Below are 230,686 nucleotides of genomic sequence, written 5' to 3' on the forward strand. Positions count from 1 at the left end.
GTGCCTCGGTGAGCGACTCCAGCAGGTCCGCTCCGTTTTCCACCGCGGCCACGATCTCGTGGCCGTGTGCTTCCAGGAGGCGGATCAGTCCGTCCCTAAGGAGGAAGTGGTCTTCGGCGAGGACAATTCGCACGGAAGCTCCATCGTCACCATCGTCGGGCCGTTGACGGGGCTGTTCACGGCCAGTACACCGTCGAAAGTGGCAAGGCGTCGCTCGACGCCCCGCAGGCCGGTGCCACGGGCGGCGTCCGCGCCGCCGTGTCCGGTGTCGGTGATGGTGACGCGCAGCATTCCGTGATCGTAACGGACGTCGATCCAGGCCCGATCCGCGTTCGAGTGCTTGGCGACATTGGTGAGGATCTCCGAGATCGCGAAGTACGCGGCCGACTCGATCGGCATCTCGGGGCGGCCCGGCAGGTCGACGGTGACCTCGGTGGGGACCGGGCAGACCATGGCCAACGAGCGGACCGCGTCGACGAGTCCGCGGTCGGCGAGCACCGGCGGGTGGATGCCGCGAACCAGATTGCGCAGTTCCTGCAACGCCTTGGCCGAGGACTGGCGTGCCTCGATCAACAGGGCGCGCACGGCCTCGGGGTTGGTCTCCAGGAGGCGTTCCGCGGCGTCCAGGTTCATGCCCATCGCCACCAGGCGCGCCTGGGCGCCGTCGTGCAGGTCGCGCTCGATCCGGCGGATCTCGGCCATCTGCGTGTCCGCCGCGTCCGAGCGGGTCGTGGCGAGGTGCTCGATGCGGCCGGCCATCATCTCGTTCTCGCTCGGGGCGAGCATCGCGTGGGTGTACAGGGCGTGTTTGCGCACGGCGCGGGGCGCCACCCACAGGGCCAGCGGCAGGTGCAGTACGCCGAGGATGCCCGCGAGCACCGCGGTGGCCGAACCCCCGATCGGGATGAAGTAGTACCACAGGCCGTCCCACTCCTCGGAGAGCGAGACGCCGAAGAAGGCGAGGAAGATGCCCCACGCGCTGCCCAGGACCAGGGCGATCGGGAAGAAGGCCAGGAAGGCGCCGGCGACGGGGTCGGAGAGCACCCAGACGAACTCCCGCCGCAGTTGCGGGTCGTTCATGATCCAGCGGTAGCGGGCGACGACTCCCGAGGCGCCCGCGGGCACCGGCGGCTGGGGGCGGGCCGGGATCGGGATCTGCACGCCGGACCAGCGCGCGGCCAGCGCGCGTTGACGGTTGCTCAGCCCGCGTACGCCCGCCATGGCGCGTGGCACCATGCCGAGGCCCGGACCCACCAGGGTGATCGCGCCGGAGACGGCAAGGGAGCGGCCGAGGGCCGCGAGCGACATCCAGCACAGGGCTAACGCCCGTCGCAGACCGACGAACCCGGCAGGGACGGAGAACCCCTTGACCTCGTCCGACGACGGGCTTTCCCCGGGCTGCGTCGTGCCGTCCATGTATTCACTCCTCTTGCCATTCGCACTGTCCCGGCCACAGTGGCCGTGTCGCTATTGTGGCGGAGGTCGGGTACCGAAATCGGTAGTATTTACTCCCCTCTTGGACGGCGAAGGGGGTATTTCCCCTACCGCCGTCAGGGCACGGCCAGGGGCGTCCCGGGGGCGACGAAGAGCGACAGGGTGTCCGCCACGCAGGCCGCCTGCTGCCGGCCCTCCACCTCCACCGTCATGCGTACGGCGGTCAGGTGGCCCGAGGGCGTTTCGCGGACGCCGGTGAGTCTGGCGCCGCCGCGGACCCGGGCCCCGACCGGCACGGGGCGGGGGAAACGCACCTTGTCCAGGCCGAAGTTGACGCCGAGCTCGACCTTTTCGATCGCGAAGATCGCCCGCATCATCGCGGGCAGCAGCGCGAGTGTCATATAGCCGTGGACGATGGTCCCGCCGAACGGTCCGGTCGCCGCCCGCTCGGGATCCACGTGAATCCACTGGAGGTCGCCGGTCGCACCGGCGAATTGGTCGACACTTTCCTGGGTGACTTCGAGCCATTCGCTGTAGCCGAGGTGTTCGCCGGCCGCGCCGGCGAATTCCTCCAGGCTGTTGAAGGATCTCATGCGGCAGATTCTGTGTGGGCGTCGAGGACGCGGCAAGGTGCTCCAGGGTCGGTTGCGCGTTCGGTCAGCGCGCCGTCAGCCGGCTGTCAGCGGTCGCCGGGAATCGCCCCGTCGCGACGCGTGCAGCCGGCCCGGCGAAGCGTCAGCCGTAGCGCTTGAGTTCGTGGAAGAAGTCCGGGACGGTGTGCAGTCCGTCCGCTTCGCGGACGCGGTCGTACACGTACTTCGCGACGGCCATGTCGAGGACGCCCAGGCCGAACGGCGAGAAGACCACCGGCCGGTCGGTCGGCGGGGCGATCGCCCCGGTGAGCACGTCGTATAGGGTGCCGGCGACGAACTCGCGGTGACCGACCACCTGTTCGGCCAAATGCGGCGAGGTGTTCGCCTTCATGCAGTGCTCGATGTCGTCGACGATGTTCCACGAGTCCAGGACGATCTCGGGGGACAGGTCCCGCAGCGAGACGTGCAGCACCAGCGGGTTGTGCGCGAACCACCGCGGATCGCTCACATGCGGCTCCCCCGCGACGGTGGCGAAGACCACCAGATCGCTGGAACGGATCAGGTCCTCGGCCTTGTCGTGGATGGTGATCTCGCGATCCGCGCCCTCGGCCCGGCGCAGGTAGCCCGCGAAGCCCTCGGCGTACTCGGCGGACACGTCGTGCACGCCGATCGACTCGAAGGCGAAGCCGCTGCCCGCGAGGTACCGGTGCACATAGCGGGCGATCAGGCCGACTCCGAAGAAGCCCACCCGTGTGGGGCGTTGCCCGCGCGCCTCGCCGAGCCGCGCCGCCGCGAGAGCCGCGGAGGCGGCGGTGCGCGCCGCGCTGATGATGGAACTCTCCAGGCAGGCGAACGGGTAGCCGGTCTCGGCGTCGTTGAGAATGAGCACGGCCGAGGCGCGCGGGATGCCGGCGGCCACGTTCTCCGGGAAGCTGGAGATCCACTTGATGCCGTGCACCTCCACATCGCCCTTGATCGACGCGGGCAGCGCGATGATCCGCGACGACGGACGATCGGGGAAGCGCAGGAAGTACGAGTCGGGGTTGACCGTCTGCCCCTCGCCGTGCAGCCGGTACGCGGCCTCGATCGTCGCGACGACCTCCTCCTCGCGGCCGCCGAGGACTTGGTGCACCTGAGCGCCGGAGACCACGGCGAAGGAAGGTACCTGATTCATGGGAACACTGCTCCTGGTCGGGCGGAAGGGCCTGGTCGGGATGGGAAGGTGATCGGTCGTGGGCCGGGCGGCCCTCAGCCGATGCCGGCCAGGCCCTTCGCGCGCCGCCGCGCCTGTCCGCGCGAGACGGCCAGTGGGTCCCAGTCCGGTGCCCGTTCGGGCAGTCTGGAGGCGTCGCCGAGCACCACGCCGGTGTACGCCTCGGCGAACAGCCCGCGCCCGAGGATGCGCGAGGCGGCGGCGATTCCGCAGGTCGCCACGCCGCCGATGCCGCTGCCGTAGCGGACGTTCTGGCCGACCACGTACAGACCCTCGACCTCGGTCCGCACGTCGGGCCGCCGGGCCGTGCCGCCCCAGGTGGCCATGCCGTACGGGGTGCCGCCGCCGGCCCGGATGTAGCGCTCGTTGGTCAGCGGAGTCGCCGTTTCCACGTGGGTGATGCGGCTCCGGAACGGGCCGAGGATCTTTTCGGCGGTGTCCAGCATCGCCTCGGTCAACTGCCGCTTGCGGGCGAGGTAGGTGGGGTTGCGGCGGTAGGGCTCGCCGTGCACCGGTCCGCCCGGCACGCCCCAGAAGTCGTAACCGAACGGGCAGTTCATCATGAGCTGGAAGTTGCTGTGGCCCGGCGGGCACACGGCGTGCGCCCCCGGGTCCCGGAGGGAGGCGAAGAACAGGGCGAGTTGCGACACCGTGTCCATCGATCCGTCGCGGGCGTACCGCTCCAGCATCGCCGCGTGCGCGCCCTCCATGTCGTCACTGCCGTGCCACCAGATGTTGGCGTTGGGCAGCGCCGGCAACTCGGTGTCGAGCGCGACGTACACCGAGACGATGGCATTGCGCATGGTCGCCTCGCGCGTGCGTGCCACGAGGCCGGCGGGGAAGGCCGCCTCGCCGCCGCACAGGTCGAGGACGGTGCTCCGGTAGTCCGCGTTGGAGATGACCAGCGGCGCCGAGATCCGCTGCCCGTCGGTGAGTTCGACGCCGGTGGCACGCCCGTTCTCGATCAGGATGCGGCGCACCTCACACCGGGTGCGCAGCTCGCCGCCGTACGCCTCCAGCGCCTCGACGAACGCGGCCACCAGGGCCTGACCGCCGCCCTCGGGGTAGTACGCGCCGCGCAGGTAGTGGTCGGTGATGTTGACGTGCTCGGCGAAGCCGACTCCGTCGGGCATCGAGCCGTAGTTGCCGGCCTGGGCCGCGATCAGTGTGCGCCCCTTGGCGGACAGGCCGCAGTGGTCCAGGGCCTGGCCCAGCGTACGGCGGGTCCAGCGCATCGCCTCCGGGAACCGGCGGCACAACTGCGCCATCGAATCGCCCGTAAGACTGGCCCGGTTCACGGCGGCCAGAGCCGTGGCGAGCTCGATGAACCGGTCGACGCGGTCGGCCTCCTCGGGCAGCGCCTGCCTGAGCCGGTCGGCGTAGGCATCCCATCCGGCCGGCACGTCCAGGGTCGCGGTGGGCGTCATGACCCGGTCGAAGCCGTGCTCGTTGTCCATGGGCAAAAAGCGCACCCGGTCGCGGACTCCGAGCCCGGACAAAATCGTGGGGATCAGCCCGTCGGGGCCACAGTCGCCGAGGTAGTGCATGCCGACGTCGAACTCGTACTTGCGCCGCCTGCGGAAGGCGTGCGCGTTGCCGCCCGCCACGTCGTGCTGTTCGAGCATGAGCACGCGGCGCCCGTCGGCGGCCAGATAGCCGCCGGTGACCAGGCCGCCGATGCCGCTGCCGACGACGATCGCGTCGTAGCTGTCCCGAAGGCCCCCGGCTCCCTGCGTTCCCGTGCCCATCAGAAGGTGCCACCACCGTGGATCTCGAAGACCGACCCCGTGATGTACGCGGCTCGGTCCGACACCAGGAAGGACACCAGGTCCGCCACCTCCTCGGGGCGGCCGGCGCGCCCGAGCGCCACGTTCTTCAGCATCCGCTCCACCGCGGCCTCGGACATGTCGCCGACCATGTCGGTCGCGATCAGGCCCGGGGCGACCACGTTGGCGCGCACACCGCGTGGCCCGCACTCCTTGGCGAGGGACTTGGTGAAGCCGATGATCCCGGCCTTGGAGGCGGCGTAGTTGGCCTGCCCGATGTTCCCGTGGATCCCGGACACCGAGGACAGATTGACGATCGCGCCGTTCCTGCGCTTGCTCATGGAGAACGCGGCGGCGCGGCACACGTGGTAGACGCCGTCCAGATTGGTCCGCAGGACCCGGCCCCAGTCCTCCTCGGGCATCAGGATCACCGGCCGGTCCCGGGTGATGCCCGCCGAGGTGACGGCGACGTCGACGGGGCCGAGTTCGCGCTCGGTACGCGCGTACCAGTCGCGCACGTCCGCCGCGTCGGACACGTCGCAGCGGGCGGCCGTGACGCGGGTGCCGAACTCGCTCGCCTCCTTGACGAGTTCCTCGGCGGCTTCCTCGTTCGAGCGGTAGCAGAACGCGATGTCGTACCCGTCCCGGGCCAGGCGCAGCACGATGGCCTTGCCGATGCCCCGGGACCCGCCGCTGACCAGCGCGATCATGCGTGCTCCCCCAGCAGTCGCAGCACGGCACAGGCCACCGCGCCGTCCCGGTCGACGGCGGACACCAGCGCGATCCGACCGGACGAGGTCGGGTCGGCCTCGGCCACTCCGAGCACCGCCTGGATCTGGAAGGAGGCGGAGGCCGCACTGGTGTCGCCGAGCAGTTCCATGGGTGGCACCCGCGACAGCGCGTCGGCGGGCAGCAGCGCCGCCAGGGCCTCCGACTCGGCCCGACCGGCGGCGTTGGGGGCGGCGCACGGGACGGCCGCCCACACCTCGTCGGGGGTGACGCCGGCGCGATTCAGGGCGCGGCGGGCGCAGGCGGTGACGGCGGCCCGCGGGTCGTCGTCGATGTCGACGCCGGTCTGGATACTCAACACCGCGGCCAGTGCGGGGCTTTCGGCGGCGCCGGCGTGCTCGACCAGGAACAGGCCGCAGCCCTCGCCGAGCAGCGGCGAGGGGTCGCCGGCCGCGAGGGCGGTGTACTCGAACCAGGCGTGTATGGCGGAGAACTCCTCGACGGAACCCACCAGGTACTTCGTCGCACGGCCCTGGCTCATCAGCCGCCGCGCGTAGTTGAGGGCGAGCAGCCCGCTGACCCGGCCGCCCGCGACCGTCGTGTTGGGGCCCTTGAGGTCGTGTCGGATCGCACAGGCCCCCGCGGCGTGGTTGAGGCTGCCGAAGGGGATGCGGCCGGCGTCGACGTGGAAGGGGAGCGCGTTCGTGTAGGACTGACGCAGGAGGTCCGTCATGTTCTCCAGGCTGCCCATGGAGATACCGAGAACCACACCGGTGGCCTCGTCGGTCCGCACCGCCCTGTTGCCTTCGGCGTCCAGGAGCAGCCCGTCGGAGGCGACCAGGGTCAGTGCGGTGAGCCGGTCCATCTTGGCCGTGCCCTGCGGGCCGAGCAGGCCCTGGATGTCGAAGCCCGGGACCGTGCAGACGTTGGGCGACGGCAGCGTGCCGAGCGCCGCGTCCGCCTTCACGGCCGTCCTCGCGCCGCCGCGCACGCCCGCGGCGAAGGCCTCGCGGGTCACGCCGTACGGGGATACGGCCGACCATCCGGTGATGACGAGCGTCTCCGGCGGCAGCGACGCCGCCGGGGTGACTGCTGCGGTACTCATGGTGGGACTCACTCTCCGTACGTCCCCAGAATCAGGATGGCGTTGTTGCCGGCGAAGGCGCTGGAGTTGTTCTGCACGAGTCGCACGTCCGCGTCGATGGCGTGGTTGGGCACGACGTCGAGCGGGCAGGCCGGGTCCGTCTCCCGATGGTGGATCGTCGGCGGAATGAACCCGTGCTCGATGGCGAGGCTGCAGGCGATGGCGCCGAGGGCGCTCGCCGCTCCCATCGCGTGGCCGAGCATCGACTTCAGGGCCACGGTGCGCGGCGGCGCGTCGCCGTACACGTCGAGGATGGCGGCCGACTCCGTGCGGTCGTTGGCCTTGGTGCCGGTGCCGTGCGCGGAGATGAAGTCGATCTCCTCCTTCTTGACCCCGGCGTCGTCCAGGGCGAGGCGAATGCCGCGCGCGATGCCGACGCGGTCCGGTGCGGTGGCGTGGTTGGCGTCGCAGCTGAGGCCGTAGCCGAGCACCTCGGCGTAGATGTGCGCGTCGCGCGCGAGCGCCGATTCCAGGCTCTCCAGGACGAGGATTCCCGCGCCCTCGCTGGTGAGGATGCCCTGCCGGTTCTTGTCGAAGGGCCGTACCACGTCCGGGGTGAGCGCGCCGAACCGCTTGAAGGTGAGGTACGCCTTGCGGCACACCGCGTCGGCTCCGCCGCACAGCGCGATGTCGACCTCGCCGGAACGGATCGCGTCCAGGCCGTAGCCGATCGAGTAGTTGCCCGCCGCGCAGGCCGTCGTGATGGTGGTGGCCTCCACGTTCGGCATGCGCAGTTCGCGGGCGATCACGGTGCTCAGCCGGCCCGCGTTGATGCGGCGGGACAGGACCGGGTCCATGGCCTCCGGGTCTCCGGCGGCCAGTTCCTGTTCGACGAGCAGCCCGATGTCGTGCGATTCGCCGTCGGTGGTGCCGACGCTGATGAGCGCCTGCCGCTCACGCAGGTCGGCCTCGCTCAGTCCGGCGTCCACCACGGCCATCCGGGCGGCGGCGACGGCGAACTGCCCGGCGCGGCCCATGTCGTCGAGGGGTACGTTGCGGATCCAGCGCTCCGGCTCGAACTCGCGGACCTCGCATGCGGTGTTGTGGCCGAACCCGGTGGTGTCGAAGCGGGTGATCGGCCCCGCGCCGGAGCGGCCGGCCCGCAACGCCGCGGTGAGTTCCTCGACACCCGTGCCGATGCTGGAGATCGCGCCGAGGCCGGTGAGGACGGCCCGGCGGCGATTCGCCGGTGCGCGGGCGGGGGGCGCCGGCGGTGACTGTGCGGTGGACATCGGACTCCTTAAGCAGTGGGATGCCTGGGGGCGGGGGTCCGGGAGCGGAGCCCCCGCTGCTCACCAACCGGCAGCGGCGGCGGTCACCTGGTACGTGGTCTCCACGTTCACCATCTTCGGGAGTTCGTCCATGTCGATGACGATGGAGTACTCCATCTCGAGGGCGCTGAGCACGTCGATGAGTTTCAGGGAGTCGGCGCCCAGTTCGTCGATGAACAGCGTGCTGTCCGAGAACTCGATGTGTACATCGATGTTCTCGGCAATGATTTCCCTGATGCGGGTAAGGCGCTCGGGCACAACAGTGGTCATGTTGTTTTCTCCGTTTCAGATTCTCGAATTTGCCTTACGGCAAAAATTAGTCAGCCTCGATGACGGGCCGATGACATTCAACTGACCGCTGACTGACGTCGGTTGCCGTTCACCTTCCGACGGCCTTCTCGAAGCCCCGTACACTGCCGGCGACCGCGATGACCAGGATCGCCGTCAGGGTGATGGCGGCGACCACACCGGGGTGGTCGGCGGCGAACCCGCTGCCCGCCGCGCCCGAGGGGTCGTTGCCCCACAGCCTGCGGCAGGTGGTGATGACGGCGGTGACCGGGTTCCATTGGGCTACCGGGCGCAGCCATTCCGGCAGGCCGTTCACCCCGACGTACGCATTGGAAAGAAAGCTGAAGACGACGAGCACGAGCGCGCCCGTACCGTCGATGGCCTCGACATTCTTCTGAGTGGTGCCGAGCAGAATTCCGAGCCACAGCATGGTGTAGATGAAGGCGAGCAGCACGGCGAATCCGGCGGCGGTGCGCAGCACGCCCTCGTGCGGTCGCCAGCCGACGGCCAGGCCGACCAGGGACACCGCCGTCAGGCTGACCGCGCCGACGAACAGGTCGGCCAGGGTGCGGCCGATGAGCACCGAACTCGGTGCGATCGGCAACGAACGGAACCGGTCCACCAGGCCGTGGCGCAGATCGAGCGCGACACCGATGGCCGTGGGGCCGACGCCGGACAGGCCGACCTGGACGGCGATGCCCGCCAGGATGAAGTCCTCGTACGGGACACCGCCGGGGACGTTCATCGAGTTGCGAAAGAGGTAGCCGACGGCGACGAGCATCACCAGCGGGGTCATCGTCACGAGCACGAGCCGGCCGGGCGAGCGGCGCAGATGGGTCAGATGGCGTCCGGCCAGGGCGAGGGTGTCGCCGAGGTAGCCGAGCAGCGCGCCCCTGGACTCCGCGGACCGCGGCACCGGAGACGAGGCCGCGGGGGCGGTGGCCGTCGACGTGGCCGCCTCGTCGGTCGGCGGCGACACCGCGGCGTCGGTCGTCGATGTCATCGCCGGCTCTCCTTTTGCTGTCCCGTGCCCGTGAGCTGGAAGAACACGTCGTCGAGCGTGGGCTTGCACACCTCGAAGTCGACGGTGTCCACGCCCTTTTCGCGCAGGGCGACGGCGGCGCGCGCCACCTCGTCCAGGCCGCCTCGGTCGAGGTGCACCGATACCCGCAGGGTGGCCGGGTCGGCGGTCGGTTCCTGGGCGCCGCCGAGCGTGGCCAGCGCGGCGACCGCGTCGGCCAGGCTCTCCGGGCGGGCCACGGTCACCTCCAGGCGCTCGCTGCCGACCATGCGCTTGAGCGCCGCGGGGGTGTCCTCGGCGATGACGCGGCCCGCGTCGATGACGGCGATGCGGTCGGCGAGTGCGTCCGCCTCCTCCAGGTACTGGGTGGTGAGCAGGATGGTCACGCCGTTGGCGACCAGGTCGCGCACCACGTCCCACAGGACGCTCCGGCTGGTGGGGTCCAGGCCCGTGCTGGGCTCGTCGAGGAACAACACCTGCGGATCGCCGATCACACAGGTGGCCAGGTCGAGCCGGCGGCGCATGCCGCCCGAATAGGTGCCCACGGTGCGGTCGGCGGCGTCGGTCAACTCGAACCGCTCGAGCAGTTCGGCCGCGCGCAGCGCCGCACCGCGTCGCCCGTAGCGCAGCAGTTTGGCCAGCAGGACCATGTTCTCGCGCCCGGTGAGGAGTTCGTCGACGGCCGCGTACTGCCCGGCGAGGCCGATGCGCCGCCGCACCTCCTTGCCCTCGCGCACCACGTCGTGCCCGGCGACGACGGCACGGCCGGCGGACGGCTCGACCAGGGTGGCCAGAATGCGGACGGTGGTCGTCTTGCCGGCGCCGTTGGGGCCGAGTACGCCCAGGACGGTGCCGGCCGGCACCGCCAGATCGACGCGGTGCAGCGCCGTGTGGCTGCGGTACTGCTTCTGCAACCCTTCGGCGAGGATGGCCAGGTCGGACGAGGCCACGGTCATCCCGCCCGACGCTGCAGGCTGAGCGGACGCATGTCCGTCCAGTCGCGCTCGATGTGGGCCACGGCCGTGGCGCGGTCGGTCTCCGCGAGCGTCACCCGCCAGCCGTCGGGCACGGCGGCGAAGGACGGCCACAGGGAGTACTGCCCCTCGTCGTTGACGAGGACGAGGAAGCGGCCGTCTTCGCGGTCAAAGGGGTTGGCCATGGATGTTCTCCAGATCTCGGATGGTGCTCGAATGCGTCGAATGCGTCGAATGCGTCGAGGGTCGGGTGTCGGGGGCCGGAGGGTCAGGCGGGCGCGGCCGCGGTTCGTGCCGCCGCCAGGGCGGAGAGCGCGTGCTCGACGGCTCGGCCGATGGCCGCCGCCGGGGCGGGTTGCATCATCTGCTGGTGGGTGCAGTCCACGTCGTGCGCGGAGATGGCCCGCCCGACGTGCGGCTCCCAGCTCTTGAGCTTGAGGGCGCGCTCGTCCTGCGTACCCTCGTCGCTGCCCTCGGTCGCCACGAAGAGCGTCATGGGACAACCGTCGAAGCGGCCGGGGGTGAAGCGCCGGAACAGCTCCAGGTTGTTGCGCATGACGCTCAACAGGCGCTCCAGGGTGTCCTGTTCGAACGCGGCGAGCGGGCCGCCGGAACGCGCCAGGCGGGCGGCGACGCCCTGCGGGGTGAGCCGGCCGAACCCCGCCGGGTCGACACCGGCCTCCGTCAGGAAATCGGCGAGGAACTCCTCGTCGCTCGGCGCGGCGCCGTGCGCGTCGTCGGGGTAGGCGTCCAGGTTCGCCAGGTACGCGACCTCCTCGCCGGCCGCCCGCAGTCGCACGGCCATCTCGTGGGCGACGACACCGCCGTAGGACCAGCCGAGCAGGTGATACGGGCCGGCCGGCTGGATGGCCCTGATCCGGGCCAGGTAGTCATCGGCGACCTCCCCGATGTGCTCGGGCAGCGGGCCCGGCTCGGCGATGCCGCGCGCCTGGAGGCCGTAGACGGGCTGCTCCGGGTCCAGGTGCTCGGCGAGCGCGGTGAACGGGATGGCGAAGCCCAGGCCGCCGTGTACGCAGAACAGCGGCGGCCGGGCGCCGGTCGGACGGATCGGCAGCACGGGCCCCAGCGGGTCGCCGGCCTCGCCCTCGGCGACCGCGCTCGCGGCGAGGGCCTCGACGGTGCGGTGCTCGAAGACCGCGCCGAGGCTGATCCGCAGCCCGAGGCGGGCGGCGCCGTTGACCAGCCTGATCACCTTCAGGCTGTCCCCGCCCAGTGCGAAGAACCCGTCGTCCGGGCCGACGTCGTCGACCCCGAGCACCTCCTCGATCGCCGCGCACAACAACCTTTCCCGCTCGGTGCGGGGCCGCTGCCGGGCACGGTCGGCACCGGCCCGGGAGTGGTCGGGGGCGGGCAGGGCCTTGACGTCGAGCTTCCCGTTGGCGTTCAGCGGCAGCGCGGACAGCGGGACGATGGCGTCCGGCACCATGTAGCCGGGCAGGAAGCGCGCCAAGTGCCGTCGCAGCTCCTCCGGTTCCGGGTCCGGGCAGCCGGGGGCGGGCACCACGTAGGCGACCAGGCGGCGCTGGCCCGCGCGCTCGGCGGGGGCCAGTACGACGGCCCGCGCAATCGCCTGATGTGCCGTCAAAATCCGTTCGATCTCGCCGAGTTCGACGCGGAAGCCGCGGATCTTCACCTGCTGGTCGACGCGGCCGACGTAGTCGATCCGGTCGTGCCGGTCCCAGCGCACCAGGTCGCCCGTCCGGTACATCCGCTCGCCCGGCTCCCCGAACGGGCAGGCCACGAAGCGTTCGGCGGTCTGACCGGGCCGGTGGAGGTACCCGCGGGCGAGGCCCTCGCCCGCCAGGTAGAGCTCGCCGACCACGCCCCGCGGCACCAGTCCCAGGGCCTCGTCCAGGACGTAGGCGCAGGTGTCCCCGATCGGCAGCCCGATGGGGACGGTGGCCCCGCCGCCGACCAGGGCGGTGTTCTGGGAGGTGGCGAAGGTGGTGGCCTCGGTCGGGCCGTACGCGTTGAAGACGACGGTGTCCGGCAGTGCGGCCCGCAGTCGCTCGATGTGGTCCGCGGACAGCGCCTCGCCGCCGGTGAACAGCGCCCGCACCGCGGCCATGGCGCGGGGTCGGGTGTCGGCGAGGGTGTTGAGGAACTGGGTGCTGAGGAAGGCGACCGTCACCCCCGCCCGGCCGACGAACGCCTCCAACGTCTCGGGGTCGGCGGGCCCCGGCGGGCAGATCGCCAGCCGCGCGCCGTGGGTGAGCGGCGTCCACATCTCGAAGGTGGACGCGTCGAAGGCGACCGCCGCGAAGCACAGGAAGGTGTCGTCCGGGCTCGGCACCAACTCCGGTAGTCCCCGGACCAGACGCACCGCGGCCCGGTGCGAGACGGCGACGCCCTTGGGCTTTCCGGTGGAGCCGGAGGTGTAGATGACGTAGAGCAGGTCGTCGGGTTCGACGACCGCGGCGGGCCCCGGGGCGGCGGGCAGCGCGGCCGACGCGGCCAGGGTGTCGGGGGCGTCCAGGACCACGGTCTCGACCCCGGCGCGCTCGGCGGCGGGGGCGGCCGGGCCCACCAGGGACTCCTGGGTCAGCAGCAGGCGGGCACCACTGTCCGTCAGCATGTCGTGGACCCGCTCTGCGGGGTACGACGGGTCGAGGGGCAGATAGGCGGCGCCCGCCCTGGCGATCGCCAGCACCGTGATCACGGTGGCCGGTCCGCGCTCCAGGAGAAGCGCCACCACGTCGCCTCGGCGGGTGCCGCGGGCGGTCAGCAGGTGGGCCAGACGGTTCGCGGCCGCGTCCAGTTCGGCGTACGTGACCCGGACCAACCGCTCCGGAGAACCCGGCTCGGCGTGGATCAGGGCCACGGCGTCCGGCGCGGCCGCGACCCGGGCCGCCACCAGTTCGGTGATCGTGGTGTTCGGGGTACCGAGGCGATGGGTGCCGAGGGCGAGCAGATCGGCGTGCTCCTCGGGGTCGACGAGGTCCAGGCGGGACAACCGCCGACCGGGCTCGGCGAGCGCGGCGGCCAGCAGCCGCAGGTAGGCGTCGGTGATGCGGCGGGCCGTCGCGGGCTCGAAGAGGTCGGCGGCGTACTCGACGGCCAGCGACAACTCCGGCCCGGTCGGGATCCCCGCCTCCTCGGTCACCTGGAAGAGCAGGTCCCACTTGGCGGTCTCCCCCGGCACGGGCTCCCGCGTCACCGAGACCCCCGTGTCGGTGTCCGCGGGGGTCTTCGCGTCCGGGCCCGGTGCCGCCTGCTGGAAGCCGAGCATCACCTGGACCAGCGGGTGCCGCGACATCGACCGCTCGGGGTTGAGTACCTCCACCAGCTTCTCGAAGGGCACGTCCTGATGCCGAAAGGCGGCCAGGTCGCACTCCTTGACCCGCTCGACCAACTCCCGCAGGCTCGGGTCGCCCGAGGTGTCGGTGCGCAGCACCAGCGTGTTCACGAACATGCCGACAATGTCGTCGAGGCGCTCGTCGGTGCGGCCCGCCACGGGGCTGCCGAGCGCGATGTCGGTGCCCGCGCCCAGCCGGGTGAGCAGCGCCGCGAGTCCGGCGTGCAGCACCATGAACACGCTGACGCCCCACTCGGCCGCGAGCCGGTACAGGTCGCCGGCGAGCGCCTGCGGCACCGAGGTGCGGACGCGGCCGCCGCGGAAGCCGGCCCGGGCGCCGCGCGCGAAGTCGAAGGGCAGCGCCGGTCCCTCCGGCAGGCCGGCCAACGCCTCGGTCCAGTACGCGAGTTGGCGGGCCAGCTCGCTGCGCGGGTCGTCCGCGTCGCCGAGCACTTCCCGCTGCCACAGGGCGTAGTCCGCGTACTGCACCGGCAGCGGCGGGAGTTCGGGCGCCCGGCCGGTCCGCCGGGCCTGGTAGCACTCGGTCAGGTCGCGGGTGAGCGGGGCGAGGGACCACCAGTCGGCCGCGATGTGGTGCACGGCCAGCAGCAGTACGTGCTCTGCGGGACCGAGCGCGAACAGGTTCGCCCGCACCGGGATCCGGGTCTCCAGGTCGAAGCCGCGTGCCGCCTCGGCGGCGAGCGCGGCGGGCAGGCGATCCTCGGTCGTCTCGCTCACCGGCATCGGGAGGAGGGCGTCGGCCGGCGCGAGCACCCGCTGCTCGGCCGGACCCGCACCGTCGTCCGCCGCCACGGCGAGCGGCGGGAAGACGGTGCGCAGCGCCTCGTGGCGCGCGACGACGTCCCGCAGCGCCCCCTGGAGCGCCGGGACGTCCAGGGGTCCCGAGAGCCGGACCGCCAGCGGGATGTTGTAGAGCCCGTCGGGCGCGCCGAGGCGTTCGATGAACCACAGCCGCTGCTGCGCGTACGACAGGGGCAGGGACGCCGGGCGCGGGCCCGCGACGAGCGGGGCCCTGCCACGCTCCGCACCGGGCACCCGCTGCGCCAGGCGCGCCGGCGTCGAGGCCTCGAACAGGTCCCGTATCCGCAACTCGGCGCCGAGTTCGGCGCGGACCCGGTTGACGATGCGGGTCGCCAGCAGCGAGTGGCCGCCGAGCGCGAAGAAGTCGTCGTCCACACCGACGCGTTCGAGCCCGAGCACCTCGGCGAAGACGCCGCAGAGCAGTTCCTCCTCGCGGGTGCGCGGGGCGCTCGCCGACGTGGCGTACTCGGGTGCGGGCAGCGCACGGCGGTCCAGCTTGCCGTTGGCGGTCAGCGGCAGCGCGGGCAGCCGCACCACGGCCGCCGGGACCATGTAGTCGGGCAGCCGGTCACCGACGAACGCGCGCAGTTCCGCGCCCGGTTCGGCCGTTGTCTCCGGGGCGCTCGCGTCGTCGCGCAGCACCACGTACGCGACCAGGCGCTGGTCGCCCGGCCGGTCCTCGCGGGCGACCACGGCCGCCTCGGCGACGCGCGGGTGCCGGCAGAGCACGGTGGCGATCTCGCCCGGCTCGATCCGGAATCCGCGCAGTTGCACCTGCTCGTCGGCGCGCCCCAGGTATTCGAGGGTGCCGTCGGTTCGCCACCGGCCCAGGTCGCCGCTTCGGTACATGCGGGCGCCCGCGGGCTCGAACGGGCAGGCCACGAAGCGCGCCGCCGTCAGGTCGGGGCGCCCCAGATATCCGCGCGCGAGGCCGGGACCGGCGACGTACAGCTCGCCGGGCACGCCCGCCGGTACGGGCTGGAGGGCGCCGTCGAGCACGTACACCCGCAGGTCGGCGATGCCGCGCCCGATCACGCTGCCGCCGCCGCCGACCGCCGTCGCGGCATCCAACTCCTGGTAGCTGACGTGCACCGTCGTCTCGGTGATCCCGTACATGTTGACCAGGAGCGGCCGGTCGGACACGTGTCGGGTGTACCAGTCGGCAAGCTTGCCGACGTCGAGCGCCTCGCCGCCGAACACCACGCGACGCAGCGCGAGTTCGCGCGGGCGCTCGGAGTCGGCGCGGATCAGTTGATAGAACGCGGACGGCGTCTGGTTGAGGACGGTCACCCCCTCCCCGGCGAGCAGGTCCAAGAACGCGCCGGGGGAACGGGACACGTCGTACGGCACGACGACCAGGCGCCCGCCGCGCAACAGCGCGCCCCACAGCTCCCACACCGTGAAGTCGAATGCGATGGAGTGGAAGAGCGTCCATACGTCGTCGGGCCCGAAACCGAACCGCTCGTCGGTGGCGTCCAGCAGCCGCACCACGTTGTGGTGCGGTACCACCACGCCCTTGGGACGGCCGGTGGAACCGGAGGTGTAGATGACGTACGCGGGGTGGTCCGGATCCGTGCCGACGCCCGGGTCGGTGTCCGGGCAGGCGGCGAGCGCGGCCGAGGTCTCCGCGGCCCCGAGATCGACGCACTCCACGGCCGGTGCGTCGGGCAGCTCGGGCAGCCCCGCGTCGGCGCCGGTCAGCAGGAGCGCGGGGCGCGCGTCGCGCAGCACATAGCCGATCCGGTCCGCCGGGTGGCCCGGTTCGAGGGGCAGGTAGGCCGCGCCGGCCTTGAGGACGGCCAGGACCGCGACGATCAGTTCCGCGCCGCGCGGGAGCGCGAGGGCCACGAACGTCTCGGGCCCCGCGCCCCGCGCGGCGATCAGGTGGGCGAGCCGATTCGCCCGGGCATCCAGCTCCCGGTAGGTGAGGGAGCCGTCGGACCCCTGGGTCCCGGGCACGGTGACCGCGACGGCGTCGGGGGTGCGTGCGGCCTGCGCGGCGAAGAGCGCGGGAATGGTGGTGCGGCGCGCGGGCTCGCGAGGAGCGGCCGACGCGCCGCTCCACTCGGTGAGAATGCGCGCCCGCTCGGCGGGGCCCGGCGCACCGAGGCGGGCGAGAAGCGTCTGCGGATCGTCCGCGACCTCCTCCAGGATGCGTACGAACCGGTCGAGGACACGTTGTGCGGCGGCCCGGGCAGCCGCCTCGCCGTCGCCCAGGGTCGAGGCCTTGTAGGCGAGTCGGAGGTCGAGGCGCTCACCGGGGAACACCGTCAGGCTCAGCGGGTAGTGCGTGGCCGAGTGCATCTCGGCCGTGCTCACCGCACCGCCGAACTCGCGGCGCAGGGTCTCCCCGTCCAGCGGATAGTTCTGGAAGGCGAGCACGGTGTCGAAGAGTTCGCCCTGGATGCCCGAGGCGGCCTGCGCCTCGGCGAGCGGCAGGTGCTCGTGCGGCATCATCTCGATCTGCTGCCGGGACAGCGCCCGGAACAGCTCGCTCGCCCGCAGATCCGGCCGCAGGTCGGCCCGCACCGGCAGGGTGTTGGCGAAGAGCCCGATCATCGACTCGACCTCCGGGACCTCGGCGGGCCGGCCGGAGGTCACCACACCGAAGACGACGTCCTGGCGGCCGGTGAGCCGGCCGACCAGCAGCGCCCAGCAGCCCTGCACCACGCTGTTGAGGGTCAGGCCCTGCCCGCGTGCCCACCCGACGAGCGCCGCCGTGCACTCCGGTGACAGGACGTGGTCGACGAACGACGGCGGTTCGAGTGCCCGGCCCGCGTCCGGGAGCACCCGAACGGGTCCTTCCAGCCCGTCGAGCAGCCCTGTCCAGGCCGCCCGCGCCGCGTCCCGATCGCGGTCGTTCAGCCAGGTCAGAAAGGAACGGTACGGCGCGGGCTCGGACAGCGCCGCCCGGTCGCCCCGCGCGCCGAGGAGCAACAGCTCGTGGACGGCGAGCGGGAAGGACCAGCCGTCCATGAGGATGTGGTGCACCGACCACAACAGCCGGTGGCGCCGCTCGCCGAGCCGGATCAGGGTGAACCGCATCAGCGGCGGACGCGCCAGGTCGAACCGGCGCAGCCGGTCCTCGTGTGCGAGCCGCCGCGCCTCGGCCTCCCGCGCGGCCTCGGGCAGCTCCGTCAGGTCCCGGAAGTGCCAGTCCGGCTCGACCTCGCTCTCCTTGAGCACGACCTGGACGGGTTCACCGCTTTTGCGATTGCGGAAGCAGGCTCTGAGGTTCGAGTGTCGACTCAGCAGCGTCGCCGAGGCCGCGCGCAGCCGGGCGGCGAGCCGGGGCCCGTCGTCCGCGTCCGAGTCGTCGATGTCCGCGACGAACTGGAGCGTGTAGAGGTCGGGTGCCGCCGGGTCGTACGAGGACAGGAACAGCAGCCCCTGCTGCAGCGGTGAGAGCGGCAGTACTTCGCTGATCTTCGACCCGGCTCCGGGAGCGGTCGTCACGACAATTCCTCATTCAACTCGAATTCGAGATCGGCCAGTTCCTCGTCGGAGAGGGAGATCAGGCTGCCCTCGGGCTCCACGGCGGCGCGTTCGGGACCGTCCTGTTCCTGTTCGACGGCGATCCGTGCCAGGGCGGCGGCCGTCTTGTGGGTGAAGATGTCGCGGGTGGTGAGGGCGAGGCCGGCTTTGCGGGCGCGGCTGACGAGTTGGATCGAGCGGATGCTGTCGCCGCCCAGGGTGAAGAAGTCGTCGTCGATGCCGACATCGGTCAGCCCCAGGACCTCGGCGAGGATGCCGCACAACAGCCGCTCGTTCTCGGTGCGCGGGCCGCGCACGGCGTCCCGATCCGCCACCGCGGGCGCGGGCAGCGCCTTGCGGTCGAGCTTGCCGTTCGAGGTCAGCGGCATCGCGTCCAGCACCACCCAGGACGCGGGAATCATGTACGCGGGCAACACCTGCGCGAGTTCCCCGCGCACCCTCTCCACGTCCATCCCGGGCCCGGTGAGATAACCCACCAGTCGGGGATTGCCCGAGGCGTCGGGCAGCACCGCGACGGCGGCATCGGTCACCGTCTCCAGGGAGCGAATGGCGGCCTCGATCTCACCCGTCTCCACGCGCCGGCCGCGGATCTTGATCTGGTGATCGCGGCGCTCGATGAACTCCAGTTGCCCGTCCGCGCGTTGCACGACCCGGTCGCCGGTGCGGTACATCCGGGCACCGCCGCCCACGAAGGGATCGACGACGAACGTGGCGGCGGTACGCGCGGGATCGTGCAGGTAACCACGCCCCACACCGGCGCCACCCACGTAAAGCTCGCCCGGCACACCGACCGGAACCGGCCGGAGCTCGTCACCCAGCACATACAGGCGGGTGTTGCGCACGGCCGTACCGATCGGCACCCGCGACCCGAGGGTGTCGGAGGCGGTGATCACGGCATGCGTCACGTCGTCCGAGCACTCCGTGGGCCCGTACGCGTTCATCAGCGGGATCTTCGGATGCCGGGCGTGCCAGCGCCGGCACAGATCGACCGGCAACGCCTCACCCGTCGTCATCAGCCACCGCAGATCCGGTAGTTCCGGAGCTGCACCCTCGACATCCCACGCGTCCAGGGCCGCCCGCAGCAGGGAGGGAACGACCTCCAGCACGGCGACCCGTTCGTCTCGGGCCAGGGCGAACAGCGCGGTGGGGTCGGCCGCCATGTCGGTGCCGCACACCCGGACCCGACCGCCGACCACCAGCGGGGCCAGCATCTGCCACACCGACACGTCGAACGTCAGCGGCGCGTTCTGCACGACCGTCTCACCGGCCGCGAGATCGAGATCGGCAACCTTGGCCCAGAGATGATTGAGCATGCCCGACCGCTGCACCATCGCCCCCTTGGGACGACCGGTGGAGCCCGACGTGAACATCACATACGCCAGATCCGACCCGGCACCGACACACGGCGGAAGCTCGTCCGGGATCGGCGCGTTCTCCAGGTCGACGACCGTGACGGTGGTTGTCGAGCCGGCCAACTCGGCCCCCGGCGTCTCGTATCCCGCGCCCACCAGCAGATGGCCGGCGCCGCTGTCTCCGAGCAGGGAGGCGTTGCGGGCGGCGGGCGCATCCGGATCGAGCGGCAGATACGCGCCACCCGCCCCCAGCACACCCAACACCCCCACCACGAACGGCACCCCGGGATCGGCGAACATCGCCACCACCGAACCCGCCGACACCCCGGCCTCCACAAGCCGGACGGACATCCCACCGGCCGCGGCGACCAGTTCCCCGTAGGTGAGCGATGTGGTGCCGTCCGACACGGCGGTCTCGTCGGGGATGCGGGCGGCCACCGCCCGTACCCGCTCGACGACGCCGAGACTCTCCTCGGTGATCGACGGGTCCCATTCGCCGAGCAGCCCACCCAGCTCACCGGGGGTTCCGGGCCCGGCCGCGGTCGCCGGGGCGGTCACATCGACGTGGGCGAGCGGCAGTTCGGGCCGCTCCGCGACCGTGCGCAGCAGGTGCTGGAAGATCACCGCGGTCCGCTCGACGTCGGCCCGGGTGAATCGGTCGGGCGCGTAGTCCAGACGCAGGCTCAGGGCGTCGCCGGGGAAGACCACCATGCTCAGCGGATGGTGGCGGGCGTCCCTGGCCTCGGCGCGCACCACACGCAAATCGTCGGCGCCGGTGTCGAGGCCGTTCTCGTCCAGTGGGAAGTTCTCGAAGAGCACCACGGTGTCGAAGACCTCGCCGGAGAGCCCGGCGGCCTTGTGGATTTCGGCAAGGCCCAGGTGTTCGTGCGGGAGCAGCGCGGTCTGCTGATCCTGGAGAGCGTGCAGCAGTTCGGTGAGGGTGGCGCCGGGGTGCAGCCGGGCGCGCACCGGCACGGTGGTGAGGAACATGCCGATCATCGACTCGACGTCCGGGACCTCGGCGGGTCGGCCGGAGGTGACGGCGCCGAAGACGACGTCCCGGCGGCCGGTGAGCCGGCCGAGCAACAGCGCCCAGCAGCCCTGCACCACGATGTTGAGGGTCAGCCCCTGTGCGCGCGCCCACCCGGACAGGGCGGCCGTCAGCTCACGGGGCACCTCGGCCCGTACCGAGTCGGGCAGCATCGGGGCGTGGTCGCGATCACCCGGAACGAGCAGCGTGGGTTCGGCCACGTCGGCCAGCACCGCGTGCCAGGCCGCCTTGGCCGCCTCCCGGTCCTGCGCGGTCAACCAGGCGAGGTAGGAGCGGTACGGGGCCGGGTCGGTCGACAGCGCGACGTCCGCGCCGGTCGCGCACAGCGTGAACAGCTCCCGTACCAGCAGCGGCATCGACCAGCCGTCGACCAGGATGTGGTGGCTGGTCCAGATGAAGCGGTGCCGGTCCTCGCCGTGGGTGACCAGCGTGAAGCGCAGCAGCGGCGGGGCCGCGAGGTCGAAGCGACGGGCGCGCTCGGCGTCGGCGATCCGGTCCAGTTCGGCGGCCCTCGCGAACTCCGGAAGATCCGTCAGGTCGATGTCCCGCCAGGGCAGTTCGGCGTGCCGCGGGATGAGCTGTACGGGTGCGCCGCCGGCGCGGGCCCGGAACGAGGCGCGTAGGTTCGGATGCCGATCGAGCAGCGCCTGGCCGGCGGCACGCAGCACGGCGGGGTCGAGGTAGCCCTCGATGTCCGCGACGATCTGCAGGGTGTAGACGTCCACGGCGTCCGCGTCGCCCTCGGCCTCCGTCGCGCCGGCGGTGTCGTAGTCGGCGTGGAAGAGCATGCCCTGCTGCAGCGGGGTGAGCGGCAGGACGTCCACGAGGACGGTTCCGGTGCGCGCGAAATCGGCCTCGTACTCCTCGATCTCGTCCTGCGCCGGCCGCACCAGCGGCAGATCGGACGGGGTGAGGCCGCCCGCGCCCGGCGCGCCGGCGTGCCGGGCGAGCAGTTCCAGGGCGCGGAACCAGGTCTGCGCGATGTCCTGGGCGTCCTCCTCGGCCACGGTCCGGCCCGCCCAGGCCCAGTTGGCGATCAGGTGCGGTCCGTCGTGGCGGTCCTCGGTCGCCGGGGTGACGTCGAGCAGGTGCGGCAGCGGCATGCCCGGGTGCGCACCGGTGCCGACGACGCCGTTGCCGGCGATGGGCTCCCACAGCCGGGTGTCCCGGGTGTCGAAGCGGCCCATGTAGTTGAAGCCGATCTGCGGCCGGTTTCGGCCGGCGAGGGCGCGGGCGGCGTGCGGGTTGAGGTAGCGCAGCAGGCCGTAGCCGACGCCGCGGTCGGGCAACGCGCGCAGCTGTTCCTTGATCCGCTTCAGGGCCGTGGACAGGGCGGGGCCGCCCACCCACACCTCGTCCCAGTCGAGCGCGCCGGGGTCGAGGCGCACCGGGAAGGCGCTGGTGAACCAGCCGACGGTGCGCGACAGGTCGAGGTCGTCGCCGAGTTGCTCGCGGCCGTGGCCCTCCAGCTCGATGAGGGTCTGCGCGTACTGGGCGTGGCCGTGCCGCCGGCGCCAGTCGGCGACGGCGAGCGCGAGGCCGGTGAGCAGGACGTCGTTGACCTCCGCGTGGAAGGCCGCGGGCACGTCCGTGAGCAGCGGCCCGGTGACCTCGGGCCCCAGTTCGAGGCGGAGGGTGCGCCGGGTGCCGTACACGTCCGTGGCGGGATCGAGCCGGTGGGTGCCGACCAGCGGGTCGGGTCCGGCCAGGATGTGCTGCCACAGGGCGAGTTCGGGGCCGCGCACCTGGGTGCGGGCCTGCTCGGCGAGCCGTTTCGACCAGCTGCGGTACGAGGTGCCGACGGGGTCGAGGGCCGGCGCGCGGCCGGCGGCGAGTGCCTCGTAGGCGGCGGCCAGGTCGGGTAGCAGGATGCGCCACGACACGCCGTCGATGACGAGGTGGTGGGCGCAGAGCACCAGCCAGGCGGTGTCGGCGTCGGATCCCGCGCCGACCAGCACCGCCTGAAGCATGACGGCGCCGGCGGGGTCGAGCCGGGCGCGGGCCGCGGCCGCCTGCCGCTCGGTGTACCCGAGGACGTCCTCGGCGTCCGCGCCGCTGCCGAGGCCCGCAACGGCGCGGACCAGGCGCTCGTCGGAGAGCGCGCCCGGCTCCAGGACCTCCGTCTGCCACAGCCCCGGGGCCGGTTCGGTGGCCCGGGTGCGCAGCGCGTCGTGGTGGTCGACCAAGGCGTGCAGGGCCGCGTCGAGCCGGTCGACGTCGAGCGCGGCGGGTACGCGCACCACGACGTGCTGGCTGTACTTGACGACCGGCCCGGTGAGACTGCCGCTGTCGTCGTGCAACTGGGCCATGATCGGCGTGAGTTCGTACGGCCCGCTGCCCTCGTCGTCCGCACCCGCGCCGGCGCCGCTCGCGGCCTCGGTGTCGATCCTGCCCGCCGCCTGGGCGAGGGCGGCGGCCGTCTTGTGGGTGAAGATGTCGCGGGTGGTGAGGGCGAGGCCGGCTTTGCGGGCGCGGCTGACGAGTTGGATCGAGCGGATGCTGTCGCCGCCCAGGGTGAAGAAGTCGTCGTCGATGCCGACGTCGGTCAGGCCCAGGACCTCGGCGAGGATGCCGCACAACAGCCGCTCGTTCTCGGTGCGCGGGCCGCGCACGGCGTCCCGATCCGCCACCGCGGGCGCGGGCAGCGCCTTGCGGTCGAGCTTGCCGTTCGAGGTCAGCGGCATCGCGTCCAGCACCACCCAGGACGCGGGAATCATGTACGCGGGCAGGAGCTGGGCCAGTTCGGCGCGGATCCGGCCGGCGTCCACGCCGGGCCCGGTGAGGTAGCCGACCAGGCGGGGGTTCCCGGACGCGTCGGGCAGCACCGCGACGGCGGCATCGGCGACCGTGTCCAGGGAGCGAATGGCGGCCTCGATCTCACCCGTCTCCACACGCCGGCCGCGGATCTTGATCTGGTGATCGCGGCGCTCGATGAACTCCAGCTGCCCGTCCGCGCGTTGCACGACCCGGTCGCCGGTGCGGTACATCCGGGCACCGCCGCCCACGAAGGGATCGACGACGAACGTGGCGGCGGTACGGGCGGGATCGTGCAGGTAACCGCGCCCCACACCGGCGCCACCCACATACAACTCGCCCGGCACACCGACCGGAACCGGCCGGAGCTCGTCACCCAGCACATACAGGCGGGTGTTGCGCACGGCCGTACCGATCGGCACCCGGAGGTCCAGCGTGTCGGAGGCGGTGATCACGGCATGCGTCACGTCGTCCGAGCACTCCGTGGGCCCGTACGCGTTCATCAGCGGGATCTTCGGATGCCGGGCGTGCCAGCGCCGGCACAGATCGACCGGCAACGCCTCACCCGTCGTCATCAGCCACCGCAGATCGGGAAGTTCGGGGGCGAGGCCCTCGATGTCCCAGGCATCCAGGGCCGCGCGCAACAGCGAGGGAACGACCTCCAGGACCGCGACGCGTTCGTCGCGAACCATGGCGAACAGCGCGGTCGGGTCGGCCGCCATGTCGGTGCCGCACACCCGGACGCGACCGCCGACCACCAGCGGGGCGAACATCTGCCACACCGACACGTCGAACGTCAGCGGCGCGTTCTGCACGACCGTCTCACCGGCCGCGAGATCGAGATCGGCGACCTTGGCCCACAGGTGGTTGAGCATCCCGGAACGCTGCACCATGGCGCCCTTGGGACGACCGGTGGAGCCCGACGTGAACATCACGTACGCCAGATCCGACCCGCCGCCGACGCAGGCCGGCAGTTCGCCGGAGGTCGGCACGTCCGCCAAACCCACGACCGTGACCGGGGCGGTGGTCACCGAGCCGGCCAGTTCGGCCGCGGATGCCTCGTATCCCGCGCCCACGAGCAGATGGCCGGTGCCGCTGTCCCGCAGCAGCGCGCCGTTGCGGGCGGTCGGCGCGGCCGGATCGAGCGGCAGATACGCGCCACCCGCCCCCAGCACACCCAACACCCCCACCACGAACGGCACCCCGGGATCGGCGAACATCGCCACCACCGAACCCGCCGACACCCCGGCCTCGGCAAGCCGGACGGAGACGCCTGCGACGCGCGTAACCAGCTCGCGATAGGTGACGCTCTCGGCGCCGTCGGACACGGCCACGGCATCCGGCGTGTCCGACGCCACGGCACGTATGCGTTCGACGAGCCCTTCGTCCGCCTCCCCCTCGGCGGTGGGGTCCCACTCGCCGAGCAGACCGAGCGGCTCACCGGTCGCGCCCAGGCCGACCCGGCCGAGCGGTTGGTCGGCGGGCATGGCGGCGAGCGCGGCCAGGAAGGCCTCGAAACGGGCGAGGTGGGTGGCGAGTTCCGCGGAGTCGTACAGCTCGGGGTTGCCGTCGAGGTGGAGCTCCATCGTGCCGTCGGCCGTGTTCAGGACCGTCATGATGAGGTCCTTGACGATGCCGGTGGACAGGTTGACCACCAAGCCGCGGCAGTCGTCGGAGAAGGCGAGCTCCGGGTCCTGGTTGAGCACGTTGATGAACGGCCCGAAGGCGCGCTGGTCGTCGGTGCGCAGGCCGATGTCGCGGCGGATGCGGTCGCCGCGGTAGCGCTGGTGTTTGAGCGCGCTCGCCACCTCCACCCAGGCCCGGCGCAGCAGTTGGGTGCGGGTCATCTCCGGGCTCACCCGCACGGCCAGCGGCAGGTAGTTGGCGAGCATGCCGGGGATCTGCCGGCTGATGGCACCGACACGACCGGTCACCGGCAGGGTGAGCAGCGGCCCGGCGACACCGGTGACCCGCTGGGTGTAGGCGGCCATCGCGGCGACCATCAGGACGGGCATGGTGACCTTGCCGTCCTGGGCGAGGGCGCGCAGCGCGTCGGTGGCCTCGCGGGAGAGCCGGGAGGTGTGGCGCAGCGCACCGCGTCCGGGGGCGGGCTCCTGTTCGGACAGGGAGACGAGTTCGGGCGCCGGCCCGTGCGCGCCGGAGGTCAGGCGCTGCGTCCAGTAGGTACGGTCGCGCTCGACCAGCGTCGAGTCGCGGTACTCGCGCTCGGCGTCCAGGAGGCGGTGGAACGCCGGGATGGCGCCGGGGTCCGCCGTCGAATCGGCCGTGCCGGCGGCGAGCCGGGTGTAGAGCTCGGCGAGCCTCGGGTAGAGGAGCACGCGGCTGTAGCCGTCGATGAGGATGTGGTGCATGCACAGGTAGAGCAGGTGGTGTTCGGGCCCCAGCTTGATCAGCGCGCCGCGGTACAGCGGGAAGTCGGTGACCTTCAGTGGTTCGGCGTGGTCGGCGCGCATCCACCGCTCGGCGGCGGCGAGCGGTTCGGCCTTTTCGCTGAAATCGAGGATCTTGAGCGGGAGTTGAGCGAGTGGACGAATGATCTGCCCTGGCACGCCGTCCTCTTCGAGGAACTGCGCGCGCACTCCCTCGGCCTCGTCGGCGAGGCGATGCATCGCCTGTACGAGCAACTCGACGTCGAGTGGCCCACGCAGTTCGATGTAGTCCGCCATGTTGTAGGCCAGTGGCCCGGTGGCGAACCGCTCGTCGAACCAGATCTCGGCCTGCGCCGCGGTGAGCGGAAGGACAGTGCCCCGGTTTTTTGCCATCGCTTTGCTCTCCGTCATCCTCAGCCTCAGCCCCGAATCGACTCTCGATCCTTCGGTCCCGCCCGGTCCGCGGTCAGCCGGAAATCGTTTCGAGTCCGGCGGGGAATCCGGACCCGATGTCCGCGTATTCGACGCCGGCCGTGAGACCCACCGGGCCGATCGAATCGCGCACCCAGTCGTCGCGGTAAACGGTCTCCATATAGCGCTCGCCCAGGTCCGGCGAAATGGTCACGGCGGTCACCTGGTCGGGCACGCCGGCGGTGCCGTTGCCGTAGTGCTCGTCGAGCCAGTGGAGCGCTCCGCTCACGGCGGTTCCGGTGGAGCCGCCGAACAGGAACCCGTGGCGCGTCAACTCGCGGCAGGTGCGGACGGTGTCCGCCTCCTCGACGTGGATCGCGGCGTCCACCAGGGACTCGTCCAGGAGCGGCGGGCGCACGCTGGTGCCCAGGCCCGGGATGTGCCGGGTGGCCGCGGGGCGCCCGAAGGTGACGGAGCCGACGCTGTCGACGGCGACCACGCGCACCGACGGGCGCCGCTCCCGGAAGTAGCGGGCGCAGCCCATCAGGGTGCCGGTGGTGCCGGCGCCGATGAACAGCACGTTCAGGTCGGGGAACTGGCGGGCGATGGCCGGCGCGGTGGTCCGGTAGTGGGCCATCCAGTTGCCCGGGCTCAGGTACTGGTTGAGCCAGACCTTCTTGTCGTCGGCGGCGAGCAGCGCCTGGACGTACCGGATCCGCGCGCCGAGGAAGCCCTCGGTCTCGTGCGGCTCGGTGACGACGTGGACCTCGGCGCCGTAGGACTCCATGGTGCGCCGGGTCACTTCGTTGCACCGCGAGTCGGTCACGCACAGGAACCGGAAGCCCCTGTTCGCGGCGAGCACGCTCAGGGCGACGCCCATGTTCCCGGACGAGGACTCCACCAGGGTCGAGCCGGGGCCGAGGACACCCGCGGCCTCCGCCTGCGCGACCATCTCACGGGCCGCCTTCAGCTTGATCGATCCGGCGAAGTTGAATCCCTCGACCTTCAGAAAGAGACGGCGCCCGAAGAGCGGCTGTAAATTCACGAAGAGGTCGCTGACCTCGAATTCATGTGACGCGGAAATAACCGGCACTGGCGACTCCTGGCCCTCGGCAACCCATTAGCCTGGACGGCCAGCCTCTCGCCGCGCGCTGACGAGGTGCTGACGGACTGCTGACGAGGGCGGCGTCACGAGCGCCCCGCCCACCTCGGAAGATGCGTCAGCGGCCCGTCAGTTATCGGTCACTTGAGTGTCAGTGCGATCGGCCTATGTTTGTCATTCCGCCCGTCCAGCCCTTCCGCGAGGAGTCCGGTTTGAATCGGCCGTCCGCGATCAGCGAAGTCCTCTCGCTCTCGCCGCTGCAACAGGGACTGCTCTTTCTTTCGGAGTACGACCGCGAGGGAACGGATGTCTACACCATCCAGCTGGTGCTCGATTTCCGGGAGACGACCGACGCCACGGCGCTGCGCGCCGCGGCGACCGCGCTGCTGGAGCGCCACTCGAATTTGAGGGCATGCTTCCGCCACCGCAAGAACGGCGAGGCGATCCAGATGATCCCCAAGTCGGTGGTGCTGCCGTGGCACGAGGTGGAGGTGGTCGGCGCCGGGAGCGGACGGGACGCGTCGGTGGAGGCCGAGTTCGACCGGGTGGCCGAACAGGACCGGCTGCGCCGCTTCGATCTGGCCCGGCCGCCGCTGCACCGGTTCACCCTGATCCGGGCGGACGACGGGCGCTGCCGCCTGGTGTGGACGGTGCACCACATCCTGGTGGACGGCTGGTCCATGGTCTCGCTGATCGGCGAACTGAGCGCGCTGGTCGAGGAGTCGAAGTCGGGATCCGCTCACTCCTCGCCGGCCTCGGCCTCCTACCACGCCTACCTGGCCTGGCTCGGCGCGCAGGACAAGGCCGCCGCCCGGCAGGCCTGGGCGCGGGCGCTGGCCGGTGTCACCGAGCCGACGCGGCTGGTCCCGGTGGGCCACGCCCACACCGAGGGCCGGGGCGCGCTGCCCGAGTCGGTTCCGCTCGACCTCTCCCCCGAAGTCTCCGCCGACCTCGTCCGGTTCGCCCGCTCGCGCGGCCTGACCGTCAACGCGGTGGTGCAGGGCTGCTGGGCGCTGCTCCTGTCCAGGTCGACCGGCCAGGACACGGTGCTGTTCGGCGCCGTGACGTCGGGCAGGCCGGCCCAGATCCCCGATGTCGAGCACATGGTGGGCCTGTTCGCCAATACGCTGCCGGTCCGCGTCGACGTCGACCCGGCCCGTACTCCGGCCGAGCTCTTCGCCGCGGTGCAGCGGGCCCAGGCCGAGCTGCTGCCGCACGAGCACCTGACGTTGGCCGAGGTGCAGCAGCTCACCTCCGTACGCGGTGAACTCTTCGACACGGCGCTGATGTTCCAGAACTATCCGATGGGGCCGATGCCGCACACCGCGGCCGCCGGCTCCCTGGTGAGCGGTGTCGACATCCGCTCCGCCACCCACTACCCGATCACCCTCACGGTCTTTCCCGGCACCCCGCTCGGCCTCGCGGTCAATCATCGGCCCGGGGCGGTCACGCGCGCCGAGGCCCACCGGGTCGGTCGGCGCTTCGCGCGGCTCCTGGAGTCCGCCGTCGCCCGGCCCGACGTGCCGTGCGGCCGACTCGACATCCTGGACCGGGCGGAGCGGGCGCACATCGTCGACGGGCGCAACGACACCGGGGTACCGCTCCCCGGCCACTGGCTGGCGCCGCTCCTGGACGCCCGGGCCGAGCACACCCCGCACGCGCCCGCCGTCAGCTGCGGTGACGAGCGGCTCGACTACTCCGAACTCATCGCCAGAGCCGACGAGTTGGCCCGTGCGCTGCGCGCGGCCGGCGCGGGCCCGGAGCGCACGGTGGCCATCGCGCTCGACCGGTCCTGCGCCCTTGTCGTCGCCGCCCTGGCCGTGCTCAAGTCCGGTGCGGCCTATCTGCCGCTCGACCCCGACTACCCCGCCGACCGGCTGCGCTACATGCTGGCGGACGCCGCCCCCGTGGTGACCCTCACCGACCGACGGGTGCGCGCACTGCTCATGGGCGACGGCGAGACGAGCACGGGGCGGTGGTGGGCTCTCGACGAGCCGGGGTCGGTGCCCACCGCGCCCGTCGTTCCCGGGGAGGGGCCCCTGCCGGCCCCGCACGCCGACCACCCGGCGTACGTGATCTACACCTCGGGCTCGACCGGCCGCCCCAAGGGCGTCGTCGTGCCGCACGGCGCGCTGACCAACCTGGTCCACGACATGGTCGGGCGCTTCGCGGTGACCGCCCGGGACCGGTTCCTCGCGGTCACCACGTTCGGCTTCGACATCGCGAACCTGGAGCTGTTCGTACCGCTCGCGGCCGGCGCCGAACTGCTCGTCGCCGCCCGCGAGACCGTACGCGACCCGGCCGCCCTCGCCGCCGCCGTCACCGACCTCGGCGCCACCCTGATGCAGGCCACCCCCAGCCTGTGGGAGTCCCTCGCCGCCGACCACGCCCCCCGGCTCGCGGGTCTGCGGGCCCTGGTGGGCGGCGAGGCGCTGCCCGAGCCGTTGGCGCGCACGCTCACCGCGCACTGCGCGTCCGTGACCAACGTGTACGGCCCGACCGAGACGACGATCTGGTCGACGGCCGCGCCCCTCACGGCGGACACCTCGACGCGTCCCGGCCCGCCCCCCATCGGCGGCCCCCTGGCCAACACGCGCGTGTACGTCCTCGACGGCGCCCTGCGCCCGGTGCCCGACGGCACCTTCGGCGAGCTGTACATCGCCGGATCCGGGCTCGCCCGCGGCTACCTCAACCGGCCGGGCCTGACCGCGGAGCGCTTCGTCGCCGACCCGTTCGCGCCGCGCGGCGCGCGCATGTACCGCACCGGGGACGTGGTCCGCTGGGACGGCACCGGCGGCGCCCTGGAGTACTCGGGGCGCAGCGACCACCAGGTCAAGATCCGCGGCCACCGCGTCGAGCTCGGCGAGATCGAGTCCGTGCTCGCCGCGCAACCCGGTGTCCGGCAGGCCGCCGTGACGGCCGCCGCCGACCGGGCGGGACACACCCGCCTGGTCGCCTATGTCGTACCGGCGGGGACCGACATCGACCGGCTGCGGGAGCGGGTCGCTTCGGTGCTGCCCACGCACATGGTCCCCGCCGTGTACGTTCCCCTGGACGCGCTGCCGCTGACCCCGAACGGCAAGACCGACCGCAAGGCGCTGCCCGCGCCGGCCGACGAGCGGGCGGGTACCGGACGGGCGCCCGTGGGCGAACACGAGGAACTGCTGTGCGCGGTCTTCGCGGCGGCGCTCGGGCTCGAACGCGTCGGCGCCGACGACGACTTCTTCGCCCTGGGCGGCCACTCGCTGTCCGCGACCACGGTCACCAACCGGCTGCGCGCGGCCCTGGGCGTGGACGTCCCGGTGCGGTCCCTGTTCGACGCCCGCACGGCCGAGGCGCTGGCCCGCACGCTGTCCCCGGCACTCGCCGGTGTCGACGCCGGACCGGCCGCCGGCGACGTGCGCTCCGCGACGGTGTCCCGTACCCGACGCCCCGTGTTGCGCGTCGTACCGGGCCGCCCCTCGTCGGTGCTCCTGTCGTACGCGCAGGAGCGCCTGTGGTTTCTGGACAAGATGGACGGCCCGTCGGGCACCTACAACATCCCGCTGGCCGTGCGCCTCACCGGCCCGCTCGACGCCGACGCGATGACGGCTGCCGTACGTGACGTGGTGGCCCGACACGAGAGCCTGCGCACCGTGTTCGCGGAGGCCGACGGGCTGCCCTCGCAGTTGATCCTGTCCGCCGACGAGGCGGACCGCGCGGGTGCGCGCCTGGTCCACGTCGATCTGCCGGACTCGAAACCGGCCGGTCCGACCGCGGCCACGGAAGCCGCGCTCGCCGCCGCGCTCGCCGCCGAGGCCGCCCACCCCTTCGAGCTGTCCGCGCAGGTTCCCCTGCGGGTCCGGCTGTTCACGATCGGGCCCGACTGCCACGTGCTCGCGCTGACGGTGCATCACATCGCGGCCGACGGCTGGTCGCTCGGCCCGCTCACCCGCGATCTCGCCGACGCCTACGCGGCGCGGCTCGCGGGCGGCGCCCCGCGGTGGGAGCCGCTGCCCGCGCAGTACGCCGACTACGCCCTGTGGCAGCGGGAGCTGCTCGGTTCCAAGGCCGACGCGGACAGCCTGGTCGCCACCGAACTGGCGCACTGGCGCGAGACGTTGGCGGGCATCCCCGAGGAGCTGGACCTGCCCACCGACTTCCCGCGCCCGGCGCGGGCCGGTTCCCGCGGCTCGGAGGTCGCGTGCGCGGTGCCCGCCGACGTGCACGCGCGGCTCGCGGACCTGGCGCGCCGCAACGGCGCCAGCCTCTTCATGGCGGTCCAGGCCGGACTCGCCGCCCTGCTCACCCGATTGGGCGCGGGCACCGACATCCCCCTGGGCAGCGCGGTCGCGGGGCGCAGCGACGACGCGGTCCGCGATCTCGTCGGCTTCTTCGTCAATACGCTCGTGCTGCGCACCGACACCGGGGGCGACCCCACCTTCGGCGCTCTGCTCTCGCGCGTACGGGAGACCGATCTGACCGCGTACGCGCACGCCGAGTTGCCCTTCGAGCATCTCGTCGAGGAGCTCAACCCGGTGCGCTCGATGGCCCGGCAGCCGCTCTTCCAGGTGATGCTCGCATTCGAGAACAACACGGACCCGCTGCCCGGACTGTCGGGGATTTCGGCCGCGGTCGAGCCGATCGGCACGGTGACGGCGAAATTCGACCTCTCCTTCCACGTGACGGAGCAAACGACCGCGGACGGCACGCCGGACGGCCTCGACCTCCGCCTGCACTACCGCGAGGACCTGTTCACGGAGGCGACGGCCGATCGCCTCGCGCGGGCCCTCGCCACCCTCCTCGGCTCCGCGGCACGCGCTCCCCACTCCCCCCTCAGCGCCCTGGACCTGCTCACCGCCGACGAGCGCCGCACGCTCTTGTCGGACCGGAGCGGACGCCTCGTCCCGCGGCCCCCGGTCACGCTCCCGGCCCTGTTCGAGGCGTACGCGGCCCAGGCCCCGGATCATCCGGCGCTGGTCACCCCCGACGGCGTACCCGCCGGCTCCGGCTCCGTACGGCTCACCTACGCGGAACTCGACACCACGGCGAACCGTCTCGCCCACCTGCTCCTGGCGCGCGGGATCGGCCCCGGGGACGTGGTCGCGCTGGCCCTGCCCCGGTCCGCGCGGATGGTCGTCGCGCTGCTCGCCGTCCTCAAGACCGGCGCGGCCTATCTGCCCGTCGACCCCGCGTATCCCGCCGAGCGCATCGCGTACATGCTCCGGGACGCGGCGCCGGCCGCGGTGTTGACCGACGCGGCGATCGCCGACCGGCTCCCGGAATTGCCCGGCGGTGCCGTCCCCCTCGTCCTGGATGCCCCCGCCGTCCTGGCCGAGTCCGCCGACCGCCCCGGCACCGTCCCCACCGACGCCGACCGCACCCGGGCGCTGACCCCGCGGGACACCGCGTACGTCATCTACACCTCGGGCTCGACCGGTCGCCCCAAGGGGGTGGCCGTACCGCACGCGGGGGCCGCCAACCTGGCCGCCAACCTGCGTACGGGCCTGGGCGCGGGGCCCGACACGCGGGTCCTGCAGTTCGCCTCGTTCAGCTTCGACGCCACCGTGTGGGAGCTGTGCGCCTCGCTGTTCTCGGGCGGCACCCTCGTCTTCGCCACCGACGACAGCCGGCTGTCCGGCGAACTGCTGGCCGAGCTGATCGCCGAGCACGACGTCAACCACGCGATCCTGCCACCCACCGTCGTCGCCGGCATCCCGGATGCCGCGGTGCTTCCCGAGGGCATGTGTCTGCTGGTCGGCGGCGAGGCCTGCCCGCCCGCCGTAAGCAATCGTTTCTGCCGGCACGTCGCCCTGCGCAACGCCTACGGCCCGACCGAGGCTTCGGTCTGCGCCACCTGGAGCGACCCGCTGACTCCGGAGGGCAGGCCGCCGATCGGACGGCCCCTGGACAACTTCCGGGTGTACGTCCTCGACGCCGGCCTGTCCCTGTCGCCCATCGGAGTCACCGGCGAGCTCTACATCGCCGGATCCGGCCTCGCCCACGGGTACCTGGGCCGCGCCGTCACCACCGCCGAGCGTTTCGTCGCGGACCCGTTCGGGCCGGCCGGCACCCGCATGTACCGCACCGGCGACCTCGTGCGGTGGCGACCCGACGGCGCCCTGGACTACGTCGGCCGCTCCGACCACCAGGTCAAACTGCGCGGCTTCCGCATCGAGTTGGGGGAGATCGAGGCCACCCTCGTGCGCCACCCGGTGATCACCCAGGCCGCCGTCGCCGTCGTCCCCACGCCCACCGGGGAACCCCAACTGATCGGCTACGTCGTGCCCGTGCCCGGCGTCGCCGCCGTCGACGTGCCGGTGCTGCGCGCGTTCGCCGCCGAGACGCTGCCCGCGCACATGGTGCCCGTGTCCCTGGTCACGTTGCCCGCGCTGCCGTTGACGGCGAACGGCAAGCTCGACACCCGCGCGCTTGCGGCGGCGGGAACGGGCACCGCCGCCCCGGTACCGGTGCGCGCCCCGGGCACGGCCGCCGAGAAGGTCGTCGCCGGGGTCTTCGGCGAGATCCTCGGCCTCGAACAGGTGGACGTCGACGGGGACTTCTTCGCTCTGGGCGGCGACAGCCTGCGCTCGGTGCAGGTGGTCAGCCGCGCCGCGAAGGCCGGGCTCACGCTCTCGCTGGCCGATGTCTTCACCCACAAGACGGTGGCGGCCCTCGCCGCGGCGGCCCGGCCCACCACCCCGCGGGCCCCCGCCGCACTCCCGTCCGCCATGACCGCGCCGGTCCTGCCCATCCGGCCGGCCGGCACCGCGGAGCCCCTCTTCTGCGTGCACGGCGGGGTCGGCTTCGGGCTGCCGTACGCGGAGCTGGCCCCGCACATCGACGCGGCCCGGCCCGTGTACGCGCTGCAGTCCGACGGCATCGCGGCGCACGGGGACGATGGGGAGCAACCCCGGGACGTGCCGGCGCTCGCGGCCACGTATGTGGCACGCGTCCGGCAGGTGCAGCCGCGGGGTCCCTACCATCTCCTGGGCTGGTCCTTCGGCGGTCTGGTCGCGCACGAGATGGCCGTCCAGCTCCAGGCCGCGGGGGAACACGTCGCGTTCCTCGCGGCGTTGGACATCTACCCCGTGGCCCCGCACGACCCGAACCCCTCCGACGAAGAGGTCCGCGCCGCCTTCCTCGAACACCACGCCGCGGGAGCCGCGATTCCGGAGGAGGAGCTGCGCCGGCTGACCGCGATCATGCGCCGGCACATCGACATGGCGAGGGTGTTCACGCCGGGCCGCTTCACCGGATCGCTGACCCTGTTCGTCGCCGCCGGCGAGCAGCGGGAAACCCCGGTCGCCGAACTCGTGGATCGCTGGCACCCGCACCTGGACGGACCACTCACGGTGCACGACGTGCCGTGCGACCACGAGCGGATGCTCTCCCCCGAAGCCGCCCGGCAGATCGGCGCGGCCACCGACGCGGCCCTGAACCGGGCCTGAACGCACGAGCGGCAGCTCCTCCGCGGGGAGCTGCCGGTATCAGTGACGAGTCGCCGTCTCGGCGCTCACAACGAAGGATCCTGCATCAGGATCGCCTGGTAGAGGTGGTGAAGGCGACTGTTCGGCTTGAGCCCCAGCTCCTGGTCGAGCCACTTGCGGGTGCGGTGGAAGACGTCGACGGCCTCGGACTGCCGTCCGCAGCGGTACAGGGCGATCATCAACTGCTCGCTGAACCGCTCGCGTTCGGGATACTGCGCGAGCAGTTGCTTGAGTTCGGCGACGACGGTCCCCGCCTCGCCGAGCTGGAGCTGGGCCGCGATGAGGTCTTCGCGCGCGGTCTTGCGCTGTTCGTCGAGGCGCAGCGCCACGGCCCGGCACCAGGGGCCGTCACTCGTGTCGAGCAGGGCCGGCCCGCGCCACATGCCGAGCGCCTCGCGCAGCAGATCCGTGGCCTCGTGCGGCCGGTCGACGACCAGGCCCGCGCCCTTGCCCGCCGTGTTCAAAAAGCGGTACGCGTCCACGGCGTCGGCGGGGATGTTCAGCGTGTAGCCGTTGTCCACCGTACGAATGAGCTCGTGGTCGGGTCCGCCGAGCCCTAATTCGGCCAGCGACCTGCGCACCCGCTTGACGTTCGCCTGTAACGCGTTGCGTGTGTTCTTGAGCGGTGCCTCACCCCACAGTTCGTCGATCAGCTCGTCGAAGGTGACCACCTGACCGATGTTGAGCGCGAGCATGGTGAGCATCACCCGGTTCTTCTTCGCGCGTATACCGACGGTTCTCTGACCGTCCCCTATCAGCAGCGGACCCAATATGGAGATGTACACCAAACTCCCCCGTCTACCGTTGAATTCCAGTCACAAGCTGTTCTCTTGCAACCCCCGGCCCACCACATGGAACAACGGTCGACTCGTTCCGGGCGACCCGAAGGAGGGTAAGAATCCAGGTGGTATTCACGATGGTCAATTATCGGATACGCTTGACGGCTCCGATACTGTACCTTCGTACATGCTTTCGTAGACTTGCGCAACCAGGCCCGCCTGAAGGCGGGATTCCACTTGTAGCTTGACCAGGATGTTTGCCACGTGCGCCTTTACGGTTCGCTCCGTGACGTCGAGTCGGGTGGCAATGCCGCGGTTCGAATGTCCGGCCCCGAGGAGCGCGAAAACCTGTTTCTCGCGCCCGGAGAGCGCCCCGACCCGGGCAAGTTCGGTCTGCCAGCGCACCGAAGCAGGGCCGCTGTCGCTGTGCATGAGTCACCCCCGTGATCGCCCCGCTTCCCGGTTGTGCGCACGTCGGAAGGCGCAGACCTCCGCCACGAGGCAGTTGATCATGCGCCGCCGAACACGCATGCGATTCTATGTTTCTCGTCGGAATCCCCACACGGTTTACGGAACCCCCGGCTCGGCGGTTCAACGCGAGCGCCGCGACTTTCCCGCGCGCGGGACGCACGAAAAGGTGGCCGGGGGCGGGCCGAAGCCCAGCCCCCGGCCACCCGGAGCCCGACGCGCAAAGAGCGGTTACGGAACCGACGTCCCCTCCGTCACCACGGCCGGCATCCGCGGCGCGCGGGTCCCGTGCTGATACGCGAGTCGCGAGGGCCACCAGGTCTTCCAGCCGACCAGCATGACCACGGCCGGCAGGGCGACGATCCGAATGAGCGTGGCGTCGAGCAGCACCGCACCCGCCATACCCACGCCCAACTGCTTGAACTCGATGAAGTTCAGCGAGGCGAGCAGGGCGAACACGGACACCATCACCATCGCGGCGCCCGTCACGACGCCCGCCGTTCGCGTGATGCCCTGTTCGACGGCGTCCCGGATGCCGAGCCCGCCGCGCGCGGCCTCTCTGATCCGGCTGACGACGAAGACGTGGTAATCCATCGACAGGCCGAGCAGGATCACGAAGAGCATCAGGGGCAGCCAGGCCACCACCCGGCCCGTGGACTGGAAGTGCAGGATGCCCTCGGCCCAGGTCCGCTGGAAGATCAGCGCAAGCAGACCGAAAGACGCCACCGCGGACAGCACGTTGAGCACCACCGTGATCAGCGCGAGCACCAGGGACCGGAAGGCGATGGCCATGACCAGGAAGGTCATGGCCAGGGCAACCCCGAGGACCCAGGGCATCTTGGCGACGACGTTCGCCCGGTAGTCCACGTCGTACGCCACATCACTGCCGCCGACCGCGAACTCGGCGCCCTCGACGCTGCCGAGGGCATTCGGGGCGATGTCCTCGCGCAGCTTCGTCAGGGATTCGCGCGCCTTGCCGGAGCTGCTCTTGAAGCGCGTGCCGACGGCGATGGTGCTGACCGTGCCGTCCGTCGACGTACGTACCAGCGGCTCCGGGGTCTGCACGAAGAGGTCGTCGTGCCGCGTGCGTTCGACCAGCGCGGCCACCGCCGTGCGCAGCTGCGCGGCCCGGTCGGCGGAGACCTTCACGGCGACGGTGTGCGTGTCGGCCGGGCTGGGGAACGACTTCGTCAGGCGCTCGTTGGCCTGCATCGCGGGGATCGACTTGGGCAGGTCGTCGATACCGGTGGCCTTGAGCCGCAGACCGAGGGCGGGCAGCGCGAGGGCGAGGAGCACGCCGACGGAGAGCACGAGCGCGAGTACCGGGTGGCGCAACGACGGCTTGAGCATCGCCGACCACAGGCGAGGCTTGACGCCGCCTTTCTGCGTGAGCCGCCACACCAGGGGGACGCGCGGCTTGTCCAGGTAGCGGCCGAATTTGGACAGCATGGCCGGCAACACGGTCAGCGAGGCGCTGATCGCGATGGCGACGACCAGGATCGCGCCCGTGGCCATCGCCTGGAAGGCGATGTGCCCGGCGAAGTAGAGCGCGCACATGGAGACCATCACCACCAGGCCGGAGACGAGCACGGCATGGCCGGAAGTGGCCGCGGCGACCTCGATGGCATCGACCTCGTTGGCGCCGAGCGCCCGTTCCTCACGCTGCCGCTTGAGGTAGAAGAGTGAATAGTCGACGCCGATGGCCATGCCCACCAGGACGATGATGTGGGTCACCGGGCCCGGATCCGGCACGAACTGGGAGGCCGCTCCCCACAGGCCGAGTCCGGTCAGCACCGAGGACAGGCCCAGGACGACGGGGACGCTCGCGGCGACCATCGCGCCGAAGACGAAGACCATGACGAGCAGCGTCACCGGCAGACTCAGCACGGTCGCCCGGCGGCGGCCGTCGTCGAGGAGGTCGTTGAGCCCGGACCTGATGGACCCTTCGCCGACCAGCTCCACGTGTACGTCGGAGTGCGCCTCTTGGGTCTTCTCCACGCTGTCGAGCAGCGGTCGCACCCGGCTGTCGGCGGTCTCGGGGTCTCCGTTGAGCGTCACCGGGACCAGCAGGGCCGAGCCGTCCGAGGCGAGTATCGGCTCGCCGATCGAGGCGATGCCCTTGTCGCCCTTCAGGCCGGACACCGTCTCGTCGGCCGCGGCTCGCGCCCTGGCCACATCGAGCTTGCCGATGTACGGCGTGACCAGGATGTTCTCCACCGCGCGGACCTGCAGACCGCCGCTCTTGGCGATGGCGGCGGCCCGGCCGGACTGGCCGATGGACAGGTCCGAGCTGGTGGCCTGCCGGGTACCCGTGGTGACGCCGACCGTCAGTGCCCCCAGGACGACCACAAGCCAGAGCGCGAGTGCCCACCAGGGGTGGACAGCGCTCCACCGCGCGGCCTTGGTGATCACGTTCCTGCCTTCCACGATTACCTCCCCCTCCTCGAAAGGAATACCCGGCACCAAAACGCGGTCCTGGCTCAAGAATCCGGCCGGTGCTTTACCATCGTGCTCTCGCGTCCTTGAATCTAGCGACGCTTCGGCACACGACCACGGGTACGACTACGCCTTTTTGAGGGGAGTTTCTTCTACTTGACACCCGGCCTGTGTCGCATGCCATCGGTTTCGGTCGGCGACATTGGGTACCACATCCTCGTTGAAACGTAAAAGGGCGCGTCACCGAGCAGTGCGACGGACCCCGCATATCCTTCGGGAAGCGGCAGGTCGGCAACTCTCCACGGTCCCGTGAGCGAACCCGAGCGGGAGTACACCGCGGCCTGCCGCGCGGAGTGGGCGACGGGGATCGCCATGCTTTCGGTGAGCCTGCCGCCCACCGCCTTCACACAGGCCTCCTTCCTGGTCCACAGCCGGGTGAAGGCGCCGTTCCCGTCGCGCGCCACCAACTCCCGCTCCTCGTCGCCGAAGAAGCGCCGGGCCAAGCGCTCGGCGTCCAGGTCCGGGCGGGCCAGTTCCACGTCCACCCCGACCGGTCGCGATGCAAGGGCGAGCAGGGCGATGCCGCCCGAGTGCGACAGGCTGAAGTGCAGGCCCGCCCCCTCGACGGCCGGCTTGCCCCACCGGCCGCGGGTGAAGCGCAGGGAGGCCGGCGGGCGGCCCAGACGCTCGCCGACGACGATCCGGGTCGCGGCGTGCGCGATCACGAAACGGCGCCGCATTCCCGGCAGCAGTCCGCGCTCGGCGCGGGCCTTCTCGTCCTCGTCGAGGAGATCTTCGAGGGAGGCCGGACAGTGGTCCGGGTCGTCCTCGTCGTCGAGCGCGATCCGCCAGACCTCCACGCGTTCCCGACCGTTCCCGTCCTCGACGCCCGACCGGTCGCGCGTGCGGTCACAGTCGCCGCGGTCCGCGCTCACCGGGAAGACGACCGTGACATGTCCACGGCGAGCGGCCCGAAGGCGCAAGCGTGGTGCGGGACGAAGCGCCGGCAGCGCCTCGGCCGGACAACGGTCGGCTGAAGTTCCCTCCGAAAAAAGGCAATCGGGAGAGTATCGGGAAGGCAGCCGGAAACCGCCGAGATCGACGTCATACCAACTACATTGGCGGAGAGCGCTGACGCCCAACTGACGGTGGACTGACTACAGTCCCGGTGGTGTCGCCGCTTTCCCGACAGAGCGCGCCCCGGGAGGGCCCGAGGCGCGTCGCGTAAACATCCGTCCGGCGTGCGCAATTGCGCGAACGGCGCGTGCACGGCGCGTGTGCGGTGGTTCCGACGCCCGCCGACATTCGGCGGTATCGACGCCCGATTTCGGGGTGCTTCGACGACCTCTCCGTCGCCCGTCAGGTCGTCGGGGTCGAAGTGGCGTCCGCCGTGCCGGCTCGGTTGTAGAGGGTGGCGATGTCGGGGCCGAAGCGGCTGCTGTAGGAGGTGAGGTCGTCGCCGCCCTCCTGGTAGCCGCCGATGACGCCGATCACCGTGCCCCGGCCGTTCGCGGGGTCGATGTCGGTGAGCATCGGACCACCGCTGGTGCCGTCGGGGAAGTCCGCGCAGTCGAAGCGCACCTGGGTGTCGGACAGGGCCGTGGTGGTGTTCTGGCAGCCGATCGGCTGCTCCTGGCCGTCCGGGTAGCCGATCAGTCGGGCCGCGCGGTCGAACGGAGAGTCGAAGGACACCTGTTCGGCGCCGGTCACCTCCTCGATCCGGTCGTCGGTGCCGGGGCGCCGCACCTGGAGGAACGCGACGTCGTAGGCCGGGTCCCGGTCCGAGACCCAGCGCGGGTCCACGTCGATCCGGGAGGGGACCCACACCCCGTACGGCATGAGCCCGTCGGAGTAGCCGGGGGCGAAGGCGACGTCGGACGCGAACGCCTCGCCGTAGACGCAGTGCGCGGCGGTGATCACCAGGTTCCGGTTCGGCGAGTGCACCACCGTCGCCGTGCAGAAGTGCTGCGGCTCCGCGCCGTCGTCCACGTGCAGGAGCGCGCCGATCGCCGGCGTCGGCGCGATGACGCCGGCCCGCAGCGGTTCGGACACCGGAAGCGGCTCGACCGCCTCCGAGGTGATCGTCGGCACGGGTGTCCCGGACGGTGCCGTGGGCGCACCACCCAGCAGGCTCGCCGCGATGCGATCGCCCTCGGCCGGATCCGGCAGGTGATAGCCCCGGGCCGCGTCGCCGCCCGCCCGCGACCTCGGATGTCCGGAGATCCGGCCCATCGAGGCCAGACCCGCCACCACCAGCACGGCGGCCACACAGAAGACGGTGCCGATCAGCAGTCGACTCCTTCCGGGGGTCGCTTCGGAATCCGCGGTTCGTCGCGACACTCGATCACCATTCTCGGCGTAATTCGGCCTCGGCCCCAGGACGCTACCGGGTGGATCGATACCCGGGTAAGGACGAATCAGACCGCCGAACGCACGGTCACACGCTCGTGACGAGGTGTTCTTGCGACCGTCGCCCCAAACAGGTGGGAGGGGGGCGACGGTCGCAGGAAACCCCCGTCATCGCATGCCGGCTCGACGCCGTCTCTCCAAACCGCCCGACCGGCCCTGCGACCGTATCCCGGGGCTCGTCGCCGACGGCACCCCGGTATGGGTGATTTATGACTGGCTTAAGGAACCTCCGAGGCTCGGGCCCCCGCCCCTCGGCGACGGGCGGCCGGATCATGCCCTCGTGCCGAGGGGGCCGGCGCTGCCACACTTTCCTTGTTCCGCGGGGGTTGTCGGCGGGGTGTCGGCGGGGCGACGGCGAGCCGGAGAGGGCGGGGTACCGATGGCGGGTTCCGACGACTCGTGGTGGACGGTCCGCGCCCGGCTGCGGCTGATCTGGGTGCCGTGCGCGGCGGTGATGCTGGCCACGATCGCGGCGCTGGTGGTCGGACTGACCCTGGACGGCGACGCGCGCTCGCGCGGGCTGCTCCTGGTGCTCGGCGGCGACCTGTTGCTGGTGGTCGGGCTGACCGTGCTGATCGAGGCCGCGCTGCGACGCACGGTGGAGCGGCCGCTGACCCAACTGGCCGATCCGAGCGAGCCGCCGAGCCGGGCCGCGCGCTACGGCAGTCGCGAGTTCGCCGCGATCGCCGGCGCGATGGCGAGCCTGCGCGCCCGGGCCCACGCCGGCGAGGACCGGGCCCGGCGGGAACGCGAGCACGTCGCCACGCTGACCGCCGTGATCGCCGAGCGGGACCGGGAGTCGGCCGCCGAGCGCGAGCGGGCCCGGGAGTCGGCGCGGGAGCGGGACGAGTTGCGCGCCCGGCTCGACGAACAGGACCGGCGCGCCCGACTCGCCCAGGCCGATCTCGACCAGTTCGCCCACGCCGCGACGCACGACATGCAGGATCCGCTGCGCCGGATCGTGTCCTTCGGACGCATGCTCCAAGAGCGCTACGAGGACGTGTTGGACCGGCGCGGCCGGCAGTACATCGACTTCACCATCGACAACGCGCGCCGACTCCAGATGCTCATCGACGAGATGGTCACCCTGACCGAGGTGGGCCGCTCGCGCGCGGAGAGCGTCGCGGTGGATCTGGACGAGGTGGTCCGGCTGACGTGGTCGGACATGGCGGATCGGGTCGAGGACACCGGCGCCGAGTTGGCGCACGCCGAACTGCCGGTGGTGGACGCCGACCCGGTGCTGCTGGCCACCCTGATCCGGCATCTGCTCGGCAACGCGGTCAAGTTCGCCCGCCCGTACGAGCGCCCGCTGGTACGGGTCGACGCCGAACCGGCCGCGGAGGGGTGGCGGATCACCATCACCGACAACGGGATCGGCATCCCGGCCGAGTCGGCGGAACGGGTGTTCGTGGCCTTCCGCCGACTGCACCCGCGCGAGACGTACACGGGAAGCGGGATCGGCCTGGCGATGGCCAAGCGCATCGTCGAACAACACGGCGGCCGGATCGCGGTGGACACCGAGTACACGGCGGGCACGCGGATCGTATTCACGCTGCCGAAGCGCTCGGCGCAGGACGCGGAGCCGGAGGGCGTGGCGCCGGAAGGCACGGAACCGGAGAACGCGGAGTCGGAGGACGCAGAGCCGAAGTACGCGGAGCCGGAGTACGGACAGCCGGAGCCGACGATCCCCGCCCCCGGGAAACCCGGCCCCACCGCCTCGACCGAGCCGCCGCACCCGACCGAACGCACCGACCTCGACGCACCTCCCGAGCCCGCCGAAGCCCCCGCCTCCCTCGACCCCGACCGATCCTTCACCGACGAACCGGAGCCGATCGAACCCGTTCGCTTCACGGATCCGTCGAACCACGAACCGCTCGCGTACGTTTCCGTTGCGTCGGCGCCGCGTGAACGACCGGCGCCGGGAACGACGACGGAGGCAACCCATGCGAGCGACGGACCCGAGCACCGACCCGACGACCGTCGACCCGACGGACACCCCGTCGACGAGTAGTGCCGCACCCACGCGGCGGATCGTGCTCTGCGGCGCCCTCGTCGCGGCCGGCGGCGCCACGCTGGTGGCCTGCGGTGGCGGCGACGACGCCAAGGACGACGCCCCCGCCGCCGACAAGGTGCTGGGCCCGGTCGGTGACGTGCCGGTCGGCGGCGGCAAGGTCTACGACGACGCCAAGGTGGTGGTCACCCAGCCCACCGCCGGCGACTTCAAGGCGTTCAGCGCCGTGTGCACCCACCAGCAGTGCCTGGTCGGCAGCGTCTCCGGCGGGCGGATCCACTGCCCCTGCCACAACAGCGACTACGACGCGAACACCGGCGCCGTACTCGGCGGCCCGGCGCCGCGCCCGCTCGCGGCCAAGCCGATCGCGGTCACGAACGGTCGGATCGTCCTCAAGCCCGCGTAACCGACCGGCTCCGCCCGTGCCCGTGTCGGCGAACTCGAACCGGTACTTCCCGGCAAATCCGGGAAAGGGGATCAAATAGGAATTATCACGCACATCGGATGTTGGGAGGCGGCCATGACAGGCTTGGACGAGGCGCTGCCGGTCGACCATCGACTCGGGCAGGTCTACCGGTACGGCGGCGGCTTCATGGGCGTCGTGCTGATCGTGTTCGGCGTCCTGGGCTTCACGCACAACGTCGGCTTCTTCTCCACCACCGGACGCGAGGTCGCGGGCATGTCGACCAACGGCGCGCTCAGCCTGATCTCGGTCGTGGTCGGCGCGATCCTGATCCTCGGCGCGATCATCGGCGGCAACACCGCCTCGACGGTGAACGTCGTGGTCGGCGCGCTGTTCGTGATCAGCGGCTTCGTGAACCTGGGCCTGATCGGCACCCCCGACATCAACTTCCTGTCCTTCAAGATGCCGAACGTCATCTTCAGCTTCGTGGTCGGTCTGCTGGTGATGACGTTCGGCCTGTACGGGCGGGTCAGCGGCCATCTGCCGCACGACAACCCGTATTGGCGCTCGCGCCACCCGGAAGAGGCGGCCCGCGAGGACGCCTTCCGCCGCCGGGCCTCGGTCCTGACCCGCGACGGCGCGTCCACGCCCGGGACGAGCCGGTCCCGCCCCGGCATCGCCGGCGGCCACTGAGTTCCCCGCGGCGGACGAGCACCGCACGCGCGAAGGCGCCGGAACGAAGACCCTCTCGTTCCGGCGCCTTCGCGCGGACGCACCCCCGCGGGCCCCGCCCGCTCAGTGCCCGGCCGCACCCTCCGCGCCGGGCGGGCGCTCGAAGCGCGGCATCAGGAATGCCAGGCCCCACGCCACGGCCAGGGCGGCGGCGCTGCCGAGGGCGCCGATCGTGAACGCGTCGTCGAACACCCCGCGCACCGCGTCCAGGGTGTGTGCGGCGGGTGCGTTGTCCTCCACGTGGGTGAAGAACAGCGTTCCGAACAGGGCCACCCCCAGCGCCCCCGCGAGCTGCTGCACCGCGTTGAGCACTCCGGAGGCCGAACCGACCTCGGAATCGGCCACGCCGGCCAGCGCGATCCCGAAGAACGGCGCCATCAGCAGCCCGAACCCGAAACCCGCGACGGCGGTCGCCGGCAGCAGGATCCAGGTGTTCACCGGGCCGTCGTGCATCGTGATGGTGGCCGCGGTTCCGAGCACCCCGAGCAGGCCGACCACCAGGCCCGCGTGCAGCACCCGACGGCCGTACTTCGCGGCGAGCACGGCCCCCGCCAGGCCCGCGCCGACGGTCGAGCCCAGCGACCACGGGATCAGCGCGAGCGCCGCGTGGGTCGCGGACCAGCCCAGGCCGATCTGGAGGTAGACGCCGAGCACGAGCATCAGGCCGATCATCGAGGCGAACATCATCAGGCCGACCGCCAGGGCGCCGGTGAACGCACGATTGGCGAACAGGCTGACCTCCACCAGCGCGTCGCGCCCCGCGCGGGTGGTGCGCACCTCGTACCAGGCGAACAGCCCGAGCACCGGCAGCGAAGCGGCCAGGCAGCCGAACGTCCACGCGGGCCAGCCCGCTTCGCGGCCCTGGACGAGCGGGTACACGAGCAGCATCATCGCCGCGGTGACCAGGACGACGCCGACGAGGTCGAGGCCGGGCCGGCGGGTGGTCGTACTCGGCTCGGGCCGGGGAATCACGCGCGCGCCGGCGGCCAGCGCGAACAGGCCCAGCGGCACGTTCACCACGAACACCGCGCGCCAGCCGAGGCCGAACAGGTCGGCGTCCATGACCACGCCGCCCAGGATCGGGCCGAGCACCGCGGCCAGCCCCATCGAGGGGCCGAACACCGCGAACGCGGCGCCGACCTCGCTCTCGTCGAACATGTCCCGGATCAGGCCGAGCCCCTGCGGCACCATCACCGCCGCGGCCAGCCCCTGTAGGCCGCGGGCCCCGATCAACACCTCCGGCGACTGGGCCAGCCCGCACAGCGCGGAGGTGACGGTGAAGGCGGTCGCCCCGAGCAGGAACATCCGCCGCCGGCCCAGGATGTCGCCCAGTCGGGCGCCGGTGATCAGGAACATCGCGAACGCGAGCGTGTACGCGGCGGAGAACCACTGGAGGTGGGTGGAATTGCCGCCGAGGGCGTCCCGAATGCCGGGGCCGGCGACGTTGACGATCGTCGCGTCGAGCAGGTCCATGATGTCGGCGCCCATGACCACCGCGAGGCCGAACCAGCGCAATCGGTAGGACGTGCGTTTCCCCGTCTCGGCCGCGGCCGGCGCGGCATAGGTGACGTCGGTGTCCATCGTCTCCCCCGTCTCCCCTTCTTGTCGTGCATGACTCTGATCCGGTCTTCGAACACCGTTCGTCATACGAACAGTGTTCTTATCTTCGAACACTGTTTTAGGCGCGAACACTGTTCGAGTCAAGTACAGTGTTCGTAAAGTCGCGGGATCCGTGCGACTGGTCGAGGAGGTGGCGTCGTGTCCGAGGCTCCCGAAGTACCCCTGCCGCCGTGGCGCACGACGCCCAAGGCCCGGGGACCGCGCAAACCGGCGCTGTCGCAGGAGGCGATCGTCACCGCCGCGCTGGAGATCATCGACGCGGAGGGCATGGACGCGCTGAGCATGCGCCGGGTGGCCCAGCGCTTCGAGACGGGGGCGGCGTCGTTGTACGCCTACGTCGCCAACAAGGAGGAACTCGTCGAACTCGTGGTGGACCGGGTCAACGGGGAGGTGCACATCCCGGTCGCCGATCCCGAGCGCTGGCGCGAGCAACTGCGCGAGACGATGTTCGCGATCCGCGACGTCTACGCCGCACACCGCGACCTGGGCCGGGCCACGATCGGCACGGTGCCGATGGGTCCCAATTCGATCCACTCGACGGAGCGGCTGCTCGCCATCCTGCGCGCGGGCGGACTGTCCAAGCGGGTCTGCGCGTTCGCGGCCGACGTGTTGTCCATGTACACCGTGATGTCCGGCCTCGAACTGGGCGGGCCGGACGCCGGGCACGGCTCGACCGACGCCGAGCGCGGCGCCTACTACGCGCGGATCCAGGAATACTTCGCGTCCCTGCCCGCGGCCCGCTTCCCCACGCTGGCCTCCATGGGCACCGAGTTGACCACCGGCGACGGCGACGAGCGCTTCGCGTTCGGGATCGACGTGCTGCTGCTCGGCCTGATCGCGTACTCCGAACGGGAGTCCTGACCGGGCGTCACCCCACCTCGCCGGCCCGCCGCGCCGGCTCCTCGCCGATATGCGTGGAGCAGCATGGGGAACAGGGACCACGGCACGGTCCGACGTGCTCGGAAGGCTTGGAGGCCGCATGTTCGACATCGGGGAGTTCAAGGCCGGACCGCGCAACGCGATCACCGACGTGGCCGGGCTGCGGGTCGGGCACGCGGCGTACACGGACGCGGGCGCGATGACCGGGACCACGGTGCTGCTCGGTCCGGTCGGCGGCTTCGTGGCGGGAGTGGACGTGCGCGGCGGCGCCCCGGGCACGCGCGAGTTGGACGCGCTCGATCCGCGCAACCTGGTACCGCGGATCGAGGCGATCGTGCTCAGCGGGGGCAGTGCGTTCGGGCTCGACGCGGCGGGCGGGGTGGTGGCGTGGCTGGCCGAGCGCGGGCGGGGGTTCCCGGTCGGCGCCGAGCCGCACCAGGTGGTGCCGGTGGTGCCCGCGGCCTCGCTGTTCGACCTCGGGCGCGGCGGTGATTGGCAGCGCCGGCCCGACGCGGCGCTCGGGCGGGCGGCGATCGCGGCGGCGGACGCCGAACCGGAGCACGCGCCGGTGCCGACGGGCAGCGTGGGGGCGGGCACGGGGGCGATGGTCGGCGGGCTGCGCGGCGGGGTGGGTACGGCGAGCGTGGTACTGCCCGGCGGGGTCACGGTCGCCGCGCTCGCGGTGGTCAACGCCGCCGGGTCGCCGGTCGACCCGATCGGCGGGCTGCCCTACGCGGTCGGCCTCGGCCTCCCCGGCGAGTTCCCGCTCACCCCGCCCGAACACGCCGAGCACGCCGCCGCGTTGACCCGCGCGGCGGCCTCGGCGCAGACCCCGCCCTCGCTCAACACCACGATCGGGATCGTCGCCACCGACGCGGCGCTGACCAGGTCCCAGGCGCAGAAGGTGGCGGGTGTCGCGCACGACGGGCTGGCCCGGGCGATCCGTCCCGTCCACACCCTCTACGACGGCGACACGATCTTCGCGGTGTCCACGGCCCGCGTCCCGCTGCCCGCGCTCGACCCGACCACGCCCTACGGGGTCAACGAGGAGGCCGCCGCGCTGACCCTGCTGCACGCCGCGGCGGCGGACGTGTTCGGCCGGGCCGTCCTGCACGGGGTGCTCGCGGCGAAGCGCGGCGGGTCGGTGCCGGCGTACCGCGATCTTTACCCGAATTCCACGTGCCGATACGACGGGTGACGCTTCGGCGAATTCCCAAGCCCGGTCGCGGCCCGATGTCCGAGCCGGCCTATCATCGGCGATTCGAGGACGAGTTTTCCCGTTTCCGAAGGGGCTCGAAAATCCGACGGAGCGGTTGCCGGCATGGGTCACGTGGATCATTTCCAGTACGGAGCGCTGACTCCGGTCATCGCCTATCTGATGTCGTGTCTCGGCTCGGCGCTCGGGTTGTTGTGCACGACGCGGGCCCGCGCGGTGCGCGGTTGGGTGCGGGCGCGCTGGTTGGTCCTGGGCGCGGCGTCGATCGGCGGTACCGGAATCTGGGTCATGCATTTCATCGGCATGCTCGGTTTCTCGGTGCGCGGTACCCCGATCCGCTACGACGTGTCCAAGACGATCACCTCGCTCGTGCTCGCGGTGATCGTGGTCGGCGTCGGCATGGCCATCGCGGGTCGGCGCAACGCGGGATGGGTCGGCCTGGTGCTCGGCGGGGTGGTCACCGGCGGTGGCGTGGCGAGCATGCACTACATGGGCATGGCCGCGCTGAGCCTGGACGGCACGATCCACTACGACACGCCGCGCGTGACGTTGTCCATCGGAATCGCGGTGGTCGCGGCCACCGCCGCGTTGTGGGCGGCGCTGCACGTGAGCGGATTCGTGGCGACCGGGGGCGCCGCGTTGATCATGGGCCTGGCGGTCGGCGGAATGCACTACACGGGAATGTCGGCGATGAGTGTGCGTACCGAGGGTGCGCACGGGTTGGCGCACGGTGTGGAGGCGACGCAATTCCTCGCGCCGTTGATCACCGGCATCAGTCTTTTCACGGTGATCACGTTGTTCATGGTGGCGCTGTCGCCGTCCGCCGACGAAATCAGGGAAGAAGCCGAACTCAGCGCCCGACTGGCCCGGTTGGAAGACAATCGGGGCGCCCCGTTCGCGGCCGGGAATGCCGGCGGCAGGCGCGTATCGCATCGGCGGCGCGCCGAAAACGATCCCCGGGATTACTTCCGCAGCGGACGCTGATCCGGGCTTCGGCATTCCGGCCGTCCGGTTGTCGCGCGGGGGGCTCGAACTGGAGGCGGCGTCGGGTCGGGGCGGCGGGGACGGCTCGGGGTAACGCTTGATTGCGTCAATGATTTGGCGCACACTCGCACGACGTCTCAACCAGCCCGACGCGTCGGCGCACCGTCGGCGCGTGGTCAGGAGGAACCGATGCCGATCCCCGTGCCCCTGGACGAATATCCGGTCCACCAGGTCCCGTTGTTCCACAGCGAGGTCGGCTCGACCGACCGGAACTTCTACGACCGCTGCATCATGCACGCCTACGACCGCGCGGGCGGCGTACAGATCGCCACCGGCCTGGGCGTCTACCCGAACCTGGGCGTGATCGACGCGTACGTGGTGGTCCGCAGGGACGGCCGCCAGCACGCGGTGCGGATGTCGGGCGCGCTCGGCCCGGATCGTATGCGCCAGGAGGTCGGCCCGTACCGCATCGAGGTGTTGGAGCCGCTGTCCAGCGTGCGCGTGGTGTGCGACGCGCCGGAGCAGGGCATCACGATCGACCTCACCTTCACCTCGCCGTTCGCGCCGCTCCCGGAACCTCGACACGTGCAGCGCAGCGACTTCAAGCCGATGCTGGACGCGTCGCGCTTCGTCCAGATCGGCGACTGGACCGGCACGGTGACCCTGGACGGCGAGCGGATTCCGGTCACCCCGCGGACCTGGTCCGGCTCGCGCGACCGCTCGTGGGGCATCCGCCCGTCGGGCGAGGCCCCGCCGGCCGGACGGCCCGCGCAGACCGCCGGGTTCTGGTGGAACTGGATCCCGCTGCACCTGGGCGATCAGGCGCTGATGATCATCGCGCAGGAATCCGCCGACGGGCACCGCTTCCTGACCGAGGCGATCCGGATGTACCCGATCGCCTCCGGGAAGGCGCCCGAGCAGTTGGGCTGGCCCGAGTTCGACGTGCGGTACACGCCCGGCACCCGACACCCCGAGGGCGCCGACGTCCACCTGACCGACCGCAGGCGCAACGCGCTCACCCTGCGTCTGGACAACCACGGGTTCATCGCGCTCAACGTCGGCGCGGGCTACGGCGGCGACCCCGACTGGGGGCACGGCCAGTGGAAGGGCGAGGACTACCTCGACGGCGCGGTGTACGACCAGAAGGATCCCGTGGTGGCCAAGCGCATCCCGTTCGGCGTGATCGACCACGTGGCCACGGCTCGGCTGCTCGGCCCGGACGGCGCCCTGATCGCGGAGGGTCTGGGCATCTTCGAGCATGGCACGTTCGGGCGGCACGACCCGTCGGGGTTCACGGGGTGGGACTCGGTGGCGCCGTAGCGGCGGAGGGCTCACGCCCGGCGCAACCGGTGGACTTTACCGGACACACGCGGTCGATGACCCCGAAACGCACAGGTTGCTGAAATACCGGGACAGTTCGCGGTATCCATAGGCGCGGGACCGGTGTCACTCACTCCCGTGACCCGCCGACCGCCGGGCCGTGCACGCGAGTCCTCCCGCGCGCCCGGCCCGGCAGGTCTCGGCCGGAGCGGTCCGACTCAGTCGTCGGCCAGGAACGCGTTCAGCCGCTCCGTGGTCTCGATCCACTCCTCGACCAGCGACATCACGACCTCCTGGGTCGGCCGGACCCGGTCGAGCATGCCGACCACCTGGCCGACCGGCCAGCCGTTGAGCTCCTTGTTCTTGGTCCGGGTGAACCGCCGGGACGCCGCGTTGAAGATGATGCCCTGGAGCGGCATCGGCAGCGGGTCGGGGTTGGCCGGGTCCTCCCACGCCTCGGTCCACGCGCTTTTGAGCTGGCGGGCGGGCTTGCCGGTCATCGCGCGCGAGCGCACGGTGTCGGTGGACTTGGCCTCCAGGAGGTTCTGTACCGAGACCTCGTGGGTGTCCGCCTCGGCGACGGTGAGCCACAGGCTGCCGGTCCACACCCCCTGCGCGCCGAGTGCCAGCGCGGCGGCCATCTGCCGGCCGCCGCCGATGCCGCCGGCGGCGAGCACCGGGACGTCGGGGCCGACCGTGTCAACCACCTGCGGGATGAGCACCATCGTGGAGATCTCGCCGCAGTGCCCGCCGGCCTCGGTGCCCTGCGCGACCACCACGTCCACGCCCGCCTCGACCTGCTTCTGCGCATGCCGGGGGCTGCCGCACAGGGCGCCGACCAGGACCCCCGCCGCGTGGCAGGCGTCGATGATGTCGGCCGGCGGCGGGCCGAGCGCGTTGACGAACATCTTCACCAGCGGGTGCTTGAGGGAGACCTCGATCTGCGCGCGCGACTCCAGATCCACGTTCAGCCCGGCCGCCTTGACCGGTCGGTCCGCCAACTCCGGGGGCAGCGGGGGGATTTGGTGCTTCTCCAGAAGGTCGTCGACGAACTTCCAGTGCTGCTCCGGGATCAGCTTCTCCAGGTTGGCGGGCAGCGCCGCCTCACCGCCGCCCTTGCCGATGTAGGCCATCGGGATCGCCAGGTCGACGCCGTACGGCTTGCCGTCGGTGTGCTCGTCGAGCCAGGCCAGTTCGACCTCCAGCTGCTCGGGGTCGAACGCGAGCGCGCCGAGGACCCCGAAGCCTCCGGCTCGACTGACCGCCGCGACCACGTCGCGGCAGTGGGAGAACGCGAAGATCGGGAACTCGATCCCTAGCTTCTCGCAGATGGGGGGCTTCATCGGCACAACCTCCGGTCACCGGGTGAAGGCCCCAGAATAGGAAGGCTCCTTGACCAAATCAAGGTCAAGGAGCCTTACCATTTGCGCCGGGGCGATACCCGCGTCGCTACGGCTTGTCCGTACCGACCGCCCACATCGCGAAGTACTGCGCCGCCGCGCCGTACGCCTGGGCGAGGGCGACCCTCGCGCCGTCCACCTGGTGCTCGCCGGCCGTGCCCCGGACCTGGAGCGCCGCCTCCAGGAAACGGAGCATGCCGGAGGCGCCGATCGGGTTCGAGGACAATACGCCGCCGGACGGGTTGACCGGGAAGTCGCCGTCGAAGGCGGTCTCGCCCCGGTCGACCATCTTCCAGCCCTCGCCCACCGGCGCGATGTCGTGGCCCTCCAGCCACATCGGCTCGTACCAGGAGAACGGCACGTACAACTCGGCCACGTCGATCTGCCGGCGCGGGTCGGTGATGCCGGCCTGGCGGTACACGTCCCACGCGCAGTCGACGCCGGCCTGCGGGCGGATCGGGTCGCGGCCGTTGAAGGACGACGGCTCGGAGCGCATCGAGGTGCCCAGGACCCAGGCCGGCGCCCGCCCGTCGGCCGCGGCCGCGTCGCCGCCCGCCTCGTCGGTGAGCACGATCGCGCCGGCGCCGTCGGAGGACGGGCACGACTCCAGGAAGTGCAGGGGGTCCCACATCATCGGCGACTCGCGGACCTTGTCGATCGAGATGTCCTTGAGCTGGAGGTGCGCGTACTCGTTGCGCAGCGCGTTCTGCCGGTCCTTGACCGCCACCTGCCAGCCGATGTGCTCGGGCGCGCCGGACTTGCGGATGTACGCGCGAATCCACGGCGCGAACGCGCCGCCCGCGCCGATCGAGCCGGACTTGCCGCCGCCCAGGCCGAATTGCGCGTTCCCCTCGGACTGCTTCTCCCACGCGACCGCCAGCACCCGCCTGTGCACGCGGCTGCTGATCAGGTGGGAGGCCACGACCGCGGTGGATCCGCCCACGCTGCCGGCGGTGTGTACCCGGAACACCGGCTTGCCGGCGCCGCCGAGCGCGTCCGAGAGGTAGAGCTCGGGCTTCATCACGCCCTCGAAGATGTCGGGCGCCTTCCCGATCACCACCGCGTCGATGTCGCTCCAGGTCATCCGCGCGTCGTCGAGCGCGCGCCGGGCGGCCTCGCGGACGAGCCCGGCGATCGACAGGTCGTCGCGCCGCTTCTTGTGCTTGGTCTGGCCGATGCCGACGACGGCAACGCGCTCATGGGTCATCGGTTGTCACCTTCCAGGACGCAGACGAGGTTCTGCTGGAGTGCCGGGCCCGAGGTGGCGTGCCCGAGCGTGCGCGAGCGCCCGTCGGCGAGGATCGCCTCGGCCGCGTCGGCGATCCGGACCAGGCCGGTGGCCATCAGCGGGTTGCCGGTGAGCGCGCCGCCGGAGGGGTTGATCAGGACGCCGTCGGCCAGGCCGAGCGACTGCCGCAGGATCACCTCCTGCGCGGTGAACGGCGCCATCAGCTCGGCCACTTCGACGCCGGCCACGCCGCCGGCGCGCGCCGCGGCGAGCCGGGTGGAGGCGGAGTCGGTCAGGTCGCGCAGGGCCGGGTTGTGCACCTCGCTGCGGTGGTCGATCCCGGTGATCCAGGCCGGGCGCTCGGTCAGTTCGGCGGCCCGCGGGCCGCGCACGAGGACCACCGCGCAGGCGCCGTCCGAGATCGGCGGCAGGTCGCTTTTGCGCAGCGGGTTGCGCAGGTAGCCCTCGGCAAGCAGCTTGTCCACGTCCTGCTCGGCGGCGCGTACCTGCTGGTTCGGGTTGCCGGCCGCGTCCCGGCGCGAGCGCGCGGCGATCTCGGCGAGTTCGCGCTCGGTGCTCTTGCCGGACTCGATCAGCTGCCGGGCCTGGAGGGCGGCCAGCGAGACCGGGTCCAGGCCGAGCGGCGCGAGGTAGTACGGGTCGAGTTCGAGCGGGTAGATCGCGGCCGGGTCGCCGGTGGAGGACTTGCCCGAGCCCATCGCCACCGCGATGTCGATGTCGCCGTGCCGCAGCCGTACCCACGCCTCGTACATCGCCCACGCGCCGTCCATCTCGACGTGCGACTCGTGGATCGGCGGCCAGGCGCCCATCGCGTCGAGGTTGGGCACGAACGAGAACGTGCCGCCGGAGATGTAGTCGCACGACCCCTGGCAGCTGAAGCCGATGTCGGAGCGCTCGAGGTCGACCTTCCCCAACGCCTCGTCGACGACCATGAGCAGCATCTCGGTCTCGGTGAGTTCCTGCCGGCGTACCGCCGGAAGCTGCGCGGTCGCGACGATCGCGATGTCGCTGTCCTGCCGCACTGCCGTCTCCCTTGTCTCGCCCGCCTTTTGACGTGTCGTCATTTTTGACCTGCCGTCATGTGACGTGTCGTCATCAGAACACCCGGTTCATGTATTGCTCGGCGGGCTCGTCCGGCTCGCCGGTGGGCCGCCAGCCCTTGATGAAGCCCGCGACGGTGCCCCAGCCCTTGCTGGTGATCTCCGCGGCGTCGCGTTCGGCCTCGGGCATCCACTCCGCCCGCACCCGCATGCCGACCCGGATCTCGGACACCGGCAGGTCCAGGATCTGCTGCTGGGCGATCACCATCTCGTCGCCTTCGAGCACGACCGAGGCGCGCGCGAACGGCTCGGTCTCCTTCTGCCCGGGGTACGGGGTGGGGGTGACGATGGTGTAGTTGGACACCACGCCCCGGTCGGGCAGGTCCTCGTCCAGTTCGGGACCGAGTCGGATGGCGTCCACGGAGCAGTAGCCCCGGCCCAGGAACACCCGGTTGCACCGCGGGCAGCGCTGGCCGGTCAGCTTGCCCGCGCGCAGATTGCTCGCGTAGCGGACCAGGGTGGGCGAGAGCACGTCGGTGTAGGTGATCGTGGAGAAGTACTCCATCGTGGTCACCTCCCGCGCCTCGCCGGGCTCGCCCTCGGGGGCCTCGGCCCGCTCGCCGGGGACGAAGCAGACGATGTCGTCGATCCGGCCCACGGGCTCGTCCCGCCAGCGCGGCGCGACCCGCATGCCGGTGTACACGGCGTCCTCGGCGCCCGCGTCGAGCACGTGCACCATGTCGGTGTCGGCGCCGTCCAGGCGGATCAGGACGAAGGCGAACGGGCGCTCCAGCGGGTGCGATTCGATCGGTTCGGCGACCCAGGTCCAGGACCGGACGGTGCCGGCGGGGCCCACCTCGACGAAGTCGCGCGCGAGCTCGTTCCCGGTCTCCGGGTCGTACTCCATCGGCGGCACGATCACCCGCTCACCGGAGCGGATGCCGACGATCCGACGGGCGGTCAACTCGGAGAAGAAGCGGCCCATGACCGGTCCGAGTGTGCGCTTGTAAGGGAACTGGATGGTACTGACGGTCTGTGTCGACACGGTCATCCTCTCGGCCTTGGAACGAGGTCGGCCACCGGCCGAACGATAGGTAAGGTTCCTTGACGAGGTCAATGGATAGCGAAAACATGTTCTCTCCGAGGGTGTTCGAGACCCGGGGGGCAACGCGTCGACTCAGCAGTTTTGGATAAGTTTTCGGCCGGGGGGCGAACTAGCGTTGTGCACATGTTCAACGCGATCTTCCAATCACAGATCTACGTCCTCGACCAGAACGAGGCGCTCGACTTCTACGTGGGCAAGCTCGGCCTGGAGGTCAAGGCCGACGTCGACATGGGCTTCATGCGCTGGCTGACCGTCGGCATCCCCGGCGAGGCCGGCCGCGAGATCCTGCTCGAGAAGCCCGGACCGCCGGCGATGTCCGCCGAGACGGCCGACCAGGTGCGCGACCTGGTGACCAAGGGGGCGATGGGCGGTTGGCTCATCTTCACCACCGCGGACTGCCGCAAGACCTACGAGACGCTGCTGGCCAAGGGCGTCGAGTTCACCGAGGAGCCCACCGAGCGGCCGTACGGGGTCGACTGCGGGCTGCGCGACCCGTTCGGGAACCGGATCCGGTTCACCCAGCCGAACACCTGACGAGGGCGCCGGCGCCCGATCCGCCGCGGGCGGTCAGGCGCTCGGGCGGGACCAGGCCATCGTGAAGCAGGTGGGCACCCGGGCGGCCACCGCCTCCTTGCGATAGGTGCGCGGCGATCGGCCGACGATGTCGTGGAAGGTACGGCTGAACGTGCCGGGGCTGCCGAAGCCGACCTCGAAGCAGATGTCGGTCACGCTGCGGTCGCTCTCGCGGAGCAGGAACATCGCCCGTTCGACCCGGCGCCGCTGGAGGTAGCGGTGCGGCGTCTCGCCGAAGGTGGCCCGGAAGGTGCGGGTGAAGTGCGCCTCGGACACGTGCGCGATGCGGGCCAGGGCCGGGATGTCCAGCGGTTGCGCGTAGGCGCGGTCCATCGCGTCGCGGGCCCGCAGCATGCGGCGGTTGGTGTCCTCGGTGGCACGGCTCACGGGGCCATCCCATCACGGTTCGTCCAGGGCCGGTATCGACTCGCGCCGTACCCGCGCCCACGGCGCACGGCGGCGGAAGGCACCCGTGACTCGCCTTCCGCCGCGGCCTTCGGCGCGCTATCGCGTCCGGCACACCCGTGGCGCGTGCTCGCGCAGGCCGAGAAGTCGGTAGTAGTTCTCCCCGAGCGCGATGTTGCGGAAGGCCCGGTCGCCCAGGGCCCGGTTGATCCGGCTGGTGACCTCGAGTTCCTCCTCGTACACCGCGTAGTCCTTGGCGCGCGAGGCCACGAAGTCGGTCCCCGGGATCGCCCTGGTCGGGTATCGGTCGAGGAACGCGGCGTACTTGCTCCGGACTCCCGGCTTGCCGAAGTAGTTGTCCTCCAGCACCCGCCAACTCAGGTCGAGGGTCAGATCCGGGTACTGGTCCAAGAGCCTGGTCATGATCGCGATGTGCCGGTCGGGGTCCATCGTGGCGAGTTCCTTGGACAGGCCCATGTGGGCCCACACGATCTTGTTGTCCGGATACTGCCGCAGGGTCTCCTCCATCAGGGGGAGGTACTTCGTCTGCTCCTCGTCGTTGCCGAGGTCGGAGTGGATGGTGATCGGGATGCCGCGCTCGCGCAGCACCTTCATGAACGGCGCCCAGTTCCGGATGTTCTCGATCGTCGCCGGTGTGTGCTCGTTGGCGAACAACGCCTGCTTGACCAGGTTCACCTCTCCCGCCCAGCGGAACACGCCGGGGAACTCCTTGTCGTAGAGGCTGATTCCGGGCGGGATGGTCTCCGGGTGGTTCAGGTCGAGGAACGTCATGGAGACCGCGAGTTCGGGATCCTCCGGCTTCGCCGCCGCGTAGTTCGCGGCGTTGACGAAGTCGTTGCGCATGCTCGGGGCCACGGGCGTCCCGGGACAGTCGAGGTAGTACGTGCAGGTGGAGTCCACGGGGAGGGTCTGGCCGATGCCGTACATGCTCGCGTGTCGGACGCCGCTCTTGCGCAGATATCCGTTGAGTTCGTCGAACGGGATCGCCTGCCCGCCGAACGGACGGAAGTGCAGGTGGCTGTCGACCTGCGAGGTGTAGGGCTCGGTCGCGCGGTCGAAGCACTCCGCCGGCGCGCCCGCTCCGGCGCCTGCCGGGGAGGCGATGACGGCCACCGCCGTCAGGGCCGCGGCGGCCACCGCCAGGCGCCTGCCGATTCGTTGCACAGTGATGATGACCTCCGGGGGACACGGCGCCGACCGACAGGTTGGGGCGCATGGGCAGAATGCCGGAGATCAAGCCCTTGATGCCCTGCCCGCCACGCACGTTCATCCGTATGGAGGTGTGGGTCGAGGGGGTATGCGCGGTCTTCGTGCGGCCCGGGCGCGCCGTCGTGTGCCCGTGTGCTCGATGTGCCGGCGGCGCGCTCGTCGGTGTGCCGGTCGGGTGTCAGCGGCCGACGTGCTCGGCCAGGAAGTCCTCCCAGGTGCGGGTGCCGACGGTGGCCTTGTCGAGCGACAGGTTGACGCCCGCGCGGTAGGCGCGGCCGATCTTGCCGGGGATGCGAACCGGGAGGTGGAGGCGGCGCTTGCCGGCCGCGGCGAGGTAGCTCCGCGCGAGTTCGCCCATCGTGTAGACCTTGGGGCCGGTCAGGTCGGCGACCAGGCCCGACGGGGCGCCGAGGGTGAGTTCGACCATGCGCTCCGCGACATCGCGGCCGTCGACGGGCTGGAAGCGCAGACCGCCCGGGTTGGGCACCACCGGGAACTTGGTCATCGAACCCATCATCTTCAGCACGAGTTCGTTGAACTGGGCGGCGCGCAGGGTGGTCCAGGGCAGACCCGACCCGGTCACCGCCTGCTCGGCGCCGAGCTTGGCGCGGAAGTACCCGATCGGCATGGTGTTCGCGCCGATCACCGAGATGTACACGAGGTGCCGCACACCGGCGTCCTGCGCGGCGCGCACCAGGTTGCGGGTCGCCTCGTCGTCGCCCTTGGCGCCGCCGGCCAGGTGCAGCACGGTGTCGACGCCCTTCACCGCGTCGTCGACCCCCTCGTTCTTCAGCAGATCGGCGCGCACCTGCTCGACACCGTCGGCCGAGGTGCCGCCGCGCCGGCTGAGCACGCGGACCTCGCGACCGGCCTCCCGCAACTGCGGGACGATCAGGCTGCCGAGCGTGCCGGTACCGCCGGTGACCAGGATCGATGCGCTCATGACGACTCCTTCGAAACCCGCCCCGGCTCGTTCCGGGGCCTCTGTTTCCTTGACGGAGCCCCCGCGAAAAATGTGACTACGAATTTTCGAGCGGGTCCCGACACCCGGTTCCGGGTGAGTGCCGGGACCCGTCCGTCAGCCTGCGATCGGGGCCTCGATCATGCCGAGCCACCAGGTCGACCGGCCGTCGGTGTGACCGACCATCGCCTCGGCGAGGAGGCGCCGAGCCGTATGCGGGGTGCGGCGCCATTCGGGAAAGCGCCACATCCAACGCCGTACCTCGCCGAGGTTGTGCCCCTCGTCCACCAGGTGCGACCCGACGAAGGCGACCTCCGCCCACCGAGGCCCGAGCGCCACCCGGCCCCAGTCGACGACGGACAACCGACCGTCGGGCCGAATTGGAGGACGAGGACTGGTGGGATCTGTTCGGCGGTGACATCCAGGCAAACTGGGAGTCGTCGGGGCTACGGCGGTACTCCAGTCTCGACCGATCTGGTCTCGCCGGCCTGGCGGGCGAGACGTCCTGGAGCAATGAAGGGCTCTTCGCGCTCCTCCAGGGTTTGCGACGGCTCTCGGAAATCGGGGGCGCCAGAGTGGACATGCCGAGCGTCGAGGTGAGGTTGTAAGTGGCGGACAACTGGTACGGGGGCAACGCCAACGACGACGCCGACCGGCATCGCGGTTGGCTTCTGGGGCACTTCGTCGATCCGGTGGATGGCGGCGTCCGCGCCACCGGCGATCTCGAGGTGAAGTGGGGCGTCCACCCGGCGGGCCAGGCCCGTCCCGAATGGACCGCCGGCGATCAGCGCACCACGATGCTTCTGCTCGTGTCGGGGCGGTTCCGGCTGGACCTCACCGCCGGCAGCACGACCCTGGCACGCCAGGGCGACTACGTTATTTGGGGGCCCGGAATCGACCACTCCTGGGCGGCCGAGGAGGACTCGGTGGTCGTGACGATCCGTTGGCCGTCCGTCCCCGGGCACTGAAGGCCGACCCGGCGCCATCGTCGCGGGGTCAGGGGTGAAACGGCGAACGCCGGCCGGGGTGAACGGCTTGCCCGGCCGGCGTTCGTGGGGGTGCTGTGGGGTCAGACGCTGACGCCGAAGTCCTTGGCGATGCCCGCGAGGCCCGAGGCGTAGCCCTGGCCGAGGGCGCGGAACTTCCAGTCGGTGCCGGCGCGGTACAGCTCGCCGAACAGCATCGCGGTCTCGGTGGAGGCGTCCTCCGAGAGGTCGTAGCGGGCCAGCTCGACGTTGTCCGCGGCGTTGAGGACGCGGATGAACGCGTTGCGGACCTGGCCGAACGACTGCTTGCGGTTGTCCGCGTCGTAGACCGAGACCGGGAAGACGACCTTGTCCACGTCGGCGGGCAGGCCGGCGAGGTTGACCTTGATCTGCTCGTCGTCGCCCTCGCCCTCACCGGTGCGGTTGTCGCCGGTGTGCTCGACGGTGCCGTCCGGGGTCTTCATGTTGTTGAAGAACACGAAGTGCTGGTCGGAGTAGACCTTGCCGGTCGCGTTCACGACGATCGCGCTCGCGTCGAGGTCGAAGTCCTCGCCCGTGGTCGTGCGCAGGTCCCAGCCGAGGCCGACGACGACGGCGGTCAGGCCAGGGGCCTCCTTGGTGAGGGAGACGTTTCCGCCCTTGCTCAGGCTCACGGCCATTGGATGGTGTCCTTCCAGAGGATGTTTGACGTCGCGGACGACGCTACTGCTACTGATCCGGACGTGCAGCAGGCACGCGTAAGTTCCCGAACACCCCGAAAGGGGCCGTCAAGGTGGCGGTGATCACGGGGTGCGACCCGGCACCTGGATATTGACGGTTCGTCAGATCAGCCGTTCAATGGCTGGGACAAACAGGGATACGACTATTAGTCATATCCGCCTCGCATCCAGCTTCGCACCCCTGGGGGCAGCCATGTCCAGCGCAACGACGCCGTCGACCGGGATCGATCAGGCGCGGATGCGCCAGGTCATGGGGCACTTCGCGACCGGTGTCACCGTGGTCACCGCGCTCCACGACGGCGCGCCGGTGGGCATGGCCTGCCAGTCGTTCACGTCGCTCTCGCTGGAGCCGGCCTACATCTCCATCGCCCCCGCGCTCACCTCGACGACCTACCCGAAGGTCCGCACCGCCGGCCGCTTCGTGGTCAACATCCTGGCCGAGGACCAGCAGGAGGTGTGTCGGACGATGGGCCGCAGCGGCGGCGACAAGTTCGCCGGCGTCGACTGGTCGCCCGCCGGCAACGGCGCACCGCGGCTGGCCGGCGCGGTGGCCTGGATCGAGTGCGACATCGCCCACGAGTTGCCCGGCGGCGACCACGTGATCGTGATCGGCGCGGTGACCGCCCTGGATCTGCCCCGCGACGCCGCCCCGTTGATGTTCCACAAGGGCCGCTACGCCCGCCTGGCGGCATAGCCCGCCGGACGCGACCTCAACCGCCGGCGCCCGGCAACAACCCGTCCGCCATCGCGACCGTGACCGCGGCGGTACGGTCGTCGACGCCGAGCTTGTTGAACGTGCGCAGCAGGTGCGTCTTGACCGTGGCCTCGCTGATGTACAACTCGCGGCCGATCTCGGCGTTGGTCATCCCGCGCGCGACCAGCCCGAGCACCTGCGTCTCGCGCGGGCTCAGCGCGTCGCGCACCGGCGCCTTCATCCGGGTGACCAGCTTGGCCGCCACCGGCGGCGCCAGCACCGTCTCGCCGCGCGCCGCGGCCCGGATCGCGGCGGCCAGTTCCACCCGCGGGGTGTCCTTGAGCAGGTAGCCCGTCGCACCCGCCTCGACCGCGCGCACGATGTCGGTGTCGGTGTCGTACGTGGTCAGGATCAGTACATGGACCCCGGGCAGTTCGCGCACGATCCGCCGGGTCGCGGCAACGCCGTCGGTGCCGGGCATGCGCAGGTCCATCAACACCACGTCGGGCCGCAGCTCGGCGGCCCCGTCCACAGCCTGTGCGCCGTCCTCGACGGAGGCGACCACCTCGAAATCGGGCTCGGCCGCGAGCATGCCGGCCAAACCCTCCCGCACCACGGGATGGTCGTCGGCGATGAGCAGCCGGATCACTGCGGTACCTCCACGCGTACGGTCGTGCCCCGACCGGGAGTCGAGACCACCTCGGCCTCGCCACCGACCTGTGCGAGGCGGGCTCGCATACCGGGAAGACCGTATCCCCCCTTCCCCGGCCCCGGTTCGAAGCCCCGTCCGTCGTCCACCACGGTCAGTCTGGTGGCGAACGGCCGATAGGCCAGTTCCACGGCCACGGACCTAGCCTCGGCGTGCTTGCGGATGTTGGCCAACGACTCCTGGAGCACCCGGACCAGCACCACCTGCACGGTCGGGGACAACTCGTACTCGGTGCCGGCGACCGCGAAGGAGGCGGCCACCTCCAACTCCTCGCCGAGCGCGGCGACGGTGCGGCCGAGCACTTCGGCCAGCGGTTCGGCCGGTTCGGCGCCCTCGGCCGGGCCCTGGGCGGCGACCAGCGCACGGGCCTCGGCGAGGTTGTCCCGGGCCACCCGCTCGGCCAGGTCCAGTCGTTTACGGGTGGCCTCGGCGTCGGAGTCCACGGTGATCCCGGCCGCCTGGATCAGCATCAGGATGCTGGTGAAGCCCTGGGCCAGGGTGTCGTGGATCTCGCGCGCCATGCGCTCGCGCTCGACCCGTACCCCCGCCTGGTGGTGCGTCTCGGCCAGCTCCGCCCGGGTGGCCTCCAACTCCTGCAGCAGTCGGCCGCGCTCCTCCACCCGATCGGCCAGCCACTGGACCAGCCGGGCCATCAGGAAGCTGAAGCCGAGCACGACGACGACCTCCACTCCGATGCTCGCCACCGCACCGTGCTCCCAGTGCGCCTTGCGGGCCTGCAGCGCGCCGTTCATCCCGAAGATGTAGGTGCTCAGCAACATCGCGGGGATCGTCGCCTCGACGAAGGTGAAGGTCAGCGGCATCAGCACGTACATCAGCACGATGCCGTCGGGATTGTGCAGGCTGAGCGCGGTGACCGCGGCGTAGGCGACCACCAGGTGTGCTCGGCCACGCCGGTCCCAATCGGTCGGGTCGATGCCCGGCGGCACCATCACCCAGAACGACACGGGCATGACGATCAGTACGGCGTAGCACCACGGCGGTGCGTCGCGTCCGGCGAACTCCGCCGCGGTGATCGCCGCGAGCAGGAAGTAGGCGCCGCGGTAGACGGTGAGCAGTTTGGTCCCGAAGGCCAACTCCTCCGCGTCCTGCGCGACGGCGGTCGCCATGGTCACCGCTCGTTCTCGATCCACCTGAATGTCCTGATCCACACGACCAAGGCGATCACACCCCACGCGGCCAACACCAGGGCCACCCGACCGAGCTCCCACGAGCCCGCCGGCTCCACCGCCCGGAACGAGTCCGGCAGGAAGACCGAGCGCATCCCCTGGGTGAGCCACTTCAGTGGAAACAGCGCCGCGAACTGTTGCACTCCATGGGGCAGTTGGCTGGGCTCGACGAACACGCCCGAGACGAACTGGAGCGCCGTGAAGGGCAGGATGATCAGCGCCCCGTTGGCGCCCTTGCGCATCAGTCCGCTCGCGGCCAGGCCGAGCAGTGTGGCCACGGTCACGCCCAGGACGAACACCCAGGCGAAGGTCAGCCACCGCATCGGGTCGTGCGGAAGGGTCAGGTCCAGGCCGATCACCCCGACCACGAGGAGCAGCGCCACCTGGGCCAGGCTGACCACGATCACCTGGGCGATCTTGCCCAGGAGGTACGCCACCGGCGGCATCGGCGTGCCGCGCAGCCGCTTGAGCGTGCCGTCCTGGCGTTCGGCGGCCACCGCGAGCGCCAGGCCCTGGAATCCGGCGGAGACGATGCCGACCGCGATCATGCCCGCCGCGTGCACCCGACTCTCCGCCACGCCGGTGCCGTCAACCGTGCCGCCGCCGATCAGCGCGAGCAGTACCAGGAGCAGCACCGGCATCGCGAAGGTCACCGCCATCTGCTCGCGGTGCCGGGCGAACATCTTCAGTTCGAGGCGGGTCCGGGCCGCCACGATGGTCGCCGTCGGGGTCGACATCACCGCGCTCCGATCAGGTCGAGATAGACGTCTTCCAGGGACGGTCGGGTCACGGTCAGTTCGGGTACCTCGCCGCCGAACCGGGCCGCGAGCCGGGCCACGTCGGCGGTCGGCTCGGCGGTGGCGAGTTCGTGCGTGCCCTCGGCGTCGCGCCAGCGCAGTACCGATCGGGCCAGGTGCCGGCCGCCGAGCCGCTCGGGGGTGTCCACGTCCACGACCCGCCCCGCCCGGATCACCCCGACCCGGTCCGCGAGGTGTTCGGCCTCGTCCAGGTAGTGCGTGGTGAGCAGGATCGTCGTCCCGGCCGCCCGCAGCCCGGCGATCAGCGCCCAGAACCGGCGGCGCACCTCGGGGTCGAACCCGGTGGTCGGCTCGTCCAGGAAGAGCAGTTCCGGCCCGCCCAGGATGCCGAGCGCGACATCGAGGCGGCGCCGCTGCCCACCAGAGAGGGCGCCGGCCCGGGTGTCCCGCTTGTCGGTCAACCCGACCGCCTCGATCACCTCGTCGGGATCGCGGGGCCTGGGGTAGTAGTGCGCGAAGTGCCGCACGCTCTCCCGCACGGTGAGCCCGGACACGTCCGCCGACTCCTGGAGCACGATGCCGATCCGGGCCCGCCACCGCGATCCGGCGCGGGCCGGATCCACGCCCAGGACGGCGACCTCGCCCGCGTCGCGCGAGCGGTAGCCCTCCAGGATCTCGGTCGTGGTGGTCTTGCCCGCCCCGTTCGGGCCCAGCAGTGCGAAGATCTCACCCCGGCGCACGTCCAGGTCCAGTCCGTCCACCGCTCGATGTGTGCCGTACGCGCGCCGCAGCCCGCGCACCCTGATCGCCGTTTCGGCGCCGCCCGCCTCGCCCGCCGGTGCGGGTGTCCGTTCCGCTGTCATGCCTCGACGATGGCGCAGCGGGGTCGGGCGCCGGGACGTACGAACGACGGACGCCGGGTGTCCACCGAACGACGGACAGCGGTGCGGGAGCGGCTCGCGGGACGCGGACCCGGGCCGGCGGCCGACCGGGGCCGGCTCGGCCGCCGGATACGGGCTCGGCGGTTTCCGTACGCGCGACAGGGCGACGGGCGAACGGGGCGAACCGCGCGGAATGTGACCGGTTCCGCAGTTTGCCGCAACCGGTTCGATGGGAGCATGGCCGAGTCGGGGAATCGTTCGCGAAGGGAATTCGGATGACTGCGCAGGTTGAGGTGACGGCCGATCAGAACCCGTCCGGGGCAGGGGAGTCCACGCTCTTCGACCCGACCGTCGCGGCGCCGCCCCTGGTCGACGTGGCGCGCCTGGGGTTCGAGGGACCGCTGGCGGCGAGCGCGGCCGCGTGGGCCGAGGACGCGGTGTACTGGGAATACACGAAGGCGGCCAACCCGATCGGATCGGGCCACACCACGCCGGTCCCGGTGGAGCGTTTTCCGGCCGAACTGCACACCGGCGGCGACACCCGGGTGGTCCCGCTCGACCTCGCCGAGCCGATGCGGATCGAGGGCGGCCCGGCGACCAGTCCGGCGCTGCTGGCCAACTTCGTCCGGATCAACGCGGGCGATCGGCTCGCGGTGCGGCCCAACGCCACCTCGCAGCTCTACTACGTGCTGTACGGGCGGGGCCTGTCGCTGGTCGGCGGCCAGGCCGTGGAGTGGGAGAAGGGCGACTTCCTGGTCCTGCCCGACCTCGGCGAGATCACCCACCACGCGACGCAGGACGCCGTGCTCTATTGGGTGCACGACGAGCCTCTTTTGCGCTACCTCGGGGTGGTGCCGAGCAAGGCCCGGTTCCGGCCGACCAAGTTCGCCCGCCATCGCGCGGTCGAGGAGCTGACCCGGATCGCCGAGGCGCCCGGCGCCAATGCCAAGAACCGGGTCAGCGTGCTGCTGAACACGGTCGGCCAGGAGCAGACACTGACGGTCACCCACACCCTGTGGGCGATGTTCGGCCTGCTGCCGGTGGACCAGATCCAGCGCCCGCACCGCCACCAGTCGGTCGCGCTCGATCTGATCCTGGACTGCGAGCCGGGCTGCTACACGCTGCTCGGCGACCGGCTGGACGAGCGCGGCGACATCGTCGAGCCGCTGCGGGTGGACTGGGAACCGGGCGGCGCGTTCGTCACCCCTCCCGGGAAATGGCACGCCCACCACAACGAGTCGGGCAGCCCGGCGCATCTGATCCCGATCCAGGACGCGGGCCTCCAGACGTATCTGCGCAGCCTGGACATCCGCTTCAGCGACCGGCGCTAGCTAGGCGTATCGACGGCCGCGCCCCTCCCGTGGGGCGGGAACTCCCTCACGGACGGGCGCGGTCGGGGCGAGGGTCCCTCAACCCTGGGGCGGTGCGGAACCCGCCCGGTCGGTGTGTCCGTCGTCTTCCACATGACGAGGGGGATTCCGTCGCGCGGGCAGGTTGGGGAGCCACCGCGCAGCGATGAGTCGGGGGGCCTGTCCTTCCATGTGTCGGGGCCTACCCGGGTTTTGGGCCCCGACGGACGCGCGTTGAACATCGGACCCAGGCGGCAGCGGGAGTTGTTGACCCTGCTGCTGCTCCGGCCGGGGGTGGCCGTGCCGGTGGAGCGGCTGGCCGAGGAGTTGTGGAACGGGCGCCCGCCACCCGGGGCGCGATCGACGCTGCACGCCTATCTGTCGGGTCTGCGCCGGGTGTTGGAGCCGGGGCGGCGGGCGCCCTACCGCCTGTTGACTACGCGCGATGACTCCTACGCCCTGGAGGTGCCGGCCGAAAGCCTGGACGTGGCGCGGCTGTGCGCGCTGACCGATGCGGGACGGGCGGCGGGCGTGGTGGGGGCGTACGAGCGGGCGGACGAACTGCTGGGCGAGGCCCGCCTGTTGTGGCGGGGCGAGCCGTTCGCCGAGTTGGCCGACCACGACGTGGCCGAGTCCGAACGGGCCCGGCTGGTCGAGGAGTACACCTCGCTGCGCGAGGAGGCGGCCGAGTACCGGTTGGCGATGGGCGCCCACGCGTCGGCGATCGGTGACCTGATGTCGCTGGTCCGGGCGCACCCGCTGCGGGAGCGGCCGAGGGCGCAACTCGTGCTCGCCCTCTACCGATCCGGCCGGCAGGCGGAGGCGTTGCAGGTCCTGGAGGCGGGTCGTCGGCTGTGCGCGGAGGAACTGGGCCTGGATCCGGGCCCGCGCCTGCGCGACCTCCAGGCGGCCATCCTGCGCCAGGACCCGACGCTGAGCGCGCCCCCGCGCCCGCCGGCACCCGCGCCGATCTGCGGGTACCGCCGCACCCGCGTGGCCGGTCGGGCGCATCACCCGCGCCCGCACCGGGATTCGCCGCACCGCCGGCGGTAGCGCACGGCGGACGATGTCGCGGCCACGGCCGCGACCGAAAAAGGACGGACAGGACGGGCAAGACGGATAGGACGGACAGGAGGAACAGGGGAGTCCGAGACCCGGGCATCGCCGCCCGGGTCTCGGACTCGCTCACCCACAGACGTCACCCACAACCTGTGGACAACATTTCCGCCGACCGGCGCCGGTCCGCTCGTTGCGTCAGTCGCGGGACGGCTCGGGCGGGTCGGTGCGGTGGAAGTGGAACGCGCAGTGGGAGTCACCGTGGCCGATGGTGCCGGCGCGGTCGAAGCGCAGACCGTGTCGGTTCGGGTCGATGGCCCGGATCCAGTTGAGGTCGACGGCGCACATCGCGGGCGTCAACTCCGGGGCGGAGTTGGCGACCAGCACGTCGTGGTAGAAGCAGCGGTGGATGTCGAGGAGGTAGCGCCGGTCGTCGTCCGCCGGGCGGACGAACGTGAAGGCCCGTCCGAAGGACTTCTCCTCCCGGGACTTCGACAACGCGACGATGGCCGCGAACGGGTCGGGCGCGGCATCGAGCATCGCCGCGGTGGCCGCCTCGGTGATCGCGCCGAGCGGTTCGACGATCGCGTCCCGAACGAGGGCGATCGTGTCCTCGCGATCCAGGTGCGGCAGCAGGATCCGGTACGCCGCGACCAGCGCGAGGGTGATCCGCAGGTTGTGCCGGGACGGCTCGTCGTCGACCAAGTGCGCGTTGGCGTCTTCGAGTTCGCGGTGCAGCGCGGTCAGATCGCCGACGAGGTGATCCGGCAGCGCCCGCTCCCGGACCGCGTCCGCGATGTACGCGACGAAGGCCTCCAACAGGAGCGCGGTGTCCCGCTCGGCGTTCGGCGTGTACCCGCCGTCGCCGAAGGTGTCGTGGTCGGTGGTCATCATGGTCCTTCCGAGACGGGCTCGGATGCGGGAACACGACCGCACACCGCCGAGGCGGAGCCGCGCCGAACCCGCATACCGAGCGAGCCCGACAGCACACTCCACCGACCGACCCGGCGCTGACGAACTTCGTTGTGAAGATGGCGTATTGCCGGCACAAGCCTACCGACACGCCACCTCGGTGTCCGCGGCCCACTCCCCGTTACCGCGACTGTCCGCCGCGTGGTCGAGCGCATGGCCGCCGGCGATCCCGACGCCGACCCGGCCACGGCGGCGCCGGGTCGGCCGCGCGATCAGTCGGCCCAGGTGTAGCCGACATAGTTCTCGGCGAGCGAGTCCATCGCGGCGGAGGAGTCCGCCACATACGCCAACTCCGCCTCCTGGCACCGCCGATCGAACCCGCTCGCATCCGCACGCGCGTGCAACAGCGTCGTCATCCAGGACGAAAACTGCTCCGCCCGCCACACCCGTCGCAAACACGCGTCGCTGTAGCCGTCGAGCCCCGCCCGCGACCCGGCCAGAAAATACTCCGCACACGCCCGCGCCAGCACCCGCACGTCCGCCATCGCGAGATTCAACCCCTTCGCCCCCGTGGGCGGCACGATGTGCGCCGCGTCGCCCGCCAGGAACAGCCGCCCGAAGCTCATCGGTTCGGCCACGAAGCTCCGCATCGGGGTGATGCTCCGCTCCCGGATCGGCCCCTCGTCCAGCCTCCAGCCCGGCAGCGCCAACCGCTCGCGCAACTCCGCCCAGATCCTCTCGTCCGGCCAGTCGGCGAGATCCGCGTCCGGGTCCACCTGGAGATACAGCCGGCTCACCGCACGCGACCGCATGCTGTGCAGCGCGAACCCCCGCTCGCTGTAGGCGTAGATCAAATCGTCGGTGGACGGCGCCACATCCGCCAGGATGCCCAGCCACGCGAACGGATGCGCCCGCTCGTGGGTCTTCAGTACATCCGCCGGAATCGCCCCGCGCGAGACCCCGTGGAACCCGTCGCACCCCGCCACCAGGTCGCACTCGAGCACCTCCTCCACACCGTCGCGCAGGAACCGCACGCGCGGCGCGGCGCCGTCGATGCCCTCGATCGCGGTCACCGGCGCGTCGAAGTACATCCGCGCGCCCTCGGCGATCCGCTTGGCGACCAGGTCCTTGACGATCTCGGTCTGCCCGTACACGGTCACCGACCGCCCCCCGGTCCGGCTCGGGAAGTCGATGTGCCGATCCCGACCGGCGAAGCGCAGATGGATCCCGTGGTGGACCAGCCCCTCGCGATCCAGCCGATCCGCCGCGCCGGCCTCGCGCAGCACGTCGACCGTGGCCTGTTCCAGCATGCCCGCCCGCTGCCGGCCCTCGCAGTACTCGCGATCGCGCGCCTCCAGCAGCACCGCGTCGATCCCACGATCGTGCAGCAGTTGCGACAGCAGCAGGCCCGCGGGCCCCGCACCGATGATCGCGACCCGTGTCCGCATCCGCCCGCTCCTCGTCCCGCCGCACCCGATCCGCCTCAGACTCGCCCATCGTGGACACGCCCGACCCGTCCGCCTTCCGGTGGCCGGAAGCCGATGCACCCGGTCGAGTTTGCTCGGCGCGGACCCGGCAAGGGATGGGATGTCGAGCACGGGCGGATACCTCCGCTATGCGGAGTGCATCCGCTGTTCCACCGAAAGGCACGATCCCAGACCCGACACTCCTGGAGTCCCCGTGAACACGGCAGCGACCATCGTCCTGATCGTGGTGATCGTCGTCCTCCTCGCCGGCGCGGCCGTCCTCGTGGGCCGCCCGATGATGCGACGCAAGCACCTGCAGGGCCGATTCGGCCCCGAGTACGACAAGGCGGTCGAACAGTACGGCGACCGACGCGTGGCCGAACGCCACCTGGCCGATCGCGAGCGCAAGCACCGGGACCTCGACCTCAAGCCGCTGGAGCCGGCCGCGCGGGAGCAGTACGCCACCGAGTGGACCAACGTCCAGGAACGTTTCGTGGACGCCCCCGGCGACGCGGTGGCCGAGGCCGACGCGCTGATCACCCGGCTGATGCACGAGCGCGGCTACCCCACCGGCGCACACGACACGCGGATCGAACTGCTGTCCGTGGAGCACGGTCACACCCTCGAGCACTACCGCAAGGCGCACGAGATCGCCCGACTCAACGAGGCCGGCCGGGCCGAGACCGAGGACCTGCGCCAGGCGATGATCCACCACCGGGCCCTGTTCGACGACCTGTTGGGGCAGACGTACCGCCCCAGGAACAGCGCCGCGTCCAGGAGCACGCACGACCATCGGTCCGGCACGACGAACCCGACGGGCACGACCGGTACGACCACGACACCGGCCGAATACGACGCGCGGGCACCCCGCTTCGACACCACGAAGCCGGAGACCCGCTGACCGGGTACATCCCCGGGTAGGCATGGACAAAGCGGAAGACGAATCGGAAGACCGACCACACCGGAGCGGTCCCGAACGGGGGACGCTCGGAAGAACGGCGCCACGGCCAGTCGTACCGGACGAGAGGACCCAGACCGATGCGCAAGACGAACTCCCCGAACGCGCCGGGCACTTCCGGCGCTCCGCCGGAAGAAGCGCCCGTCGTCGAGCGCGACGACCGCGACCGCGCCGCCCGTCAGGCCCGGATCACCGACGGCCCGGGCCCGATCCCGCCCGCGCCCGCCGACCCGCCGCCGGCGCCGGCCGCCGACCTCCCGCACCGACAGCACGACGACGCGGAGCCGTACGGGACCTCGGTCCTGCCGGTGCGCGGCGCGGGCAAGGCCGGCACACCCGCGGCCTCGGCCGGTGCCGGGGCGCGGAGTGCGAGCGGTGGCCGGCCGGCCGCGCGGCGCACCCCCACGCGCCGCACCGCCGCCGACGACGCGCTGGTCGACCGGGTCACCGGCGAGGAGTTGAACGCCCGCCTCCGGGACACCCTGTCGACCTTCGTGGACAGCCCCGCCGAGGCGGTCTCCGACGCCGACGAGGTGACCGCGCAGGTGGCCAAGCTGGCGACCGACGCCATCCAGGCCCGGCGCGCCGAGCTGGAGCGGCTGCGGCGCGAGGCCGGGGACGACACCGAACAACTGCGGCTCGCCCTGCAGAAGTACCGGGCCTTCGTAGAGATGATGCTGAAGTTCTGAGGGCGGACGCGGTCACCGACGGGGACTGTCACCCACGTGGGTGACAGTCCCCGCCCGCGCCCTCGTCCGCGTCGGCGCCGATGTCCCCGCTCCCGGACCAGTGCAGCGCCACGTCCCGGGACAGCGCCCGGGCCGCCGTGGTCACCGTCGGCACCAGCCGCCGCAGGTCGGCCGTACGCCGCCCGGTCACCAGGGACAACGCCGCGATCACCGTGTCGTGGCGGTCCCGGATCGGCGCCGCCACCGAGTGCGCCCCCACCGTCATCTCCCCCGACGTGGTGGCCACGCCGGTGCGCCGGACCTCGGCCAGGCATACCCGCAGCCGCTCCGGGTCGGTGATGGTGCGCTCGGTGTGCGCGGCCAACGTCTCGGCCAGCACCCGCTCGCGCACCTGCCGGGGCGCGTAGGCGAGCAACACCTTGCCGACCCCGGTGGCGTGCAGCGGCAACTCGACACCCACCCGGGTGACGATCGGCATCGAGCGGGTGCCGCGCAGACGTTCCAGATACAGCGCCTTGCCGTCGCGCAGCACCGCGAGCTGCACGTTCTCGTGGGTCGCCTCGTACAAATCCTCCATGTGCGGCAGAGCCAGATCGCGCAGATCGGTCGCGGCGTGCGCCTGCGCGCCGATGTGCCACAGCTTGACCCCGACCCGATACGACCCGTCGTCCAGCCGCTCCAGAAAACCCCCGCCGACCAGCTCGGCGACGAGGCGATGCCCGGTGGCGAGCGCCAGGTCGGCCCGCCGGCACACCTCCGTCAGGGTCAACCGGCCGTCCCCGGCCGCGAACGCGCCGAGGATGGCCATCACCTTGCCGGTCACGGTGACGGGTGTCATCGGCGGCCCTCCCTCACTCGCCGAGTTCGGCCCGGACCCGTTGCGCCACCGCGAAGGCGCTGTTCGCCGCCGGCACGCCGCAGTAGATCGCGGTCTGCAACAGCACCTCCTTGATCTCGTCCCAGCTCAGGCCGTTGGTCCGGGCCGCCTTCAGGTGCATCGCGAGTTCGTCGAGGTGGTGGCCGGCCACCAGGGCGGTGAGCGTGACGCAGCTGCGGGTACGGCGGTCCAGGCCGGGCCGGGTCCAGATCTCGCCCCACGCGTAGCGGGTGATCAGGTCCTGGTAGTCGGCGGTCAGTTCGGTGGTACCCGCGACGGCCCGATCCACATGCGCGTCGCCCAGCACCTCGCGCCGCACCCGCATCCCGTCGGCGTGGCTCATCCCCGCACCCCCGCCGTCAGGTGCGCCAGCATCGCCGAGGTGACCGCCTCGGCCTGCTGGATGTTCGCCAGGTGCGCGGCGTCGGCGACCTCCACCAGCGTCGCGCCGGGGATGCCGGCGGCCAGCTCGCGGGCGTGTTCGAGCGGCGTGGACGGGTCCCGCTCGGCGCCGATCACCAGCGTGGGCGCGCCGATCCGGCCCAGTTCGGCGCGCAGGTCGTAGCCCGCGAGCGCGTCGCAACAACCGGCGTAACCCTCCGGCGGGCAGGCGTACAACATCTCCAGGATCCGCCGCACCGCGGCCGGCTCCCGCTCGATGTACTCGGGGGTGAACCAGCGCCGGATCACCGTGTCGGCGAGTTGCCGCATGCCCTGCGCGCGCACCGTCGCGGCCCGCTCCCGCCAGCCCTCGGGCTCGCCGAATCGCGCCGAGGAGCAACACGCGATCAGCCCGGTCAGCCGCTCGGGACGATGCACGCCCATCCACAGGCCGACCGCGCCGCCGAGCGAGACACCGGCGTAGGCGAACCGCCCGATCCCGTAGGAGTCGGCCAGCGTCAGCACGTCGCCGACCAGGTCGGCGACCGAGTCGGTGCCCGGCACCGGGTGCGAGCGGCCGTGTCCGCGCAGGTCGTAGCGCAGCACCCGGTGATCCCTGGACAACTCCGGGATCTGCGCGTCCCACATGCCCAGTTCGGTGCCGAGCGAGGGGCCGAGGATCACCACCGGGGCGTCGGCCGGGCCGTCGAAGCGGTGGTTGAGCGTGGCGATCGTCATGTGACCTTCTCTGGGAACCTGAACACGGTGCGGTGGTGCGCGAGCGCCCGGTCGATCAGGGCCGGGGCGGAGCCGAGATGGCCGGCGGGGTCGAACAGCGTCTCGTCGGCCTCCCCCAGCACATCACGAAGGTGCCGGCCGGTTCGCGCCGAGGTCCGCGAGGCGTCGGTGAGCAGTCGGCGGGCCTGTGTCGCGCCGTACTCGGCGGTCAACTCCGCGACCAGCCGCTCGGACACGATCCGCCCTCCGGTCAGCTCCAGGTTGGCCCGCATCCGTTCCGGGAAGACGACGAGCCCTTCGGCCAGTTCGGCCGCCGTCGAGGCCGCGCCGCCCGCCAGGCGCAGTGCCGCGCGCAGCGGCTGCCACTCCGCGTGCCAGGCGCCGGCCGGGCGCTGATACTCGGCGCCCGCCGCCGAGGCGGCCAGGATCGAGGCGTAGCCGGGCACCTGCCGGGCGGCCGAGACGATCAGCACCGACAGCACCGGGTTGTGCTTGTGCGGCATCGCCGAGGACCCGCCGTGCCCGGCGCCGGTCGCCTCCGCCACCTCACCCACCTCGGTCTGGCCGAGCAGCGCGACATCACCGGCGAACTTGCCCAACGCGCCGGTGATCCGGACCGACGCACCGGCCAGGTCCAGGATCGGGGCGCGCAGCGTATGCCAGGGCAACACCGCTTCGGCCAGACCCAGTTCCTCGGCGAACGGGGCGAGCAGCGCGATCCCGTGCGGGCCGAGCGCGGCCAGGGTGCCCGCCGCGCCGCCCAGTTGCGCCGGCAGCGCGGCGCGGACCGCGCGGGTGTGCGCCCAGGCGTCGGTGACCGCGACGCACCACCCGGCCGCGACCAGCCCGAAGGTGGTCGGCACCGCGTGCTGGGTGAGCGTACGACCGGCCTGGAGCGTGTCGCGGTGCCGTTCGGCCAGATCGGCCAGCGCGGCGGCGGTGCGGGCCAGATCGGACAGCGTCGAGTCCAGGGCGCGGGCGGCGACCAGCATCGTGGCGCTGTCCACGATGTCCTGGCTGGTCGCGCCCAGGTGCACGTGGTCGGCGGCGGCCGGGTCGACGGCGCGCACCGCCGCTTGGAGGTCCTGTACGAGCGGGACCACCGGGTTGCCCGCGCCGCGCGCGCGACGGGCCAGGTCGACCGGGTCGAACGTGCCCCGGGTGCCCGCCTCGATCGCGGCGGCGGCCTCGGCCGGGATCAGCCCGATCCGGGCCTGGGCCCGGGCCAGCGCGGCCTCCACGTCGAGCAGCGCCCGCAGGTACGCGGCATCGCTCGTGGCCGCCTCGACGGGCGTCCCGGCCCGGACCGGTTCGAGCAGCCCCGCGTCGACCTCGTCGTACGCGGGATCGCGGTCGGGCACGCGGTTCCGGCCGGCCACGGGGTCACGGTCACACGGCAAGGAAAACGGTCTCCTGTTCGCCCTGGATGTGCACATCGAAGCGGTAGGATCCCGATTCCTCCCGCACGGCGATCAGCGTCTCATGCCGGCTCGCCGGAACCAGCGCGAACAGCGGGTCCGCGTGGCGATCGTCCTCGGGGAAGTACACCCGGGTGACCGCTCGGCGCAGCATGCCGCGCGCGAAGACCGACATGGCCAGGTACGGGTTCGCGTCGGCCCCGGGCGCGCCGGGCCGAACCGTGGTGAACGCGTAGCGGCCGAGCCGGTCCACCGCCGCCCGCCCCCACCCGGTGAAGGTCACCCCGTCGCGCGCGAAGGAGCCGGGCGCGCGGGGGATCCGGCCCGCCGCGTCGGCCTGCCAGATCTCCACGACGGCGTCCGGGACGGGCACACCCGCGCCGTCGTACACCGTGCCGTGCACCCGGATCGCGCCGGGCGCGTGCGGCGGGACCAGGTCCGGGCCGCCGGCGAAGGGCAGCGCGTAGCCGAAGAACGGCCCGACGGTCTGCGACGGGGTGAGCCCGCCGTCCGGGTTCGGCATGGCGCCCTCGGTACCGATCGGCCAGGTGTTCGTCGGCGGGGCGCTGTTCGGCGAGGTGTTGGTCGGCCGGGTGCTCATCGGTCCTCCGTCGGGGTCGCGCTCGCGCCGCCGAGCACGATGTCCCACCGGTAGCCGAGCGCCCAGTCGCTCACGGTGGTGTCCATGTCGAAGCCGGCGATCATCCGGCGGCGGGCCCGCTCGTCGCGGACCGAGTTGAAGATCGGGTCGTAGGCGAACAGCGGGTCGCCCGGGAAGTACATCTGGGTCACCAGGCGCTGGGTGAAGGCGGTGCCGAAGAGCGAGAAGTGGATGTGCGCGGGGCGCCAGGCGTTGTGGGAATTGCCCCACGGGTACGCGCCGGGCTTGATCGTGACGAACCGGTAGCGGCCCTCGTCGTCGGTCAGGCAGCGGCCGGCGCCGGTGAAGTTGGGGTCGAGCGGGGCGGGGTGGCGGTCGGCCTTGTGCGGGTAGCGGCCGGCCGCGTTGGCCTGCCACAGCTCGACCAGTTGCCCACGCAGCGGCCGACCCGACTCGTCCAGTACCCGCCCGCCGAGCACGATGCGCTCGCCGAGCGGTTCGCCGACGTGTTGCGCGGTGAGGTCGGCGTCGAGCGGGTGTACGTCGGCGAGGCCGAACACCGGGCCGGTGGGCTCGGTGGCGCCGCTCGGCGGGATCACCAACGGCTGCCGGGGGCTGCGCAGTTCGGTGCTCCGGTAGGCGGCGAAGTCGAACTCGGGCAACCGGAGCGGAGGTTCGGGTGCGGGACGAACGCTCGGACCGGGCCGGGCCCCGGGTGCGCGGCGGTCCGGTCGGCCGTCGATACGGTCGTGCGGGGTGGTCATCGGGCGTCTCTCCTCAGTTCTCCACCGTGACGGCCAGGCCCTGGCCGACGCCGATGCACAGTGCGGCCAGGCCCAGGCCGCCGCCTCGGCGGTGCAACCGGTGCGCGAGCGTGCCCAGGATCCGGGCGCCGGACGCGCCGAGCGGATGGCCGAGCGCGAGCGCGCCGCCGAGCGGGTTGACCACGGCCGGATCCACCTCGGGCCATTCGCTGAGGCAGGCGAGCGCCTGGGCGGCGAACGCCTCGTTGAGTTCGACCGCGTCCAGGTCGGCGAGGCCGCGACCGGCCCGGGCCAGCGCGCGCCGGCCCGCCTCGACCGGGCCGATGCCGAACCGGCGCGGGTCCACGCCGTGCACGCCGCTCGCGGTGATCCGGGCCAGCGGCGCGCGGCCGATGGCCCGCAGTCCCGCCGCGTCCGCCACGAGCAGCGCGGCGGCGCCGTCGTTGAGCGGCGAGGCGTTGCCCGCGGTGATCGTGCCGTCCGGGCGGAACGACGGCTCGAGCCCGGCCAGCACCTCGGGGGTGCTGCCGGGCCGGACCGACTCGTCCCGGACCAGGTCCACCCCGGGAACCGGGACCACCTCGTCGGCGAACGCGCCGGCGGCCCATGCGGCGGCGGCCCCGGCGTGCGACGCGGCGGCGTAGGCGTCCTGCGCCTCCCGGGTCACGCCGTATTCCGCGGCCAGTTGCTCGGTCGCCTCGCCGAGGCCGACGGTCCACTCGGCGGGCATGCGCGGATTGACCATGCGCCAGCCGAGCGTGGTCGAGTGCAGCGTCTCGTGGCCGGTGGGATAGCCCCGGCCGGGCTTGGCCAGCACCCACGGCGCGCGCGACATCGACTCGACCCCGCCCGCGACCACGATCGAGGCGTCGCCGACCGCGATCGCGCGGGCCGCCTGGATCACCGCCTCCAGGCCGGATCCGCACAGCCGGTTCACCGTGACGCCGGGCACCGAGGTGGGCAGTCCGGCGAGCAGCACGGCCATCCGCGCCACGTCCCGGTTGTCCTCGCCGGCCCCGTTGGCGGCGCCGAACACCACGTCGTCGACGCGCTCCGGGTCCAGGTCCGGCGCCCGGTCGAGCAGGGCGCGCAGCACGGTCGCGGCCAGGTCGTCCGGCCGCACCCCGGCCAGCGCGCCGCCGTGGCGACCGATGGGCGTGCGTACGGCGTCCACCAGATAGACGTCCTCGAGCCCGTTCATGCGCTCTCCCCTGCGGCGGCGATGTCGTACCGCCCACCGTGCCGCCTGACGCCCGACCGCCGGGCGCCCGGATTCCGCTCAGCGGAAGCGCGTGCTCCGGCCGGGAGTCGAACGTTTGCCCGGATCGCGCCCGTGGACGGCCCCGACTGGACTAGCCTTCGATCGCCCGTCGCGGGGCGCGCGGCACACCCACGGGGAGGACCGGCACATGGCAATGCGCAAGGCGACCATGCAGCGGCAGGTCGCGGAGGTGGTGGCCGCGGCCGTGCCCGGCGACGAACCGCTGTGCACGATGTTCGTGGTCCGCGGGCCGAACCCGATGTTGTTCGCGCTCTTCGGCGGCATCGGCGCGCTGATCGGGGCGTCGATGTCCGACTACTACTTCTTCACGGTCACCCGCCAAGGGGTGCTGTTCCACCGCGCGAGTTCGCTGAGCAGCAGGCCGAAGGAGGTGGCCTACGCGCTGACCCACGCGCAGGCCGGGGCGCTGTTGAGCGGGCTGGAGACGAAGACGACCTGGAGCCGGATGTTCTTCCACTTCCCCGGCAAGGACAAGCCCGCCAAGCTCAACTTCCCGCGCCCGTGGCGCACCGAGGGCGAGTGGATCTTCCGCTACCTCACGGACGCGTACGCGGCGTCCGGCGGCGTTCCGCAGGGCGGCGGCCACCCGGGCCAGGTGCCGCGGCAGTACGCGCCGCAGGCGGCGAGCCCGTACCCGGGGCAGGCACCGCAGCAGTACGCCGGCCAGGCGCCGCAGCAATATCCGGGCCAAGCCCCGCAGAACGGGTACTCGGGACAGGCACCCGGCCAGTACGCGCCGCAGCCTCCGCACCAGCCGCCGGGCCCGCCGCCCGGGCCGTACCCGGCACAGGGCTGATCCGACCCGGCGCGCCCCGGCCGAGGTCGGCCCGGTCCGGTCGGGCCCGGGTCGTCACCTTCCGCCCCCCACCGCCCGCTATCCGCTATCCGCGCAGCGGCAACGGCAGTGGTACGGCGGGCAGTCCGTCGATGCTCGCGACGTTGTGCGGCTTGTTGCCGAGGTATTCCACGAACTCCTCGTCGGTCTTGCGGGCCATGTACTCCTCGTGCAGGGTGCGCTCCTCGCGATAGTCCATGAACGGGACGGCGAACCCACAGGTGTCTCGGATCAGCTTCGCCCGCACCACCACCACCGCGCGCAGCCCGGCGGCATCCGCGGCACCGAAGCGGGCCACCAGGTCGACGAAGCGCGGGTCGTCGCGGAAGATCGGCTCGCCCGTGCCGTGCACCCGGACGATCTTCGGCGGCCCCTCGAACGCGCACCACATCAGGGTGATCCGGCCGTTCTCCCGCAGGTGCGCGATGGTCTCGGCGTGGCTGCCGCCGAAGTCCAGGTAGGCCACGGTCCGTTCGTCCAGCACGACGAGGGTGCCGGCCCGCCCCTTGGGCGACACGTTGACATGGCCGTCGTCGGCGAGCGGCGCGCTCCCCACGAAGAAGACGGGTTGGTCCTCGATGAACTTGCGCAGTCGGTCGTCGATCCGCTCGTACGTTTTTCCCATGTCCGCATTATCCGAACATGGGTTCGTCGGGCCCACGCAATAACAGGACCGTCTCGGAACCCGGACGCCGATCCCGACATGCGGACCTCCGTCACGTACCCGACCGGCATCGATCCGTCGCGGCGGCGCCCGATGGGTGCGAAGCCCCGAGGCGTCGCGACGTCAGTACGCCCGGACCGCCGCCCGCACCCCCGCGAGCGCGGTCGGCGCCACCGAGACCGCGTCGCAGCCGAGCCGAACCAGATGCGGCAGGACCGCCGGATCCGCCGCCGCGTCGCCGCACAGCGACACCGCGCGCCCGTGCGCGTGGCCCGCCCGGATGGTCTGCGCGATGGCCTCCAACACCGTCGGGTGCGCGGCCGACGCGGGCGTCAGCCGGGGATCGTCCCGGCTGAGCCCAAGCAGTCGCGAGGTGAGGTCGTTGGTGCCCAGGGACAGGAAGTCGGCGTGCTCGGCGAGATCGTCCACCTGGTCCAGCACCTGGGGCAGTTCGACCATCGCGCCCAGCGGCGGCGGGACCAGGCCCAGGCTCGCGCACGCGTCGGCGAGCAGGCCGCGCACGTGCTTGATCCGCCGGGGGTGGTCGACCATCGGCAGCAGCAGTGCCACCTCGACCCCCGTGTCGCTCGCCGCGCGCATCACGCCGCGCAGTTGTGCGGTCAGCGCGTCGGGCCCGGGCAGCGTGATCCGCCGGTCGCGCAGGAATGGGGGGCGTTTGTCGCCGGTGAAGTCCAGCGTGCGCACCACCACCAACCCCGGCGGCACCGCGGCCAGCACGGGGGCCAACATCGCCACGTGCCGTTCCTCGTCCGGCCAGCCGGACTCCTCGGTCAGGAACGGCAGTTCGGTACGCAGCAGGCCCACCCCCTCGGAGCCCGCCTCGCCCGCCGCGAGCGCGTCCGTCACGGTCGCCACGTTGGCCCGCACCCGGATCCGGCGCCCGTCGCGGGTGATCGCCTGCCCCGCGCCGCCGCCGGGCACCCGCCGCGGCGCCGGGATGGTCCGTACGCCCGCGCCCGCGTTGGCCTCGACCGTGCCCGCCTCGCCGTCCACCAGGATCAGGTCCTCGGCCAGCTCGGCCAGCGCGGCCACCGGGATGCCGAGCACCAGCGGGATGCCCAACGAGCGGGCCACGATGGCCAGATGCCCGGTCGGCCCGCCCCGCTCGGACACCGCCGCCGCCGGCCGCGCGCCGCGCAGCAGGTCCATCGCGGCCAACTCCTCGCCCACCAGCACCGCCGGCGCCCCGCCCGGCGGTGCGCCGCCCGTCGGGTCCTCGCCGCGCAGCAGCGCCTCGGCCTGGCGGCCGATGTCGCGCACGTCCACCGCCCGCTCGGCGAGCAGTTCGTCGTCGAAACCGGCCACCACGTCGGCGAATTCGCGCACCGCCTCGGCGAGCGCGTCGATCGGCGCCAGGCCCGCCGCGAGGTGTCGGGCCACGCCGTCGCGCAGCTCGCGATCCCGGGCGATGAGCGCGGCGAACTCGACGATGTCGGCCTCCGCCGCCCGTCCGCGCGTGCGCAGCGCCCCGGCCAGGTCGTCCATGTGCCGGGCCACGATGTCCAGCGCGGCCGGGACCTCGGTCGGCGGCGCCGGGTCCGGCCGGGCGGCCGGTGCGCCGACCCGGGCCGCCACGAGGCGGCCGACCGCGGACCCCGGCGCGGCTCCCGTGCCGCGCAGTACCGCGCTCACGCGACCCGGATGCGGTCGCGGCCGGCGCAGTGCAGCTCTCCCACGGTGCGTCCTCTTCCTTCCACGTCGTCCACCCGCCGCGGGCCGACACATGCGCCCACGGGCACGCGAGTTCGACCCGACGGCCGACAAACCGCCCGGTCCAGGCACACAGTCTGGTGGACACGCGGACGCTGTCCAGCCGAGCCGCCCACAAAGCGGGCGGAACCGACGACCGATCCCGTCGGCCACGCGACAGCCGTGCGCGATCGCCCGCGCCGCGGCGCGGCGTCGGCCGATACGGCGAACGCGCCGCCTGCCGGGTCAGGCGGTGTCGTCGGCCTCGCGGTAGCGCACGGCGGAGAGGTCGTCGACGAAGCGGCCCATCAGCGCGCCGAGGGCGGCGAGGTCCTCGTCGGACCACCCGGACAGCGCATCCTCGAAGTGCCGGTCCCGCACCCGACGCAGCCGGCGCACCACGCCGCGGCCCTTGGGGGTGAGGCCGACCCGGGTGATCCGGCCGTCGCGCGCGTCGGTGGTCCGGGTGACCAACTCGTCCGCCTCCAGCTTGCGCAACTCCCGGCTGACCAGCGACATGTCCATCCGGGCGAGCTTGGCCAGATCGCCGATCGCCAGGCCGCCGCCACCCGCCTGCAACCGGGCCAGCAACACCACGGCCGGCTGCGAGACCTGGGCGCGCGAGGCGCTGGTGAGTTCGCCGTGCACGCGGCGGCTCTGCTGGAGCCGGATCAGGCGTTCGAGCGCGGTCTGGACGTGGTGCCGCGACTCCTGTCGTTCCGGAGTGGGCGACTCGGCTGACGGGGTCACTGGACGAGTCCTCCGGGAGGGAAGCAACGCCGTACGGTTTCGTATGGCGGAGGCGGGCGTTCCACAGTCTAGGTCCGTGCCCCCACCGGTCGAAGGTAATTGATGGAGTCCAGCATTGACACGTGTAGGGGCCGGTGGTTGGCTGCGCGCGTCATGATCGACGCCGGGCCCAGGACCGTCGTCGAACCGATCGATTCCCCCGGGAGAGCCGCGTGTTCGCACTCGACGGCAGGGCCGCGCTGGTGACCGGCGCGGGGCAGGGCGTCGGCGCGGGCATCGCCCGACTGCTCGCCGCGCAGGGCGCGATCGTGGCCGTGAACGACCTCGACGCCGAGCGCGCCGAGCGGGTCTCGACCACGATCCGGGACGCCGGCGGGCGGGCGTACCCCGCCGTATTCGACGTCACCGACCCCAGGGCCGCGCTTTTGGCGATCCGCGCCTTCGAGCGCGCCGTCGCGCCGGTCGACATCCTGGTCAACAACGCCGGCAACGGCGGCGCCGAGGGGTTTCGCCCGACCCGGTTCCGGCAGACGGTGCCCGAGGACTGGCAACGCTTCGCCGACGTCAACCTCTTCGGCGTGATGGCGTGCACCAAGGCGGTGCTCGACGGGATGTGCGCGCGCCGCTTCGGACGGGTGATCACCATCGCCTCGGCCGCCGGGGTGAGCGGCCAGGCGTTCGGCATCTCGCTGTACGGGGCCGCGAAGGGCGGCGCCATCGCCTTCATGCGCCACCTCGCGATGGAGACCGCGCGCGACGGCGTGACCGCGAACACGGTCGCGCTCGGCCTGATGGACCCACGCCCCAGCGGTCGCGAACTCGCGCACACCGCCGAGCAGGCCGAGCGCATACCGGTGGGGCGCCTGGGCACCCCCGAGGACGCCGGCGCGATCTGCGCGTTCCTCGCCTCGACCGAAAGCGCCTGGATCACCGGCCAGACCCTCCAGGTCAACGGCGGCGCGATCACCACCTGACTCCCGCGAAATCGCGCCCGCACCCCTGGATCGCCGGCCGCATGTGTGCTGCACTGATTACCGAACCCGCGAGTAACAACGCGCGATCGGAGTGGGCGGCATGACGGCCGAGACGGCTGAACCGAGCACGACCGACCCGAATCCCAGGGCGTGGCCCGCCGACGTCCCGCTCGCGGACCTGGACTTCTGGTCGGGCCCGCCGGCCGCCCGCGAGCGGGGCTTCGCCCGACTGCGCGCCACCTGGCCGATGCCCTACTACCCGGAGCCGGAGAGCCCGCTGGAGCCCGGCCCCGGCTTTTGGGCGCTGACCCGGCACGCCGACGTCGCGGAGGCGACCCGGCGCCCGGAGGACTTCTGTTCGGGGCGGGGCGCGACCCACATACCCGACTTCCCGCCGGGCTTCGGCGAGTTCTTCGGTTCCATGATCGAGATGGACGACCCCAGGCATCAGCGGCTGCGCCGGATCGTCGCCCGCGCCTTCACCCCCAGGATGATCAAGCAGTTCTCCGAGGACGTGGACCGCACCGCCCGCACCATCGTCGACGACGTGGCCGAACGCGGCTCCTGCGACTTCGTCACCGACGTCGCCGCCCGCCTGCCGCTCGACGTGATCTGCGACATGATGGGCGTGCCGAGCACGGACCGCCGCTTCGTCTTCGAGCGCTCCAACGTGATCCTCGGCGTCGCGGACCCCGAATACGTGCCCCAGGAGGGCGGCGTCCACATCGAGGCGCTGCTCACGGCAGGTGCCGAACTCGCCCGACTGATGGGCGATCTGGCCGAGTTCCGGCGTACCACCCCCACCGACGACGTGACCTCCGCCCTGGTCAACGCGGAGATCGACGGGGAGAGCCTGAGCGCGGACGAACTGGCCTCGTTCTTCATCCTGCTGCTGGCCGCCGGCAACGAGACCACCCGCAACGCGATCTCGCACGGACTGTGGCTGCTGACCGAGAATCCGGACCAACACCGGTTGTGGCGCTCGGACTTCGATCGATACGCGCCGACCGCCGTGGAGGAGATCGTGCGACTGGCCTCGCCGGTGGTGTGGATGCGGCGCACCGCCGTCCGGGACACCGAGTTGAACGGCAAGCAGGTCCGGAACGGCGACAAGCTGCTGCTGTTCTACTGGTCGGCAAATCGGGATGAAACGGTGTTCACCGACCCGACCCGATTCGACCTCACCCGCGACCCGAACCCCCACGTCGGCTTCGGCGCGCGCGGACCGCACTTCTGCCTCGGCGCGCACCTGGCACGCCGCGAAATCACCCTGCTGTTCCGTGAGTTGCTGCACCGACTGCCGGACATCCGAGTGGTGGGCGAGCCGCAGCGATTGCGCTCGATGTTCATCAACGGCATCAAACACATGAACTGCGAGTTCACCCCCACCCCACGAACCCACCCCGAAGCCTGACCACAAAACCAACCCCGGTCCACAACACCACCAGAGCAAACCACCCGGTGCGCGGCCGACCCCACCCCGACGCAACGGCGAGCGCGACGCGGCCACAACCGACCGCGCCACGAGCAAAGCGCAACGCGACCCGAACCCGAGGCCACGCAGCGGCGGAGCGCAGCGCAGCCGCAACCCACTACGCCACCGGTGCGGCGCGGCGGAACCGGCAACCAGGCGCCGCGCGGCGGCAACGCCCCCTCGCCCTTCCGCCCCCCGACGGAGCGCAGCGGAGGAGAGCCACTTCGCCTCATCCCCGATGCGGGCCCGTCCGGGTGTGCCCTCACCCGACGCGGACCCATCTGCTCACCCTCACGACTCCGGCCGAACCTCGACGGCCGAGCTGCCGGGTTCGTGGTTGCGCGCGGAGTGGCCTCCCCTTCGCTGCGCTCCGTCGGGGGCGTTGCCGCTGCGGCGGCGCCTGGTGGTTCCGGTGGCACTGCGCTGTACCGGTGGCGCAGCGGGTCGCGGCTCCACTTCGCTCCACCGCCGTGTGGTGCCAGGCTGCGGTTCCGTTTCGCTTCGCTGATGGCGGTGGGTTGCGGATGCGCTTCGCCTGACCGTTGCATGGTGTCAGGCTGCGGTTCCGTCTCACCGGCGGCGCAGTGGGTTCCGGTTCCCCTTCGCTCCACCGCTGCGCGGCATCGGGTTCCGGTTCCATGCCGCTTCGCCGGTGGCGCTGCGGGTCGCGGCTTCGCTCGAATCAGCGCTCGGACGTCGATGGCCCGGTCTCGGCTGCGGGTTCGGCTGACGTCCCGGGCGCGGAGTCGCCTTCCGGCTCGGACGCGGGTTCGGCTTCGTCCTCGGACGCCGACTCGGCTTCGCCGTCGGGCCCGCCGTCCGGCCCGGACTCGCCCTCCGCATCCGACCCCGCCGTGGGCGCCGGCTCGGCCTCGCCGTCGGACTCGTCCCCGGCCGTTGCCTCTGCGCCGGTCGTGGCATCGGCCCTCGACCCCGCCCCGCCCCCCGCCTCCGCCGCAGCCGGTTCGGTCCCCGATCCCGCACCCGGCTCCGCCCCGGCGCCCGATCCCGCACCCGGCTCCCCATCCGACTCCGCCGCCGATCCGACCTCGGGAGCCCTCGGCGGAGCCGGGACCGCCGACGTCGGGTCGATCAGCGCGTCGATCCGCTCGGCGGCCGGCAACTCGCCTCCGGGGGTCACCGCGTCCACCACACCCGGCAGCGTCGCGGCCAGCGCGGCGGCGGTCTCCTCCTTGGTCAGACCCGCCCGACCGGCCAACCGGACCATCTCGTCCTCACCGAGCGCGTCGGTGAGTTCCTTGCCGCTCACCGGCTGATTGCGCCCGGTGTCCACCCACGACCGGGCCTGCTCGTCGAGTCCGCCGTCCCGCAGCCGCTGCACCAGCGCCGCCAGGCCGCCGGAGCCGCCCTGTCGGCTCAGCAGACCGAGCAACACCCCCGCCAGCGCCCCGTTCCGATTGCCGCCGGGCCCACCGAGCAGGTTGCCCAGGATGCCGCCGAGTCCGCCGGGGAGGCCCATTCCGCCGCTCATCCGTCTTCTCCCTGCACAGGTAGCCCGATCAGGCTCCCATAGTGGGGTAAATGGGATAGTAGTTCGCGGTGGGCACGTCGGCAGTACGCCCATCGGGCGACGAGTCGATCAGCGGGTCGGGTCGAACAGCACCTTGAGGCAGCCGTCCGTACGATCCGCGAAGGTGCGGTACCCGGCCGCCGCCTCGCTCAGCGGCATCCGATGGGTGAACACGTCGACCGGGATCAACCGGCCGTACCGGATCAGCGGGATCAGCGTCGGCCACGTGGCCGCCACCGGCGCCGTGGTGAAGCGCAGCGTGACATTGCGGATCAGCAGCAGCGGCACGGCGATCGGAAACGCGAAGTTCGCGTCCACCCCCACCACCGAAACGGTGCCCGAACTGCGCACCGAAGCGATCGCCGCGCTCAGCGTCGCGTCCTGCCCGACCGCCTCGATCACCGCGTCCGCCCCGAGCCCGCCGGTGGCCGCCCGCACCTGCTCGGCCAGGTCGCCCCGGGTCGCGTCGATCGGCTCCGCGCCGAGGCGTTCGGCCATCGCGAGTCGCTCGGGCACCCGGTCCGCGGCCAGGATCCGCCCCGCGCCGAGCACCTGGGCCGCCTGCAGCGCGTACAGCCCCACCGGACCGAGCCCGATCACCAGCACCGTGGCGCCCGGCGAGATGTCGGCCCGGGTCGCCGCCGTCCAGCCGGTCGGCAGCGCGTCGGTGAGCAGCACCGCGTGGTCCACCGAGACGTCCTCGGGCACCGGCAGGAGCCACGCGTCGGCGGCCGGCACCGCCACCGCCTCGGCATGCCCGCCCGGCAGCCCGACGTCGCCGCCCAGCACCCGCACACCGCCACCCACACAGTCGATCGGATTGCCGGCTCGACACCCCGCGCACCGCCCACACCCGATCACCGGCGACACCAGCACCCGATCGCCCACTGCGATCCGGCCCACGTCCGCGCCGACCTCGACCACCGTGCCGACCACCTCGTGCCCCGGGCGCAGCCCGACGGCCGGGAACTCGCCCTCGTAGAAGTGCAGATCGGAGCCGCACAGGGCACTCGCGGTCACCTGGACGATCGCCCCGTCCGGACCGGCGAGCACCGGGTCCGCGACCTTTTCCACGCTCACGTCCCGGGTTCCGTTGACGACGACGGCACGCATGTCCACTCCCTGACTGGTTCGGATGCCCGTCCTCCGGCGCCACGCCCGACGCCTCCGGTAACACTGTTACAGAAGCCGTGTGAAGCCAACCCCCGACAGCCCCGAAACCGCCCGGCGTGACGTTCGTCCCACGGCCCGCCGAGCCGCGCGCGCACGTCGGTACGGTGATCTCCATGTCGCTGTCGCAAGCCCTGCGCGGGCACGCCCGGGGCGCCCTCTCCCGCGCCGCGCACCGAGGCTGGCGGGCACTGCAGCGGGCGGGCGCGATCACCTCCGAGCAGCCCGGTCCGTACCGGTTCCGGCGGCTGGGCGCGGACAGCAAACTGGCCTTCCCGGTCGGCTCGGTGTTCGGCGAGGAGTGGATCACCGTGGGCGCCGGCTGCATCATCGGCGAGCACGTCACGCTGTCCGCCGGCCTGGCCCCGGGGCACGACCTGGGCAGCGCGGCGGTGGTCACCATCGGCGACCGGTGCACGATCGGGCGCGGGAGCCACATCGTCGGGCACCGCTCGATCACCATCGCCGACGACGTGTGGACCGGGCCGTACATCTACATCACCGACCAGAACCACAGCTACGCCGACCCGGATCGCCCGATCGGCACCCAGTGGCCGATCAACGACACCGTGGAGATCGGCGCGGGCAGTTGGCTCGGCGCGGGCGTGATCGTCCTGCCCGGCGCCAAACTCGGCCGCAACGTGGTGGTCGCCGCCGGCTCCGTGGTGCGCGGCACGGTGCCCGACCACAGCGTGATAGCGGGCGTGCCCGCGAAGGTGGTCCGCCGGCGCACCGAAACCGGCTGGGACCCGCCGCTGCGGCACACCCCCACGCCGCTGCCGGACGGAATCACCCACGACGAACTGGTCGCCCTGCTCACCGAGTACGACGCCTCCGGCGGCCAGTAGGCGCGTCGGTGCGCCCATGGGTTCCACGTGAAACCGCCGTGCCCGGGTGGCCGGCCCCGCGTCGACACGCGGGGCCGGCCACCCGATCCGACCCCGCACGCCCGACCCGACCCGATCCGACCCGATCAGATCCGGCCCGGGTTACACCGTCACCCGGTCACGCGCTCACGCCTTCAGCCCCGACAACCGCAACTGCACACCCACCGCGTCCAGCACCCGCGACTGCTGCCCCCGCTGCCACCCCGGCACCGTCCAGTCGGCGTCGAGCATCGAGACGGACACCGACCCCTTGCCGATCGCGGTGGTGTCCGCGTTCCGCACCGGCTCGTCCACGTTCGGCGCCAGGCCCAGATCCAGCTTGTAGCAGGTGTCGCAGGACGGGTCCTTGACGTAGCTCACCGCCAGGAAGTCGGCCTCGCCCACGTTCGTCATCTCCACCCGGCCGGTCGGCTTGGCCGGATAGTTCACGTTGAGCGTGGTGTGCGCGGGCAGCAGCGGGCCGTTCCGGCGCGCGGTGGCCGCCAGCCGGTTCACCAACTGCGTCGCGAAGGCCGTCGCCTGCGGCATCTGCGGGAACGGGTTGCGCGGATCGGCGGTGCTGTACTCGGCGCTGAACGCCACCGCCGGGATGCCCTTCTCCGCGGCGGTGATCGACGCGCCGACCGTGCCCGAGTGGTTCGTGGTGGCGCCGATGTTCTGCCCGGGGTTGATCCCGGTGACCACCAGGTCCGGCTTGCGGTCGCGGAAGACGTTCGCGAGCCCGAACGAGACCGAGTCGGCGGGCGTGCCCGCGACCGACCAGATGCCGGGCTCCACCTCGGCCGCCTTGACGATCGAGCCGGGCGTGGCGTTGATCCCGGTGCCCTTGCCGGACTGGTCCGTGGCGGGCGCGACGATCACCGCGTCGTGCCCGGCGGCGCGCAGCGCCTTCTGCAGGGCCCGGATGAACGGACCCTGGTGCCCGTCGTCGTTGCTGATCAAAATGCTGAGCCTGCGCGGCGCCTGCGCACCGCGCGCGTCGTCGCTCGCGACCGCCACGGGCGCGCTCGCCGCGAGCAGCGCGGCGGCGGTCACCCCCACCGCGAGGGTCACCACACGTTTTCCACCGGATATGGCCATCTCGTCCTCCGTAGGCAAGAAGGTCTGCACGCGCCGAACCGCCCCGCGCGACCGACGTGATCGGTGTCGCGGGTTCCCCGTGCGCAACGCGGAACGGCTGGGCGAAACCGTGTCGCCCCGACCTGGAACGGTGGGCGAAGTACGGGTCGAACGACGTGTACGGAGGGGTGAATCGGACGGGATGCACCCTGCGATTCGACACGTGTCAGCCGGCGGATAGCGAAAATAGGGTCATCGGTCGGACATTGCAATGGGCACGCGCGGGCGATTCGGCCCACCCCGCACTGCCGGGACGGTCCGACCGCGCCGCCCGAAGTCCCGCTGCACCACCGTGATCTGACGCCGCATCAGTCTGCCGATGGGCCGACCGGGCCCCGGGCGCACCCGCGCGCGCCGGGCCCGGCCGGCCCGTCGGCGTCGACGGTCCGGCCCGAAACGGTCACCGACGCCGACGCCGACGTCCTCCACTCGGACCCCGCCGAGGCCGGCACCGGCCGAATGCCTCCGGTCGATGCGGGCCGGGTGGTCCGGTAGCCGCCCCACGCGTGCCACTTCCGGAATTCAACATCATTGCGGTCAAAACGTGCTCAAGCACCACACGTGACACGCCATCTCGTCCCCAGTGTCATCCGAAAAGATCACCGCACGGATAACACCCCGGTATCGGGGGCAGTAAACCCGCCATGTTGGGGCTGCCGAACACCATCCACGCGCTTCTCTTCGACCTCGACGGGGTCCTCACCCAAACCGCCAAGGTGCACGGCGTCGCCTGGAAGGAGACCTTCGACCGCTTCCTGCGCGAACGCGACGGCGCCGGCTTCACTCCGTTCGATCCCAGACGTGACTACGACACGTTCGTGGACGGCAAGCCGCGCCTGGACGGCACCCGCTCCTTCCTGGAGTCGCGCGGCATCGAACTGCCCCTGGGCGACGAGGGCGACCCGCCGGGGAGCGCCACCGTGTACGGCCTCAGCAACGCCAAGAACGACCTGGTCTTGCGGCTGATCCACGACGGGGGCGTGGAGGTCTATCCCGGCTCCGTGCGCTACGTGCACGCCGCTCGGGCGGCGAAGCTGCCGTGTGCCGTGGTGTCCTCCAGCGCCAACTGCGAGGACGTGCTGCGCGCCGCGGACATCTTCCACCTGTTCGACGCCATCGTCGACGGCCTGGTGGCCAAGCGCGACCACCTCGAGGGCAAACCCGCGCCCGACACCTTCCTCGCCGGGGCGAAGGCGCTGGGCGTGGCCCCCGCGCACGCGGCCGTGTTCGAGGACGCGCTGGCCGGCGTCGCGGCGGGCCGGGCAGGTGACTTCGGTCACGTGGTCGGCGTGGACCGGGTCGGACAGGCCGAGGAACTGCGCAGGCACGGCGCGGACGTGGTGGTATCGGATCTCGACGAACTCCTCGACCACCCGAGCGGCGACACCGCCGACGTCACCGGCAGCGACACCGGTGGCGACCGAAGCGGTGACCCGGCGACCGGGCGGCCCTCGGCGGAAGGCACGGCATGAGCACCCCACACCCCTACACCGTCGAGCCGTGGGGCATCACCGAACAGACCCTGGACCCGGACCACCTGCCCCAGTCGGAGTCGGTGTTCGCGCTCTCCAACGGCCACATCGGACTGCGCGCCAACCTCGACGAGGGCGAACCGCACGGCCTGCCCGGCACCTACCTCAACGGCGTCTTCGAACTGCGCCCGCTGCCCTACGCGGAGGCCGGATACGGCTACCCCGAGTCCGGCCAGAGCGTCATCAACGTCACCAACGGCAAGATCATCCGGCTCCTGGTCGACGACGAGCCGTTCGACCTGCGCTACGGGCAGACCCAGGACCACGAGCGCTCGATCGACTTCCGCGAGGGGGTGCTGCACCGCCGCGCGTTGTGGACCTCGCCCGCCGGCCGCACCGTCCGGGTCACCTCCAGGCGGCTGGTCTCGCTCACCCAACGCTCGATCGCCGCGATCGAGTACGAGATCGAACCGATAGACGGCCCCGCCCGAATCGTGCTCCAGTCGGAACTGGTCACCAACGAGGAACTGCCGCTGCCGAACGCCGATCCGCGCGCCGCCGCCGTCCTGGAGGCGCCGCTGCGCGCCGAAGAGCACACGCACAACGGCGGCAAGGCGATCCTGGTGCACCGCACCGAGCACAGCGGACTGCGCGTCGCGGCCGGCATGGACCACGAGATCGACGGTCCCGAGGGCATGTACATGGAGACCGAGAGCGCCCCCGACCTGGCCCGGTTCAGCGTGACCACGGTGCTCGACCGGGGCGCCAAGCTGCGGATCGTCAAGTACATCGCCTACGGCTGGTCCTCCACCCGCTCGCTGCCCGCGCTGCGCGACCAGGTGGCCGCCGCGCTGACCGCCGCCCGCTACACCGGGTGGGCCGGTCTGGTCGCCGAACAGCGGGGCTACCTCAAGGAGTTCTGGGACAACTCCGACATCGAGGTCGAGGGCGACGTCGAACTGCAACAGGCGGTGCGCTTCGCGATGTTCCACGTGCTCCAGGCGGGCGCGCGGGCCGAGGAGCGGGCCATCCCGGCGAAGGGGCTGACCGGGCCGGGCTACGACGGGCACTGCTTCTGGGACACCGAGGTGTTCGTCCTGCCGGTGCTCACGTACGGGCTCCCGCACGCGGTCGCCCAGGCGCTGCGCTGGCGGCACTCGACGCTGCCGCTGGCCCGCGAACGCGCCGCCCAACTGGGCCTGCGCGGCGCGCTGTTCCCGTGGCGGACGATCCGCGGCGAGGAGTGCTCGGGCTACTGGCCCGCGGGCACCGCCGCGTTCCACATCGGCGCGGACATCGCGGTCGCCGTCGCGCGCTACGTCCGGGCCACCGGTGACCGGGACTTCGAGCGCGACTTCGGCTTGGAGATCCTGGTCGAGACCGCGCGGATGTGGCGCTCGCTGGGCCACCACGACGCGGCGGGCCTGTTCCGGATCAACGGGGTCACCGGCCCGGACGAGTACAGCGCGCTCGCCGACAACAACGTCTACACCAACCTCATGGCGCAGTCGAACCTGCTCGCCGCCGCCGACGCGGTGGGACGGCACCCGCACGAGGCCCGCGCCCTGGAGGTGAACACCGAGGAGGCGGCGAGTTGGCGCGACGCGGCGAGCGCGATGTACATCCCCTATGACGAGGACCTGGGGGTGCACCCGCAGGCCGACGGCTTCACCAAGCACCGGATCTGGGACTTCGAGAACACCCCGCCGGACCACTACCCGCTGATGCTGCACTACCCGTACTTCGACATCTACCGCAAACAGGTCGTCAAGCAGGCCGACCTGGTGTTGGCCATGCAGGTGCGCGGGGACGCGTTCACCGACGAGCAGAAGCGGCGCAACTTCGACTACTACGAGGCGCTGACCGTACGCGACTCGTCCCTGTCGGCCTGCACCCAGGCGGTCATGGCGGCCGAGGTCGGCCATCTCGAACTGGCCCTGGACTACACCGCCGAAGCGGCCCTGATGGACCTGCACGACCTGGCCAAGAACACCAAGGACGGCCTGCACATGGCCTCCCTGGCGGGCACCTGCGTGGCGCTGGTCGCGGGCTTCGGCGGGCTGCGCGACCACGGCGAGCGCATGTCCTTCAAGCCGCGCCTGCCGGTCGGGCTGACCGCGCTGCGCTTCTCGTTGTCGGTGCGCGGTGCGCGGCTGCGGGTGGAGACCACCCACGAGCGCACCACATACACGCTGCGCGAGGGCGCCGAGATCCCGTTCCTGCACCACGGCGAGGAGCACACGCTGGTCCCCGGCAAGCCGCTGACGCTCGACATCCCGGAGCTCACCCGGGACACCCCGCCGGGACAGCCCGCGGGCCGGGTCCCGGTGCGCCGCCAGGGCGTCCCGGACGCCCACCCCACCGGGCCCAGCCCGGGCTGATCGCGGCGGGTGTCCCTGGCCTTGACGTCCGCGTCAAGGTCTACCGTTTCGAACATGCGCATCGGAGAACTGGCTGAGCGCGCGGGGACCAGCACGCGGGCCCTGCGCTACTACGAGCAACGCGGCCTGCTGTCGGCCCGTCGGACCAGCAGCGGCTATCGCGACTACGACGAGGACGACGCCCGACAGGTGCGCGAGATCCGCGCGCTCCTGGACATCGGTTTCGACCTGGAGGAGACCCGGCCGTTCGTGGAGTGCCTGCGCGCCGGGCACGACGCGGGCGACGAGTGCCCGGCGTCGCTGGCGGTATACCGCCGCAAACTGGCCGAACTCGACGCGTGCATCGACCGCATGCAGGCCATCCGGGCACACCTGGCCGGCCAACTCGAACAGACCGAGCGGGCGCACGCCGGCGGCGGCTCCGCCGAGCGGGCGCCCGGGCCGGCCACGCCCGCGGTCGCCGCCGCCGCGACGCTGCCCGAACCGCCGGAACCCCGCTGCACGCTGACCTCCGGGCCGCCCGCCGCGCCCACCGCGTCCACCAAGGAGTCCCGATGAGTGCTCACGTCCCCGACGTCCGGGACGCCGATTTCGACGCCGCCGTGCTGCGTGCCGACCGGCCGACCCTGGTCGAGTTCACCGCCGACTGGTGCCCGCCGTGCCGCCAGATGGTGCCGGTGCTCGAACAGATCGCGATCGAGCGGCCGGACCTGGGCGTGGTCAAGCTCGACGTCGACCGCAACCCGGCCACCGCGGCCCGCTACGGCGTGTTGTCCATGCCGACGTTCCTGCTCTTTCGCGACGGGGAGCCGGTGAAGCAGTTCGTCGGGGCCCGCCCCAAGCGCTGGATCCTGGCCGAACTCGCCGACGTGATCGACGCCGGGCCCGCCCGCGCCCGGTAGATTCCGAGGATGGCCGGCGCCCCCAGGATCACCTTCACCACCGACTACGGTCTTGCCGACGGTTTCGTGGCCGCGTGCCACGGAGTGATCGCCGGCATCGCGCCGGCGGTACCGGTGGTGGATGTGACCCACCAGGTGCCGCCCGGCGACATCCGGCGCGGCGCGCTGGTGTTGGCCCAGACGGTGCCGTGGTTCCCGGCGGGCAGCGTGCACGTCGCGGTGGTCGACCCCGGTGTGGGCACCACCCGACGGGCGATCGTGCTGCGGGCGGGCGGGCACCTGCTGGTCGGGCCGGACAACGGGCTGCTGATCTGGGCCGCGCGCGAACTCGGCGGGCCGACGGAGATCCGCGAGATCGCCAATCCGGCACTCACCCTGGCCCGGGTCTCGCGGACCTTCCACGGCCGGGACGTGTTCGCGCCCGTCGCCGCCCACCTCGCGGCGGGCACCCCGTTCGCCGAGGTCGGGCCGGCCGTGACCGACCCGGCCGCACCGGCCGAGCCCGTGCCGGGCGAGGTGCTGACCGTGGACCACTTCGGCAACGTGCAACTCGCGCACTCGACGGCCGATTTCGCCGGCGCCGACACGCTGCGGATCGAGGTCGGCGGGCGCGTGCTGACGGCCCCCCTGCGCGGCACCTTCGGCGAGGTGGCCGCGGGGGAACTCGTCGCGTACGCGGACTCCGCCGGCTTCCTGGCGATCTCGGTCAACCGGGGCGACGCGGCCGGCCTGCTCGGGGTCCGCGCCGGTGACCGCATCGACGTCCGTCCCGGGTGAGGACCGCCTACTTCAGGGTGGGCTGCTGGTTCTCGAACCAGACCTGGTCCAGCGCCGCCTTGCAGCTCTCCCCGGCGGCACAGGTGAGCGCGACGTCGTTCGAACCCTCGTTGAGCTGCACCATGTTCCAGGTGCCGGTGACGGTGTTCGTGCCGTAGTTCTTGAGCTTGGCCTTGTTGGTCGTGTCCTTGCCGTTGACCAGGATCGACAGGTTCTGCTGCTCGGAGGTCGTGTTGAGGAACTTCACCGCCAGGTAGTAGGTGCCCTTCTTCGGCACCTCCACCTTCCACGTGATCGTCGCCCCCGGGGCGGACATGTCGATCAGGCCCTTGCCCGAGGACGAGGCCACGCCGGCCACCGCGACGGCGCCGCCGGAGGGCGAGGCGTCCTCCGCCTCCACCATCGCGAACTTGCCGCCGGGCGCGGTGGTCGGAGCCGAGGACGGCGGCGCGCTCTGCGAGGGGCCCGCGGTGGTCTGCGTGCCGGCCGTCGTGGCCGGCGTCTTCGCCTTGTCGTCCTTGCCGTTGTCGCGCGTCAGCAGCAGGCCCGCCACCACGCCGATCACCACCAGGACCGCCACCGCCGCGCCGATCATCACGCCGCGACCACCACCACCACCACCGCCGCCGCCGTGCGACTGCCGGGGCTGCTGCGGGGGCTGCGCGCCGCCGTGCTCGTGCTGGGCCGGGATCGCCGCCTGCGGCTGGGTGTGCGGGGGCGGCTGGGCGTAATTCATCTGCCCGACCTGCACATATTGCGGCATCATCCGATTGGCGGAAGAACCGTACGCACCGGTCGTCCCTGTCCCGTCGGCCGCTTCCTCACCCGGCGCCGGCCGATAGAGGTACCCGTACGGGTCTTCAGGTTCACCGTTGGTACCCGCCGTCATCGGGTAGTCCTCCCTACGTGCGCCAGGCCAGGCTTTGTCAATACCAGGCATCACACTAACGGGCGACGGGTGCGACAAGTGGTGGTGTCCGCGTGACGGGACTGTCACGAAAACGCCCTACCGAGGCGTACGGCAGCCGACCACCCCCGAAACACGGCCGAGCCGCCGACCGCACAAAACCCACCCATCAGGTGACCGAATTCACCCACAATGACCAAAACCGCAAGGAAGCGAGCGACACGGCACGGCGCCCGGCCGCGGGGCCGTACCAATCCGGCCGATGCCTGCGAACCCCAGCCTGTACGCCCCACGGCCGAGCGGGCGGGCAGCGCCGAACCGAGCCGACCACAGCGCACCCGCAACCCGCGCGACGAACGCCGCCCCTACCCGGCCCGCCGCTGCGCACGATCCCGCCGACGCTTGTTCGCGTACATGTGCTCATCGGCGATCCGCAGCAGATCCTCGGGCTCGGCCGCCTCCTCGGCCCAGCCGATCCCGAAGCTGGCCCCCTCCAGCGGCACCGCCAACCCCTCGGCCGGAATCGGCACGGACAACGCACGGCGCAACCGCACCGCCATCTCCTCCGCCTCCTCCCGTCCGATCCCGTCGGCCAGCACCACGAACTCGTCGCCGCCGAGCCGGGCCACCGTGTCCCCCTCGCGCACCGCGGCCGTCAACCGCTCGGCGACCGCCTTGAGCACCACGTCGCCGATGTGGTGGCCGAAGTTGTCGTTGATGTGCTTGAACCCGTCCAGGTCGCAGAACAGCAGCGCGACGCCGCGACGCTCGGCGGCGGGCGGCTCGTCGACGACCACCACCGCGCCCTCGGGCATGCTCAGGATCGCGCCGGCGGGTACGGCCCACTCGTCCGCGTACGGCTCGTGCACGTCGCCGCCCGGGCCGGCGGCCGGGAGCCCGGCCTTGAGGCCGAACCGGGCGGCGAGCCGGGCTCGCAGCTCGCGCCCGTTCGGCAGCCCGGTGAGCGGATCGTGGCTGGCCTCGTGCACCAGCGCCTGCTCACGCTGCTTGCGGTCCTCGATGTCCTCCACGTGGGTCAGCCCGAACCGCAGATCGCCGAGCCCGTCGGCCACCTGGGAGGTGCGCAGCGAAACCCACCGGTACGTTCCGTCGCTGCGGGCCAGCCGCAGCTCGGTACAGCCCGCCACCGGCACCGTCCCGCCCAGGTGCCCGCCGAGCAGCGGCCGATCCTCCGGATGCGCCAACGCGCCGAGCCCGAGCCGCTTGAGCACCGGCGCCGGGTAGCCCAGCATCCGGCACAGCGCGTCGTTGGCGCGCAGCAGCTGGCCCTGCTCGTGGCCGCGCACGCCGGTCATCACCATGCCGCTGGGCGCGTACTCGAATGCCTGCCGGAAGCTCTCCTCGCTGGCCCGCAGCGCGAGCTGCTCGCGCTCCAGGCGGGCCACCGCGCGCTGCATGTCGCTGCGCAGACGCGCGTTGTCCACCGCGATCGCCGCCTGTGCGGCGAACATGCCCAGCACCTCGCGCCGCCACGGGGCGGGCCGCAGGCCGTCCACCGGCAGGTCCACCGACAACACGCCGACCAGGTCGCCCTCGGGCGTGTGCAGCGGCGCGAGCAGCGCGTCGCGCGGATGCCACGCCTCGGGGTGGTCGGGAATCGGCAGGTCGGGTATCCAGCTCGGGATGTCGCCCACGTCGGCCTGCCCCGAGCGGTGCCCGAGGAAGCGCAGCGGCCCCCAGGGCTCGGCGGCGGCCAGGATGCGGTCCCAGCCCTCGCGCGAGCCGATCTGGCCGGCCATCGCCTTGCGCAACTCGTCGTTGCCGGCCACCGCGGCGACCTCCAGATCGGCGTCGGCGCGCACGAGATTGACCGCTGCCACGCCGAACCCCAGGCCCGAGACCACGCCGTCGACGACGGCCTGCAGGGTGTCCTTGAGGTCACGCGTGGCGTTGAGGTCGGCGACGACGCGGTTCAAAAGGCGCAAAGTCGCCAACCGGACGTGGGTCTCCGTCTCGGCTGTCATGGGTCTCCCCCAGGGGTCGACGCCGGTGTCTTCTGAACAGATATCGTCCGTTTACCAGAGAAACTGAATCACAGCGGGCTTCGCGTTGGCGACGTTCCGTCATCGATCAGACTGTCACTGTGAGCCACCTCACGCTTCATACCGTATCGAGTCGGACCGCCGAACCGCCCCGGAATCGCGTCCTCCGCCGGCATCCAAGGCGCATCGTACGAGGCCGGCGCCCATTTACGGGAAATAACCCCAGGGTTCGCGGGATATACCTGACGACCAATCAGAAACCAATCGGAAACCGATCGGGCGCTCCGGTGTGCGTCAGCACATTGATGCACAGCACATCCGGGTCCGCTCGGGTGCGCTCCGACGCCGCATACCCTTGATCCGTGTCCCCGCCACTCCCGCCTCCCGTCGATCCGGCCGACTTCAAGGCCGCGATGTCCCGATTCGCCGCCGGCGTGGTGCTGATCACCGCGATCGAGGGCGACCTCGACGACGGCGGGCCCGTGGACGACGTGGGCATGACCGCGACCGCGTTCATGTCGGTCTCCCTGGAACCCCCGCTGGTGCTGATCAGCCTGCGCCGCGAGGCGCGGATGCGCGACGTGCTGGACGAACAACCGCTGTGGGCGGTGTCCCTGCTCTCGCAGAGTCAACGCCACGTCGCCGGCCGCTTCGCCATCCCCGGCCGGATCAGCGACCGGCTGATGTTCGCCGACATCCCGCACCGCCGCGGCCCGGTGTCCGGCGCGGCGCTGGTCGGCGGCGCGCTGGCGACCCTGGAGTGCCGCACCGACCAGGTCGTCGAGGCGGGCGATCACATCCTGTACGTCGGCGAGGTGCTGCGCGTGGACCTGCCCAGCCCCGAGGGCCTGCCCCTGGCGCACTTCCGGGGCCGCTACCGAAGCCTGGGCTGACCGCGTCGCTACGCACCCGGCCGCGGTCCCGGGCGCATCAGTCCGTCCGCCGTCACGGAGGCGACCGGTCGGCCGGCCCGGGTGAACACCCGGATCCGCCCGTGCATGCGCCCGTCGCCCGCGTACTCGCTCGCGCAGCGCAGCAGCAGCCACTCGTGCGCCGAGAACGGCTCGTGGAAGGTGATGTTCTGGGACAGCGCCACCGACATCGACCGCCCACCGCGCCGCTCCAGTTCGGCGCGCGAGTACGGCCGCAGCGCGACCGGGCCCAGGAAGCCCTCGGTGGACCAGGCCAGGATCGCCCGGGCCGTGGTCACGGTGTCCGGGACCGCCGTACAGCGCGTCCACAGGTCCAGGCGTGGCGGCCCCACCGACTCCGGCGCCAACGCCGCCGCGCCGCCGGCCGTACGCACCTCCCACGGCAACATCGGCACCGACACCTCGGCGCACTCCTCCGGCCCGGGCACCCCGGCCGGCAGGGCATCGGCGTGCCGCACCAGTTCGGGGCCGGCCACACCCAGCGTCACGAACGCCCGGTAGTGCTCGGCGGCGCCCTGCCGGAAGCCCACCTGGAGGATCGCCGCCGACCGCCCCTCGTGCAGCCGCTCGACCCGGACGTCCACCGGCGCGGTCGGATCCCCGGCCCGGGGGAAGACCCCCTGGAGGGTCTGCACCGCCATGTGGGGGACCACCCGCTCGGCGGCCACCACCGTCTGCGCGAGCACCTGCGCGCCGAGCGTGCGCGGGATCGGGGTCACCAGGTTGCGCGCCCGGAACCGGGTGAGCGCGGCGTCCGGGGCGACGCATTCCCCCGGATCCCCCGGATCCCCCGGATCCCCCGGATCCGCCGCCGCGAGCCGGTCCAGGTCCAGCACGTCCACCAGGTCGGCCGCCGCGATCGTCGGCCATGTCGCCACTCCACCGGTCATCCGCGCATGATCGCAGTCCGCGGCCGGATCTGATAGACCGTCAGATGTACGGAACGATCACCGCGTGGCGCCCTTCCCGGTGAACTTGACCACCAGCGAGACCAGGAACGCCGCGACCGCGATGCTGATGATCCAGCGAAGCCAGTCGACCCCCTTGGTCTCCTCGACGCCGAGCCCGGCGGCGATGCCGTAGCCGATCAGGGTGCCCACGATGCCGACCGCCATCGTGGCCAGGAAGCCGATCTTCTGTTTGCCGGGCAGAAACAGCCGGCCCAGCGCGCCGATGATGATGCCGGCGATGATCAGACCTACGAACGTCATGGGATTCCTCCAGCCGGCCGCAGCCGTACAAAGTACGACTACCCGGACTTTTCCGGGCAGGTGTCTCCTGTTCCCCACGTTCCCCGCGCGTTAACGCGAACGCACCCACGTCACAAAGCTCTAAGGTGGTTGCGTCCGCCGGGTGGCCACGGTGCAAAATGGTCCGGTACACGCCCCGATAGCTCAGTTGGCCAGAGCACGCGCCTTGTAAGCGCGGGGTCGTCGGTTCGAACCCGACTCGGGGCTCCCAGGGGCCGTCCTCCGTGCGATCGCCGGATGGCGGCCCGCTTTCGTCGGTCCGGTAGGTGCGGCCGGGCCCGCTCGCCGGTCGGCGGCGGGGCTCAGCGGCGGCGGTCCGGCGCCGGACCGGTCGAGCCGCGGACCACCAGTTCGGGGCGGTAGATCAACTCGGTGCGCGGCGCCCGCCCGCCGCCGATCTCGTCGAGCAGCGCGCGCACCGCCGCCGCGCCCATCGCCTGCACCGCCTGCCGCACCGTGGTCAGCGGCGGGTCGGTGAAGGCCACCAGCGGCGAGTCGTCGTAGCCCACCACCGAGACGTCCTGCGGCACCCGCAACCCCCGCTGGCGCGCGGCCCGTACCGCGCCGAGCGCCATCAGGTCGCTGCCGCACACGACCGCGGTCGCCCCCCGGTCGAGCAGCGCGCCCGCCGCCGCCTGGCCGCCCTCCACCGAGAACAACGACCGCTCGATCCAACCGTCGGCCTCCGTCACCCCGAACCGCTCGGCGAGCCCGCGCCGAAAACCCGCGATCTTGCGCGCGGTGGGCACATACCGCTCGGGCCCGACCGCGAGCCCGATCGCGGAGTGCCGCAGCGAGGCCAGGTGCCCTATCGCCAACTCCACCGCGACCGCCTCGTCGCTGGAGATGAACGGCGCGTCCACACCCGGGGCGAAGCCGTTGACGAACACCATCGGCAGGCCGCGCTCGACCAGCCGCAGATAGCGCGACATGTCCGCGCCCGAGTCCGAGTGCAGGCTGGAGACGAAGACGATCCCCGACACCCCGCGCTCCAGGAGCAGTTCGGTGTAGTCGTCCTCGGTGACCCCGCCCGGGGTCTGCGTGCACAACACCGGGGTGTAGCCGTGATGGGCCAACGCCCGCTCGATGACCTGCGCGAACGCCGGGAAGATGGGATTGTCCAACTCCGGGAGCAGCAGCCCGACCAGGCCCGCGCTGCGCCGGCGCAGCCGGGCGGGCCGCTCGTACCCGAGCACGTCGAGAGCGGTCAGGACGGCCCGCCGAGTGTCGTCCGCAACCCCGGGTTTGCTGTTCAGAACCCGACTCACGGTCGCCTCGCTGACCCCTGCCTGCGTTGCGATGTCCGCCAGCCGAGCCTTCATACGCAGAGCCTAGTGACACTTTCAGCAGGATTTCGCAGGGGTTTGCGGGTCCCGCAAAACATTTCGGGCGAAGCCGACTGCTGACAGATCACGTGCGCCCGGGTACGGTGAAGCGCAGTCCGTCCTCGAATGGACTAGACCACTGTCCGCCGTCACGGACAGGCACCGCACGGGTACTTCACCCTCCACTCGGATCGTCCGGCACGTTCCTGCCGGTGGAAGGACACATCACCATGGCCACGGTCAGCTACAAGCAGGCGACCTGTACCTACAAGGGCGCCGAGCGCCCGTCCGTCAACGCGCTCGACCTGGAGATCGCGGACGGCGAGTTCCTGGTCCTGGTCGGCCCCTCCGGTTGCGGCAAATCCACCTCCCTGCGCATGCTCGCGGGTCTCGAGGAGGTCACCGGCGGCTCGATCCACATCGGCGACCGCGAGGTCACCAACCTGGAGCCCAAGGACCGCGACATCGCGATGGTGTTCCAGAACTACGCGCTCTACCCGCACATGACGGTCGCCGAGAACATGGGCTTCGCGCTGAAGATCGCGGGCGTCGACAAGAAGCAGATCCGGGCCAAGGTCGAAGAGGCCGCGAAGATCCTCGACCTCACCGAATACCTGGACCGCAAGCCGAAGGCCCTCTCCGGCGGTCAGCGCCAGCGTGTCGCGATGGGCCGTGCGATCGTCCGCGAGCCCCAGGTCTTCCTGATGGACGAGCCGCTGTCCAACCTCGACGCCAAGCTCCGTGTCCAGACCCGCACCCAGATCGCCGGCCTCCAGCGCCGCCTGGGCATCACCACCGTCTACGTCACGCACGACCAAGTCGAGGCGATGACCATGGGCGACCGCGTGGCGGTGCTCAAGGACGGCCTGCTCCAGCAGGTGGACACCCCGCGCAACATGTACGACCGCCCGGCCAACGTGTTCGTGGCCGGCTTCATCGGCTCGCCCGCGATGAACCTGATCGAGGTCGACCTGGCCGAGGACGGCATCCGCTTCGGCGACGCGGTCGTCCCGGTCTCGCGCGAGGCCCGCGAGGCGGCGGTGGCCGAGGGCGCGGCCAAGGTGACCCTGGGCGTGCGCCCCGAGCACCTGAAGATCAACTCGGCCGAGGGCCTGAGCAAGGGCGGCAAGGGCCTCGCGGTCTCCGTCGACGTGGTCGAGGAACTCGGCTCCGACGCCTTCGTCTACGGCTCGGTCACCCTCGACGGCACGGAAAAGCCCCTGGTCGTCCGCGTCCCGGGCCGCAGCGTCCCGGAAAAGGGCTCGGTCCTGCACGTGGTCCCGACGGTGGGCGAGACGCACCTGTTCTCCACGAAGAGCGGCGAGCGACTGCACGACTGACCGATCCGGCACACTCGCCGGCGGCGCCCGACGGCGCCGCCGGCGAGTGTCGTCCCGGACCGGGGGGCCGTCAGGGGTGAGACTCGGTCCATGGAGCGTATGACCGAGACCGAGTGGCGGGGCTTTTTGTTGGCGGGGCCGCCGCGCACCGGAAAACTTGCCACCGTACGTCCCGACGGTCGGCCGCACGTGGCGCCGGTCTGGTTCGACCTGGACGATCGCGGCGACACGGTGGAGTTGGTGTTCACCACGTTCGCGTCCTCGGTCAAGGGGCGCAACCTCGCCAACGATCCGCGCGTGAGCCTGTGCGTGGACGACGAACGGCCGCCGTACGCCTATGTGGTGGTCGAGGGCGAGGCCCGACTCTCCGTCGACCCGGTCGACCTGCGCGTCTGGCCGAGCCGGATCGCCGCCCGCTACATGGGCGCCGACAAGGTGGTCGAGCGCGAGCCCGTGAAGGGCGAGCAGGTGGTGCACGTGCACATCCACCACGTGGTGGCGGACCGGAACATCACGGGCTGAGCCGGCCTTTCGCGCGTTCATGCCGGCGGAGGTCTTCGACGACCGCAACGCGCGCCGCCCGCACATCCGGTATGCCATGCCACAGGACCCGCACATGTCGTGCGGGTCCTGTGGGTGGCGTGGGGGTGGCCGGGTGGCTCCCGATGCCCAAGGGGCGGTCAGCCCAGCAGGCCGCCCAGGGGCTTGGTACCGCTGCCGTTGGACTTGGGGGAGCCACCGGAGCCGCCGGTGTTCGAACCCGTCGAACCCGTCGAACCCGTCGAGCCCGTGGGGCCGGACGCGGCCGGGGCCGAGGCCGGAACCGGCTTCCTGTCCGTGGCGTCGGCCGGGGTGGATTTGGCCGTGCCGGCGCGGGCGCTCGGCTGCGGGGTGGTCGCCGCGCGCGGGGTGGTCTGCGCGGCGGTGCCCTCCTTGACCGGACCGGCCGCCGCCGAGGGTTCGACCACCGGCGGTCGGGGCTGACCGGGCACCGCGCCGGCCGGCTGTCCGGCGGCGGGGGCGACCGGGGCCGAGGATCCGGCGGGCCGACCCGGCTCGCCGATCCGGCCGGTGTCCGACTCGTCGGGGTGCCGGTGGCCGCCGCCGAGCAGTGAGCCCGCGAGCAGCGTCGCGCCGACTCCGGCGAACGCCAGCATCGAGCCGTAGCCGAGCTTGCGCCGCCGGGCCCGGACGGGGGTGACGATGGGACCGCGCCAGGTCCGCAGCGACAACCACGCGTCCGCCGAGTACATCGGCGCGCCCGCGAGGGCCAGCGGGCTGAACGCCGCCAGGAAGACCAGGTAGGGCGCGTGGTACGGCGAGGAGCCGGTGCCCACCGCGATCAGCACGCCCAGCGAGAGCAACATCCCGAGCAGTCCGGCCAGCCGGGTCCACAACCCGAGCACCACCGCGAAGCCGACCACCACTTGGCCGAAGGCGAACAACAGGCCCGCCCCGATCGCGTGGTCGGCGGCCAGGTCCATCACCGACGGCGACAGACTCCCGTCACGCAGCACGCCGATGCGATGCCCGAACGAGTCGCTCGACCCCGGATCCAGGAAGCCCGGCGCGTAGAGCTTGCGCAGCCCCTCGACCAGGAACGCCCCGCCCAGGAACAGCCGCAACGGCAACAACACGGTGCCGGCCTGCACACTCCCTCGGCGCGCATGCGTGGCCGCCGCGACGGTCCCGTCCCGCTCACGCACATCCGTCCCCGGACCGCGCCGGGCAGGCGCCACGCGCCGCCGGGACCCGTCGTCACGAATCACCGGGAGCCGCGTGGTCGCGTCGTCGTCCGCCCGGTCACGCGGCCCGGGCACAGGTTTGGGGGCGGTGCCGATCCGGGGGCCGGCGATCACCACCCGCAGGGTCTTCGTGGGGGTGGCGACCGCCGCCGGATCGCCGGGATCACGCACCGCCGCGGGCGAGGGCAACAGCCCGACAGCACCGCCGAAGCTGCCTTCCGATCTGGTGTCCACGAACCACTAACCGCCCAAGCCCCCCCAAGGATGCGGCCCACCACGTAATACCCCATGCAACCCACAAACCCCCAAACCTCCCGCTACACTCCGCCCCGCACCCCAACACGGCAACGCAAGCGGGAAGCCCACAACCCCCCGAAACACAGACCTCCCACCAAAACAACCACGCTGCCCAACACAACCTCCGACCACCGGCAGCGGCGCAAGAGAACACTCGAACCGACCCCACCGGCAAGCCTCTTCGAGCGGGCCGGGCGTTTTCGGCAGGCGTTGCGCCTGGGTCGGGCGGGCCGGTCCGGGGCTGGTCCGAGTCGATGGCGGGCCACCGCCGGCGCTCGGAGCTCCGAGCCCCGGGACTCTCGACGAGACGCGCGTATGGCTCGGCGAAAACCGGCCGGCAGCGGCGGGCGCTCGGGTCGAGTCCCCCGGGGAGGCTTCCCGAGTGGGCCGGGCGTTTCCGCCGGACGTGGCGTTTGTGGCTGCGGGCCGGCCGGTCCGGGGCTGGTCCGAGTCGATGGCGGGCCACCGCCGGCGCTCGGAGCTCCGAGCCCCGGGGCTCTCGACGAGACGCGCGTATGGCTCGGCGAAAACCGGCCGGCAGCGGCGGGCGGGGAGGGCGCTCGGGTCGAGTCCTCCGAGGAGGCTTCCCGAGTGGGCCGGGCGTTTGCGGCGGACGTGGCGTTTGTGGCTGCGGGCCGGCCGGTCCGGGGCTGGTCCGAGTCGGTGATGGGCCGCCGCCGGCGTTCGGGGCTCCAAGCCCCAGGGCTTTCCGCGAGACGCGCGTATGGCTCGGCGAAAACCGGCCGGCAGCGGCGGGCGAGGAGGGCGCTCGGGTCGAGTCCCCCGGGGAGGCTTCCCGAGTGGGCCGGGGCGCTTCGAGGGTGTTTGGAGAGGAGTACGGGCTCGAAACCGGATCGCGATGGGTGGTTGTGGGCTTCGAGCTTCGGTGACCTGCGGTTTTGTGGGGGCGGGGTGAAAAGTCGGGCGTCGAGTGCCGGTTTCGTGCGCACCCACCCCCTCAGCGCCCGTGGGGAGACCGAAATCGCCATGTCGGGGTCGGCTTGGAGCGCTGTGACCTCGCATAGGCCGTCGAGGAGACGGAAAGTGCCCAGCGGGAGTCGAAACCGGATCCCGAGGCACCCGAAACCGCCGCCGCTGGCGCTGACCTGCGGTTTTCTCTCACGTTGAGGCTCCGGCACCCCACGCAATCCGGCTTCGCAACCCTTCGTCATCCACATGCCACCGCCCGCCGGAAACGCCCGACCCACTCAGGAAGCCTCCCCGGGGGACTCGACCCGAGCGCTCTCCCTGCCCCCCGTTGCCAGCCGGTTTTCGCCGAGCAACACGCCCGTCTCGCCGGGACCGATGTCTCGGAGCCCCGAACGCCGGCGGCGGCCCATCATCGACTCGGACCAGCCCCGGACCGGCCGGCCGCAGCCACACACGCACCGCCCACCGCAAACGCCCGACCCACCCGGGAAGCCTCCTCGGAGGACTCGACCCGAGCGCCCTCCCCGCCCGCCGCTGCCGGCCGGTTTTCACCGAGCGATGCAGCCGTCTCGCAGAGAGGACCGAGCCTCGGAGCCCCGAACGTCGGCGGCGGGCCACCATCGACTCGGACAGACCCCGGACCGGCCGGCCGCAGCCACAAGCGCAGCGCTCGCCGAAAACAGCCGGCCCACTCGGGGAGGGGCCAGTGGGCCCGGCCCGGGCGGCCTCGAGCGCTCGTCTCGGTCGGCTGGTTCCCTGCCTACTTCGCTCCCCGCCTCCGGGCCACCTCGTAGAGCACGATGCTTGCCGCCACGCCCGCGTTCAGGGACTCGTTGCCGCCGGCCATCGGGATTCGGACCGTGATGTCGCACGTTTCCTGGACCAACCGGCCCAGGCCCTTGCCCTCGGAGCCGACGACCACCACCAGGGGGTCCGTGGCCGCGGCCAGTTCGTCCAGGGTGATGTCGCCGTCGGCGGCCAGGCCGACCACGGTCAGGCCGGCCTTCTTGTACGCCTCGAGGGCTCGGGTGAGGTTGGCTGCTCGGGCCACCGGCATGCGGGAGGCCGCGCCTGCCGAGGACTTCCAGGCGCCGGCGGTCATGCCGGCCGCGCGGCGCTCGGGGACGACCACGCCGTGGCCGCCGAAGGCCGCCGCGGAGCGGATCACCGCGCCGAGGTTGCGCGGGTCGGTGACGCTGTCGAGCGCGACGACGAGGGGCGTTTCGGCGCGGTCGTGCGCCTCCACCACGAGGTCGTCCGGGTGGGCGTACTCGTACGGCGGCATCTGGAGCACCAGGCCCTGGTGGATCGCGCCGTCGGTCATCCGGTCCAGCTCGGGACGCGGGATCTCCATCAGCGGGATGCCCCGCGTGTTGGCGATCTTCATCGCCTCGCGCACCCGGTCGTCGCTGTCGATGTACTGCGCGATGAACAGCGACGTCGCCGGCGCGTCGGCGCGCAGCACCTCGAGCACCGAGTTGCGGCCCGCGACCAGCTCCGACGCGCTCTTGCCGCCGCGTCCGGGACGCCCGCCCGCGGGACGCCTGGCCGCGGGCGCGGCGGCCTTGCGCTTGGCCGCGGCGTTGGCGGCGCGCTGCTTCGCGTGCCCCTTGCGCATCTCCGCGGGCGGTGTCGGCCCCTTGCCCTTCAGCGCCCGGCGGCTGTGCCCACCAGTACCGACCGAGGGCCCCTTCTTGCTTCCCTCGTTGCGCTTGTTACGGCGCTCCGTGTTGCCGGCCATGACGGGTACATCCCTTCGATTGCTTCACGTTGCGATCCCCGGTCGCCCGAGGGGCAACCGCTCCAGCCGTTACAACCGTACGGCCGGTCCGCCACCTCGTGGCGTTCCGGCCGTACGGCGCGTTCTCGTCGGGCCCTTCCGGGCCCTTGTCGACTCAGTCCCGGTGCAGCGTCCACCGGGGCCCGTGCGGTGTGTCCTCCACCACGATCCCGGCCGCCGTGAGGCTGTCCCGGACCGCGTCGGCGGCCGCGTAGTCCTTGCGCGCCCGCGCCGCCTCGCGCTGCCCGAGGGCGAGCTTGACCAGGTGGTCGACCACCCCGCGCAACTCGTCGGAGCGACCGCCGGCGGCGCCCGCCGTCCACTGCTCCGACAGCGGGTCCATGCCGAGCACGCCCAGCATCGCCCGTACGTCGGCCGCGTGCCGGACCACCGCGTCCTTGTCGCCCGCCGCCAGCGCGGTGTTGCCGTCGCGCACGGTGTTGTGCACGACCGCCATCGCCTGCGGCACACCCAGGTCGTCGTCCATCGCGGCGGCGAACACCGCCGGCACGTCGGCCGTCGGCTCGATCGCCCCGGTCTGTTCGCCGGCCCGCTCCAGGAAGCCCTCGATCCGCCCGAAGGAGACCTCGGCCTCGCGCAGTGCCTCCTCGCTGTACTCGATCATCGACCGGTAGTGCGGGGTGGCCAGGTAGTAGCGCAGGACCAGCGGCGACCAGCGCTTGAGCATCTCGGAGACGAGCACCGAGTTGCCGAGCGACTTGCTCATCTTCTCACCGCTGAGGGTGACCCAGGCGTTGTGCATCCAGTAGGCGGCGAACGCGTCGCCCGCCGCCTTGGACTGGGCGATCTCGTTCTCGTGGTGCGGGAACACCAGATCCAGCCCGCCGCCGTGGATGTCGAACGCCGCACCCAGGTACTTGTGCGCCATCGCGGAGCACTCCAGGTGCCACCCCGGACGACCGTGTCCCCACGGCGTCTCCCACGACGGCTCGCCGGGCTTGGCCGCCTTCCACAGCGCGAAGTCGCGCCGGTCCCGCTTGCCCGCCGCGCCCGTGCCCGCGTCCTCCGCCTCGCGCATCGCGTCGGGCTTCTGGCCGGACAGCGCCCCGTAGGCCGGGAACGAGGAGACGTCGAAGTACACGTCGCCACCGGACGGATAGGCGTGCCCCGTGGCGATCAGCCGGTCGATCATCGCGACCATCTCGGGGATGTGCCCGGTCGCCCGGGGCTCCACGGTCGACGGCAGGCAGCCGAGCGCGGTGTACGCGTCGGCGAAGGCCCGCTCGTTGGTCTGCGCGACCTGCCAGTAGGGCACGCCCTCCGTGCAGGACTTGGCGATGATCTTGTCGTCGATGTCGGTGACATTGCGGCAGAACACGACGTCGTTGCCGCGGTGGGCGAACCACCGGCGCAGCACGTCGAAGTTCAGCCCCGATCGGATGTGCCCGATGTGCGGAGGTGCCTGCACAGTGGCACCACACAAGTAGATCGAGACCTGTCCCTCGACAAGCGGCACGAAGTCCCGGACCGTGCGGGTGCTGGTGTCGTACAGGCGCATGCTCACACGCGCAAGCTTAGAGCGTCGGGACGGCGCGGCGTGCGCCGTTATCCCTCGGTTCCACCGGGGGTCGCCGCCCGGTCACCGCCCGACCGGCACCACGAGCGCGGTGGCGATCGCGGCCACTCCCTCGGCCCGCCCGGTCAGCCCCAGACCGTCGGTGGTGGTCCCGGACACCGACACCGGCGCGCCGGCCGCGGCCGACAGCGCGGCCTCCGCCTCGGCCCGCCGCCGCCCGACCTTCGGCCGCACCCCGATCACCTGCACCGCGATGTTGCCGATCTCGAATCCGGCCGCGCGCACCAGCCGCGCGGCCTCGGTCAGCAGCGTCACCCCCGACGCTCCGGACCACTGCGGCCGCGAGGTGCCGAAGTGTGCGCCCAGATCGCCGATGCCCGCCGCCGAGAACAACGCGTCGCACGCGGCGTGCGCGACCACGTCGGCGTCGGAGTGCCCGGCCAACCCGGTCTCCCCGGGCCAGAACAGCCCGGCCACCCACAACTCGCGCCCCGCCTCGAAGGCGTGGACGTCCACCCCGATCCCGGTACGGGGCAGGACCACCCGAGCCGCGTGCTCACCGGACAACGTCGATCTCCGAACTCTCCGCGGCGCCGTCCGCCCCGTCGACGCGCGCCTGCGCGGCCCGCTCCGCCCGGCGCTCCAAAAGCGCGCGGGCGAGCAACAGGTCGAACGGCCGGGTCACCTTGAACGCCTCTTCGGAACCGGGCACCACCACGACCGTGCCGCCGGTGCGCTCGACCATCCCGGCGTCGTCGGTCGCGCCCTCGGCGCCGAACCCGTCGGCCTCGGCGTGGGCACGCGCCAATACCGCCCGCCGAAAGCCCTGGGGGTCTGTACGGCGCGCAACAACGATCGATCGACCGTGCGCACCACGGTCTCCGCGCCGTTCGCCGCGGCGACCTCCTTGACCGTGTCGACCACGGGCAACGCGGGCACCACCGCGTCGGCCCCGTCGGCGACGGCGGCGATCACCGCCTCGACCACGTGGGCCGGCACGAACGGACGCGCGGCATCATGCACGAGCACGATGTCGTGATCGGCCGGCACCGCCGCGAGGGCGAGCCGTACCGATTCCTGGCGTGTCGCACCGCCCGCGACCACCCACACGGGTGATTCCACGGGCAGTTGCGCACGCAAAAGCTCCCGGACACCGGCGACACCGTCCGGCGGTGCGGCGACCACGACCGCGGTTACCCCGCGGGCGGCCAGCAGCGACCGGACGGCGTGCACCAGCATCGGGATGTCCCCAAGCTCACGCAACGCCTTGGGCGCACCGGGACCGAGCCGTTCACCACGCCCTGCAGCGGGCACAAGGACCGCAGTGTTCAACGAAGTCCCCTCAAACCACCCGGGCGCCGACGCCACATGGCGCCGACACCGCACCGGCGGATCCGTCCGTCATCGACGGGCGGATCCTACGGCTCAGGAAGCCAGGACCTCGTCGAGGATGGCCTCGGCCTTGTCCTCGTTCGTGTTCTCGGCGAGCGCCAACTCGCTCACCAAGATCTGCCGAGCCTTCGCCAGCATGCGCTTTTCGCCTGCCGACAGGCCGCGGTCACGCTCGCGGCGCCATAGATCGCGCACGACCTCCGCGACCTTGATAACGTCACCGGAGGCGAGCTTTTCCAAGTTCGCCTTGTAACGTCGTGACCAGTTCGTCGGTTCCTCGGTGTGCGGAGCACGCAGTACCTCGAAGACGCGGTCGAGCCCTTCCTGGCCCACCACGTCCCGAACACCGACGAATTCCGCGTTGTCCGCAGGCACGCGGACGGTCAAATCACCCTGGGCGACCTTCAACACCAAATAGGTCTTGTCCACACCCTTGATCGTGCGCTGCTCGATCGCCTCGATCAGCGCGGCCCCGTGATGGGGGTAGACCACGGTGTCGCCAACCTTGAACGTCATGTGACAGGTACCCCTTCCGTGGCTTTCTAGGGTAACACGGGACACGCCCCTACTGAATGACGTTTCCGCAGGTCAGGGCCTTAGTCGGGGCTTGACAAGCGGCCTGTGGGCGTGCTGGGACAGGGAACCCCACACCTGTAGGACTCGAACAAACGGGGCAAACGACGCGTCCCGGGGGTGCGTCGGCCGCTCTCGCACAACCCATATGTCCCACCCGCCTCACCGGAGTCGGGCCGATCCCGGCGGCATCCGCCGACTCCGCCCCGGCGAAGCCGCCGCTCGGCGCGGTGAGCCGCGTACGAGTCGTCCTCCCGGCCTGAGTACGCTGTCACCGGTCATCGTGACCGGTCCAGGATCCGAGATCTTCAAGGAGATGCCGCCGCCGTGAGCCGCAGCCTTCGACGCGGCGCCCTCGCCGCCACCGTCGCCGTCGTCCTTCCCCTGGCCGCGGGCTGCGCCAGTGGCAAGGAAGCCGAGACCAGCAAGGTCAAACCCGACACGGCCAATACGGCGTTCGGTTCGCTCAAGATCCAGAACATCCAGCTGGTGACGAGCGACCCGGGCAAGAACCTGGTCGCGCTCGGTGGCGCGCTGTTCAACGAGGGCTCCGCCCCCGAGACGATCACCAAGGTGACGGTCGACGGCGCGGGACAGGCCCTCGGCGGCCCGCTGACCATCCCGGCCGGCGGCGCCGCGTACCTGGTCGACCGCCCCCAGGGAATGGCCGCCGACGACCCGCAGGGGCGCGTCTACCTCGGTCCGCTGGTCTTCCCGAACGCCGCCAAGGTCGAGGCCGGCTCGTTCCGCCGGGTGACCTTCGCGTTCGGCACCGCCGGCGAGACCTCGCTGGACGTCTCGGTACACGCCCCATCGGGCTACTTCGCGCAGCTGAAGCCGACCCCGGCCTTCACCCCGCCGCCGCCCGCGCCGCCGACCTCCTCGGCGCCGACCACCGCGCCGCCGAACACCGCGCCCGCCACGGCCCCGGCAGGCGGCAACGGCGCCTCCGGTACCCCGCGCAACAGCGCGTCGGCCCCGGCCGGCGGCTGACGCCGTACCCGCGACGCGGGACACGGGCACATACGACGGCGCCCGCGCCGCCTCCCGGACACCGGGGGCGGCGCGGGCGCCGTCGTCGTACGGGGGGCCGGAGCGGCCCCGGCCCGATCAGGGCTCGAACTTGTACCCGAGACCGCGCACGGTGACCAGGTAGCGCGGGGCGCCCGGGTCCGGCTCGATCTTGGCTCGCAGCCGCTTCACGTGTACGTCCAGCGTCTTGGTGTCGCCCACATAGCCGACGCCCCAGACCCGGTCGATCAACTGCATCCGGGTGAGCACCCGGCCCGCGTTGCGCAGCAGCACCTCGAGCAGGTCGAACTCCTTGAGCGGGAGATCGATCCGCCGACCCTCCACGGTGACCCGGTGTGCCTCGACGTCGAGCCGGACCGGACCCGCCTCGATCGCGCGCGGCTCGTCCGTCTCCACCCCGCCCTGGCGGCGCAGCACGGCACGGATCCGGGCGATCAGCTCGCGGGTCGAGTACGGCTTGGTGACGTAGTCGTCGGCGCCGATCTCCAGCCCGACCACCTTGTCGACCTCGCTGTCCTTGGCGGTCACCATGATGACCGGCACGTTGGACTTGGCCCGCAGCCCGCGGAAGACCTCGGTGCCCGGCAGGCCGGGCAGCATCAGGTCGAGCAGGACCAGATCGGCGCCGCCCTGGTCGAACAGCTCCAACGCCTCGGGGCCGGTGGCGGCCACGGCCACCTCGAAGCCTTCCTTGCGAAGCATGTACGACAGCGCGTCGCTGAAGGACTCTTCATCTTCGACGACGAGCACACGGGTCATCGTGATGCCTCCATGGATGGGGTCGACGATGTCATCGACATCGATTGAGAGGTACTGGACTTGAAGGGCAGCACCAGGGTGAAGGTGGATCCCACACCCTCCAGGCTGCGCACGGTTACCTCTCCCCCGTGGCCCGCCGCGATGTGCTTGACGATGGACAGGCCCAAGCCGGTACCGCCGGTGGCCCGCGAGCGGGCCGGATCGACGCGGTAGAACCGCTCGAAGATGCGATCCAGGTCACGCTGGGGAATTCCCAGGCCCTGGTCGGAAACGGTGATGACGGCCATCCGCGCCTCTGCTCTGACCTCGATGTCGACCCTCGTCCGCGCAGGACTGTAGTTGACGGCGTTCTCGACCAGATTGCCCAGGGCCATCACCAGTTGATTGTGGTCCCCCGGCACGATCAGCTCCCGATCGCCCCCGATCGCGAGGGTGATCTGCTTCGACTCCGCCGCCTGTCGGCAGCGATCGGCGGCCTCGGCCACGAGGTCGTCGAGCGGGACCGGGCCGACATGGTGCAGCGGATGGTCGTTCTGCACCCGGGACAGGTCGATCAGCTCCTGGACCAGATTGGTCAGCCGGGCCGACTCGATCTGCATCCGACCCGCGAAGCGGATGATCGCCTCGGGGTCGTCGCTGGCGTCCATGACCGCCTCGGCCAGCAGCGACAGCGCGCCGACCGGGGTCTTGAGCTCGTGGCTCACGTTGGCCACGAAGTCACGGCGCACCGCGTCCACCCGGCGCGCCTCGGTACGGTCCTCGACCAGCAGCAGCACCAGCCGAGAGCCCAGCGGCGCCACGCGCGCGGACACCTCGAACTCGTGCGCCTCGCCGTCGGCCCGGGCGAGCAGCAGGTCGCGCTGCCTTATCTCGCCGTCGCGCCTGGTCTCCTTGGCCATCGCCAGCAGGTCCTCGGGCACCAGTTGGTCACCGCGCACCAGACCGAACTTGTAGGCCGCGGAGGACGCCTTCACGACGGTGTCGAACTCGTCGAGGACCACGGCGGAGGAACGCAGCACCGACAGCACGGTGGCCACTCCGGGCGGCAGGGAAGGGGCCGCGGCGGGCGCCGCGGCCGTACCTCTGCCCTGGGCCCGCTCACTCCAGCGGAAGGCCAGGGTGCCGGCCACACCGACGGCCAATCCGGATACAGCGGCCAAAGCGGCGGCGGCAACGTTCACGTCCACATGTTCCAGGGTAGAGCTGACCCGAACGGGTGAAACCGTCCAGAGGGTCCGTCGTGCAGATCTTCATGTGTCGTTCATCCGTGCGCCACGCCCGTCACCGGTGATCGTTCGGAGGTCGTCATGTCCGACCCGCAGACCCCGCCTCAGCCGAGGGCCCCCGTGCCGGGCTGTAACTGCCCGTCCAGTTGCGGCTGCGGCTGTAAGTCCGGTTCCGCGTGCAATTGTGGCGGCAGCTGCGGCCGCTGAACCGGCGCTCGGGCCGATGAGCCCGGCCCGTGCGGAGCGCCCGACCCCTTCCGTGACAGGTGGGCGCTCCGCGCGGAGCCGATCGGGCCTTCACCCGATGTTCGGAATCACTTCCGGCCCTGGTTCTTGACCGCTTCGATCGCGGCCGCCGCGGCCTCGGGGTCGAGGTAGCGGCCACCCGGGGTGACGGGGCGCAGATCCGCGTCCAGTTCGTACAGCAGCGGGATGCCGGTGGGGATGTTCAGGCCGGCGATGTCCGCGTCCGAGACGCCGTCCAGGTGCTTGACCAGCGCGCGCAGCGAGTTGCCGTGCGCGGCCACCAGGACCGTGTCGCCGCCGAACAGATCCGGCACGATCGCGTCGTACCAGTAGGGGAGCATGCGCTCCACGACGTCCTTGAGGCATTCGGTGCGCGGGCGGATCTCCACCGGCAACGACGCGTAGCGCCGGTCGGCGAACTGCGAGTATTCGTCGTCGTCGGCCAGCGGCGGCGGCGGGGTGTCGTAGGAGCGGCGCCAGAGCATGAACTGCTCCTCGCCGAACTCCTCCAGGGTCTGCTTCTTGTCCTTGCCCTGGAGCGCGCCGTAGTGCCGCTCGTTGAGCCGCCAGGAACGCCGCACGGGCAGCCAGTTCAGGTCGGCCACGTCCAGCGCGAGCTGGGCGGTGCGGATCGCGCGGCGCTGGAGCGAGGTGTGCAGCACGTCGGGCAGCACCCCCGCGTCGAGCAGCAGCTGCCCGCCGCGCGCGGCCTCCTTCTCCCCCTTTTCGGTCAGGTCGACGTCGACCCAACCGGTGAACAGATTCTTGGCGTTCCATTCGCTTTCGCCGTGGCGAAGAAGTACCAGTTTGTACGGAGCATCAGCCATGGCAAGGAGCGTAATCCACCCCCGGCAGCCCTACGGCGCGCGGTTCTCCGGGGCCGCGAAGCGGGCGAAGGCCTCCAGGTTGCGCAGGGATTCGCCGCGTTCGACGCGCCAGTCCCATTCCCGGCGGATCGAGGTCGCGAAGCCGATCTCCAGGAGGGTGTTGAAGCTGTCGTCGGCGGTCTGGAGCACCACGCCCAGGATCCGGTCGATCTCCTCGGCGCTCACCGCGGCCAGCGGGAGCCGGCCGTTCAGGTACACGTCGCCGAGTTTGTCCACGGCGAAGGCCACCCCGTACATCCGCACGTTGCGCTCGAGCAGCCAACGGTGGAAGGCGGCGTGGTTCTCGTCCGCGTGCCGGATCACGAAGGCGCTCATGGCCAGGCTGTGCGCGCCCACCGTGAGGGCGAGCGCCGTCTTGAGCTTGCGGGTGCCCGGCAGCACCGCGACGAACGTGTACGGCGCGGACTGCTCCCACTCGACGCCGGCGTCCTCCAGGGCCGCGCGCACGGTGTCCGCGGCCCGCTCTCGTTCGGCTTCCACGCCCTGCCCCATTCGTCGCCCGTTCGCCTCGATACCCCGACGCTACTGCCCGCCCACGACCCGCCCACGCGGGGCCGCGCTGCGGGCCAGGGTGTCGGCGTACACCTCGGCCATCGAGGCCGCCGCCGCCGCCCAGCCGAAGGAGGCCGCGTGCCGGACCGCGCCCTCGGCGTAGTCCTCGCGCAGCCGGGGGGCCCGGATCAGGTCGCGCAGGGCCAGGCCGTAGTCGACCGGGTTGTGGCCCCGGACCAGGGTGCCGGAGACGCCGTCGCGCACGGCGGTGGGCAGTCCGCCGACCGCCGCCGCGACCACCGGCGTCCCGCACGCCTGGGCCTCGATGGCGACCAGGCCGAAGGACTCGTTGTAGGAGGGCACCACCGCGACGGTGGCCGCGCGGTACCAGTCGGCCAGCACGTCCTGGCGGACCGGGCGCTGGAAGCGGACCACGTCGTGGATGCCCAGCGTCGCGGCCAGCTTGTGCAGGTGCTCGGGCGCGGCCATGCCGTTTCCGCTGGGGCCGCCGACCACCGCGACCACCAGCGAGTGGCGCAGCGCGGGGTCGGCCTGGAGCAGGTGGGCGATCGCGTACAGCAGCACGTCGGGGGCCTTGAGCGGTTGGATCCGCCCGGCGAACAGGATCACCGTGGCGTCCTCGGGCACGTCGAGGCGGCGGCGCGCGGCGGCCATGTCGCCGGGGCAGAACGTCTCCAGGTCCACCCCGGGGTTGACCACCGCGACCTGATCGGGCTCCGCGGCGTAGAGGTCGATCAGCTGGTCGGCCTCCTCGACGGTGTTGGCGACCAGCCGATCGGCCGCCTCGACCACCTGGGACTCGCCGATCACCCGGGCCCGGGGCTCGGGGGCGTCGCCGCCCGCGAGGGAGGCGTTCTTGACCTTGGCCATCGTGTGCATCGTGTGCACCAGCGGCACGCCCCAGCGTTCCTTGGCGAGCCAGCCCACCTGGCCGGAGAGCCAGTAGTGCGAGTGCACCAGGTCGTAGTGACCGGGGTCGCGCATCGCCTCGGTGCGCAGCACGCCGGAGGTGAAGGCGCACAGCTGGGCGGGCAGGTCCTCCTTGGACAACCCCTCGTAGGGCCCGGCGGTGACGTGCCGCACCAGGACGCCCGGGGCCATCTCGACGACCGGCGGCAGATCGCTGCCGGTGGCTCGGGTGAATATCTCCACCTCGATGCCGAGCGCGGCCAGCCGCTTGCTCAGCTCGACGATGTAGACGTTCATCCCCCCGGCGTCGCCGGTGCCGGGTTGGTGCAGCGGGGAGGTGTGAACGCTGAGTGTCGCGATTCGACGAGGTGCCCCCCGGCGCGCTCCCCATGTGATCGCGCGCTGGACGTGGTGGCTCACTCGTTGACCTCCCTGGCCGGCCCCGTGCCCTGTCGTTCTGTTGTGCGGAACTACCAGTTGTACCGAGCCGTCGCGGACGAGGTCCGCCCGGCCCGCCGTCGCGGCCCAACTCAAGTCCCAACCCATCGTGGTCGGACCGGATTCCCGGCCGGGGTGTGATCCACGCCCCGGCGGGGGCGTACGGGGGTGTTCGCCTACCCTGCGAGCATGGGCACGCGCGGCAAACCGGGCATCGGCACCCCCGGAGCGGGGACGGGAGCGGGAGCCCGGTCGCGGCCGGCCGGGGTGATCACCCGGGGTACCACCAACGCGAACCGGCTGCGCCGGGTCGACCGGTGGCTGACCGGCGTACACGGGCGGCTGCTGCGGGCCGCGGCCGATCCGCTGGTGGTCGACGTCGGCTACGGCGCGTCTCCGGTGACCACGGTCGAGTTGGCGCGCCGGCTGCGCACGGTGCGGGCCGACGTCGCGGTGGTCGGCTTCGAGATCGACCCGGAGCGGGTGGCCGCCGCGCTGCCGTACGCCGGGAACGGGTTGACCTTCGCGCGGGGCGGCTTCGAGGTGCCGCTGCCGGCCGGCCGCTCGGCGACCGCGATCCGGGCGTTCAACGTGCTGCGGCAGTACGACGAGGACGCGGTGCCGGCGGCCTGGGCGCGGATGTGCGCCCGCCTCGCGCCGGACGGGGTGCTGGTCGAGGGCACGTGCGACGAGTTGGGTCGGCGTGCGGTGTGGCTGGGCATCGGGTCGGACGCCCGGCCGCGCACGGTCACCTTCGCCGCCCGGTTGGCGGGTCTGGGGCGGCCGTCCGAGTTGGCCGAGCGGTTGCCGAAGGCGTTGATCCACCGCAATGTGCCGGGCGAGCCGGTGCACGCGTTCCTGACCGCGTTCGACCGGGCCTGGGACCTGCACGCGCCGCTGGCCGCGTTCGGCGCGCGCCAGCGCTGGCTCGCGGCGACCGCGACGCTGGCCCGGGACTGGCCGGTATGCGACGGCCCGGCGCGCCGGCGGCAGGGCGAGGTGACCGTGGCGTGGTCGGCGGTGGCGCCCCGGGTGCGTGTCATCACGTCTTAGGACGGATGTCGGCCATACCCGGCCGACTGTATTGATACATTCTGGTGACTCGTGTCCGATCCGAAACGGCACATGAAATCTTGAACACACCGCGTTGATCCGAACGTGGAACAGCTCGGCGTGTCGTCCGGGATTGGCCTGATACGCCCGTTCCGATATCCGGACGATCTCGAATAGTCCCCTGCCGATCGCAGCCGGAACATGCAAGGATCCGACGCTGAACCGGTCCTCGGGAACTGCCGTCCCGAAAGCGCGGGTTCCGGTCGGCGTCGCCGCATGAAATCGTCCGCAGCGTCTCAGGACAAGCCGTTTTCCGAAAGGGCGAAAGCATGGTGAAACTCGGGGGCCGGATCGGTCTGCGAACCCGGGCCGTGACCAGCTGCGGAGCGGCACTGCTGTGCGCGGTCCTGTTCGGCGGCAACGCGTGGGCGGCTCCCGACGCGCCGCCGGTGCCGCCGCCCGCCGACACCGCGATCACCTCGGTCCAGGATCTGCTGGCCGCCCAGGCCCGGGTGCAGGAGTTGTACCGCCAGGCCGAGCAGGCCACCGAGCGGTTCAACGCCACCACCGAGCAGTTGGGTCGCACCCAGCTCAAGGCCAACGACGTGAACGCGGGCGTGGTGTGGGCCCGGCAGAACGTCGAGAAGGCCAAGGAGGATCTGGGCCGACTGGCCCGACTCCAGTACACGACGCGGGGCATGGACCCGCTGCTGACCCTGATGTTGTCCGCGGATCCCGCGCAGTTCCTGCGCGACGCGCCCACGTACGAGCGTGTCTCGCAGTCGCAGCTGGACACCATCGCCCGCGCCAAGCAGGCCGAACTCCAGCTCACCGCGATGCAAAAGAGCGCGGACGCCCAGCTCGCCGAGAGCCGTCGGCTGGAGCAGGAAGCCGCCACGACCCGGACCGACATCCAGTCCCGGATCACCGAGGCCGAGAAGATACTGGCCGGCCTCACCCCCGAGCAGCTGGCCGAACTCGCCCGGATGGAGGCGCTGTCCGCGGAGGCCGGTCAGGCCCAGCTGAACACGCTGATCGGCAAGCCCGACCAGCAGACCACGCCCAAGGCGGCGTTGGCCATCGCGTTCGCGATCGACAAGATCGGCAAGCCGTACATCTGGGGCGGCGTCGGCCCCGAAGGCTACGACTGCTCGGGCCTGACCTCGAAGGCGTGGGCGTTCGCGGGCGTGCCGATCCGCCGCACCTCCCAGGAGCAGTGGGCGTCGCTGCCGCGTGTACCGCTGGCCGACATGCGCCCCGGCGACCTGATCGTCTACTACTCCGACGCGAGCCACATCGGCATGTACCTGGGCAACGGCAAGATCGTGCACGCACCCCGGCCGGGCCGCACGATCACCGTCGCCAACGCCGGTTCGATGCCGATCCTGGGCGTGGTACGACCCGACGCGGGCGCGGGGACGGTGAACGCCCCGGCGATCCCGAACGTCCCGGGCCCGCCGCCCACCAAGCCCCCCGTGACCACGCCTCCGGTGACCACACCGCCCGTGACCACGCCACCCGTGACCACACCCCCGGTGACCACGCCTCCGGTGACGACACCGCCGGTGACCACACCGCCCGTGACCACACCTCCGCCGAGCACGGCTCCGCCGTCGACGCCGCCGGCGACGGGCACGGGGACCCCGAGCGGCTCGAAGTCGGGAACGCCGGCGAAGGGGTCGGGGACGCCTTCGGGCGGGTGATCGTCGGTTGTGAAAGAGGTTGGTGAACGGGTCTCGGGAGCGGGATCCCGTGCACGGACCGAAGGGGCCGGGCCTGCGGGCTCGGCCTCTTCACGTGGCGGTCGGGTGTGGGCGCGGGACGGGGCGGCAAAGTCGCGAGGAGAGCCAACCGGGTCCCGGGGTTCGCGCGGTGCGCGCCTCCGGCGACGCGACGGGCTCGCCGTGGACCTACAGCGCGGCCACCGCCGCCTCGAAGGCGATGTATGCCCGGGCCTCGAACAGCACGAAGCGGGCCTCCGTCACGGCGGACGGTGTGCCGTGGACCGTCTCCACGGCGATACGCGCCGCGTCGTCCATCGGCCAGCCGTAGATGCCCGCCGAGACCGCCGGAAAGGCCACCGTCGACGCGCCGAGGTCGTCGGCCACCCGCAGGGACTCGCGGTAGCAGGAGGCGAGCAGCGCGGAGCGGTCCTCGGCGCGGCTGTACACCGGGCCCACCGTGTGGATGACCCAGCGGGCCGGGAGGCGGCCGGCGGTGGTGGCCACCGCGGCGCCGGTGGCCAGGCCGCGGCCGAGTTTCGCCGCGCGCAGCGCCCGGCACTCGGCCAGGATCTCCGGACCGCCCCGGCGGTGGATCGCCCCGTCGACACCGCCGCCGCCCATCAGGGAGGAGTTGGCCGCGTTCACGATCGCGTCCGCGTGTTGCTCGGTGATGTCGCCGCGAACCAACGTGATCCGTGTCATGTCTACCAGCCTGCCGGCCGGCGTCTCGGCGCCGCCGGCGCATTTCCCCGCAAGGGCGGCGCCGCGAACCGGCGGCGGTCCGGGGTCCGGGCCGGGAGGCCGTACGGTTATCGGCTCGGGCCGGCCCGCGCTATCGTCCCTTTTCGATTGCCGAACTTCGATTGCCGAACGACGCCGCGTCCGTGCGGCGGCATCATTCCGGAGGTGGTGGCGTGCGCCCCGCGTACGGCGGCGACGGCGGAGCGGTCGAACGGACCGGCTACCGCGCGGGGCCGGTGTCCGTTCCCTCGGCATCGGGTCCGGTCGCCCACGTGGCGCGTCCGCTGCGCGTCCTGCTGATCGAGGACGACGCCGGGGACGCCTTCCTGGTCGAGGAGCTGCTGGCCGACTCGCCGGATCCGATGGAGATCGTCTGGGCGCGCTCGATGGCCGAGGCGATCGCCGGGCTCGGCGAGGACGTCGGGTGTGTACTGCTCGACCTCGGGCTGCCCGACGCCGAGGGGCTGAACGGACTGCATCGGCTGTTGGCGTTCGCGCCGCGGACCGCGGTGATCGTGTTGACCGGGTTGTCCGACGCGCACCGCGGGTCGGACGCGGTGGCCGCCGGCGCCCAGGACTACCTGGTCAAGCAGGAGATCGACGGCTCGCTGCTGTCCCGGGCGATCCGCTACGCCCTGGAGCGCAAGCGGGCCGACGAGTCGCAGCGCCGACTGGTCGAGTCGGAGCTGCGCGCCCAGGAGAACGCCCGGCTCGAACGCGGACTGCTGCCCGCCCCGATCCTGCGCGACCCGTCGCTGGACTTCCTCGCCCGCTACCGCCCCGGTCGCCGGCGCGCGCTGCTCGGCGGAGACCTGTACGACGCGGTGCAGACCGCCGACGGGCGGGTGCACGTGATGATCGGCGACGTCTGCGGGCACGGCCCGGACGAGGCCGCGCTCGGGGTCAACCTGCGGATCGCCTGGCGCTCGCTGATCTTCGCCGGACTCACCGGCGGCGACCTGCTCACCACGCTGGAACGAATCTTCGAACACGAGCGGCGCTCGGACGAGATGTTCGCCACACTGTGCATGACCATCATCGAGCCGGACCGCCGCCGGGGTCGGGTCTACCTGGCGGGCCACCCCGCCCCGCTGCTGATCACCCCCGAGGGGGTGGCGCCGCTGTCCGAGGGCGCCACCGGACCGGCGCTCGGGTTGTTCCCCGAGGGCCGGTGGGGGTACGAGCCGATCGACCTCGGCCCGGACTGGTCGCTCCTGCTCTACACCGACGGGCTGATCGAGGGCCGGATCGGCCGGGGCCCGGAACGCCTGGGCACCGACGGCCTGTTGCCGCTGATCACCCGCCTGCTCGCGGCCGGGGCCACCGGCTACGACCTGATCGACTCCGCCGTCGCCGCGGTGGAGGACCTGCACGGGGACAGCCTCAACGACGACGTCGCGGTGTTGCTGCTCCGGCACGATCCGCATCATCCGCCGCACGGCGCCCCGGGCGAACACCCGGTGCTGCCCGGTCCGGCGACCGGTGAGGGCAGGACGGCGTGAGTCGACGCGAGCCACGAAAGCGGCCCACCGGCCCCCGTATGCGCCAGGTCGTCGGCCTGGGACTGGGCCTGCTCGCGCTCGTCATCGTGATCTCCGCGGTGATCGGCGCACTGGCCATATCCCGGCTGAACGACTCCCGACACACGGTCCTGGAGCAACTCGAACCGGCCGCCAACGCCGCGCTGCGCCTGGAGAACGCGCTGGTCGACCAGGAGACCGGGGTGCGCGGCTGGATCCTCAGCGGCGACCCGAGCTTCCACGAGTCGTACACACAGGCACGGTCCGAGGAGGATCGGGCCTACGCGGCGCTGGACCGGCTGCTGCCGAACTCGGCCGAGGGGGACCGGCTGCGGGCCGACCTGGTCGAGGTGGGCGCGCGGGCCCGAGCCTGGCGGACGGGGTACGCGGAGCCGGCCTTCGCCGATCGCCCGGGCATCGCCTCCGTGCCCGACCAGGGCAAGGGGCTGTTCGACGCGGTGCGCGCGAAGAGCGCGGTGCAGCAGGCCGATCTGGGCGACGAGCGGGCCGCGGCGCGGCACAACCTGTCGCGCGACGCCACCATGCTGACCGCGACGCTGATCGCGGTGGCGGTGTTGTTCGCCGGGCTGCTGATCGCCATCGCGATGTTGTTCCGTCGCATGGTCACCCGCCCCCTGGAGCATCTGGGCGAGCAGGTCCGGCGGGTCACCGAGGGCGAGTACGACCACGCGCTGACCGGGCGCGGCCCGGCCGAGATCGCCGCGCTCGCACAGGACGTGAACTCGATGCGCGACCGCATCCTGGAGGAGTTGCACAGCACCGAGGCGGCCCGCGTGCTGATCGACGAGCAGGCCGAGGACCTGCGCAGATCCAACGCCGAGTTGGAGCAGTTCGCCTACGTGGCCTCGCACGACCTGCAGGAACCGCTGCGCAAGGTGGCCAGCTTCTGTCAGCTTTTGGAGAAGCGCTACCAGGGCCAACTGGACGAACGGGCCGACCAGTACATCGCCTTCGCGGTGGACGGCGCCAAGCGTATGCAGACGCTGATCAACGACCTGCTCGCGTTCTCCCGAGTGGGGCGGTTGGACACCGAACCGGGCGAGGTCGATCTGCGGGAGAGTCTGGATCGCGCGCTGCACGCGCTGGCCACGGCCCGCGAGGAGAGCGGCGCGCGGATCACCGCCGATCCGCTGCCCACCGTGCCGGGCGACGGGGTGCTGCTCGGGCAGCTGGTGCAGAACCTGGTCGGCAACGCGATCAAGTTCCGCACCGAGGAGGTCCCGAGGGTGCATGTGGGCGCCCGCTGGGACGGCGAGCAGTGGGAGTTCGCCTGTGCCGACAACGGCATCGGGATCGACCCGCAGTACGCCGACCGGATCTTCGTGATCTTCCAGCGCCTGCATCCGAAGGACGCCTACGGCGGCACCGGCATCGGCCTGGCGATGTGCAAGAAGATCGTCGAGTATCACGGCGGTCGGATCTGGCTGGACACCGAGGTCGCCGCCGGCACCACGATCCGCTGGACCCTGCCGGGCCCGCCGCCCGCCTCGGACGAGGCGACTCACCAGGGGCCGTAGGGCCCCATGTTGTTGCGGCCGCCGCCGCGTCGGCCGCCGACCTCCTTGAGCGCGGGGCGCACGTCGACCATGTAGACGATCGCCGCGACCAGGCCCGCGAGGGTGAACATCAGGCCCAGGCCGCCGGTCGGCAGCACGTCGACCACGACCGCGATGCCGAGCAGGATCAGCCAGAAGGACTTCTTCTTCTTGTCGGCGGCGCGGTACGCGTCCTCGCGGCGGAAGGCCGCGTCGAACAGGCAGAAGACCTTGAGCAGGAGAATGCCGAGGAAAAGCCAGGTCAGCGCCTGGTCGAACTTGGCCGTCAGCAGTCCATCGGCCATGTCCATGCCCATCGATCCTCCTCTGCGCGGCCGCCGGGTGCCGCCACGTCGTGCGGGGGATTCCAGTCTGGCACGCCGGGCACGGCCTCGGGGGTCCCCGGGCCGCGCCCCGACGATCGTGACGCGGACGGATCAGGCGCCGGAACCGGTGGTCGGCTCGGTGCCGGTCTCGGTGGCGGGCTTGGTCCGCGGCTTGGCGTTGGCCCGCTTGGTCGCGGTCGCGCCGTTCTTCGCCCGGCTCGCGGCCGGTGCGGCAGGGGGTTCGGCGACGGGTGTGGTGTCGTCGTGCCGGTCGCCGCGCTTGACCAGCTTTTCGCCGCGGGCGGCGAGGTCGTCGTAGATCCCCCGGGCCCGGTCCACCTGCGACCTGGCGAAGTCCACCCGGGCGCGGGCGAAGGTCTGGGTGCGGTCGGGCAGCGCCTGGATGCGCTCGCGGAGCACCTTCGGGTCGGTGACGACCTCGCTCCGGAACCGCTCGGGCAGCTCGCGCAGCTTCTCCACCACCAGGTCGCTCGCGCCGGCGACGGCGTAGAACGGGGTGGTCTCGGTCAGGGTCTTCCGCAGTTCCGTGGCGATTGCCATGGTGTTCCTCACTCCTCGTGCCCGGAAATCGAGGTATCGGTGCCGGCCCGGCCGGGCTTGCCGTTTTCGGTTCCGTCGGCGGCGCCCGGTACGTCCCGCACGGCGCCGTCCTGTGCGTTCTCCTTGCGGAATGCCTCGTAGATCTCCACGAGCACCCGCTTCTGACGGTCGTTGATCGCCGGATCCGCCATGATCGCGGTGCGCACCTCGCGGTCGCCCTCCTCGCGTTCGTCGAGGATGCCCGCCTGCACGTAGAGCGTTTCGGCGGAGATGCGCAGCGCCTTGGCGATCTGCTGGAGGATCTCCGCACTCGGCCGCCGCAGACCGCGCTCGATCTGGCTCAGGTAGGGGTTGGACACCCCGGCGACCTCGGCGAGTTGCCGAAGCGAATATTGCGCGTTGCGGCGTTGCTCCCGGATGTATTCACCCAGCGAGCCGACGTTCAGACCTGCCATGTCCCCAGCATGCACACATCGCGCTTGCTCTTGCAAGCACGCCGCTAACAACCGCGAGCGCGCCCCGGGCCGGGCCGACCGGCTTCGCCGGTCCTGGGGCGGGTCAGCGCCCGGACAGCAGGTCCTCGACCTTGGCCTCTCCCTCGCGGTAGCGCCGGGTGATCTCGGCGGCGCAGTCGTCGGCCGTGCGCTGGAGGCGGTGCCGGCGGGAGGAGACCTCCTGCTCGTGGCCGGCGAGCTTGTCCAGCGCCTCGCCCAGCTCCGCGTCGGTGTGCGCGGCGAGGTCGGACAGGCCCACGTCGGCGAGCAGTCGCTCGATCCAGCCGCGGTATCGGTCGGTGCGCGGCGGCTGCACGTTGACGTGCCGGGCGCCCCGGGCGGGCGGTCTGGATTCGGACAGGATCTCGGGCAGCCGGCCGACCACCGGCGATTTCGGCTCGGCGCCGTCCCCACCGGACCGCCGGGCCAGTTCGGCGCGCAGGATGTCGATTCGCCCCTGGAGCAACCTCCGCAGATAGGACAGATCGTTCTCCTCGCGCTGGGCGTCACGCATGAGTTCGCGAACCCGACTCAGCGTGAGGGCACGGATGGCCTCCGGGGCCACTCCGTCGGGAAGATCCACCATGAGACGCATCGTGTCATGTCGGGCAGACCGTCGCGTGCCACATGGCGCGGAATCGATCCGGACGGGTGTGCAGAATGGGCACATGCGTGCCGTCCTGCAAGTGGTGACCGAGGCTTCCGTGACCGTCGACGGGGACGACGGGGAGGTGACGGTCGGTTCGATCGCCGGCCCCGGGCTGTGCGTCCTGGTCGGCGTCACCCACACCGACACCCCGGAGATCGCCCGCCGACTGGCCGCCAAGCTGTGGAGTCTGCGGGTGCTCGACGGCGAGAAGTCCTGCTCCGATCTGGCCGCACCGTTGCTGGTGATCAGCCAATTCACGCTTTACGGCGACGCGCGCAAGGGTCGTCGGCCCACCTGGAACGAGGCCGCGCCCGGGCCGGTGGCCGAACCGCTGGTGGCCGAGGTGGTCGCGGCGCTGCGGGCGCTGGGCGCCGAGGTGGCCACCGGCGTCTTCGGCGCCGACATGCGCGTGGCGCTGGTCAACGACGGCCCGATGACCCTCGTCGTCGACATGTGAGCCCGGTCGCGACGCCGACCCCGGGAAATACCGGGGTCGCGAACCCCGCTTCCCGGGGGTTCTCCCCATGTTCCCGGGCTTCGCGGGGAAGGAGAATGGCGACAGGTTCACCGACCGGAGGGGGTTGACCATGTCGCATCGCGGACCGTACATCGCGGCCGGGATCGTCGTCGCCATCATCGCGCTGATCGTGCTGCCGTCGTGGATCGCCTGGACCATCGTGGCGGTCGCGATCGGCCTGCCCGTCGTCGCCTACTTCACCCTGGACCGCTCGCAGCGGCGGCGCCTGCACCGCATCCGCCGCCGCGAGATCCGCTAGCACCCGACCCCGCCCGGTCCCCCGCGGGGCATGGGCGGAGGGGCGCGCTACGCGGGGACCACGATCTCCTGCGTCGCCGGCACCCCGCCGGCCAGGAGTTCGGCGTCCACGGCGGTGTTGCGCTTGATCAGCGCGAGCGCGATCGGGCCGAGTTCGTGGTGGCGCGCCGCGCTGGTGACGAACCCGACCTGGCGGCCCGCGAGTTCCACCGGCGCGCCGTGCGCCGGCAGCGTCTCCTGGGTGCCGTCCAGGTGCAGGAAGACCAGGCGCCGCGGCGGGCGGCCCAGGTTGTGCACCCGCGCGACCGTCTCCTGCCCCCGGTAGCAGCCCTTGTCCAGGTGCACGGCGGTGTCGATCAGGCCCAACTCGTGCACGATCGTGCGGTGGTCGGTCTCCAGGCCGCGCCGGGGTCGGTGTGCGGCGATCCGCAACGCCTCGTATGCCCACATGCCCGCCGGATGCGCGTGCTCGCGCCCGTACGCGGCCAACCGCTCGCGGGGCAGGAACACCTCGCGGCCGTACCCGGTCGTCCGGACCAACACTCCGTCGGGGGCGTCCCCGCCGGCCTCGTGCACGACGGCGAAGTCGGCGGACACGTCGGCGACCTCGACCCGCAGCATGAAGCGCATCCGGTCCAGGAACTCGACCAACGTGGGCGCCTCGCCGGGTTCGACGTGGGCCCGGAACGCCTCGCCGTCGTCCACCCCGTACAGCGCGTGCTCGATGTGCCCGTGCGGGCTCAGCACCAGCGTCTGCGTGGCCTCATGCGGCTTCAGGTCGGTCAGGTGTTGCGTGGTCAGCGAGTGCAGCCAGCTCAGCCGGTCGGGGCCGGCCACCCGGATCACGTCGCGGTGCGACAGGTCGACGAAGCCCTCGCCCGCCTCCAGCCGACGTTGTTCGCGCAGGGGGTCGCCGTAGTGCGCGGCGACGCCGGCGTCGGGGGCTTCCGCGGCGACCGCGCCGGGCAGGGTCAACAAAGGGCTCGTGGGCATGTCCCCACAGTACGAGACCCGTCGGGTGAACCTCAGTTCGCCCGGGCCGCCGTGCACTCCGCGCAGCGGCCGAAGATCGCGAAGTGCGCGAGGTCGATGTCGAACCCGTGCTCGACGCGCAGCCGCTCGCCCATCCCCGCGGCGACCTCCGTACCCACCTCGATCACCCGGCGGCAGTCCCGGCAGACCAGGTGCAGATGGCCGCCGGCGTCCGCCGGGTGGTAGGTCGGCGCACCGTGCCCGAGGTGGGTGTGGGTGACCAGGTCGAGCTGTTCGAGCAGTTCGAGGGTGCGGTAGACGGTCGAGATGTTGATCCCGCCGGCGGTCTTGTGCACCTCCACCAGGATCTCGTCCGGTGTCGCGTGGCCCAGGGCGTTCACCGCTTCGAGGACGAGTTGGCGCTGCGGCGTGAGCCGGTAGCCCTTCTCGCGAAGCTCGTGCTTCCAGTCAGTGCTCACGCGGGAAGTTTACGAGTGCGCGGCGCCCGCCGGGCCGGGCCGAGCGGGCGGCTACTCCGCCGCGAGTTCCGCGTCGACCCGCTTGAGCTGCGCGGAGACGTGCGCCTGGAGCGGGTGCCCCATGGCGGCCATGTCGTAGGCGTACATCAACTCGCCCTTGACCAGGCCGTAGAGCCGGTGTCCGGCGGTGTACTCCTTCGCGTCCTCGGTGCGCGCGACCACGTCGGTGCGCATCTCCAGGCGCGGGCCCTCCACCTTGCCGAGCCAGATCTCCACGATGCCGGTCGGGTGGGCGAGCGTGACGTCGACCGAACCGTCCAGCTTGGAACGCCAGAAGCCGGTCTCGGTGGCCAGCGGGCGCACCCGCTCCCCCGCGTCGTCGAGCAGCCAGGTCCGCGACGTGTAGGTCAGGAACGGCTTGTTCGCGATGTAGCCGAAGGTGACCTGCTGGCCGAAGCGGAACGCCTCGATCGTCGGGTAGTCGCCGACACCGGCGCCTTCCCAGGTGCCGAGCAGGAACGCGAGGGGGACGGCGTCGAAGTGCAGGTCGTCCGGGATTTCGATCATGGTGGGGAGGGCCGCTTCCGAGGGTCGGGTACGGCCGGTCAGCCTACCGGGCGTCGGCTCAGTTCTGGCCCTTGTACAGCTTGGACACGGTCAGCGCGGCGAACCACGCGACGAGGACGCCGACCACGGCAAGGAGCGCAATGAAGAAGATGTGCATCGCCCGGGTACTCCTCGTGCTTCGTGCGGGGCGGCCGGATCGCCCCGGCCGGGTGCCAAACGGCCTCAGTGTATAGGCTGCGAGCCGTGAAGCGATCTCTCGTGGTCAAGGTCACCGCAGGTCAGGACGCGCCGGAGCGCTGCTCCCAGGCGTTCACCGTGGCGTCGGTGGCGCTCGCGTCGGGGGTCGAGGTGTCGCTGTGGCTCACCGGCGAGTCGTCCTGGTTCGCGCTGCCCGGGCGGGCCGCCGAGTTCGAACTCCCGCACGCCGCGCCGCTGCCGGATCTGCTCGACGCGCTGCTCGCGGGCGGGCGGGTGACGCTGTGCACGCAGTGTGCGGCGCGGCGCGAGATCACCGGGGACGACGTGCTGCCGGGGGTGCGGATCGCGGGCGCCCAGGTGTTCGTGCAGGAGGCGCTCGCCGACGGGGCCCAGGCGCTGGTGTACTGACCGGCCGGGCGCGGGCCCGACGCGCCGGTGTCAGTGGCTGATCCCGGAGATGTTCAGGCCGATCACGCCGAGCAGGACCAAGCCGATCGAGATCAGCTTGAGCGGGGACGAGCTCTCGCTCAGCAGCCAGATGCCCACGAGCGCGGTGCCCGCCGCGCCGATTCCGGTCCACACCGCGTAGGCGGGGCCGACCTCCAGCGACTTGAGCGCGTAGGTGAGCAGTCCGAAGCTGCCCAGCGCGCACGCCGCGAAGCCGATGGTGGGCCACAGCCGGGTGAATCCGTGACTCTGCTTGAGCAAGATGGCGAAGCCGGTCTCCAGGATTCCCGCGATGATCACAATCGCCCATGCCACGTGTTGCCTCCCGGCGTCGCGCCTTGCTCCGGTGCCCCGATGCGCCGGGCGGTTCCCCCGACGATACGGAAACCTTTCTGCCCCGATGACGGGCGGGACACACCGGGCGCACGACCGAACGACTGCGCCCCTCCCCCGAGCACGTGGGGAGGGGCGCAGCCGTATCGCACCGAGCGGTGGCGGATTCCGCGGGTGTACGTCCGAAGGAGATCCGCCCCGTCGGCGTGTCAGACCGCGATCTCGACCTCGGCGACGGTGCCCTTCTCGGACACCACCACGCTGCGGTCCACGGTCGCGCCGGGCACGAGCGCCCGGACGGTCCAGTTGCCGGGTGCCGCGAAGAACCGGAACTCGCCGGTCGCGGACGTGGGCACCTCGGCGGTGAAGTCGCCACCCGCGTCGAGCAGGCGCACGTAACCGTTGATCGGCTGCCCGCCCTTGGTCACCGCCCCCTGGATGATGGTTTCCTTCGCCACGTCAACTCCTGCCAGATCCGGGCCGCCGGCCTTCGCACCGCACATCGTTCCTGCTCCCTGCGTTCGGGTGGGTGTAGCCGTCGGTCACTTGCCGTCGCCGAGCTCGATCGGCACGCCGACCAGCGCGCCGTACTCGGTCCACGAGCCGTCGTAGTTGCGCACGTTGCCCTGCTCCAGCAGCTCGTGCAGGACGAACCACGTGTGCGCGGAGCGCTCGCCGATCCGGCAGTAGGCGATGGTGTCCTTCGCCAGGTCCACACCCTCGCCCTCGTACAGCGCGGTGAGCTCCTCGTTGGTCTTGAAGGTGCCGTCGTCGTTGGCGGCCTTCGACCACGGGATGTTCTTCGCGGTCGGCACGTGGCCGGCCTTCTGCGACTGCTCCTGCGGCAGGTGCGCCGGGGCGAGCAGCTTGCCGGAGAACTCGTCGGGCGAACGCACGTCGACCAGGTTCAGCGAGCCGATCGCGGCCAGCACGTCGTCGCGCCAGGCGCGGATCGAGGTGTCCTGCGGCTTGGCCGTGTAGGTGGTCGCGGCGCGCTCGGGCACCTCGACGACCAGTTCGCGGGAGTCGAGCTCCCACTTCTTGCGGCCGCCGTCGAGCAGCTTGACGTCGCCGTGGCCGTAGAGCTTGAAGTACCAGTAGGCGTAGGACGCGAACCAGTTGTTGTTGCCGCCGTACAGGACGACGGTGTCGTCGTTGGCGATGCCCTTGGCGGACAGCAGCGCCGAGAAGCCGGCCTCGTCGACGAAGTCGCGCTTGACCGGGTCCTGCAGGTCGTCGCGCCAGTCGATGCGCACCGCACCGCGGATGTGGTTCTTGACGTAGGCGCTGGTGTCCTCGTCGACCTCGACGAGGACGACCTTCGGGTCGTCCAGGTGGGCCTGGACCCAGTCGGCGTCTACCAGAACGTCGGAGCGGCTCATGGGATACCTCCGGTGCAGAAGTGCGCGGGATCTCGCGGATGTCGGGATGCACGTACGCGACACACGTTCGCGACACACCCGGGCATGCCGCGGCGCCGCCGCATGCGGGGATGTACGTGTGTCAGGGGTGTTTCACGCGGGAGCCGGGTGCCCGTTCCGCCGTGTCGTCACACGGCTCGGGTCCCGGGGCCGACGGTCGGTCGCGATCCACCGGGGGTGGATCGCCGAACGACGACTGTCGACAAGTCAGTCAGCGCAACACAGGCAGGTCTGCGTGCGGCACAGGTCCACTGCGCGCCGCTTGGTGAGGTCATCCGCCTGTCGCTTCACATCACGATCGTAGGGACGGATGACCGCCGCTGTCATGCATGTCCCACAATGCGAGACAAATATGTCCGCATCGCGAGATGACCGTGGGATTGATCCCTGTTTGTCATGGTTGTGCGGGTGGAATCTCCAGGAGTTGTTCGCCACCGCCGACGGTCCTGACGCTGAAGCGGGTGATCTCGCCGACGGGAATGCTGGTCGCGCCCCGGATCGGATCGGCCGGGGGGTACTCGCCGTCGGGCACCACCCACGAGGACGCGGTCTCCACCCGGCCCTTGGTGCCGTAGACGTCCAACCGGCAGCGGGTGCCGGGGCGGATCCCGGACAGCGACAGGTCCACGCTGCTGCCCCACGCGGTCGCCGCGTAGCGCAGTTCGGCGCCCGCGCCGGAGCGCGGATCGCCCGCGCGCACGGTACGGCCGCCCGATTGCGCGGGCGACGGCGCGGTGCCGGGCGGGGTGGCCGGCGCGGTCGGCGTGCCCGGGACCGCGCCCGTCGGCGCCGCCGCGGTGTCCCCGTCGCCGCCGGTGTCGCCGAGCGCCCAGCCGGTGAGGCCCGCCAGCAGCACCAGCACCGCCGCGGCCGCGGCGGCCAGCGAGCGCAGCCGCCGACCCCGGTCGGCCCGCACGGCGGCGGCGGACAACAGCCGCGCGGGGGCCGCCCCCTGTGCCGCCGCGCCGCTGGCCCGCGCCTCCGGCTCGCTCAGCCGGGCGAGCATTCGGGGCAGGCCGGCCAGTTCCTCGTACTCGGCTCGACAGCGCGGGCAGCGGGCCACGTGGGTGCGCACCCGGGCGGCCTCGTCCTCGTCCAGCGCGCCGACCACGAACGCCCCGAGGTCCAGGCGCGCGACCGCACAGCCCAGCGGGGCGGGTGTTCCCGGCGGCCGGGCGGGCGGCGGCGGGTTCGTGCCGGGAGTGGTGCCGTTCGTCGTCGTGCCCTCGTCCCCGATGTCCGTCACGGGACCAACCCCCTTTCCTCCAAGGCCACGCGCAGCGCTCGCAGCGCGTAGTACGTCCGTGATTTGACCGTGCCCTCCGGCACGCCGAGGGTCTTGGCCGCGTCGGCCACCGAACTGCCCCGGTAGTAGGTCTCCAGCAGCACCGCGCGGTGCTCGGGGCTCAGCGCGGCCATCGCGTCGGCGACGTCCCAGGCGAGCACGGCCCGGTCGAACTCCGCCTCCGCGCCCTCGTCGGGCACCGTCGCGAGCACCGCGTCGCCGGTCTCGGGAGGCCGGGCACGGCGGGCGCGGCCGACGTCGATCACCACGTTGCGGGCCACGGTGCACAACCAGCCGCGCACCGAGCCCCGGCCCGGGTCGAGCGCCTCGGGGTGACGCCAGGCCCGCAGCAGGGTCTCCTGCACCACGTCCTCGGCCCAGGCCCGGTCGCCGCCGGTCAGCCGGAGCGCGAATCCCAGGAGCGGGCCGCCGTGTTCGAGGTAGAGGGTGCGGATGACCGCCTCGTCGGCGGTGGATATTCGGGTCGCCGAGTGCAGCGGGTCGGCAGTGTGCAGCGGGTCGGCAGTGTGCGGCAGGTCGGCAGTGTGCGGCGGGTCGGCGGCCGGCAACCGGTCGGCGCCGGGCAGCGCGCCGCCCGCGTGCGGCGGGTCGGCGGCCGGTCGGTCGGCCTCGGGGGCGGTGCGCGCGAGGAAGGCGCGAGCCGCCGCCGGGTCCGCCTGCGCCTCGGCGCCGAGCACGTCCGAACGTTGCAACACACCCGCTTCACGAGCGGACGGGCCCGGCGGTTCATCCCGCGTCCCGGGACGGGACCGGCGGCGTATCCACGGCATGGCCGCATCCTCCCGTGACGAGGCCGCCGATGCACGGTTAATCAGCCGATCATGACCCGGCCCAACAGATACGCGGCCGGCGCGGCGAGCGCGAGCGGCAGGGACACACCGGCGGTGAAGTGCACGAATCGGGACGGATGGTCGTAGCCGGCCACCCGCCGACCGAGCAGCGCGAGCGCCGCGGCACCGGCCCCGAGCAGCGCGGCGTACGGCGCCTCGCCGCCGAGCGAGACCGCCGCGGCGGCCCCCGCCGCGGCGCCGAGCAGCCAGGACGGGATCGGCGCGATCGCCGGAGGCAGCGGAACCGCCCGGACCAGCGTCGCGACACCCGCCGCCAGCACCGCCGGCACCACCGCCGCGCCCGCGTCGATCGGCCCGCCCGACAGATCGCCCGCGACCAGATAGGCCACGTCGAAGGCGGTGATCAGCGCGGCGGAGGTGGTCACCGTCAGCGCGGGCAACAACTCCCCCGGTCGGGCCCCGCTCCGAACCTGTAGGGCCAGCGTCACCAACAACGCGCCGGCGAGCACCGCCGGCACACTCGCCAGCCCCTGCTCGCCCTTGGCATAGACCGCCGCGTCGGTACCGAACGCGACCAGCACCACCAGCGCGATGCCCTGACGCGCCGGCCACATGCCGTTCAGCCGGAACCACCCGACGGCGGTGAGCACCTGGAGGAACGCGACACCGAGCAGGAGAGCGGGCTTCCCGGCGATCGCGGTGACCGCGAGCACGCCGGCCAGTCCGACCGTGCACAGTCCCGGGAGCAGGCCGGGCGGATCCCAGATCGGCGTGCCGGTCGAGCGCGACGCGCGCGTGGGCGAGTCGCCGCGCCGGGGCGCGGGCACCGGAAGCGACGCACGGTCCGGATCGGACCGCGTCCCGACCCGGCGGTCGAGTTCGGCCGCGTAGTCGACGCCCTGATCGAACTCGACACCGGAATCGAAGTCGGTGTCCGCGGCGAAGTCGGTGTCCGCGGCGAAGTCCGTGCCGGCGGCGAACTCGGTGTCTGAGGCGAAGTCGGTGCCGTACTCGACTCCCGGCTCGAACTCCGGTGCGAATCCGGTCCCGTAGCCGCCGTGCCCGCCCGCGTCGTCCACGATCGCCGGCATCACCTCGGTCGCGCCGGCGTACTCGGCCCGACCGTGCTCGCCGTGGTGGGGCTCGCCCTGGTGCGGCGCCCCGCCGTACCCGTCGCCGCCGTAGGCCCCGAATCCGGGATCGGGAATCGCGGGCAGTACGTCGGTCGCGCCGTCGTAGCCGTAGCCGCCGCCCGGAGCCGGCACACGCGGCGGATCCGGGTAGCCGTACCCGCCGCCGGCCGCCTGGCCCGCCATCGGGTCCCGGTAGTCCTGGGGATACTGCTCCGTCTGATAGCCGTAGGCCCCGTGATCGGCCTGCTGCGGGTGCGGCTGCCCGTACTGCGCCCCCTGCGCCGGAACACCGCCGTAGGACTCGACGGGCTGCCCGCCGTACGGCTGCCCCACATCGCCGGGGTGCCCCGGATACCCCTGGGCGACCTGCTCCCCCGGGTATCCGGCGGCCGGGTCGTAGCCGCCCCGCTCCTCGTATCGGCCGCCCACCGGGCGCCCGTCCGGGCCGCTCATCCGCCGGCGAAGGGGGGCAGGACCTCCACGGTGCCGCCCTCGGTCAGGACGACCGCCGCGTGGTCGCGACGGCCGACCGGGTCCCCGTCCACCACGAACGAGCAGTTCGCGACGACCGCCTCGAAGCGGGTCGAGCCGCCGTGGAGCTCCCGCGCCCGGCGCAGCGCCTCGGCGAGGGTGGCCGCGTCGTACGGCTCCTCCGGCGTGCCCGCGGCCTCCTTCGCCGCGGCCCAGTACCGCATGGTGCCGACCGCCATCGCGCGCCCTCCCGTGTATCTGCGTCGTGTGTGGGTCCGCCGGTGTGCCGGTGCCCGGTGTGTCGATGCGCCGTCCCGGTGCCGACCGGCGCCGAGGCGTGCAGCATCCATGATGACGCCTCGGGACGAGCCCTTCGGTCCGCCCGGCGCGCGGATCACCCTTCGGTGTGCGCCCGGGCCCACCGGCCGATCCGGTCCACCAGCTCGGCGTCGACCGCGTTCTCGGCGTGTCCGAGGCCGGGTTCGATCCACAACTCCTTCGGCGGCCGGGCCGCGGCGTGGATCTGCCGGGGGTGGTCGAGCGGGAAATAGGGGTCGCGATCGCCGTGCACCACGAGCAGTGGCGTGGGCGCGAGCGCGGCGGCTGCCTCGAACGGGGCGAGCGGGACCGGATGCCAGGGCTCGGCGGAGATCCGGGTGCCGAGCGCGAGCCGGGCGAGCACCCGGCCGGCCGGTCGTTCGATCGCGAAGTGCACCCGCCGCATCGGCGCGGTCCCCCGGTAGTACCAGCGGGCGGGCGCGCTGACCGCGACCACCGCCGCCGGTCCGGGGTACAGCGCCGCGTGCCGCAGCACGACCCCGCCGCCCATCGAGAAGCCGACGGTGACCACTCGGCGGTAGCCGAGCCGGCGGCCCCAGCCGATCGCCGCCTCCAGGTCGCGCACCTCGCGGTCGCCGACCGTGCTCAGCCCGGTGGACGCGCCGTGTCCGCGAAAGTCGAACCCGATCACCCCGCCGTGCCGGCCCAGGCCGCGCAGCACCGCGCCGACCGCCGGCCGCCGCCACGATCCGGTGAACCCGTGGGCGACCACGAAGACCCGATCGAGTGCCCCGGAACCCGCCGCGGCATCGGTCGCGGGCCCGTGTACCGCGCTGATCCGCACGTCGTCCTCGGTGCACAACACGGCCCGTTCGGATGCGGGCATTCCGGTGACCGGCGGGTCGCCGAAGGTCGGATGGGGTGTCCGCAGTGCGGGAAGATCCCCGGGTGGGTCGGTTCCTCGAGACATGTTCGCTATCCTGGCCCCGCAGGCTCTCCTCCGACGACGGGCACACCCCAGGGACCCCGGTAGTGGTTCCCCGACGGTTACGGAATCGGACGAGTCGGCGACCGATGAAGGATCCGGGCGACGATGCCCCGGGTCCTTTCGTGTTTTGTGCCTGTTTTTGGGAGGTGTCCCGTTGAGTGCCCTGCTGCTGCTCACGAACGCGCTCCAGCCGTCTGCCGAGGTGCTGCCCGCGCTCGGACTGCTGCTGCACCAGGTACGGGTGGCCCCGGCCGAGGCCTCCGCCCTGGTCGACGCGCCCGCCGCCGACGTCATCCTGGTCGACGGCAGGCGTGACCTCCCCCAGGTGCGCAGTCTGTGTCGGGTCCTGCGGACCACCGGGGTCGGCGCCCCCCTGGTCCTGGTGGCCACCGAGGGCGGTCTGGCCGCGCTGACCGCCGACTGGGGCGTCGACGACGTGCTCCTGGACACCGCCGGGCCGGCCGAGGTCGAGGCCCGTCTGCGGCTGGCGATCGGCCGGCTCCAGGCGGCGCAGGGCGCGGAGGACGAGCCCACCGAGATCCGCAACGGCGACCTGAGCATCGACGAGGCCACCTACAGCGCGAAGCTGCGCGGGCGGGTGCTCGATCTGACGTTCAAGGAATTCGAGCTGATCAAGTACCTCGCGCAGCACCCGGGCCGGGTGTTCACCCGGGCCCAGCTGTTGCAGGAGGTGTGGGGATACGACTACTTCGGCGGCACCCGCACGGTGGACGTGCACGTGCGCCGGCTGCGGGCCAAACTCGGGCCGGAGCACGAGTCGCTGATCGGCACCGTGCGCAACGTCGGCTACCGGTTCGTGGTGCCCGACCGGGGCGTCGGGGACGTCGCGGTCGCCGAGCGGGTGTGAGCCCGCGCACCCGGGCGACCCGCGTCCGCGCCCCGGGGCAACCGGCGTCCGGTGACCGCCGGCGGCGGGCATCGGCAAGTGAACCCCGCCCAGTCGGCCGACGGGGCGGCACATCCGGCTCCTATGCCTACAAAGCAGACTTATCCGGAAGAACGCGGAGGACCGTCCCGTCCTCGCGTCCAGGTTGTGAACTCCCGTGAGCCGCGCCGGTCCCCGTCCCTACAATGACCGCGTGCCCAAAGTGACCCGCGACGACGTCGCCCGCCTCGCGGGGACCTCCACCGCGGTGGTCTCCTACGTCGTCAACAACGGCCCGCGCCCGGTCGCTCCGGCCACGCGCGAGCGTGTGCTCGCGGCCATAGACAAGCTCGGCTACCGCCCCGACAGCGTGGCCCAGGCGATGGCCAGCCGCCGCACGAACCTGATCGGACTGGTGCTGCCCGACGCCCGGCAGCCGTTCTTCGCCGAGCTCGCGCACACCGTCGAGCAGGCCGCGTTCGAGCAGGGCCGGCTGGTGCTGATCGGCAACTCCGACTACGAGGACGACCGCGAACTGCACTACGTGCGCGCGTTCCTCGGCATGCAGGTGTCCGGCCTCGTGCTGGTCAGCCAGGGCCCCTCGGAGCGCGCCGCGCGCGAGATCGCCACCCGCGACGTGCGGGTGGTGCTGATGCACCGCCAACCCGACGCGCTGGGCGGTGACGCGGTCATCCTGGACGACGTCCAGGGCGCCTACACCGCGGTCCGGCACCTGGTGGACACGCACGGCTTCACCCGGGTGGACTGCCTCGGCGGGCCGCCCACCACTCCCGACTCGGGCGACCCGGTCACCGACCACGTCACCGGCTGGCGGCGGGCACTGGCCGAGCGCGGGCTGCCCACCGAGGGCCTGCTGCACGAGGCGCCCTTCGGCCGCTTCGGCGCCTACCAGGTCGCGCTGTCCCTGCTGTCCGGACCGGACCGGCCCCGGGCGCTGTTCTGCTCGACCGACGACCAGGCGATGGGCGTGCTGCACGCGGCGCGCGAGGTGGGCCTGCGGGTGCCGGACGACCTCGCGGTGGTCGGCTTCGACGACATCGCCGAGGCGGCCATCGCCGACCCGCCGCTGACCACGGTCACCTCCGACCGGCCGGGCATGGCCCGCGCCGCGGTGGAGCTCGCCCTGGAGCGCGAACCGGCCGCGGCCGGCGACCCGCGCGTGCGTACCTTCCCGTCCACGCTGGTGGTCCGGCGCAGCTGCGGCTGCGGCTGACCGCCCCCGGCTCGGCCGCGGCCGACGGCCTTGGGACGGCTCCCGGCATCGCTCAGTACCGTGGACGTCATGGACCTCGCGGATGTGTCGATCGAAACGGTGAACCGGGCCTCGGCGGATGACGCCGCCGCCGTACTGGCCCTGGCGGAGGCGGCGGCCGGCGTCGACGGCGCGGCGCCGTTGTCCGAGCAGTCCCGGCTGGAGCTGCGCCACGGCGCGCCCTCGGCCCGCGAACTGCTGGCCCGCGACGCCTCCGGGATCGTCGGCTTCGCGCACCTCGACGGCGCGGACCCCGTGGACGGACCCGCCGCCGAACTGTTCGTGGCTCCGGCCGCCCGCGGCGCGGGCCTGGGCCGGGCGCTGCTGGAAGCCGTGCTCGCCGAGGCCGCGCGGGTCGACGAGCGGGGCCGGCTGCGGGTCTGGGCGCACGGCAAGCTGCCGGCGGCCGGGCGCCTGGCCGAGGCGCTGGACTTCACCGCCTTCCGCGAGTTGTGGCAGATGCGCCGGGTGGCCGACACCCCGGTGCCCGAGGTCGCCACGCCCGCCGACGTGCGGCTGCGCACCTTCCGCCCGGGCGTGGACGATCGGGCCTGGCTCGCGTTGAACGCGAAGGCGTTCGCCCACCACCCCGAGCAGGGCGCGTGGACGACCGAGGACCTGACCCGGCGGTTCGCCGAGCCGTGGTTCGACCCGGCCGGCTTCTTCCTCGCCGAGGACGCGAACACCGGCGAGCCGCTCGGCTTCCACTGGACCAAGACGCATCCCGCGACGGCGGACTCGGGCCCGCTGGGCGAGGTGTACGTGGTCGGCGTCGACCCGGCCGCGCAGGGTCGCGGCCTGGGCGCGCTGCTGACCGCGGTGGGCCTGCGACACCTGGCCGAGCGCACCGTCGACGGCGTGCCGGTTGCCGAAATATTGTTGTATGTGGACGCGGACAACGAGCCGGCGGTCAAGGTCTATACCCGTTTGGGCTTTCGCGTGCATACAGTCGATGTGATGTACCGACGTTGAACACCGTGTGAAACCTGGCGAACAACTGTTTCGGGTCGCCTCCGTACAGGTGCACATAGACCAGCGCGAAAAGACAATGGTCGGATGAACGCCGAGACTCCCGCCGCACGATCCTCCCGACACCTCACCGTGGCCGTGCCGCCGGCGAAGACCGGCGGCGCCACCGTCACCGCGGCTCCGGCGCACGCGGAGTCCGAGCTGCCCCTGGACCGGTTCCTGGACCGCGAGGGCAGCTGGCTGGCGTTCAACGAGCGGGTGCTCGAACTCGCCGAGGATCCGAGCACCCCGCTCCTGGAGCGGGCTCGCTATCTGGCCATCTTCGCGTCCAACCTCGACGAGTTCTTCATGGTCCGGGTGGCCGGCCTCAAACGCCGGATCGCCACCGGTCTGGCCGTACGCGCGGCGAGCGGACTCCAGCCGCGCGAGGTGCTGGAGAACATCTGGTCGCGCAGCCGCGCCCTGATGGCGCGCCACTCCACCTGCTTCCACCACGACGTGCTGCCCGCGCTCGGCGAGGCCGACATCCAACTGCTGCGCTTCGACGACCTCACCGACGGCGAGCGGCAGTCGCTCTACGCGCTCTTTCGCGAGCGGGTCTTCCCGGTGCTCACCCCGTTGGCGGTCGACCCGGCGCACCCCTTCCCGTACATCTCCGGCCTGTCGCTGAACCTGGCCGTGATCGTGCGCAATCCGCGCTCGGGCAACGAGCACTTCGCCCGGGTCAAGGTGCCGCCGCTGCTGCCGCGCTTCGTGGAGACCTCGCCGGCCCGCTTCGTGCCGCTGGAGGAGGTGATCGCCGAGTTCCTGGGCGATCTGTTCCCGGGCATGGACGTGCTCGGCCACCACGCGTTCCGGGTCACCCGCAACGAGGACCTGGAGGTGGAGGAGGACGACGCGGAGAACCTGCTCCAGGCGCTGGAGCGGGAGCTGATGCGCCGCCGGTTCGGCCCGCCGGTGCGGCTCGAGGTCGAGGAGACCATCGACCCGCACGTGCTCGACCTGCTGGTGCGCGAGTTGGGTGTGGGCGAGAAGGAGGTCTACCCGCTGCCGGGGCCGCTGGACCTGACCGGACTGCACGCGATCGCCGACCTGGACCGGCCGGAGCTGAAGTTCGGCCGCTTCGTCGCCGGCACCCACCGCGACCTGGCCGAGGTGGAGACCGCGCAGGCCGCCGACGTGTTCGCCGCGATGCGCAAGCGCGACATCCTGGTGCACCACCCCTACGACTCGTTCGCGACCTCGGTCCAGGCCTTCCTGGAGCAGGCCGCGGCCGATCCGAACGTGCTCGCGATCAAGCAGACCCTGTACCGCACCTCGGGCGACTCGCCGATCGTGGACGCGCTGGTCGACGCGGCCGAATCGGGCAAGCAGGTACTGGTCCTGGTCGAACTCAAGGCCCGCTTCGACGAGCACGCCAACATCACCTGGGCGCGCAAGCTGGAGCAGGCCGGCTGCCACGTCGTGCACGGCGTGGTGGGCCTGAAGACGCACTCCAAGCTGTGCCTGGTGGTGCGCCAGGAGGGCGACGCGCTGCGCCGCTACTGCCACATCGGCACCGGCAACTACAACCCGAAGACCGCCCGCCTCTACGAGGACCTGGGCCTGCTGACCGCCGACCCGCAGGTCGGCGAGGACATGTCGAACCTGTTCAACCGGCTGTCCGGCTACTCGCGCGCGCAGTCCTTCCGGCGCCTGCTGGTCGCGCCGCACTCGCTGCGCAACGGACTGGTCGAGCGGATAGAGCGGGAGGTGGCCAACCACGAGGCGGGCCTGCCCGCCTACGTCCGGCTGAAGTCCAACTCGCTGGTTGACGAGCTGGTGATCGACGCGCTGTACCGCGCCTCGCAGGCGGGCGTGCCGGTGGACCTGTGGATCCGGGGCATCTGCGCGCTGCGGCCGGGTGTTCCCGGGTTGTCCGAGACCATCCGAGTGCGCAGTATTCTCGGCCGATTTTTGGAACACTCGAGGGTGTGGGTCTTCGCCGGCGGCGGCGAGCCCGAGGTGTGGATCGGCAGCGCCGACCTGATGCACCGCAATCTCGACCGCAGGGTCGAGGCGGCGGTGCGGCTGCGCGGCGATCGACACCGCGACGAGATGACGTCCTTCATGGACCTGGGGATGAGCGCGGAGACCGCGTCCTGGCACCTCGACCGGGACGGTACCTGGACCAGGCACGCGACGGCGGCCGACGGCACCCGGCTTCGCGACGTGCAGGAGCACCTCATCGAGAGCCGGAGGCGCAGACGTGGGCCGGAGTAGCAAGCAGGCGACGATCATTCCCCGACCGCGCGCGGCGGCCGAGGACACCTCCGCCGGCGAGATCCTGCTCGCCCATCTGGTCGGCGAGGCGGGCGCGTTCATCGACCAGCTGCCCCGCCTGGGCGCGGGCGAGGAGGACGCCGCGCACCAGGCCCGGGTGGCCGCCAGACGCATCCGCAGCGCGCTGGCCACCTGCGCGCCGCTGCTCGACCCGGAGCCCGCCCAACGCCTGCGCACCCGGCTGCGCGAGGCCGCGGACGCGCTGGCCGGCGAGCGCGACTCCGAGGTACTGCTCGAGCGGCTGCTCGCGGACCTGGACGCGCTGCCCGAGCGGCCGGGGACGGTCCGGGCCCGGGCGCTGGCCGAGCGCCGACTGCGCGGCGACCTGGGCTCCGGACGGGCCCGGGCGCTGGCCGCGCTCGACTCGGGACTGTTCACCACGCTGTCCGCCGCGTTGGTGGAGCCGGCCCTGGGGTTGACCTTCACCGCGCGGGCGGCGGACCCGGGCGCCGAGGTGGTGCCGAAGCTGGTGGCCCGCACGCTGCGCCGACTCGACCGGGCCGCCGACGCGCTGCCGCTGGTCGCGGCGGGGGTGCCGTATCCGGATCCCGTGGACGGCCCCGGCTTCTCCCCGTACGCCGGCACCGACGACGACGCGTGGCACCGGGTGCGGATCCTGGCCAAGCGGGCCCGCTACGCCGCCGACATGTGCGTGCCCGCGTTCGGCGCGCCCGCCGCCCGGCTGGCCCGGCGGCTCAAGGCGGTCACCGAGGTCCTGGGCATCCACCAGGACGCCTGCATCGCGGCCGACGCGGTGGCCGAACTGGCGGCCGCGCCCCGGATCGGCGGGCCCGCCTCGTTCGTGCTCGGCGAGTTGTACGCCCGCGAGCGGTGGGCGGCGACGGCGCAGCGCCACGCCTTCACCCGGGTCTGGCCCGGGGCCTACGCGCACGACGTCAGGTCGTGGCTCGATGGATGATCCCCCCGGGGCGGCGGAGCCCGCGCACGGTCCGGTGCTCGCCGCGGGTGGGGTGTTGTGGCGGCGGACCCCCGAGGGGACGCAGGTGGGGTTGGTGCACCGGCCGCGCTACGACGACTGGTCCTTCCCCAAGGGCAAGCTGGAGCCCGGTGAGCCCGCGGTGGTCGCCGCGGTGCGCGAGATCGCCGAGGAGACCGGTTTCCGGGCGGTGCTGGGCCGGGAGTTGGGGGTGCGCAGTTATCCGATGCGCTCGCGCGACCGGATCAAGATCAACCGCTACTGGGTGGCGGAGGCGGTGTCGGGCGGGTTCGCGCCCAATGCCGAGGTGGACCGGATGTGGTGGGGCACGCCGGAGGAGGCCGCGGAGCGGAGCGGGACGCCGGATTACACCGCGTCGTTGACCGAGGCGTTTCGCACCGGGCCGCCGCCGGCGACGGTGCCGGTCGTGGTGTTGCGCGCGGGCCCGGCGTTCGCCCTCGACCTGGTGCCGATGCTGGCCGCGTTCGCGCCGGTCGAGGTGTACGGGTGCGCGGAGCCGGACGCCGCCGCGACGGTGGCGCCGTATGCGGCGGCGGCGGGGGCGCGGGTGCACACCGCCGCCGCGTCGCCCGCCGAGGCGGTGCGCGCGGGTCGGCCCGCGCTGCTGTGTACGCCCGTCCCGGACCTGCACACGATCGTCGCCGGGGCCGGCTCGCCCCGGCTGCCGGCGGAGCCGTTGCTGCCCGGCGAATTCGCCGTGTTGCACACGTGGGCGGGGCGGGTGGTGGCCGTGGGCCGATACGCCCCCTATCCGACGGGAAGCTGAGCGCTTGGTCAAGCCGTCATCACGGTTTACCGAACGTCACTCGGCGTCCATCTGAACGCGGGATGAACGTCGTTCGGGCGTCACCGCAAAGCCCCAGTTCGCGGGTGGTAAATGGCTACATGAACGGACAATTCATCCAGCGGTCGGCTTATCTGACTCGACCGTTCGAGTTCACCCTCGGTTCACTTTCCGCGGCGGATCGCTTCATTCACACGGCCTAACTTCGTGCATGACGACGACCGCTCGGGTCGTCGCGACCACGAGCAGAGTTCGATCGAAAGGGAGCGCCGTGACCATTCGGCCCCGCAGTGTCCGTCGCGGTATCGGCTTCACCGGCCTGGCACTCGCCGGCGCGCTCACGCTGGCCGCGTGTGGCTCCGACGACAACAGCTCGGGTGACGACAAGAAGTCGTCCACGAAGGCTGCGTCCGCCCCCGGCGCGGAGGCCCCCAAGGGTGACTGCGGCACCGGCAAGCTCGCCGCCGCCGGCTCCAGCGCCCAGAAGAACGCGATGGACGAGTGGATCAAGGCGTACCAGGCCAAATGTTCCGGGGCCACGATCGACTACGCGTCCTCGGGTTCGGGCACCGGCCGCCAGTCGTTCTTCGACAAGCAGGTCACCTTCGCGGGCTCCGACTCGGCGCTCAAGCCGGAAGAGGTCGCCAAGGCCGCCGCCGCGTGCGCGCCGGGCCAGGCGATCAACCTCCCGATGGTGACCGGCCCGATCGCCGTCGCGTACAACGTCTCCGGCGTCAAGGACCTGGTCCTGGACGCGAAGACGATCGCCGGCATCTTCTCCGGCAAGATCACCAAGTGGGACGCCGCCGAGATCAAGGCGCTGAACCCGAACGCGCAGCTGCCCGGCACCGCGATCCAGCCCGTGCACCGGTCCGAGGCGTCCGGCACCACCGAGAACTTCACCAAGTACCTCAAGGCCGCCGCCGGCGCCGACTGGACCTACGACTCGGCCCAGGACTGGAAGGCCCCGAACGGCCAGGGCGCCAAGGGCAGCGAGGGCGTCGCGCAGATCGTGAAGTCGACGCAGGGCGCGATCACCTACGTGGAGCAGTCCTACGCGGAGAACGCCGGCCTGGGCATGGCCGCGATCAACACGGGCGCGTCGGCCCCGGTCAAGCTCACCCCCGAGGCCGCGGGCAAGGCCGTCGAGGCGGCCAAGATCGCGGGCGAGGGCAACGACCTGAAGCTGTCGGTCGACTACGCGACCAAGGCCGAGGGCGCCTACCCGATCATCCTGGTGACCTACGAGATCGTCTGCGAGAAGGGCACGGCGGCGGACAAGCTCCCGCTGATGAAGTCCTTCCTCACCTACACCTCCAGCGCCGAAGGCCAGAAGGTCCTGGCGGGCATCGGCTACGCGCCGCTCCCGACGACCGTCGCGGACAAGGTCCGCGCCGCCGTGGCCGGTCTGTCCTAGTCCGAGCCCGCTGAGCGACCGACTCGTACGGAGAGAGATGTCCACCACCACTCCCACCGCACCGGCGGACCCCGAGCGCAAGGCCCCCGCGGCCAAGCGCGTCAAGGTCCGGCCAGGCGACCGGATCTTCTCCGGTGCCGCCCGCGGCGCCGGCATCAGCCTGCTCGCCATCATGGCCGCGATCGCGATCTTCCTCGTGGTCAAGGCGACGGACGCACTGTCGAAGAACCAGGGCAGCTTCCTGACCGACCAGGACTGGGACCCCAACGTGGCCAAGCCCGCGTTCGGCGTCGTCACCCTGGTGTTCGGCACGGTTGTCAGCGCCACCATCGCGATGGTCATCGCGGTGCCGGTCGCGGTGGGGGTGGCGCTGTTCATCACGCACTACGCACCCCGGCGGATCGCCCAGACGCTCGGTTACATCGTCGACCTGCTGGCCGCGGTGCCCAGCGTGGTCTACGGCCTCTGGGGCTACATCTTCCTGGCTCCCAAGCTGCTCGGCCTGCACACCTGGCTGGCCGACTACCTCGGCTGGATCCCGATCTTCGACAAGGAGCAGCCGGGCGCCACCGCCCGCACGCTGTTCACCGTCGGCATCGTGCTGGCCATCATGATCCTGCCGATCATCGCGGCGGTCACCCGTGAGGTCTTCCTCCAGGTGCCCCGCGCCCACGAGGAGGCCGCGCTCGCGCTCGGCGCCACCCGCTGGGAGATGATCCGGGTCGCGGTGCTGCCCTACGGCAAGCCCGGCATCATCAGCGCGTCGATGCTCGGCCTCGGCCGCGCGGTCGGCGAGACCATCGCGGTCGCGATGGTGCTCTCGCCCAGCTTCGACCTCTCGATCCACATCCTGGACCCGGGCAACACCACGATCGCGGCGAACATCGCGAACCAGTTCGGCGAATCCAACGACATCGGCCGCGGCGCGCTGATCGCCTCCGGTCTGGTCCTGTTCATCATGACGCTGCTCGTCAACGGCGCCGCGCGCGTCGTCATCAACCGGCGCAAGGCGTTCTCTGGAGCGAACTCATGACCGTCCTGGACACGGGCGACAAGCGCCCGGGCATCGGTACGGACACGGCCGAGGCCGGTCGCGGGGGCCCGGCCGATCCGCGCGCGGCGTCGCTGACCCGGCGGACCCTGCCGCGTCAGGTGCCGTGGGCGATCGCCGGCGGCGGCGTGCTGCTGACGATCGTGTTCAAGCTGACCCTGGACAACTGGGCACTCGCGGTCTTCCTCGCCGGCGTGATCTTCATCGTCGCGCTCTCCGCCGTCTCGTGGCGCTTCGAGGACGCCCGGCGGGCCCGGGACCGGTTCGCCACCAGCCTGATCTCCACCACGTTCGTGCTCGCCGTGCTGCCGCTGGTCTCGCTGCTCGGCTACACGATCCAGCGCGGCGTCGACAAGCTCACCCCGTACTTCCTGTCCCACTCGATGCGCGGCGTGGGCGCCCGGGACGACACCGGCGGCGTGTACCACGCGATCATCGGCACCCTGGAGCAGGTCGGCCTGGCCACCCTGATCGCGGTCCCGATCGGGCTGCTCACCGCGATCTACCTGGTCGAGTACGGGCGCGGCCGGCTGGCCAAGACGGTGACCTTCTTCGTCGACGTGATGACCGGCCTGCCGTCGATCGTCGCGGGTCTGTTCATCTACGCCTTCTGGATCCTGATGCTCGGCTTCGAGGCCTCCGGCTTCGCCGGGTCGCTGGCGCTGATGATCCTGATGTTGCCCACGGTGGTGCGCTCCGCCGAGGAGATGCTCAAGCTCGTCCCGAACGAGCTGCGCGAGGCCAGCCTGGCGCTCGGCATCCCGAAGTGGCGCACCGTGCTCAAGGTCGTGCTCCCCACCGCCTTCGGCGGCATCGTCACCGGCGTGATGCTCTCCATCGCCCGCGTGATCGGCGAGACCGCCCCGCTGCTGCTGCTCGTCGGGCTCACCCAGTCGATCAACACCGACCCCTTCTCGGGGTGGCAATCGGCGCTGCCGCTGTACGTGTTCGACCAGAACCACGCCGGCAACAAGTTCGCCGAGGAGCGGGCCTGGGCCGCGGCGCTCACGCTGATCCTCATCGTGATGATCCTCAACCTGGCGGCGCGGCTGATCGCCCGCTGGAAGGCACCGAAGGCGGGCCGATGAAGGCCACGACGAGGACCCGTACGGCCGACCGCGGCACCGACATCCGCACCGATCCAGAGGCAGGAATGACCAAGCGCATCGAAGTTGCCGGACTCAACGCCTACTACGGCTCGCACAAGGCCGTCGAGGACATCTCGATGACCATGGAGCCGCGTTCGGTCACGGCCTTCATCGGTCCCTCCGGCTGCGGCAAGTCCACCTTCATCCGCACCCTGAACCGGATGCACGAGCTGATCCCGGGCGCCTCCGTGGACGGCTCGGTCGCGCTCGACGGGCAGGACCTGTACGGCAGCGACATCGACCCGGTGGCGGTGCGCCGCACGGTCGGCATGGTGTTCCAGCGGCCCAACCCCTTCCCGACCATGTCGATCTACGACAACGTCGCGGCCGGGCTCAAGCTCGCCGGGATCAAGCGCAAGGGCGACCTGGACGCGATCGTCGAGCGGTCGCTGCGCGGCGCCAACCTGTGGACCGAGGTCAAGGACCGGCTGAACAAGCCCGGCGCGGGCCTGTCCGGCGGCCAGCAGCAGCGACTGTGCATCGCGCGCGCGATCGCGGTCGAGCCGCAGGTGTTGTTGATGGACGAGCCGTGCTCGGCCCTGGACCCGATCTCCACGCTGGCGATCGAGGACCTGATCGCGCTGCTCAAGGAGCGCTACACGATCGTGATCGTGACGCACAACATGCAGCAGGCGGCCCGCGTCTCGGACAAGACCGCGTTCTTCAACCTGGCCGGCCCGGGTCAGCCCGGCAAGCTGGTGGAGATCGGCGACACCGAGACGATCTTCTCCGCGCCGACCGAGGAATCCACCGCCGACTACATCGCCGGCCGGTTCGGCTGACGGATCGACGCACCGAGCGACGAGTCGACGGACCGCCGACATGGACACGCGACAGGGCCCGCACCGGATTCGGTGCGGGCCCTGTCGTCCGTTATGCGACACCTCTGCCGGATGCCGCGTACGTCCCGCATCGCGCACGCGGCGTGCGGCGCCGGGGTCAGCCCACGATCAGGTGGGCAATCCCGTAGGTGCCCGCCGCGACCAGACCCGCGGCCGGCATCGTGGTGAACCAGCCGATCAGGATGTTCTTGGCGACGCCCCAGCGCACCGCCTTGACCCGCTTGGTCGCGCCCACGCCCATGATCGCCGAGGTGATGATGTGCGTGGTGGAGATCGGCGCCTTGAAGACGTAGGCCGTGGTGTACAGGATCGACGCGGCCGTGGTCTCGGCGGCGAAGCCCTGCGGCGGATCCAACTCGATGATCTTGCGGCCGAGGGTGCGCATGATCCGCCACCCGCCCGCGTAGGTGCCGGCCGAGAGCGTGATGGCGCAGGCGAGCTTGACCCACACCGGAATGCCGTTGCCCTCGTGGTGGCCACTGATCACCAGCGCCATCACCACGATGCCCATCGTCTTCTGGGCGTCCTGGATGCCGTGGCCGAGCGCCATGCCGGCCGCCGAGACGGTCTGGGCCAGCCGGAATCCGCGCTTGGCCTTGTGCGGATTGGACTTTCGGAACAGCCAGATGATCGCGACCATCACCAGATAGCCGGCGACCAGGCCGATCACCGGCGACAGGAACATCGGGATGACGACCTTTTCCAGCACACCGTCCCAGTGGACGGTGCTGGAGCCCGCGAGCGCGGCGCCGACGAGGCCGCCGAACAGCGCGTGCGACGAGGACGACGGCAGCCCGAAGTACCAGGTCAACAGGTTCCAGAAGATCGCGCCGACCAGCGCCGCGAACAGGATGACCAGACCTTGATGGCCTTCGGGGGTGGCGATCAGCCCCTTGCTGACGGTCTTGGCGACGCCTTCGCCGAGGAAGGCGCCGGCGAGGTTCATCACCGCGGCCATGGCCAGCGCCGCCCGCGGGGTCAGTGCCCGGGTGGACACCGAGGTGGCGATGGCGTTGGCCGAGTCGTGGAAGCCGTTGGTGTAGGTGAAGAAGAGCGCGACGCCGATGACGATGATCAGACCAGTGAGTTCCACTGGGTCAGGACTCCTTGACGGCGATCGTCTCGACCGTGTTCGCCACGTGCTCGAACCCGTCGGCGGCCTCTTCGAGCACGTCGACGATGCCCTTGAGCTTGAGCACGGTCAGCGCGTCGTACGCGCCGCTGAACAGGTGCGCCAGCAGCTTGCGGTGGATCTGGTCGGCCTGGTTCTCGAGGCGGTTGATCTCGATCCAGTACTCGGTCAGGTCCTTCATCGTGCGCAGCCGGGGCATCGCCTCGGCGGTCAGCTCCGAGGCGCGCACGAGCACCTCGATCTGGTCCGCGACCTGGGGCGGGAGTTCGTCGAGCTGGTACAGCACGACCAGGTCGACCGCCTCTTCCATGTAGTCCATGACGTCGTCGAGTTGCGAGGCGAGCGCGTAGATGTCCTCGCGGTCGAACGGCGTGATGAAGGAGGCGTTGAGCTGGCGCATGATCGCATGCGTGGTGTCGTCACCGGCATGCTCGGCCGCGCGCATCCGTTCGGCGATCTCCGGACGAGCGGAGACCTCTGCGCCGAGCAACTCCGTCAGGAGCTTGGATGCGGTGACCAGGTTGCTCGCCGCTGCGGCGAACATGTCGTAGAAGCTCGTCTCCCTGGGGGTCAGACGCAATCGCACTTGAGGTCTCCGGGATAATGAAGGTGGTCGGCGTCGATGCTAGGCGCTCTTGCGGTCTTGCACGCAAACCGGGGAGTCGACGCGAACCCCGACCGTACCCAGCGGTGATGAGTCACACGCGCACAGCGACGAACGGGCATGCGGAGCCGCCCGTTCCGCCGTCGAGGACGCCCGTCACACGGCCAGAGTATGGGTCCGCGCACCATTCGAATGACAGAGCGGCCTACCCTCGATCCATGTCGCCCACATCACACGAACCGGATCCGGGGATCGACCGGTACGGCGCCGGCCGGGGCGGGTCCGCCGCGGGCGGGGCGATCGGAGCGCTTGCCGGATATACCCCCGGGGGTAAATTCGACATCGTGGACGGTCACCCGATCGGGCCATGGACAGGTGGGAAACGGCCGCACGGACACGGGAGACGACGGTGGAACAGGATCCGCAGACACCGGACACGAAAGCGACACCCGGCACATCGGGGCACGAGACCTCGGGACACGGCTACAGCGGGCGCAAGGACGAGCACCTGAAGCGGCTGCGTCGGGTCGAGGGGCAGATCCGCGGGTTGCAGCGCATGGTCTCCGAGGACGAATACTGCATCGACATCCTCACCCAGGTCTCGGCGGCGACCAAGGCGCTGCAGTCCTTCGCGCTCAGCCTGCTGGAGGAACACCTCGGGCACTGCGTGGCGAACGCGGTGGAAAAGGGCGGTCCGGAGGCGGAGGAGAAGGTTAAGGAGGCGTCCCAGGCGATCGCACGCCTGGTGCGCTCCTGAGCCCGCGGCGACGGGGACCGGCCCTGCCGTGCGCGCCCGGCCCCCGGCCGCCGGCCAGGCCGAGCACGGCGTCGATCTGCGCCTGGGTGAGCGGTCCCTCGCTCGCCGAGGCCGCGATCATCAGGTCTCCGTAGAGCTCGATCTCGTCGAGGACGACGTGGTCGTGCACGCGGCGATCGGAGAATCGTGACACTCCCACCACCTCCTCGCGGCACGCCTCGGACGGTCCTTCGGCCCATCCAGCGTAGGGGCGGCTCCTCGGCGCGACCATGACACGCCTGGGTCATTTGGGGACCGCCCGGAACGACGCCGCGGAGGTGACCGGGGCCGTCCGCCGGACCGGGCCCGGCCCGGTCCGGCCGATCCCGGCCGGGTCTAACCGCGTTTCGCCGTGGCGCTCGGTGGGGCGGCGGGCGGAGCCGGTGCCACGTAGAGGTCCTTGGCCTCGGGTGGCCTGACGTCGACCACGACGCCGAAGTCGTACAGCTCCGCGGCGGAGAGCACCTTCGTCGTCGCCGCGGTCCTGGCCTCGTCGGGGCCCATCACGAAGACGAACGACTCCTCGACCTTGCGCAGTCGACCGGCGTCGTCGAGGTAGGCGTCGAACGGGATCGGCGCGCCGTCGAAGGTCTTCAGCGCGGCGGCCAGCGGGCCGCGCACCTCCGGCGCGGTCAGGTCGTGCGCCTTGCGGATGTCCAGGGTGCCCTTGTAATGCCGCACGGTGTCCGGGCCCAGCTTCTCGGTGCCCACCAGGACCACGTCGTCGTTGACCCCGCGCAGTATCTCGAAGGACGTCCCGGGATCGGTGCCGCCGCCGCTGACCAGGTTGCCGTCGGCCAGCCCGTCGATCGCGAGGCGCACCCACTTGTCCTTGGGGACGCCGGGCGAGCCGTTCTTCATGTAGAGCGCTTGGGGGGTCAGGATCTCCTGGAGCGGCCCGGCGATGCCGGAATCCTTGGGCGCGTCCACCGTGAGCGTGCCGATGTGCCGGACATAGTCGAACATGCCCTGGCCGGTGAGCTTCACGACCCGGTTGTCGCTCTGCATCGTCATCGTGGTGCGGGTGCGCGAACTCTTCGCGCCCGTGGTGACGTCGGCCGCCTTGCGCACGGCGGCGACCGCGTCCGCGGGGCCGCCGCTCGCGGCCCCGCCACTGCCCTTGACCTGCGCTCCCTGCGGTTGCACGTCGTCGCCCTGACAACCGGCGACCCCGGCCAGGACGAGGGCGCAACAGGCACCCGTGAGCGCGGTGCGGACCAACATGTGGGGTTCTCCCGGATGCTCGGAATCCTCGCGTGACGGCCGGCCACGCGGCGGCGGCTCGTCGGGACAACGAGCGAGGCGACGCCGGGTTACGGCCGTTCGGGGGATGTCGGGGCAGCGGGTGCGTCCGCGAGGGCGGGCGGGCGCGATCGGGCCAGCCGGCGCCGGGTCAGTTCCTCGGCGCCCGCCACGTCGCGGGCCTCGATCAGGTCGAGCAGTCGGTGCAACTCGACCGCGATCGAGCCGTGTTCGGCCTCGTCCGGCGCCGGGAGCGGGCCGTACAGCCGGGCCTGGGCCCGCAGTTCGGCGACCACCTTGACCAGGCGCGCGTTCTTGGCCAGGCCGAGCAGGTGCGCGTGGAAGCGGTCCTCGGCGTCCACGCGGTCCGCCACGTCGGCGCGCTCCAGCGCGTCGGCGAGGTCGTCGACCAGAGCGCGCAGGCGCGGCAGTTCGTCCGCGCAGCCGTCCCGGGCGAGCCCGGCGACGGTCGGTATCTCCAGGAGTTCGCGCAGGTGGTGCACGTCGGCCAGGTCCGCCGCGGACATCGCGCGCACCCGGAAGCCCTTGTTGCGGACCGGTTCGACCAGGCCGTCCTTGGCCAGGTCGAGCAGTGCCTCGCGCACCGGTGTGGCGGACACCCCGAACCGGCCGGCCAGGGCGGGCGCCGAGTAGACCACCCCCGGCCGCATCCGGCCGGTCACCAGCGCGGCCCGAATCGCCCGTGCGACCTGTTCGCGCAGGCTCAGCCGCTCGCCCAGTCGGCCCGCGTCCCGGCCGCCCTCGGTGTCGCTTCCCATCGTGTCCGCCCCTCGGCCGCGCCGCCGTCATCCCGCCGGGCGCGGCTCGGCCGTGACCAGTGGCCGCAGCGGTCCGCGTTCGACCATCCGCACCACCGGCTCCAGGAGGCGGCCCACGAACATCGAGCCGACCAGCGCGACCAGCGCGCCGAGCGCGAATCCGGCGAGCACGTCGGTCGGGTAGTGCACCCCCACGTAGAGCCGGGCGAAGCCGGTGAACACCGCGGCGAGCACCGCGAGGGCGCCGATCCGGCGGTCCACCAGCAGGATCCCGACCGCGAGCGCCATCGTGGTCAGCGCGTGGTCGGAGGCGAAGGACGGGTCGGTCTTGCCCTGCACGAGCACGTGCAGCCCGTCGTGGCTCAGGAAGGGGCGCGGCCGGTCCACCCAGTCGCGCAGCGGCGCGTTCGCCAACTCCGCCACCAGGGCCGCGAGCGGGGCCCATACGAGGCCGGCCACGGCCGCGACGTGGTCCGGCCGGGAGCGTACCCGCCACCACGCGAGCAGGCCGAGCACGGCGAGTACGGCGAACATGCCGTACTCGCCCATGAACTCCATGCCGCCGTGCGCCCAGGAGGTGTGTTCGGTGAGTCCGTTGACGTCCCGCAGGACCTCGATGTCGAGGTTGTCGTCGGTACTCTCCGCCAGGACCTGCAAGGACACCGGTGAACCCCTTTGCGTGGTGCTGTTGGTGCTGGTGGAACCAGTGGAACCGGTAGTGCTTTTGCTGCCTGTGGTGCAGGACGTGCCCGTGGGGCCGGTGGTTCTTCCGCCGCGCCGCTACTTGCCCTCGTAGGCGTTGACGACTTCCTCCATCGGCCCGTCCATCTTGATCACGCCCTGGTCGAGCCAGATCGCCCGGTCACAGGTGTCGCGGATCGACTTCATGCTGTGGCTGACCAAGAAGACCGTGCCGGCCTCCTTGCGCAGTTCGCGGATCCGGGCCTCGCTCTTGAGCTGGAACTCCCGGTCGCCGGTGGCCAGCGCCTCGTCGATCATCAGCACGTCGTGCGAGCGCGCCGCCGCGATGGAGAACCGCAGCCGCGCCGCCATGCCGGACGAGTAGGTCCGCATCGGCAGCTTGGTGAAGTCCTTGCCGTTGTAGTTGTTCAGGCCGGAGAAGGTGGCGATCTGCTCGTAGTTGGCCTCGGCCTCGCGCTGGGTCATGCCCATCGCCAGGCAGCCCAGGATGATGTTCCGCTCTCCGGTGAGGTCGTTCATCATCGCCGCGTTGACCCCGAGCAGCGACGGCTGGCCGTCGCTGTAGATCTTGCCGGTGGTCGGCGGCAGCAGGCCGGCGATGCAGCGCAGCAGCGTGCTCTTGCCCGAGCCGTTGCGCCCGATCAGGCCGATCGCCTGACCCTTGTAGGCGACGAAGCTGACGCCGCGCACGGCGTGCACCTCGGTGACGCCGGTGGCCTTCTTGCGCAGCGCCAGCCGCGACAGTGCGGAGGTGGCGCTGCCCTTGCCGGAGGAGGCGCCGTGGACCCGGTAGACCAGGTGCACGTCGTCGACGACGACGGTCGGCGGCACTTCCTCGCCGACCTGCTGCGGTTGTTGCGGAACGCCTTGTTCGGGCACCTCGACCTCGGCCTTCGCGCCGGCTTCGGCCAGACTCATGATCGCGGGTTGCTCAGCCACGGCCGTACCTCTCTTCCGCCTTCCAGAAGTACATGTAACCGCCGAGGCCCATCAGCAGCGCCCAGCCGATCGCGTAGGCCCACGTGTGCGCGGGCACCGTGGAGTGGCTGTCGATGAGCGCGTCGCGCACCAGCTCGATGTACACCGCCCCGGGGTTCGCCTCCAGGACGCGGGCCACCCAGGTCGGCGCCGTCTTGGTGTAGTTGTCCAGGCTGTAGAAGACGCCGCTGATGTACAGCCAGGTGCGCAGGATGAACGGCAACAGCTGCTTGATGTCGACCATCACGGCGCCGATGCGGGCCAGGACCAGGCTCAGGCCGACGTTGAAGACGAACTGGAGGACCAGCGCGGGCACGATCAGCAGCCATTTGAGGCTGAGCGGCTCACCGGTGCCGAGCACGATCGCGCACAGCACGACCATCGAGAAGAGCAACTGCTGGAGCTGGACGATGGTGAACGAGATCGGCAGGCACGCCCGGGGGAAGTGCAGTGCCCGGATCAGGTTCAACTGGTCGCTGATCGCCCGGCTGCCCGCGAGCACCGCGCTCTGGGTGAAGGTGAACACGAAGACGCCGGTGACCAGGAAGGCGACATAGTTGTCGATGCCGCCCTTGGTCTTCACGAGGTAGCCGAAGATCAGGTAGTACACGGCCGCGTTCATCAGCGGCGTGAGCACCTGCCAGACCTGGCCGAGTTTGGCGGTGCTGTAGGTGGCCCGGGTCTTGGCGTTGGCGAAGGCCACGATGAAGTGGCGCCGGGCCCAGAGCTGCTTGGTGTACGAAAGCAGCCCGGGGCGGGCTCCACTGACCGTCAGCTTGTAGCGGGCGGCGAGGTCCGCCAATGGTTCGGTGGAACCGGGGGGTGCCGACGTCCCCTGTGGGCTCAGGGTGTCGGCCTGCACGCTGTTGGCCACGTTGACACTTTCATATGCGTCGGGTCGAGATCGAAAACGTACGGGGGTTTCCAGCCTGTCAGATCACGGGCGGGCGGCCGAGTTTGGTCATGCGCCAGACCGTTCGCCAGGACATCGGTCGGCGCGGGCCGCTGGGGGTCTTCCAGCCTTCGCGGAAGCCCGCGAGCCACGCCTGGGCGTTCTCCCTGGACGGCCTGCGGGCGGCGGTGAGTACCACCCAGGTGCCCAGATAGGCGGGCACGATCGGCCAGGGCAGGTTGCGTCGGGCCAGGTAGACGCGGTTGCGCGCGTTCATCCGGAAGAAGGCCGCGTGCCGGGCCGGGCTGGTCCTGGGGTGCTCCAGCACGATGTCGGCGCGGTACTCGATCTCCCAGCCCGCGTCGAGCGCGCGCCAGGCCAGGTCGGTCTCCTCGTGCGCGTAGAAGAAGTCGTCGGGCAGCCCGCCGACCTCGCGCAGCACCGCGGCACGCACCGCGCTCGCGCCGCCCAGGAACGTCGTCACCGGGCCCGAGCGCAGCGGGTCGCCGACCCGGATCCGGGGCACGTGCCGGCGCTGGGTCTCGCCGCTCTCCGGATCCACGATCCGGAACGAGACGATGCCCAGGCGCGGGTTGGCCGCGAACGCCTCGCGCAGCAGGCGGCCGGCGTCGGTGCCGCCGAGCCGGCCGTCGTCGTCGAGGAAGAGCACCACGTCGGTGTCGGCGGGCAGGCCGTCGGTGCCGACGTTGCGGCCGGCGGGGATGCCCACGTTCTTCGGCAGGGCGATGCCCACCGCGCCCTCGGGCAACTCCGGCAGCGGCCCGCCGTTGGCGACCACGACCACCGCCATCGGCTCGCCGTCCTGGTCGGCGACCGAGCGCAGCAGGCGCTCCAGTTCCCGCGGGCGATCGCCCATGGTCAGCACCACCGCCCCGAGCACCGGGTGTTCGGTGTCGGCCGCGCCGCCGGCCCGCTGCCCCTCGGCAGCCTCGGCGGTCACCGGAGCCTGCTCGACATGAGCACGCTGACCAGGTGCAGCACGGTCTGCAGGAGGGCGATGGCGGCCAGCGCGGTGACCGCGATCCGGCTGTAGAGCAGGCCGCCGTCGTCGGCCACCAGGTCGAGCACGCCGGCCAGGAGCAGGAGGATCGACGCCTCGACGGCACCGACCAGGCGGTGGAACTTGAGCGAGGCGACGATCTTGCGCGCGCTCGCCGCGCCCGAGGAGCGCGGCACGGCGGCGGCGTCCTGCACGGGCGGCAGGCCGCTCTTCGCGCGGGCGCCGTCGACCAGGTCGGTCTCGGACTTGATCAGGATCGCGCCGAGGGCGGCGACCACGCCGAGCGTGGCATAGCCGTTGAAGCCGCCGCCGTCCAGGACGCCCGCCGCGTGCAGGCCGGCGCCGGAGAGCAGCGCGGCCTCGGACAGGTAGTGGCCGACCCGGTCGAGGTAGACCCCGGTGACCGAGGTCTGCCGGCGCCAGCGGGCCACCTCGCCGTCGACGCAGTCGAGCAGCAGGTAGAGCTGCACCAGGATCAGCGCGGCGAGCGGTCCGGCGATCCCGGGCAGGATCAGCGCGGCGCCGGCGGCGATGCCCGCGAGGATCATCAGGTACGTGAGCCCGTTGGGCGTCACCCGGGTCCCGACGATGCGTCGGGTGACCTGGAGGGAGATCTGACGCATGTAGATGCGCCCGGCCCAGTGTTCGCCACTGCGCCGGTCGAGCAGACCCTCGGGGTGTACGACCGAGCGAAGCTCAGCCGCCGTAGGTGTGGACATATTCGGTCACCGAATCCCGGATGGCGTCGTGGTCGAGGTCGAGATGTTCGAGGATGGTGAAACGTCCCGGGCGGGTCTGCGGCGCGTGGGTCACCACCGCTGTGAACTCGTCGATGGTCAGGCCGAGATGCTCCGGCACGACCGGCAGCTTGTGCCGGGCGAGGGTGCTCGTCAAGAGCCTGGTCAGCGCCTCGTCGCCGCGCAGGTGGGTGGCGAACGCGGCGCCCAGGCCGACCTGTTCGCCGTGCAGCCCGTCGTGGCCGTCGCGCTCGCCGTAGAGCAGGTCGATGGCGTGCGAGATCTCGTGGCAGGCCCCGCTGCACGGGCGGGTGGTACCGGCCACCGACATCGCTATGCCGGAGAGCACCAGGCCCTCGGTCAGCGCGACGAGGAAGTCGTCGTCCTCGATGCCGCCCGGGCGGTGCAGCATCGAGTCGCCGGAGGTGCGGGCCAGCGCGACCGCGAGGCCGTCCAGCGGCTCGCCGGTCACCCGGTGGGACAACTCCCAGTCGGCCACCGCGCACAGGTTCGACAACGACTCGCCGATCCCGGAGCGCACGAAGCGCTGCGGCGCGGCCCGGACCAGGTCCAGGTCGACCACCAGCGCGATCGGCGTGGGCACGCCGTAGGAGCCGCGGCCCGCGTCGTTGTCGAGGATGCTCACCGGCGAGGCGATGCCGTCGTGGGCGAGGTTGGTGGCGACCGCGACCATGGGCAGGCCCACGCGCGCGGCGGCGTACTTGGTGGCGTCCAGGACCCGGCCGCCGCCGAGGCCGACCACCGCGTCGTAGGCCCCTCCGCGCATGCGGTCGGCCAGGTCGACCGCCGCGGTCAGCGTGCCGCCGCCCACCGAATACCACTCGGCGCCCGGCAGTTGCGGGGCGAACCGCTCGCGCAGCCCGGCGCCGGAGCCCTCGCTGACCACGACCGCTATCCGGCCCGAGGTGGAGACCCGACGGTCGGCCAGGATGCCGGCCAGGTCGGTGACCGCGCCCGCGCGGATGTCGACGGTGAGCGGTGTGGGGACCAGTCGGGTCAGTACCGGCACGCGATCTCCCGGGCGACCGTCAGGTCCTCGGTGGTGTCGATCTCGGTCCACGGCACCCGGGTGTCGGGCGCGCCGATCGGCTGCACGTCGACCCGGCCGCCGCGGTTCACCAGTTCCTGGTAGCCGTCCTCGTAGTACAGCTGCGGGTCGCGTTCGAAGGTGGCCCGGAGCGCGTCGACCAGCGCGGGCGCGGCGTGGCCCTCGATCAGCGTGACGCCGATGTACTCGCCGGCCGCCTCGGCCGGGTCCATCAGCTTGGTGATCCGGCGCATCCGGCCGTCGTCGCCGAGGGTGACCTTCATTTCCTCGTCGGCGAGCGGCTTGGCGGTGTCCAGGGCCAGGATGATGCCCTTGTCGCCGCCGCGCGCGGCCAGCATGGTCTCCTGCACCGAGAGCGGGTGCAGCGTGTCGCCGTTGGCGAGCAGCACGCCGTCGGCGAGGTGGTCGCGGGCGCACCACAGGGAGTAGGCGTTGTTCCACTCCTCGGCCTTGTCGTTGTCGACCAGGTGCAGCTTCAGTCCGTAGCGGCGCTCCAGCAGGCCCTGCCGGTCGCGGATCGCGTCGCCGCAGTAGCCGATCACGATCGCGGCCTCGGTCAGGCCGACCGCGGCGTAGTGGGAGAGGGTGACCTCCAGGATCGACCGCTCGCTGTCCGGCGCACCGGGCGCGCCCACCGGCACCAGGGCCTTGGGCAGCGTGTCGGTATGCGGGCGCAGCCGGCGGCCGGCGCCGGCGGCGAGAACGAGGCCGATCATGAAAGGTCTCCAGTTCGATCGGGGGCCGCCGCGACGACGGCCTCCAGGGGGCGGTACGACGGGGCGGAGGCCGAGGGGGCGGGGCCCACCGGGGTGGCGTCGTCGATGTCCGGGCGCGCGCCGCGCACCCAGAAGGCGACACTCTCGGCGAGCACGATCGCCGCCAGTACGCCGGCCGTGACGATCAGACCGGTGCGCAGGGTGTTCGAGCCCGCCGCGGCCAGCACGGTCACCAGGAGCACACGTCCCTCGTGACCGAGCACCGCCCACACCAGCGCCCGGGGCGGTGCCCCGTAGCCGCCGCGCAGGCGATACACCGTGTCGTAGTGATGGTAGGCGGTGGCCGCGACCAAACCGAATGCCGCGGCCACCGCGGTGGGCACCACCTGCGCGGCCAGGATGGTAATCGCGGCGTATTCGGCGGCCCGGAAGATCGGCGGCACCACCCAGTCGAGCCGGCGCACCAGCGGGCGGCCGATCGCGGCCCCGGCACACAGCGCGTAGACGCCCGCGCCGGCCAGGCCCCACCACTCGCCCGCGCCGCCCGCGAGCAGCACCGCGAGCAGGGCGGCGGTGCCGAGGAGCGCGGCCGCGGGGGCGGGCACGCGCGGCCGCAGCCGGGCGACGAGTTCGGCGATCGGGCCGCTGTCGGCGAGCGCGGCCAGGTGCTCGCCGACCTGCGGGGCGGCCGGCGTACGGCGCGGCAGCGAGCGCAGGACCCGGCCGAGCGAGGTGTAGCAGGCGGCGAGCACGCAGCCGGTGATCAGCACGACGAAGGTGATCCGCGGCGTGGTGGTCGCGGTGAGCAGGGCGATCAGGGCCCAGCGCTCGCCGATCGGCAGGATGATCATCCGCCGGGCCCACACGGTCCAGCCGACCGTGTTCAACTTGCCCGACAGTTTGGCGCCGGCGCCGCCGTCCGCGCCATCGTCGTCCCCGCCGCCGCCGATGCCGCGCCGAGTCTCGTTGAACGCGAAGTCGACGATGTGCCGGGTGGTCATCACCACCATCGCGACCAGTGCGAGGGTCCACACGTCGTCGTCGTGCCGGGCGGCGCCGAGCGCCAGGCCCGCGTAGACGGCGTACTCCTTGGCCCGGTCGAAGGTGGCGTCCAGCCACGAGCCGATCCGCGAGTAACTCACCGCGTAGCGGGCGAGTTGGCCGTCCGTGCAGTCGAGCACGAAGGAGAAGTACAGGCCCAGGGCCGCGCCGATGTAGCCGGCACGGGTGCCGGTGGCCGCGCCCGCCGCCGCGGCGAGCGCGACGAGCAGCGAGGCGACGGTGACCTGATTGGGCGTCAGGCCCCGGCGCGCACACCAGCGGGCCAGGTAGCGCGACCAGGTGCTGACCGCGAACGTGGTGAAGAAACCGTCCCGGGCCTTGACCGCCGAGGCGAGCCGGATGCGCTCGTCGTCCACCGCGGCCACCGCGGCCACCGCCCGGGCACGCGCGTCCTCGTCGCGCGGCACCTCGGCGAGCAGTTCGCCCAGCGGGACCTCGCGCAGCGAGACACCCGCCGCGACCAGCCGCTCGGCGATCAGGTCGGGCACGCAGGCGTCGGCGGCGGGCCGGTCGAGGCCGGCCGCGATCCGGGCCGCCTCGGCCCTGGCCTCGCCCTCGACGGCGAGTACGCCGGGTACGTGTGCGGCCGGGAAGCGGGTGTCGGCGATCACCAGGCGCAGCGCGTGCCGGTGGCCGACGAAACGCGCGTCGACGAGGGTGATCCGGTCCTCCCCCGCGGCCAGCGCGGCCCGCAGCGCGTCCGGGGCCGCCACCTCGATCTCCGGCACACCGCGATCGAGCGCCGACAACTCGGCGAGCAGCGGGGCCGGATCGGCACTGGTGTAGGCGTCCGCCGGCCGGGGAAGCGGAGACGCGGAGGATGCCGTGGACGCCGTGAGGACCAGTGCCGTGGACAGGCGCCATCACTCCTTTTGCGGTGGTGCCGCGGGCACCGCCGATGAACGTGCGGTCGGGCACGGACCTGGAAGACAACCGAACGAGCGTGCAGGGAGGGTGCTGGAGACAACGAGACAGGCTAGCCGATCCCCCGAAGCCGCCCGAACGGCTCGTTCGCAACCGTCCGGCGTCGTCGAACGTCCCACGTTTTACCAGATCAACGGGCGGTCGCCGGGATCGATACGGTCGACGGCCCCACCCGTTCGGGTATTCGTGGGGTTCTCACCACGTTCGTTAGGATCGGCCGAGTCGGTCCGGGCGACCGCCCATCGGCCGACCGTCACAACTTCTCGTGTTGCACCCGCCCGGAGGTGACCGCTTGTCCGCGACCGATGTGCCCGATATCAGCGTCGTGGTGATCGTCTACAACGACGCCGAACGCTTGGCGCACGCCGTCGCATCGGTCCTCGACCAGACCCTCGCCAACCTCGAGGTCGTCATCGTCGACGACCACAGCACCGACGACAGCTTCGCGACGGCCGAGCGGATCGCGGCCGAGCATCCGGGCAAGGTGCGTGCCATCCGCCTGCCGGAGAACAGCGGCGGATGCAGCCGGCCGCGCAACGTCGGCATCGACGCCGCCCGCGGCACCTACGTGATGTTCCTCGACAGCGACGACACCCTGGACCGTCACGCCTGCAAGAACATGCTGGTGGCCGCCGACGAGACGGGCGCCGATCTGGTCTCCGGGCTGTGCGTGCGGGTGCATCTGGACAAGGGGCGGAAGGTCACCGAGTGGTACCCGAACCTGTACCGCGAGCGTGCGGTGCTGTCCTCGGTGGCCGAGAAGCCGGAGTTGCTGCACGACACGCTGTCGACGAACAAGTGCTACCGGCGGGACTTCCTCAACCGGGCCGAGCTGCGCTTTCCCGAGGGCTACCACTACGAGGACCTGCTCTTCTCCGCGCGGGCCTATCTCGCCGCGTCGAAGCTGACCCTGATCCCGAGCACGATCTACCACTGGAACGTGGTGGAGAACACCAAGAAGCTGTCGATCTCCAACCGGCGCAACGAGATCCGGAACTTCGTCGACCGGGTGCGGATCCACCAGCTCATCGACGACGAGTTGCGTGCGCGCGGCGAGGTGGAACTCAAGCTCCTCAAGGACCGCAAGTTCATCCAGCACGACCTGGTGCTCTACCTGTGGGGACTGCCCTTCCAGACCGAGGAGGAGCGCGACGGGTTCATCGCCGTGGCCCGCCCGTACCTGGAGACGCTGGACCCCCGGGCCTTCCGGGAGGCCAACCAGATCCCGGCGATCGCCGCCTACCTCGTGCTGCGCGACGATCGGGCCAACCTGATCCCGGCGATCGACTTCGTGCTCAACCGGAACAAGATCACCTCGCCGCTGCACGTCGAGGGCGACCGCGTCTACTGGTGTGCCGGGCACCTCGACGACGAACTGGGCCGGCAGGTCCTGGACGTCACCGACACGATGCCGTGGACCAAGCCGCTGTCGTCGCTGTGGCTGGGCAACGAACTCACCTCGGTCAGTTCCGCGGGCGGCATGGTGCGGATGACCGGCGTGATCGTCAATCCGGTCGGACGGATCGGCCCCGAGGCGAAGTTGTCCGCGCACTTCGAGTTCCTGCCCCGGCGCAAGAAGCTCGCGCCGCTGGCGGTGCGGCGCCCGGTGCGCTCGATCCGGCACACCCCCGACGGGATCGTGTGGGAGGCGGAGGTCGACCTCGCCGACACCATCCATCCGATCGGACTGATCGACCCGGTCTGGGACGTCCGGCTGATCATGTCGGTCGACGGCGAGAAGGTGACCACCCGCGTCTTCGGCACCTCGATCCCCGAGCACGTGCAGCCGCTGCCCGCCCGTCCTCGGCTGAGCCGACTCGCCGGGGACCAGTTCTCCCTGCACATCACCTCCAAGGGTCACCTGGCCTTCGAACTGATCGCCGAGGGACCGACCGCCCGGCGCGGCGGCGAGTTGTTGACGAAGGCGGTGGAGAGCCGCGCGGGGGTCAAGGCGCGCGGCATCCTGCGCACCCAGCTGCGCCAGACCGGCGCGCGCAAGCGCACGCTGTTGCGGATGGGCCGCGAGGCGCTGGCGCAGTTGCCGGTGCGCAAGGGCACGGCGGTGTTCGAGAGCCATCTGGGCAAGCAGTACAGCGACAGCCCGCGCCACATCTACGAGGAACTGCGCCGCGCGGGCGCGCCGATCAAGGCGACTTGGGCGTACGCGGAGAGCAAGGCCGGGTTCCCCGCCGACGCGACGCTGGTCAAGCGGGGCTCGTGGGCGTACTACAAGGCACTCGCGCAGGCCGAGTTCTGGGTCGACAACCAGGGCTTTCCCGGCGACGCGGTGAAGAACCGCGGCACCACCTACATCCAGACCTGGCACGGTTCGGCGCTCAAGCGCATGGGCTTCGACATGCCCTCGGTGAAGCACTCGGGCGAGGCCGCGCAGCGGCACCTTCAACAAATGGTCGATCGTTTCGACCACTTCGTGGTGCGCTCGGAGCACGACGTGCGCACGTTGGTCCGGGGCTACCGGCTGAACTGCGAGATCCTGCGGGTCGGCTATCCGCGCAACGACGCGCTGATCGACGGCGAGGCGAGCCGCGAGCGGGTCGCGGCGCTGCGCGAGCGGTTGGGCCTGGCCGGCGACGAGCGTCGGGTGGTGCTGTACGCGCCCACGTTCCGGCAGGAGGAGGACGGTTCGATCACGCCCTTCTCGCTGCCGTTCGACCCGGCCCGGTTCGTCGAGGAGTTCGGCGACCGCTACGTGCTGCTCGTGCGGACGCACTACCTGAACTCGGTGGTGCTGCCGCCGTCGCTGGCCGACGACGTCAAGGACGCTTCGAAAGTCCCGGACGTGACCGAACTGCTCCAGCTGACCGACGTGTTGATCACGGACTACTCGTCCCTGATGTTCGACTACGCGCTGCTGGACCGGCCGATGGTGTTCTTCACCTACGACTACGACGCGTACACCCGCCAATCCCGCGGCGCGTACTTCGATCTCGCCGAGACGGCTCCCGGACCGCTCGCCCACGACGAGGACGAGTTCTTCGGACATCTGCGCGAACTCGACGCCACCGCACCGGAGTACGCGGAACGCCGGCGGAACTTCGTGGAGTCCTACGGCGAGTACGACCACGGCACGGCCGCGAAGACCATCGTCGAGCGTTTCTTTCTTGGCAAGGAATCACAGTGAGCGACGTCGAGACCACCCGACCCCACCCGTCGCGGGACGTCTTCATCGTCTGCAACAACATCGAGGAACTCGGCGGGTTGCAGCGTTGGGCGCACCACACCGCCGCGATGCTGACCGAGGCCGGGCACACGGTGACGCTGATCGGCGTGGTGCACCCGGAGCAGATCCACGACTACGGCCGCGATCTGCCCTATCGCACGCTGTGCCTGCACGAGGAGCATCCGCCGTCCGCGTGGAGCGCGCGCACGGTGCGCGATCGGCTGAACGTGGGGGCACAGCGCCGTGAGGCGCTGCGCAAGGCGTCGGTGCAGCAGGCCGCGGACCGGCTGACCGTGCTGTTCCGCCGGGCCCGGCCGGGCGGCATCGTGATCGTGCCGCAGGTGTGGGCGATGGAGTGGGTCGCGCTCAGCGACACCGCCGGGCTGCGGGTGATCGGGATGAGCCACGAGTCGTTCGAGGCGTCGGCCGCCTCTTCGCGGTACCGGCGGGTCAAGAAGTACTTCGCCGGGGTGGACCGGTTGCTCCTGCTCACCATCGAGGACGCCGACGCGTGGAGCCGGGACGGGCTCAACAACACCGACTTCATGCCCAATCCGCTGCCGATACAGCCGCGGGAGTTCACCACCCGATCGAACAGGGTCGTGGTGAGCCTCGGCCGGTTCTCCTTCGAGAAGGGCTACGACCTGCTCTTGGAGGCATGGGCCCTGGTCGCCCCGAGGCATCCGGACTGGACGCTGCGACTGTACGGCGCCGGCCCGGAGGACGCTCGGCTGCGGGCCCAGGCGTGGACCCTGGGTGTGCACGACAGCGTGGAGTTCCCCGGACGCACCTCGGACATCGAAGGGGCGCTGGCCGACACCTCGGTGTTCGCGCTGTCCTCTCGGGCGGAGGGTTTCCCGATCTCGCTGCTGGAGGCGATGGCGATGGGTGTGCCCTGCGTCGGCTTCGACTGCGCGCCGGGGGTGCGGGAGATCATCGCCGACGACGGCAACGGCCTGCTGATCCCGCGCGGGAACACCGAGGAATTCGCGCGCGGGCTCGACCGGTTGATGAGCGACCAGGCGCTCCGGGATCGGCTGGGCAAGCAGGGCCTCGAGGACGTCCGGCGGTTCTCCCCCGAGGCGATCCTGGAGCGCTGGGAACAGCTCTTCGTCTACGTCTACCGCTGAGCCGGGGCTATCGTGCCGGGCGCGAGCCCGCCCGCCGGCGCCGGAGTCGGGCGTCGAGCACCTCGCGTACCCCGTTGACGCCTCCGGCGAAGCGGATCGCCAGCGAACCGCTCGCGGTGGCGTGGAACTGGGCGAGCGCGAGCCCGTGTCGCAGGTCCGGCCGGACCCGGCGGCCGAGCCCCACGCCGGCGGCGACCTTGGTCTCCAGGTGGGTGCCGTCGCGCAGATGGACCAGGGCCCAGACGTCCCAGACGGTGAACGGCTCGCCCGTGGACAGCAGCGTGTTGTCGAGCGCGATGGCCGCGCTCCACGAGCCGCCGTCGGGATCGACGGCCTCCTCGTGGAGCACGCCGGTGCCGACACCGGCGACCCGGACGGCTTCCCCGTGTCGATCGCGCAACTCCAGCTCGATCCGGTGCGGACGACCGGGGCGCAACCGTTCGTACAGGTCGCGCACGGTCACGTCGAGCACGCTGCGGCGGCCGGCGCGCACCGTGGCCCGTACCTCGACGGGCAGTTCGGCGACCGGGATGTCGGCGAAACCGCTCAGGTCCACCGGGGGGTGCGGTCGTCCCACACGGGTACACCGTCGCGCTCGCGCAGCGGACCGGTGAGCCGGGGCGGGTCGGCCGCGAGCCGGGACAGTCGCAACAGGTCGACGGGCTCCTGCCGACCGCACACCACCGCCGCCGCCCAACGCGCGGCGGGACGGGCGAGGGTGAGCGCGCCGGGGTCGAACCCGGTCAGGTGCGCGCGGGTCGAGGACCACCATTCGGCACGGTACTCCTCGTCGCGCGCGTGCAGGTCGCGCAGGTAGAGCAGCAGATCGTGATCGACGAACTTGGTCTCGGCGGCGAGCCGCAACTCCGGGACGGGCCGCAGGATCTCCAGCACCTGCCGGTGCGCGTCCAGCCGGTCGAGCCAGTTGCGCACCCGATCCCGACGCAGCGAAATCGACGGGTCGCCCGCCGCGCGACGCACATGCCAGGTGTAGACCTCGTCGGTGACCACGGCGAAGCGCGGCGCGGCCGCGTACACCCGGGCGGTGAAGACGAAGTCCTCGTAGTGCGCCGCGCCGTCGGGGAAGCGGATGTCGTGGTCGATCAGGAACGCGCGGCGGTACGCCTTGTTGACCGACAGCGTGTCCCACACCGTCTCCGGCCGGCCCACCAGGCCGTCGAACACGCCGGGGCGGGCGAACAGGCCCGGCTGCCACGGCACATTTCGCACGCGCGGCAATTCGCGCCGCACGCACAACCCGGCCACCACGTCGGCCTCCTCCCGGACGCCTGCGGTCACCAACGCCCGCACCGCCCCCGGCGGCAGGACGTCGTCGCTGTCCAGGAACACGATCCAGTCGGCCCGCGAAGCGTCGATGCCGTCGTTGCGCGGGGTGCCGCAGCCGCCGCTGTTGACGGACCGTCGGATCACCCGGACCCGGGAATCCTCGGCGGCGAGGCGATCGGCGACGGCCGCGGAGGCATCCGCGGAAGCGTCGTCGACGATCGTCACCTCGGTGACCAGCGGGCCCTGGGCCAGCGCCGAGCGCACCGCGTCGGACAACAGGGCCGCGTCGTCGTAGACGATCACCACGACGCCGACCCGGGCCTGCTCGGCCATGGCGCTACTCCCTGTCGGGGTTGTTCGTCGGGTTGGTCACGGGGACCTGGACGGGGGCCGGGGACTTGGCCTTGGACTTGCACCCGTTCGCCGGGAACGGGATCACCGGCACCGGCGCGGGCTCCTTGCCGGGCGCGGGGGCGGCCACGGGCTCGAAGCGGTACCCGCACCGGGTCGGGTTGCTGAACAGTACGTCCAGGCCCAGCTCGGGCCGGTCCCGGCGGATGCGCTGCACGGTGTCGAGAGTGGCCGGGTCGTTGGTCATCACCCGGATCGGGGTGCCCGGGAACTGCCGGGTGATCCGGTCCTTGAGCGCCGCCGGGCTCTCCTGGGTGCCCAGCGGTGGCTTGACCGGCCAGGCGACGCCGAGGTTGCGCTGCATCACGTCGACCCACAGGGTGCCGTAGTAGTTGGCTTCCCAGTCGTTGCGCATCTGCAGGATGGTGGCCTTGCCCTCGGGATCGGGCTGGGCCTGGACGGCGGCGAGCACGGCCCGGGCGAGCTTGGGCTGGTCCATGCCCTTGAGGAAGTAGCTGACCCCCCAGCTGTAGTCCTTGCCGGGCTTGCGCCACACGTAGCGGTCGGGGTTGGCGTTGTAGGCGATGGTCACCGTGACCGCCAACGCGAGCGGCACGGCGGTCCACGCGTTGGCGAACGCCGGCCTCGGACGCCGCCCCGGCCGGAAGTGGCCCGGTTGGTAGTGCGGCACCACCAGCCAGGTGGCGCCGAGGCAGACCAGCGCGACCACGAACAGTTGGTGCAGCAGCTTCTCGTAGTAGTACGAGGTCTCACCGATCACCGCGGTCTGGTACAGGAACATCAGCGCCGCTATCCCGACCGCCGCGAGCATCCACAGGATGACCCGGCGGCGCACCGGGTGTCGCCACGCGTACTTGGACGCCAGGCCGAGCGCGACCACGAAGACCAGCAGCATGAGCAGGTGCCGGTTGGTCGGGCTGATCCCGCCCGCGGCGTTGACCGCCTCCGACTTGCTCGCGTACTTCCAGTTGACCACCGGCACTATGAGCGCGCCCACGCCGGTGATCAGGGCGACTCCCGCGGTCAGGAGCCGGCGTTCGAGCAACTGCTTGCGATAGCCGATCAGCCAGACCAGCAGCATGGCCCCGGCCAGCGGCAGGAACAGGTAGTAGGTGAACGACAGCGCGATGGTCAACGAGGCGAGCACGCACAGTTGTTCGCGCAGCCTGGACAGGGGTCGGGCGACCACCGCGACGAGGATGGCGAGCAGGGCGAGTCCGGCGAACTCGCTGGGGAAGCCGCGCAGGAACATCGCCATGCCGTCGCCGAAGTACAGGTAGGCGGCGGCGGCCGAGGCGAGCACGAGGTAGCGCCACGGGGACAGCGCGGTGCCGGCGACCCAGCGCATCGACCACATGACCGCGAAGATTATCAGGACGAAGGTGGCCGCGTAGAAGTAGACGAAGTGGTTCATCGCCTCCTGACCGGAGCCCGCCCCGGTGCCCGCCCGCCAGAAGTTGTCGAACAGACCCATCGCGAAGTGACTGCCCTGCGGGTACGCGGTGAGGTCGTCGGTCAGGCCGGCCTTGAGGTCCGGGCGGTGCATGAAGGTGTATCCGCCGGCGGTGCGGATGCCGTCGTAGAGCGCGAAGTGCCGGCCCAGGTCCTCGGCGACCGCGATCAGCGAGATCCTGCCGACCAGACCGCGGCCCAGGTAGGGCCACAGGGTCAGGAAGCCGATCACCCCGGTCAGCCCGACGGTGAACAGGTCGGACAGGGTGCCCACGCGCGGCAGCTCGGGACGGCGCCGCAACAGCGCGGCGACCAGCACCAGGACGCTGAAGCCGAGTCCGGAGACGGGCACCGGGTGCAGCCCCCACGGCCAGGCCGAGAAGAGCAGGCCGGCCATACACATCGCACCCGCGGTCAGCGCGAACGCGAGCACCAGGCGGTCGAGGATGGTGCGCCCGGCCCGCAGCAGCGAGGCGACCAGCGCGAGGAAGACGAACGGCAGGACGATGGTGGCGCTCACGGCATACGCCGCGAGCGGGATCAGCCAGGACAGGGCCAACGCGATGAGCACAGCCATCGCCCGGCGCCCGGCGCCCCGCGTGGGCGCCCCACTCGGCTCGGCCGGTTCGGGCGCCTGCACGCTCGTCCTCGCGCTCTCTGAGACGGTCACGGATCCTCATTCGGGCTTGCGGAACATGTCGACTGGCTCGGCACAGCGTATCCACTGGTCTACGCCGAGCCGGATTCACACCGGGATGAAATCCCATTTCTGTGCCGGGCTCTTGTCGCTCGGCGCCTGCGTCACGTCGCCGCCCGGTTGCCGCGGGGCGGTCAATGCCATACCGGAATGCGCGAAAAGCAGTTCGAATCCACCGGCGACGTCACCATGCGCGCGCAGCGCCTGAGCGCCGTCGAGACTGCGCTCCACAAGCCTCGGCACATGTTCCGGGTGTTTATCGGATTCCGGCATCCCGACGATCAGCGAGCTGCCCTTCGGCATGATTCCCCAGCCGTATCGGATACCGAGCAGCTTGAAGACGCCACCCGCGGCCGACGGCGCGGGCGAAACGCTCAGCGGCGCATTCGCCTCGTTCCGCACGACAAGTTCGAGGCGGTTGGCGCGATTGACGATGCGATAGCTGGATCCGACATACGGGCGACCCGCGACCTTTTCGATGCGATCGGGTGCCGGCAGCGGCACGAGGAGGTCTCCCCGCCATGCGCCGTCCACCTCGTAGGTCTTTCGCAGCCACGGTCCGTACACCTTGCTGCGCTTGGCGTCGGGATCGTATTCGGTATATGTCTTGAAAGCCTTCGCTTTCGCTCGGGCGCGCTCCGGGGAGAGGTTCGGCGGCGATTGCTCGATGGTGTAGTCGCGAAAGTAGTGGACCGGCGACGGCGGGACGTCCTGCTCCAGCGCGTACATCACCATCCGCGCGACGGCCACGTGATCCTGATGGAACCCACCCGCCGGGTCGGGCGATCCGCCGAGATCCGCAAAGGGGTCCAGCGTGTTGACCCGGTCCGGTTTGATCTCGTCGCGCACCCCGCGCAGGAACGCCACCAGGGCGTCCCGATTGAACTCCTGGACCGGAAAGGTCTCGCCGGGACGCGTCTTGATCTGCATGTTCTCGGAATACAAACCCCACATGCGCTTCGCGCCGAGCGGCGTCTTCATGTAGCCGTCGGGTATCCGGGTCTCCAGGATCGAGACCCGATCGCCCAGCGTCCACAGGGTGGCCTGGACGCCGCCCTTCTCATAGGGCTGCGCTTTCCACTGGCCCAGCTTCATCCCCAGCGTGTCCGCGTAGACCCGCCGGAGGCCGACTTCGCGATCCTGCATGAATTTCGGATAATTCGAATAATCCGACGCCATGAAGTACACGGTGCGGACCGTGGCACCCGCGCGCAGGTTCTCGAGCAGTTCGGGGCTCAAAAAGAGCAGGTCGTCGTCGTGATGCGCGACGACATTCAGCACACGCTCGGCCGACGGCGGAACCTGTGCGGGCTTCGGCTGTGTCGGCGAGTCGTCGTCGTCAAGCAATGCGACGGCCCCACCGATGCCGACGACGGCAACCAGGCCGCACCCCGACGCCAGGACCGCTCTCCGCGAAACCGACGGCCGGGAATCAGAGTTTGTTCCCATTTGAGAAAATTGCCGACCCTTCTCACTATGCCTTGCCCGGGCGTCGGTGAGTGTCCGTCGCACACACGCAGACCGATCATGCATACCATGGCCGGCCGAAAGGCCCGATTCACGCGACGGTGATGCGGCCCCCGGATGCCCGGCCGCGTCGGGGCCGGCAAGAGCGCTATCATATCGGGCGCTGCCCTGTGGGCACTCCGTACCCAGACCATGCGGTTCCTGTGACCGGTCACCTTATGAATTTCGCGACACGACGGCCCCCCGACCGCCGGACTTGCGTCGGCAGCGTCGAGGGGCCACCTTGATTCGCGGAGTGCCGCGGCGGCCACACCTTCGGACCACAGCGCACCGGCACCGCGCGTGCGGCGGCCGACCATCCTGGGGCGGACCACACGATTCGGTTCTGCGGGATAGGGAGAGCAGCCTGTATGGCAGGGTCGAGCATCATGCGGTCGCGGGGCAGTTTGGGCGAACTGTTCTCCGGTAGGCAAAACAGTGTCGGATTCATCCGTTTGTCCCTCGCCCTGGCCGTCGTCCTGTCCCATTCGCGACCACTCGGCTTCGGGGATCACGACCTCGGGTTCCTGCTCTTCGACCGTCAGACGAACCTCGGCACCATGGGCGTCTACGGCTTCTTCGTCCTGTCCGGGCTGCTGATCACCCGCAGTTCCCGACGCGGGGGATGGGCCGCTACTTCTGGCACCGCGCCCTGCGCATCTTTCCCGGCCTGTGGGTCTGCCTCATCGTGACCGCCCTGGTCGTCGCCCCCCTGGTCTCCATGCGCGAACGCGGCGGCCTGGCGGGCTTTTGGGATCATCCGGCGGGCCCGTTCGACTACATCCGGGCCAACTGGTGGACGGGCGTGCGGCAGTACGGCATCTCGGGTCTGTTCGAGACCACCACTCCGTGGGGGGTCAAGACCAAGTCGAGCGTGTTCGACGGTGCGTTGTGGTCGCTGGCCTACGAGATGCTCTGCTACATCGGCGTCGCGGCACTGGCGTTCACCGGGGTCTTCAGCCATGCCCGGCGCTTCGTCCTCGTGCTCACACTTTGGGCGTACGTCTACATCTGGAACGACTACCTCCAGTCGTCCGGTTGGAGCGGGCCGCTCAGCGGCGGTTCGAGCACCACGTTCGACCTGCCGCTGGTCGGCGAGCTCAGCGCGCACTACATCATCTATCTGAGCTTCCTCTTCCTCCTGGGCACCGCCGCCGAGCTCTACCGCGAGCGGGTCCCGATCAACGACGTCCTGGGCATACTCTCGGCCGTTGCCCTGGGCATCACCCTGCTGTTCGGCGGATTCTTCGTGGTGGGACTGCCCGCCTACGCCTACCTGTTGCTGTGGTTGGCGGTCCGGCTTCCCCAGTGGTTCCACCGGGTCGGAAGCAAGAACGACTATTCCTACGGCATCTACATCTACGGTTTCGTGGCGCAGCAGGTGCTCGCCTCGTACCACGTCGGACGTTGGGGATTCGCCGCGTACGCCGGGTTGTCCGTCGTCTGCGCCTTCGCCTGCGCCTTCCTGTCCTGGCACCTGGTGGAAAAGCAGGCGCTCAAGCTCAAGCACTGGCAGCCCGCCTTCCCCACCGGGAAGCACAACATCGGCCGTGATCACCTCGGTCGCGGCGAGGCGGAACCCGGCCCCCGGCCCCAGGGGACCCCGGTCATGGCGTCGACGGCCGCAGCCATGGGCCGTGCGGAAAGGCGCGAGACGAGCGAGAAAGAGCTGTCATGAGCAATGCCGTCAAGCCGGATCTCACGGAGCGGATCGTCCCACCTGGCAGCGTCCGCGCCATCCGCCGGCCGGCCGGCCGACCGACGCTCGTGGTCGCCGCCTCGATCCTGGGCTCGTGGGCCCTGCCCGCGCTCTTTCACCTGGCACGCCTCGACTGGCTGTCGCTCCTCGCGCTCTTCGTCGGCACCGCGTCCCTGGTCCGGGCCGGCGTGGGGCTGTTCGACCGGTTGATGCTGACGGTCCTGCTGATGATGGGTGAGTTCATCACGGCCGGACTGCTCTTCTCGCTGTGGCCGTGGGGTCTGCATCCCGTCGCGATGGCCGGGACACTGGGGACCCTGACGATCGTGGTCGCCGTCGTCACCGGCCGCCGGCCGATGCTTCCGCGCCGGGTGTCCTTCTCCGACCTGATCGCCCCGGCCGCGGCCGCGTACGCCATGTACGAGTTGTACAAGCCGCTCGCGGGCAAGTCGTTGACCGCCCGGCTCCGGTACATCGTGATGACCGAGGACAAGGCGAGTCACTTCTCGCTGTTCGACGCGATTCACCGGGTCGGCGGTTACACCTACTTCCACGCCGACCAGGCGAGCACGTCCATGGACCCGGAGATGGCTCGGGTCTACCCGCCGGGGACCCACTTCCTCTACTCGGTCCTCGACGTCTTCGTACGCTCCACCACCGATGACGGAAACGCCCTGGCCGCGTACAACCGATACTTCCTGTACACGGTCCTCGGGTACGGTTTCGTGGTCCTGGCACTGGTCTGGGCAGCGCGCTGGGTGGCCGGTCCCACGGTCACCGGATGGCGTCGGGCGCTGGTCTGTGCCGTGGTCGGCACGATCGCCGCGACCGGACAACTGGTCACCGTGTTCACCTACGGTCACGACTCGGCGGCACTCGGCGTCGCCGTGCTGGCGATGACGGTGGCCGTAGCGGTCAGACCGGCCGGAAAAGTGCGCGAGCAGGTGCTCACCGCGGCCGCCGGCCTGGTCACGCTGGCCTTCGTCTACAACCTGTTCGTCGTACTGGCCGCGACTTCGGTCCTGGCCGCGGCCGTCGTCTACTGGCATCGGCTGCGCACTGCCCTGCTCTTCACCTCCGTCGCCGCGGTGATCACGGGCGTGATCGTGCTGATCCCGATCGTCGGTCCGCAGCTTTCCGGCTTCAGTCAGACCAAGCAGTTGCAGGCGACCGGCGGAATCGACCCGATGAGTCGCAACTTCGTCGTGGCGTGCGTCGCGGTGGTGCTGCTGGCCCTGCTCACCCGGGCCGGGCGCCGCTCGCCGGTGTGGCGCACGATGGCGATCCAGATCGTGCTCGCCGCCGCCGGTGTCGTACTGTTCGGCCTCTACCAGGTACAGACGCTCGGGGCCACCTCGTACTACTACGAGAAGGCCGTCCAGGGCCTGTACGCCATCGGTTTGGTGGGACTCGGTGCGATCGGATCGTTGTTGCGGCCGGGCGGGCTCCCGGTTCCGGCCAAGCCGTCGCTCCGGCCGCTCGCGCGAGTCCTGCCCTCACTGGCGGCCGTGGTGGCCGGGGTCACCCTCGCGGGTGGTCTGCAGTTCGGTGCCATCGTGGCCTCGGACGGAGTGACGGGCCCCGACACCACCTACGCGGCCGCCTGGGCCGACGGTCGCAACGTCCGTCCGGTGGGCGTCACCGCGAAAAGGCTGCAATCGGCCGGGTATCTCGGCAAGGGCCCCACGACGCTGTTCATCATCTCCGACAGCGGCACCGACAACTGGCGGGTGTCCTTCCTCGACGCGATTCTCAAGCGCCGACTCGGCGAGACGATCAAAACGGTCTTCGGCGTGCCGTGGCTGAAGGGTCTGGCGTCCTACGGTGAAGGCTCCAACGATCGGGAGGATGAGGTCCACCGGCTCGAGGACGTCGTCCGCGGCAGCCCCCAGCCCCTGCGGTTGGTGATCTCCAACGCGAAGTTGGCCGCGCGCTTCGAGCAGTTCGCGATGGCCAATCCGAACCTGCGGCTCCAGGTCACGTACGTGCCCGGGATCGACTGACCGATACCCGGAGAACCGCGTGTGGCCACCGACTCCGTCGGTGGCCACACGCGGTTCTCCGGGGGCGTCGCCTCGCGACACACCCGCTCAGTCCACCGGGGTGCTCTCCTTGGCCACGCCCTTGAAGACCCACAAGCGGTACGCGAAGTAGTTGACGATCGCGTTGAAGACGACCGTGATCAGCTTCGCCGACATGTAGAACAGGCCCATCCAGGCCAGGGCCGATACGAAGACCACGGTGATCACCCAGTTGACCGCGGCCAGGATCAGATAGCGCACCATTTGGCCCCCGACCGGGGACACCGTGCTGCCGAACGACCAGAACCGATTCATCGTGAAGTTGACCGCGAAGGACGTGGCGGTCGCCAGGAACGTCGCCGCGGGCAGCCACAACCCCCATATCCCGTGCAGGAGGTACAGCAGACCCATGTCGATGACGACACTGGCGGCGCCCGAGACGAGGAACCGGGGCAGGCTATGGGTCAACAGAGTGGCCCACCGGCTTTGTCGCTCAGGGGTGTTGCCATCGGTGGAACGCTCTGTGGCTGTCACGAAGTCAGAGTATAGAGACCGCTTCGACCATCGAAACCTCGCCCGCAGGTCAACGGGTAAGGTCTTGCCGTGACGACGGAAGCCGCCCCTGTGAACACCCCGGGACCCCTCCAGCAAGCCCATGGCGAACGACCGTCGGCCGGATCCCGGTGGCTCTCCGGATCCATCCGCGGTTGGTTGTTGGCGTTCGTGGGATTCCTTTTTCTCGGCAGTGCCTGGGCGTTGGCCACGCCCTACGACGGCACCCCCGACGAAATGATGCACATTTTGCGCGCCGCTGGTGTCGCGCAGGGCGAATTCGCCCCCAAACCGACCGATGCCGACCTGGGTACCGGGGCGTTTCAAAGCGTGCCGCGCAGCCTGGTCCGGGAAAACTGCTGGATGTTCAAGGAGGCGCAACCGGCTTCCTGCGCGCGGGAGCCCGGTGGTGACGCGACCCTGGAACGGACCGCGACCCGGGCCGGTCGCTACAACCCGGTCTATTACGCGGTGGTCGGCTGGCCGCTGCGGCTGTCACCGGACTGGACGGGCATCCTGCTCGCCCGGCTGGTCAGTACCGTCATGGTCTCCGCCCTGCTGGCGACCGCCGCGCACAGCGTCGTGCGCTGGACCAGGCACCGGTTGCTCCTGGCAGGTGTGCTGGCGGGCACCACGCCGATGACCCTGCACCTGTCCGGCGCGATCAACCCCAACGCGCTGGAAATCGCGTCCGCCACCTCCCTGTTCGCGGTGCTGGTGCCGTTGCTTTTGGACCCGGAGACGAAACTGCGCCGATCCGCGCTGGTTACGGCCGCCGTGTCCGGCGCGATCCTGTGCACACTGCGATCGGTGGGGCCACTGTGGTGTCTGGTGGCTCTGGGAGTACTCCTGGTACCCACTCGACGCGCCCTGGTGCACTCCCTTCGGCGGTCGAAGCAGGCGATGTACGCGGCCGTGGTCCTCGTTCTCGCCGCCGGGGCCGGGGCCGCCTGGACCGTGATCATGAAGGCGAGTCAACTCGGCGCCTTGAACGATCGCACGCACATCACGTTCGAGCAGGCCGTCCGGTTCGAGGTGATCGCACGCTGGGGCGAGTACCTCCGGGAGATGGTCGGTGTCACCTCGTGGCTGGACGCCTCGGCGCCCGCCGCGGCGTACACCGCGTGGTACATGGTACTCGGCGTCTTGATCATCGCCTCGATCGCCTTCGGCACCTGGACCGACCGTTGGCGGCTGTTCGCGCTGATCGCGGTGACCTTCGGCTTCCCGACCCTGACGGACGCCATGGGAGTGGACAAATACGGCTTCGTGGCACAGGGACGCTATGTGCTGCCCGTCGCGGTCGGGGTACCGATCCTGGCCGCGTATGTCCTGTCCCGTGAGGGTGTGTTCGGCACAAAGCGCGACGCGGCCCTGATCCGGACCGTCGCGCTCGTGGTGATGCCCCTCCAGTTGGTGTTCCTGTGGTTCACCATGATCCGCTGGCAGCACGGCTGGTCCGACAAACCCCGGGAGATGACCCTCAACGCGTTCGCGGGCCCGTGGCATCCGCAGGTCGGCTCGGTCGCCCCCGTACTGATCGCCGTTCTGGGCGCCGGCGCGGTGATCGCCTACTGCTGGACCGCCACGCGGGATCCGGAAACCGCCCCGTGAGCCCACGGCCGCCCGAACGGCCGTGACTCGCGGGGCACTCGGGCCCGTCACCTGCCGTGGCGGGCCGATCCGAAGGTGTGCCGGGCCAGCTTGCGCACTCCTTCGCGATTGCCGCTGCGGACCATCATCGGCATCATCGTGAGGGCGTGCAGCCGAGACGAGAGGTGCTTGCGGGCGACCTTGGCCGCCTCGTGCCAGCCGTGCCCGTCCATCCGGTCGGCGACGTCGAGGAAGAAGCCACGCTCCTCGACGAATCGCCGCCCGTCGAAGGCCTGCAGCGCCGACTCGCTGACCGCGTGCCGGCGATACTGAAAGCAGATCTCCTCGGCCGCCACCAGTTCCTCGCCGCCCTGCAACAGATCCAGGACCAGTGCGAGGTCCTGGATCACATGCAGGTCCTCGCGGAAGTTGACCGCCTTGACCGCCTTCGTACGCCAGCACACCGATGGGAAGTACAGCCAGTTCCCGCGCAACAGGCTGACCGCGAGGCGCTCGCCGGCGAAACGTCGGCTGCCTTCGATCTTGGGCGCGTACACCCGGCGCTTGGTCTGATCGACCAGGGTCTTGGTCGGCAGTCCGCGGCCGTCGATCACCTGGACGCCGGGCTGGATCATGCCGGCGTCCGGGTAGCGCCGCAGCAATTCGCGGATCGTCGCGACGTAGTTCGGCAGGAAGACGTCGTCGCAGCCCATCATGACCATGTGGTCCTGCTCGGCGAGGTCGACACACTTGCGGAAGTTCCCGGTGACGCCGAGGTTTTGGTCGTTGCGCAGGTAGCGCACCCGATCGTCGCCGAGTGCCGCGAACCACTCGGGAACGCCCTTCTCGCGGCCGTCGTCGACCACGGTCAACCGCCAGTTGCGGTCGGTCTGGGCAAGGACGCTGCGCACCGCGTGCTGCATGAGACCCACGTCGCCGTAGTACGGCATCATCACGTCGATCGTGTGGACTTGCTGCTCGCCGGCTCCTTCCGGGTGCGCCGTCTCGGCGAGGCGAACGGATTCAGAAGGGGCATCGGCGCACTCGCGCACCCTGAACTCCCGGCTATCGATCCCAGCGGGCACGAGGGGTCCTCGTAGGCCACACGACGCATCGATCCTACTCACCCCGCGAGGCGCCTCCGACGGGGTCCGCCACGGCCGATACCGGCTGCGCCGAGCGGACCACCACGGGAAACCGTCGGGCTCCGGCGCGGAGTGTGGCCGCCATCAAAAGAGCGGTGACCACGGTCGCGGCGGCGAAGGCGATCTCGACCCGCACCCGAATGTCCCCCGGCACGCAGGTGATCGCGACGAGCACCGCGGTTCCGCCGATCCAGGCGACGAGTTGGGCCCGATGGCGGTTCATCGCCATCACGCCCTGACCGAGCACCATCGCGAGCATGTAGCACAGCGTCCCGGCCGAGAACCAGGCGAAGTCCAGCGCGCCCAGAACCCCCGCGGGCGCGTTGAAGAAGACCCTGATGATCCATGGACCGAGCACCGTGGCCCCCAGTCCACCGGCCGCGCCCAGAGCGGTGACCACCAGGCAGGCCCGGACGATCAGGCCGCGGAAGGTGCGCCGGTCGCCGTCGGTGAACGCACGGGACAGACCGGGCAACAACGACGCCTGGAGGGAGCCGAAGACGAACAGCGGCACCCGGGCCAGGATCAGCGCGCTGAGCAGCGCGGTGACCAGCGCGGTCTGCTCGGGTTCGAGCAGCTTGACGCTGAGCACGGCGGTGTTGACCATCAGCTGCGCGAGCAGCGTCGAGACGATCAGCAGGCCGAGGCCGCGGTACAACTCCCGCCACGCGAGCACCGCACCGGGCCGGGCGGCACGCAGCACCGGCCGCAGCGTGGCCAGCACGGCCAGGATCGGGGCGACGGTCAGGATCAGCGAGAACAGCAGCGGCGAGTGGCTGCCGGCCGCGCCGAGGGCGATCGCCAGCACGATTCGCAGCCCGCCGTCCAGGGCCAGCTGCGTGCCGTAGGCGGTGAACGCGCCGTGTCCGGCGAGCACACCGCGCGCGACCGAGACCACGGCCAGACCGACGAACGCGCCGCCCAGCGCCACCAGCAGCTGCCGGTCGCCGTCGAAGAGCCGATCGGCCATCGGGCCGGACGCGGCGGCCAGGAGCGCCAGTACGGCGAGCAGCAGCCCGCCGGCCAGCACGGCGCCGCGCCGCAGTACCGGTGCGGTGCCCGAGCCCTCGGCGGCCCGGGCGGCGACGATCCTGGTGATCTCCTGTTCGACCGGGAAGAACAGGCCGAGCCCGATCGAGAAGATGATGGTCCACAGCACCGAGACCCCGGACATGTCGTCCGGGTTCAGCGAGTGGCCCGCGATCGCCAGGTGTACGTAGGAAGCGCCGCCGAGGACGACCATGCCGGCGCCCACGAGGAGGGTGCCCTGGGGCAGCGCGCGGATCGCCCGCAGCAGCAGCGTCTTCATCGGCGGGCGATCGCCAACAGCAGGGTGATGAACGCGCGGCCGAGGTAGACCATCGCCTTGGCGGGGGAATGACTGGGCGTGCCGGCCTGGCGGGCCCGCATCGCCACGGGGACCTGGATCACCTTGTGCTTGAGGCGGATCACCCGGACCGTGGTCTCGACCGTGTCGCCCAGGTACTCGACCGGATACCACTCGGCGAACAGCCGGATGATGTCGCGGTTGCAGGCCCGAAAGCCCGACGTGGTGTCGGTGAGCTTGGTCTTGGCCATCCTCGACAACACGCCCGAGAGCATGACCATGGTCCACTTGCGCGGGCCGCGCACGGTGTAGTCGCCCTCGCCGGCGAAGCGCGCGCCGATGACCAGCGACGCCTCGTCGAGGTGATCCACCAGCTTCGGGACGTAGCGGGGGTCGTGCTGACCGTCCGCGTCGATCTGGATGGCCACGTCGTAATCGTTCTCGTACGCGTAGCGGTAGCCCAGCCGCATCGCGCCGCCGACGCCGAGGTTGTACGGCAGTCGGGACACGGTGGCGCCGGCCGCGCGGGCGACCTTCGCGGTGTCGTCGGTCGAGCCGTCGTCGACGACGAGGAGGTCGACCTCGGGCAGCTCGCCGCGGACCTCACGGATCACGTCCGCGATCGACGCGGACTCGTTCCACGCGGGGATGATGATCAGGACCCGCTTGTTGTTAATCATTTGCGCGTTCCCGCTCGGCCGACTCGGTACGGATGAGGGCGATGGCTGCCGTGCGTTCCTGCTCGGCCAGTTGGGTCCGGATCAGCGCGACCTCTTCGGCGAGCGAACGGGTTTCCTCCTCCAATCGACTCGATTCCCAGCTCAGGTGAATACACACGAGGAGCAGGAAGACGAAGCCGAGGAAGAGGACGAGGCTGACACCCGATCGCACGCCCGCGGTGGTGGCCACCGAGTCGAGCATCTTCGGGAACGCGCCGAGCGGTACCACGATCAAGCCGACGACGAGCCACAACACCGCGTACTTTTCACGCAGTTGGCGTCGCCTCAGCAGTTCAAGGATGACGACGACCACCAGCAAGCCGGCAATCGCGGTGACAATCGTAAGTTTCATGACACGCTCGATTTTTGATCAGTCGGGCCGCAGGGCGACGAACCCCGGGCGATCCAATGCCTGTGCAAGCATGTCCCGCCAGTCGGCCATGGGCGACAGTCCGGCATCGGCCCACCGGTCGTGGGCGAGCACACTGTAGGAAGGACGCTTGGCGGGGCGCGTGAAGTTCTCGGATGTTGTCGGACGAACGCGGTCGGCGTCCAGCCCCGCCCCGGCGAACGCGGCCCGCGCGAGGTCGTACCAGGTCGCCTGCCCGGAGGCCGTGCCGTGATAGATCCCCGCCGGCGCGCGGCCGGACAGCGCGGCCTCGCCGAGGCGCACCACCCGCTCCGCCAGGGCGAACGACCAGGTCGGCTGACCGAGTTGATCGTCGACGACGTCCAGGGTGTCTCGGTCGGCCGCCAGTGTCAGCATGGTGGAGACGAAATTCCGCCCGTGTTCGCCGTACAGCCACGCGGTGCGGACGACGTAGCCGCTCGTGGGCAGCACGTCGGCGACGACCCGCTCGCCGACCAGCTTGCCCCGCCCGTAGGCGTTCAGCGGCGCGGTGGGCGCGTCCTCGGGGTACGGCGCGGTGCCGTCGCCGCCGAAGACGTAGTCGGTGGAGATCTGGATCAGCCGTGCGCCGTGTACGGCGCAGGCTCGGGCCAGATGACCCACCGCGGTGCCGTTGACCTCGGTCGCGGCCGCCTCGGCCGTCTCCGCGCCGTCCACATCGGTCCACGCCGCGGCGTTGACGACGATGTCGTGTCCGGCCGTCGCGGCCAGGACCGCGGCGGCGTCGGTGATGTCGAGATCCTTGCGCCCGACGGCGGTGACCACCGCGCCGGGGGCCTGCTCCAAAACCGCGAGCAGATCACGTCCGAGCATTCCGTGCGCTCCGGTGACGAGCCAGCGCCGGCCGTCGACCGAGGTGGTCAAAGCGCCGCCTTCTGCCGCAGCGGCTCCCACCACGCGCGGTTCTCGCGGTACCACACGACGGTGGATTCGAGACCTTCTTCAAAGGACACGCGTGGAGTGTAGCCAAGCTCGTCGCGCAGTTTGTCGATGCTCAGCGAGTAGCGCCGGTCGTGGCCCTTGCGGTCCTCGACATGGTCGACGCTGCCCCAGTCCGCACCACACGCGGCGAGCAGGCGCGCGGTCAGTTCCTTGTTGGTGACCTCGGTACCGCCACCGATGTGGTAGACCTCGCCGGGTCGCCCGGAGCGCATGACCAGGTCGATGCCCCGGCAGTGGTCCGAGACGTGCAGCCAGTCCCGGATGTTGCCGCCGTCGCCGTAGAGCGGCACCCGCTTGCCGTCGAGCAGGTTCGTCACGAACAGCGGGATCATCTTCTCCGGGAACTGGAAGTGACCGTAGTTGTTCGAGCAGCGGGTGACCACGACGTCCATGCCGTGCGTGCGGTGGTACGCCAGCGCCAGCAGGTCGGACGCGGCCTTGCTGGCCGAGTACGGGGAATTGGGCGCGAGCGGCCAGTCCTCGGTCCACGAGCCGGTCTCGATCGAGCCGTAGACCTCGTCGGTCGAGACGTGTACGAAGCGGCCGACGCCGTGCTTGCGGGCCGCGTCGAGCAGCACCTGGGTGCCCAGCACGTTGGTGACCACGAACGGGCCCGAGCCCGCGATCGAGCGGTCGACGTGCGACTCGGCGGCGAAGTGCACCACGACGTCGTGTCCGGGCATCAGCTGGTCCACCAGATCGGCGTCGCAGATGTCGCCCTCGACGAACGTGTAGCGCGGGTCGGCGGCCACGGTCGCCAGGTTCGCCACGTTGCCCGAGTAGGTCAGCTTGTCCAGGATGGTCACCCTGGGTGTGTCCTGCGAGGTTGCGTCACCGGACAACAGATTTCGAACGAACTCGGAGCCGATGAATCCGGCTCCACCGGTGATCAGGATCCTCATGGACACGGGAGTCTACCGATCCCCGGAGGCGCAGAGCCTATGGTGTTCGCATGCGCGGCATCCTTCTCGCGGGCGGCACCGGCTCCCGACTCTGGCCCATCACCCAAGCGGTATCGAAGCAACTGATGCCGGTCTTCGACAAGCCGATGATCTACTATCCGCTGTCGACGTTGATCATGGCCGGCATCCGTGAGGTGCTGGTCATCACGACCCCCGAGGACCAGCCCCAGTTCCGCCGCCTGCTCGGCGACGGCTCGCGGATCGGTATGCGGCTCGAGTACGTCGAGCAGGCCAGCCCCGACGGCATCGCCCAGGCGTTCCTGTTGGGCGAGGAGTTCATCGGCGGCGAGCCGGTGGCGCTCATCCTGGGCGACAACATCTTCCACGGCGTGGGTCTGGGCCGGCAGCTGCGCCAAGGGGTGGACCCGGTCGGCGGTCGGGTCTTCGCCTATCCGGTCGCGGACCCCAAGGCGTACGGCGTGGTCGAGTTCGACGCCGAGGGTGTGGTCCGCTCGATCGAGGAGAAGCCCACCCAGCCGAAGTCGCGCTACGCGGTGCCCGGGTTGTACTTCTACGACGCGCGGGTGGTCGAGATCGCCAAGGCGCTCAAGCCGAGCGATCGGGGCGAGCTGGAGATCACCGGGGTCAACGCGGCCTACCTGGAGCGCGGCGAGCTGATGGTGAGCGTGCTCGACCGGGGTACCGCGTGGCTGGACACCGGTACCTTCTCCTCCCTGGTGCACGCGGCGGAGTTCGTCCGGGTCATCGAGGAGCGGCAGGGGCTCAAGATCGGCTGCATCGAGGAGGCCGCCTGGCGGGCCGGCTTCATCGACGACGCACAGTTGGCCGCGCTCGCGCAACCGCTGCTCAAGAGCGGCTACGGCAAGTATCTGGTCGATCTGCTCGCCTACGGCGACGGCATCGCGCCGCTGCCGGAAATCCCCTGAGCCGGCGCGGACCCCTCGACCATCGCATTCGACCCACCCGGATCCGGCCCCCGGGTCCGACGGACAAGGACAGAACAGATGAAGTTCCGCCCCCTCTCGATCGAGGGCGCCTGGGAGATCACCTTCCGGCAGCACGGGGATCCCCGCGGCATGTTCATGGAGTGGTACCGCTTCGACATGCTGTCCGAGGAGGTGGGACACCCGCTCCGGCTCGCGCAGGCCAACATGTCGGTGTCGGCGCGCGACGTGGTGCGCGGGATCCACTTCGCGGACGTGCCCCCGGGGCAGGCGAAGTACGTGACCTGCGTGCGCGGCGCGGTCCTGGACGTGGTGGTGGACCTGCGCGTGGGCTCGCCGACGTTCGGCACCTGGGAGGGGGTCCGGTTGGACGACACCGAGCGGCAGGCGGTGTACATCTCCGAGGGCCTGGGGCACGGCTTCTGCGCGTTGACCGACGACGCGACGCTCAGCTACCTGTGCTCGGAGACCTACGCGCCCACGCGCGAGCACGCCGTACACCCGCTCGACCCGGACCTGGCCATCGCCTGGCCGACGGCGGGCGCCGCGCAGTTGTCCGAGCGGGATCTGGCCGCGCCCACGCTGGCCGAGGCCCTGCGCAACGGGCTGCTGCCCGACTACGAGCAATGCCGGCGTTTCACCGAGTCGTTGGGCGATGTTTCCCCGTAGTCCCCCTCCCGATGGGAGCGCGAAGGGGCGGGCGTCGCGGCTCCGTCTAAACGTCTGGTGGGTGTCGTCGCGCGGCGATAGTGTCTGCGCGACGACGACCCGATGCCGCGGGGGGGTACCCGGCCCGGATTCGTCGTTCCATCGTTGGTGATCCGACTCGACCACACCACGCGCGGAACTCGTGTCCCCGCCGGAAGTACCCGCGTGGAGATGTCGGATCACCCTCCTCGGGAGGACCTTTTTTGAAGATCCGCACGCTCCGCGGTTCCATGGCACTGCTGTCGGCGAGCGCGCTCGCCGGCGGCATGCTGGTGGCGCTGGTACCGACGTCCGCCCAGGCCGCACTGGGCGGAGGGGAAGGCCTACTGGCCGGTTCCTCCTACACCAACAGTCGGATGGAGGGCAGGCAGGCCGACGGGACCGCGATCGACCTCGGCCTCGGCCAGGGTTTCCACCCCTCCTTCTCGCCGGACGGCAGCCACATCGCCTTCGTCCGCAATGACCGGCTCCAGATCGCCCGGGTGGGTACCACCGCCGTCCGGGAACTCACCGGGTCCCCGCTGTACCAGGTCGCCTTCCCCAAGTTTTCCCCGGACGGGCGCTACATCTACTTCACCGCGAGCCCCGGCGGGGAACCACGCGCGTATCGGATCCTGTCCGACGGAAACGGCGACCCCGAACCCGCTTTCCCCGGGCAGCAGAGCTGTGACCGCTACCTGTCCACGTCCTCCGCGTGGACCTACGTCTTCCAGCGCGGATGCGGCATGGACACCTCGGTGTGGTCGTACGACGCCCGCACCGGCGCCACCGCCAAGATCGTCGACGACGCCGCCACGCCGGACATCTCCCCCGACGGCACGTCGATCGCCTTCGTCCGAGGGGGGAAGACCTCCACGCCCCGTATCTTCACCGGCAGCCCGACCGGTGCCGACGTCAAGCAGCTCACCCCGGACGCCGAGGGCAACGCCTCGATGCCGACCTTCTCTCCGGCGGGCAACAAGGTGGCCTATGTCAGGGAATACGACACATGGGTCATGGACAAGAGCGGCGAGAACCGGAAGCTGGTCGCCAAGAACTTCCTGAAGGGCTCCTGGCAACCGCTGCGCAAGGAAGGCGTGTTCCGGGTCTGGGGCGACACCGCCCGGGAGACCGCGATCGCCAACTCCAGGTTCAAGTGGGCCTCGGTCGGCGACACCTCCTCGGGTCTGCGACAGGCCGACTCGGCGGTGATCAGCCGGTCCGACTTCTTCTACGACAGCCTCGCCGGCCCGGCCCTGGCGGGCGCGAAGAACGGCCCGCTGCTGCTGGGCGGTTGGGGCGGGCCCGGGAGTCTGTACGAGGAGCTGAAGCGCACTCTGCGGCCCGGCTCGACCGTGTACATCCTCGGCGGCACGGAAGCGCTGAGCGGCAACTACGAGAACGACCTCCGGCAGTGGGGCTACACGCCCAAGCGGCTGGCCGGTCCCACCATGTACGAGACCGGCATCGCGATCGCCCGGGAGACCAACCCGGCGCCGAAGAACGTGTTCGTGGTCACCGGTGAGGCCTACTACGACGGCCTCTCGGCGGGTGCCGCGGCCGGCGGCACCAAGGACAGCGTGGTCGTCTACAGCGCGGGCGACAACATGCCCGCCGTGACCGAGTCCTACCTGAACGCGATCAACCCCGCCACCACCAACGTGATCACCGTCGGCGGGCCGGCCGACAACGCGCTGCAGACGGCGAACCTGCCGTCCTGGCCGGACGGCGCGCAGTACTACTCGGTCTCCGGGAACACCGCGGCCGACACCGCGGCCAAGCTCGGCCGGTTCTGGTTCGCCGCCCCGCGCACCGTGGGTCTGGCCACCACCAAGACCTGGCAGGACGCCCTCACCGGCGGCGCGATGATGGCCGGGCTCGGCCCCATCCTGCTCACCGACGAGGACAGCCTGGCCCCGTCCAGTTCCTGGTACCTCTACGACAACGGCGCCTCGCTCTCCTCGGTGGTCCTGGTCGGCGGCGAGTCGGCGCTCAACGGGCCGATCGTGGACCAGGCCGGCAACCAGATCGGGCTCCCGGGTCAGTACACCTACGTACCGATGTACAACGGGGTCGAGCCGCCCGCGGGCAAGGCGCTGCGCGCCGCGCCGGCGGACAAGCCCGGCAGCCCGGCCGTGAACGGTCCGGCGAGCGGCACCGGTCCGCAGGCCGGTTCGGGCGTCGAGCGGCACACCAAGCGCTGACCGCACGACACCACGACGACAGCGCGAGACACCGAGGGCCCTCGGCGGGACATGTCATGTCCCGTCGGGGGCCCTCGGCCCGTCCCGGCGGCCGAAAGGCACGGGCGAAACGCCCCCGAAGCGGTCCATCCGGTTAGGGTCTCGACATGAAGTGGCTTGTCACCGGCGGTGCCGGATACATCGGAACGCATGTCGTACGCGGGCTCGTCGCGGCCGGGGACGAGGTCGTCGTGGTCGACGACCTCTCCTCCGGAATCCGCGAGCTGGTGCCGGACACGATCCCGGTGGTGGTCGGCTCCGTGCTGGACCGGGCGCTGCTCGACGAGTTGTTCGGCGCGCACACCTTCGACGGCGTGGTGCACATCGCGGGCAAGAAGCAGGTGCCCGAGTCGGTCGCGCGTCCCCTCTACTACTACGAGGAGAACGTGGAGGGTCTGCGGACGCTGCTCGCGGCGATGGTCGCGGCCGGCGTGCCCCGGATCGTGTTCTCCTCCAGCGCCGCCGTCTACGGCATGCCCGACGTGGACCTGGTCGACGAGGACACCCCGTGTCTGCCGATCAACCCGTACGGCGAGAGCAAGCTGGTCGGCGAGTGGCTGATCGCGGCCACCGCGCGGGCGCACGGGATCTCCTACGCCTGCCTGCGCTACTTCAACGTCGCGGGCGCCGGCGCGCCGGAGCTCGCGGACGCGGGCGTGTCCAACCTCGTGCCGATGGTGCTGGAGAAGGTGACGGCCGGCCGGGCGCCGGTGATCTTCGGGGACGACTACGACACCCCCGACGGCACCTGTGTGCGCGACTTCATCCACGTGGTGGACCTGGCCGAGGCGCACGTGGCCGCCGCCCGTCGGCTCGCCGCCGACCCCGGCACTCGCCTGGTGCTCAACGTCGGCCGAGGTCGGGGTACCTCGGTCCGTGAGATGGTCGAACTCATCCGCGAGGTCACCGGTTTGCGCGAGTTCGGGCCGAAGACGCTGCCCCGGCGCGCCGGCGATCCGGCCCGGGTGGTCGCGAGCGCCGAGCGGATCGCGGCCGAACTGGACTGGAAGGCCCGCCTGGACGTCTCCGACATGGTGGAGAGCGCGTGGGCGGGCTGGCGGGCGCGGCGCGGGTGACGGGCGCGGGGCGCGCCACGTGGTGGGCGCCGGGCCGCCCGGGCGGGTGCCGCGCGTCCTGTGCCCCCGCATTCCCCCGAGTGCTTTCGGATGCCTCGAACGCCTCGATGCGACGCCGGCCGTCGAGTCGGCGTCGCGCGGCGCGCGTGGGGTGAAGTGCGCCGGGACGAGTCGGACTCGGGGCTTTTGTCCTGTGGGCCGAATCACCCCGGGTGCGAGTGCGAAGGGGCGCCGCGATGGGTAACGGCGCCACTCCGGACCCGAGACGCGCGATGCGCCTGTGACGAACGGGACTTCGGTGATCGTTCCCGGGTGATCCGGATGAGGCTCGACCAGGGTCCTTTGTCACTCGATCCGGCCGAATCCACCACGGAACGCCAACTACGGTCCTTTCCGTAAGGGATCATCTACATTGCGCTCAACCGCAAAACGGATAATCGTCTTCTATCAGACACAGACTTGTGATCTTCGGCGGAGCCTGCTTAGCGTTCGATCCGTCCGTATCCCACACGGACCCCGATCGCCGGTACGCCGAATCCTGTCGCCGGCCGTTCGGGAGGCTGACGAGCACCACACGACAGGAGCGGGGGAACCACAGGTGAACCGCCGAACACGGCACCGATCGAGACGGTCGGCCGCCGCGAACGGCTTGGGGTGAAGCCACGTCCTTCGGGACGTGGCCGGGCTATCGATCTCCGGCCCGAATCCGACAGCTCACCTCGTAGGCGTGGGAGAGGATCCAGCCATGCTGTCCGGAACCGGGCGTCATCGCCGTCGCAGCACCAGCAGGACCACGCGTCTGATCGCCGCGGCCGGCGTCGCCGGTGTCGGCGTCGCCATGCCGATCATCGGGGCGGGCACGGCTCAGGCCGCGTCCGTGAGCACCTGGGACAAGGTCGCCCAGTGCGAGAGCACGGGCAACTGGAAGATCAACACCGGTAATGGCTTCTACGGCGGCCTCCAGTTCACCCAGAGCACCTGGAACGAGTTCGGCGGCTCGCAGTACGCCGCGCGCGCCGACCAGGCGACCAAGAGCCAGCAGATCGCGATCGCCGAGAAGGTGCTCAAGAGCCAGGGCCCCGGCGCCTGGCCGGTCTGCTCGGTCAAGGCGGGCCTGACCCGCGGCGGTGCCGCTCCGGACCTCGACACGGGCTCGGCGGGCGGCAAGACCGCGCCGAAGACCGCCCCGAAGACGGAGAGCGCCAAGCCGGCGCCGAAGACCGAGACCGCCAAGCCGAAGATCGAGGTCAAGAGCGAGGCGCCGAAGACCGAGGCGCCCAAGGACGAGACTCCGAAGACCGAGGCGCCCAAGGCCGCCAAGACCGACGCGGCCACCGGCTCCTACGTCGTGGTCGCCGGCGACACGCTGTCGCAGATCGCGAACGCCCGGAACGTGCCCGGCGGTTGGCCGAAGCTGTACGAGGCCAACAAGAGCGTGGTCGGCGAGAACCCGGACCTGATCTTCCCGGGCCAGCAGCTCACGGTCGACGGCAAGGCCGCGCCGGCCGCCGAGACCAAGACCGAAACCAAGACCGAGCCCAAGGCCGAGGCACCGAAGGCGGAGACGCCCAAGGCCGAGGCCAAGACCGAGGTCAAGCCGGCCGCCGCGCCGAAGACCACGGTCAAGTCCGAGAGCACCAAGGCCGACTCCTCGGCCAAGGGCTCCGAGCAGGCCTCCGGTTCGTATGTCGCCCCGGTCTCCGGCGCCACCCTGACCGCGAGCTTCGGCTCGGGCGGGTCGCGCTGGTCCAGCGGCCACCACACCGGCCAGGACTTCGCCGTCTCGACCGGCACCACGGTGCGCGCGGTCACCTCCGGCACGGTCGTCTCGGCCGGTTGGGGCGGCGCGTACGGCAACGAGGTCGTGATCCGGCACGCGGACGGCAAGTACACCCAGTACGCGCACCTGTCCTCGATCTCGGTCAAGGCCGGGATGAAGGTGCAGACCGGCCAGAAGATCGCGCTCTCCGGCGCGACCGGCAACGTCACCGGCCCGCACCTGCACTTCGAGGTCCGCACCACGCCGAACTACGGCTCCGCGGTCAACCCGATGACGTGGCTGCGCAGCCACGGCGTGAACGTCTGATCCACCACACTCCCGCGCCGAACGGCGGGCATCCCTTCCGGGGGATGCCCGCCGTTCGCGTACGCCGGCCGGGCGGGCGCGTGGCGGCGGGCCCGGGGCCGGGTGGACGCCGGCCCGGGGGCGGGGGTCAGGGGAGGTGGGCCGTGTGCAGGGTGCCGTTCGTGGTGAGCCACAGGGCGAGCGGGCGGCCCGTGGCGTCGAGGGTGGTGGTCGGGGCGGTCGGGATCGGATCGTCGGCGAGCACGAGCGGCGTGGGGGTCGCGCCGAGCACCACCGGTCGGCCCTCGGCGTCCCGGGTCGAGGTGAGCAGCGTGCCGTCGGGGCGGGGCAGTTGCCACAGCGGCTCGTAGCCGGCCCCGGCCGTGCGCGGGGCCGTGGGAACCCAGGTGCCGGGGCCGGCCTCGGTCGTGCCCGCGATCTCCGCCGTCCCGGCCCGCCGGTAGCCGACCGTGACCCGGCCGTCGGCGCCGACCGACGCGGCGGGCGGCCCGACCGGGTGATCCGCCGCGATCGTGCGTGGCGGGCCGGGCCGGTCGCCGACCACGTCCCAGGCGCGGATGCCCTCTCGGGCCGTGCCGAACACGGTGACCCGGCCGTCGGGGCGGGTGACCGCGGTCGGGCCCTCGACGATCTCGGCGCCGCCGAGGTCGCGCCACGGCGACCACACCGTGCTCCCGGCGGGCAGGTACCGGGCGCCGACGCCCTTGGCCCGATCGCGCGCGAACAGGTGCAGCCCGCCCGCGCCGTCGGCTTGGACCACCGGTGGGCCCAGGCCCGTCGCGCCGTCGTCCGGGCCGCCCAAGTCCTGCCACGGGCCCAGGTCGCCGCCGGGCGCCGACTCGATCGCGGTGACGATCCCCAGCCGGTCGCGATCGGCCCGAGCCGCGCCGCCGATCCGCAGCGCGAACACCCGCATCCGCCCGTCCGCCGTGCGCACCACGGCCGGGGCCGGGGCGAGTTCGCCGTCGCCCGGGGCGCCGAGGTCGCGCGCGGCGGACCAGCCGCCCGCGCCGTCCTCCGCCCAGCGGGTGATCCGGCCGCCGAGCACCGACCAGGCGGTGGTTCGGCCGTCCGCGCCGAGCACGGGTCTGGGGCCCGGGTCGGGGAAGCGATAGGTGGTGCTCTGCGGCCAGTTGCTGCGCGACGCGGTGTCGCGCACCTTGAGGTCGCCGCAGTCCGCCCGGCCCGGGCAGTGGTGCTCCCGGTCGGTCCAGCCGTAGACCCGGGTGACGGCGTCCTTGCGCTCGCGGGCGGCCGGCTCCAGGTTGTGCGGCCAACGCTCGTTGTAGTAGCCGCGATACGCGATCGCCGCGGCGGCCCCGGCGGGCCGGTCGCTGTTGTGGCGGCGCAGCGCCTCCCAGGTGAACCGCGCGGCGGCGGTGTGGTCCTGGTGGTCGGAGACGCCGTTGTTGTCGGCGTGCGCCGGGTGCTTCGCGTCGTGCTTCTGGCGATCGGGGTCCGGGTCGAGCGTGCGCACCACGGTCGGCGCCTGGGCTCGCATCAGGTCGGTCAGGGACCGGATCAGCCCGTCGCGGGTGTACGCGTACGGTCCGCCCGCCGGCTCGTCGAGCGGGGCCAGTGTGTCGAGTTCGCGCTCCTGTCCGTTCCACAGGGTGCGCAGCCGCCCCTTCGCGCCGATGCCCTCCTCCTTGCGGGTGTTGAGGAACACCAGCTTGATGTTGGGGGCGTCGACGAGGCGGTCGAATTCGGCGTGCGCGCCGTCGCGCAGGCGGATGCTGTGGCGTTCCCAGCGCGCCGCGCGGTCCCCGAGCGCCATGAACGCGTAGGCGGCGCGCGAGCCGTTGTTGCGCGCGGCCGCGTACGCCCGCACGTCGGGGCGGCTCCCGGGGCCGTTGCGGCCGTCCGCCTCCCCCGCGGTGAGGAAGACGGTCACGCTGTCCGTACCGGCGTGCACCGCGCGGTCGATGTCGGGGTTCATGAAGTACAGGTCGTCGTCCTGATGGGCCACCACCTGCATCACCGCGCCGCCGACGCCGGGCGCCGGGGCCAGCGCCTCGATTCCGATCGGCAGGGTCGGCGCGTACCGGGTCGGCGATCCGTAGGGGCCGGTCAGCTGTACCACCGCGGCGGTGAACGCGGTGGCCAGCACGGCGGCCACGGCGGTGAATCTGCCGGTGCCGGGGATCATCGCCATCGCGGCCGGACCTTTCTGCCGTCGGGGCCCGTCCGGCGCAGCTCGGCGGATCGGGTCGCGTCGTCCGCACCAGGGCGGACCGGCCCATCATCGCCGGTCGCCCGCGCCCCGGACGCATCCGGCTCGGCCACGCGGCTCGGTCGACCCGTCAGCGGCCCCGAGCGTCGCCCTCGGTCGCCTCGCGTGGCCGGTCGGCGGCGGGCAGTCGCGGCTGCGGACGGGCGCCGGCCGCGCTCCCCGCCTTGCCCGCGCCCGTCGAACTCGCGTTCTGGGTCGTGGTCTTGCCCGGGTCGGCGGCCGGACTACCCGCCCCGAGTCGTTGTTCGCCGAGCCGGGGCTGCGGTCGGGCAGCGATTTGGCGCCCTCGGGAGTGACCCGGGTCGCGCCGATGTAGTCGGGTTTGTCTATCGGACCGAACTTGATCACCGTGCCGGTGTACGGCGCGTGGATCATCTGGCCGTTGCCGACGTACATCCCCACGTGGTGGATGCTGCGCGGGTCGCGCAGGTCGGTGGCGAAGAACACCAGGTCGCCCGGCAGGAGTTGGTCGCGTGAGGGGTGCCGGCCGGCGTTCCACTGGTCGTTGGCCACCCGGGGCAGCCTGATGCCCACCGTCTCGTAGGCGGCCTGGGTCAGCCCCGAGCAGTCGAACCGGCCGCCGTCGGCGGCGGTGCCCTCGCCGCCCCACAGGTAGGGGGTGCCGAGCTTGGTCTGCGCCCAGTTGACCGCGCCGGCGGCGAGCGCCATCGGCTGCAGCGGCGTCTGGACCACGCCGAAACTCTGTTCCAGGGCCCGGATGTTCTTCACGTACTCCTGGGTCTGCGTATACGGCGGGATGCCCTTGTACTGCATCACCCGGTACGCGCCCGCGTTGTACGCGGCGAGCATGTTGTTGGTGCGATCCCCCGGCACGGAGGCGACGTACTTGGCCAGCGAGCAGTCGTAGCGCGCGGCGGCCGGGATGGCATCCGCCGGATCCCACGGGCTCGCTTTGCCGTCACCGTTGCCGTCGGTGGCCCATTCCGGCCAGGTGGTGGGCATGAACTGGGCGATGCCCTGGGCCCCGACGTTGCTGACCGCGGTCGGGTCGAAGCCGCTCTCCTGGTACAGCTGCGCGGCGAGCAGCGCCGGCGAGATCTCCGGGCACAACCGCCCCCACTTGTCTATCGAGGACGCGTACGCGGCCGGCACCGTGCCGGGGGCGAGCGTCATCGTGCCACCGGCGCCGGTCTGGCTGCCGGAGGCGGACTGCATCGCGCCGACCCCCACGGTGAGCAGGCCGACCAGACCGAAGGGGATCGCGAATACGATGCCACCGGCGACCCAGGCTTTGCGCATCGCGGGTACCCCCCGATTCTGCGCGGTCGGGCGGGACCGCGACGGACGCTCCGAGCTCATTGTGCGCGTCACGATTGCTCAGCGCAATCACCCGTGATACACACAGTAAGCAGACACACTTGCCGAGGTGGTAGCCCGATCGGCTTCCCCACAGCACAATAAACGAACGACCCACTCCTGCCGTCGAATGTGACGACAGGCGACCAAAGCCCGACCTCGGGGGCGGTGAAAAACGTGTTTCTTGCAGAAGGCAAAGGCAACGGCGGCAACGGCGACATCAATACGATCATCGGCGGGATAGCTCCGAACTGGGGCCCGTTCGCAAGGCTGGGCGGCGAGGCCCGGATCATGGTCGAGGTGATCATGGCCGTGGCGCTGCTGCTCTGCCTGGCGATCGCGATCTGGGGCGCGGCGAAGCAGCGCATAGGAGCGACCGCGATGCGCGACACGTTCAGCGCGGAGCAGGGCAAGGGCCTCATCATCGCCGGTCTGACCGGTGTCTTCATCATCGGATCGCTCGGGACGCTGTTCACGATTGTGTACGGAATGGCGATCTAGACCGGTTCGCACCCTGCCGTCCCCAAGGTGGCGAATCCCGTGGTGTTTTATCCCGGGCGCGGCGCACTCCGGCGCGTCGTGCGCCCCGAAAACGGAATGCCCCATTCCGCATTCGGGGCACAGCAGCAATTCCGGTCCCTTTCCCGGACAATCGAGCCTGTGTTCACGTGTTCACGCAACAGCGCGGTGCCACCGGTATGACCGCCCGTCTGGGAAGATCGTTCCGGCTGCAACCGAACCCCGCGGCGCTCGGCCGTCGGGGACTGTGTTGTGCGCGCAGGTCGTCCGCGACGTCCGGCCTGCCGCGGTAAGGGGGGACAGGCCATGAGCGACGAGGAACCCGCCACGCGTACCCGCCTGCCCAGACCCACCACCTCACCGGAGGGTCCGGAGCCCAGGCGCAACCCCATACTGTCCGGGATCGGCGTCGTGGTGGTGATCGCCGTGGTCATCGTGTCCCTGCTCTTCGCCGCGAACCGCTCCGACGACGGCGACAAGGGCGGCGCGGACGACACCGCGAAGAGTTCCTCCGCCGCGCCCGAAACCCCGGCGGGGGGACCGCCGTTGTCCGCCGCGCAGGTGCCGGAACGCACCGAGTCGGGCGTGCCCGTCGGCTACCCCCAGACCGCCGAGGGCGCCCAGTCCGCCGCGGCCAACTTCGTCGTCGCGTACGGCTCGGCCCGGATGTTCCGCGCCCAGCCGCGCACGGCGATCATCACCACCATCACCGACCCGGCCGTGCGCGACGGCCTGCTTGCCCGGGCCGACCAGGCGTTCCGGGCGCAGACCACCGTGTTCGGCCTCCAGCCCGACGGCACCGCGCCCAAGGGGCGCGCCTTCGTCTGTCGGGCCGTGCCGATGGGTACCAAGTCCATTGCCTACACCCCAGCTTCGGCCACCGTCGAGGTGTGGAGCGTGGGTGTGGTGGGGCTGGCCGGGGCCGACTCCACCAAGCCCGTGGCCGAGGCGTGGAACACCACCACGATGCGCCTGTCGTGGGTGAACGGGGACTGGAAGCTGACCGAGTTCAGCCAGAAGGAGGGTCCGACACCGGTGTCCGGACTGCAGGATCCGTCCGGCGCCAACGACATCGCCAAGGCCGACGGGGAGTTCGGGGAATTGCGCCATGCACGCTGACCGGGAACGCCGCAGCCTTCGCACCCGATTCCTGACCGCCGGCGGGGTGTTCGCCACCCTCCAGGCCCTGCTCGTGCTCGGCGCCGGCCGCGTATGGGCCGAGCCCACACCCGGCGCCACCACCTCCCCCGGCGCCTCCGCGAGCCCCAGCGCGCCGGCGAGCAAGCCGGAGTGCGACCTGCTCACCGGCCCCGCCAAGGACATCTGCAACAACGGCGGCCCGGGCGCACCGGGTTCGGGCCCCCTCGGCACCGTCACCGACCCACTCGGCTCGATCGCCAAGGGTTGCGCCGACGCGGCCACCTGGATCATCGACAAGCTGGCCGGCGCGGTCAACGACACCACCCAGGTCGACTTCACCAACCCGGGCTTCCTGCGCCAGTACGCGGTGGTGTTCGCCGCGTCCACCTTCCTCACCCTGATCCTGTGGATCCTGGCGGTGGCCAAGCGCGCCGTGCGCGGTGTCCCGATAGGCACCGCGATCAGCGAGGCGATCGGCTACCTGTGGCTGGCGGTGATCGCCTCCGCGTTCACCCCGCTGGTGCTGTACTTGGCGGTCTCGATGACCGACGCGATCACCGCGGCCATCGCGACCGGCACCCAACAGGACACCAACAAGTTCCTCGGCGGCTTCTCCAAGGCCCTCGATCCGGCGAGCGATCTCGGCGGCGGCCCGGTCATGCTGATCTTCGTGTCGCTGCTGTCGATGGCCGCGGCGGCCGTGTTGTGGGTCGAACTCCTGGTCCGCGCCGCGATGTTGTACGTCGGCGCGATCCTGGGCACGGCGGTGTACTCGGGCCTGGTGGACAAGGCGATGTGGCACCACGTGCGGCGCTGGGCCGGGCTCATGATCGCGGTGCTGCTGGCCAAGCCGGTGATCGTGATAGTCCTCGGCCTGGCCACCGCGGTCACCACGGGCGGCAAGGACGACGCGTTCTCCGCGGTGCTCTCGGGCCTGGCGATCCTGTTCCTCTCCATTTTCGCGAGTGTGCTCATCTACCGGTTCGTGCCCAGCATCGGCGACGACATGGCCGCGCTGCACAGCAGCCGCAAGGCGATGCAGTCGTCCGGACCGGCCTCGGCGGTCAACGGACCCGCCACGTACATGAAGCAGGGCATCCAGGCACACGCCTCGCGCGGATCGACCGGTTCCGGCGCAGGCTCTGCCCCGGTGACCGCGAACGCCGTATCGTCGGGCATTGCGGCCCATGGCACCAGGGGCGGGGGATCGGGCGGCGCTCCGGCTCCGACGCCGACCCAACCGCCCAAGGCCAGTCCCGCGGCAACGCCTCACGCGAGGAACGGTAAAGAGTAATGACAACGCAACCGGTCGCCCGACGCCGGACCTTCCTGATCGGCAAGGCCAAACCCACCGCGGTCATCGGCAAGAACCGCGAGCCCGGCGAGATCTTCCTGATCATCGCCGCCGGCGGCCTCGCCCTGCTCTGGGGCCTGGTGGTGCCGATCCTGGTGCTGCGCATCGTGGGTCTGGTCGGTTTCCCGTTGCTCGCCTTCGCCGCGGTGTACATGCCGTACAAGAAACGCACGTTCTACAAGTGGTGGGAGATCAACCGGACCTACAAGCGCACCATCAAGCGGGGCGCGAAGTATCGTTCGGCGGTCACCGAGGCGGGCACCAGGCTGACCGGGCAGGGCGTCGCGGTGGGCGCGCCGCCCGGGGTCGGCCGGGTGGCCTGGGCGAGTGTGCCGTTCGGTCCCGACGACCTGACCGTGCTGATGCACCTGGAGCGGCGCACCGTCACCGCCGCGATCGAGATCGAGGGCCCGGGTGTGGGGCTGCGCGACTCGGAGGACCAGGAGGCGCTGGTCGAGCGGTTCGGCACGCTGCTCAAGCACGTGGCCAACGGCGACGGCTTCGTCACCCGCCTCCAGGTGCTGGCCCGTACGCTGCCGGCCGACCCCGACGCGCACGCGAAGGACGTGGCCCGGCGCGGCGACCACCAGTCGCCGGCGTGGGTGCAGGACTCTTACGAGCAGTTGCAGTCGATGGTGTCCACCTCCTCCGAGCAGCACCGCGCCTACCTGATCGCGTGCATGCACTACACCCGCGAGTTGGCCGCCGAGGCCAATGTGATGGGCAAGGGCGACAAGGGCATCGGCGTGGTGATGGCGCGCGAACTCACCGACGTGTGCGCCCGGTTGACCGAGGCCGACATCCGGGTGCGGCAGCCGCTGAACGAGGCCAGGCTGGCCTCGCTGATCCACTCGATGTACGACCCCGAGCACCAGATCGACGCGTTCGAGGGCATGCAGGCCCGCTACGCCTGGCCCGCCGAGTTGGACGCGACGCACCCGAACTATCTGGAGGCCAAGACCCGCGAGTCGGACTCGGCCGAACCGTGGTGCCACGCCACGGCCTGGATCAAGGAGTGGCCGCTGACCCCGGTCGGGGTCAACTTCCTCGCGCCGCTGCTGGTGCACACGCCCGACGTGATCCGTACCGTCGCGGTGACGATGGACCTGGAGCCGACCGACGTCGCGATCGAGCGCATGCTCACGGAGAAGACGAACGACGACGCCGACGCGGCGCGCGCGGCCAAGATGAACCGGGTGGTCGACCCGCGCGACATGGCCCACACGGGCCGGGTCGACCAGCGCGGCGAGGACCTGGCGGGAGGCGCGGCGGGGGTGAACATCGTCGGCTACATCACGGTGTCCTCGCGCAATCCGGACCAGCTCTCCCGGGACAAGCGCACGATCCGCGCCTCGGCGGGCAAGTGTTTCCTCAAGCTGGAGTGGTGCGACCGCGAGCAGCACCGCGCGTTCGTCAACACGCTGCCGTTCGCGACGGGGATCCGCAAGTGAGCGCGGGCGGTTCGGTCGCAACGAGCGCGGGCGGTTCGGCCGCCCGGGACGGGAAGGGGTGAGCGCGTGCCGGGTCTGATCTCCACGTTGACCCAGGGCTTCGCCGGCATGATCTTCGGCCGGGGCGAGACGCAGCGCCTGCCGGTGCGCACGTCCACCGGCCAGGCCCAGGCGATCTACCTGCCGACCGCCGCGCCCGGGCTCGGCGACTCGGGCGTGATCATCGGGCGCGAGGTGTACTCGGGCAAGGGCTACATCTACGACCCGTTCCAGCTGTACGGCCAGCAACTGCCCGCACCGCACTGGCTGGTGCTCGGCGAGTCGGGCAACGGCAAGTCGGCCCTGGAGAAGACCTACGTCCTGCGCCAGTTGCGCTTTCGCGACCGCCAGGTGGTGGTCCTGGACGCGCAGGGCGAGGACGGCGTCGGCGAGTGGAACCTGATCGCCGAGGCGCTGGGGGTCAAGCCCATCCGGCTCGACCCGAACGACCTCTCCGGCGACGCGGTGCGGCTGAACCCGCTGGACCCGGCGATCGCGGTGACCGGCCAGTTGGCCCTGCTGCGTACGATCATCGAGGTGGCGATGGGCCACGCGCTCCAGGAGCGGGCTGGCTACGCGCTCAAGGCCGCGCACACGCACGTGATGCGCACCGTCTCCGGGCGCCAGCCGATTCTCCCGGACATCGTCGAGGCACTGCGCAATCCGACGCCGGAGTCGTGCGAGTTGCTCCACCTGGACGTCAAGGACGTCCGCGTCTGGGGCCTCGACGTGGCTCTGGTCCTGGACCGCCTCACCGACGGTGACCTCAAGGGCATGTTCGAGGGCCCGACCACGGACGGCATCGACCTCGACTCGCCGCTGATCATCTTCGACCTGTCGCACATCGACCGGAACTCGATCGCGATGCCGATCCTGATGGCGATCGTGGGGGTGTGGCTGGAGCACACCTGGATCCGGCCGGACCGGGTCAAGCGCATCTTCCTGGTGGAAGAGGCGTGGCACATCATCAACAGCCCGTTCGTGGCCCAACTCTTCCAGCGCCTGCTCAAGTTCGGCCGACGCCTCGGCCTGTCGTTCGTGGCGGTCGTGCACCACCTGTCCGACGTGGTGGACGGCGCGGCGGCCAAGGAGGCGTCGGCGATCCTGAAGATGGCGTCGACCCGCACCGTCTACATGCAGAAGGCGGACGAGGCGCGCGCCACGGGCAAGGTGCTCGGCCTGCCCAGATGGGCGGTGGAGATCATCCCGACGCTGACCCCGGGCATCGCGGTCTGGGACGTGAACGGCAACGTACAGGTGGTCAAGCACCTGATCACCGACACCGAACGCCCGATGGTCTACACCGACCGGGCGATGACCGAGGACGCGGTGGAGGAACGGGTGCGGGCCGAGGCGGCGTTGGCCGACGATCCGGCGGCGTAGATGGCGGGGTCGGGACGGCTGCCGGTGCCGCGCGAGCCCACCCCGGGGCGGGTGCCGTCGCGGGGCGTGCCGGACGGCCTGCTGCTCGCGGGGCTGCTGCTGCTCGTGGCCGGCACCACGGTGGTATGGCTGTCCACGGGGCTGGCCGCGCTCGGGTCCGGCAAGGACTGGCCGGACCGGGTCACGTATCACGGCTCGGCGTTGGCGGTGCATCCGCTCTTCACCCACCCGGACGACCTCGCCCACGCCTGGCCGGACACACCACCGGGCCAACTGCCCTCCCCCACCGCGTTCTGGGTGGCCTTCGGTCTGGTGTGGCTGGTGCTGCTGGCCGCCGCGGTGTGGATATTCCGGTGGTGGCTGAGGCGGTTGCGGCGGCGCGCGGACGCGAGGGCGGCGCAGCCGGCGAACCCCCCGCCGCAATCGCCGAATTCCCTCACCCCGAAGCGGAATTCCCGGCTCCCGAATGGGGAATGATGCACTCGCGCGTCCCACGTCGGAGGCGCCCTCGCTCGTGGCCGGGCTGGTCGCCGCGTGGCCGTAGGGTCACCCGACGATCGGCCCGACCCACCACGCTCGCGCCCACATGGCCCCGCCGACAACCACCCTCAACCACCGGCCGAGCTAAACACTCACCCCGACCACACACCAAACCGAGAACACCACCCACCCCAACCCGGCCCAGCGTCTGAGGCCACCCAACAGCAGCAAGCACGCCGCACGCCCAAACTCGGACGCCACCCACCCCAGCCCAGCCGGCGTTTGAGGCCACCCCACAGCAGCGAGCACGTCCGCACGCCGAAACGCGGACGCCACCCACCCCAGCCCGGCCGGCGCTTGAGGCCACCACTCCAGCCCGGCCGGCGTTTGAGGCCACCCCACAGCAGCGAGCACGTCCGCACGCCGAAACGCAGACGCCACCCACTCCAGCCCGGCCGGCGTTTGAGGCCACCCGACAGCAGCGAAGACGGCCGCACGCCGAAACGCAGACGCCACCTACCCCAGCCCGGCCGGCGCTTGAGGCCACCCGGCGCGGGCCGCAGGCAAGGGCGCGGCCCCGCAGGACCATGCGGCCGCGAGCGTTTCAGTCGGTCCAGGTCATGCATTCTTCGCAGCGGTAGGCACGGGGCCCGGACTTGTATTCCACCTTGTCGGACCTTCGGTAGTACTTGCACGCGCGGTTCTTGCAGACCACCGGATGCCCGTCGACCGCGTCCAGGGGCAACGGCGCCGTCTCGTATGTACAGGGCGTCGGGGGCAACTTCTTGTAGTAACCCCCCGTCGCCGGCAGCGCCATCGGGTCGAACGGGGCGTACGCGGCTCCGTCGGACACACCCTCGGATACGGCCATCCACACGCCTCCCGGAACTCCCACGCCTCTCGTGTCCTGGGGACGCTAGCCGAGAAACCGCCCCGGCACGGAGGCTTCGGGAGGGTTCACCCCGAAAGGTTCACGCCCGCTCGGGCCGGATCCAGTCCAACAGCCGCGCCGCATGCGCCCGCACCGGACACGGCGAGGGCACCCCGCACACACAGGTCCCCTCCCCCGTGGGCCGATGCCGCCCCAGGGTCCGGGCAACCACAAGCCGGTAGTCCGACAGCGCGTCCTCGGCCGACCGCGCCCCACGAGGCCGAGGCGCGCGCAACACCCGCGGCGCCGGTCGCGGCAGCCCCGCCGGCAGCGGGCGCTCCAGCCGCTCGATGTCCGTACGCTGCCTCGGAATACGCACTCGCATGTGCCCAGGTCCTCTTCTCGTCCGCCGGCCCGCCGCAGGCGAAACCGCATCACTCCGTGTCGAGTCGCCCACCGGCGTCCGGCTGGGATTCCTCGACCCGCGCCAGCATCCCGCGCAACCCCGCGGCCAGCGCGTGCCGTTCGGCCGGACCCAGGTCCTGGAGCAGACCCGCCTCGAAGACCGCGGCCTCGCGGACCACCCGCAGCCACACGTCGCGCCCGGTACCGGTCAGTTCGACGATCACCCGCACCCGGTTCTGCTCGTCGCGCGTCCGGGTGACCAGTTCCTCGGCGACCATCCGGTCCAGCCGGTGGGTCATCGCCGCGGGGGTCAGCCCGAGCCGGCGGGCCAGGTCGCCGGGGCTGAGCCGGTAGGGGCGGCCGACCAGGACCAGGGCCTTGAGCACCTCCCACTCGGCGTTGGTGATGCCGAGGGCGGTGAGCTGGCGACCGTAGGCCACGCTCATCCGGCGGTTGAGTTTGGACAGCGCGGCCACGATCGTCTCGACCTGCGGGTCCACCTCGGGGAATTCGCGCTGGAAGACGGCGAGGTATTCCTCGATGTCGCCTTCGTCCGGCGTCGCCTGCTCGGCCCCCTCTGTCATGCGGGGAAGTATCCCATCTCCGCACCCCCGGTCCGTCGCGCGCGAACCCGGTCGGCGGTACGCGGTCGGCGCGGGCCGTCGGCGCGGGCCCGTGCCCGGTAATGCATTGGACGCGAACGCTATAGATCCGTATAGTTTAGCTCTGAAGTCTTCAGGCTTGAGGACTCGGACCATCGGATCAGGCACGGCGGCACCGCCGGCGCGGGCCCGGGACACCCCCGGCTGCCCCCGGCGCGCCCGCCTCGACGCGGACCAGGCGATCCCCCTCGCCGGACACGGGCATGCCCCCGTGCCGGCACGGGCCGGATCGGTTGCCCCGTCACGCCCCCGTACCGCCGAGACCCGCCTGCGGACCGATCCCCGCGGGCCGGAACGGCCGGCCCGCGCGACCGACAGTCGGGAGGTGTGTGGTGGCAACCCGGGGCGCTCTGCGTCGAATCCAGCTCGGTAACGCGCTCAGCGCGTTCGGCAGCGGCTTCACGGTGCCGTTCCTGTTCGTATACGTGACGCGGGTGCGAGACCTGTCCGCCGGTCAGGCCGGACTGATGTTCAGCGTGCTCGCGGTCGCCGCGCTGTGCGTACTCCCGATGGTCGGTCCGGCGATCGACCGGCGCGGTCCGCGTCCGGTACTCGCACTCGGCGCGACGGTCGCCGCGCTCGGCTCGCTCACCCTGGGCCTGGCGCGCACCGGCATGTTCGTCATGCTCGGCGCCGCGCTGCTCGGTGCGGGCATCGCCGCGATCCAGCCCGCCCTGGCCACGATGATCGTGCGCCTGACGACGGCGCCGACCCGCGCCCGGGCGTTCGCGTTGCAGTTCACCTTCAACAACCTGGGTCTGGGCATCGGCGGGCTGATCGGCGGGCTGATCGTCGACGAGCACCGGCCCGCCAGCTTCACCCTGCTGTTCGCCATCGAGACGGCGATGTTCCTGGTCCTCGGCGCGGTGTGCGGCACGGTCCGGCTGCCCGCGGTACCGGCGACGCCGGTCGGCACCACGCCGGGCTCGGGCTTTCGGCATCTGCTGCGCAACCGGGCGATGGTTCGGCTGTGCCTGGTGAGCGCGGTGATCTTCTTCACCTGCTACGGCCAGTTCGAGTCGGGCCTGACCGCCTTCGCGACCGAGGTCAGCCGGATCTCGCCGCGCATGCTGGGCGTGGCGCTCGCGGCCAATACCGCGGTGATCGTGCTCGGTCAGCTGACCGTACTGCGCATCACCCAGCGCCGCCGCCGCAGCACGGTGATCGCGGCGACGGGCGTGGTCTGGCTGCTCGCCTGGATCGTGACGGCGGTGTCGGGCCTGGTACACGACAACTCGGTCGCCGCCGCGAGCACGATCGTGATCACCTTCGCCCTGCTGGGTGTGGGCGAATCGCTGCTGGCGCCGACCCTCGGCCCGATGGTCGCCGACCTGGCCCCGGCGCACCTGCTGGGCCAGTACAACGCGGCCCAGTCGCTGGTGAAGCAGTTGGCCATGGCGGCCGGCCCGGCCTTCGCGGGCGTGATGGTCGGCGCGGGCCTGTACGCCCCGTACCTGGCGGTGTTGATGGCCTGCTCGATCCTGATCACGGTGCTGGCGCTGCGCATGCGCCACAGCCTCAACCCCACCCAGAACGGCACGGTGGTCGCCGAGTCGACGCTCACCCGTCAGCCGGCCACCCCCCAGGCCCTCACGGCATAGTCGCAGGGACGCCGACCCGGCCCGCGAGCCGGGTCGGCCGCGTCAGCCGGGTTCCCCGGGCTGCCCCGGACCGGCCGGGCCGGCCTCGGCGGTCGCGGCCCAGCGGCCGAGGGCGGCGAGTTGTTCGCGCAGCGAGCGGCCCAAGGGCGTCAGGGCGTACCGCACCCGGATCGGCGGGCCCGGGAACACCGTGCGATCGACGAACCCGTCGGCCTCCAGCGCGCGCAGCGTGCGGGTGAGCATGCGTCGACTGACGTCCTCGATGGCGCGGTCCAGTTCGTTGAACCCGTGGCTGCCTTCGCCGAGGAGTCGTACGACCGCCGGGGTCCACTTGTCGCCGATCCGGCGCAACACGGCCGTGACCGGGCAGGTTTCGTACCCCTCGGCGGTCACGACGGGGCGGGCCGGCGACGGTGGGACGGCGTCAGGGAACACGAATGTGCCTTCTTCCGGGCTTGTGGCGGGGACCGCATGCTCAGCCTATGCACTCGATCGAACTGGGCAACGTCTCGGTGACCCGCATCGAACACTTCGACAACCGGCCGCTCCCGCCGGCCGAGTTCTTCCCGGGAATCGACCCCGACCTGTGGCGCGCCAACCGCTCATGGCTCGCGCCGGATCACTGGGATCCGGAGGCGGATCGTGTGCGCGTGGCGGTACACACCTGGCTGCTGCGCAGCGCCGGGCGCACGATCGTGGTCGACACCGGTCTGGGCGCGGGTGCGGGCCGACCCGGGATGCCCGAGGGCGCGCCGCTCCCGGCGGCACTGGCCTCCGTGGGAGTGCGCCCGGAGGACGTCGACCTGGTGATCTGTACGCACCTGCACGCCGATCACGTGGGGTGGAACACCCGGGTCACCGATGACGGGGAGTGGGTGCCCACGTTTCCACGTGCCCGGTATCTGTTCTCGCGGCCCGACCTCGACTTCTTCGATCCCGACGGGCTCGTCGAATCCCCCGGGCGCAGTGCCGCCGTGTTCGCCGCCTCGATCGAGCCGATCCTGCGTGCGGGACAGGCCGAGATCTGGGACGACACATACACGATCGACGAGGATCTGCGGCTCACGCTCGCCCCCGGCCACACTCCCGGCCTCGGCGTGCTCACGCTCACGTCGGGCGCGGACCGGGCGGTGTTCGTCGGCGACCTGCTGCACGGGCCGATCCAGATCCTCGAACCGCACGTGTCGAGTTGTTTCTGCCACGACCCGGCGGCGTCGGCGCGGTCGCGACACCGGGTGTTGGCATGGGCCGCCGACCACGCGGCGCTGGTGGTGCCGGCCCACTTCGGCGGGAGTCGGGCGGTGGAGGTCGCTCGCGAGGGCTCGCGGTTCACCGTGCGCAGGTGGGCGGGCTTCTCCGCCGGTTCGACGCCGGGTTCGGCGCGGGGAGCCGCACAGGGCACGGCCCGCGTGGTCCGAGAGCCCTGACCGTGGTCGCTTCGCACATACGCCGACGCGGTGGCCCTCGCGACTCCCGCCCCCTTGATCCCCTCTCGGCGCGCGCCTAGCATGCGTGGACACGGAACCTACCGACCGGTAGGAATGTCCGATCCGGGGCGAGCCGTCGCGCGACCGCATGGGGAGCAATCAGATGAGGGACCGGCACCTCGACGCCGAGCACATCGCCTTTCGGGAGAGTGTTCGGGAGTTCTTTCAGCGGGAGGTCGTGCCCTTCCACGATCAGTGGGAGAAGGACGGGATCGTCGATCGCGCGCTCTGGCTGAAGGCCGGCAAGCAGGGGCTGCTCGGGATCGATGTGGACGAGCGCTTCGGCGGCGGTGGGGTGGCCGACTTCCGCTACCTGGCCATCGCGTCCGAGGAACTGACCCGGGTGGGCGCGTCGGGTGTGGGCTTCGGGCTGCACAACGAGGTGGTCGCGCCGTACCTGAACGACCTCGCCACCGACGAGCAGAAGCGGCGCTGGCTCCCGGGCTTCTGCTCGGGCGAGATCATCACCGCGATCGCCATGACCGAACCCGGCGCGGGCAGCGACCTCCAGGGAGTACGCACCACCGCGATCCGCGACGGCGACCACTACGTCCTCAACGGCGCCAAGACCTTCATCACCAACGGCATCCACGCCGACCTGGTGGTCGTGGTCGCCAAGACCGACCCCTCGGCCAAGGGCAGCAAGGGCATCAGTCTGATCGTGGTCGAGCGGGGTATGCCCGGCTTCGAACGCGGGCGCAACCTCGACAAGATCGGGATGAAGGCGCAGGACACCGCCGAATTGTTCTTCTCCGATGTCCGGGTGTCCGCGACCAACCTGCTCGGCGAGGAGAATCGCGGCTTCTACCACCTGATGCACAACCTGCCCCAGGAGCGGTTGGGCATCGCGTGCAGCGCGGTGGCGGGCGCCGAGCGGGTGTTCGCGCATACCCTCGAATACGTCAAGACCCGCACCGCGTTCGGCCGCACGATCGGCTCGTTCCAGAACACGCGGTTCGAACTGGCGGAGATGGACACCGAGTTGGACATCGCCCGGACCTACCTCGACGACTGCATCATGAAGCACGTCGCCGGCGAACTGGACGCGGTGGCGGCTTCGAAGGCCAAGTGGTGGACCACCGCGCTGCAGAGCCGCGTGGTCGACCGCTGCCTCCAACTGCACGGCGGCTACGGCTACATGCTCGAATACCCGGTCGCCAAGGCGTTCGTCGACACCCGCGTGCAGTCGATCTACGGCGGGACCAACGAGATCATGAAGGAGATCATCGGCCGTTCCCTCGGGATCTGACACACCCCGGCCCGCCGGCCGCACCGCCCCGCCCCCGAGCAGCACCGAAGCGGAGAGTCCCACCATGGCGCAGAGTTCCCCGTCCGAGGCGCTGCGCCCCGAGGCGATCACGACCTGGCTCGCGGAGCGTACGGCCGTGCGACCGCCGCTCGACTTCGAGCTGGTGCTCGGCGGGCGGTCCAACCTGACCTTCGTGGTCGCCGACGCCGACGCGCGCCGGTGGGTGTTGCGGCGGCCTCCGCTCGGGCATGTGCTGGCCACCGCGCACGACATGGGCCGCGAGTACCGGATCCTGGCCGCGCTCGGGGAGGGGCGCACCGATGTGCCGGTGCCGCCGGTGCTCGGGTACTGCGCGGACGACGCGGTCAACGGCGCGCCGTTCTTCGTGATGGACTTCGTCGACGGGCACGTGATCCGCAGCGCCGAGGACGCGAACCGGCTGCTCACGCGGGAGGCCCGCCGCCGGGCGGGGGAACAACTGGCGGACGTGCTGGCCGCGATCCACGCGGTGGACGTGGACGCGGTGGGCCTGGGCGGACTCGGCCGCCGCGAGGACTACATCGGCCGCCAACTGCGGCGCTGGCATCGCCAGTGGGAAGCCACCCGGGTGCCGGGGATCGACACGATCGACGAGGTGCATCGGGCGCTCGCCGCGTCCGTGCCGGAGCAGCAGGGCGCGACGATCGTGCACGGCGACTTCCGGTTGGACAACGTCATCCTGGGTCCGGACGGCACCGTGCGCGCGGTCCTCGACTGGGAGTTGTGCACGCTCGGCGACCCGCTCGCCGACGTGGGCACCACGCTCATGTACTGGGTCGAGGCGGGCGAGGACGGCACACTGCTGCCGGCGGACGGCACCGCGAGCGAGGGGTTCGTCGACCGGGCCGCGTTCGCCGCGCGCTATGCGGCGGCCACCGGTCGGGACCTGAGCCACATCCGCTGGTACCAGGCGTTCGCGTGCTGGCGGCTGGCCTGCATCCTCGCCGGCGTGCTCGACCGCTACACGGCCGGCGCGATGGGCGACCAGGACACATCCGGCCGCTTCACCCCCGACGGCCTGCGGGCCCTGGCGGAGCGGGCGAAGGAGATCCTGGCCGCCGCCTGACCTGCCGAACACCGGACACCGGACGCCTGCGCCGGCGGAGGCCCGAGCCGGCCGGCGCCGTCGGTCCGCCCCGGGCCGTCCCCGACCCGCCCCGCCAACCGCCCGCGCGCCGACGTGCGCGTGTGTATCCTCCGTACCCACCCCGCCGTCCGGGTGGCATTCCGGCGTGGAAGTGAGCGCACGACGCCCCGGTGGTATGGGGCCCTCCACATCCGGTTCCGGTGGACGAGGAGGGCCCATGACCGACGCTGAGCCGAAGGGCGTCGTGGTCGGCGTCGACGGATCGGAACCGTCACGGCGAGCGCTGGACTGGGCGATGACCGAGGCCGAACTGCGCGAACTGCCGCTCTACGTGGTGAGCGCGCAGCCCGCGACGCCCGGCTACGTGGTGATCGCGCCCGGCCCGCACTACCAGGAGGACCTGGAACGGGTGCTCACCGAACTGCGGATCCGGACCGAGGCCACGGTGAGCGAGGTGAACGGCGAGCGCGAACACACGTTTCGCGGCCGAACCGTGGTCCAGGTCCACGCGGGTACGGCGACCGAGGTACTGCTGGGCATGTCCGAACGGCACGAGTTGGTCGTGGTGGGCTCGCGCGGCTCCGGCGGATTCGCCCGCCTGCTGCTCGGCTCGGTCAGCACGGCGGTGGTACACCATGCCGCGTGCCCGGTCCTCGTGGTGCGCGGCTGAGGCACTGTGCGGTCGGTGACGGTGGCGGCGGCGCCGAGCGGCGGTCCGGCCCGCACCACCAGGCGCCCGGACTGCGAGGCTCCGCCTCAACTCAGGAACAACGTGTCCAACTCGTCCTGTGTGAACGGTTTTCCGGGCAGCGGCGAGGAATGTCCCGCATGCAGCCCGTCGAGCAGGATCTCCAGATAGCGACCGGCGATGGTCAACCGCTGTGGATGCGGCAGCCCCGACGGGGGCAACAGACACGACATCATCAGCGAGATGTCGGCGTCGGACACATCGGCCCGAAGCAGGCCGCCGGCCTTGGCCCGGTCGACCAACATGCCCACCGCGTCGTTGAGTTCGGCGCGCGAGGTGCTCATCTCCTCGGTGACCGGAACCCGCCCGCTGAGCGCGGGGAACAATCGGCCGGCACCCGAGCCGACCGCGCGACGTAAGTAGCGGGCCAGGGCGGACCACGCGTCGGGTTCCTCGTCCAGCGCGTTCACCGCCTCGGCCGTCAGCCGGTTGGTCTCGGCGATCATGATGCGCTGGACCAGTGCCTCCTTGCCGGTGAAGCGGCGGTAGATGGTGCCCACCCCCACGCCGGCGCGACGGGCTATCTCCTCCATCGGAGCGTCGTAGCCCAACTCGCCGAACACCTCACGGGCGGCGCGCAGCACCTGCTCCAGATTGCGCCGGGCGTCGGTGCGCAGCTGTGGTGACGGCTCGGCCGGCCTGCTGCGCTGCGGTTTGCGTGCCGATGGAATCGTCGTTGTGTGCCGACCTCCGATGCCGTCGGCTCCGGTGTCCTGCATCTTGGTGGTCCGCGTGCGCGAAGCGCCGCTCATAGCGTCTCCCCCGGAAGGCAAGTGTGTCGATTCCCCCACCAGACCCCGCTTTGCCCAGGGCGTCGAGACTACCCGAACCGACCCCGCCCCAGAAGCGGAATCCGACAGCACGGTTGTGAAGATATCGCTGAACGCTGACGTCTCGTCACCACCAGTACGGACGGTGGAAACCCGTCGAACACCTGGATGCGTCCCCCGGAAAAGGGCAGAGTGGGACGCATGACGACCTCGACTCGGCCCGAGCGCATCCTGATCGTCGGCGGCGGCTATGTCGGCCTGTACACCGCTCTGCGCCTGCAACGGAAACTCAAAACGGGAGAGGCGACGGTGACCGTCGTCGAACCGCAGTCCTACATGACCTACCAGCCCTTTCTCCCGGAGGCCGCGGCCGGCGCCATCTCGCCGCGACACGTGGTCGTCCCCCTCCGGTCGGTGCTGCCCAAGTGCCGGATCGTCACCGGGACCGTCGAGCACGTCGACCACGCGAACAAGACCGCGACCGTCGAACTGATCGGCGGGGAGACCTACCCCGAGCCGTACGACCTGCTCGTGGTCGCGCCCGGCTCGGTGGCGCGCACGCTGCCCATTCCCGGTCTGGCCGAGTGGGGCATCGGCTTCAAGACCGTGGAGGAGGCCATCGCGCTGCGCAACCACGTGCTGGAGCAGTTGGACACCGCCTCCTCGACCCGCGACCCGTCGATCCGCGATCACGCGCTGACGTTCGTCTTCGTCGGCGGCGGCTACGCGGGTGTCGAGGCGCTGGCGGAGTTGGAGGACATGGCCCGCTATGCCTGCCGCTACTACCACAACATCACCCCCGCCGACATGCGCTGGATCCTGGTCGAGGCATCTCCCCGGATCCTGCCGGAAGTCGGCGAGGACATGGGCCGGTACACGGTTGCCGAATTGCGCCGACGCGGCATCGACGTACGCCTGAACACCCGCCTGGAGTCGGCGGTGGACCGGCACGTGGTGCTCTCCGACGGCACCGAACTCGACGCGAGCACGCTGGTGTGGACCGCCGGCGTCAAGCCCAGCCCGATGCTGCTCTCCACCGATCTGCCGCTGGACGACAAGGGCCGGCTCCGGGCCCGGGCGACGCTGGAGGTGGACGGCGTACCGGGGGTGTGGACCGCGGGGGACTGTGCGGCGGTGCCCGATCTGACCAAGCCGGGCGAGGAGTTCACCGGGCCCAGCGCGCAGCACGCGGTGCGCCAGGCCCGGGTGTTGGCCGACAACATCGTGGCCAGGCTGCGTCGTCAACCGCAGCGGCAGTATCGGCACAAGTACGCCGGATCGGTCGCGTCCCTCGGGCTGCACAAGGGTGTCGCGCAGGTCTACGGGATCAAGACCAAGGGCCTGCCGGCCTGGTTCATGCACCGCACCTACCACCTCAGCCGGGTGCCCACGGTGAACCGCAAGATGCGCATCATGGCGGAATGGACACTGGCCCTGATGTTCCGGCGCGAGATCGTCTCGCTGGGGTCGATCGAACACCCGCGCGCCGAATTCGAGTACGCCACCCGAGGCGACCGCCGGCGCACCGGGTAGGCACGCGCGACCGCCGGGCTCGTAGGCTGCCGTGTTGTCCGAGGGTTGAGTGTGTCGCGACCGGGTCCCGTACATTGCCACAGCGCACTGCTGCGGTACCCCGAACGGGGGCCCGGTCAGGGGACGTGATTCCCTCACGGCCGACTTTCGCCCACACTGGGGATGTCACCTGCGGTATATCTCCATGCGCTTTGCGTGAACGAACTCTCCAGGAAGCGAGCGGTTGAACATCACTCGGTGGGGCGCCCGGCTGGCCGGTGACCGGCGCCGCTCGGTGCCGGCGGCACGCAGCCAGGAATCGAACGACACCTTCCCGCTGCGCGACGTGCTGGCCCACGCGCCCGCGCTGATCGCGGTCACCCGGGGGTCGAATCACGAGCTGTGTTACGTCAACGACGCCTACCGGGCGGTCTTCGGCGCACGCAGGTCGGGGGTGCCGGCGCGGGACGCGCTGCCCGAACTCGCCGAGCACGGGCTGCTGACCCTGATGGACCAGGTCTATCGGACCGGGCGCGGGCGTACGGTACGGGCGCGGCGGGTGGATCACCGCGGCGAGACGTACCCGGGCATGCCGGAGAGCGAGCGCAGGCACGGCTACTACACGTTCGTCTGCACGCCGGTGCGCCCCGAGGCGGCCGGGCGGGGCGGGGACACGCGCGGTGTGCTGGTGTTCGCGGTCGACGTCACCGACCAGGTCCAGGCCACCGACCGGTTGCGGGAGAGCGAGCGGCGCCACCGGCAGGCCGCGGTCACCCTGCAGCGGAGCCTGCTGCCGCAGCGGTTGGAGAACCCCGACGACCTGATCGTGGCCGCGAAGTACCTGCCCGGCGGCACCGACGCGGCGGTGGGCGGCGACTGGTACGACGTGATCACCCTGGGCGCGGGGCGCACCGCGCTGGTGATCGGCGACGTGATGGGCCGCGGGGTGCGGGCCGCGGCGGTGATGGGCCAGCTGCGCACGGCGGTACGGGCGTACGCGCGGCTGGACCTACCGCCGCACGAGATCCTGCAACTGCTCGACGAGACCGCGATGGAGATCGACGCCACCCAGATCGCCACCTGCGCCTACGCGGTCTACGACCCGGGCGAGGGCGTGCTCACCTACTCCACGGCGGGCCATCTGCCGCCGCTGGTGCGCGACGGCGACGACGTGATCCACAAGCTGGACGACGCCAACGGGCCGCCGCTGGGCACCGGGGCGAGTTGGCCGCACACCTCGGGACGGATCACCCTGGATCCGGGCTCGACGGTGGTGCTGTACACCGACGGCCTGGTCGAGCGTCGGGGCGAGGATCTGGACGAGGGCATCGACACGCTCGGCGCCGCGCTGCTGTCGTCGGTGGGCGAGCCGGAGGCGGTGCGCGACCACCTGATCGCGCACATGCAACTGCCCGAGGAGCACGACGACGACATGGCCATGCTGGTGCTGCAACTGCCGCGGCGCGAGGGGGCGCAGGCGCGGCTGTTCCGGACCGCGTCGCTCGACCTGCTCGGGGGCAGTGAGGTGGCCGCGCGGGGGCGGGCGTTCACGTCCGGGGTGCTGGCGAGTTGGCAGGTGGGCGAGGAGCTGCGCGAGCTGGGGGTGCTGGCGGTGAGCGAGTTCGTGGCGAACGCGCTCACGCATGGCGCGGCCCCCATGCGGTTGCGCCTTCGGCGCACGGATCGGCGGTTGATCGTCGAGGTGTCCGACGCGGACGACCACGTGCCGCGGCGGCGCCGGGCGGCGGCCGACGACGAGAGCGGCCGGGGCGTGGCGATCGTGGCCACGATCGCGAAGTCGTGGGGGAGCCGGTTGACGGACGAGGGCAAAACGGTCTGGTGCGAGTTCCCGTTGGGCTGACCGGGATTGGACCTCGGTGCTGGTCCGGCGGGCGCCCGGCCGGTGACGAACGGCCGGGCGCCCGCGGCTTCGTTACGCCACGGCGGCGGCGATGCGGATGCCCGGGGCGGAGCTGGGGGTGGCGTCCCAGCGCATTACCCGGCCCTCCCAGACGCCGCGCAGCCACAGCTCGGCCGAGACGATGTCGGCGAGCGGACCCAGCGGCAGGTCCGGGCGGACGGCCTGGTCGCCCTTGGCCAGGCTCGGGCCGCCGATGGCCAGGTCGAGCGCGTGCCGCACCCCGACCGGGTCCAGCACGCCCAACTCGCCCAGCAGCGGGTCGGCGAACAGCTCCCGCAGCGCGCGCGCGTTGATCCGCAGCCCGCGCCGCTCCGCCTCGGTGTAGTCGGCCCGGTGCACGGTGCCGAGCGCGTGCGAGGGGATCAGCCCCTGTACGGCCGCGGTGAGCAGCGCCCTGGGGCCGTCGTCCCGATCCCGCGCCCAGGCCGGCAGCGCGAGCCCGGCGCGCACCACGGCGGTGTCCAGGTACGGCGCCTGGACCCGCACCCCGACCCGCTCGGCGAGTTGCTGATAGGCCCGTTGCCGTTCGGCCGCCCGGCGGACCGCGACCCATGCGGCGCGGTCCCCCGGACGGCCGTGGACAGCCGGGTCCGCGGCGACTACGGATCCGGCGGAGACCACCGACTCGCCCGCGAGGCGGCGCAGCGACACGGCGAGGCGGTGGCGCATGTCCGGCGTCGTCCAGACCGCCGTGGGGGCCGCGGTGCACCACGCGATGGCGGCGGCCGGGCCCGCGTCCACCCGACCCGAGCCCGCGAACACCTCGGCGAGCCGGTCGAGTGCCTGGGGGAAGGTGGTGCGGGCGACCCGGCTCGCGGTACTCGCCAACTCGAGGCCGCTCATCCCGAGGTTGCGCCCCCAGGTGCGGGCGTGCCGGGCGGTGGTGACCCGGCGGCGGTCCATCGCGAGGTCGGCGAGGTAGGCGAGCGGGGTGCCCAGTACGGCGTCACCGCCGTAGCCGGTGACGTGCATGTCGATGCCGGCGTCGCGAACGGCCTCCAGGGTGCGGCCCGTTCGGGCCATCCCGATCAGCGAGAAGCCGGGCTCGTCGGGCATCACCGTGCCGTCGAGCACGTCGGCGAGGCCGGTGTAGGGCAGGTGGTCCACCCCGCCCGGGATCACCAGGTGGCGCAGCCGCGCCGAGCGGGCCACGATGTCGGCCGCCGAGGCCGGGTCGCCGGGGGCGCACGGCTCGGCCCAGGTGACCGCGACCAGGTCGCGCGCGGTGCCCTTGGTGAGCGCGCGCGCGCCGAGGAGCGCGAGCACCGCGGAGTCGCGCCCGCCGGACAGATCGGCGCCCGGGCGCTCGGATTTGGCCACTCGCCGGCCCACCGCGTCGGTGAGCGCGCGCCCGAGCGCGTCGGCCGCACCGGGGAAGTCCAGGGGGGAGCGGTGTTGTTCGTAGAGCCGCACCCGGGCCACGCCGTGGGTGAGTTCGAGCGCATGGCCCGGTTCCAGCCGGCTCACGCCGGTGAACATCGAGCGTCCGGCGACCAGTTCGGGCACGTCGGGGCAGGCGAGGCGGGCCGCGAACGCCTCGGTGTCCAGGCCCGCCCGGGTCAGGTCGGCGAGCGGAAGCGCGTGCGAGGCGTAGACCACGCCGTCGCCCGGGTCGGCGTGGAACACCTGGCGGACACCGGCGAGATCGCCCAGCACCACGGTACGCCGACCGCTGCGCAGCACCACGTGGTAGCTGCCCGCCCAGCCGGTCAGGTGCCGCAGCGCCCCACCGCGGGCCACCGCGAGGCCGACCTCGAGTTCGGCGTCGGTGGCGCCGCAGACGCCGAGCACGGCCATCCGCAACCTGCCCCGACTGACCACCCGTACCTCGTCGGCGGGCCAATCGCCCACCAGCCACAGCGGATCGGAGCCATCCCACAGCGTCCTGGCCCCGGTCGGCCGGGCCACGCTCGGGCTCTCGGACGTCCCTGCGAACCAGCGCATCTCGACCCCCTTCGGGTAAACGGCACCGCGCAAACCCACCATGGATGCCGGCCGTACAGGCTCCGACGGTTCCATGGAACCAAGGTTAGGCAAGCCTGAGTAGAGCGCATTCGACGGCGCACGGGGACACGCACCCGGCGCATGGTTCCTTTTGACCGTGCCTGCGTACTGACGTGTCGTCAAGTACTGTCTGTCAACGATTGCTCACCCGGCTTGGGAATCGCTTGGCCGAGCGTTGCCCCGCGGGCGGCCCGAACGGCCGGGTCGGGCGCAACACCTCGGACAACACCCCGGATTGGCGAATATCTCCCTTACCGAGGGTGGCCGGTCCGGTTACGCTGAGGCGGACGGAGGGTTGCCTTTGGGGGCAAACTATGCGCGGCAGTCCCAAGCAGGATCAGTCGGGGCGTTCGAGCTCCGGCCTCGGGGACCGGGAGGTCCCGGATCCGGGGGTGGTAGGCGGAGGCGTCGGGGCCGGGGCCGACGACTCCTTCGGCGATTCCCCGGCAGACGTCGGTGCGAGACCCCTCCCCGACTCCCCCGCGGGCGCGGACCCCGGATCCCACCTCGACTCCCCGCCGTCCCGACCCGCGACCTCCGACCCCGCCGACGCCCGTCCCCGGGCCTCGCGCGAACGCGGGCCCAACGGCCGACTCGGCGACCTGCTCGGCGCCGCCGGGGTCAGCAACGCCGGACTCGCCCGGCGGGTCAACGACCTGGGCGCCCGGCGCGGCCTGTCCCTCCGCTACGACAAGACCTCCGTGGCCCGCTGGGTCGGCAAGGGCATGACTCCGCAGGGCCCGGTGCCGCATCTGATCGCGGCCGTGCTCGCGGAGCGGCTCGGCCGCCCGGTGCCGCTGGAGGAGATCGGCCTGGACGACAGTCGGCCGGTGGATCCCGATCTCGGTCTGGCCTTCCCTCGCGACGTCGGGGAGGCAGTTCGCACCGCCACCGACCTGTGGAGGCACGACCACGTGAATCGACGCGAGTTGCTGGCCGGGACGTTCGCCGTCACCGCCTACGGCACCCCCATGGCCCGGTGGTTGATCACCCCGGCCGACGCCCGCGCCGAGCATCGCGGAAGCGGCCCGCACGTCGGACACAGCGACGTGACCAAACTGCGCGAGGCGGCCGAGGAGGCCCGCCGCTGGGACAGCAAGTACGGGGGCGGCGACTGGCGGGCCTCGATGGTGCCGGAGTGCCTGCGCTGCGACGCCACCCCGCTGCTGCGCGGGAGCTACCACGACGACGTGGGCCGTCGGCTGTTCGGCGCGACGGCCGAACTCTCCCGGCTGGCGGGGTGGATGGCCTTCGACACCGGGCAGCACGAGGTGGCGCAGCGCTACTACATCCAGGCGCTGCGACTGGCCCGGGCGGCGGCCGACGTGCCGTTGGGCGGGTACGTCCTCGCCTCGATGAGCCTGCAGGCCACGTATCGCGGCAACCCCGACATCGCGGTCGACCTGGCCCAGGCCGCCATCGAGCGTAACAAGGGCATCGCGACCTCGCGGGTGACCGGCTTCCTGCACCTGGTCGAGGCCCGCGCGCACGCTCGCGGGGGCGACGGGGCCGGGTGCGGGCGGGCGTTGAACGCGGCCGAGGCGCATCTGGAGCGGGCCCGCTCCGGCGACGACGACCCGGAGTGGATCGACTTCTTCACCTGGGACCGGCTGTGCGCCGACGGCGCCGAGTGTTACCGCGACCTCGGCGTGCCCGAGCGCACCCGGCACTTCACCGTGCAGGCGCTGGCCGGGCTGCGCGGCGAGGCGTACCAGCGCTCACACGGGCTGCGGCTGGCGGTGGGCGCCCAGGCCGAGTTGCGCGCGGGCGAGGTCGAGGCGGCGTGCGCGGCGGGCCGGCAGGCGCTGGAGATCGCCGACCGCGTGCACTCGTCCCGCAACGCGGCCTACCTGAACAACCTGCTGGTCGGCCTCAAGCCCTACGCCGACGTCCGAGCGGTCAAGGACTTCTCCGACCGCGCCCGCCTGGTCGCCGGCATCACCGCCTGAGCCGACGGTGACGCGGTCGGTCCCCACGAAAAACGCCGCAGGCCCGACATTTTCATGTCGGGCCTGCGATCCAAGTAGCGGGGACAGGATTTGAACCTGCGACCTCTGGGTTATGAGCCCAGCGAGCTACCGAGCTGCTCCACCCCGCGTCGGTGAACCCAACTGTACGCCATCGCGGACGCGCCCGTGACCAATATCCGCGACGCCCGGCCCCGCCGGGCCGGGCGCGTCCGCCGCCGATCCTCGACTCCCTTGCGGGAAAAGGCCGTTCCCGCCCGATTCGACCCGGTGGCGATCGGCCGCGGGCACGATATGGTTCCGGGCCGTAGGAAGGCGGGTCGCCTACCGGAGGCGGGCCGATGTGCGCCGGCGACAGCCGCGGCAGCGGCGGAGCGGGGTGTGTCCCGAGATGACCGAGAGATCCGGCTGCCCGTACGCGGCCCTGTCCGGCCCACGCTTCGAGACCGACCCGGCCGGGCTGTACCGCGAGTTGCGCGAACAACACGGCGCGGTGGCGCCGGTCGTGCTGGAGGGCGGTGTGCGGGCGTGGCTGGTCCTGGGCTACGCCGAGGCGCTGGCCGTGCTGCGTGATCCGGAGTTGTTCTCGCACGACTCGCGGTTGTGGCGCGACCGGATCAAGGGCCTGGTCCCGGCCGACTGGCCGCTCGCGTCGATGGTCGAGTATCGCCCGTCGATCCTGTGCACCGACGGGGCCGAGCACCGCCGGCACAGCACGGCCGTCGCGCACAGCCTCGGCCGGATCGACCGGCGGGCCTTTCGCGGCGAGATCGAGCACATGGCCGACTCGCTGATCGACACGTTCGTCGCCCGGGGCGAGGCCGATCTGCTCACCGAGTACGCGCAGCGGTTGCCGCTGCTGGCGATGGGCCGGTTGATCGGCCTGTCCGCCCTGGAGGGACCGAACCTGGTCCGGGTGATCAACGGACTCTTCGACGGCGGCCCGGACGCGCCCGCGCATCAGCGGGTCCTGCTGCGCATGCTGACCGACCTCGTCGAGGCCAGGCGGATCTCGCCGGGCGCGGACATCGCGTCCTGGCTGATCGAGCACCCCTCCGGGCTGACCGACGCCGAGGTGATCGAGGACCTGCTCGTGATCACCCCGACCGAGCCCACCGTCAACTGGATCGGCAACGCGCTGCGCATCCTGCTGACCGACCACACGCTGCACGCGTCCCTCACCGGCGGTCGGCGGACCACCGACGAGGCGCTCGACGAGGTGTTGTGGCTGGACCCGCCGATGCAGAACGTGGCGGGCCGCTGGGCCACCGAGGACACCCTGCTCGGCCGCACCGCGATCCGCGCCGGCGACTTCCTGGTGCTGGGCCTGGCGGGCGCCAACGCCGATCCCGCCGTGCGTCCGCCCGGCACCGAGCTGACCGGCAACCGCGCGCACCTGGCCTGGGGCGGGGGCCCGCACACGTGCCCGTTCCAGGGGCCCGCGCGGCTGATCGCGCAGACCGCGGTGGACACCCTCCTGGACCGGCTGCCCGACATCCGCCTGGCCGTTCCGCCGCGCAAGCTGACCTGGCAGGCGTCCCCGTGGATCCGCGGCCTGACCGAGCTGCCGGTCGTCTTCACCCCGGACCGGCCCGTACACGGCGGCACCCCCTGGCCGGAGCCGGCTCCCACCCCGCCGCCCGGGCTCGACCCGCCGCCGGCCCCCGCCGAGCCGGAGCCCGCCGCACCCGTGGACCCGCCCCCGGCCGCCCCGACCACCTCCACCGCGTGGTGGAGCCCGTCCCGCTGGCTCCGCAACCGCTGACCCCCGCTCCGCGCCCACCCCCGAGTCCCCACATCCGCCCCGCCCGCCGGCCGGCGACCGTCTAGGGTCGAAGGCCGGAGGTGTGCTGATGACGTTGACCTACGACGTGGTGGTGATCGGCGGCGGCATCGTCGGGCTCGCCACCGCCTACGCGCTCACCGAACAGGACCCGGGGCGCACCGTCGCGGTCGTCGAGAAGGAGACCTCGTGGGCGGCCCACCAGACGGGCCGCAATTCGGGCGTGATCCACTCCGGCCTGTACTACCGCCCCGGCAGCCTCAAGGCCCGCTTCGCCGTCGAGGGCGCCCGGCGGATGGTCGACTTCTGCATCCGGCACAGCATCGCGCACGACGTCCCGGGCAAGCTCGTGGTCGCCACGAGTGTGCATGAACTCCCGCGCCTGCGGACCCTGTTCGAGCGCGGCGTGGCCAACGGCGTGCCGGTCACGGAGCTGACCACCGAGCAGGTCCGCGAATTCGAACCGCACGTGTTGTCCGTCGGCGGCCTGCACGTGGCCTCCACCGGCATCGTCGACTACTTCGACGTGTGCCGGACCCTGGTCCGCCTGCTGCACGATCGTGGTGTCTCGCTGCGCACCGGCGCGGAGGTGGTCGACCTCGCCGTGCACGCCGACGAGGTGGTGGTGCAGACCCGCCTCGGCGAGCTGCGCGGCCGGGTCCTGGTCAACTGCGCGGGGCTGTACAGCGACCGGATCGCCGCGCTGGCCGGCGATCCGCCGCCGGTCCGGATCGTGCCCTTCCGCGGCGAATACCACGAACTGGTGCCCTCCCGGCGCGGTCTCGTGCGCGGCCTGGTCTACCCCGTGCCCGATCCCGCCTTCCCGTTCCTGGGCGTACACCTGACCCGGGGCATCCACGGCGACGTGCACGTCGGGCCGAACGCGGTCCTGGCACTGCGCCGCGAGGGCTACTCGTGGGCCCGGATCGCGCCGGGCGAGCTGGCCGCGACGCTCGCCTATCCGGGCATGTGGCACATCGCCCGCCGGCACTGGCGCTACGGCGCGGGCGAGTTGCTGCGCTCGGTGGCCAAGCCGGCGATGGTGCGCGAGGTACAGCGGCTGCTGCCCGAGGTGACCTCGGCCGACCTGGTCCGGGCGCCCGCGGGGGTGCGCGCACAGGCGGTGCGCCCCGACGGCGAGTTGGTCGACGACTTCCTGATCACGGGCGGCCGGCGCACGATCCACGTGCTGAACGCGCCCTCCCCGGCGGCCACCGCCTCGCTGCCCATCGGCGACGAGATCGCGAAGCGCGTCGCGGAACGGTTGGGCGAACTCGCCAAACGGTGATCGCCCGTGGATCATGCTCACCGGCCCGCCGATCGGGGGAACCGCCTTGGCCGTGAGACCCGTAGTCCTGCGCGCACTGCTCGCGGGCGTCGTATTGCTGTTGTGCGCGCCGCTGTTCGCGCCGCTGTTCGGCGGCGCGACACCGGCCCGCGCGGACACCCCCGGGGCGCGGTTGACCGTCTCCCCCGGCGGACCGCTGCGACCGGGCGACGTGGTGACGATCCGGGGCACCGGCCACACCGGCTGCCCCACCGGGCGGATCGACCTGATCGGCTTCGACGCCCGGCTGCGCACCAACGTCGAGGGCGCCGACCGGCTGATCGCGGCGGACGTACCGCTGGATCCCGACCACGGCTTCACCGTGCGCTTCACCCTCGACCCGCCGGTCTACATCGGCGTCCAGGGCTTTCGGACGTTGTGCACGAACCGGGGCGCGGAGATGTTCGCCCCGCCGCTGGCGCAGACCACGTTCGACTATCCCGCGGGCGAGCAGGGCAACCCGAACGGCCTCCCCGCGCCGGGTCCGCCGCCCGCGAACCCGGCGCGCCGGCGCATGGTCGTCGAACCGGCCGACGCCGGGCCCGACCGGGTCGTCACCGTCCGGACCGACCTGCGCTGCGGCCCGGCCACCGCCAACCACAACGGCGAACTCCGCTGGGACGGCCGCTTCGTCACCACGTTCTACGCCCCCGCCGATCCGACCGAGACCCGGGCGCTGCGGGTACACCTCCCGCAGACGCCCACCCGCGGCATCCACCGGCTCTCGGTGGCCTGCTCCTCCGACGACGCCCGGTTCGGCGTGGTGGACGCAGGCGTGACGCTCGACACCGAAGTCGCCTTCGCCCCCGCCACGTTCGCCCTGTCCACCCCGCGCGCCGGCGGGGGCGAGCGGATCCGGGCGAGCGGGGCCGGGTTCACCGGCTGCGGCACCCCGATCGACGGCGCTCCGGCCGAGGTGGCGCTGCGGCGCGGCGACCGGGTCGTGGCTCGGGTGCCGGTCGGCGCCGACGGGCGGGTCGACGCCGAGCTGACCCTGCCGGCCGGTCTGCCGGAGGGGCCGACCGAACTGACGGCCGGCTGTACCGCCGAACGGCTGGACGGCACGGCGCACTTCGCGTTCACCGTACTTCCGGGCGCCCGCACCGCCGACGCCCTCGCGCCCCGTCCCGCCGACCGCGCCGACTCCGCCCTCGACCTGCCCTCCCCCGGCGACCTCGTGGACCACCCCGGCCCGCTGGTCGTGGCCGGCGCCGGCACCGCGCTCGCCCTGCCGCTGGTGGGCTTCGCCGCCGAACTCTTCAACCGGACGATCGAAGAGAACCGCCTCCGGATCCGGCGCCGCCTGCGCCCGGGCGCGGCCCGACCGCGCTCGATGCCGCGTGCGCCCCGACTCCAGGTGCTCGTCTTCCTCGTGCTGTCCGCGCTGTGCACGGTCGCGGTCGAACCGGCGATCGGCTTCGACCGGGCCACGTACGCCCTCGCGCTGTCCATGCCGATCGCCGTCTCGCTGACCGTGCTCGCCTACTCCGGACCGGCCGAGCTGTACCGCCGCCGGCTCTCCCGCGTCCGCGCCTTCCCGCAGTTGATCCCCGGCGCGCTGGTGGTCGCGGTGCTGCTCGGGGTGGTCTCCCGGACCGCGCATCTGGTGCCGGGTTATGTGTACGGCCTGTTCCTGGCCTTCACGCACGCCGGACTGCGGCACCTGCCCGCGCGCGAGGAGGGTCGGGCCACCGCGCTCGGCGCGTGGGCACTGGCCGGGCTCGGCGCGGCGGCGTGGGTGTGGCGGATCCCGGTCGAGCGGGTGTTGGCCGGCGACGACTCCCCGGCCTTCGGCTGGGTGCTGACGGAGAACGTGCTCACCCAGATCTACATCGCCGCGATGATCGGCCTGGTCTTCGGCCTGCTGCCGATCACCTGGCTGGACGGGCAGCTGATCTGGCGGTGGAATCGGTGGGCCTGGGCGGCGGTGTACGCGGTCGCGGTGTTCCTGTTCCTGCTCACCCTGCTCGACCCGACCGGGGTCACCACCGGCGCGACGCGGCAGATGTGGGTGCGGGCGGCGTGGGTGTTCGGCGCGTTCTGCCTCGTCTCGGTCGGCTTCTGGGCGGTGTTCCGGCTGCGCCCGGCGCCGCCGCCCGGACCGCCGGGGCCGTGGGGGACGCCACCGGGGCCGTGGGGGACGCGGTCGGGCTCGGGAGCACCCGGGCCGGCGACCGCGCCGGGACGGGGTGTACCCCGGCCGGCGACCGCCCCGCCGCCCATGCCGAACGTGCCGCCGACCGTCGGCCGCTCGTCCCCGCCGCCGCCGAATCCCGGTCTGTAAAATCCTGGTCCTATGTCCCCTCTTCCCGTCACCCCTCTGCCCGGCGCCTCGACCGTCCCGGACCTCGCGTCGATCGATCCGGCGGATCGCCACATGGCGACGGTGCGCAGCTTCACCCCGCGTCGCGGCCGGGTCACCCTCGCCCAGCGGGACGCGCTGAACCGGCTGTGGGCGCGGTGGGGCTTCGACGTCGCGGACCGCCGGCTCGACCTCGGCGAGTTGTTCGGCGACGACCGCCCGGTCGTGCTCGAGGTGGGCTTCGGAATGGGCGAGACCACGGCGGCGATGGCCGAGGCCGATCCGGACACCAACGTGCTGGCGATCGACGTGCACACCCCGGGACAGGGCAGCCTGCTGCACGACGCGGAGCGTCGCGGGCTGACGAACATACGGGTCGCCAACGGCGACGCCATCGAACTGCTCCGGGACATGCTGCCGCCCGCCTGCCTGGCCGGCATCCGGATCTTCTTCTCCGACCCGTGGCCCAAGACCCGCCACCACAAGCGGCGGCTGATCCAGCCCTCGTTCGCGGCGCTGGCCGCCTCCCGGCTGGTCCCGGGCGGGATCCTGCACTGCGCGACCGACTGGGCGCCCTACGCGGAATGGATGCTCGACGTGCTCACCGCCGAGCCCGAACTGGTCAACACCGTCGAGGGATACGCGCCCAGGCCGACGTGGCGCCCGGTCACCCGCTTCGAGCGGCAGGGGCTGGCCAAGGGCCATCAGGTCGCGGATCTGCTCTTCCGCCGGCGCTGAGCCGAGGGTCGGTTCTCCCCGGGTCCGCGCGTGGCCGGCCGGCGGCGCCGATCCGGGCAGGGTCACCCATACCGACCACGTCACAGCCGACCGAGAGAGGCGCGCCGCGGCCCCGCGCGGCGTTATCGTCACCCCATATGGACGCATCGCAAGGACCCGACACGCCGGCCGGTCCCGTCCCCACGGACTCCGCCGCGTACGAGTTCGCCCTGTACGAGCCGGGACCGGCGGAGAAGTCGTGGCCGCGCCGGCTCGCGGCGAACCAGACCGCGCGAATAACCGCGCTCGTCCTGGCGTTGCTCGGCTGCGCGATCACCATCGCGGTGATGCTCGGCGACACCATCGGCGCCCAGGGGTTGCTGGTCGGCGCGTTGCTGGCCCTGGTACCCACCCCGCTGGTGGTGAGCGCGATCGTGTGGCTGGGTCGGGTCCGGCCGCTGCCCTGGAAGAGCCTGCTCTTCGCGTTCGCGTGGGGCTCGTGCGCGGGTGCCCTGGTCGCGCTGCTGGCGAACAGTTGGTCGTTCGACAAGCTGATGGACCTCAAGGGCCAGGAGGACGCCGAACTGCTCGGGCTGACCATCGTGGCACCGGTGGTCGAGGAGTGCGTCAAGGGGCTCGCGGTCGTGCTCCTGTTCGTGACCGTACGGCGGGAATTCCGCGGCGTGTTGGACGGGCTCATCCCGGCGGCGATCAGCGCCGCGGGCTTCGCGTTCACCGAGAACATCCTCTATTTCGGCCGCGAGTTCGCGGCAAGTGAGGACAACGGCGACGGTCTGGGCACCACGTGGGGCGTATTCATCGCCCGGGGCATCATGTCGCCGTTCGCGCATCCGCTGTTCACCTCGATGATCGGGCTCGGCTTCGGCCTGGCGGTCCTGGCCCGCTCGCGGCCCGCGCGGGTCCTGCTCCCGCTCGCCGGGTACGTGTGCGCGGTCGGGCTGCACGCGTCCTGGAACGGCTCGGCCACCCAGGGACTGGCGTTCCTCGGGGTGTACTTCCTGGTGATGATGCCGATCCTCGGCGCGCTCATCTGGTACACGGTGGTCGTGCGGCGCGACCAGTTGCGCGCGGTCGAGGACGAGTTGCCGGGCTATGTCGCTGCGGGCTGGTTCCGGCCGCACGAGCCGCTGCTGCTGTCCTCGATGGCGGATCGCTCGCGCGCGCTGCGCACCGCGCGGACCATGCTGGGACCGGAGGGCGTCGCGCACCTGCGCGCCTATCAGGCCGATGCGACGCTGCTCGCCGAGTTGCGCCGGCGCGCGAGTCGGTCGCGGCGCGGCCCGGCGCCGGAGTACCCCGGTCAGGAACAGGAGTTGCTGGATCGGGTGTGGGCCGCCAAGCCGGCCGTGGCGCGGGTGATCGACCACACGATGCCGTCGCCGAGGTGGCGCTACGTCAAGCCGCCGCCGGGGATGCCGCCGTGGGGACCGCCCGGGGCGATGCCCTACGGCGGGCCGGGCGGCTGGGGCGCGGCCGGGTGGGGCGCGCCGGGAACGGTGCCGTACGGAACACCGCCGGGGCCGGCGCCGTACGGAATCCCGAACGGCGTGGCACCCTACGGCCCGCAGACCGGCATGGCGCCCCACGGAGCCCCGACCGGTGTCGTCCCGTACGGCCCGCCGCCCGGTGTCGACCCCTTCGCCCCGCCGCCGCCCGGGTGGGTGCCGCCGGCCCGGCATCCGGCCGCGCATCCCGCGTGGGGTCCCGTACCGCCGAGCGGACCGCCGCCGTGGGGCCCGCCCCGGCATGCGGCCAACGGCACCTGGGCCGACCTTGCCGCACAGGCGAGCACGCCGTGGGGATCGCCCCCGGCGCAGGTGAACGGCGGCGCCCCCGCCCCGCCCGAACCGCTGGGCCCGCCGGCCTGGTACGCCCGCCCCGGCGACTCCCCGAAGCCGCCGGTGGACCCGACACCACCCGCGGGAGCCGCCTAGGCGTGCCCGAGCCCGCCCGGCCCCGCGAGTCGCAGCCGTAATCGGGTCGGGCCGGCCCCCGTGCGACCATGACCGGGTGCATATCTCGACCACCTACATCCCGACCGAGGCCGACATCGCGGAGGGCGTGCTCGCCTTCCGCCGCGGACTCTTTCGCGGACTGCTCGGCGCCGGGGCGGTGCTCTCGGCACTCGGGGTGGTGCTGGTGACCCGGGCCCTGCTGACCGGCACCACGGTGTTGTGGCCGTCGGCCTTCGTGGGCTTCGGCGTCGCGATGCTCGCGCTGCGGTTCTGGGCGCCGATCCAGGCCGCCCGGCAGAACAAGCACATGCACGGCGTGCCCTGCGAGGTCACGCTGACCGACGAGGAATTCGTCACCACGCTCGGCGGCACCCGCAGCGAGACCCCGTGGAGCACCTTCCGCAAGGTCCGCCGCGTGGACACCCAGTGGATCTTCGAGTTCGGTCCCACCCAGGCGGTGACCATTCCGGCGCGGGTCTTCACCGACGCGGAAAACCTCGAACTGGAGACGTTTATCCACAGCCGCGGCCGGGCAGCGCGCTGATCTTCCACAAGGAAGATCCACATCCTGTGGAAAACCTGTGCGCAAAGGCATTCGGCGCACCGAAGCCGCTCGAAATGGCGGGAAACAATGCCGATTCGACCTGATCGGGCGCGTTTATCCGGTTACCAGCGCACGAATGGCTTTCGTCCGTCCGGTATTTCCCGCACCAACCACAAAGGCGACCTCTCGCGAGGCCGCCTTCGGGTCCTGCCGGTGGTCCGTCAGCGGCTGCCGACCGCTTCGCCCGTGTTCGCCGCGACCACCGCGGCGCCCTCGGTGGCCTGCACGATCGTCGTGCCCCCGCCCTGCTCCGTCTGCTCGGCCGGGTCCGACTGCTCGGCCCGCTCCGGCGCCGGCACCCCCCGCAGCAGGTAGGTCGCACCGAGCGCGGCCAGCGTCAGCAGCACCGCGCCGCCGAGGGTGGCGTACTGCATACCGTGGGTGAAGGCGTCCCGCGCGGTGTCGAGCAGGTGCTCGCCCGCCCCGCCGGAGATCCGCCCGGCGGTCGCGCTCGCCGCCGCCAGCGTGTCGTTCGCCGCGTGCACCGCGTCGGCCGGCACCCCGTCGAACGTCGCGTCGCGCATGTCCCGCCCGTACACCGCGTCGGCGATGCTGCCCAGGATCGCGATGCCCAGCGCTCCGCCCAACTCGCTGCCGGTCTCCGAGGTCGCCCCCGCCGCACCGGCCCGCTCCGGCGGCGCCGAGGTCAGCACCATCTCGGCGGTCAGCGTGGTCGCGATCAGCACCCCGGAGGCCACCAGACCCGCGCCGACCAGGACCACGACCAACGGCGTACCCGGACGGGCCCGGCTCATCACCACGAAGCCGGCCACCGACAGGAGCAGGCCGCCGCAGATCAGGAATCCGGGCCGCACCTTCTTGGCCAGGATCCCGGAGACGGTGAGCGCGACCGTGATTCCGGGCATCACCGTGAGCGACCACAGCGCCGCCGTCAACGGCCGCATGCCGAGCACGAGTTGCATGTACTGGGTGTTGAACAGGGCCGAACCCATCAGCGCGACGGCGGCGATCACGTTGACCGCGATCGAGGCGCTGTACGCCCGGTTGCGAAACAGCGCGAGGTCGATCAGCGGGTCGGCGATGGTGCGCTGCCGACGCACGAAGAGGTATCCGACGGCCGTCCCGACCACGATGCTCGCCAGGTACTGCGGCGCCACACCCTCGGCCGCCGTCTCCTTGATCCCGTAGATCACCGCGAGCACCGACACCAGCGAGAGCCCGGCGCTGACCAGGTCGAGCCGACCGGCCGCGGCGTCCTTGAACTCCGGAAGCAGGAACGGACCGACCGCGAGCAGCAGCACCATCGCCGGCACGTTGAGCAGGAACGCCGAACCCCACCAGAAGTGGTCGAGCAGCAGGCCGCCGGCCACCGGACCCAGCGTGGCGCCCGCGGTCAGCGCGGCGGTCCAGATCGCGATCGCGGTCCGCCGCTGGGCCGGGTCGTGGAAGAGGTTGCGGATCAGCGCCAGCGTGGAGGGCATCAGCGTCGCGCCGGCCACACCGAGCAGCGCCCGGGTGGCGATCAGCATCTCGGGGCTGTTCGCGAAAGCCGCGGCCACCGAGGCGGCGCCGAACGCCGCCGCGCCGATCAGCAGCAGTCGGCGGCGGCCGATCCGGTCGCCGAGCGCGCCCATCGTGATCAGCAGACCGGCCAGCAGGAAGCCGTAGACGTCCATCATCCAGAGCTGCTGCGGAGCGGTCGGCTCCAGGTCCTCGCTGATGAACGGAAGCGCGAAGTACAGCACGCCCATGTCCATGGACACGAGCAGGAGGGGGAGGAGCAGGACCGTCAGGGCGATCCATTCCTTACGGCCGGCCTTGGCTGCGGTGGAGGTCATGACGGGAACAGTACAAGCGTCTAAGACGCTTGTCTATGACGCTTGTATAAAAAGCTGCCGGTCGACTTCCGCGGGGTTCCCGCCCCGCCCGCAACGGGTACCCGGATGCCGTGCGGGGGCACCGACTCCACTTCCGAGCGAAGGACGGCGACATGAGTGACGAGCGCATTCCCGTGGATCGGATCCCGGAAGGCGACCGGCCGAGGATGGACCTGCGCAGCGGCGCCGAGACGCCCGTGGACCCCGAGGACCTCGTACTGGCGGAGGGCAAGGACCTGACCGAGAAGAACATCGAGGAGGCCCGCCGCAAACTCGCCGAACAGGGCCCGGCCGCGGTGGAACGCGTAGTCCCCTGACCCCGACCCCCGCAGCCCGAGACCGAAACCCCGGTCGTGTGGATCGCCAGGCGGCGCTTTGGACGCGTCAGCGTCCGGAGCGCCGCCTGGGACGCATCTCGATCGGGCGGACCTGGTACACACCCCGATCCCGGTCCCGCTGCTCCTCGGCCACCTGGAGCGCGATCAGGACCTCCAGCGCGCTCCAGGCCATGCCGAGCATGCCGAGCCCGACGAAGAGCATCGCCCACACCCAGAACCAGGTGTGCGCCCAGACGCCGAGCAGCGCGACCATCGCGGCGACGATGGTCAGGGCCAGCAGCACGCCGGTGCGCGCGGCGGCGTTTCTCGCGCCGTCCGGAAGCCTGGCCATGGCCGGCCCTTCCCTCCGCCGAGTGTCCGGTCGATCCTCGCCTGCCCCCTGTGGGGCGAACGGAACCCGCTCAGGCGTCTTCGTCCGGGATTCGATGGAACTCCCGCCAGGTCTCCCAGATTCCCGGCACGGTACCCGAACCGTAGGAGCGCTCCGGCCAGTTGGCCGGCGGCAGCCCGGCGGGGTTGGCGCCGACGTTGGCGCCGTACCAGAGGTCGTGCCGACGTCGCGCGAAGTACCACGTGCCGTCCCGGCGTTCGTACACGTCGCGGTACAGGATCGCCTGGTGCAGCCAGCGCGGCCCCTCCTGGATCTCCCCCTTGCAGTACACGTGTCCGGTCGCGTGGTCCGCGTCGAGGAGGTCGATCACGTGGGTGCCCACGTTGAGGATGGTCACCCCCAGGGGCGCGAGTTGGGTCGCGAACGACGCGCGCAGCGCCGCGCGTCCGCTCTCCTCCCGGGTCACCCGCACGTCCGGCACGAACAACGCGCACAGGGCGTCCAGGTCCCGGCTGTCCAGGGCCAGCGCGTAGCGGGCGGCCAGTTGGCGGATCTGCTCGTAGGCGAGGAGCCGTTGTACGTCGTCCATGGACCGACACCCTGTCAGGCGGACCCGCGAGGGATCTCCTGCGGGTTGTACACGACTTCGACGTACGACCAGCGGCCCTCGCCCGCGTAGTGCAGCACCACGTTGACGTCCAGGCCGCCGCGGGACCCCTCGGCGTGCAGCAGGAGGGCGACCCGGTTCCCGTCGACGAGCCGCAACCCGACGCGGTAGCGGGCGAACGGCGAGCGGCGCACCCCGTCCAGGATGTACGCGTGCAGCGCGTGCCGGCCCTCGGCGAAGCCGACCACGTGGTCGCGCACCCGCACCTCGTCGGTGAACAGTGCCGCGACCGGCGCCCAGTCGCCGTGGACGGGGGCCGCGGCCAGTCGAGCGGCGAACTCGGCGAGGGCCCGCTCCACCTCGGCCCGGTCGGCGGCGCGGGGCATCGGCTCGGGCGCCCAGCCGACGATCCCGCGCAGTTCCCCGCCGTCGGCCCCGGCGACCGCGCCGCCCGCGGCCCGCCAACGCGCGGTCATCGCGTCGGCGTCGTCGCCGTTGCGAAACTCGCCCACCGTCTCGAAGCGGTCGCCGTCGCCGAGCCGACGCAGGATCTCCGTCCCGGGCAGCGTGTAGCGGGCGGTGCCGCCGGTGGGGTCGGGCAGGTTGTGCCAGACGTAGCGGCAGACCAGGTCGCCGTCGATCATCGTCCACTCGGTGAACCGGGACATCTCGGGGACCGGTTCGCCATCGCCGATCCGCGCGAGTGCCGCCGCCGGCTCGTCCCGGCTGCCGCCCATCCTGCCTCCCCGCAGTCGTCCGGCCAACCCGGCCGCGCGCAAGGATCCGGGCGCAGGTCGCCTCCGGTCCGCGTGATCCTGCCCGCGCCCCGTCGGGAAGTCCAGCCCCGACACGATCGTCGGAACGGAACCATCGCCGGCTGGTATACGTATTACCGGTCGCAACCAGCCGGCCGGGCTCCGACGCGAGCACGAGACGAAGAAGAAGCGGAGGGGACGCGAGTGATCCGGTACCGGGTCCGGGTGGACTTCTACCAGGACGTCCCGCCGGACCGGCCCCCGACGGGGTACGTGGGCTCGTTGCTCTCGGGCGACTTCGCGGGACCCGCGCTGCCGCGCGGCGGCGACTCCATCTCGGCGATCCCGCTGGGCGGTGCGCACATAGGGCCGTGGACCGGCGGTCCCTACATGATGGTCCACCGGGTCGAGCACCACCCGGTCCCCGTCGACGGCGAGGGACACATAGTGGAGTGGTGGGAGCAGTACCCCCAGCCCTCCGTGCACGTGGTCGTCAACGCCGAGTGGCCGGACACCGAGGAGTCCGAGCACGAGTTGATGAACCTGTACGAGGAGCAGAGCTGGAGTTCGTTCCCGGCGGGCCCGGAGAACCCGTTCCTGCCGGTGGCGGCGGCGGCCGACTTCTAGGTCCCGGTGCCTCCGGCCCGTTCCATCCGTGACGCGGCGGGCTATCCCTTGGGCTTCTTGTAGCCCGCCGTGTCCACCGATGCCAGGATCTTGTTCAGGTCGGCGTCGTACTCGCGGGACAGGCCCGCCGTGGAGAACGAGATCACCGACTGGGGCAGCCACCACAGTTGCGGCTGGAACGAGTCGCCGCTCTTGCAGGTCACGCTGTACGCCATGTAGTCGTACTTCAGGCCGGTCCCCTTGCCCGGATCGGCGAGTTTCTTGCCCTCCGACTTGCTGGTCGGCGCCGCGGTGTCCTCGGGCTTGGTCACACAGGTCGGCGCGGTGCCCAGGGTCCAGCCCGCCGGATCCTTGAAGTCCACCTTGCGCTGATCGTTCTTGCCCACCCAGATCCGCAGCCCCGCGCGCTCGCAGGTGGTGCGCTGCGCGGCGGGCGTGGCGGCCGGCAGCACGCACACCTCGGTGTCGCTGACCTCCTTGAGCTCCCACGTGCTGGGCACCGCGAACTTCACGCCCTTGACGTCCTGGGTGAAGCCGCCCGGTTTGCCGGTGAGTTTCGGCGGTTGCACGACGGGGCTCTTGGTGCCGTTCTTCCCCGCCTCGGGCTTGTCGTCGCCGCCGCCGCGCAGCGCGACCACCGCGCCCGCGCTGATCGCCACGACGGCCACCGCGCCGCCGATCATGATCGCCAGGCGTTTGCGGCCGGCGCGACCACCGCCGGCGCCGCCCTGCTGCCGGGTCGCGGCCCGACCGGTCGGCGGCGGGGTGTGACCGCCGGAGGTCGCCGGGGGCGGGGTGAACGCGCCGGAGGCGGGCGACTGGTGCCGGCCGGCCGGGTAGCCCTGCCCGGTGCCGCCGTACTGCCCGGAGTGCGCCCCGTACGCGCCGGACTGCGCGGCGGGGACGCCGTGTGTCCCGGAGGGCGCGCCGTACGCCCCCGACTGCGCCGCGGGCGCGCCGTGCGTCCCGGAGGCGTCGCGGTACAGCGGCGGTCGGGTCGGCGAGGCGCCGTAGGGGTCGTGCGTGGGTGTGTTGTACGCGGCCTGCGGCGGGGTCTGCGGCGGTACGGCCGGCGCGCCGAACGCGGCGGTGCCGCCGGAGCGCGCGGGCCCGCGCGGCGCCTCGTACACGCGCGGCGGCGGAGTCTGCGGCACCTGCTGCTGCGGCTGCTGCTGCACCTGCCAGGGGCCGCCGGAGGCCGGCGTGGTCCACAACTGGCCGATCAGCGACGTCGCGTCGGCGACCGGGTCGAGCGAGGGCGCCGCGCCGGTGCCGAGCGCGCCGCGCCACACGTGGGTGACCGATGCCAGCAACTCCCGGGCCTGCGGCCGGTAGTGCGGCTCCTTGTCACCCGCGCGCTTGACGATCAGGCGCAACACGTCCGGTACGCCGGAGAGGTCGGCCTCCTCCTGGAGCACCCGCAGCGCGACCACCTCGGGCGCGCCCGTACCGAACGGGATCACCCCGGTGGCCGCGTAGGTGACCAGCATCGCCCACGCGTACACGTCGGCGGCCGGCGTGCTGTCGTGGCCCTTGAAACGTTCCGGGCTCATCCACGCCGGCGAGCCGATCATCATGCCGGTACGGGTCAGCCCGCTGTCCTCCATCGACCGCGCGATGCCCAGGTCGAGCACACGCGGTCCGGCGGGCGAGCAGATGATGTTCTGCGGCTTGAGGTCGCGGTGGATCACATCGGCGTCGTGCAGCGCGACCAGTGCCTCGGCGAGCCCGGCCGCGAGGCCCATCAGCTCGTCGCCGCGCATCGGACCGCCCTGGTTCACCCGTTTGTCCAGGGTCGGCCCCGGCACGTACTCGGTGGCGAACCACGGTGTCTCGGCGTCGACATCCGCGTCGAGCACGGGTGTGGTGCAGGTGCCCTTGATCGCGCGCAGCAGGTTGACCTCGCGCGTGAACCGGGCCCGGAACTCGGGGTCGTCGGCGTACTGAGCGTGCACCACCTTGACCGCGACGCGGCGTTCGAGGCCGTCCAGCCCCGCGTAGACCGCGCCCATCCCACCCGCGCCCAGTCGACCCGTGATCCGGAACGGTCCGATGTGCTGCGGATCGCCCGGACGCAATTGACGTATCTCGGCGCCGCCGTCGGCCGTCATGGACGTGCCTCCCGTGTTGGTTCGCCGGCCCGCCGCTGCGGCCGTACCGGGATGGAATCCTCTCATCCGGTCTTGTGACCTCCCCAGGGCACCGACTGGTTCCCCGTTCGAGGGAAAAGGCTCGCCTTACCCGTGGGTGGGCGTGATAGGCCAACGAATGCGCCGGGTGTGGCAACACCGCGGCGTGCGGCGAGTGTTGCCACACCGCACCGGTTGGCAGGCATCCGCCGGATCGCACCACTTCCACGACGAAGGGCCGGAGATGAGGATCGTCGTCGACTTCGACAAGTGCAAGAGCAACGCGCTGTGCATGGCCGAGGCACCCGAGGTGTTCGAGGTACGGGAGGACAACTTCCTCTACATCCTGAACGAGAATCCGAGCGAGGAGTTGCGGCCGCAGGTGGAAGAGGCGATCCGGGTCTGTCCGACCCGGGCCGTCTCGATCGTGGATTGACACCGGGCGGCCCGGGGCGGGCACCTTCCGCCCCGGGCCGATCGCGGCTCAGGAGGGGTCGTTCGGGCGGTCCGGGGAGGCGCCTCGGCTCGACTGCCAACGGTCGCGGGCGTTGCGCGCCATCGTGGTGGACGCGCCCCGGGCGCCCTGCACCATCGCCGCCGACGCGTTGCGGGTGGCCGACCAGCCCCGGGCAAGCACCTTGACGTTGACCACCACGGTGCCGGCGGTACGGTCGTGCCAGGCGCGCCGACGCGGGCCGAGCACGGCCAGCGGGTCGAGGAAGCCGACCAGGGCGAGCAGGGCGAACAGTCCGGCCGTGCCCCACTGGCGCAGCGCCACCTCGTACCAGGTGAGCAGGACCGCGGCCCACGGCACCACCACGGCCACCAGGGTGCGCCGAGCCGCCCGCCAGGCGCCGACCGGCACCCGACCGCGAACGGCCTGCGCCGACGTGCCCGCGGGCACCACCTTCGCGCCGATCATGATCTTGCCCAGCGTGCGGCCGAACCTGGCGTGCATGAACCAGTCGTAGAGCGCGGGCACCAGGAGATGGGCGAGGACCAGCAGAAGCAGCAGCGTCTTGGTGGTCGACCACAGCCCGTCCACCGCCTCCAGCGGCGCCCGTTGCGCCTCGCCGGCGCGCCCGAACACCACGTCCAGGAAGGAGTCGCGGACCACCTTGGTGGGCAGGTCGGCGGCCTTGCCCTGGATGTAGTGGTAGGCCAGGAACCACAGCGGCAGCACCAGGGCGGTGGTGAGCAGGTAGTCCACGGTGCGGGCGATCAGCCGCATGGTCCGGGAGGCGAGCGGGAGTTCGCCGGGCGCCGCGGGCTCGACGCCCGCCGCGGGGTAGGACTGCGGAGGTACGGGTGCGGAGTGGGACGGGGCGGGCGCGGGGTAGGACGCGGGTGCCGGGTAGGACCGGGGCTGCGGCGGGTGGGCGGGGCCCGGCGGTTGCGCCTGGTCCGGGATCGGGCCCGGTGCGGTGACGGGTGCTTGGTGCCAGGACAGGTGTGGATCACCGTCGACGGAAGGTTGGTCCCCGTACGGCGACCCCGGCCCGCGTGGCGGCTGAGGAATCGTCATGACCGGGACGGTATCGCGTAGATCGTCCCGTCCGCCGGGCCGATGGGCGAGTCGGGGCACGCGGCGCGCGGATCGGCCGGATCGCGTCGGGCGCGAGTGCGGTTGGCCCGAGTGCGGTTGGCCCGGTGCCGTTGGCCCGATCGGGCGATCCGCGTGCTCAGCCCTTGAGTTCGCCCAGTGTCACATCGACCGTGGCCTTGTTGCCGCCGTCGCTGCCGCGCAGCAGGTTCACCTTGACCCTGTCCCCCGGCTGCTTGCCGCCCAGCACCTCGGACAACGTCGAGACGTCGGTGACCGCTTGGTCGTCGATCGTGGTGATCACGTCGCCCACCTGGATGCCGGCGGCCTTCGCGGCGCCGCCGTCCTGGACCGAGACCACGCCGACGCCCGCGGCCCGGCCGTTCGGGCCCGCCACCGTGCGCACGGTGACGCCGAGCGCGGCCTTGCCGGAGTTGTCCACCTTGCCGTTCTTGATGATCTGGTCGGTGATCGACTTGACCGTGTTGGCCGGGATCGCGAAGCCGATGCCCGGCGCCGCGCTGCCGTTGGTCTCCGGGTCGGTGGCGGCCAGGGTCGGGATGCCGATCACCTGGCTCTCCAGGTCGACCAGGGCGCCGCCGCTGTTGCCGGGATTGATCGCGGCCGAGGTCTGGATGGCGCTGGAGATGGTGGCGCCCGGCGAACCGGACGTCTCCGGTTCGCTGACGGTGCGGCCGACGGCGGAGACGATGCCCTCGGTGACGCTGGAGTCCAGGCCGAGCGGGTTGCCCATGGCCATGGTGATCTGACCGACCTGGAGTTTGCTCGAATCGCCGAACCGGGCGGGCTTGAGATCGGCGGGCGGGCTGTCGAGGCGGATCACCGCGAGGTCGTCCGGGGCGAAGGCGGCGACGAGCTTCGCGGTGACCGGCTTGCTCGCGTTCGGGAGGGTGACCTCGAACGAGGTGGCCTGGCCGACCACATGGGCGTTGGTGACGATGTTGCCCTTGTCGTCGTAGACGACGCCGGAGCCGAGGCCGGTCTTCGTGGTGATCTGGACCACCGACGGCAGCACGTTGCGCACCACCTGCTGGTACTGCGCCTGGAGGTCGTTCGCCGGCCCGTTGCCCGGCGCCGCCGAACCGGAGGCGACGTTGCCGCTGCCGCCGTCCGTGTTCTTCTTCGAGCCCTTGTCGTCGCTGCACCCGCTCACCCCGCCGAGCACGAGCACCAGCGCCGTCACCGCGATCGTGATCCGTCGCCGCGTCGTCCTGCCCACGATGTCTCCCTCGGTTCGGCGGCTGCCGCCGGCGACGGCTCGGTTGCCGGTACCGGACCGGGTCCCCCGAGCATTCTTCGTACTAACCCCATCAGCGGACTTTTCACCGGGTCGCCGAGCCCATGCCTCTTTCGCCATGTGCTTGTTCGTGTCAAGTTGGGCCCGCACGTCGGCCCGGTGAGCACGGGCGACGCCGAAGACACGCCGAAGAGCCGGAGAGGTGGGCGGGCGCACGCATGCTGACGCTTCAGGAGATCTCGGACCGCATGGAGATCCAGGACCTGATGGTCCGCTACTCGCACGCGGTGGACACGGGCGACTGGGACGCCCTGGACACCGTCTTC

General features: G+C 71.6%; 196 protein-coding genes, 2 tRNA genes, 3 pseudogenes and 1 riboswitch (2 of these 202 only partly in view). Of the genes and pseudogenes, 82 read left to right on the top strand and 119 right to left on the bottom strand.

Annotated features, from left to right (window positions below):
* The 15 genes from B4N89_RS12335 to sbnA form a co-directional block, all read right to left on the bottom strand.
* Window positions 1–133, bottom strand: the 5' end (the start) of a protein-coding gene (locus B4N89_RS12335) for a LuxR C-terminal-related transcriptional regulator (RefSeq protein WP_078975905.1). 512 nt of this gene lie to the left of the window's left edge; only the first 133 of its 645 coding nucleotides appear in the window; it begins with the start codon at window positions 131–133; its stop codon lies off the left edge, out of view.
* Complete coding sequence (locus B4N89_RS12340; RefSeq protein WP_078975906.1) at window positions 85–1,416, bottom strand: sensor histidine kinase; 1,332 nt, start codon at window positions 1,414–1,416, stop codon at window positions 85–87. Before B4N89_RS12340 ends, B4N89_RS12335 begins: the two co-directional genes overlap by 49 nt.
* Before the next feature lie 134 nt (window positions 1,417–1,550).
* Window positions 1,551–2,027, bottom strand: a complete 477-nt coding sequence (locus tag B4N89_RS12345) for a MaoC family dehydratase (protein WP_078975907.1) — start codon at window positions 2,025–2,027, stop codon at window positions 1,551–1,553.
* Window positions 2,028–2,169: 142 nt separating this feature from the next.
* The gene (gene sbnB, locus B4N89_RS12350) at window positions 2,170–3,201 is read right to left on the bottom strand and encodes a 2,3-diaminopropionate biosynthesis protein SbnB (RefSeq protein ID WP_078975908.1); all 1,032 of its coding nucleotides are present in this window, start codon (window positions 3,199–3,201) and stop codon (window positions 2,170–2,172) included.
* Window positions 3,202–3,275: 74 nt separating this feature from the next.
* Window positions 3,276–4,988 carry a phytoene desaturase family protein gene (locus B4N89_RS12355; protein ID WP_078975909.1) on the bottom strand — a complete coding sequence of 571 codons (1,713 nt, stop codon included), beginning with the start codon at window positions 4,986–4,988 and terminating at the stop codon, window positions 3,276–3,278.
* Window positions 4,988–5,716: a 3-oxoacyl-[acyl-carrier-protein] reductase gene (gene fabG, locus B4N89_RS12360; protein ID WP_078975910.1), complete on the bottom strand. Its 729-nt coding sequence runs from the start codon at window positions 5,714–5,716 to the stop codon at window positions 4,988–4,990. The genes B4N89_RS12355 and fabG overlap by 1 nt, the downstream gene beginning before the upstream one ends.
* A complete protein-coding gene (locus B4N89_RS12365; protein WP_078975911.1) occupies window positions 5,713–6,840 on the bottom strand; it encodes a beta-ketoacyl synthase N-terminal-like domain-containing protein in 1,128 nt (375 codons plus the stop codon). The genes fabG and B4N89_RS12365 overlap by 4 nt, the downstream gene beginning before the upstream one ends.
* A gap of 8 nt (window positions 6,841–6,848) precedes the next feature.
* A complete protein-coding gene (locus B4N89_RS12370; RefSeq protein ID WP_078975912.1) occupies window positions 6,849–8,111 on the bottom strand; it encodes a beta-ketoacyl-[acyl-carrier-protein] synthase family protein in 1,263 nt (420 codons plus the stop codon).
* A gap of 60 nt (window positions 8,112–8,171) precedes the next feature.
* Window positions 8,172–8,420, bottom strand: coding sequence for an acyl carrier protein (locus tag B4N89_RS12375; RefSeq protein ID WP_078975913.1), 249 nt, complete (start codon window positions 8,418–8,420; stop codon window positions 8,172–8,174).
* 109 nt (window positions 8,421–8,529) lie between these two features.
* A complete protein-coding gene (locus B4N89_RS12380) occupies window positions 8,530–9,441 on the bottom strand; it encodes an ABC transporter permease (protein WP_078975914.1) in 912 nt (303 codons plus the stop codon).
* On the bottom strand, window positions 9,438–10,415 hold the full coding sequence (locus B4N89_RS12385) for an ATP-binding cassette domain-containing protein (protein WP_101897069.1): 978 nt from the start codon (window positions 10,413–10,415) through the stop codon (window positions 9,438–9,440). Before B4N89_RS12385 ends, B4N89_RS12380 begins: the two co-directional genes overlap by 4 nt.
* Window positions 10,412–10,618, bottom strand: a complete 207-nt coding sequence (locus B4N89_RS12390) for an MbtH family protein (protein WP_078975915.1) — start codon at window positions 10,616–10,618, stop codon at window positions 10,412–10,414. The genes B4N89_RS12385 and B4N89_RS12390 overlap by 4 nt, the downstream gene beginning before the upstream one ends.
* 83 nt (window positions 10,619–10,701) lie before the next feature.
* On the bottom strand, window positions 10,702–18,027 hold the full coding sequence (locus B4N89_RS12395) for an amino acid adenylation domain-containing protein (RefSeq protein ID WP_078975916.1): 7,326 nt from the start codon (window positions 18,025–18,027) through the stop codon (window positions 10,702–10,704).
* Window positions 18,024–26,006 (bottom strand): non-ribosomal peptide synthetase, encoded by a 7,983-nt coding sequence (locus B4N89_RS12400; protein ID WP_078979304.1) that lies wholly within the window; start codon window positions 26,004–26,006, stop codon window positions 18,024–18,026. Before B4N89_RS12400 ends, B4N89_RS12395 begins: the two co-directional genes overlap by 4 nt.
* A gap of 73 nt (window positions 26,007–26,079) precedes the next feature.
* Window positions 26,080–27,117 (bottom strand): 2,3-diaminopropionate biosynthesis protein SbnA, encoded by a 1,038-nt coding sequence (gene sbnA, locus B4N89_RS12405; protein ID WP_078975917.1) that lies wholly within the window; start codon window positions 27,115–27,117, stop codon window positions 26,080–26,082.
* Window positions 27,118–27,338: 221 nt separating this feature from the next.
* On the opposite strand from sbnA, the gene B4N89_RS12410 reads away from it, so the two are divergent.
* On the top strand, window positions 27,339–34,556 hold the full coding sequence (locus B4N89_RS12410) for an amino acid adenylation domain-containing protein (RefSeq protein ID WP_078979305.1): 7,218 nt from the start codon (window positions 27,339–27,341) through the stop codon (window positions 34,554–34,556).
* A gap of 65 nt (window positions 34,557–34,621) precedes the next feature.
* On the opposite strand, the gene B4N89_RS12415 is transcribed toward B4N89_RS12410, so the two are convergent.
* The 5 genes from B4N89_RS12415 to B4N89_RS12435 form a co-directional block, all read right to left on the bottom strand.
* Entirely contained in the window at window positions 34,622–35,299 is a 678-nt protein-coding gene (locus B4N89_RS12415; protein WP_078975918.1) for an AfsR/SARP family transcriptional regulator, read from the bottom strand.
* Window positions 35,300–35,515: 216 nt separating this feature from the next.
* A complete protein-coding gene (locus tag B4N89_RS12420) occupies window positions 35,516–35,806 on the bottom strand; it encodes a helix-turn-helix domain-containing protein (RefSeq protein WP_078975919.1) in 291 nt (96 codons plus the stop codon).
* A gap of 267 nt (window positions 35,807–36,073) precedes the next feature.
* Complete coding sequence (locus B4N89_RS12425) at window positions 36,074–38,269, bottom strand: MMPL family transporter (protein WP_078975920.1); 2,196 nt, start codon at window positions 38,267–38,269, stop codon at window positions 36,074–36,076.
* A 161-nt stretch (window positions 38,270–38,430) separates the two neighbouring features.
* Complete coding sequence (locus B4N89_RS12430) at window positions 38,431–39,213, bottom strand: 4'-phosphopantetheinyl transferase family protein (protein WP_078975921.1); 783 nt, start codon at window positions 39,211–39,213, stop codon at window positions 38,431–38,433.
* 424 nt (window positions 39,214–39,637) lie between these two features.
* Window positions 39,638–40,618 (bottom strand): trypsin-like serine peptidase, encoded by a 981-nt coding sequence (locus B4N89_RS12435; RefSeq protein WP_235618586.1) that lies wholly within the window; start codon window positions 40,616–40,618, stop codon window positions 39,638–39,640.
* Window positions 40,619–41,066: 448 nt separating this feature from the next.
* On the opposite strand from B4N89_RS12435, the gene B4N89_RS12440 reads away from it, so the two are divergent.
* The 3 genes from B4N89_RS12440 to B4N89_RS12450 all read left to right on the top strand — a co-directional run bounded on the left by B4N89_RS12440 (window position 41,067) and on the right by B4N89_RS12450 (window position 43,794).
* The gene (locus tag B4N89_RS12440) at window positions 41,067–42,698 is read left to right on the top strand and encodes an ATP-binding protein (RefSeq protein WP_078975922.1); all 1,632 of its coding nucleotides are present in this window, start codon (window positions 41,067–41,069) and stop codon (window positions 42,696–42,698) included.
* Complete coding sequence (locus B4N89_RS12445; RefSeq protein ID WP_078975923.1) at window positions 42,631–43,104, top strand: Rieske (2Fe-2S) protein; 474 nt, start codon at window positions 42,631–42,633, stop codon at window positions 43,102–43,104. The genes B4N89_RS12440 and B4N89_RS12445 overlap by 68 nt, the downstream gene beginning before the upstream one ends.
* A 114-nt stretch (window positions 43,105–43,218) precedes the next feature.
* Window positions 43,219–43,794: a DUF4383 domain-containing protein gene (locus B4N89_RS12450; protein ID WP_078975924.1), complete on the top strand. Its 576-nt coding sequence runs from the start codon at window positions 43,219–43,221 to the stop codon at window positions 43,792–43,794.
* Between the two features lie 102 nt (window positions 43,795–43,896).
* On the opposite strand, the gene B4N89_RS12455 is transcribed toward B4N89_RS12450, so the two are convergent.
* Entirely contained in the window at window positions 43,897–45,414 is a 1,518-nt protein-coding gene (locus tag B4N89_RS12455; protein WP_078975925.1) for an MFS transporter, read from the bottom strand.
* 177 nt (window positions 45,415–45,591) lie between these two features.
* Here B4N89_RS12455 and B4N89_RS12460 point away from each other — a divergent pair, with 177 nt between their 5' ends.
* From B4N89_RS12460 to B4N89_RS12475, 4 genes are all read left to right on the top strand, one after another.
* Window positions 45,592–46,314, top strand: a complete 723-nt coding sequence (locus tag B4N89_RS12460) for a TetR/AcrR family transcriptional regulator (protein WP_078975926.1) — start codon at window positions 45,592–45,594, stop codon at window positions 46,312–46,314.
* 118 nt (window positions 46,315–46,432) lie between these two features.
* Entirely contained in the window at window positions 46,433–47,530 is a 1,098-nt protein-coding gene (locus B4N89_RS12465; RefSeq protein WP_078975927.1) for a P1 family peptidase, read from the top strand.
* A 123-nt stretch (window positions 47,531–47,653) separates the two neighbouring features.
* Window positions 47,654–48,532, top strand: a complete 879-nt coding sequence (locus B4N89_RS12470; protein WP_078975928.1) for an MHYT domain-containing protein — start codon at window positions 47,654–47,656, stop codon at window positions 48,530–48,532.
* Between the two features lie 189 nt (window positions 48,533–48,721).
* Window positions 48,722–49,852, top strand: coding sequence for a hypothetical protein (locus tag B4N89_RS12475; RefSeq protein WP_078975929.1), 1,131 nt, complete (start codon window positions 48,722–48,724; stop codon window positions 49,850–49,852).
* Between the two features lie 218 nt (window positions 49,853–50,070).
* On the opposite strand, the gene B4N89_RS12480 is transcribed toward B4N89_RS12475, so the two are convergent.
* The 4 genes from B4N89_RS12480 to B4N89_RS12495 form a co-directional block, all read right to left on the bottom strand.
* Entirely contained in the window at window positions 50,071–51,195 is a 1,125-nt protein-coding gene (locus tag B4N89_RS12480; protein WP_078975930.1) for an NAD(P)H-dependent flavin oxidoreductase, read from the bottom strand.
* Between the two features lie 106 nt (window positions 51,196–51,301).
* Window positions 51,302–52,459, bottom strand: coding sequence for a thiolase domain-containing protein (locus B4N89_RS12485; RefSeq protein ID WP_078975931.1), 1,158 nt, complete (start codon window positions 52,457–52,459; stop codon window positions 51,302–51,304).
* Window positions 52,456–53,565 carry a lipid-transfer protein gene (locus B4N89_RS12490; RefSeq protein ID WP_078975932.1) on the bottom strand — a complete coding sequence of 370 codons (1,110 nt, stop codon included), beginning with the start codon at window positions 53,563–53,565 and terminating at the stop codon, window positions 52,456–52,458. Before B4N89_RS12490 ends, B4N89_RS12485 begins: the two co-directional genes overlap by 4 nt.
* A gap of 31 nt (window positions 53,566–53,596) precedes the next feature.
* A complete protein-coding gene (locus B4N89_RS12495; RefSeq protein WP_078975933.1) occupies window positions 53,597–54,592 on the bottom strand; it encodes a Zn-ribbon domain-containing OB-fold protein in 996 nt (331 codons plus the stop codon).
* A 177-nt stretch (window positions 54,593–54,769) separates the two neighbouring features.
* Between B4N89_RS12495 and B4N89_RS12500 the strand changes: the two genes are divergently transcribed.
* Window positions 54,770–55,180 carry a VOC family protein gene (locus B4N89_RS12500; RefSeq protein WP_078975934.1) on the top strand — a complete coding sequence of 137 codons (411 nt, stop codon included), beginning with the start codon at window positions 54,770–54,772 and terminating at the stop codon, window positions 55,178–55,180.
* Between the two features lie 33 nt (window positions 55,181–55,213).
* Here B4N89_RS12500 and B4N89_RS12505 read toward each other — a convergent pair whose 3' ends face one another.
* The 4 genes from B4N89_RS12505 to B4N89_RS12520 form a co-directional block, all read right to left on the bottom strand.
* Window positions 55,214–55,606 (bottom strand): helix-turn-helix domain-containing protein, encoded by a 393-nt coding sequence (locus B4N89_RS12505; RefSeq protein WP_201260831.1) that lies wholly within the window; start codon window positions 55,604–55,606, stop codon window positions 55,214–55,216.
* Window positions 55,607–55,723: 117 nt separating this feature from the next.
* Window positions 55,724–56,809 (bottom strand): amidohydrolase family protein, encoded by a 1,086-nt coding sequence (locus tag B4N89_RS12510; RefSeq protein WP_078975935.1) that lies wholly within the window; start codon window positions 56,807–56,809, stop codon window positions 55,724–55,726.
* Between the two features lie 223 nt (window positions 56,810–57,032).
* Window positions 57,033–57,797 carry an SDR family oxidoreductase gene (locus B4N89_RS12515; RefSeq protein ID WP_078975936.1) on the bottom strand — a complete coding sequence of 255 codons (765 nt, stop codon included), beginning with the start codon at window positions 57,795–57,797 and terminating at the stop codon, window positions 57,033–57,035.
* A gap of 135 nt (window positions 57,798–57,932) precedes the next feature.
* Window positions 57,933–58,178, bottom strand: a complete 246-nt coding sequence (locus B4N89_RS12520; protein WP_235618588.1) for a hypothetical protein — start codon at window positions 58,176–58,178, stop codon at window positions 57,933–57,935.
* A 245-nt stretch (window positions 58,179–58,423) separates the two neighbouring features.
* Here B4N89_RS12520 and B4N89_RS12530 point away from each other — a divergent pair, with 245 nt between their 5' ends.
* On the top strand, window positions 58,424–58,783 hold the full coding sequence (locus tag B4N89_RS12530) for a signal peptidase I (RefSeq protein WP_078975938.1): 360 nt from the start codon (window positions 58,424–58,426) through the stop codon (window positions 58,781–58,783).
* A gap of 101 nt (window positions 58,784–58,884) precedes the next feature.
* Here the strand turns inward: B4N89_RS12530 and B4N89_RS12535 are convergent, their stop codons facing one another.
* A complete protein-coding gene (locus B4N89_RS12535) occupies window positions 58,885–59,460 on the bottom strand; it encodes a TerD family protein (RefSeq protein ID WP_078975939.1) in 576 nt (191 codons plus the stop codon).
* 253 nt (window positions 59,461–59,713) lie between these two features.
* Here B4N89_RS12535 and B4N89_RS12540 point away from each other — a divergent pair, with 253 nt between their 5' ends.
* Entirely contained in the window at window positions 59,714–60,214 is a 501-nt protein-coding gene (locus B4N89_RS12540) for a flavin reductase family protein (RefSeq protein ID WP_235618589.1), read from the top strand.
* A 16-nt stretch (window positions 60,215–60,230) separates the two neighbouring features.
* Here B4N89_RS12540 and B4N89_RS12545 read toward each other — a convergent pair whose 3' ends face one another.
* From B4N89_RS12545 to B4N89_RS12560, 4 genes are read right to left on the bottom strand one after another with little or no spacing between them, the layout of a single operon-like run.
* Window positions 60,231–60,863: a response regulator transcription factor gene (locus B4N89_RS12545; RefSeq protein WP_078975940.1), complete on the bottom strand. Its 633-nt coding sequence runs from the start codon at window positions 60,861–60,863 to the stop codon at window positions 60,231–60,233.
* A complete protein-coding gene (locus B4N89_RS12550) occupies window positions 60,860–62,050 on the bottom strand; it encodes a sensor histidine kinase (RefSeq protein WP_078975941.1) in 1,191 nt (396 codons plus the stop codon). Before B4N89_RS12550 ends, B4N89_RS12545 begins: the two co-directional genes overlap by 4 nt.
* A 2-nt stretch (window positions 62,051–62,052) precedes the next feature.
* Window positions 62,053–62,847 carry an ABC transporter permease gene (locus B4N89_RS12555; protein ID WP_078975942.1) on the bottom strand — a complete coding sequence of 265 codons (795 nt, stop codon included), beginning with the start codon at window positions 62,845–62,847 and terminating at the stop codon, window positions 62,053–62,055.
* Window positions 62,847–63,731: an ABC transporter ATP-binding protein gene (locus tag B4N89_RS12560; RefSeq protein WP_078975943.1), complete on the bottom strand. Its 885-nt coding sequence runs from the start codon at window positions 63,729–63,731 to the stop codon at window positions 62,847–62,849. The genes B4N89_RS12555 and B4N89_RS12560 overlap by 1 nt, the downstream gene beginning before the upstream one ends.
* Window positions 63,732–64,024: 293 nt before the next feature.
* Between B4N89_RS12560 and B4N89_RS12565 the strand changes: the two genes are divergently transcribed.
* Together B4N89_RS12565 and B4N89_RS12570 are read left to right on the top strand one after the other, a co-directional pair.
* The gene (locus tag B4N89_RS12565; RefSeq protein ID WP_201260832.1) at window positions 64,025–65,080 is read left to right on the top strand and encodes a cupin; all 1,056 of its coding nucleotides are present in this window, start codon (window positions 64,025–64,027) and stop codon (window positions 65,078–65,080) included.
* Between the two features lie 252 nt (window positions 65,081–65,332).
* Window positions 65,333–66,151: an AfsR/SARP family transcriptional regulator gene (locus tag B4N89_RS12570; protein WP_161500705.1), complete on the top strand. Its 819-nt coding sequence runs from the start codon at window positions 65,333–65,335 to the stop codon at window positions 66,149–66,151.
* 201 nt (window positions 66,152–66,352) lie between these two features.
* Here the strand turns inward: B4N89_RS12570 and B4N89_RS12575 are convergent, their stop codons facing one another.
* Both B4N89_RS12575 and B4N89_RS12580 read right to left on the bottom strand, forming a co-directional pair.
* Window positions 66,353–67,048 (bottom strand): L-2-amino-thiazoline-4-carboxylic acid hydrolase, encoded by a 696-nt coding sequence (locus B4N89_RS12575; protein WP_235618590.1) that lies wholly within the window; start codon window positions 67,046–67,048, stop codon window positions 66,353–66,355.
* 290 nt (window positions 67,049–67,338) lie between these two features.
* Window positions 67,339–68,514 carry a 4-hydroxybenzoate 3-monooxygenase gene (locus B4N89_RS12580; RefSeq protein ID WP_078975946.1) on the bottom strand — a complete coding sequence of 392 codons (1,176 nt, stop codon included), beginning with the start codon at window positions 68,512–68,514 and terminating at the stop codon, window positions 67,339–67,341.
* Window positions 68,515–68,746: 232 nt separating this feature from the next.
* On the opposite strand from B4N89_RS12580, the gene B4N89_RS12585 reads away from it, so the two are divergent.
* Both B4N89_RS12585 and B4N89_RS12590 read left to right on the top strand, forming a co-directional pair.
* Window positions 68,747–69,433 carry a hypothetical protein gene (locus tag B4N89_RS12585; RefSeq protein ID WP_078975947.1) on the top strand — a complete coding sequence of 229 codons (687 nt, stop codon included), beginning with the start codon at window positions 68,747–68,749 and terminating at the stop codon, window positions 69,431–69,433.
* Between the two features lie 137 nt (window positions 69,434–69,570).
* Window positions 69,571–70,179, top strand: coding sequence for a hypothetical protein (locus B4N89_RS12590; RefSeq protein WP_078975948.1), 609 nt, complete (start codon window positions 69,571–69,573; stop codon window positions 70,177–70,179).
* Window positions 70,180–70,207: 28 nt separating this feature from the next.
* On the opposite strand, the gene B4N89_RS12595 is transcribed toward B4N89_RS12590, so the two are convergent.
* The 6 genes and pseudogenes from B4N89_RS12595 to B4N89_RS12625 form a co-directional block, all read right to left on the bottom strand.
* On the bottom strand, window positions 70,208–71,017 hold the full coding sequence (locus B4N89_RS12595; RefSeq protein WP_078975949.1) for an IclR family transcriptional regulator: 810 nt from the start codon (window positions 71,015–71,017) through the stop codon (window positions 70,208–70,210).
* Between the two features lie 13 nt (window positions 71,018–71,030).
* A pseudogene (gene pcaD, locus B4N89_RS12605) lies at window positions 71,031–72,175 on the bottom strand (3-oxoadipate enol-lactonase).
* Window positions 72,172–73,554 carry a 3-carboxy-cis,cis-muconate cycloisomerase gene (gene pcaB, locus B4N89_RS12610; protein ID WP_235618591.1) on the bottom strand — a complete coding sequence of 461 codons (1,383 nt, stop codon included), beginning with the start codon at window positions 73,552–73,554 and terminating at the stop codon, window positions 72,172–72,174. The pseudogene pcaD and the gene pcaB overlap by 4 nt, the downstream one beginning before the upstream one ends.
* Before the next feature lie 10 nt (window positions 73,555–73,564).
* Complete coding sequence (gene pcaG, locus B4N89_RS12615; protein ID WP_078979310.1) at window positions 73,565–74,116, bottom strand: protocatechuate 3,4-dioxygenase subunit alpha; 552 nt, start codon at window positions 74,114–74,116, stop codon at window positions 73,565–73,567.
* 74 nt (window positions 74,117–74,190) lie between these two features.
* Entirely contained in the window at window positions 74,191–74,958 is a 768-nt protein-coding gene (gene pcaH, locus B4N89_RS12620; protein ID WP_078975953.1) for a protocatechuate 3,4-dioxygenase subunit beta, read from the bottom strand.
* Window positions 74,959–74,971: 13 nt separating this feature from the next.
* On the bottom strand, window positions 74,972–76,159 hold the full coding sequence (locus B4N89_RS12625) for a thiolase family protein (protein ID WP_078975954.1): 1,188 nt from the start codon (window positions 76,157–76,159) through the stop codon (window positions 74,972–74,974).
* Between the two features lie 208 nt (window positions 76,160–76,367).
* Between B4N89_RS12625 and B4N89_RS12630 the strand changes: the two genes are divergently transcribed.
* On the top strand, window positions 76,368–77,036 hold the full coding sequence (locus B4N89_RS12630; RefSeq protein ID WP_078975955.1) for a hypothetical protein: 669 nt from the start codon (window positions 76,368–76,370) through the stop codon (window positions 77,034–77,036).
* Window positions 77,037–77,121: 85 nt separating this feature from the next.
* Here B4N89_RS12630 and B4N89_RS12635 read toward each other — a convergent pair whose 3' ends face one another.
* The 3 genes from B4N89_RS12635 to B4N89_RS12645 all read right to left on the bottom strand — a co-directional run bounded on the left by B4N89_RS12635 (window position 77,122) and on the right by B4N89_RS12645 (window position 80,199).
* A complete protein-coding gene (locus B4N89_RS12635; protein WP_078975956.1) occupies window positions 77,122–77,700 on the bottom strand; it encodes a pyridoxamine 5'-phosphate oxidase family protein in 579 nt (192 codons plus the stop codon).
* A gap of 162 nt (window positions 77,701–77,862) precedes the next feature.
* Window positions 77,863–79,392 carry a putative PEP-binding protein gene (locus B4N89_RS12640; protein WP_078975957.1) on the bottom strand — a complete coding sequence of 510 codons (1,530 nt, stop codon included), beginning with the start codon at window positions 79,390–79,392 and terminating at the stop codon, window positions 77,863–77,865.
* A gap of 303 nt (window positions 79,393–79,695) precedes the next feature.
* Complete coding sequence (locus B4N89_RS12645) at window positions 79,696–80,199, bottom strand: MarR family winged helix-turn-helix transcriptional regulator (RefSeq protein WP_235618592.1); 504 nt, start codon at window positions 80,197–80,199, stop codon at window positions 79,696–79,698.
* A gap of 212 nt (window positions 80,200–80,411) precedes the next feature.
* On the opposite strand from B4N89_RS12645, the gene B4N89_RS12650 reads away from it, so the two are divergent.
* Window positions 80,412–81,173, top strand: coding sequence for an SDR family NAD(P)-dependent oxidoreductase (locus B4N89_RS12650; RefSeq protein ID WP_078975958.1), 762 nt, complete (start codon window positions 80,412–80,414; stop codon window positions 81,171–81,173).
* A 100-nt stretch (window positions 81,174–81,273) separates the two neighbouring features.
* Window positions 81,274–82,587, top strand: coding sequence for a cytochrome P450 (locus B4N89_RS12655; protein ID WP_078979312.1), 1,314 nt, complete (start codon window positions 81,274–81,276; stop codon window positions 82,585–82,587).
* A 742-nt stretch (window positions 82,588–83,329) separates the two neighbouring features.
* Here the strand turns inward: B4N89_RS12655 and B4N89_RS12660 are convergent.
* Window positions 83,330–84,139 carry a YidB family protein gene (locus B4N89_RS12660; protein WP_161500706.1) on the bottom strand — a complete coding sequence of 270 codons (810 nt, stop codon included), beginning with the start codon at window positions 84,137–84,139 and terminating at the stop codon, window positions 83,330–83,332.
* Window positions 84,140–84,247: 108 nt separating this feature from the next.
* Complete coding sequence (locus B4N89_RS12665) at window positions 84,248–85,291, bottom strand: zinc-binding dehydrogenase (RefSeq protein WP_078979313.1); 1,044 nt, start codon at window positions 85,289–85,291, stop codon at window positions 84,248–84,250.
* A gap of 173 nt (window positions 85,292–85,464) precedes the next feature.
* Here B4N89_RS12665 and B4N89_RS12670 point away from each other — a divergent pair, with 173 nt between their 5' ends.
* Window positions 85,465–86,196, top strand: a complete 732-nt coding sequence (locus B4N89_RS12670) for an acyltransferase (protein ID WP_078979314.1) — start codon at window positions 85,465–85,467, stop codon at window positions 86,194–86,196.
* Between the two features lie 165 nt (window positions 86,197–86,361).
* On the opposite strand, the gene surE is transcribed toward B4N89_RS12670, so the two are convergent.
* A complete protein-coding gene (gene surE / locus B4N89_RS12675; protein WP_143657939.1) occupies window positions 86,362–87,315 on the bottom strand; it encodes a 5'/3'-nucleotidase SurE in 954 nt (317 codons plus the stop codon).
* A gap of 683 nt (window positions 87,316–87,998) precedes the next feature.
* Between surE and B4N89_RS12680 the strand changes: the two genes are divergently transcribed.
* Genes B4N89_RS12680 through B4N89_RS12700 form a run of 5 tightly spaced genes read left to right on the top strand, consistent with a single transcriptional unit; the run spans window position 87,999 to window position 92,886 of the window.
* Window positions 87,999–88,826: an HAD family hydrolase gene (locus B4N89_RS12680; RefSeq protein WP_078975961.1), complete on the top strand. Its 828-nt coding sequence runs from the start codon at window positions 87,999–88,001 to the stop codon at window positions 88,824–88,826.
* Window positions 88,823–91,207 (top strand): glycoside hydrolase family 65 protein, encoded by a 2,385-nt coding sequence (locus tag B4N89_RS12685; protein WP_078975962.1) that lies wholly within the window; start codon window positions 88,823–88,825, stop codon window positions 91,205–91,207. Before B4N89_RS12680 ends, B4N89_RS12685 begins: the two co-directional genes overlap by 4 nt.
* A gap of 54 nt (window positions 91,208–91,261) precedes the next feature.
* Window positions 91,262–91,765, top strand: a complete 504-nt coding sequence (locus B4N89_RS12690) for a MerR family transcriptional regulator (protein WP_078975963.1) — start codon at window positions 91,262–91,264, stop codon at window positions 91,763–91,765.
* On the top strand, window positions 91,762–92,109 hold the full coding sequence (locus B4N89_RS12695; RefSeq protein WP_078975964.1) for a thioredoxin family protein: 348 nt from the start codon (window positions 91,762–91,764) through the stop codon (window positions 92,107–92,109). The genes B4N89_RS12690 and B4N89_RS12695 overlap by 4 nt, the downstream gene beginning before the upstream one ends.
* Window positions 92,110–92,118: 9 nt before the next feature.
* Window positions 92,119–92,886, top strand: coding sequence for an SAM hydrolase/SAM-dependent halogenase family protein (locus tag B4N89_RS12700; protein ID WP_078975965.1), 768 nt, complete (start codon window positions 92,119–92,121; stop codon window positions 92,884–92,886).
* 7 nt (window positions 92,887–92,893) lie between these two features.
* Here the strand turns inward: B4N89_RS12700 and B4N89_RS49750 are convergent, their stop codons facing one another.
* Window positions 92,894–93,622 carry a CBM35 domain-containing protein gene (locus B4N89_RS49750; protein WP_161500707.1) on the bottom strand — a complete coding sequence of 243 codons (729 nt, stop codon included), beginning with the start codon at window positions 93,620–93,622 and terminating at the stop codon, window positions 92,894–92,896.
* 536 nt (window positions 93,623–94,158) lie between these two features.
* Window positions 94,159–95,778 (bottom strand): diguanylate cyclase domain-containing protein, encoded by a 1,620-nt coding sequence (locus tag B4N89_RS12710; RefSeq protein WP_078975967.1) that lies wholly within the window; start codon window positions 95,776–95,778, stop codon window positions 94,159–94,161.
* Window positions 95,779–96,209: 431 nt separating this feature from the next.
* On the opposite strand from B4N89_RS12710, the gene B4N89_RS12715 reads away from it, so the two are divergent.
* Window positions 96,210–96,689, top strand: a complete 480-nt coding sequence (locus B4N89_RS12715) for a flavin reductase family protein (protein ID WP_078979315.1) — start codon at window positions 96,210–96,212, stop codon at window positions 96,687–96,689.
* Between the two features lie 8 nt (window positions 96,690–96,697).
* Here B4N89_RS12715 and B4N89_RS12720 read toward each other — a convergent pair whose 3' ends face one another.
* On the bottom strand, window positions 96,698–97,618 hold the full coding sequence (locus B4N89_RS12720) for an acyl-CoA thioesterase (protein WP_235618593.1): 921 nt from the start codon (window positions 97,616–97,618) through the stop codon (window positions 96,698–96,700).
* 57 nt (window positions 97,619–97,675) lie between these two features.
* Window positions 97,676–97,939, bottom strand: a complete 264-nt coding sequence (locus B4N89_RS12725) for a GlsB/YeaQ/YmgE family stress response membrane protein (RefSeq protein WP_078975968.1) — start codon at window positions 97,937–97,939, stop codon at window positions 97,676–97,678.
* 172 nt (window positions 97,940–98,111) lie between these two features.
* Between B4N89_RS12725 and B4N89_RS12730 the strand changes: the two genes are divergently transcribed.
* Window positions 98,112–98,185: transfer RNA gene (locus B4N89_RS12730), tRNA-Thr, on the top strand.
* 95 nt (window positions 98,186–98,280) lie between these two features.
* On the opposite strand, the gene B4N89_RS12735 is transcribed toward B4N89_RS12730, so the two are convergent.
* Window positions 98,281–99,300 (bottom strand): LacI family DNA-binding transcriptional regulator, encoded by a 1,020-nt coding sequence (locus B4N89_RS12735; protein WP_078975969.1) that lies wholly within the window; start codon window positions 99,298–99,300, stop codon window positions 98,281–98,283.
* A 233-nt stretch (window positions 99,301–99,533) separates the two neighbouring features.
* Here B4N89_RS12735 and B4N89_RS12740 point away from each other — a divergent pair, with 233 nt between their 5' ends.
* Both B4N89_RS12740 and B4N89_RS12745 read left to right on the top strand, forming a co-directional pair.
* Entirely contained in the window at window positions 99,534–100,643 is a 1,110-nt protein-coding gene (locus tag B4N89_RS12740; protein WP_078979317.1) for an ABC transporter ATP-binding protein, read from the top strand.
* A 90-nt stretch (window positions 100,644–100,733) separates the two neighbouring features.
* Entirely contained in the window at window positions 100,734–101,165 is a 432-nt protein-coding gene (locus B4N89_RS12745) for a PPOX class F420-dependent oxidoreductase (RefSeq protein ID WP_078975970.1), read from the top strand.
* Between the two features lie 158 nt (window positions 101,166–101,323).
* On the opposite strand, the gene B4N89_RS12750 is transcribed toward B4N89_RS12745, so the two are convergent.
* From B4N89_RS12750 to B4N89_RS12775, 6 genes and pseudogenes are all read right to left on the bottom strand, one after another.
* Entirely contained in the window at window positions 101,324–102,622 is a 1,299-nt protein-coding gene (locus B4N89_RS12750) for a TQO small subunit DoxD (protein ID WP_078975971.1), read from the bottom strand.
* Between the two features lie 1,753 nt (window positions 102,623–104,375).
* Window positions 104,376–105,356 carry a 23S rRNA (guanosine(2251)-2'-O)-methyltransferase RlmB gene (gene rlmB / locus B4N89_RS12755; protein WP_078975972.1) on the bottom strand — a complete coding sequence of 327 codons (981 nt, stop codon included), beginning with the start codon at window positions 105,354–105,356 and terminating at the stop codon, window positions 104,376–104,378.
* 154 nt (window positions 105,357–105,510) lie between these two features.
* Window positions 105,511–106,920, bottom strand: a complete 1,410-nt coding sequence (gene cysS / locus B4N89_RS12760) for a cysteine--tRNA ligase (protein WP_078975973.1) — start codon at window positions 106,918–106,920, stop codon at window positions 105,511–105,513.
* A gap of 75 nt (window positions 106,921–106,995) precedes the next feature.
* On the bottom strand, window positions 106,996–107,499 hold the full coding sequence (ispF, locus tag B4N89_RS12765; protein WP_078975974.1) for a 2-C-methyl-D-erythritol 2,4-cyclodiphosphate synthase: 504 nt from the start codon (window positions 107,497–107,499) through the stop codon (window positions 106,996–106,998).
* Window positions 107,489–108,300, bottom strand: a pseudogene (gene ispD / locus B4N89_RS12770) (2-C-methyl-D-erythritol 4-phosphate cytidylyltransferase). Before ispD ends, ispF begins: the two are co-directional and overlap by 11 nt.
* Window positions 108,301–108,357: 57 nt before the next feature.
* On the bottom strand, window positions 108,358–108,840 hold the full coding sequence (locus B4N89_RS12775; RefSeq protein ID WP_020552233.1) for a CarD family transcriptional regulator: 483 nt from the start codon (window positions 108,838–108,840) through the stop codon (window positions 108,358–108,360).
* A 384-nt stretch (window positions 108,841–109,224) separates the two neighbouring features.
* On the opposite strand from B4N89_RS12775, the gene B4N89_RS49755 reads away from it, so the two are divergent.
* Window positions 109,225–109,890: a hypothetical protein gene (locus B4N89_RS49755; RefSeq protein WP_078975975.1), complete on the top strand. Its 666-nt coding sequence runs from the start codon at window positions 109,225–109,227 to the stop codon at window positions 109,888–109,890.
* A 117-nt stretch (window positions 109,891–110,007) separates the two neighbouring features.
* Here the strand turns inward: B4N89_RS49755 and B4N89_RS12785 are convergent, their stop codons facing one another.
* The 5 genes from B4N89_RS12785 to mshA form a co-directional block, all read right to left on the bottom strand.
* Window positions 110,008–110,688, bottom strand: coding sequence for a response regulator transcription factor (locus B4N89_RS12785; protein WP_078975976.1), 681 nt, complete (start codon window positions 110,686–110,688; stop codon window positions 110,008–110,010).
* Complete coding sequence (locus B4N89_RS12790; protein ID WP_235618594.1) at window positions 110,685–111,875, bottom strand: sensor histidine kinase; 1,191 nt, start codon at window positions 111,873–111,875, stop codon at window positions 110,685–110,687. Before B4N89_RS12790 ends, B4N89_RS12785 begins: the two co-directional genes overlap by 4 nt.
* A gap of 353 nt (window positions 111,876–112,228) precedes the next feature.
* Window positions 112,229–112,987, bottom strand: coding sequence for a phosphoglyceromutase (locus tag B4N89_RS12795; protein WP_078975978.1), 759 nt, complete (start codon window positions 112,985–112,987; stop codon window positions 112,229–112,231).
* Window positions 112,988–113,017: 30 nt separating this feature from the next.
* A complete protein-coding gene (locus B4N89_RS12800) occupies window positions 113,018–113,539 on the bottom strand; it encodes a YbjN domain-containing protein (protein WP_078975979.1) in 522 nt (173 codons plus the stop codon).
* Between the two features lie 30 nt (window positions 113,540–113,569).
* Entirely contained in the window at window positions 113,570–114,889 is a 1,320-nt protein-coding gene (gene mshA, locus B4N89_RS12805; protein WP_078975980.1) for a D-inositol-3-phosphate glycosyltransferase, read from the bottom strand.
* A gap of 207 nt (window positions 114,890–115,096) precedes the next feature.
* Between mshA and B4N89_RS12810 the strand changes: the two genes are divergently transcribed.
* Together B4N89_RS12810 and B4N89_RS12815 are read left to right on the top strand one after the other, a co-directional pair.
* The gene (locus tag B4N89_RS12810; RefSeq protein ID WP_235618595.1) at window positions 115,097–115,960 is read left to right on the top strand and encodes a class I SAM-dependent methyltransferase; all 864 of its coding nucleotides are present in this window, start codon (window positions 115,097–115,099) and stop codon (window positions 115,958–115,960) included.
* Window positions 115,961–116,289: 329 nt separating this feature from the next.
* Window positions 116,290–117,663 carry a C40 family peptidase gene (locus tag B4N89_RS12815; RefSeq protein WP_078975981.1) on the top strand — a complete coding sequence of 458 codons (1,374 nt, stop codon included), beginning with the start codon at window positions 116,290–116,292 and terminating at the stop codon, window positions 117,661–117,663.
* 207 nt (window positions 117,664–117,870) lie between these two features.
* Here the strand turns inward: B4N89_RS12815 and B4N89_RS12820 are convergent, their stop codons facing one another.
* Window positions 117,871–118,386, bottom strand: a complete 516-nt coding sequence (locus B4N89_RS12820; RefSeq protein WP_078975982.1) for an O-acetyl-ADP-ribose deacetylase — start codon at window positions 118,384–118,386, stop codon at window positions 117,871–117,873.
* 212 nt (window positions 118,387–118,598) lie between these two features.
* Between B4N89_RS12820 and B4N89_RS12825 the strand changes: the two genes are divergently transcribed.
* Both B4N89_RS12825 and B4N89_RS12830 read left to right on the top strand, forming a co-directional pair.
* A complete protein-coding gene (locus B4N89_RS12825; RefSeq protein ID WP_235618596.1) occupies window positions 118,599–119,927 on the top strand; it encodes a PP2C family protein-serine/threonine phosphatase in 1,329 nt (442 codons plus the stop codon).
* A 38-nt stretch (window positions 119,928–119,965) separates the two neighbouring features.
* Window positions 119,966–121,483 carry a sensor histidine kinase gene (locus B4N89_RS12830; RefSeq protein ID WP_078975984.1) on the top strand — a complete coding sequence of 506 codons (1,518 nt, stop codon included), beginning with the start codon at window positions 119,966–119,968 and terminating at the stop codon, window positions 121,481–121,483.
* Here the strand turns inward: B4N89_RS12830 and B4N89_RS12835 are convergent.
* The 4 genes from B4N89_RS12835 to B4N89_RS12850 all read right to left on the bottom strand — a co-directional run bounded on the left by B4N89_RS12835 (window position 121,468) and on the right by B4N89_RS12850 (window position 123,468).
* Window positions 121,468–121,794, bottom strand: a complete 327-nt coding sequence (locus tag B4N89_RS12835) for a DUF2516 family protein (protein WP_414646417.1) — start codon at window positions 121,792–121,794, stop codon at window positions 121,468–121,470. The two genes, B4N89_RS12830 and B4N89_RS12835, sit on opposite strands and share 16 nt — an antisense overlap.
* Before the next feature lie 144 nt (window positions 121,795–121,938).
* Window positions 121,939–122,388, bottom strand: a complete 450-nt coding sequence (locus B4N89_RS12840; RefSeq protein ID WP_078975985.1) for a hypothetical protein — start codon at window positions 122,386–122,388, stop codon at window positions 121,939–121,941.
* 8 nt (window positions 122,389–122,396) lie between these two features.
* Complete coding sequence (locus B4N89_RS12845; RefSeq protein ID WP_078975986.1) at window positions 122,397–122,843, bottom strand: helix-turn-helix domain-containing protein; 447 nt, start codon at window positions 122,841–122,843, stop codon at window positions 122,397–122,399.
* A gap of 103 nt (window positions 122,844–122,946) precedes the next feature.
* The gene (locus B4N89_RS12850; protein WP_078975987.1) at window positions 122,947–123,468 is read right to left on the bottom strand and encodes an ABC transporter substrate-binding protein; all 522 of its coding nucleotides are present in this window, start codon (window positions 123,466–123,468) and stop codon (window positions 122,947–122,949) included.
* 82 nt (window positions 123,469–123,550) lie between these two features.
* Between B4N89_RS12850 and dtd the strand changes: the two genes are divergently transcribed.
* Together dtd and B4N89_RS12860 are read left to right on the top strand one after the other, a co-directional pair.
* The gene (gene dtd / locus B4N89_RS12855; protein WP_078975988.1) at window positions 123,551–123,988 is read left to right on the top strand and encodes a D-aminoacyl-tRNA deacylase; all 438 of its coding nucleotides are present in this window, start codon (window positions 123,551–123,553) and stop codon (window positions 123,986–123,988) included.
* Between the two features lie 130 nt (window positions 123,989–124,118).
* Window positions 124,119–124,307 carry a hypothetical protein gene (locus tag B4N89_RS12860; protein ID WP_078979320.1) on the top strand — a complete coding sequence of 63 codons (189 nt, stop codon included), beginning with the start codon at window positions 124,119–124,121 and terminating at the stop codon, window positions 124,305–124,307.
* 47 nt (window positions 124,308–124,354) lie between these two features.
* Here B4N89_RS12860 and B4N89_RS12865 read toward each other — a convergent pair whose 3' ends face one another.
* From B4N89_RS12865 to B4N89_RS12875, 3 genes are read right to left on the bottom strand one after another with little or no spacing between them, the layout of a single operon-like run.
* A complete protein-coding gene (locus B4N89_RS12865; protein WP_078979321.1) occupies window positions 124,355–125,299 on the bottom strand; it encodes a YgfZ/GcvT domain-containing protein in 945 nt (314 codons plus the stop codon).
* A 32-nt stretch (window positions 125,300–125,331) separates the two neighbouring features.
* Window positions 125,332–125,757: a Fur family transcriptional regulator gene (locus B4N89_RS12870; protein ID WP_078975989.1), complete on the bottom strand. Its 426-nt coding sequence runs from the start codon at window positions 125,755–125,757 to the stop codon at window positions 125,332–125,334.
* A gap of 51 nt (window positions 125,758–125,808) precedes the next feature.
* Window positions 125,809–126,324 (bottom strand): FABP family protein, encoded by a 516-nt coding sequence (locus B4N89_RS12875; protein ID WP_078975990.1) that lies wholly within the window; start codon window positions 126,322–126,324, stop codon window positions 125,809–125,811.
* 243 nt (window positions 126,325–126,567) lie between these two features.
* Between B4N89_RS12875 and B4N89_RS12880 the strand changes: the two genes are divergently transcribed.
* Entirely contained in the window at window positions 126,568–126,930 is a 363-nt protein-coding gene (locus B4N89_RS12880) for a DsrE family protein (RefSeq protein WP_078975991.1), read from the top strand.
* 30 nt (window positions 126,931–126,960) lie between these two features.
* Here the strand turns inward: B4N89_RS12880 and B4N89_RS12885 are convergent, their stop codons facing one another.
* The 8 genes from B4N89_RS12885 to B4N89_RS12920 form a co-directional block, all read right to left on the bottom strand.
* On the bottom strand, window positions 126,961–127,284 hold the full coding sequence (locus B4N89_RS12885) for a DMT family transporter (RefSeq protein WP_078975992.1): 324 nt from the start codon (window positions 127,282–127,284) through the stop codon (window positions 126,961–126,963).
* A gap of 227 nt (window positions 127,285–127,511) precedes the next feature.
* A complete protein-coding gene (locus tag B4N89_RS12890; RefSeq protein WP_078975993.1) occupies window positions 127,512–127,805 on the bottom strand; it encodes a DUF1416 domain-containing protein in 294 nt (97 codons plus the stop codon).
* Between the two features lie 39 nt (window positions 127,806–127,844).
* A complete protein-coding gene (locus B4N89_RS12895) occupies window positions 127,845–128,684 on the bottom strand; it encodes a sulfurtransferase (RefSeq protein WP_078975994.1) in 840 nt (279 codons plus the stop codon).
* Between the two features lie 433 nt (window positions 128,685–129,117).
* The gene (locus B4N89_RS12900) at window positions 129,118–129,969 is read right to left on the bottom strand and encodes an anti-sigma factor family protein (RefSeq protein ID WP_161500708.1); all 852 of its coding nucleotides are present in this window, start codon (window positions 129,967–129,969) and stop codon (window positions 129,118–129,120) included.
* Window positions 129,966–130,523: a sigma-70 family RNA polymerase sigma factor gene (locus B4N89_RS12905; protein ID WP_078979322.1), complete on the bottom strand. Its 558-nt coding sequence runs from the start codon at window positions 130,521–130,523 to the stop codon at window positions 129,966–129,968. The genes B4N89_RS12900 and B4N89_RS12905 overlap by 4 nt, the downstream gene beginning before the upstream one ends.
* A 317-nt stretch (window positions 130,524–130,840) precedes the next feature.
* The gene (locus tag B4N89_RS49760; protein ID WP_078975996.1) at window positions 130,841–132,406 is read right to left on the bottom strand and encodes a hypothetical protein; all 1,566 of its coding nucleotides are present in this window, start codon (window positions 132,404–132,406) and stop codon (window positions 130,841–130,843) included.
* A complete protein-coding gene (locus B4N89_RS12915) occupies window positions 132,403–132,663 on the bottom strand; it encodes a MoaD/ThiS family protein (RefSeq protein WP_078975997.1) in 261 nt (86 codons plus the stop codon). Before B4N89_RS12915 ends, B4N89_RS49760 begins: the two co-directional genes overlap by 4 nt.
* 155 nt (window positions 132,664–132,818) lie before the next feature.
* Window positions 132,819–133,673, bottom strand: coding sequence for an alpha/beta hydrolase (locus tag B4N89_RS12920; RefSeq protein WP_414646363.1), 855 nt, complete (start codon window positions 133,671–133,673; stop codon window positions 132,819–132,821).
* A gap of 172 nt (window positions 133,674–133,845) precedes the next feature.
* Here B4N89_RS12920 and B4N89_RS12925 point away from each other — a divergent pair, with 172 nt between their 5' ends.
* The 10 genes from B4N89_RS12925 (at window position 133,846) to pstB (ending at window position 145,281) form a co-directional block, all read left to right on the top strand.
* Entirely contained in the window at window positions 133,846–134,559 is a 714-nt protein-coding gene (locus B4N89_RS12925) for a response regulator transcription factor (protein WP_078975999.1), read from the top strand.
* 232 nt (window positions 134,560–134,791) lie between these two features.
* Window positions 134,792–135,811: a LacI family DNA-binding transcriptional regulator gene (locus B4N89_RS12930; protein ID WP_078976000.1), complete on the top strand. Its 1,020-nt coding sequence runs from the start codon at window positions 134,792–134,794 to the stop codon at window positions 135,809–135,811.
* A 69-nt stretch (window positions 135,812–135,880) separates the two neighbouring features.
* Complete coding sequence (gene mshD, locus B4N89_RS12935) at window positions 135,881–136,822, top strand: mycothiol synthase (RefSeq protein ID WP_078976001.1); 942 nt, start codon at window positions 135,881–135,883, stop codon at window positions 136,820–136,822.
* A gap of 84 nt (window positions 136,823–136,906) precedes the next feature.
* The gene (locus B4N89_RS12940; RefSeq protein ID WP_101897072.1) at window positions 136,907–139,081 is read left to right on the top strand and encodes an RNA degradosome polyphosphate kinase; all 2,175 of its coding nucleotides are present in this window, start codon (window positions 136,907–136,909) and stop codon (window positions 139,079–139,081) included.
* A complete protein-coding gene (locus B4N89_RS12945) occupies window positions 139,068–140,060 on the top strand; it encodes a CHAD domain-containing protein (RefSeq protein ID WP_078976002.1) in 993 nt (330 codons plus the stop codon). Before B4N89_RS12940 ends, B4N89_RS12945 begins: the two co-directional genes overlap by 14 nt.
* Window positions 140,053–140,865: an NUDIX hydrolase gene (locus tag B4N89_RS12950; RefSeq protein ID WP_078976003.1), complete on the top strand. Its 813-nt coding sequence runs from the start codon at window positions 140,053–140,055 to the stop codon at window positions 140,863–140,865. Before B4N89_RS12945 ends, B4N89_RS12950 begins: the two co-directional genes overlap by 8 nt.
* A 289-nt stretch (window positions 140,866–141,154) precedes the next feature.
* Window positions 141,155–142,300 carry a phosphate ABC transporter substrate-binding protein PstS gene (pstS, locus tag B4N89_RS12955; RefSeq protein ID WP_078976004.1) on the top strand — a complete coding sequence of 382 codons (1,146 nt, stop codon included), beginning with the start codon at window positions 141,155–141,157 and terminating at the stop codon, window positions 142,298–142,300.
* A 37-nt stretch (window positions 142,301–142,337) separates the two neighbouring features.
* The gene (gene pstC, locus B4N89_RS12960) at window positions 142,338–143,333 is read left to right on the top strand and encodes a phosphate ABC transporter permease subunit PstC (protein ID WP_078976005.1); all 996 of its coding nucleotides are present in this window, start codon (window positions 142,338–142,340) and stop codon (window positions 143,331–143,333) included.
* Entirely contained in the window at window positions 143,330–144,439 is a 1,110-nt protein-coding gene (gene pstA / locus B4N89_RS12965) for a phosphate ABC transporter permease PstA (RefSeq protein WP_101897073.1), read from the top strand. The genes pstC and pstA overlap by 4 nt, the downstream gene beginning before the upstream one ends.
* Window positions 144,440–144,504: 65 nt before the next feature.
* Complete coding sequence (pstB, locus tag B4N89_RS12970) at window positions 144,505–145,281, top strand: phosphate ABC transporter ATP-binding protein PstB (protein WP_078976006.1); 777 nt, start codon at window positions 144,505–144,507, stop codon at window positions 145,279–145,281.
* A 157-nt stretch (window positions 145,282–145,438) separates the two neighbouring features.
* Here the strand turns inward: pstB and B4N89_RS12975 are convergent, their stop codons facing one another.
* Together B4N89_RS12975 and B4N89_RS12980 are read right to left on the bottom strand one after the other, a co-directional pair.
* Window positions 145,439–146,434 carry an inorganic phosphate transporter gene (locus B4N89_RS12975; RefSeq protein WP_078976007.1) on the bottom strand — a complete coding sequence of 332 codons (996 nt, stop codon included), beginning with the start codon at window positions 146,432–146,434 and terminating at the stop codon, window positions 145,439–145,441.
* A 4-nt stretch (window positions 146,435–146,438) separates the two neighbouring features.
* Window positions 146,439–147,059, bottom strand: coding sequence for a DUF47 domain-containing protein (locus B4N89_RS12980; RefSeq protein WP_020552276.1), 621 nt, complete (start codon window positions 147,057–147,059; stop codon window positions 146,439–146,441).
* Window positions 147,060–147,444: 385 nt separating this feature from the next.
* On the opposite strand from B4N89_RS12980, the gene B4N89_RS50700 reads away from it, so the two are divergent.
* A complete protein-coding gene (locus B4N89_RS50700; protein ID WP_201260834.1) occupies window positions 147,445–147,834 on the top strand; it encodes a metal-sensitive transcriptional regulator in 390 nt (129 codons plus the stop codon).
* A gap of 28 nt (window positions 147,835–147,862) precedes the next feature.
* Window positions 147,863–148,024, top strand: coding sequence for a hypothetical protein (locus tag B4N89_RS52985; protein WP_161500709.1), 162 nt, complete (start codon window positions 147,863–147,865; stop codon window positions 148,022–148,024).
* 185 nt (window positions 148,025–148,209) lie between these two features.
* On the opposite strand, the gene B4N89_RS12995 is transcribed toward B4N89_RS52985, so the two are convergent.
* From B4N89_RS12995 to B4N89_RS13040, 10 genes are all read right to left on the bottom strand, one after another.
* Window positions 148,210–149,097: a hypothetical protein gene (locus tag B4N89_RS12995; protein ID WP_078976009.1), complete on the bottom strand. Its 888-nt coding sequence runs from the start codon at window positions 149,095–149,097 to the stop codon at window positions 148,210–148,212.
* A gap of 89 nt (window positions 149,098–149,186) precedes the next feature.
* Complete coding sequence (locus B4N89_RS13000) at window positions 149,187–149,894, bottom strand: GntR family transcriptional regulator (protein ID WP_078976010.1); 708 nt, start codon at window positions 149,892–149,894, stop codon at window positions 149,187–149,189.
* Between the two features lie 27 nt (window positions 149,895–149,921).
* Window positions 149,922–150,557: a phosphatase PAP2 family protein gene (locus B4N89_RS13005; protein WP_235618597.1), complete on the bottom strand. Its 636-nt coding sequence runs from the start codon at window positions 150,555–150,557 to the stop codon at window positions 149,922–149,924.
* 117 nt (window positions 150,558–150,674) lie between these two features.
* Entirely contained in the window at window positions 150,675–151,514 is an 840-nt protein-coding gene (locus tag B4N89_RS13010) for an ABC transporter ATP-binding protein (protein WP_078976011.1), read from the bottom strand.
* Window positions 151,515–151,527: 13 nt separating this feature from the next.
* On the bottom strand, window positions 151,528–152,448 hold the full coding sequence (locus tag B4N89_RS13015; RefSeq protein ID WP_078976012.1) for an ABC transporter permease: 921 nt from the start codon (window positions 152,446–152,448) through the stop codon (window positions 151,528–151,530).
* Window positions 152,449–152,506: 58 nt separating this feature from the next.
* Window positions 152,507–153,343: a glycosyltransferase family 2 protein gene (locus tag B4N89_RS13020; RefSeq protein ID WP_078979327.1), complete on the bottom strand. Its 837-nt coding sequence runs from the start codon at window positions 153,341–153,343 to the stop codon at window positions 152,507–152,509.
* Between the two features lie 80 nt (window positions 153,344–153,423).
* Window positions 153,424–154,206, bottom strand: a complete 783-nt coding sequence (locus tag B4N89_RS13025) for a CDP-alcohol phosphatidyltransferase family protein (protein WP_078976013.1) — start codon at window positions 154,204–154,206, stop codon at window positions 153,424–153,426.
* A complete protein-coding gene (locus B4N89_RS13030; RefSeq protein ID WP_078976014.1) occupies window positions 154,184–155,254 on the bottom strand; it encodes an iron-containing alcohol dehydrogenase family protein in 1,071 nt (356 codons plus the stop codon). The genes B4N89_RS13025 and B4N89_RS13030 overlap by 23 nt, the downstream gene beginning before the upstream one ends.
* Entirely contained in the window at window positions 155,242–156,009 is a 768-nt protein-coding gene (locus tag B4N89_RS13035; protein WP_078976015.1) for a sugar phosphate nucleotidyltransferase, read from the bottom strand. Before B4N89_RS13035 ends, B4N89_RS13030 begins: the two co-directional genes overlap by 13 nt.
* Entirely contained in the window at window positions 156,006–157,799 is a 1,794-nt protein-coding gene (locus tag B4N89_RS13040; RefSeq protein ID WP_414646364.1) for a DUF5941 domain-containing protein, read from the bottom strand. The genes B4N89_RS13035 and B4N89_RS13040 overlap by 4 nt, the downstream gene beginning before the upstream one ends.
* A 488-nt stretch (window positions 157,800–158,287) precedes the next feature.
* On the opposite strand from B4N89_RS13040, the gene B4N89_RS13045 reads away from it, so the two are divergent.
* Window positions 158,288–161,137: a bifunctional glycosyltransferase/CDP-glycerol:glycerophosphate glycerophosphotransferase gene (locus tag B4N89_RS13045; protein WP_235618598.1), complete on the top strand. Its 2,850-nt coding sequence runs from the start codon at window positions 158,288–158,290 to the stop codon at window positions 161,135–161,137.
* Window positions 161,134–162,306 carry a glycosyltransferase family 4 protein gene (locus B4N89_RS13050; RefSeq protein ID WP_235618599.1) on the top strand — a complete coding sequence of 391 codons (1,173 nt, stop codon included), beginning with the start codon at window positions 161,134–161,136 and terminating at the stop codon, window positions 162,304–162,306. The genes B4N89_RS13045 and B4N89_RS13050 overlap by 4 nt, the downstream gene beginning before the upstream one ends.
* Window positions 162,307–162,313: 7 nt before the next feature.
* Here the strand turns inward: B4N89_RS13050 and B4N89_RS52990 are convergent, their stop codons facing one another.
* From B4N89_RS52990 to B4N89_RS13065, 4 genes are all read right to left on the bottom strand, one after another.
* Window positions 162,314–162,883, bottom strand: a complete 570-nt coding sequence (locus tag B4N89_RS52990) for a hypothetical protein (protein WP_321170686.1) — start codon at window positions 162,881–162,883, stop codon at window positions 162,314–162,316.
* Window positions 162,853–163,926: a glycosyltransferase family 2 protein gene (locus tag B4N89_RS13055; protein WP_321170687.1), complete on the bottom strand. Its 1,074-nt coding sequence runs from the start codon at window positions 163,924–163,926 to the stop codon at window positions 162,853–162,855. The genes B4N89_RS52990 and B4N89_RS13055 overlap by 31 nt, the downstream gene beginning before the upstream one ends.
* Before the next feature lie 4 nt (window positions 163,927–163,930).
* The gene (locus B4N89_RS13060) at window positions 163,931–165,994 is read right to left on the bottom strand and encodes a hypothetical protein (protein WP_143657941.1); all 2,064 of its coding nucleotides are present in this window, start codon (window positions 165,992–165,994) and stop codon (window positions 163,931–163,933) included.
* Between the two features lie 168 nt (window positions 165,995–166,162).
* A complete protein-coding gene (locus B4N89_RS13065; protein WP_161500710.1) occupies window positions 166,163–167,461 on the bottom strand; it encodes a PIG-L family deacetylase in 1,299 nt (432 codons plus the stop codon).
* A gap of 784 nt (window positions 167,462–168,245) precedes the next feature.
* On the opposite strand from B4N89_RS13065, the gene B4N89_RS13070 reads away from it, so the two are divergent.
* Together B4N89_RS13070 and B4N89_RS13075 are read left to right on the top strand one after the other, a co-directional pair.
* Window positions 168,246–169,298: an acyltransferase family protein gene (locus B4N89_RS13070; protein WP_078976018.1), complete on the top strand. Its 1,053-nt coding sequence runs from the start codon at window positions 168,246–168,248 to the stop codon at window positions 169,296–169,298.
* Complete coding sequence (locus B4N89_RS13075; protein ID WP_078976019.1) at window positions 169,295–171,322, top strand: hypothetical protein; 2,028 nt, start codon at window positions 169,295–169,297, stop codon at window positions 171,320–171,322. Before B4N89_RS13070 ends, B4N89_RS13075 begins: the two co-directional genes overlap by 4 nt.
* Before the next feature lie 87 nt (window positions 171,323–171,409).
* Here the strand turns inward: B4N89_RS13075 and B4N89_RS13080 are convergent, their stop codons facing one another.
* Window positions 171,410–171,874 carry a GtrA family protein gene (locus B4N89_RS13080; RefSeq protein ID WP_161500711.1) on the bottom strand — a complete coding sequence of 155 codons (465 nt, stop codon included), beginning with the start codon at window positions 171,872–171,874 and terminating at the stop codon, window positions 171,410–171,412.
* Between the two features lie 189 nt (window positions 171,875–172,063).
* Between B4N89_RS13080 and B4N89_RS13085 the strand changes: the two genes are divergently transcribed.
* Entirely contained in the window at window positions 172,064–173,506 is a 1,443-nt protein-coding gene (locus B4N89_RS13085; RefSeq protein ID WP_161500712.1) for a DUF2142 domain-containing protein, read from the top strand.
* Between the two features lie 47 nt (window positions 173,507–173,553).
* Here B4N89_RS13085 and B4N89_RS13090 read toward each other — a convergent pair whose 3' ends face one another.
* The 6 genes from B4N89_RS13090 to rfbB all read right to left on the bottom strand — a co-directional run bounded on the left by B4N89_RS13090 (window position 173,554) and on the right by rfbB (window position 178,929).
* Window positions 173,554–174,438, bottom strand: a complete 885-nt coding sequence (locus B4N89_RS13090) for a glycosyltransferase family 2 protein (protein WP_078976021.1) — start codon at window positions 174,436–174,438, stop codon at window positions 173,554–173,556.
* A gap of 166 nt (window positions 174,439–174,604) precedes the next feature.
* Entirely contained in the window at window positions 174,605–175,939 is a 1,335-nt protein-coding gene (locus tag B4N89_RS13095) for a lipopolysaccharide biosynthesis protein (protein WP_078976022.1), read from the bottom strand.
* Window positions 175,936–176,637, bottom strand: a complete 702-nt coding sequence (locus B4N89_RS13100) for a glycosyltransferase family 2 protein (RefSeq protein ID WP_078976023.1) — start codon at window positions 176,635–176,637, stop codon at window positions 175,936–175,938. Before B4N89_RS13100 ends, B4N89_RS13095 begins: the two co-directional genes overlap by 4 nt.
* Window positions 176,630–177,028, bottom strand: coding sequence for a DUF2304 domain-containing protein (locus B4N89_RS13105; protein ID WP_078976024.1), 399 nt, complete (start codon window positions 177,026–177,028; stop codon window positions 176,630–176,632). Before B4N89_RS13105 ends, B4N89_RS13100 begins: the two co-directional genes overlap by 8 nt.
* Before the next feature lie 18 nt (window positions 177,029–177,046).
* Window positions 177,047–177,949 carry a dTDP-4-dehydrorhamnose reductase gene (rfbD, locus tag B4N89_RS13110; protein ID WP_078976025.1) on the bottom strand — a complete coding sequence of 301 codons (903 nt, stop codon included), beginning with the start codon at window positions 177,947–177,949 and terminating at the stop codon, window positions 177,047–177,049.
* On the bottom strand, window positions 177,946–178,929 hold the full coding sequence (gene rfbB / locus B4N89_RS13115) for a dTDP-glucose 4,6-dehydratase (protein WP_078976026.1): 984 nt from the start codon (window positions 178,927–178,929) through the stop codon (window positions 177,946–177,948). Before rfbB ends, rfbD begins: the two co-directional genes overlap by 4 nt.
* 50 nt (window positions 178,930–178,979) lie before the next feature.
* Here rfbB and rfbA point away from each other — a divergent pair, with 50 nt between their 5' ends.
* The 5 genes from rfbA (at window position 178,980) to B4N89_RS13140 (ending at window position 185,986) form a co-directional block, all read left to right on the top strand.
* Window positions 178,980–179,876 (top strand): glucose-1-phosphate thymidylyltransferase RfbA, encoded by an 897-nt coding sequence (gene rfbA / locus B4N89_RS13120; RefSeq protein WP_078976027.1) that lies wholly within the window; start codon window positions 178,980–178,982, stop codon window positions 179,874–179,876.
* 78 nt (window positions 179,877–179,954) lie between these two features.
* Window positions 179,955–180,563: a dTDP-4-dehydrorhamnose 3,5-epimerase gene (gene rfbC, locus B4N89_RS13125; RefSeq protein ID WP_078976028.1), complete on the top strand. Its 609-nt coding sequence runs from the start codon at window positions 179,955–179,957 to the stop codon at window positions 180,561–180,563.
* 269 nt (window positions 180,564–180,832) lie between these two features.
* Window positions 180,833–182,785: a cell wall-binding repeat-containing protein gene (locus B4N89_RS13130; protein ID WP_143657942.1), complete on the top strand. Its 1,953-nt coding sequence runs from the start codon at window positions 180,833–180,835 to the stop codon at window positions 182,783–182,785.
* Between the two features lie 146 nt (window positions 182,786–182,931).
* Window positions 182,932–183,900 carry a UDP-glucose 4-epimerase GalE gene (gene galE, locus B4N89_RS13135; protein ID WP_078976030.1) on the top strand — a complete coding sequence of 323 codons (969 nt, stop codon included), beginning with the start codon at window positions 182,932–182,934 and terminating at the stop codon, window positions 183,898–183,900.
* A gap of 558 nt (window positions 183,901–184,458) precedes the next feature.
* A riboswitch (cyclic di-AMP (ydaO/yuaA leader) is annotated at window positions 184,459–184,643 on the top strand.
* Window positions 184,644–184,645: 2 nt separating this feature from the next.
* Entirely contained in the window at window positions 184,646–185,986 is a 1,341-nt protein-coding gene (locus B4N89_RS13140; protein ID WP_101897076.1) for a transglycosylase family protein, read from the top strand.
* A 127-nt stretch (window positions 185,987–186,113) separates the two neighbouring features.
* On the opposite strand, the gene B4N89_RS13145 is transcribed toward B4N89_RS13140, so the two are convergent.
* Together B4N89_RS13145 and B4N89_RS13150 are read right to left on the bottom strand one after the other, a co-directional pair.
* Window positions 186,114–188,141, bottom strand: coding sequence for a PIG-L family deacetylase (locus B4N89_RS13145; protein WP_078976031.1), 2,028 nt, complete (start codon window positions 188,139–188,141; stop codon window positions 186,114–186,116).
* 345 nt (window positions 188,142–188,486) lie between these two features.
* A pseudogene (locus B4N89_RS13150) lies at window positions 188,487–189,479 on the bottom strand (NlpC/P60 family protein); the annotation flags it as partial.
* 234 nt (window positions 189,480–189,713) lie between these two features.
* Here B4N89_RS13150 and B4N89_RS13155 point away from each other — a divergent pair.
* The 6 genes from B4N89_RS13155 to B4N89_RS13180 all read left to right on the top strand — a co-directional run bounded on the left by B4N89_RS13155 (window position 189,714) and on the right by B4N89_RS13180 (window position 195,899).
* Window positions 189,714–190,037, top strand: a complete 324-nt coding sequence (locus B4N89_RS13155; protein WP_078979333.1) for a hypothetical protein — start codon at window positions 189,714–189,716, stop codon at window positions 190,035–190,037.
* Between the two features lie 324 nt (window positions 190,038–190,361).
* Window positions 190,362–191,174, top strand: a complete 813-nt coding sequence (locus tag B4N89_RS13160; protein WP_078976033.1) for a hypothetical protein — start codon at window positions 190,362–190,364, stop codon at window positions 191,172–191,174.
* Complete coding sequence (locus B4N89_RS13165) at window positions 191,164–192,489, top strand: hypothetical protein (RefSeq protein ID WP_078976034.1); 1,326 nt, start codon at window positions 191,164–191,166, stop codon at window positions 192,487–192,489. The genes B4N89_RS13160 and B4N89_RS13165 overlap by 11 nt, the downstream gene beginning before the upstream one ends.
* The gene (locus B4N89_RS13170; protein WP_078976035.1) at window positions 192,489–194,000 is read left to right on the top strand and encodes an SCO6880 family protein; all 1,512 of its coding nucleotides are present in this window, start codon (window positions 192,489–192,491) and stop codon (window positions 193,998–194,000) included. Before B4N89_RS13165 ends, B4N89_RS13170 begins: the two co-directional genes overlap by 1 nt.
* 108 nt (window positions 194,001–194,108) lie before the next feature.
* Entirely contained in the window at window positions 194,109–195,422 is a 1,314-nt protein-coding gene (locus tag B4N89_RS13175) for an ATP-binding protein (RefSeq protein WP_078979334.1), read from the top strand.
* Window positions 195,423–195,899, top strand: a complete 477-nt coding sequence (locus B4N89_RS13180) for a hypothetical protein (RefSeq protein ID WP_078976036.1) — start codon at window positions 195,423–195,425, stop codon at window positions 195,897–195,899.
* A 607-nt stretch (window positions 195,900–196,506) separates the two neighbouring features.
* Here B4N89_RS13180 and B4N89_RS13185 read toward each other — a convergent pair.
* The 3 genes from B4N89_RS13185 to B4N89_RS13190 all read right to left on the bottom strand — a co-directional run bounded on the left by B4N89_RS13185 (window position 196,507) and on the right by B4N89_RS13190 (window position 197,762).
* Window positions 196,507–196,773 carry a hypothetical protein gene (locus tag B4N89_RS13185; protein WP_078976037.1) on the bottom strand — a complete coding sequence of 89 codons (267 nt, stop codon included), beginning with the start codon at window positions 196,771–196,773 and terminating at the stop codon, window positions 196,507–196,509.
* 100 nt (window positions 196,774–196,873) lie between these two features.
* Complete coding sequence (locus B4N89_RS48960; protein ID WP_143657943.1) at window positions 196,874–197,158, bottom strand: hypothetical protein; 285 nt, start codon at window positions 197,156–197,158, stop codon at window positions 196,874–196,876.
* Window positions 197,159–197,207: 49 nt separating this feature from the next.
* Window positions 197,208–197,762: a MarR family winged helix-turn-helix transcriptional regulator gene (locus B4N89_RS13190; RefSeq protein ID WP_078976038.1), complete on the bottom strand. Its 555-nt coding sequence runs from the start codon at window positions 197,760–197,762 to the stop codon at window positions 197,208–197,210.
* A gap of 410 nt (window positions 197,763–198,172) precedes the next feature.
* On the opposite strand from B4N89_RS13190, the gene B4N89_RS13195 reads away from it, so the two are divergent.
* Window positions 198,173–199,441 carry an MFS transporter gene (locus tag B4N89_RS13195; protein WP_321170688.1) on the top strand — a complete coding sequence of 423 codons (1,269 nt, stop codon included), beginning with the start codon at window positions 198,173–198,175 and terminating at the stop codon, window positions 199,439–199,441.
* Window positions 199,442–199,483: 42 nt separating this feature from the next.
* Here the strand turns inward: B4N89_RS13195 and B4N89_RS13200 are convergent, their stop codons facing one another.
* On the bottom strand, window positions 199,484–199,876 hold the full coding sequence (locus B4N89_RS13200; RefSeq protein ID WP_078976040.1) for a winged helix-turn-helix transcriptional regulator: 393 nt from the start codon (window positions 199,874–199,876) through the stop codon (window positions 199,484–199,486).
* A 47-nt stretch (window positions 199,877–199,923) separates the two neighbouring features.
* Here B4N89_RS13200 and B4N89_RS13205 point away from each other — a divergent pair, with 47 nt between their 5' ends.
* The 4 genes from B4N89_RS13205 (at window position 199,924) to B4N89_RS13220 (ending at window position 203,973) form a co-directional block, all read left to right on the top strand.
* Window positions 199,924–200,868: an MBL fold metallo-hydrolase gene (locus B4N89_RS13205; protein ID WP_078976041.1), complete on the top strand. Its 945-nt coding sequence runs from the start codon at window positions 199,924–199,926 to the stop codon at window positions 200,866–200,868.
* Window positions 200,869–201,031: 163 nt separating this feature from the next.
* On the top strand, window positions 201,032–202,177 hold the full coding sequence (locus B4N89_RS13210) for an acyl-CoA dehydrogenase family protein (RefSeq protein ID WP_078979335.1): 1,146 nt from the start codon (window positions 201,032–201,034) through the stop codon (window positions 202,175–202,177).
* A 64-nt stretch (window positions 202,178–202,241) separates the two neighbouring features.
* The gene (locus B4N89_RS13215; protein WP_078976042.1) at window positions 202,242–203,282 is read left to right on the top strand and encodes a phosphotransferase family protein; all 1,041 of its coding nucleotides are present in this window, start codon (window positions 202,242–202,244) and stop codon (window positions 203,280–203,282) included.
* A gap of 238 nt (window positions 203,283–203,520) precedes the next feature.
* Window positions 203,521–203,973, top strand: a complete 453-nt coding sequence (locus B4N89_RS13220; RefSeq protein WP_161500713.1) for a universal stress protein — start codon at window positions 203,521–203,523, stop codon at window positions 203,971–203,973.
* Window positions 203,974–204,059: 86 nt separating this feature from the next.
* Here the strand turns inward: B4N89_RS13220 and B4N89_RS13225 are convergent, their stop codons facing one another.
* A complete protein-coding gene (locus B4N89_RS13225; RefSeq protein WP_235618601.1) occupies window positions 204,060–204,803 on the bottom strand; it encodes a TetR/AcrR family transcriptional regulator in 744 nt (247 codons plus the stop codon).
* Between the two features lie 219 nt (window positions 204,804–205,022).
* Here B4N89_RS13225 and B4N89_RS13230 point away from each other — a divergent pair, with 219 nt between their 5' ends.
* Together B4N89_RS13230 and B4N89_RS13235 are read left to right on the top strand one after the other, a co-directional pair.
* Window positions 205,023–206,354 carry an NAD(P)/FAD-dependent oxidoreductase gene (locus tag B4N89_RS13230; protein WP_078979337.1) on the top strand — a complete coding sequence of 444 codons (1,332 nt, stop codon included), beginning with the start codon at window positions 205,023–205,025 and terminating at the stop codon, window positions 206,352–206,354.
* A gap of 223 nt (window positions 206,355–206,577) precedes the next feature.
* Window positions 206,578–208,194, top strand: coding sequence for a SpoIIE family protein phosphatase (locus B4N89_RS13235; RefSeq protein ID WP_078976044.1), 1,617 nt, complete (start codon window positions 206,578–206,580; stop codon window positions 208,192–208,194).
* A gap of 72 nt (window positions 208,195–208,266) precedes the next feature.
* Here the strand turns inward: B4N89_RS13235 and B4N89_RS13240 are convergent, their stop codons facing one another.
* Window positions 208,267–210,198: an asparagine synthase C-terminal domain-containing protein gene (locus tag B4N89_RS13240; RefSeq protein WP_161500714.1), complete on the bottom strand. Its 1,932-nt coding sequence runs from the start codon at window positions 210,196–210,198 to the stop codon at window positions 208,267–208,269.
* A 662-nt stretch (window positions 210,199–210,860) separates the two neighbouring features.
* On the opposite strand from B4N89_RS13240, the gene B4N89_RS13245 reads away from it, so the two are divergent.
* Window positions 210,861–212,207, top strand: a complete 1,347-nt coding sequence (locus tag B4N89_RS13245) for an MFS transporter (protein ID WP_078979338.1) — start codon at window positions 210,861–210,863, stop codon at window positions 212,205–212,207.
* A gap of 75 nt (window positions 212,208–212,282) precedes the next feature.
* Here B4N89_RS13245 and B4N89_RS13250 read toward each other — a convergent pair.
* Window positions 212,283–212,356, bottom strand: a tRNA-Met gene (locus tag B4N89_RS13250).
* A gap of 260 nt (window positions 212,357–212,616) precedes the next feature.
* On the opposite strand from B4N89_RS13250, the gene B4N89_RS13255 reads away from it, so the two are divergent.
* The 6 genes from B4N89_RS13255 to B4N89_RS13280 all read left to right on the top strand — a co-directional run bounded on the left by B4N89_RS13255 (window position 212,617) and on the right by B4N89_RS13280 (window position 220,874).
* Window positions 212,617–213,990 carry a cytochrome P450 gene (locus tag B4N89_RS13255; protein WP_201260835.1) on the top strand — a complete coding sequence of 458 codons (1,374 nt, stop codon included), beginning with the start codon at window positions 212,617–212,619 and terminating at the stop codon, window positions 213,988–213,990.
* Between the two features lie 88 nt (window positions 213,991–214,078).
* A complete protein-coding gene (gene lhgO, locus B4N89_RS13260) occupies window positions 214,079–215,296 on the top strand; it encodes an L-2-hydroxyglutarate oxidase (protein WP_078979339.1) in 1,218 nt (405 codons plus the stop codon).
* Between the two features lie 52 nt (window positions 215,297–215,348).
* The gene (locus B4N89_RS13265; RefSeq protein ID WP_143657944.1) at window positions 215,349–217,619 is read left to right on the top strand and encodes an FGLLP motif-containing membrane protein; all 2,271 of its coding nucleotides are present in this window, start codon (window positions 215,349–215,351) and stop codon (window positions 217,617–217,619) included.
* Between the two features lie 12 nt (window positions 217,620–217,631).
* Complete coding sequence (trmB, locus tag B4N89_RS13270) at window positions 217,632–218,375, top strand: tRNA (guanosine(46)-N7)-methyltransferase TrmB (protein WP_078976047.1); 744 nt, start codon at window positions 217,632–217,634, stop codon at window positions 218,373–218,375.
* Window positions 218,376–218,512: 137 nt separating this feature from the next.
* On the top strand, window positions 218,513–220,309 hold the full coding sequence (locus B4N89_RS13275) for a PrsW family intramembrane metalloprotease (protein WP_078976048.1): 1,797 nt from the start codon (window positions 218,513–218,515) through the stop codon (window positions 220,307–220,309).
* Between the two features lie 76 nt (window positions 220,310–220,385).
* On the top strand, window positions 220,386–220,874 hold the full coding sequence (locus tag B4N89_RS13280; RefSeq protein WP_078976049.1) for a YcxB family protein: 489 nt from the start codon (window positions 220,386–220,388) through the stop codon (window positions 220,872–220,874).
* Between the two features lie 221 nt (window positions 220,875–221,095).
* Here the strand turns inward: B4N89_RS13280 and B4N89_RS13285 are convergent, their stop codons facing one another.
* A complete protein-coding gene (locus B4N89_RS13285) occupies window positions 221,096–222,733 on the bottom strand; it encodes an MFS transporter (RefSeq protein WP_078976050.1) in 1,638 nt (545 codons plus the stop codon).
* A gap of 152 nt (window positions 222,734–222,885) precedes the next feature.
* Between B4N89_RS13285 and B4N89_RS13290 the strand changes: the two genes are divergently transcribed.
* Window positions 222,886–223,089: a hypothetical protein gene (locus B4N89_RS13290; RefSeq protein ID WP_101897078.1), complete on the top strand. Its 204-nt coding sequence runs from the start codon at window positions 222,886–222,888 to the stop codon at window positions 223,087–223,089.
* A gap of 67 nt (window positions 223,090–223,156) precedes the next feature.
* Here B4N89_RS13290 and B4N89_RS13295 read toward each other — a convergent pair whose 3' ends face one another.
* The 3 genes from B4N89_RS13295 to B4N89_RS13305 form a co-directional block, all read right to left on the bottom strand.
* Window positions 223,157–223,441, bottom strand: coding sequence for a hypothetical protein (locus tag B4N89_RS13295; protein WP_078976051.1), 285 nt, complete (start codon window positions 223,439–223,441; stop codon window positions 223,157–223,159).
* Between the two features lie 70 nt (window positions 223,442–223,511).
* The gene (locus B4N89_RS13300; protein WP_078976052.1) at window positions 223,512–224,030 is read right to left on the bottom strand and encodes a nuclear transport factor 2 family protein; all 519 of its coding nucleotides are present in this window, start codon (window positions 224,028–224,030) and stop codon (window positions 223,512–223,514) included.
* Window positions 224,031–224,044: 14 nt separating this feature from the next.
* Window positions 224,045–224,785: a nuclear transport factor 2 family protein gene (locus B4N89_RS13305; RefSeq protein ID WP_078976053.1), complete on the bottom strand. Its 741-nt coding sequence runs from the start codon at window positions 224,783–224,785 to the stop codon at window positions 224,045–224,047.
* A gap of 222 nt (window positions 224,786–225,007) precedes the next feature.
* Between B4N89_RS13305 and B4N89_RS13310 the strand changes: the two genes are divergently transcribed.
* Complete coding sequence (locus B4N89_RS13310; RefSeq protein WP_078976054.1) at window positions 225,008–225,430, top strand: hypothetical protein; 423 nt, start codon at window positions 225,008–225,010, stop codon at window positions 225,428–225,430.
* 41 nt (window positions 225,431–225,471) lie between these two features.
* On the opposite strand, the gene B4N89_RS13315 is transcribed toward B4N89_RS13310, so the two are convergent.
* Window positions 225,472–227,541: a serine/threonine protein kinase gene (locus B4N89_RS13315; protein WP_161500715.1), complete on the bottom strand. Its 2,070-nt coding sequence runs from the start codon at window positions 227,539–227,541 to the stop codon at window positions 225,472–225,474.
* A 262-nt stretch (window positions 227,542–227,803) separates the two neighbouring features.
* Here B4N89_RS13315 and B4N89_RS13320 point away from each other — a divergent pair, with 262 nt between their 5' ends.
* Window positions 227,804–227,995, top strand: coding sequence for a ferredoxin (locus B4N89_RS13320; RefSeq protein WP_078979341.1), 192 nt, complete (start codon window positions 227,804–227,806; stop codon window positions 227,993–227,995).
* Between the two features lie 48 nt (window positions 227,996–228,043).
* On the opposite strand, the gene B4N89_RS13325 is transcribed toward B4N89_RS13320, so the two are convergent.
* Both B4N89_RS13325 and B4N89_RS13330 read right to left on the bottom strand, forming a co-directional pair.
* Entirely contained in the window at window positions 228,044–229,084 is a 1,041-nt protein-coding gene (locus tag B4N89_RS13325) for an RDD family protein (protein WP_101897079.1), read from the bottom strand.
* A gap of 157 nt (window positions 229,085–229,241) precedes the next feature.
* Window positions 229,242–230,342 carry a S1C family serine protease gene (locus B4N89_RS13330; protein WP_101897080.1) on the bottom strand — a complete coding sequence of 367 codons (1,101 nt, stop codon included), beginning with the start codon at window positions 230,340–230,342 and terminating at the stop codon, window positions 229,242–229,244.
* Window positions 230,343–230,578: 236 nt separating this feature from the next.
* Here B4N89_RS13330 and B4N89_RS13335 point away from each other — a divergent pair, with 236 nt between their 5' ends.
* Window positions 230,579–230,686: the beginning of a nuclear transport factor 2 family protein gene (locus tag B4N89_RS13335; protein ID WP_078976058.1), read on the top strand. The gene runs 333 nt beyond the window's last position; the window shows 108 of its 441 coding nt (coding positions 1–108); the start codon lies at window positions 230,579–230,581; the stop codon falls past the right edge of the window.

It is taken from the genome of Embleya scabrispora (genome assembly GCF_002024165.1).
GTDB classification, from domain to species: Bacteria; Actinomycetota; Actinomycetes; order Streptomycetales; family Streptomycetaceae; genus Embleya; species Embleya scabrispora_A.

Bases quoted from the DNA above. Each gene is read 5' to 3' on its own strand.
- B4N89_RS12340 (WP_078975906.1), bottom strand. From the start codon at position 1,416: ATGGACGGCACGACGCAGCCCGGGGAAAGCCCGTCGTCGGACGAGGTC.
- B4N89_RS12345 (WP_078975907.1), bottom strand. From the start codon at position 2,027: ATGAGATCCTTCAACAGCCTGGAGGAATTCGCCGGCGCGGCCGGCGAA.
- sbnB (WP_078975908.1), bottom strand. From the start codon at position 3,201: ATGAATCAGGTACCTTCCTTCGCCGTGGTCTCCGGCGCTCAGGTGCAC.
- B4N89_RS12355 (WP_078975909.1), bottom strand. From the start codon at position 4,988: ATGGGCACGGGAACGCAGGGAGCCGGGGGCCTTCGGGACAGCTACGAC.
- fabG (WP_078975910.1), bottom strand. From the start codon at position 5,716: ATGATCGCGCTGGTCAGCGGCGGGTCCCGGGGCATCGGCAAGGCCATC.
- B4N89_RS12365 (WP_078975911.1), bottom strand. From the start codon at position 6,840: ATGAGTACCGCAGCAGTCACCCCGGCGGCGTCGCTGCCGCCGGAGACG.
- B4N89_RS12370 (WP_078975912.1), bottom strand. From the start codon at position 8,111: ATGTCCACCGCACAGTCACCGCCGGCGCCCCCCGCCCGCGCACCGGCG.
- B4N89_RS12375 (WP_078975913.1), bottom strand. From the start codon at position 8,420: ATGACCACTGTTGTGCCCGAGCGCCTTACCCGCATCAGGGAAATCATT.
- B4N89_RS12380 (WP_078975914.1), bottom strand. From the start codon at position 9,441: ATGACATCGACGACCGACGCCGCGGTGTCGCCGCCGACCGACGAGGCG.
- B4N89_RS12385 (WP_101897069.1), bottom strand. From the start codon at position 10,415: ATGACCGTGGCCTCGTCCGACCTGGCCATCCTCGCCGAAGGGTTGCAG.
- B4N89_RS12390 (WP_078975915.1), bottom strand. From the start codon at position 10,618: ATGGCCAACCCCTTTGACCGCGAAGACGGCCGCTTCCTCGTCCTCGTC.
- B4N89_RS12400 (WP_078979304.1), bottom strand. From the start codon at position 26,006: ATGGCAAAAAACCGGGGCACTGTCCTTCCGCTCACCGCGGCGCAGGCC.
- B4N89_RS12415 (WP_078975918.1), bottom strand. From the start codon at position 35,299: ATGCTCACCATGCTCGCGCTCAACATCGGTCAGGTGGTCACCTTCGAC.
- B4N89_RS12420 (WP_078975919.1), bottom strand. From the start codon at position 35,806: ATGCACAGCGACAGCGGCCCTGCTTCGGTGCGCTGGCAGACCGAACTT.
- B4N89_RS12440 (WP_078975922.1), top strand. From the start codon at position 41,067: ATGGCGGGTTCCGACGACTCGTGGTGGACGGTCCGCGCCCGGCTGCGG.
- B4N89_RS12445 (WP_078975923.1), top strand. From the start codon at position 42,631: ATGCGAGCGACGGACCCGAGCACCGACCCGACGACCGTCGACCCGACG.
- B4N89_RS12450 (WP_078975924.1), top strand. From the start codon at position 43,219: ATGACAGGCTTGGACGAGGCGCTGCCGGTCGACCATCGACTCGGGCAG.
- B4N89_RS12455 (WP_078975925.1), bottom strand. From the start codon at position 45,414: ATGGACACCGACGTCACCTATGCCGCGCCGGCCGCGGCCGAGACGGGG.
- B4N89_RS12465 (WP_078975927.1), top strand. From the start codon at position 46,433: ATGTTCGACATCGGGGAGTTCAAGGCCGGACCGCGCAACGCGATCACC.
- B4N89_RS12470 (WP_078975928.1), top strand. From the start codon at position 47,654: ATGGGTCACGTGGATCATTTCCAGTACGGAGCGCTGACTCCGGTCATC.
- B4N89_RS12475 (WP_078975929.1), top strand. From the start codon at position 48,722: ATGCCGATCCCCGTGCCCCTGGACGAATATCCGGTCCACCAGGTCCCG.
- B4N89_RS12480 (WP_078975930.1), bottom strand. From the start codon at position 51,195: ATGAAGCCCCCCATCTGCGAGAAGCTAGGGATCGAGTTCCCGATCTTC.
- B4N89_RS12485 (WP_078975931.1), bottom strand. From the start codon at position 52,459: ATGACCCATGAGCGCGTTGCCGTCGTCGGCATCGGCCAGACCAAGCAC.
- B4N89_RS12490 (WP_078975932.1), bottom strand. From the start codon at position 53,565: ATGACGACACGTCAAAAGGCGGGCGAGACAAGGGAGACGGCAGTGCGG.
- B4N89_RS12495 (WP_078975933.1), bottom strand. From the start codon at position 54,592: ATGACCGTGTCGACACAGACCGTCAGTACCATCCAGTTCCCTTACAAG.
- B4N89_RS12500 (WP_078975934.1), top strand. From the start codon at position 54,770: ATGTTCAACGCGATCTTCCAATCACAGATCTACGTCCTCGACCAGAAC.
- B4N89_RS12515 (WP_078975936.1), bottom strand. From the start codon at position 57,797: ATGAGCGCATCGATCCTGGTCACCGGCGGTACCGGCACGCTCGGCAGC.
- B4N89_RS12535 (WP_078975939.1), bottom strand. From the start codon at position 59,460: ATGGCCGTGAGCCTGAGCAAGGGCGGAAACGTCTCCCTCACCAAGGAG.
- B4N89_RS12540 (WP_235618589.1), top strand. From the start codon at position 59,714: ATGTCCAGCGCAACGACGCCGTCGACCGGGATCGATCAGGCGCGGATG.
- B4N89_RS12550 (WP_078975941.1), bottom strand. From the start codon at position 62,050: ATGGCGACCGCCGTCGCGCAGGACGCGGAGGAGTTGGCCTTCGGGACC.
- B4N89_RS12555 (WP_078975942.1), bottom strand. From the start codon at position 62,847: ATGTCGACCCCGACGGCGACCATCGTGGCGGCCCGGACCCGCCTCGAA.
- B4N89_RS12560 (WP_078975943.1), bottom strand. From the start codon at position 63,731: ATGACAGCGGAACGGACACCCGCACCGGCGGGCGAGGCGGGCGGCGCC.
- B4N89_RS12565 (WP_201260832.1), top strand. From the start codon at position 64,025: ATGACTGCGCAGGTTGAGGTGACGGCCGATCAGAACCCGTCCGGGGCA.
- B4N89_RS12575 (WP_235618590.1), bottom strand. From the start codon at position 67,048: ATGATGACCACCGACCACGACACCTTCGGCGACGGCGGGTACACGCCG.
- B4N89_RS12580 (WP_078975946.1), bottom strand. From the start codon at position 68,514: ATGCGGACACGGGTCGCGATCATCGGTGCGGGGCCCGCGGGCCTGCTG.
- B4N89_RS12590 (WP_078975948.1), top strand. From the start codon at position 69,571: ATGCGCAAGACGAACTCCCCGAACGCGCCGGGCACTTCCGGCGCTCCG.
- B4N89_RS12595 (WP_078975949.1), bottom strand. From the start codon at position 71,017: ATGACACCCGTCACCGTGACCGGCAAGGTGATGGCCATCCTCGGCGCG.
- pcaG (WP_078979310.1), bottom strand. From the start codon at position 74,116: ATGCCGAACCCGGACGGCGGGCTCACCCCGTCGCAGACCGTCGGGCCG.
- pcaH (WP_078975953.1), bottom strand. From the start codon at position 74,958: ATGACCACCCCGCACGACCGTATCGACGGCCGACCGGACCGCCGCGCA.
- B4N89_RS12625 (WP_078975954.1), bottom strand. From the start codon at position 76,159: ATGAACGGGCTCGAGGACGTCTATCTGGTGGACGCCGTACGCACGCCC.
- B4N89_RS12630 (WP_078975955.1), top strand. From the start codon at position 76,368: ATGGCAATGCGCAAGGCGACCATGCAGCGGCAGGTCGCGGAGGTGGTG.
- B4N89_RS12635 (WP_078975956.1), bottom strand. From the start codon at position 77,700: ATGGGAAAAACGTACGAGCGGATCGACGACCGACTGCGCAAGTTCATC.
- B4N89_RS12655 (WP_078979312.1), top strand. From the start codon at position 81,274: ATGACGGCCGAGACGGCTGAACCGAGCACGACCGACCCGAATCCCAGG.
- B4N89_RS12660 (WP_161500706.1), bottom strand. From the start codon at position 84,139: ATGAGCGGCGGAATGGGCCTCCCCGGCGGACTCGGCGGCATCCTGGGC.
- B4N89_RS12665 (WP_078979313.1), bottom strand. From the start codon at position 85,291: ATGCGTGCCGTCGTCGTCAACGGAACCCGGGACGTGAGCGTGGAAAAG.
- B4N89_RS12670 (WP_078979314.1), top strand. From the start codon at position 85,465: ATGTCGCTGTCGCAAGCCCTGCGCGGGCACGCCCGGGGCGCCCTCTCC.
- surE (WP_143657939.1), bottom strand. From the start codon at position 87,315: ATGGCCATATCCGGTGGAAAACGTGTGGTGACCCTCGCGGTGGGGGTG.
- B4N89_RS12680 (WP_078975961.1), top strand. From the start codon at position 87,999: ATGTTGGGGCTGCCGAACACCATCCACGCGCTTCTCTTCGACCTCGAC.
- B4N89_RS12685 (WP_078975962.1), top strand. From the start codon at position 88,823: ATGAGCACCCCACACCCCTACACCGTCGAGCCGTGGGGCATCACCGAA.
- B4N89_RS12690 (WP_078975963.1), top strand. From the start codon at position 91,262: ATGCGCATCGGAGAACTGGCTGAGCGCGCGGGGACCAGCACGCGGGCC.
- B4N89_RS12695 (WP_078975964.1), top strand. From the start codon at position 91,762: ATGAGTGCTCACGTCCCCGACGTCCGGGACGCCGATTTCGACGCCGCC.
- B4N89_RS12700 (WP_078975965.1), top strand. From the start codon at position 92,119: ATGGCCGGCGCCCCCAGGATCACCTTCACCACCGACTACGGTCTTGCC.
- B4N89_RS49750 (WP_161500707.1), bottom strand. From the start codon at position 93,622: ATGAATTACGCCCAGCCGCCCCCGCACACCCAGCCGCAGGCGGCGATC.
- B4N89_RS12710 (WP_078975967.1), bottom strand. From the start codon at position 95,778: ATGACAGCCGAGACGGAGACCCACGTCCGGTTGGCGACTTTGCGCCTT.
- B4N89_RS12715 (WP_078979315.1), top strand. From the start codon at position 96,210: ATGTCCCGATTCGCCGCCGGCGTGGTGCTGATCACCGCGATCGAGGGC.
- B4N89_RS12720 (WP_235618593.1), bottom strand. From the start codon at position 97,618: ATGACCGGTGGAGTGGCGACATGGCCGACGATCGCGGCGGCCGACCTG.
- B4N89_RS12725 (WP_078975968.1), bottom strand. From the start codon at position 97,939: ATGACGTTCGTAGGTCTGATCATCGCCGGCATCATCATCGGCGCGCTG.
- B4N89_RS12735 (WP_078975969.1), bottom strand. From the start codon at position 99,300: ATGAAGGCTCGGCTGGCGGACATCGCAACGCAGGCAGGGGTCAGCGAG.
- B4N89_RS12740 (WP_078979317.1), top strand. From the start codon at position 99,534: ATGGCCACGGTCAGCTACAAGCAGGCGACCTGTACCTACAAGGGCGCC.
- B4N89_RS12745 (WP_078975970.1), top strand. From the start codon at position 100,734: ATGGAGCGTATGACCGAGACCGAGTGGCGGGGCTTTTTGTTGGCGGGG.
- rlmB (WP_078975972.1), bottom strand. From the start codon at position 105,356: ATGGCCGGCAACACGGAGCGCCGTAACAAGCGCAACGAGGGAAGCAAG.
- B4N89_RS12775 (WP_020552233.1), bottom strand. From the start codon at position 108,840: ATGACGTTCAAGGTTGGCGACACCGTGGTCTACCCCCATCACGGGGCC.
- B4N89_RS12785 (WP_078975976.1), bottom strand. From the start codon at position 110,688: ATGACCCGTGTGCTCGTCGTCGAAGATGAAGAGTCCTTCAGCGACGCG.
- B4N89_RS12795 (WP_078975978.1), bottom strand. From the start codon at position 112,987: ATGGCTGATGCTCCGTACAAACTGGTACTTCTTCGCCACGGCGAAAGC.
- B4N89_RS12800 (WP_078975979.1), bottom strand. From the start codon at position 113,539: ATGGGGCAGGGCGTGGAAGCCGAACGAGAGCGGGCCGCGGACACCGTG.
- B4N89_RS12810 (WP_235618595.1), top strand. From the start codon at position 115,097: ATGGGCACGCGCGGCAAACCGGGCATCGGCACCCCCGGAGCGGGGACG.
- B4N89_RS12815 (WP_078975981.1), top strand. From the start codon at position 116,290: ATGGTGAAACTCGGGGGCCGGATCGGTCTGCGAACCCGGGCCGTGACC.
- B4N89_RS12820 (WP_078975982.1), bottom strand. From the start codon at position 118,386: ATGACACGGATCACGTTGGTTCGCGGCGACATCACCGAGCAACACGCG.
- B4N89_RS12830 (WP_078975984.1), top strand. From the start codon at position 119,966: ATGCGCCAGGTCGTCGGCCTGGGACTGGGCCTGCTCGCGCTCGTCATC.
- B4N89_RS12840 (WP_078975985.1), bottom strand. From the start codon at position 122,388: ATGGCAATCGCCACGGAACTGCGGAAGACCCTGACCGAGACCACCCCG.
- B4N89_RS12845 (WP_078975986.1), bottom strand. From the start codon at position 122,843: ATGGCAGGTCTGAACGTCGGCTCGCTGGGTGAATACATCCGGGAGCAA.
- B4N89_RS12850 (WP_078975987.1), bottom strand. From the start codon at position 123,468: ATGGTGGATCTTCCCGACGGAGTGGCCCCGGAGGCCATCCGTGCCCTC.
- dtd (WP_078975988.1), top strand. From the start codon at position 123,551: ATGCGTGCCGTCCTGCAAGTGGTGACCGAGGCTTCCGTGACCGTCGAC.
- B4N89_RS12860 (WP_078979320.1), top strand. From the start codon at position 124,119: ATGTCGCATCGCGGACCGTACATCGCGGCCGGGATCGTCGTCGCCATC.
- B4N89_RS12865 (WP_078979321.1), bottom strand. From the start codon at position 125,299: ATGCCCACGAGCCCTTTGTTGACCCTGCCCGGCGCGGTCGCCGCGGAA.
- B4N89_RS12875 (WP_078975990.1), bottom strand. From the start codon at position 126,324: ATGATCGAAATCCCGGACGACCTGCACTTCGACGCCGTCCCCCTCGCG.
- B4N89_RS12890 (WP_078975993.1), bottom strand. From the start codon at position 127,805: ATGTGCGGTGCGAAGGCCGGCGGCCCGGATCTGGCAGGAGTTGACGTG.
- B4N89_RS12895 (WP_078975994.1), bottom strand. From the start codon at position 128,684: ATGAGCCGCTCCGACGTTCTGGTAGACGCCGACTGGGTCCAGGCCCAC.
- B4N89_RS49760 (WP_078975996.1), bottom strand. From the start codon at position 132,406: ATGAGCGGCCCGGACGGGCGCCCGGTGGGCGGCCGATACGAGGAGCGG.
- B4N89_RS12915 (WP_078975997.1), bottom strand. From the start codon at position 132,663: ATGGCGGTCGGCACCATGCGGTACTGGGCCGCGGCGAAGGAGGCCGCG.
- B4N89_RS12920 (WP_414646363.1), bottom strand. From the start codon at position 133,673: ATGTCTCGAGGAACCGACCCACCCGGGGATCTTCCCGCACTGCGGACA.
- mshD (WP_078976001.1), top strand. From the start codon at position 135,881: ATGGACCTCGCGGATGTGTCGATCGAAACGGTGAACCGGGCCTCGGCG.
- B4N89_RS12940 (WP_101897072.1), top strand. From the start codon at position 136,907: ATGAACGCCGAGACTCCCGCCGCACGATCCTCCCGACACCTCACCGTG.
- B4N89_RS12950 (WP_078976003.1), top strand. From the start codon at position 140,053: ATGGATGATCCCCCCGGGGCGGCGGAGCCCGCGCACGGTCCGGTGCTC.
- pstC (WP_078976005.1), top strand. From the start codon at position 142,338: ATGTCCACCACCACTCCCACCGCACCGGCGGACCCCGAGCGCAAGGCC.
- pstA (WP_101897073.1), top strand. From the start codon at position 143,330: ATGACCGTCCTGGACACGGGCGACAAGCGCCCGGGCATCGGTACGGAC.
- pstB (WP_078976006.1), top strand. From the start codon at position 144,505: ATGACCAAGCGCATCGAAGTTGCCGGACTCAACGCCTACTACGGCTCG.
- B4N89_RS50700 (WP_201260834.1), top strand. From the start codon at position 147,445: ATGGACAGGTGGGAAACGGCCGCACGGACACGGGAGACGACGGTGGAA.
- B4N89_RS12995 (WP_078976009.1), bottom strand. From the start codon at position 149,097: ATGTTGGTCCGCACCGCGCTCACGGGTGCCTGTTGCGCCCTCGTCCTG.
- B4N89_RS13000 (WP_078976010.1), bottom strand. From the start codon at position 149,894: ATGGGAAGCGACACCGAGGGCGGCCGGGACGCGGGCCGACTGGGCGAG.
- B4N89_RS13010 (WP_078976011.1), bottom strand. From the start codon at position 151,514: ATGAGTCTGGCCGAAGCCGGCGCGAAGGCCGAGGTCGAGGTGCCCGAA.
- B4N89_RS13020 (WP_078979327.1), bottom strand. From the start codon at position 153,343: ATGGGCGATCGCCCGCGGGAACTGGAGCGCCTGCTGCGCTCGGTCGCC.
- B4N89_RS13025 (WP_078976013.1), bottom strand. From the start codon at position 154,206: ATGTCCACACCTACGGCGGCTGAGCTTCGCTCGGTCGTACACCCCGAG.
- B4N89_RS13035 (WP_078976015.1), bottom strand. From the start codon at position 156,009: ATGATCGGCCTCGTTCTCGCCGCCGGCGCCGGCCGCCGGCTGCGCCCG.
- B4N89_RS13055 (WP_321170687.1), bottom strand. From the start codon at position 163,926: ATGGCCGAGCAGGCCCGGGTCGGCGTCGTGGTGATCGTCTACGACGAC.
- B4N89_RS13060 (WP_143657941.1), bottom strand. From the start codon at position 165,994: ATGGCTGTGCTCATCGCGTTGGCCCTGTCCTGGCTGATCCCGCTCGCG.
- B4N89_RS13070 (WP_078976018.1), top strand. From the start codon at position 168,246: ATGGGCCGCTACTTCTGGCACCGCGCCCTGCGCATCTTTCCCGGCCTG.
- B4N89_RS13075 (WP_078976019.1), top strand. From the start codon at position 169,295: ATGAGCAATGCCGTCAAGCCGGATCTCACGGAGCGGATCGTCCCACCT.
- B4N89_RS13090 (WP_078976021.1), bottom strand. From the start codon at position 174,438: ATGATGCCGTACTACGGCGACGTGGGTCTCATGCAGCACGCGGTGCGC.
- B4N89_RS13095 (WP_078976022.1), bottom strand. From the start codon at position 175,939: ATGAAGACGCTGCTGCTGCGGGCGATCCGCGCGCTGCCCCAGGGCACC.
- B4N89_RS13100 (WP_078976023.1), bottom strand. From the start codon at position 176,637: ATGATTAACAACAAGCGGGTCCTGATCATCATCCCCGCGTGGAACGAG.
- B4N89_RS13105 (WP_078976024.1), bottom strand. From the start codon at position 177,028: ATGAAACTTACGATTGTCACCGCGATTGCCGGCTTGCTGGTGGTCGTC.
- rfbB (WP_078976026.1), bottom strand. From the start codon at position 178,929: ATGAGGATCCTGATCACCGGTGGAGCCGGATTCATCGGCTCCGAGTTC.
- rfbA (WP_078976027.1), top strand. From the start codon at position 178,980: ATGCGCGGCATCCTTCTCGCGGGCGGCACCGGCTCCCGACTCTGGCCC.
- rfbC (WP_078976028.1), top strand. From the start codon at position 179,955: ATGAAGTTCCGCCCCCTCTCGATCGAGGGCGCCTGGGAGATCACCTTC.
- B4N89_RS13130 (WP_143657942.1), top strand. From the start codon at position 180,833: ATGGCACTGCTGTCGGCGAGCGCGCTCGCCGGCGGCATGCTGGTGGCG.
- galE (WP_078976030.1), top strand. From the start codon at position 182,932: ATGAAGTGGCTTGTCACCGGCGGTGCCGGATACATCGGAACGCATGTC.
- B4N89_RS13140 (WP_101897076.1), top strand. From the start codon at position 184,646: ATGCTGTCCGGAACCGGGCGTCATCGCCGTCGCAGCACCAGCAGGACC.
- B4N89_RS13145 (WP_078976031.1), bottom strand. From the start codon at position 188,141: ATGGCGATGATCCCCGGCACCGGCAGATTCACCGCCGTGGCCGCCGTG.
- B4N89_RS13160 (WP_078976033.1), top strand. From the start codon at position 190,362: ATGAGCGACGAGGAACCCGCCACGCGTACCCGCCTGCCCAGACCCACC.
- B4N89_RS13165 (WP_078976034.1), top strand. From the start codon at position 191,164: ATGCACGCTGACCGGGAACGCCGCAGCCTTCGCACCCGATTCCTGACC.
- B4N89_RS13170 (WP_078976035.1), top strand. From the start codon at position 192,489: ATGACAACGCAACCGGTCGCCCGACGCCGGACCTTCCTGATCGGCAAG.
- B4N89_RS13175 (WP_078979334.1), top strand. From the start codon at position 194,109: ATGATCTTCGGCCGGGGCGAGACGCAGCGCCTGCCGGTGCGCACGTCC.
- B4N89_RS13180 (WP_078976036.1), top strand. From the start codon at position 195,423: ATGGCGGGGTCGGGACGGCTGCCGGTGCCGCGCGAGCCCACCCCGGGG.
- B4N89_RS13185 (WP_078976037.1), bottom strand. From the start codon at position 196,773: ATGGCCGTATCCGAGGGTGTGTCCGACGGAGCCGCGTACGCCCCGTTC.
- B4N89_RS48960 (WP_143657943.1), bottom strand. From the start codon at position 197,158: ATGCGAGTGCGTATTCCGAGGCAGCGTACGGACATCGAGCGGCTGGAG.
- B4N89_RS13190 (WP_078976038.1), bottom strand. From the start codon at position 197,762: ATGACAGAGGGGGCCGAGCAGGCGACGCCGGACGAAGGCGACATCGAG.
- B4N89_RS13205 (WP_078976041.1), top strand. From the start codon at position 199,924: ATGCACTCGATCGAACTGGGCAACGTCTCGGTGACCCGCATCGAACAC.
- B4N89_RS13210 (WP_078979335.1), top strand. From the start codon at position 201,032: ATGAGGGACCGGCACCTCGACGCCGAGCACATCGCCTTTCGGGAGAGT.
- B4N89_RS13215 (WP_078976042.1), top strand. From the start codon at position 202,242: ATGGCGCAGAGTTCCCCGTCCGAGGCGCTGCGCCCCGAGGCGATCACG.
- B4N89_RS13220 (WP_161500713.1), top strand. From the start codon at position 203,521: ATGACCGACGCTGAGCCGAAGGGCGTCGTGGTCGGCGTCGACGGATCG.
- B4N89_RS13225 (WP_235618601.1), bottom strand. From the start codon at position 204,803: ATGAGCGGCGCTTCGCGCACGCGGACCACCAAGATGCAGGACACCGGA.
- B4N89_RS13230 (WP_078979337.1), top strand. From the start codon at position 205,023: ATGACGACCTCGACTCGGCCCGAGCGCATCCTGATCGTCGGCGGCGGC.
- B4N89_RS13240 (WP_161500714.1), bottom strand. From the start codon at position 210,198: ATGCGCTGGTTCGCAGGGACGTCCGAGAGCCCGAGCGTGGCCCGGCCG.
- B4N89_RS13255 (WP_201260835.1), top strand. From the start codon at position 212,617: ATGACCGAGAGATCCGGCTGCCCGTACGCGGCCCTGTCCGGCCCACGC.
- lhgO (WP_078979339.1), top strand. From the start codon at position 214,079: ATGACGTTGACCTACGACGTGGTGGTGATCGGCGGCGGCATCGTCGGG.
- trmB (WP_078976047.1), top strand. From the start codon at position 217,632: ATGTCCCCTCTTCCCGTCACCCCTCTGCCCGGCGCCTCGACCGTCCCG.
- B4N89_RS13275 (WP_078976048.1), top strand. From the start codon at position 218,513: ATGGACGCATCGCAAGGACCCGACACGCCGGCCGGTCCCGTCCCCACG.
- B4N89_RS13285 (WP_078976050.1), bottom strand. From the start codon at position 222,733: ATGACCTCCACCGCAGCCAAGGCCGGCCGTAAGGAATGGATCGCCCTG.
- B4N89_RS13290 (WP_101897078.1), top strand. From the start codon at position 222,886: ATGAGTGACGAGCGCATTCCCGTGGATCGGATCCCGGAAGGCGACCGG.
- B4N89_RS13295 (WP_078976051.1), bottom strand. From the start codon at position 223,441: ATGGCCAGGCTTCCGGACGGCGCGAGAAACGCCGCCGCGCGCACCGGC.
- B4N89_RS13300 (WP_078976052.1), bottom strand. From the start codon at position 224,030: ATGGACGACGTACAACGGCTCCTCGCCTACGAGCAGATCCGCCAACTG.
- B4N89_RS13305 (WP_078976053.1), bottom strand. From the start codon at position 224,785: ATGGGCGGCAGCCGGGACGAGCCGGCGGCGGCACTCGCGCGGATCGGC.
- B4N89_RS13315 (WP_161500715.1), bottom strand. From the start codon at position 227,541: ATGACGGCCGACGGCGGCGCCGAGATACGTCAATTGCGTCCGGGCGAT.
- B4N89_RS13320 (WP_078979341.1), top strand. From the start codon at position 227,804: ATGAGGATCGTCGTCGACTTCGACAAGTGCAAGAGCAACGCGCTGTGC.
- B4N89_RS13325 (WP_101897079.1), bottom strand. From the start codon at position 229,084: ATGACGATTCCTCAGCCGCCACGCGGGCCGGGGTCGCCGTACGGGGAC.